The sequence below is a fragment of the Streptomyces djakartensis genome, from assembly GCF_014651075.1.
Taxonomy (GTDB): domain Bacteria; phylum Actinomycetota; class Actinomycetes; order Streptomycetales; family Streptomycetaceae; genus Streptomyces; species Streptomyces djakartensis.
Genome location: NZ_BMWE01000006.1, coordinates 55,925 through 286,610, shown reverse-complemented (window position 1 = coordinate 286,610; position 230,686 = coordinate 55,925). Strand labels below are relative to the sequence as shown.

The 230,686-nt window shown below is 71.3% G+C and carries 190 protein-coding genes, 5 tRNA genes and 7 pseudogenes (2 of these 202 cut by a window edge); 106 read left to right on the top strand and 96 right to left on the bottom strand.

The genetic code is table 11. The features are described 5' to 3' along the window. The 6 genes from IE212_RS12910 to IE212_RS35530 form a co-directional block, all read left to right on the top strand. Positions 1-821, top strand: partial view of a carbohydrate ABC transporter permease gene (locus IE212_RS12910; protein ID WP_190197933.1) — the 3' portion only. The gene continues 124 nt to the left of window position 1, outside the view; only the last 821 of its 945 coding nucleotides appear in the window; its start codon lies off the left edge, out of view; the stop codon is at positions 819-821. Further along, positions 818-1,711, top strand: a complete 894-nt coding sequence (locus IE212_RS12905) for a carbohydrate ABC transporter permease (protein WP_190197932.1) — start codon at positions 818-820, stop codon at positions 1,709-1,711. Before IE212_RS12910 ends, IE212_RS12905 begins: the two co-directional genes overlap by 4 nt. A gap of 7 nt (positions 1,712-1,718) precedes the next feature. Beyond that, positions 1,719-2,984, top strand: a complete 1,266-nt coding sequence (locus IE212_RS12900; RefSeq protein WP_190197931.1) for a 6-phospho-beta-glucosidase — start codon at positions 1,719-1,721, stop codon at positions 2,982-2,984. Beyond that, positions 2,975-3,946 (top strand): N-acetylglucosamine kinase, encoded by a 972-nt coding sequence (locus IE212_RS12895; protein WP_190197930.1) that lies wholly within the window; start codon positions 2,975-2,977, stop codon positions 3,944-3,946. Before IE212_RS12900 ends, IE212_RS12895 begins: the two co-directional genes overlap by 10 nt. 166 nt (positions 3,947-4,112) lie before the next feature. Continuing rightward, entirely contained in the window at positions 4,113-5,495 is a 1,383-nt protein-coding gene (locus IE212_RS12890; RefSeq protein ID WP_190197929.1) for a phospholipase, read from the top strand. 140 nt (positions 5,496-5,635) lie between these two features. Next, positions 5,636-6,904, top strand: coding sequence for a poly(ethylene terephthalate) hydrolase family protein (locus IE212_RS35530; RefSeq protein WP_190197928.1), 1,269 nt, complete (start codon positions 5,636-5,638; stop codon positions 6,902-6,904). Between the two features lie 68 nt (positions 6,905-6,972). Here IE212_RS35530 and IE212_RS12880 read toward each other — a convergent pair whose 3' ends face one another. Beyond that, the gene (locus IE212_RS12880) at positions 6,973-7,458 is read right to left on the bottom strand and encodes a hypothetical protein (RefSeq protein WP_190197927.1); all 486 of its coding nucleotides are present in this window, start codon (positions 7,456-7,458) and stop codon (positions 6,973-6,975) included. Positions 7,459-7,801: 343 nt separating this feature from the next. Here IE212_RS12880 and ettA point away from each other — a divergent pair, with 343 nt between their 5' ends. The 3 genes from ettA to IE212_RS12865 are packed head-to-tail and all read left to right on the top strand — an operon-like array spanning position 7,802 to position 10,547. After that, positions 7,802-9,466: an energy-dependent translational throttle protein EttA gene (gene ettA, locus IE212_RS12875; protein WP_190197926.1), complete on the top strand. Its 1,665-nt coding sequence runs from the start codon at positions 7,802-7,804 to the stop codon at positions 9,464-9,466. 2 nt (positions 9,467-9,468) lie between these two features. After that, positions 9,469-9,882: an acyl-CoA thioesterase gene (locus tag IE212_RS12870; RefSeq protein ID WP_190197925.1), complete on the top strand. Its 414-nt coding sequence runs from the start codon at positions 9,469-9,471 to the stop codon at positions 9,880-9,882. Next, on the top strand, positions 9,879-10,547 hold the full coding sequence (locus IE212_RS12865; protein WP_190197924.1) for a DUF8185 domain-containing protein: 669 nt from the start codon (positions 9,879-9,881) through the stop codon (positions 10,545-10,547). Before IE212_RS12870 ends, IE212_RS12865 begins: the two co-directional genes overlap by 4 nt. Before the next feature lie 21 nt (positions 10,548-10,568). On the opposite strand, the gene IE212_RS12860 is transcribed toward IE212_RS12865, so the two are convergent. Beyond that, positions 10,569-10,982 (bottom strand): globin, encoded by a 414-nt coding sequence (locus tag IE212_RS12860; protein WP_030237074.1) that lies wholly within the window; start codon positions 10,980-10,982, stop codon positions 10,569-10,571. A gap of 67 nt (positions 10,983-11,049) precedes the next feature. Between IE212_RS12860 and IE212_RS12855 the strand changes: the two genes are divergently transcribed. Further along, positions 11,050-12,033, top strand: coding sequence for a methyltransferase domain-containing protein (locus IE212_RS12855; protein WP_190197923.1), 984 nt, complete (start codon positions 11,050-11,052; stop codon positions 12,031-12,033). Positions 12,034-12,045: 12 nt separating this feature from the next. Here IE212_RS12855 and IE212_RS12850 read toward each other — a convergent pair whose 3' ends face one another. The 12 genes from IE212_RS12850 to IE212_RS12795 form a co-directional block, all read right to left on the bottom strand. Next, positions 12,046-13,581, bottom strand: coding sequence for an FHA domain-containing protein (locus tag IE212_RS12850; protein WP_190197922.1), 1,536 nt, complete (start codon positions 13,579-13,581; stop codon positions 12,046-12,048). 32 nt (positions 13,582-13,613) lie between these two features. Continuing rightward, positions 13,614-14,960, bottom strand: a complete 1,347-nt coding sequence (locus IE212_RS12845; RefSeq protein ID WP_190197921.1) for a vWA domain-containing protein — start codon at positions 14,958-14,960, stop codon at positions 13,614-13,616. Positions 14,961-15,059: 99 nt separating this feature from the next. Then, positions 15,060-16,400, bottom strand: coding sequence for a PP2C family protein-serine/threonine phosphatase (locus IE212_RS12840; RefSeq protein WP_190197920.1), 1,341 nt, complete (start codon positions 16,398-16,400; stop codon positions 15,060-15,062). A 3-nt stretch (positions 16,401-16,403) separates the two neighbouring features. Further along, the gene (locus IE212_RS12835; RefSeq protein ID WP_190198009.1) at positions 16,404-18,944 is read right to left on the bottom strand and encodes a serine/threonine-protein kinase; all 2,541 of its coding nucleotides are present in this window, start codon (positions 18,942-18,944) and stop codon (positions 16,404-16,406) included. A 17-nt stretch (positions 18,945-18,961) separates the two neighbouring features. Then, on the bottom strand, positions 18,962-20,290 hold the full coding sequence (locus IE212_RS12830; protein ID WP_190197919.1) for a coiled-coil domain-containing protein: 1,329 nt from the start codon (positions 20,288-20,290) through the stop codon (positions 18,962-18,964). 80 nt (positions 20,291-20,370) lie between these two features. Further along, positions 20,371-21,408, bottom strand: a complete 1,038-nt coding sequence (locus IE212_RS12825; RefSeq protein ID WP_190197918.1) for a glutamate ABC transporter substrate-binding protein — start codon at positions 21,406-21,408, stop codon at positions 20,371-20,373. Positions 21,409-21,437: 29 nt separating this feature from the next. Next, positions 21,438-22,889 carry a GlnX family signal transduction membrane protein gene (locus IE212_RS12820; protein WP_190197917.1) on the bottom strand — a complete coding sequence of 484 codons (1,452 nt, stop codon included), beginning with the start codon at positions 22,887-22,889 and terminating at the stop codon, positions 21,438-21,440. 149 nt (positions 22,890-23,038) lie between these two features. Beyond that, a complete protein-coding gene (locus IE212_RS12815) occupies positions 23,039-23,479 on the bottom strand; it encodes a GNAT family N-acetyltransferase (RefSeq protein ID WP_190197916.1) in 441 nt (146 codons plus the stop codon). Positions 23,480-23,490: 11 nt separating this feature from the next. Continuing rightward, on the bottom strand, positions 23,491-24,900 hold the full coding sequence (locus tag IE212_RS12810; protein WP_190197915.1) for a Cys-Gln thioester bond-forming surface protein: 1,410 nt from the start codon (positions 24,898-24,900) through the stop codon (positions 23,491-23,493). 275 nt (positions 24,901-25,175) lie between these two features. Beyond that, positions 25,176-25,652, bottom strand: a complete 477-nt coding sequence (locus IE212_RS12805) for a single-stranded DNA-binding protein (protein ID WP_190197914.1) — start codon at positions 25,650-25,652, stop codon at positions 25,176-25,178. Between the two features lie 412 nt (positions 25,653-26,064). Beyond that, positions 26,065-27,813 (bottom strand): YfjP family GTPase, encoded by a 1,749-nt coding sequence (locus IE212_RS12800; protein ID WP_229864254.1) that lies wholly within the window; start codon positions 27,811-27,813, stop codon positions 26,065-26,067. 303 nt (positions 27,814-28,116) lie between these two features. After that, entirely contained in the window at positions 28,117-29,724 is a 1,608-nt protein-coding gene (locus IE212_RS12795; RefSeq protein ID WP_190197912.1) for a dynamin family protein, read from the bottom strand. A gap of 320 nt (positions 29,725-30,044) precedes the next feature. On the opposite strand from IE212_RS12795, the gene IE212_RS12790 reads away from it, so the two are divergent. Next, a tRNA-Arg gene (locus IE212_RS12790) sits at positions 30,045-30,120 on the top strand. Between the two features lie 87 nt (positions 30,121-30,207). Here the strand turns inward: IE212_RS12790 and IE212_RS12785 are convergent. Then, positions 30,208-30,524: pseudogene (locus IE212_RS12785) on the bottom strand (tyrosine-type recombinase/integrase); the annotation flags it as partial. Positions 30,525-31,143: 619 nt separating this feature from the next. Continuing rightward, positions 31,144-32,049 carry a LysR family transcriptional regulator gene (locus IE212_RS12780; protein ID WP_190197911.1) on the bottom strand — a complete coding sequence of 302 codons (906 nt, stop codon included), beginning with the start codon at positions 32,047-32,049 and terminating at the stop codon, positions 31,144-31,146. A 382-nt stretch (positions 32,050-32,431) separates the two neighbouring features. On the opposite strand from IE212_RS12780, the gene IE212_RS12775 reads away from it, so the two are divergent. Both IE212_RS12775 and IE212_RS12770 read left to right on the top strand, forming a co-directional pair. Beyond that, entirely contained in the window at positions 32,432-33,430 is a 999-nt protein-coding gene (locus tag IE212_RS12775; protein WP_229864250.1) for an alpha/beta fold hydrolase, read from the top strand. A gap of 123 nt (positions 33,431-33,553) precedes the next feature. Next, positions 33,554-33,789: pseudogene (locus tag IE212_RS12770) on the top strand (ATP-binding protein); the annotation flags it as partial. A gap of 169 nt (positions 33,790-33,958) precedes the next feature. Here the strand turns inward: IE212_RS12770 and IE212_RS12765 are convergent. Then, entirely contained in the window at positions 33,959-34,486 is a 528-nt protein-coding gene (locus IE212_RS12765; RefSeq protein WP_190197909.1) for an SMI1/KNR4 family protein, read from the bottom strand. Between the two features lie 865 nt (positions 34,487-35,351). Between IE212_RS12765 and IE212_RS12760 the strand changes: the two genes are divergently transcribed. From IE212_RS12760 to IE212_RS12745, 4 genes are read left to right on the top strand one after another with little or no spacing between them, the layout of a single operon-like run. Further along, on the top strand, positions 35,352-35,813 hold the full coding sequence (locus tag IE212_RS12760) for a DUF8243 domain-containing protein (RefSeq protein WP_229864248.1): 462 nt from the start codon (positions 35,352-35,354) through the stop codon (positions 35,811-35,813). A 12-nt stretch (positions 35,814-35,825) separates the two neighbouring features. After that, on the top strand, positions 35,826-36,809 hold the full coding sequence (locus IE212_RS12755) for an ACP S-malonyltransferase (RefSeq protein WP_308430196.1): 984 nt from the start codon (positions 35,826-35,828) through the stop codon (positions 36,807-36,809). Positions 36,810-36,847: 38 nt separating this feature from the next. Next, positions 36,848-37,105 carry an acyl carrier protein gene (locus IE212_RS12750; RefSeq protein ID WP_190197906.1) on the top strand — a complete coding sequence of 86 codons (258 nt, stop codon included), beginning with the start codon at positions 36,848-36,850 and terminating at the stop codon, positions 37,103-37,105. An 11-nt stretch (positions 37,106-37,116) separates the two neighbouring features. Beyond that, positions 37,117-38,328, top strand: a complete 1,212-nt coding sequence (locus tag IE212_RS12745) for a beta-ketoacyl-[acyl-carrier-protein] synthase family protein (RefSeq protein WP_190197905.1) — start codon at positions 37,117-37,119, stop codon at positions 38,326-38,328. Positions 38,329-38,348: 20 nt separating this feature from the next. Here the strand turns inward: IE212_RS12745 and IE212_RS12740 are convergent, their stop codons facing one another. Together IE212_RS12740 and IE212_RS12735 are read right to left on the bottom strand one after the other, a co-directional pair. Then, positions 38,349-39,302: a hypothetical protein gene (locus tag IE212_RS12740; RefSeq protein ID WP_190197904.1), complete on the bottom strand. Its 954-nt coding sequence runs from the start codon at positions 39,300-39,302 to the stop codon at positions 38,349-38,351. A 20-nt stretch (positions 39,303-39,322) separates the two neighbouring features. After that, positions 39,323-39,661, bottom strand: coding sequence for a hypothetical protein (locus tag IE212_RS12735; RefSeq protein WP_190197903.1), 339 nt, complete (start codon positions 39,659-39,661; stop codon positions 39,323-39,325). A gap of 218 nt (positions 39,662-39,879) precedes the next feature. On the opposite strand from IE212_RS12735, the gene IE212_RS12730 reads away from it, so the two are divergent. Then, positions 39,880-40,839 carry a D-2-hydroxyacid dehydrogenase family protein gene (locus IE212_RS12730; protein ID WP_190197902.1) on the top strand — a complete coding sequence of 320 codons (960 nt, stop codon included), beginning with the start codon at positions 39,880-39,882 and terminating at the stop codon, positions 40,837-40,839. 12 nt (positions 40,840-40,851) lie between these two features. On the opposite strand, the gene IE212_RS12725 is transcribed toward IE212_RS12730, so the two are convergent. Then, on the bottom strand, positions 40,852-42,102 hold the full coding sequence (locus tag IE212_RS12725; RefSeq protein ID WP_190197901.1) for a glycosyltransferase: 1,251 nt from the start codon (positions 42,100-42,102) through the stop codon (positions 40,852-40,854). A gap of 165 nt (positions 42,103-42,267) precedes the next feature. On the opposite strand from IE212_RS12725, the gene IE212_RS12720 reads away from it, so the two are divergent. Further along, positions 42,268-44,103: a class I SAM-dependent methyltransferase gene (locus tag IE212_RS12720; RefSeq protein ID WP_190197900.1), complete on the top strand. Its 1,836-nt coding sequence runs from the start codon at positions 42,268-42,270 to the stop codon at positions 44,101-44,103. On the opposite strand, the gene IE212_RS12715 is transcribed toward IE212_RS12720, so the two are convergent. Beyond that, positions 44,073-44,978: an alpha/beta hydrolase gene (locus IE212_RS12715; RefSeq protein WP_190197899.1), complete on the bottom strand. Its 906-nt coding sequence runs from the start codon at positions 44,976-44,978 to the stop codon at positions 44,073-44,075. The two genes, IE212_RS12720 and IE212_RS12715, sit on opposite strands and share 31 nt — an antisense overlap. 301 nt (positions 44,979-45,279) lie before the next feature. On the opposite strand from IE212_RS12715, the gene ccrA reads away from it, so the two are divergent. Then, positions 45,280-46,602: a crotonyl-CoA carboxylase/reductase gene (gene ccrA, locus IE212_RS12710; protein WP_190197898.1), complete on the top strand. Its 1,323-nt coding sequence runs from the start codon at positions 45,280-45,282 to the stop codon at positions 46,600-46,602. Positions 46,603-46,624: 22 nt separating this feature from the next. Here ccrA and IE212_RS12705 read toward each other — a convergent pair whose 3' ends face one another. The 7 genes from IE212_RS12705 to IE212_RS12675 all read right to left on the bottom strand — a co-directional run bounded on the left by IE212_RS12705 (position 46,625) and on the right by IE212_RS12675 (position 57,333). After that, the gene (locus tag IE212_RS12705) at positions 46,625-53,260 is read right to left on the bottom strand and encodes a type I polyketide synthase (RefSeq protein ID WP_190197897.1); all 6,636 of its coding nucleotides are present in this window, start codon (positions 53,258-53,260) and stop codon (positions 46,625-46,627) included. Further along, positions 53,257-55,017 carry a fatty acyl-AMP ligase gene (locus tag IE212_RS12700; protein ID WP_229864246.1) on the bottom strand — a complete coding sequence of 587 codons (1,761 nt, stop codon included), beginning with the start codon at positions 55,015-55,017 and terminating at the stop codon, positions 53,257-53,259. The genes IE212_RS12705 and IE212_RS12700 overlap by 4 nt, the downstream gene beginning before the upstream one ends. Positions 55,018-55,187: 170 nt before the next feature. Further along, on the bottom strand, positions 55,188-55,466 hold the full coding sequence (locus IE212_RS12695; RefSeq protein WP_190197895.1) for a hypothetical protein: 279 nt from the start codon (positions 55,464-55,466) through the stop codon (positions 55,188-55,190). Positions 55,467-55,549: 83 nt separating this feature from the next. After that, a complete protein-coding gene (locus IE212_RS12690; RefSeq protein ID WP_190197894.1) occupies positions 55,550-55,831 on the bottom strand; it encodes a hypothetical protein in 282 nt (93 codons plus the stop codon). Positions 55,832-56,076: 245 nt separating this feature from the next. Continuing rightward, positions 56,077-56,343, bottom strand: a complete 267-nt coding sequence (locus tag IE212_RS12685) for a hypothetical protein (protein WP_190197893.1) — start codon at positions 56,341-56,343, stop codon at positions 56,077-56,079. Positions 56,344-56,579: 236 nt separating this feature from the next. Beyond that, positions 56,580-56,846, bottom strand: a complete 267-nt coding sequence (locus tag IE212_RS12680) for a hypothetical protein (RefSeq protein ID WP_190197892.1) — start codon at positions 56,844-56,846, stop codon at positions 56,580-56,582. Positions 56,847-57,066: 220 nt separating this feature from the next. Continuing rightward, positions 57,067-57,333 carry a hypothetical protein gene (locus IE212_RS12675; RefSeq protein WP_190197891.1) on the bottom strand — a complete coding sequence of 89 codons (267 nt, stop codon included), beginning with the start codon at positions 57,331-57,333 and terminating at the stop codon, positions 57,067-57,069. Positions 57,334-57,650: 317 nt separating this feature from the next. Here IE212_RS12675 and IE212_RS35525 point away from each other — a divergent pair, with 317 nt between their 5' ends. Next, positions 57,651-58,208, top strand: coding sequence for a chaplin (locus IE212_RS35525; RefSeq protein WP_190197890.1), 558 nt, complete (start codon positions 57,651-57,653; stop codon positions 58,206-58,208). Between the two features lie 69 nt (positions 58,209-58,277). Here IE212_RS35525 and IE212_RS12665 read toward each other — a convergent pair whose 3' ends face one another. The 4 genes from IE212_RS12665 to IE212_RS12650 form a co-directional block, all read right to left on the bottom strand. Beyond that, positions 58,278-59,144, bottom strand: a complete 867-nt coding sequence (locus IE212_RS12665; protein ID WP_190197889.1) for a tyrosinase family protein — start codon at positions 59,142-59,144, stop codon at positions 58,278-58,280. Next, positions 59,128-59,610: a tyrosinase family oxidase copper chaperone gene (locus IE212_RS12660; protein ID WP_190197888.1), complete on the bottom strand. Its 483-nt coding sequence runs from the start codon at positions 59,608-59,610 to the stop codon at positions 59,128-59,130. The genes IE212_RS12665 and IE212_RS12660 overlap by 17 nt, the downstream gene beginning before the upstream one ends. Before the next feature lie 145 nt (positions 59,611-59,755). After that, positions 59,756-60,340, bottom strand: coding sequence for a hypothetical protein (locus tag IE212_RS12655; protein ID WP_190197887.1), 585 nt, complete (start codon positions 60,338-60,340; stop codon positions 59,756-59,758). Positions 60,341-60,549: 209 nt separating this feature from the next. After that, positions 60,550-61,296 (bottom strand): hypothetical protein, encoded by a 747-nt coding sequence (locus IE212_RS12650; RefSeq protein WP_190197886.1) that lies wholly within the window; start codon positions 61,294-61,296, stop codon positions 60,550-60,552. Positions 61,297-61,553: 257 nt separating this feature from the next. Between IE212_RS12650 and IE212_RS12645 the strand changes: the two genes are divergently transcribed. The 8 genes from IE212_RS12645 to IE212_RS12610 are packed head-to-tail and all read left to right on the top strand — an operon-like array spanning position 61,554 to position 70,925. Then, positions 61,554-62,645, top strand: coding sequence for a DUF3344 domain-containing protein (locus IE212_RS12645; protein WP_190197885.1), 1,092 nt, complete (start codon positions 61,554-61,556; stop codon positions 62,643-62,645). 50 nt (positions 62,646-62,695) lie between these two features. After that, a complete protein-coding gene (locus IE212_RS12640) occupies positions 62,696-63,907 on the top strand; it encodes a glycosyltransferase (protein ID WP_190198008.1) in 1,212 nt (403 codons plus the stop codon). Beyond that, a complete protein-coding gene (locus IE212_RS12635) occupies positions 63,904-65,331 on the top strand; it encodes an exopolysaccharide biosynthesis polyprenyl glycosylphosphotransferase (RefSeq protein WP_190197884.1) in 1,428 nt (475 codons plus the stop codon). Before IE212_RS12640 ends, IE212_RS12635 begins: the two co-directional genes overlap by 4 nt. A 5-nt stretch (positions 65,332-65,336) precedes the next feature. Then, positions 65,337-66,683 (top strand): O-antigen ligase family protein, encoded by a 1,347-nt coding sequence (locus IE212_RS12630; RefSeq protein ID WP_190197883.1) that lies wholly within the window; start codon positions 65,337-65,339, stop codon positions 66,681-66,683. Then, positions 66,680-68,374 carry a lipid II flippase MurJ gene (locus tag IE212_RS12625; protein ID WP_190197882.1) on the top strand — a complete coding sequence of 565 codons (1,695 nt, stop codon included), beginning with the start codon at positions 66,680-66,682 and terminating at the stop codon, positions 68,372-68,374. Before IE212_RS12630 ends, IE212_RS12625 begins: the two co-directional genes overlap by 4 nt. Further along, on the top strand, positions 68,358-69,122 hold the full coding sequence (locus IE212_RS12620; protein ID WP_190197881.1) for a polysaccharide deacetylase family protein: 765 nt from the start codon (positions 68,358-68,360) through the stop codon (positions 69,120-69,122). Before IE212_RS12625 ends, IE212_RS12620 begins: the two co-directional genes overlap by 17 nt. 1 nt (position 69,123) lies before the next feature. Continuing rightward, positions 69,124-70,272 (top strand): glycosyltransferase, encoded by a 1,149-nt coding sequence (locus IE212_RS12615; protein WP_190197880.1) that lies wholly within the window; start codon positions 69,124-69,126, stop codon positions 70,270-70,272. Beyond that, complete coding sequence (locus IE212_RS12610; RefSeq protein WP_190197879.1) at positions 70,269-70,925, top strand: YveK family protein; 657 nt, start codon at positions 70,269-70,271, stop codon at positions 70,923-70,925. The genes IE212_RS12615 and IE212_RS12610 overlap by 4 nt, the downstream gene beginning before the upstream one ends. Before the next feature lie 23 nt (positions 70,926-70,948). Here IE212_RS12610 and IE212_RS12605 read toward each other — a convergent pair whose 3' ends face one another. Continuing rightward, positions 70,949-72,214: a glycoside hydrolase family 26 protein gene (locus IE212_RS12605; protein ID WP_190197878.1), complete on the bottom strand. Its 1,266-nt coding sequence runs from the start codon at positions 72,212-72,214 to the stop codon at positions 70,949-70,951. Between the two features lie 169 nt (positions 72,215-72,383). Here IE212_RS12605 and IE212_RS12600 point away from each other — a divergent pair, with 169 nt between their 5' ends. Together IE212_RS12600 and IE212_RS12595 are read left to right on the top strand one after the other, a co-directional pair. After that, entirely contained in the window at positions 72,384-73,670 is a 1,287-nt protein-coding gene (locus IE212_RS12600) for a carboxylate--amine ligase (protein ID WP_190197877.1), read from the top strand. Continuing rightward, a complete protein-coding gene (locus tag IE212_RS12595) occupies positions 73,670-74,938 on the top strand; it encodes an NAD(P)-binding domain-containing protein (protein WP_190197876.1) in 1,269 nt (422 codons plus the stop codon). The genes IE212_RS12600 and IE212_RS12595 overlap by 1 nt, the downstream gene beginning before the upstream one ends. A 306-nt stretch (positions 74,939-75,244) precedes the next feature. Here IE212_RS12595 and IE212_RS35520 read toward each other — a convergent pair whose 3' ends face one another. The 8 genes and pseudogenes from IE212_RS35520 to iolC all read right to left on the bottom strand — a co-directional run bounded on the left by IE212_RS35520 (position 75,245) and on the right by iolC (position 85,392). Continuing rightward, positions 75,245-75,979: a chaplin gene (locus IE212_RS35520; RefSeq protein WP_190197875.1), complete on the bottom strand. Its 735-nt coding sequence runs from the start codon at positions 75,977-75,979 to the stop codon at positions 75,245-75,247. Between the two features lie 237 nt (positions 75,980-76,216). After that, positions 76,217-77,023 carry an ABC transporter permease gene (locus tag IE212_RS12585; protein ID WP_229864266.1) on the bottom strand — a complete coding sequence of 269 codons (807 nt, stop codon included), beginning with the start codon at positions 77,021-77,023 and terminating at the stop codon, positions 76,217-76,219. A gap of 56 nt (positions 77,024-77,079) precedes the next feature. Continuing rightward, positions 77,080-79,737: a CocE/NonD family hydrolase gene (locus IE212_RS12580; protein WP_190197874.1), complete on the bottom strand. Its 2,658-nt coding sequence runs from the start codon at positions 79,735-79,737 to the stop codon at positions 77,080-77,082. A 188-nt stretch (positions 79,738-79,925) separates the two neighbouring features. Next, on the bottom strand, positions 79,926-81,428 hold the full coding sequence (gene mmsA / locus IE212_RS12575) for a CoA-acylating methylmalonate-semialdehyde dehydrogenase (protein WP_190197873.1): 1,503 nt from the start codon (positions 81,426-81,428) through the stop codon (positions 79,926-79,928). 14 nt (positions 81,429-81,442) lie between these two features. Further along, positions 81,443-83,326 (bottom strand): 3D-(3,5/4)-trihydroxycyclohexane-1,2-dione acylhydrolase (decyclizing), encoded by a 1,884-nt coding sequence (gene iolD / locus IE212_RS12570; protein ID WP_190197872.1) that lies wholly within the window; start codon positions 83,324-83,326, stop codon positions 81,443-81,445. A gap of 83 nt (positions 83,327-83,409) precedes the next feature. Next, positions 83,410-83,505: pseudogene (locus IE212_RS34915) on the bottom strand (5-deoxy-glucuronate isomerase); the annotation flags it as partial. Between the two features lie 49 nt (positions 83,506-83,554). Beyond that, complete coding sequence (locus IE212_RS12565) at positions 83,555-84,445, bottom strand: Cgl0159 family (beta/alpha)8-fold protein (protein ID WP_190197871.1); 891 nt, start codon at positions 84,443-84,445, stop codon at positions 83,555-83,557. Then, complete coding sequence (gene iolC, locus IE212_RS12560) at positions 84,442-85,392, bottom strand: 5-dehydro-2-deoxygluconokinase (protein ID WP_190197870.1); 951 nt, start codon at positions 85,390-85,392, stop codon at positions 84,442-84,444. Before iolC ends, IE212_RS12565 begins: the two co-directional genes overlap by 4 nt. Positions 85,393-85,827: 435 nt before the next feature. On the opposite strand from iolC, the gene IE212_RS12555 reads away from it, so the two are divergent. Continuing rightward, a complete protein-coding gene (locus IE212_RS12555) occupies positions 85,828-86,028 on the top strand; it encodes a helix-turn-helix transcriptional regulator (protein ID WP_190197869.1) in 201 nt (66 codons plus the stop codon). 25 nt (positions 86,029-86,053) lie between these two features. Here IE212_RS12555 and IE212_RS12550 read toward each other — a convergent pair whose 3' ends face one another. Then, entirely contained in the window at positions 86,054-87,097 is a 1,044-nt protein-coding gene (locus IE212_RS12550; protein ID WP_190197868.1) for a zinc-dependent alcohol dehydrogenase family protein, read from the bottom strand. A 91-nt stretch (positions 87,098-87,188) separates the two neighbouring features. Continuing rightward, positions 87,189-89,396, bottom strand: a complete 2,208-nt coding sequence (locus IE212_RS12545; RefSeq protein WP_190197867.1) for an MMPL family transporter — start codon at positions 89,394-89,396, stop codon at positions 87,189-87,191. 162 nt (positions 89,397-89,558) lie between these two features. On the opposite strand from IE212_RS12545, the gene IE212_RS12540 reads away from it, so the two are divergent. From IE212_RS12540 to IE212_RS12530, 3 genes are all read left to right on the top strand, one after another. After that, positions 89,559-90,218, top strand: coding sequence for a TetR/AcrR family transcriptional regulator (locus IE212_RS12540; protein ID WP_190197866.1), 660 nt, complete (start codon positions 89,559-89,561; stop codon positions 90,216-90,218). An 80-nt stretch (positions 90,219-90,298) separates the two neighbouring features. Next, positions 90,299-90,538, top strand: coding sequence for a heavy-metal-associated domain-containing protein (locus IE212_RS12535; RefSeq protein WP_190197865.1), 240 nt, complete (start codon positions 90,299-90,301; stop codon positions 90,536-90,538). 202 nt (positions 90,539-90,740) lie between these two features. After that, positions 90,741-92,987 carry a heavy metal translocating P-type ATPase gene (locus IE212_RS12530; RefSeq protein WP_190197864.1) on the top strand — a complete coding sequence of 749 codons (2,247 nt, stop codon included), beginning with the start codon at positions 90,741-90,743 and terminating at the stop codon, positions 92,985-92,987. A 698-nt stretch (positions 92,988-93,685) separates the two neighbouring features. On the opposite strand, the gene IE212_RS12525 is transcribed toward IE212_RS12530, so the two are convergent. From IE212_RS12525 to IE212_RS12505, 5 genes are all read right to left on the bottom strand, one after another. Continuing rightward, positions 93,686-94,975, bottom strand: coding sequence for a citrate synthase (locus IE212_RS12525; RefSeq protein WP_190197863.1), 1,290 nt, complete (start codon positions 94,973-94,975; stop codon positions 93,686-93,688). 178 nt (positions 94,976-95,153) lie between these two features. Further along, positions 95,154-97,436 (bottom strand): SF1B family DNA helicase RecD2, encoded by a 2,283-nt coding sequence (gene recD2, locus IE212_RS12520; protein ID WP_190197862.1) that lies wholly within the window; start codon positions 97,434-97,436, stop codon positions 95,154-95,156. A 34-nt stretch (positions 97,437-97,470) separates the two neighbouring features. Beyond that, complete coding sequence (locus tag IE212_RS12515) at positions 97,471-97,671, bottom strand: DUF397 domain-containing protein (RefSeq protein ID WP_190197861.1); 201 nt, start codon at positions 97,669-97,671, stop codon at positions 97,471-97,473. A gap of 154 nt (positions 97,672-97,825) precedes the next feature. After that, positions 97,826-98,032 (bottom strand): DUF397 domain-containing protein, encoded by a 207-nt coding sequence (locus IE212_RS12510; protein ID WP_190197860.1) that lies wholly within the window; start codon positions 98,030-98,032, stop codon positions 97,826-97,828. After that, positions 98,019-98,843: a helix-turn-helix domain-containing protein gene (locus tag IE212_RS12505; RefSeq protein WP_190197859.1), complete on the bottom strand. Its 825-nt coding sequence runs from the start codon at positions 98,841-98,843 to the stop codon at positions 98,019-98,021. The genes IE212_RS12510 and IE212_RS12505 overlap by 14 nt, the downstream gene beginning before the upstream one ends. A 130-nt stretch (positions 98,844-98,973) precedes the next feature. Between IE212_RS12505 and IE212_RS12500 the strand changes: the two genes are divergently transcribed. After that, positions 98,974-99,192 carry a hypothetical protein gene (locus tag IE212_RS12500; RefSeq protein ID WP_190197858.1) on the top strand — a complete coding sequence of 73 codons (219 nt, stop codon included), beginning with the start codon at positions 98,974-98,976 and terminating at the stop codon, positions 99,190-99,192. A 284-nt stretch (positions 99,193-99,476) separates the two neighbouring features. On the opposite strand, the gene IE212_RS12495 is transcribed toward IE212_RS12500, so the two are convergent. Further along, on the bottom strand, positions 99,477-100,340 hold the full coding sequence (locus tag IE212_RS12495) for an alpha/beta fold hydrolase (protein WP_190197857.1): 864 nt from the start codon (positions 100,338-100,340) through the stop codon (positions 99,477-99,479). Positions 100,341-100,452: 112 nt separating this feature from the next. On the opposite strand from IE212_RS12495, the gene IE212_RS12490 reads away from it, so the two are divergent. Next, complete coding sequence (locus IE212_RS12490; RefSeq protein WP_190198007.1) at positions 100,453-100,884, top strand: MarR family winged helix-turn-helix transcriptional regulator; 432 nt, start codon at positions 100,453-100,455, stop codon at positions 100,882-100,884. Positions 100,885-101,135: 251 nt separating this feature from the next. Here IE212_RS12490 and IE212_RS12485 read toward each other — a convergent pair whose 3' ends face one another. Beyond that, complete coding sequence (locus tag IE212_RS12485; protein ID WP_190197856.1) at positions 101,136-101,735, bottom strand: GNAT family N-acetyltransferase; 600 nt, start codon at positions 101,733-101,735, stop codon at positions 101,136-101,138. A gap of 23 nt (positions 101,736-101,758) precedes the next feature. Continuing rightward, positions 101,759-102,079, bottom strand: a complete 321-nt coding sequence (locus tag IE212_RS12480; RefSeq protein ID WP_229864243.1) for a hypothetical protein — start codon at positions 102,077-102,079, stop codon at positions 101,759-101,761. Between the two features lie 5 nt (positions 102,080-102,084). Between IE212_RS12480 and IE212_RS35515 the strand changes: the two are divergent. Further along, a pseudogene (locus IE212_RS35515) lies at positions 102,085-102,515 on the top strand (LuxR C-terminal-related transcriptional regulator); the annotation flags it as partial. A 171-nt stretch (positions 102,516-102,686) separates the two neighbouring features. Here the strand turns inward: IE212_RS35515 and IE212_RS12470 are convergent. Next, positions 102,687-103,334 (bottom strand): dihydrofolate reductase family protein, encoded by a 648-nt coding sequence (locus IE212_RS12470; RefSeq protein ID WP_190197855.1) that lies wholly within the window; start codon positions 103,332-103,334, stop codon positions 102,687-102,689. 227 nt (positions 103,335-103,561) lie between these two features. On the opposite strand from IE212_RS12470, the gene IE212_RS12465 reads away from it, so the two are divergent. From IE212_RS12465 to IE212_RS35745, 8 genes and pseudogenes are all read left to right on the top strand, one after another. Then, the gene (locus IE212_RS12465) at positions 103,562-104,581 is read left to right on the top strand and encodes a LacI family DNA-binding transcriptional regulator (protein WP_190197854.1); all 1,020 of its coding nucleotides are present in this window, start codon (positions 103,562-103,564) and stop codon (positions 104,579-104,581) included. Then, a complete protein-coding gene (locus IE212_RS12460) occupies positions 104,578-106,098 on the top strand; it encodes a sugar ABC transporter ATP-binding protein (RefSeq protein ID WP_190197853.1) in 1,521 nt (506 codons plus the stop codon). Before IE212_RS12465 ends, IE212_RS12460 begins: the two co-directional genes overlap by 4 nt. Further along, complete coding sequence (locus IE212_RS12455; protein ID WP_190197852.1) at positions 106,088-108,037, top strand: ABC transporter permease/substrate-binding protein; 1,950 nt, start codon at positions 106,088-106,090, stop codon at positions 108,035-108,037. The genes IE212_RS12460 and IE212_RS12455 overlap by 11 nt, the downstream gene beginning before the upstream one ends. 76 nt (positions 108,038-108,113) lie before the next feature. Then, on the top strand, positions 108,114-109,016 hold the full coding sequence (locus IE212_RS12450) for a ribokinase (RefSeq protein ID WP_190197851.1): 903 nt from the start codon (positions 108,114-108,116) through the stop codon (positions 109,014-109,016). Then, a complete protein-coding gene (gene rbsD / locus IE212_RS12445) occupies positions 109,013-109,402 on the top strand; it encodes a D-ribose pyranase (RefSeq protein WP_190197850.1) in 390 nt (129 codons plus the stop codon). Before IE212_RS12450 ends, rbsD begins: the two co-directional genes overlap by 4 nt. A 221-nt stretch (positions 109,403-109,623) precedes the next feature. Next, positions 109,624-110,391 carry a hypothetical protein gene (locus IE212_RS12440; protein WP_190197849.1) on the top strand — a complete coding sequence of 256 codons (768 nt, stop codon included), beginning with the start codon at positions 109,624-109,626 and terminating at the stop codon, positions 110,389-110,391. Continuing rightward, positions 110,391-112,592: a bifunctional polysaccharide deacetylase/glycosyltransferase family 2 protein gene (locus IE212_RS12435; protein WP_190197848.1), complete on the top strand. Its 2,202-nt coding sequence runs from the start codon at positions 110,391-110,393 to the stop codon at positions 112,590-112,592. Before IE212_RS12440 ends, IE212_RS12435 begins: the two co-directional genes overlap by 1 nt. 529 nt (positions 112,593-113,121) lie before the next feature. Beyond that, positions 113,122-113,259, top strand: a pseudogene (locus IE212_RS35745) (VWA domain-containing protein); the annotation flags it as partial. Positions 113,260-113,307: 48 nt separating this feature from the next. On the opposite strand, the gene IE212_RS12430 reads toward IE212_RS35745, so the two are convergent. Together IE212_RS12430 and IE212_RS12425 are read right to left on the bottom strand one after the other, a co-directional pair. Next, positions 113,308-114,111, bottom strand: a complete 804-nt coding sequence (locus IE212_RS12430) for a sugar phosphate isomerase/epimerase family protein (protein ID WP_190197847.1) — start codon at positions 114,109-114,111, stop codon at positions 113,308-113,310. Between the two features lie 678 nt (positions 114,112-114,789). Next, on the bottom strand, positions 114,790-115,839 hold the full coding sequence (locus IE212_RS12425; RefSeq protein WP_190198006.1) for a LacI family DNA-binding transcriptional regulator: 1,050 nt from the start codon (positions 115,837-115,839) through the stop codon (positions 114,790-114,792). A 336-nt stretch (positions 115,840-116,175) separates the two neighbouring features. Between IE212_RS12425 and IE212_RS12420 the strand changes: the two genes are divergently transcribed. The 5 genes from IE212_RS12420 to IE212_RS12400 all read left to right on the top strand — a co-directional run bounded on the left by IE212_RS12420 (position 116,176) and on the right by IE212_RS12400 (position 122,636). Next, complete coding sequence (locus tag IE212_RS12420) at positions 116,176-117,327, top strand: Gfo/Idh/MocA family protein (RefSeq protein WP_190197846.1); 1,152 nt, start codon at positions 116,176-116,178, stop codon at positions 117,325-117,327. After that, positions 117,324-118,475, top strand: coding sequence for a dihydrodipicolinate synthase family protein (locus IE212_RS12415; protein WP_190197845.1), 1,152 nt, complete (start codon positions 117,324-117,326; stop codon positions 118,473-118,475). The genes IE212_RS12420 and IE212_RS12415 overlap by 4 nt, the downstream gene beginning before the upstream one ends. Continuing rightward, positions 118,472-119,308, top strand: coding sequence for a sugar phosphate isomerase/epimerase family protein (locus tag IE212_RS12410; protein ID WP_229864241.1), 837 nt, complete (start codon positions 118,472-118,474; stop codon positions 119,306-119,308). The genes IE212_RS12415 and IE212_RS12410 overlap by 4 nt, the downstream gene beginning before the upstream one ends. Positions 119,309-120,024: 716 nt before the next feature. Continuing rightward, on the top strand, positions 120,025-121,863 hold the full coding sequence (locus IE212_RS12405) for a glycoside hydrolase family 3 protein (protein ID WP_190197844.1): 1,839 nt from the start codon (positions 120,025-120,027) through the stop codon (positions 121,861-121,863). A 113-nt stretch (positions 121,864-121,976) separates the two neighbouring features. After that, a complete protein-coding gene (locus IE212_RS12400) occupies positions 121,977-122,636 on the top strand; it encodes a hypothetical protein (protein WP_190197843.1) in 660 nt (219 codons plus the stop codon). Positions 122,637-122,659: 23 nt separating this feature from the next. On the opposite strand, the gene IE212_RS12395 is transcribed toward IE212_RS12400, so the two are convergent. From IE212_RS12395 to IE212_RS12380, 4 genes are all read right to left on the bottom strand, one after another. After that, positions 122,660-124,090, bottom strand: a complete 1,431-nt coding sequence (locus IE212_RS12395) for a S28 family serine protease (protein WP_190197842.1) — start codon at positions 124,088-124,090, stop codon at positions 122,660-122,662. Positions 124,091-124,188: 98 nt separating this feature from the next. After that, a complete protein-coding gene (locus IE212_RS12390; RefSeq protein WP_190197841.1) occupies positions 124,189-124,575 on the bottom strand; it encodes a hypothetical protein in 387 nt (128 codons plus the stop codon). 109 nt (positions 124,576-124,684) lie between these two features. Continuing rightward, positions 124,685-128,404: an ABC transporter ATP-binding protein gene (locus IE212_RS12385; RefSeq protein WP_190197840.1), complete on the bottom strand. Its 3,720-nt coding sequence runs from the start codon at positions 128,402-128,404 to the stop codon at positions 124,685-124,687. Between the two features lie 217 nt (positions 128,405-128,621). Next, entirely contained in the window at positions 128,622-129,473 is an 852-nt protein-coding gene (locus IE212_RS12380) for a serine hydrolase (protein ID WP_190197839.1), read from the bottom strand. Between the two features lie 246 nt (positions 129,474-129,719). Here IE212_RS12380 and IE212_RS12375 point away from each other — a divergent pair, with 246 nt between their 5' ends. After that, positions 129,720-130,322, top strand: coding sequence for a hypothetical protein (locus tag IE212_RS12375; RefSeq protein ID WP_190197838.1), 603 nt, complete (start codon positions 129,720-129,722; stop codon positions 130,320-130,322). Between the two features lie 16 nt (positions 130,323-130,338). Here IE212_RS12375 and IE212_RS12370 read toward each other — a convergent pair whose 3' ends face one another. The 3 genes from IE212_RS12370 to IE212_RS12360 form a co-directional block, all read right to left on the bottom strand. Then, positions 130,339-132,024: a thiamine pyrophosphate-binding protein gene (locus IE212_RS12370; RefSeq protein WP_190197837.1), complete on the bottom strand. Its 1,686-nt coding sequence runs from the start codon at positions 132,022-132,024 to the stop codon at positions 130,339-130,341. Continuing rightward, the gene (gene speB / locus IE212_RS12365) at positions 132,021-133,004 is read right to left on the bottom strand and encodes an agmatinase (RefSeq protein ID WP_030241222.1); all 984 of its coding nucleotides are present in this window, start codon (positions 133,002-133,004) and stop codon (positions 132,021-132,023) included. The genes IE212_RS12370 and speB overlap by 4 nt, the downstream gene beginning before the upstream one ends. A gap of 66 nt (positions 133,005-133,070) precedes the next feature. Next, positions 133,071-134,531 carry a sodium:solute symporter family protein gene (locus IE212_RS12360; RefSeq protein ID WP_190197836.1) on the bottom strand — a complete coding sequence of 487 codons (1,461 nt, stop codon included), beginning with the start codon at positions 134,529-134,531 and terminating at the stop codon, positions 133,071-133,073. Positions 134,532-134,664: 133 nt separating this feature from the next. On the opposite strand from IE212_RS12360, the gene IE212_RS12355 reads away from it, so the two are divergent. Then, entirely contained in the window at positions 134,665-136,164 is a 1,500-nt protein-coding gene (locus IE212_RS12355) for a PucR family transcriptional regulator (protein WP_190197835.1), read from the top strand. 104 nt (positions 136,165-136,268) lie between these two features. Beyond that, positions 136,269-137,057, top strand: coding sequence for a phosphatase (locus IE212_RS12350; protein ID WP_190197834.1), 789 nt, complete (start codon positions 136,269-136,271; stop codon positions 137,055-137,057). Here the strand turns inward: IE212_RS12350 and IE212_RS12345 are convergent. Then, positions 137,050-137,937: an acyl-CoA thioesterase gene (locus tag IE212_RS12345; protein WP_190197833.1), complete on the bottom strand. Its 888-nt coding sequence runs from the start codon at positions 137,935-137,937 to the stop codon at positions 137,050-137,052. The genes IE212_RS12350 and IE212_RS12345 overlap by 8 nt on opposite strands. A gap of 35 nt (positions 137,938-137,972) precedes the next feature. Further along, positions 137,973-139,130 (bottom strand): acyl-CoA dehydrogenase family protein, encoded by a 1,158-nt coding sequence (locus IE212_RS12340; protein ID WP_190197832.1) that lies wholly within the window; start codon positions 139,128-139,130, stop codon positions 137,973-137,975. A 174-nt stretch (positions 139,131-139,304) separates the two neighbouring features. Between IE212_RS12340 and IE212_RS12335 the strand changes: the two genes are divergently transcribed. Beyond that, positions 139,305-139,829, top strand: coding sequence for a hypothetical protein (locus IE212_RS12335; RefSeq protein WP_190197831.1), 525 nt, complete (start codon positions 139,305-139,307; stop codon positions 139,827-139,829). 106 nt (positions 139,830-139,935) lie between these two features. Here IE212_RS12335 and IE212_RS12330 read toward each other — a convergent pair whose 3' ends face one another. Next, positions 139,936-140,529, bottom strand: a complete 594-nt coding sequence (locus IE212_RS12330) for an SACE_7040 family transcriptional regulator (protein WP_190197830.1) — start codon at positions 140,527-140,529, stop codon at positions 139,936-139,938. 86 nt (positions 140,530-140,615) lie between these two features. Between IE212_RS12330 and IE212_RS12325 the strand changes: the two genes are divergently transcribed. The 12 genes from IE212_RS12325 (at position 140,616) to IE212_RS12270 (ending at position 156,463) form a co-directional block, all read left to right on the top strand. Then, the gene (locus IE212_RS12325) at positions 140,616-142,232 is read left to right on the top strand and encodes a carboxyl transferase domain-containing protein (RefSeq protein WP_190197829.1); all 1,617 of its coding nucleotides are present in this window, start codon (positions 140,616-140,618) and stop codon (positions 142,230-142,232) included. A gap of 14 nt (positions 142,233-142,246) precedes the next feature. After that, entirely contained in the window at positions 142,247-144,166 is a 1,920-nt protein-coding gene (locus IE212_RS12320; protein WP_190197828.1) for an acetyl/propionyl/methylcrotonyl-CoA carboxylase subunit alpha, read from the top strand. Further along, positions 144,163-145,113, top strand: coding sequence for a hydroxymethylglutaryl-CoA lyase (locus tag IE212_RS12315; RefSeq protein ID WP_190197827.1), 951 nt, complete (start codon positions 144,163-144,165; stop codon positions 145,111-145,113). Before IE212_RS12320 ends, IE212_RS12315 begins: the two co-directional genes overlap by 4 nt. A gap of 5 nt (positions 145,114-145,118) precedes the next feature. After that, the gene (locus IE212_RS12310) at positions 145,119-146,279 is read left to right on the top strand and encodes an acyl-CoA dehydrogenase family protein (RefSeq protein WP_190197826.1); all 1,161 of its coding nucleotides are present in this window, start codon (positions 145,119-145,121) and stop codon (positions 146,277-146,279) included. A gap of 150 nt (positions 146,280-146,429) precedes the next feature. Further along, the gene (locus IE212_RS12305; protein WP_308430194.1) at positions 146,430-146,891 is read left to right on the top strand and encodes a Uma2 family endonuclease; all 462 of its coding nucleotides are present in this window, start codon (positions 146,430-146,432) and stop codon (positions 146,889-146,891) included. A 187-nt stretch (positions 146,892-147,078) separates the two neighbouring features. Then, positions 147,079-149,073, top strand: coding sequence for a glycosyltransferase family 2 protein (locus IE212_RS12300; protein WP_190197825.1), 1,995 nt, complete (start codon positions 147,079-147,081; stop codon positions 149,071-149,073). Between the two features lie 198 nt (positions 149,074-149,271). Then, positions 149,272-150,315: an ABC transporter substrate-binding protein gene (locus IE212_RS12295; RefSeq protein WP_190197824.1), complete on the top strand. Its 1,044-nt coding sequence runs from the start codon at positions 149,272-149,274 to the stop codon at positions 150,313-150,315. Between the two features lie 123 nt (positions 150,316-150,438). Beyond that, positions 150,439-151,296, top strand: coding sequence for a siderophore-interacting protein (locus IE212_RS12290; RefSeq protein WP_190197823.1), 858 nt, complete (start codon positions 150,439-150,441; stop codon positions 151,294-151,296). A gap of 149 nt (positions 151,297-151,445) precedes the next feature. After that, entirely contained in the window at positions 151,446-152,888 is a 1,443-nt protein-coding gene (desA, locus tag IE212_RS12285; RefSeq protein ID WP_190197822.1) for a lysine decarboxylase DesA, read from the top strand. Next, positions 152,872-154,158 (top strand): lysine N(6)-hydroxylase/L-ornithine N(5)-oxygenase family protein, encoded by a 1,287-nt coding sequence (locus tag IE212_RS12280; protein ID WP_190197821.1) that lies wholly within the window; start codon positions 152,872-152,874, stop codon positions 154,156-154,158. Before desA ends, IE212_RS12280 begins: the two co-directional genes overlap by 17 nt. Next, positions 154,155-154,694 (top strand): GNAT family N-acetyltransferase, encoded by a 540-nt coding sequence (locus tag IE212_RS12275; RefSeq protein ID WP_190197820.1) that lies wholly within the window; start codon positions 154,155-154,157, stop codon positions 154,692-154,694. Before IE212_RS12280 ends, IE212_RS12275 begins: the two co-directional genes overlap by 4 nt. Continuing rightward, positions 154,691-156,463, top strand: a complete 1,773-nt coding sequence (locus IE212_RS12270) for an IucA/IucC family protein (RefSeq protein WP_190197819.1) — start codon at positions 154,691-154,693, stop codon at positions 156,461-156,463. The genes IE212_RS12275 and IE212_RS12270 overlap by 4 nt, the downstream gene beginning before the upstream one ends. 70 nt (positions 156,464-156,533) lie before the next feature. Here IE212_RS12270 and IE212_RS12265 read toward each other — a convergent pair whose 3' ends face one another. Further along, a complete protein-coding gene (locus tag IE212_RS12265) occupies positions 156,534-157,703 on the bottom strand; it encodes an ROK family transcriptional regulator (protein ID WP_190197818.1) in 1,170 nt (389 codons plus the stop codon). 131 nt (positions 157,704-157,834) lie between these two features. Here IE212_RS12265 and IE212_RS12260 point away from each other — a divergent pair, with 131 nt between their 5' ends. Genes IE212_RS12260 through IE212_RS12250 form a run of 3 tightly spaced genes read left to right on the top strand, consistent with a single transcriptional unit; the run spans position 157,835 to position 161,022 of the window. Then, on the top strand, positions 157,835-159,184 hold the full coding sequence (locus IE212_RS12260; protein WP_190197817.1) for an aspartate aminotransferase family protein: 1,350 nt from the start codon (positions 157,835-157,837) through the stop codon (positions 159,182-159,184). A gap of 24 nt (positions 159,185-159,208) precedes the next feature. Then, on the top strand, positions 159,209-160,288 hold the full coding sequence (locus IE212_RS12255) for a phosphotransferase (protein ID WP_229864237.1): 1,080 nt from the start codon (positions 159,209-159,211) through the stop codon (positions 160,286-160,288). Between the two features lie 53 nt (positions 160,289-160,341). After that, on the top strand, positions 160,342-161,022 hold the full coding sequence (locus IE212_RS12250) for a haloacid dehalogenase type II (RefSeq protein WP_190197816.1): 681 nt from the start codon (positions 160,342-160,344) through the stop codon (positions 161,020-161,022). A gap of 112 nt (positions 161,023-161,134) precedes the next feature. On the opposite strand, the pseudogene IE212_RS34895 reads toward IE212_RS12250, so the two are convergent. Beyond that, positions 161,135-161,312 (bottom strand): annotated as a pseudogene (locus IE212_RS34895) (phosphoesterase); the annotation flags it as partial. 65 nt (positions 161,313-161,377) lie between these two features. On the opposite strand from IE212_RS34895, the gene IE212_RS12245 reads away from it, so the two are divergent. Then, positions 161,378-161,635, top strand: coding sequence for a hypothetical protein (locus tag IE212_RS12245; RefSeq protein ID WP_030241288.1), 258 nt, complete (start codon positions 161,378-161,380; stop codon positions 161,633-161,635). A gap of 10 nt (positions 161,636-161,645) precedes the next feature. Further along, a complete protein-coding gene (glmS, locus tag IE212_RS12240) occupies positions 161,646-163,463 on the top strand; it encodes a glutamine--fructose-6-phosphate transaminase (isomerizing) (protein WP_190197815.1) in 1,818 nt (605 codons plus the stop codon). Positions 163,464-163,651: 188 nt separating this feature from the next. Here the strand turns inward: glmS and IE212_RS12235 are convergent, their stop codons facing one another. Further along, positions 163,652-164,179, bottom strand: coding sequence for a universal stress protein (locus IE212_RS12235; RefSeq protein ID WP_190197814.1), 528 nt, complete (start codon positions 164,177-164,179; stop codon positions 163,652-163,654). 331 nt (positions 164,180-164,510) lie between these two features. On the opposite strand from IE212_RS12235, the gene IE212_RS12230 reads away from it, so the two are divergent. The 5 genes from IE212_RS12230 to IE212_RS12210 all read left to right on the top strand — a co-directional run bounded on the left by IE212_RS12230 (position 164,511) and on the right by IE212_RS12210 (position 168,048). Next, on the top strand, positions 164,511-164,843 hold the full coding sequence (locus tag IE212_RS12230) for a hypothetical protein (protein WP_190197813.1): 333 nt from the start codon (positions 164,511-164,513) through the stop codon (positions 164,841-164,843). Between the two features lie 378 nt (positions 164,844-165,221). After that, a complete protein-coding gene (locus IE212_RS12225; RefSeq protein WP_190197812.1) occupies positions 165,222-166,502 on the top strand; it encodes a helix-turn-helix domain-containing protein in 1,281 nt (426 codons plus the stop codon). A 129-nt stretch (positions 166,503-166,631) separates the two neighbouring features. After that, positions 166,632-167,234, top strand: coding sequence for an oligoribonuclease (gene orn / locus IE212_RS12220; RefSeq protein ID WP_190197811.1), 603 nt, complete (start codon positions 166,632-166,634; stop codon positions 167,232-167,234). Between the two features lie 114 nt (positions 167,235-167,348). Further along, positions 167,349-167,421, top strand: a tRNA-His gene (locus IE212_RS12215). 96 nt (positions 167,422-167,517) lie between these two features. Then, positions 167,518-168,048 carry an NUDIX hydrolase gene (locus tag IE212_RS12210; RefSeq protein ID WP_190197810.1) on the top strand — a complete coding sequence of 177 codons (531 nt, stop codon included), beginning with the start codon at positions 167,518-167,520 and terminating at the stop codon, positions 168,046-168,048. A 28-nt stretch (positions 168,049-168,076) separates the two neighbouring features. On the opposite strand, the gene IE212_RS12205 is transcribed toward IE212_RS12210, so the two are convergent. Then, positions 168,077-169,132, bottom strand: a complete 1,056-nt coding sequence (locus IE212_RS12205; protein WP_190197809.1) for a LacI family DNA-binding transcriptional regulator — start codon at positions 169,130-169,132, stop codon at positions 168,077-168,079. A gap of 396 nt (positions 169,133-169,528) precedes the next feature. Here IE212_RS12205 and IE212_RS12200 point away from each other — a divergent pair, with 396 nt between their 5' ends. The 4 genes from IE212_RS12200 (at position 169,529) to IE212_RS12185 (ending at position 174,339) form a co-directional block, all read left to right on the top strand. Further along, a complete protein-coding gene (locus tag IE212_RS12200) occupies positions 169,529-170,854 on the top strand; it encodes an ABC transporter substrate-binding protein (protein ID WP_190197808.1) in 1,326 nt (441 codons plus the stop codon). A gap of 5 nt (positions 170,855-170,859) precedes the next feature. Further along, complete coding sequence (locus tag IE212_RS12195) at positions 170,860-171,873, top strand: carbohydrate ABC transporter permease (protein WP_190197807.1); 1,014 nt, start codon at positions 170,860-170,862, stop codon at positions 171,871-171,873. A gap of 12 nt (positions 171,874-171,885) precedes the next feature. Continuing rightward, positions 171,886-172,800 carry a carbohydrate ABC transporter permease gene (locus tag IE212_RS12190; RefSeq protein ID WP_190197806.1) on the top strand — a complete coding sequence of 305 codons (915 nt, stop codon included), beginning with the start codon at positions 171,886-171,888 and terminating at the stop codon, positions 172,798-172,800. A gap of 102 nt (positions 172,801-172,902) precedes the next feature. Beyond that, on the top strand, positions 172,903-174,339 hold the full coding sequence (locus IE212_RS12185) for a GH1 family beta-glucosidase (protein ID WP_190197805.1): 1,437 nt from the start codon (positions 172,903-172,905) through the stop codon (positions 174,337-174,339). Positions 174,340-174,458: 119 nt separating this feature from the next. Here IE212_RS12185 and IE212_RS12180 read toward each other — a convergent pair whose 3' ends face one another. The 7 genes from IE212_RS12180 to IE212_RS12150 all read right to left on the bottom strand — a co-directional run bounded on the left by IE212_RS12180 (position 174,459) and on the right by IE212_RS12150 (position 180,621). Continuing rightward, positions 174,459-174,872 (bottom strand): PIN domain-containing protein, encoded by a 414-nt coding sequence (locus IE212_RS12180; protein WP_190197804.1) that lies wholly within the window; start codon positions 174,870-174,872, stop codon positions 174,459-174,461. Further along, positions 174,854-175,138 (bottom strand): hypothetical protein, encoded by a 285-nt coding sequence (locus IE212_RS12175; protein WP_190197803.1) that lies wholly within the window; start codon positions 175,136-175,138, stop codon positions 174,854-174,856. The genes IE212_RS12180 and IE212_RS12175 overlap by 19 nt, the downstream gene beginning before the upstream one ends. A gap of 75 nt (positions 175,139-175,213) precedes the next feature. Beyond that, positions 175,214-176,098, bottom strand: a complete 885-nt coding sequence (locus IE212_RS12170) for a carbohydrate ABC transporter permease (RefSeq protein ID WP_190197802.1) — start codon at positions 176,096-176,098, stop codon at positions 175,214-175,216. Next, positions 176,095-177,075 carry a carbohydrate ABC transporter permease gene (locus IE212_RS12165; RefSeq protein ID WP_190197801.1) on the bottom strand — a complete coding sequence of 327 codons (981 nt, stop codon included), beginning with the start codon at positions 177,073-177,075 and terminating at the stop codon, positions 176,095-176,097. The genes IE212_RS12170 and IE212_RS12165 overlap by 4 nt, the downstream gene beginning before the upstream one ends. Next, the gene (locus IE212_RS12160) at positions 177,072-178,385 is read right to left on the bottom strand and encodes an ABC transporter substrate-binding protein (RefSeq protein ID WP_190197800.1); all 1,314 of its coding nucleotides are present in this window, start codon (positions 178,383-178,385) and stop codon (positions 177,072-177,074) included. Before IE212_RS12160 ends, IE212_RS12165 begins: the two co-directional genes overlap by 4 nt. Positions 178,386-178,504: 119 nt before the next feature. Next, positions 178,505-179,920 (bottom strand): sensor histidine kinase, encoded by a 1,416-nt coding sequence (locus IE212_RS12155; protein WP_190197799.1) that lies wholly within the window; start codon positions 179,918-179,920, stop codon positions 178,505-178,507. Further along, positions 179,917-180,621 (bottom strand): response regulator transcription factor, encoded by a 705-nt coding sequence (locus tag IE212_RS12150; RefSeq protein ID WP_190197798.1) that lies wholly within the window; start codon positions 180,619-180,621, stop codon positions 179,917-179,919. Before IE212_RS12150 ends, IE212_RS12155 begins: the two co-directional genes overlap by 4 nt. Positions 180,622-180,720: 99 nt before the next feature. Between IE212_RS12150 and IE212_RS12145 the strand changes: the two genes are divergently transcribed. After that, positions 180,721-181,227: a hypothetical protein gene (locus IE212_RS12145; RefSeq protein WP_190197797.1), complete on the top strand. Its 507-nt coding sequence runs from the start codon at positions 180,721-180,723 to the stop codon at positions 181,225-181,227. 32 nt (positions 181,228-181,259) lie between these two features. Here the strand turns inward: IE212_RS12145 and IE212_RS12140 are convergent, their stop codons facing one another. Then, positions 181,260-182,129, bottom strand: a complete 870-nt coding sequence (locus tag IE212_RS12140) for a spermidine synthase (protein ID WP_190197796.1) — start codon at positions 182,127-182,129, stop codon at positions 181,260-181,262. Positions 182,130-182,163: 34 nt separating this feature from the next. Further along, on the bottom strand, positions 182,164-182,577 hold the full coding sequence (locus IE212_RS12135) for a hypothetical protein (protein WP_190197795.1): 414 nt from the start codon (positions 182,575-182,577) through the stop codon (positions 182,164-182,166). A gap of 295 nt (positions 182,578-182,872) precedes the next feature. On the opposite strand from IE212_RS12135, the gene IE212_RS12130 reads away from it, so the two are divergent. Continuing rightward, positions 182,873-184,324: an NsdA family TPR-like regulatory protein gene (locus IE212_RS12130; RefSeq protein WP_190197794.1), complete on the top strand. Its 1,452-nt coding sequence runs from the start codon at positions 182,873-182,875 to the stop codon at positions 184,322-184,324. Positions 184,325-184,542: 218 nt separating this feature from the next. On the opposite strand, the gene IE212_RS12125 is transcribed toward IE212_RS12130, so the two are convergent. Further along, positions 184,543-185,139 (bottom strand): histidine phosphatase family protein, encoded by a 597-nt coding sequence (locus tag IE212_RS12125; protein WP_190197793.1) that lies wholly within the window; start codon positions 185,137-185,139, stop codon positions 184,543-184,545. Positions 185,140-185,329: 190 nt separating this feature from the next. On the opposite strand from IE212_RS12125, the gene IE212_RS12120 reads away from it, so the two are divergent. The 7 genes from IE212_RS12120 (at position 185,330) to IE212_RS12090 (ending at position 191,720) form a co-directional block, all read left to right on the top strand. Then, complete coding sequence (locus IE212_RS12120; protein WP_190197792.1) at positions 185,330-186,310, top strand: phosphatase PAP2 family protein; 981 nt, start codon at positions 185,330-185,332, stop codon at positions 186,308-186,310. Then, positions 186,261-187,385: a hypothetical protein gene (locus IE212_RS12115; RefSeq protein ID WP_190197791.1), complete on the top strand. Its 1,125-nt coding sequence runs from the start codon at positions 186,261-186,263 to the stop codon at positions 187,383-187,385. The genes IE212_RS12120 and IE212_RS12115 overlap by 50 nt, the downstream gene beginning before the upstream one ends. Then, positions 187,376-188,968, top strand: a complete 1,593-nt coding sequence (locus IE212_RS12110) for an amino acid adenylation domain-containing protein (protein WP_190197790.1) — start codon at positions 187,376-187,378, stop codon at positions 188,966-188,968. Before IE212_RS12115 ends, IE212_RS12110 begins: the two co-directional genes overlap by 10 nt. After that, the gene (locus IE212_RS12105) at positions 188,965-190,299 is read left to right on the top strand and encodes an AAA domain-containing protein (protein ID WP_190197789.1); all 1,335 of its coding nucleotides are present in this window, start codon (positions 188,965-188,967) and stop codon (positions 190,297-190,299) included. The genes IE212_RS12110 and IE212_RS12105 overlap by 4 nt, the downstream gene beginning before the upstream one ends. Positions 190,300-190,520: 221 nt before the next feature. Continuing rightward, positions 190,521-190,886: a DUF8844 domain-containing protein gene (locus tag IE212_RS12100; protein ID WP_190197788.1), complete on the top strand. Its 366-nt coding sequence runs from the start codon at positions 190,521-190,523 to the stop codon at positions 190,884-190,886. A gap of 137 nt (positions 190,887-191,023) precedes the next feature. After that, positions 191,024-191,656: a bifunctional DNA primase/polymerase gene (locus IE212_RS12095; protein ID WP_190197787.1), complete on the top strand. Its 633-nt coding sequence runs from the start codon at positions 191,024-191,026 to the stop codon at positions 191,654-191,656. Next, positions 191,647-191,720: transfer RNA gene (locus tag IE212_RS12090), tRNA-Lys, on the top strand. Before IE212_RS12095 ends, IE212_RS12090 begins: the two co-directional genes overlap by 10 nt. 56 nt (positions 191,721-191,776) lie before the next feature. Here IE212_RS12090 and IE212_RS12085 read toward each other — a convergent pair. Next, positions 191,777-193,042 (bottom strand): M6 family metalloprotease domain-containing protein, encoded by a 1,266-nt coding sequence (locus tag IE212_RS12085; RefSeq protein WP_229864234.1) that lies wholly within the window; start codon positions 193,040-193,042, stop codon positions 191,777-191,779. A 307-nt stretch (positions 193,043-193,349) separates the two neighbouring features. Here IE212_RS12085 and IE212_RS12080 point away from each other — a divergent pair, with 307 nt between their 5' ends. After that, a complete protein-coding gene (locus tag IE212_RS12080; protein ID WP_190197785.1) occupies positions 193,350-195,215 on the top strand; it encodes a putative bifunctional diguanylate cyclase/phosphodiesterase in 1,866 nt (621 codons plus the stop codon). Here the strand turns inward: IE212_RS12080 and IE212_RS12075 are convergent. From IE212_RS12075 to IE212_RS12065, 3 genes are all read right to left on the bottom strand, one after another. Next, entirely contained in the window at positions 195,185-196,282 is a 1,098-nt protein-coding gene (locus IE212_RS12075) for an LLM class flavin-dependent oxidoreductase (protein ID WP_190197784.1), read from the bottom strand. The two genes, IE212_RS12080 and IE212_RS12075, sit on opposite strands and share 31 nt — an antisense overlap. A 137-nt stretch (positions 196,283-196,419) precedes the next feature. After that, a complete protein-coding gene (locus IE212_RS12070; protein WP_190197783.1) occupies positions 196,420-197,151 on the bottom strand; it encodes a maleate cis-trans isomerase family protein in 732 nt (243 codons plus the stop codon). Beyond that, positions 197,148-197,963 (bottom strand): maleate cis-trans isomerase family protein, encoded by an 816-nt coding sequence (locus IE212_RS12065; RefSeq protein ID WP_190197782.1) that lies wholly within the window; start codon positions 197,961-197,963, stop codon positions 197,148-197,150. The genes IE212_RS12070 and IE212_RS12065 overlap by 4 nt, the downstream gene beginning before the upstream one ends. 221 nt (positions 197,964-198,184) lie before the next feature. Between IE212_RS12065 and IE212_RS12060 the strand changes: the two genes are divergently transcribed. Both IE212_RS12060 and IE212_RS12055 read left to right on the top strand, forming a co-directional pair. Continuing rightward, a complete protein-coding gene (locus IE212_RS12060; RefSeq protein ID WP_190197781.1) occupies positions 198,185-199,132 on the top strand; it encodes a D-2-hydroxyacid dehydrogenase in 948 nt (315 codons plus the stop codon). A gap of 17 nt (positions 199,133-199,149) precedes the next feature. After that, a complete protein-coding gene (locus IE212_RS12055) occupies positions 199,150-200,553 on the top strand; it encodes an amidase (protein ID WP_190197780.1) in 1,404 nt (467 codons plus the stop codon). Here IE212_RS12055 and IE212_RS12050 read toward each other — a convergent pair. Next, a complete protein-coding gene (locus IE212_RS12050) occupies positions 200,540-201,034 on the bottom strand; it encodes a DUF3830 family protein (RefSeq protein WP_190197779.1) in 495 nt (164 codons plus the stop codon). The genes IE212_RS12055 and IE212_RS12050 overlap by 14 nt on opposite strands. 184 nt (positions 201,035-201,218) lie before the next feature. On the opposite strand from IE212_RS12050, the gene ehuB reads away from it, so the two are divergent. The 6 genes from ehuB (at position 201,219) to IE212_RS12020 (ending at position 205,379) form a co-directional block, all read left to right on the top strand. Further along, complete coding sequence (gene ehuB, locus IE212_RS12045; RefSeq protein ID WP_190197778.1) at positions 201,219-202,106, top strand: ectoine/hydroxyectoine ABC transporter substrate-binding protein EhuB; 888 nt, start codon at positions 201,219-201,221, stop codon at positions 202,104-202,106. Continuing rightward, positions 202,103-202,819 (top strand): ectoine/hydroxyectoine ABC transporter permease subunit EhuC, encoded by a 717-nt coding sequence (gene ehuC, locus IE212_RS12040; protein ID WP_190197777.1) that lies wholly within the window; start codon positions 202,103-202,105, stop codon positions 202,817-202,819. The genes ehuB and ehuC overlap by 4 nt, the downstream gene beginning before the upstream one ends. Beyond that, on the top strand, positions 202,816-203,466 hold the full coding sequence (gene ehuD / locus IE212_RS12035) for an ectoine/hydroxyectoine ABC transporter permease subunit EhuD (protein ID WP_030241432.1): 651 nt from the start codon (positions 202,816-202,818) through the stop codon (positions 203,464-203,466). Before ehuC ends, ehuD begins: the two co-directional genes overlap by 4 nt. After that, the gene (ehuA, locus tag IE212_RS12030; RefSeq protein ID WP_190197776.1) at positions 203,456-204,241 is read left to right on the top strand and encodes an ectoine/hydroxyectoine ABC transporter ATP-binding protein EhuA; all 786 of its coding nucleotides are present in this window, start codon (positions 203,456-203,458) and stop codon (positions 204,239-204,241) included. Before ehuD ends, ehuA begins: the two co-directional genes overlap by 11 nt. Before the next feature lie 198 nt (positions 204,242-204,439). Next, positions 204,440-205,198 carry an IclR family transcriptional regulator gene (locus IE212_RS12025; protein WP_190197775.1) on the top strand — a complete coding sequence of 253 codons (759 nt, stop codon included), beginning with the start codon at positions 204,440-204,442 and terminating at the stop codon, positions 205,196-205,198. A 107-nt stretch (positions 205,199-205,305) separates the two neighbouring features. After that, positions 205,306-205,379: transfer RNA gene (locus IE212_RS12020), tRNA-Lys, on the top strand. A gap of 59 nt (positions 205,380-205,438) precedes the next feature. Here the strand turns inward: IE212_RS12020 and IE212_RS12015 are convergent. The 4 genes from IE212_RS12015 to IE212_RS12000 all read right to left on the bottom strand — a co-directional run bounded on the left by IE212_RS12015 (position 205,439) and on the right by IE212_RS12000 (position 209,311). Beyond that, positions 205,439-205,906: a DUF3592 domain-containing protein gene (locus IE212_RS12015; RefSeq protein ID WP_190197774.1), complete on the bottom strand. Its 468-nt coding sequence runs from the start codon at positions 205,904-205,906 to the stop codon at positions 205,439-205,441. A 98-nt stretch (positions 205,907-206,004) separates the two neighbouring features. Further along, a complete protein-coding gene (locus IE212_RS12010; protein ID WP_190197773.1) occupies positions 206,005-206,610 on the bottom strand; it encodes a lytic polysaccharide monooxygenase auxiliary activity family 9 protein in 606 nt (201 codons plus the stop codon). A gap of 100 nt (positions 206,611-206,710) precedes the next feature. Next, entirely contained in the window at positions 206,711-207,832 is a 1,122-nt protein-coding gene (locus IE212_RS12005) for an SPFH domain-containing protein (protein ID WP_190197772.1), read from the bottom strand. Positions 207,833-207,922: 90 nt separating this feature from the next. Beyond that, complete coding sequence (locus IE212_RS12000; RefSeq protein ID WP_190197771.1) at positions 207,923-209,311, bottom strand: peptidoglycan-binding protein; 1,389 nt, start codon at positions 209,309-209,311, stop codon at positions 207,923-207,925. Positions 209,312-209,513: 202 nt separating this feature from the next. On the opposite strand from IE212_RS12000, the gene IE212_RS11995 reads away from it, so the two are divergent. The 4 genes and pseudogenes from IE212_RS11995 to glxA all read left to right on the top strand — a co-directional run bounded on the left by IE212_RS11995 (position 209,514) and on the right by glxA (position 214,280). Then, a tRNA-Lys gene (locus IE212_RS11995) sits at positions 209,514-209,587 on the top strand. Positions 209,588-209,860: 273 nt separating this feature from the next. Further along, positions 209,861-210,012 (top strand): annotated as a pseudogene (locus tag IE212_RS34890) (GntR family transcriptional regulator); the annotation flags it as partial. Positions 210,013-210,339: 327 nt separating this feature from the next. Next, a complete protein-coding gene (locus IE212_RS11990) occupies positions 210,340-212,343 on the top strand; it encodes a glycosyltransferase family 2 protein (RefSeq protein WP_190197770.1) in 2,004 nt (667 codons plus the stop codon). Continuing rightward, entirely contained in the window at positions 212,340-214,280 is a 1,941-nt protein-coding gene (gene glxA / locus IE212_RS11985; RefSeq protein ID WP_190197769.1) for a radical copper oxidase GlxA, read from the top strand. Before IE212_RS11990 ends, glxA begins: the two co-directional genes overlap by 4 nt. Positions 214,281-214,381: 101 nt before the next feature. Here glxA and IE212_RS11980 read toward each other — a convergent pair whose 3' ends face one another. The 6 genes from IE212_RS11980 to IE212_RS11955 form a co-directional block, all read right to left on the bottom strand. Continuing rightward, the gene (locus IE212_RS11980; RefSeq protein ID WP_190197768.1) at positions 214,382-215,416 is read right to left on the bottom strand and encodes a glycoside hydrolase family 6 protein; all 1,035 of its coding nucleotides are present in this window, start codon (positions 215,414-215,416) and stop codon (positions 214,382-214,384) included. A gap of 260 nt (positions 215,417-215,676) precedes the next feature. After that, positions 215,677-216,366, bottom strand: a complete 690-nt coding sequence (locus tag IE212_RS11975; protein WP_190197767.1) for a class F sortase — start codon at positions 216,364-216,366, stop codon at positions 215,677-215,679. Between the two features lie 2 nt (positions 216,367-216,368). After that, the gene (locus IE212_RS11970) at positions 216,369-217,124 is read right to left on the bottom strand and encodes a hypothetical protein (protein ID WP_190197766.1); all 756 of its coding nucleotides are present in this window, start codon (positions 217,122-217,124) and stop codon (positions 216,369-216,371) included. A gap of 120 nt (positions 217,125-217,244) precedes the next feature. Continuing rightward, on the bottom strand, positions 217,245-218,024 hold the full coding sequence (locus IE212_RS11965) for an HAD-IIA family hydrolase (RefSeq protein ID WP_190197765.1): 780 nt from the start codon (positions 218,022-218,024) through the stop codon (positions 217,245-217,247). A 107-nt stretch (positions 218,025-218,131) separates the two neighbouring features. Next, positions 218,132-219,007 carry an LPXTG cell wall anchor domain-containing protein gene (locus IE212_RS11960; RefSeq protein WP_190197764.1) on the bottom strand — a complete coding sequence of 292 codons (876 nt, stop codon included), beginning with the start codon at positions 219,005-219,007 and terminating at the stop codon, positions 218,132-218,134. A gap of 185 nt (positions 219,008-219,192) precedes the next feature. Then, on the bottom strand, positions 219,193-220,569 hold the full coding sequence (locus IE212_RS11955) for an ROK family transcriptional regulator (RefSeq protein WP_308430193.1): 1,377 nt from the start codon (positions 220,567-220,569) through the stop codon (positions 219,193-219,195). 226 nt (positions 220,570-220,795) lie between these two features. Between IE212_RS11955 and IE212_RS11950 the strand changes: the two genes are divergently transcribed. The 3 genes from IE212_RS11950 to IE212_RS11940 all read left to right on the top strand — a co-directional run bounded on the left by IE212_RS11950 (position 220,796) and on the right by IE212_RS11940 (position 223,410). After that, positions 220,796-221,893 carry a Gfo/Idh/MocA family oxidoreductase gene (locus IE212_RS11950; RefSeq protein ID WP_190197762.1) on the top strand — a complete coding sequence of 366 codons (1,098 nt, stop codon included), beginning with the start codon at positions 220,796-220,798 and terminating at the stop codon, positions 221,891-221,893. Continuing rightward, entirely contained in the window at positions 221,890-222,417 is a 528-nt protein-coding gene (locus IE212_RS11945) for a heme-degrading domain-containing protein (protein ID WP_190197761.1), read from the top strand. The genes IE212_RS11950 and IE212_RS11945 overlap by 4 nt, the downstream gene beginning before the upstream one ends. Positions 222,418-222,543: 126 nt before the next feature. Beyond that, the gene (locus IE212_RS11940) at positions 222,544-223,410 is read left to right on the top strand and encodes an LLM class F420-dependent oxidoreductase (RefSeq protein WP_190197760.1); all 867 of its coding nucleotides are present in this window, start codon (positions 222,544-222,546) and stop codon (positions 223,408-223,410) included. A 96-nt stretch (positions 223,411-223,506) separates the two neighbouring features. Here IE212_RS11940 and IE212_RS11935 read toward each other — a convergent pair whose 3' ends face one another. From IE212_RS11935 to IE212_RS11925, 3 genes are all read right to left on the bottom strand, one after another. Then, positions 223,507-224,364: a fumarylacetoacetate hydrolase family protein gene (locus IE212_RS11935; protein WP_190197759.1), complete on the bottom strand. Its 858-nt coding sequence runs from the start codon at positions 224,362-224,364 to the stop codon at positions 223,507-223,509. Between the two features lie 149 nt (positions 224,365-224,513). After that, positions 224,514-229,739: a tetratricopeptide repeat protein gene (locus IE212_RS11930; protein WP_190197758.1), complete on the bottom strand. Its 5,226-nt coding sequence runs from the start codon at positions 229,737-229,739 to the stop codon at positions 224,514-224,516. Beyond that, positions 229,736-230,686: the 3' portion of a lipase/acyltransferase domain-containing protein gene (locus IE212_RS11925; RefSeq protein ID WP_190197757.1), read on the bottom strand. Its footprint extends 486 nt past the window's final position; only the last 951 of its 1,437 coding nucleotides appear in the window; the start codon falls outside the window, past its right edge; its stop codon occupies positions 229,736-229,738. Before IE212_RS11925 ends, IE212_RS11930 begins: the two co-directional genes overlap by 4 nt.

The following is a 230,686-nucleotide window of genomic DNA, read 5'->3' as shown; positions in this document are numbered from 1 at the left end:
TCTCCTTCATGCGGTACGACGGCTTCAGGCCGCCGGTCTGGTCGGGCACGAAGAACTGGACGTACGTCTTCGAGCACTACCCGCTCTTCTGGCCCGCCCTGCGCAACACGCTGTGGCTGGTCGTCGTCATGGTCACGCTCCGGGTCGCCTTCGGCCTGGGCGTGGGCCTGCTGATCACCAAGATCAAGACCGGGACGGGCGTTTTCCGCACCCTGTTCTACCTGCCGTACCTCGCCCCGCCCGTGGCGGCCACCATGGCCTTCGCCTTCCTCCTCAACCCCGGCACGGGCCCGGTCGACTCGCTCCTCGACCGGGCCGGCCTGCCCACCCCGGGCTGGTTCAACGACCCCGCCTGGTCGAAGCCGGCCCTCACCCTGCTGGCCCTGTGGGGCATCGGCGACCTGATGGTCGTCTTCATGGCGGCGCTGCTGGACGTGCCGAAGGAGCAGTACGAAGCGGCGGAACTGGACGGCGCGGCCCCCTGGCAGCGCTTCCGCTACGTGACCCTCCCGAACATCTCACCGATCGTCATGTTCGCGGTCGTCACCGGCGTGATCCAGACCATGCAGTACTACACACAGCCCCTCGTCGCCGGAAAGGTGGCGTCGGGCGTGATCCAGGGCGCGGGCACCCAGTTCGAGCCCGGCTACCCGGACAAGTCCACCCTCACCCTCCCCCAACTCGTCTACAACCTGGGCTTCCAGCGCTTCGACTACGGCTCCGCCTGCGTGGTGGCGCTGGTCCTCTTCGCCCTCTCCATGGCCTTCACAGCCCTTCTGATGCGCCGCCGGGGCGGTCTGATCCAGGCAGGTGAGCGATGACGCGGGTACTCGACAGACCGCTGGAGCGGACGGCACCGCCCTCTCCCGCGGAACACACCGCCCGCCGCAGGGCGCTGCTGGAGTGGATCGCGCTCCACTCCCTGGGTGTCGCGGTGGCGCTCTTCTTCGCCCTCCCTTTCGTCTTCGTCGTCCTCACGTCCCTCATGAGCGACAGCCAGGCGCTGAGCCGCGACCTGATCCCGCACCCGTGGGAGTGGGACAACTACCACAGGGTCCTCGACACCCCCGGCTTCCTCACCTGGTGGAAGAACACCCTGCTCTACGCGGGTCTGGGCACGGCGCTCACGGTGATCTCCTCCATCCCGGTGGCCTACGCCCTCGCCAAGTTCCGCTTCCGCGGCCGCAACCTGGCCCTGATGCTGGTCATCTCGATGATGATGCTGCCGCCGCAGGTGATCGTCATCCCGATGTACCTGTTCTGGGCGAAGCAGCTGGATCTGTCCGGCACGCTCTGGCCGCTGCTCATCCCCATGGCGTTCGGCGACGCGTTCTCGGTCTTCCTGCTGCGCCAGTTCCTCACCACGATCCCCGACGAGTACCTGGACGCGGCCCGCGTGGACGGCTGCGGTGACCTGCGCACGCTGCTCAAGGTCGTGCTCCCGATGGCCAGACCGGGCATCGCCGCGGTGGCGCTCTTCCAGTTCTTCTACGCGTGGAACGACTACTTCGGCCCCCAGATCTACGCCTCGGAGAACCCGGGTGCCTGGACGCTCTCCTACGGCCTGGAGTCGTTCAAGGGCGCCCACCACACCGACTGGAACCTCACCATGGCGGCCACCGTCCTGGTGATGGCCCCCGTGATCCTCGTGTTCTTCTTCGCCCAGAAGGCGTTCGTGGAGGGTGTCACGCTCACCGGAGTGAAGGGTTAGTACTGACATGAAACTCACCGTGGTCGGCGCAGGCTCGACCTACACCCCCGAACTCGTGGACGGCTTCGCCCGCCTGAGGGACACCCTGCCCGTCGGGGAACTGGTCCTGATGGACCCCGACCGGCACCGGCTGGAACTGGTCGGCGGCCTCGCCCGCCGCATCCTCACCCGCCAGGGCCATCCCGCCCGGATCACCACCACCTCCGATCTCGACGAGGCGGTGGACGGGGCGGACGCGGTGCTCCTCCAGCTCCGCGTGGGCGGCCAGGCGGCCCGCGAGCAGGACGAGACCTGGCCCCTGGAATGCGGCTGCGTGGGTCAGGAGACCACCGGCGCGGGCGGCCTGGCCAAGGCCCTGCGCACGGTCCCGGTCGTCCTGGACATCGCGGACCGCGTACGCCGCACCAACCCGCACGCCTGGATCATCGACTTCACCAACCCGGTCGGCATCGTCACCCGCGCCCTGCTCCAGGCCGGCCACAAGGCGGTCGGCCTGTGCAACGTGGCGATCGGCCTGCAACGCAAGTTCGCGGCCCTGCTGGGCGTGCGGGCTTGCGAGATCCACCTGGACCACGTGGGCCTCAACCACCTCACCTGGGAGACGGCGGTACGCCTGGGCGGCCCGGAGGGCGAGGACGTCCTGCCGAAGCTGCTGGCCGGCCACGCCGGCACCATCGCGGCCGACCTGCGCCTGCCCCACGCCCTGTTGGACACCCTGGGCGTGGTCCCCTCCTACTACCTGCGCTACTACTACGCGCACGACGAGGTCGTACGAGAGCTCGGCACGAAGCCGTCCCGGGCGGCCGAGGTGGCGGCGATGGAACGGCGGCTGCTGACGATGTACGCCGACCCGGCCCTCGACGAGAAGCCGGAACTGCTCGCACAGCGGGGCGGCGCCTACTACTCGGAGGCGGCGGTGGACCTGGCGGCGGCGCTGCTGGGCGGCGGCGGCACTCCGTACCAGGTGGTGAACACGTACAACCGGGGCACGCTCCCGTTCCTCCCCGACGACGCGGTGATCGAGGTCCAGGCGGCGGTGGGCGCGCAGGGCGCGTCCCCCCTCCCCGTCCAGCCGGTGGACCCGCTCTACGCGGGCCTGATGGCAGGCGTGACGGCATACGAGGAACTGGCCCTGGAGGCCGCCCTGCACGGCGGCCGGAACCGTGTCGCCCGCGCTCTCCTCGCCCACCCCCTCATCGCCCAGTACACGTACGCCGAGGCGCTCACCGACAGGCTGATCGCACACAACCGGGAGTACCTCACGTGGGCCTGACGGCACGTGTCCTCGCCATCGACGCCGGCAACAGCAAGACGGACGTCGCGATCGTGACGGCCGACGGAGAGGTCCTGTCCACGGTGCGCGGAGGCGGCTTCCGGCCGCCGGCCGTGGGCCTGGACACGGCGATGGACACGCTCGCCGCCACGGTGACGCGGGCCCTCACCCGCGCCGGTCTCACCTCCGTCGACCACGTCTCGGCCTGCCTCGCCAACGCCGACTTCCCGGTCGAGGAGGAACAACTGGCGGCCGCGCTGCGGGCCCGCGGGTGGGGTGCGACGGCAACGGTCCGCAACGACACCTTCGCGATCCTGCGCGCGGGTGTCACCGAACCCCGAGGGGTCGCCGTCGTCTGCGGCGCCGGCATCAACTGCGTCGGCATGCGTCCCGACGGCCGCACCGCCCGCTTCCCCGCGCTGGGCCGGGTCTCGGGCGACTGGGGCGGCGGCTGGGGCCTGTCGGAGGAGGCGATGTGGCACGCCTCCCGCGCGGAGGACGGCCGGGGACCCGCCACGGCCCTGGCCGCCACCCTCCCCGCCCACTTCGGCCTGCCCTCCGTGTACGCCCTGGTCGAGGCCCTGCACCTGGGCCACGTGGCACAGTCCCGGCGCCACGAACTGACCCCGGTCCTGTTCGCGACGGCCGCCGACGGCGACCCGGTCGCCCGCACGATCGTGGACCGCCAGGCGGAAGAGGTCGTCTCCATGGCGGTGGTGGCCCTGACCCGCCTGAACCTCCTGGACGAACCGACGGCCGTCCTCCTCGGGGGAGGCGTCCTGGCCGCCCGGCACCCGCAACTGAACAACGGCATCACCGCCTTGCTGGCCGACCGGGCCCCGAAGGCGGTCCCCCAGGTCGTCGCGGCGAGCCCTGTTCTCGGCGCGGCACTGCTGGGACTGGACAGCGTGGGATCGGGTCAGGGGGCGCAGGAGCGGTTGCGGGCGCACTTCGGAGGGTGATGGCTGCCCGCATTGATGCGCTCATCGCATGGACAGATCTCGGTTCGATGCTGGACACCGATCGGCTGATGCTCCGAAACTCTCGCGTAACACCTCGGCCTGCCCGCTTCGCGGGCCCTGCTGACCGGCGCCATCTCCCCGTGCCCGCCGACCGAGACGAGGACCCATGCAAGGCATCAGCAGACGTACGGCCCTCGCCGTGACCGCCGGCGCGGTCGCGGCGCCGGCCCTGCACACAGCACCCGCCACCGCCGCCGGCGCACCCGAAGAACGACGAACAACCGCCGGACCCAACCCGGTTCTGCGAGCGGATCTCATCACGCGGGTGACACCGAGGAACAACTGGCTGGTGACAGCCGTGGCCCTCCAGTACGCGCGCCGCATCGACTTACGCGGCGGTGCGGTCCCGCCCTCGGCCTTCGCGGTGAAGGCCACTGTGGGCGGGCGGACAGCGGCTCGCACGGTGACCCGGGTGTACTCCGGCACCGCCGCCGAAGTGGACGGCCGATCCCACCCCGGACGGCCGGGCAACCGGCTGATCATCGAACTCGACCCGAACGACTCCAACGCGCGGGCGGCCGGCACCGACCCCCTTCCGCTCGACCGCGCCTACTCCGTCACCCAGGTGGCGGACGTGCACACCCCGGACGGTGAACCGGTGCTCAGGGCCGGCCCGTTCGCGGTCCGCAACGACGGTGTCATCACTCCCGTGGCCGACGACTTCACCGCCGGTTCCTTCACCGACTCCACGGGTTTCGAACTGAACTTCCGGCTGTACCGGCCGGCGGGCTTCGTCCGCGCTCCGCATACGCGCACCCGGTACCCGCTCGTCGTCACCCTGCACGGCGGTGGCGAGGTCGCGGACAACAACATGACCCAGCTCACCTCCAACCGGATAGCCGTCACGTTCGCCAAGCCGGAACGCCGGCGCCGCGACCCCGCGTTCGTCCTCGCCCCGCAGATCCCCCTGCCCCGCCCCATGGACGGACCCGACGGCACGGACTGGACCGACGCCAAGGTCCAGGGCGCGCTGACCGAACTCATCGACACCTTCGTACGCGAGCACAGCCGGAACGTGGACACGTCCCGGCTCTATCTGGTCGGCCTGTCCTCGGGGGCACGCGGCATCTACAGCCTGCTGGCGAAACGGCCCGCCCAGTTCGCGGCCGCCCTGCCCACGGCCGGCTGGGGCGACCCGGCCACCATGGACAAGCTCACGCACATCCCGATCTGGGCCGACCACTCCGTCGACGACCCGGTCGTCCCCTACCGGGAGGGCCGGTTCGGCAAGCCCGGCACCTGGACTCTGATGAACGCGCTGGAGACCGCCGGCGCACGGGTCACCCGGGGCGAATGGGCCAATGACCTGCCGAAGGCAGAGTTCGAGGCACGGTCCCGGGCGCTCCTGCGGCAGGCCCGGGCCACGCGCAGCCACACCCTGTTCACGAGTTACACGGCCGGGACGACACCGCTGAACCCACACCTCTCATGGGCCCAGACCTACGAGAACGACGTGGTCATCGACTGGCTCTTCGCACAGTCCCTCTAGTCCGCATTCCTCACGCACGGGCGTAACTCGCTGTCCGGTCACCGCGCTCCCCACCGCCATCCGGAGGTAAAGCAATGCGTCCATCCCGTCGCCCCACCCGCACGACCGCGCCGCCACGGACCCGGCCCCGCCCCCGTGCCGTGACAGCGCTGATCTCACTGGCCACCACCATCGGCCTGGCACTGACGCTGCTGACCGTCGCCGCCCCACCGGCGGCCGCCGCCGACCTGCTGTCCCAAGGCCGTCCGGTGACCGCCTCGTCCACCGAGAACGCGTCCACCCCCGCATCGGCGGCGGTCGACGGCAACACCGGAACCCGCTGGTCGAGCGCGTTCAGCGATCCCCAGTGGCTGACGGTCGACCTGGGCACCACCGCCACCATCAGCAGGGTCGTGCTGCGCTGGGAGACCGCGTACGCCCGCAGGTTCCAGATCCAGACCTCCGACGACGGCACGGCCTGGACCACCATCCACTCGGCCACGGCCGGCACCGGCGGCGTGCAGACCCTCGACGTCACCGGCAGCGGCCGGTACGTACGCGTCCACGGCACCCAGCGTGGCACCGCCTACGGCTACTCCCTGTGGGAGTTCCAGGTGTACGGCACCCGCGGCACCACACCCGGTGAGGGCATCCCGGACCCCTCGACCGCTTCCCTCGAGGCCGCGGCCGGGCCGCTGACCACCGCCACCTACACCGTCCCCGACCCGAGCGGATACGGCTCCGGCACGGTCACCTACCCGACAGCCGGCGGCTCCTACCCGGGCGTCGTACTGATGCCGGGGTACCAGGGCACCCAGCAGAACCTCCAGTGGCTGGCGCCCCGTCTCGCTTCCTGGGGCTTCGTCGTCCTCAACGTCGGAACCAACACGCTCACCGACGACCCCGCCTCCCGCGGGCGGCAGATCACCGCCGCCGGCACCCAGTTGCTCGCCCTCGGCGCCGCCACCGGCAACCCGCTGTCGGGGAAGGTCAACGGCACGCTGGGCGCGGTCGGGCACTCGATGGGCGGGGGCGGCGTCATGGCGGCCCTCCGGGACGACGCGCGCTTCCGGGCGGGCGTGCCCACCGCCCCGTACTACCCGAACGGGAACTTCTCCGGGGTCACCGACCCCACCTTCTTCCTGACCTGCCAGAGCGACCCCGTCGCCCACGGCAACAGCTACGCGCTGCCCTGGTACAACTCCATGTCACAGTCCGAGAAGCTCTACATCGAGGTTCCGGGCGACCACCTGTGCCCGATGACGGGCTCCGGCGACAAGGCCAAGCAGGGCAAGTGGATCGTGTCGTTCCTCAGCCACTGGCTGCGCGCCGACACCCGCTTCACCCCGTTCCTGTGCGGCCCCGCACGTGAGGCCGACAAGAACGACCCGTCCCTGGTCACACGCTGGATGGACACCTGCCCACTCTGACCGGCCGGCTGGGAGCGCCCCGTACGGCCGTACCGGAACACGCTCCACGGACGGCCGGCCGGGGCGCCTCACAGGTGCGACAGGAGGAGGTGACACTCCGGGTGATCCGGCACGGGGCGGTTGATGTCGTAGACCATGAAGGACGAGATTTCGTTGTTCAAGCTGATCGGGTAACCGATCCCGCTCACGATCATGTCGCGCACGTCACTGACCTGCGTGTTCGCGGGGATGTGCACGCAGGTTCCGCCGTAGCCCTTCTCGGTGTACACAAAGAGGTCGACCGGGGATTGCCCTCCGCCGGTGGTGCTCAGCGAAGAAATCCGGTTGTCCCAGTTCCCGCTACAGAACCAGCAGCTCAGCCCCTCCTTGGACAGGTCCGGGATCAACGCGTATCCCTGGCTCCACACATCCTTGTCCAGCTTCCAGCTCTGATACCCCGTGGCGTCCCAGAACTGGGCGCGGGGCGTCCCAGCGGCAGCCGCCGTACCAGGGCTGGTGACTATCGCCACCCAAGCCAACGCGAACGCGGCGAGGGCGGAGAGCAGACGACGCACGATGGTCCTCCTCGGGCCGGCGACAAGGCACGCACCTGAGCAGGTCGCCAACTCCCCCCAGGCTCCGAACCGCAGCATGCCCGCCGAGCAGCAGCCGCACGAGAGCGCGAGGATGCAGGCGAGGCGCAGCGGCGGCGACGGTCACGCCCCCTCGCTCAGGGGCGCGTGAAGGATGACCTCGCCGGACATCTGCCACCGGCAGCGACAGGCGCGTCTCAGCCGCCCACCGCGAGAACCCCAGGTCAGCCGCCCCCGGCCATACTCGTTTCCGCCCAGGGCTGGCGGTACGGCAAGATGGGGTGTATCTGCCCACTGCCAGATTCAAGCTGCCGGACGGTTTCTCTTGGCTGAGTTCATTTACACCATGCGCAAGGCGCGCAAAGCGCACGGCGACAAGGTGATCCTCGACGACGTGACGACCAGCTTCCTGCCGGGGGCGAAGATCGGCGTCGTCGGCCCGAACGGCGCCGGCAAGTCGACGATCCTGAAGATCATGGCCGGTATCGAGCAGCCGTCCAACGGTGACGCCTTCCTCACGCCCGGTTACACGGTCGGCATCCTGCTCCAGGAGCCGCCGCTGAACGAGGACAAGACCGTCCTGGAGAACGTCCAGGAGGGTGTCGCCGGGATCAAGGGCAAGCTCGACCGGTTCAACGAGATCGCCGAGCAGATGGCGACCGACTACACCGACGAGCTCATGGAGGAGATGGGCAAGCTCCAGGAGGACCTCGACCACGCCAACGCGTGGGACCTGGACGCCCAGCTGGAGCAGGCCATGGACGCCCTGGGCTGCCCGCCCGGCGACTGGTCCGTCACCAACCTGTCCGGTGGTGAGCGCCGCCGCGTCGCGCTGTGCAAGCTGCTGCTGGAGCAGCCCGACCTGCTGCTGCTCGACGAGCCCACCAACCACCTCGACGCCGAGTCGGTGAACTGGCTGGAGCAGCACCTGGCCAAGTACCCGGGCACCGTCGTCGCGGTCACCCACGACCGGTACTTCCTCGACAACGTCGCCCAGTGGATCTGCGAGGTCGACCGCGGTCGCCTCTACCCCTACGAGGGCAACTACTCCAAGTACCTGGAGACCAAGGCCGCCCGCCTCAAGGTCGAGGGCCAGAAGGACGCCAAGCGGCAGAAGCGCCTCAAGGAAGAGCTCGACTGGGTTCGCTCCAACGCCAAGGGACGGCAGGCCAAGTCCAAGGCGCGTCTGGCCCGGTACGAGGAGATGGCCGCCGAGGCCGACAAGATGCGGAAGCTGGACTTCGAAGAGATCCAGATCCCGCCGGGCCCGCGTCTGGGCAACGTCGTCGTCGAGGTCAACAACCTGACCAAGGGCTTCGGCGAGAAGCTGCTCATCGACGACCTCAGCTTCACGCTGCCGCGCAACGGCATCGTCGGCATCATCGGCCCGAACGGTGCCGGCAAGACCACCCTGTTCAAGATGATCCAGGGCATCGAAGAGCCCGACTCCGGCTCCATCAAGGTCGGCGAGACCGTCAAGATCTCGTACGTCGACCAGAGCCGCGAGAACATCGACCCGAAGAAGACGCTGTGGGCCGTCGTCTCCGACGAGCTGGACTACATCAACGTGGGCCAGGTCGAGATGCCGAGCCGTGCCTACGTCTCCGCGTTCGGCTTCAAGGGCCCGGACCAGCAGAAGCCGGCCGGGGTGCTCTCCGGTGGTGAGCGCAACCGGCTGAACCTCGCGCTCACCCTCAAGCAGGGCGGCAACCTGCTGCTCCTCGACGAGCCGACCAACGACCTCGACGTCGAGACCCTCTCCAGCCTGGAGAACGCGCTGCTGGAGTTCCCCGGCTGCGCCGTGGTCGTCTCCCACGACCGGTGGTTCCTGGACCGCATCGCCACCCACATCCTCGCCTACGAGGGCGAGTCCAAGTGGTTCTGGTTCGAGGGCAACTTCGAGTCGTACGAGAAGAACAAGGTAGAGCGGCTCGGCCCGGACGCCGCCCGTCCGCACCGCGCCACCTACAAGAAGCTGACCCGGGGCTGATCTTGCGGCACATCTACCGCTGCCCGCTGCGCTGGGCGGACATGGACGCGTACGGCCACGTCAACAACGTGGTGTTCCTGCGCTACCTGGAGGAAGCCCGTATCGACTTCCTGTTCCGCCCGGAGAAGGACTTCCAGCAGGGGTCCGTGGTGGCACGCCATGAGATCGACTACAAGCGGCAGCTGGTCCATCGGCACACCCCCGTGGACATCGAGTTGTGGGTCACGGAGATCAGGGCCGCGTCCTTCACCCTCACGTACGAGGTGAAGGACGACGACCTGGTCTATGTCCGGGCCTCGACGGTGATCGTGCCGTTCGACTTCGAGGCACAGCGGCCACGCCGGATCACCGCGGAGGAGCGGGAGTTCCTCCGCGAGTACATGGACGACGCCGAGGAGGAGGCCGTCGCCGCATGACGGTGCTCCACCTCGCCGACGAGGGGGAGGCCGCGGATCTCGCGGCCTTCCTCTCCCGGCTGCTCCACTACGACCGCGGGGCCGCGGTGCGCCTCCAGGCCGCCGGCACCGCGCTGGCCGTCTTCGGGCGGCCGCCGTCCTTCGAGGTGCTGGCGGTGCGCGCGGTGCGGCTGGGCAAGCCGTACGAGAAGGGCCTCGACGTCACGCTGGACGTGACCGTGTCCGCCGGGGAGTTCCTGGAGTCGGTGGACGAGAAGGCCGGCACGGTCGTCGTTCCGGACGCCGTGACCGGGCCGCCGTGGGCGGGTGTGCTGCCGCCGCGCAGTGGCTGGCGGCCCGAGCCGGGGCTGCCCGCGCCCGATGCCCTCCGATCGCTCGTGGCCGCCGCGGTCGCCGAGTTCCGTTCGCGTACGCGGGACTTGCCCGACGAGCGGCGTACCAGGGCGGAGCTTGACCGGATCGGCGGGGACATCTGGTCTCGGACGGTCGGCGACACCCGGCTCCCGGTACGCGCCGTGCACGCGGCACAGTCCCTGGGCTTCCTGCGGCCCGACGTGCCGTTGGCGCTGTTCTCGTCGGGCGCGTGGCTCAGGCTGCGCACTCCGTACGGGTCCGTCGCCGTGCGGCGGGCGGGGCTCGGGGCGCTGGACGTCAGCGTCCGCTGACGTCCGTCCCGCAAGACGGCGTCAGCCCGGGGTGTTCACCATCGAGGCCGCCGCGTACGTCAGGTAGTTCCACAGCGTGCGCTCGTGCTCCTCGGACAGTCCGAGCTCCTCGACGGCGACCCGCATGTGCTTCAGCCAGGCGTCGTGCGCCGCCCGGTCGACCGTGAAGGGCGCGTGCCGCATCCGCAGGCGCGGGTGGCCGCGGTTGTCGCTGTACGTCGTGGGCCCGCCCCAGTACTGGATGAGGAACAGCGTGAGGCGCTCCTCGGCCGGCCCCAGGTCCTCCTCCGGGTACATGGGCCGCAGCAGCGGGTCCTCGGCGACTCCCTCGTAGAAACGGTGGACGAGCCGACGGAAGGTCTCCTCCCCGCCGACCTGCTCGTAGAAGGTCTGCTCCTGAAGCGTGCCACGCCGAATCTCATTCACGCCCTCCATGGTCTCAGACGCGTGGACATAGGACTCAAGGCCTAGGACCGGCACCGGCTGCCCTTACTGTGGGGTTATGGGCGGGCATGCTCCCGACAGGGAATCGGACGATCTCGCCGCCTCAGCGCGGGCGGGACTGGTGCGCCGGATCGACGCGAGCGGGGCCTGGGCCACCGACCCGGTGTGGCGGGAGGCGTTCGCGGCGGTCCCGCGCCACCTCTTCGTGCCGTACTACTACGTCGGCGTCGCGGGCGGCTACGAACGCCGGTGGGGTGAGAGCCCCGACCCGCGGGCGCGTGAGCGGTGGATACGGGGCGCCTACGAGGACACCCCGCTGGCGACCCGGCTGCGCGACGGCGAACTGCTGTCGTCCAGCAGCCAGCCCTCCCTGATGGCGGACATGCTGGCCGCGCTGCGTGTGGAGGACGGGAACACCGTCCTGGAGATCGGCGCGGGCACGGGCTACAACGCCGCGCTGCTGGCGCACCGGCTGGGCGACGACAAGGTCACCACCGTCGATCTCGACCCGGAGATCACCGAGTCGGCCCGCCGGCACCTGGCCGCCGCCGGGTACCGCCCGGTCGTGGTCACGGGCGACGGCGCCCGGGGCGTGCCCGAGCGCGCGCCGTTCGACCGGATCATCGCCACGTGCGCGCTGAGCACCGTGCCACGGCCGTGGCTCGCCCAGAGCCGCCCCGGGGGCCGGATCCTCCTGCCGCTCGCCACCGGCCTGGTGGTGCTCACGGTGCGCGACGCCGGCCACGCCGAAGGGCGCTTCCTGCACACGCCCGCCTATTTCGTACCGCTGCGCGGCGTGAGCCGGCCCGGGGGCGAGCCGCTCCAGCTGGGCGGTGTGCCGTGCCGGGCCAGGGAGGACGACCTGTTCCGCTTCCTGCTGGCCCTGACCCGCGGCAGTCTCGACCCGCAGGAGGCGCACGCCCTGTGGGAGCAGGAGGGCAGGCCGCAGCGTGAGCGCTACGGCATCACGGTGAGCGGTGACCGGGAGTGGGCCTGGCTGGACGACCCGGAGGGGCCGTACGCCTGGCCCCTCCCGTCCTGATGCCCAAGCCCCTCAGCCGCGACGGATCGTGATCGTCGTCCAGGCGCCGACGTGCACCCGGTCGCCGTCCTGCAGCGGAACGGGGACGAACGGCTGGATCGGTTCGTCCGAGCCGTTGACCGTCGTGCCGTTCGTCGAGTTCTGGTCGACGACCGCCCAGCTGCCGTCGGGCTGCTGGACCAGCACGGCGTGCTGGTGGGAGACGCCCGGGTCCTCCGGCGGCACCGACAGGTCGATGTCGGGGGTGTCGCCGGTGGAGTGCCGGCGGCGGCCGATCGTGAGCTGGTTGCCGGTGAGCCTGCGCTGCTGCTCGGGCGAGTACGCGGGCAGGTTGAGGCCCGCGGCCTCGGGGCCCGAGCGCTGCATCATCGCCATGAAGTACTCGCGGTCCGGGCCGATGGTCGCGGTCCATGTCGCCGGCCCCTGGGGTGCCTGGGGCTGCTGCGGGAAGCCACCGGGTCCGGGGGGTGCCTGGGTCGCGCCGGGCTGCGGGTAGCCGTAGCCGCCGCCCTGACCGCCCTGGCCGCTGGGCGACGGCGGCGGGATCACCCAGTCGTCGTCACCGCCGCCGAAGGACTGTCCGCCCTGGGGCGGCCGCTGGGTCTCCTGCGGGAATCCGGGCGGGGCCGGCGGAGCGGAGGCGGACTGCTGGTAGCCCTGCGGGGCGCCACCGGGTCCACCGGGCGGACCACCCGGACCACCCGGACCACCAGGACCAGGACGACCTGGACCGCCGGGGCCTCCGGGGCCACTCGGCCCGGAAGGGCCTCCGAAACCACCGGGGCCACCCGGGCCACCAGGTCCGGGAGGACCGCCGAAACCACCGGGGCCACCCGGGCCACCAGGGCCACCGGGAGGACCGCTCGGGCCACCCGGACCACCAGGTCCCGAAGGGCCGCCGAAACCGCCGGGGCCACCCGGGCCACCAGGTCCCGAAGGACCGCCGGGGCCACCCGGACCACCGGGGCCACCGGGAGGACCGCTGGGGCCGGGAGGGCCACCGCGTCCGCCCGGGCCGGGATTGCTCGGCGGGTCGCCGAACGGCGGGATCGGCTCGGCCGGGCGGTTCACCTGCGACGGGCGGGAGCTCTGGTACTCGTACGAGTCACCGCCGCCGAAGGGAGGTCCGGACGGACCGGACGGACCCGGCCGGCCCGGCGGCTGGAAGCGTCCGCCCGGGCCGGGGGACGTCGGGGGCGGAGCGGCGGGCGTGTACGAGGTCGCCGTGTTGGTCAGGAAGTTCCACCGGCACTCCTCGCAGAACGGGGCGCCGCCCTCACGCGGCGTACGGCACTGCGGGCAGAGCTCCGGCTCGGCGTTCGGCACGGAGGAGAGGTGCGGAGGTCGTCCACCGGGCTGACCACCAGGGCCGCCCGGGCCACCAGGGCCGCCGGGAGGGCCGCTGGGGCCGCCGGGGGGCGGGAAGCCGTAGCCGCCGCCGGGCGGGGGCGGCGGAGGAGGCGGAGGCACGGCACCCGCCATGCGGTGACCGCAGACCTCGCACCAGTCGTCGGAACCCGACTGGTGTCCGTTCGGGCAGGTCGGCATGTCGGCGCGTCCCTCCTTCGATCTCTTCTAGGTCACTTCTTCACGCGGACAGTCTTGGTGGACCGGGTCTCGAGCGTCATCTCGTCGGCCTCCTCGACCTTCGCCTTCAGTCGCACAGTACCTGTCGCGGCATCGACCACGTCCACCACCTTCGCAAGCAGTTTCGCAGTATCCGCGTTCCCGGAGGCACTCGCGAGCTGAACGGCCCGGCCCAGTTTGGCCGTTGCTCCATCCAAATCTCCCACTTTGCGAAGATCCATCCCTTGCTGGATGGCTTGCGCCAGTTCGGCCTGCCCGGTGTAGTGGGCGACTTGGGGATTGATCGACGTCGAGGCCACCATGTCGTCCGTCCACACCGCCCGCACCAGGCCCTGCGCCCCGAGGTTCTGGAAGCTGCCGTCGGGCTGCGGAATGACCAGCGAGATGCGGGCCGCCAGCATCTCCTGCCCGATGTTCGCGGCCGGGACCTCGACGCAGACGTGATAGTCGCGGGACTCGTCCCCCCAGGAACCAAGGGGGTAGTCGCCGGCCCGGGGGCCCGCCTCGCTGCGCCGGCCGGTCAGATCCTCGACCGTCGGGGCGACCTGCTTGACGAACCTCACAGTGGTGTCGACCGGGGTCCACAGCCGCAGCGAGACGTCCGCGACCTCCTTGCCCATCGCCGTTTCCATCATGTGCGTGAAGTCGGCGGCGAGCCCGGCCGGGTCGGCGACGATGTCGGCGGTGCCGAGCAGGGCGGAAGCGATCCCTGTGACTTCTTTCACTTCCCAGTCCGTGCCCACGCCGCGCGCGTCACAGGTGAAGCGGCCCGCGCACGCGTCGAGCGCGGCCTTCAGGTCCTCGGGCGACTCGTGCTCGTTGCGGCCGTCGGTGAGGAGGATGCCGTGCCGGATGGCGACGTCCGCGGAGGACAGCAGGCGGTCGGCCAGCTTCAGCCAGGTGCCGATGGCCGTGCCGCCGCCCGCGCTGAGCGAGCGCAGCGCCTGCTTGGCCTGGGCGCGGGTGGTGGCGTCGGCGACCGCCAGGCCCCCGCCGCCCGGATAGACCTCCTTGGCCACGTGCGTCCCGCCGATCACCGCGAAGTGCACGCCGTCGCGCAGAGTGTCGACGGCCGCGGCCGTGGCGTCCCGGGCGTTGCGCATCTTGGTCGGCGGGTAGTCCATCGACCCGGAGCAGTCCACCATGATCGCAACGGCCGCGGACGGGCCCTGGCCGGCTGAGTAGAGGTGGGGTGCCGAGACGGCGCTGCCGACCGTGCCGCCGCCGGTCGCCGTCACCGTGACGATCGCGTTGACCTCGCCGGCGCCCTCCGGCAGGTACTCGTTCTGGTACACGTCCACCGAGAACCGGGGCACGTTCGACTTCGAGAAAACGGCCATGCTGCTTCGATCCCCCTCCAAAGCCCCCGCCGGGAGCGGGGTGATGACGGTAGGCGGACCGGTCCCCTCCGGTCCGCCGAGGCGTCCCCGTACGCGGCCTCAGGCCGATCCTGCCCCCTGGGAGACCGCCGGGAACGGCACGAGGGCCACTGTTACGTTGTCGTGGCCCCCGCCGTCCAGGGCATGGCCGACGAGCACCCGGGCACTGTGCAGCGGATGGGTGGCGGCGTCGAACGGGACGACCCGGGCCATCTCCTCGGCCGCCTCCGCGTAGTTCCACAGCCCGTCCGTGCAGACCACGACGACGCCCGGCCGGTCCGGCTTGAACGCGGCGGTGTGCGGTTCCAGTTCGTAGGCGTCGGCGCCCAGCCAGCCGGTGATCGCGTGGGCGCGCTCGTCGGCGTAGGCCTCGGCCTCGCTCATCAGGCCGGCGGCGACCATCTGCGCGGCCCAGGAGTCGTCCTCGGTGAGCCGGGCGGGGGGTGCGCTCCGGTCGGCCGGGACCCAGTAGGCGCGGCTGTCGCCGACCCAGCCGACGACCAGCAGGCCCGACGTCACCACGGCGCCGACGATGGTGCACGCGGGGGCGTTCTGGTGCGGGGCGTGCTCACGGGCCGTGGCGGGTTCCTGAGCGAGCGAGTTGACGGCCTGTGAGGCGGCGACGATCGCTTCGTGCATGGCCTGCTGCGGGTGCGTGCCGCGCGGCAGGGCGGCCAGCAGTGTCTCGCTCGCCGCCTTCGACGCCGCCATCGAGGCGGCGTCGGGGCGGGTCGCCGAGGAGACGCCGTCGCAGACGATCGCCACGGAGACCGGCGAGCCGTCCGGGAGCGTCGTCGTGCCGATGGCGAACGCGTCCTCGTTGCGGTGGTGGCGCAGGCCGCGGTCGCTGACCGCGGCCACCGGGCCGGACTCCTGCTCCATGTGGTCCCGTTCGCGCGGCTGGGCGTGGCCGCAGTTCTCGCAGTAGCCGTCGTCGTCCACGCGGCCGGCCCGGCAGGCGACGCAGACCTTGCCGCCGGCGCCCGCGACCTGCGCCGCGGGGTCGGCGGACACCCGTGGGTCCGGTGCCTGGAGGAGGTACTCGTCGGGCTGCTGTCCAGGGTGGGTCTCCGGCCGGGCGGCATCGCTCCCGGGTGGCGCGGGCTGCCCGTCCGGCCGCCGGTCGAACCGTACGCCGGTGGCCGGGGCGGCCGGCGGAGCGCTCGGGGGCGGTGGCGCCGGCCAGGACGCGCCGGCGGGTGGCGCCGACGGTGGCTCGGGATACTCACCGGCCGGCGCGCCCTGGGCGGGCAGCGAGCCGTTCATGGTGATGGTCGGGTTGTCCTGAGGCCGTGCGGGCACGGCGGACAGGTCATATCCGCACGCGCCGCAGAAACGGTCACCCGTGTCGAGGGGTTCCTCGCAGCTCGGGCAGGCGGACAACTGGTGCATCTGGGACATCAATTACACCCACGTCCGGGGGCGGTAACGGTTGGCACGTTCCACCAGGTCGATCCTCTCCTCGCCGCCCCGCGCCAGCCGGGCCAGCGTGCGGTACGAGCGTTCCAGTCCGAAGCGCAGACCCCGCTCGTCCAGGCCGCTGCCGAGCAGCGTCCGTCCTCCGGCGGCGGGAGGGGCGGAACCCTGGCCCCCGGAGAGTACCCAGTCCAGCGCGCAGCCGAGGACTTCGGCCGACAGCTGCTCACGCCGCGCCGGATCCAGGCCGTACGCCTCCAGCGCCTCGACCTGCGCCGCGGCGGCCGTCAGGTCCTCCAGGAACGGTACGTCGGACAGCGCCGCCGTGCGCCGCCGCAACCGCGCCCGGACGGCCGCCACACGGGCCGCCGTGTAGTGGATGGAGGACTCCGGGACCGACTCCAGCGTCCGTACGGCGCCGCGTCGTTCCCCGGTCGCCAGCTGCACGCGGGCCAGCCCGAACGCGGCGCTCACATGGCTCGGGTCGGTCGACCACACCAGCCGGTAGTACTCGGCGGCGTTGTCCAGCTGGCCGAGCACCTCCGCGCACAGGCCCAGCGCCAGCTTGGGGGCGATCTCGCCGGGGAAGGCGTCGTAGATCGCGTCGAACGCGAGCGCGGCGCCCTCGTCGTCGCCCGTGACCAGAGCGGCCACGCCCCGGTACCAGACCACCCGCCAGTCGTCGGGCCGCTCACCCTCCAGAGTGACCAGCGCCCGCAGTGCGGCGGCCGGATCGCCGGTCTCCAGCCAGGCCCGGATCTGGCGCAGCCGGGTCTCGGTCGACGGAGCCGGGGCTGCGGCGAGGGCACCGAGCAGTTCGGCGGGCGCGGAGGTCATCAGGCCCGCCAGGAAACCGGCGTTGGGGTCGGACGGGTCGACCCGCGGGACGGGCAGCGCGAGGGCCGTGGCGCTGGTGTCGACGGGTTTGACGAGGCTGTCGCCGGTGGGCGGCGCGGCCGCCGACGCAGGCGAGCGCCGTGTCCGGATCACCCGTGCCCCCAGCCGGGACACCTCGCCGTCCAGCTTCGGGAACAGCTCCGTGTCCACGACCCGCAGCTCGGGCCCGAACAACGTGGACAGGGCCGGCCGGGCCCGGCCCGTCTGGAGGGAGACGACCTCCCGCAGGACACCCGTGAGCTGCTCGGCCATCTCCTGCGCGGAGGCGAACCGGCGGGCCGGGTCCGGGTCCGTGGCGCGGACCAGGAGGCGGTAGAACGACTCGTACTGCCGGAAGACCTCGATGTTGTCCGGGTCCGGCAGCGAGTCCGCGTAGACGTTCGTGTAGCCCTGGAAGTCGAAGGTCAGTACGGCGAGGGTGCGGGCGACGGTGTAGAGGTCGCTCGCCACCGACGGGCCGGCCTCGGCGACCTCCGGCGCCTGATAGCCGACCGTGCCGTAGATGGCCGACTCCTCGTCGTCCATCCTGCGCACCGCGCCCATGTCGATCAGCTTGAGCTGGTCCTCGGTCTGGATGGCGTTGTCGACCTTGAAGTCGCAGTACAGCAGGTTGCGGCTGTGCAGATGCCCGAGGGCCTCCAGGGCCTCGATGCCGTAGGCGCAGGCCTGCTCCACCGGCAGCGGGTCGCGTCTGCCGTGCGGTGTGCGGCGGGCGTTGGCGATCTCCTTCAGCGACTTGCCGCCGACGTACTCCATGACGATGTAGCCGTCGAGGGAGCCGGTGCGCTGGTCCAGGTGCTCCACGAAGTTGTAGATCCGCACGATGTTGGCGTGCTCGATCTCCGCGAGGAATCGCCGCTCGGAGATGGCCGCGGCCATCGCGTCCTGGTCTCCGGTGTCCAGCAGGCCCTTGAGGACCACCCAGCGGTCGGACACCGCCCGGTCGACCGCCAGGTAGATCCAGCCCAGGCCGCCGTGCGCGAGGCAGCCGACCACCTCGTACTGGCCGTGCACGACGTCCCCGGCCTTCAGCTTCGGCACGAAGGAGTACGGGTGGCCGCACTTGGTGCAGAAGCCCTCGGTGCGCCCGGGCCGGTCACCGCGCGCCCGGCCCACCGGGGCGCCGCAGTCGGAGCGCGAGCAGAACCGCTTCCGCTCGGGCACCTCCGGGTTGTCCAGGACCATCTCGCGCGGGTCGGGCCGCGGGATCGGTGGTACCTGGACCAGCCCGGCGCCCAGCCGGCCCCGCGTCGAGGCACCGGCGCCGGAACCGGAGCTGCGCACCGACACCGAGCGGCTCGTGGACTTGCCCGACAGGGAACGCGAGAGGCGGCCCGACACCGAGCGGCGGGACTTCGACGAATGGGACGACGTCCGGGAACTGCGGCCGGTGGAGCGGGAGCTGCCGTTGCGCCCCGAGCCGGGGGAGCCGCCACTGCCGCCGGCGGTGATGCCCGTCGGGGGTGAACCGACCATGCCGTTCGGTGCGACGACTGGGGCGAGGCCGCAGGTGTCGCAGTAGAGCTCGCCGCCGCCCACGTCCTCGTAGGTGCCCTCGCAGGTGGGACGCTGGCAGCCGCGCTGGGGCCCGTTCGCCGGTTCGGCCTGTGGTGCGTGCGGTGCCCCACTCATGGACTCCCCCTTGTCGCTCATGCGCCGGGCCCCCTCCGGTCGTCCTCGGGCACGCCCTGGTCCGGCACCCGCGGGCCGCCGAGCAGTTCCGCGGCCGCCTGCTGGTAGCGCAGCACGGCCTGTTCGGCGGCGCGCAGGTCGCAGGGCGCGCTCCACAGCATGCGGCGCGCCTTCTCGTACCGCTCCACGAGCAGCGCGTCCTCCGCGAGGCCGTGCCGGGAGACCTTCGCCTTGTACGCGTCGAGCCGGCCGCGCAGCTCGGCGCGGACCGCCAGGGGCGCGGTGACCTCGGTCAACGACTCGCGGGCACGCAGCAGTTCGTCCTCCGCCTTCTGCTCCAGCGACTCCAGGAGCGGGGAGAGACGGTGCCATTGCGCCTGCCTGCGGTACTCCGCGGCCGTCGCCAGCTGCTCCTGCAACACCGTCGGCGGCCCGCTGACGACCGGCACCTCGGTCGCCGCGATCTTCGCGAGGACCTCGCCGCGGGCGGTGCGCGCCTCGGCGAGCGTGCGGTCCGCCCGGCTGAGGATGTCCCGGAGCCTGACGATCCGCTTCTCGGCGTCCTGACGGACCGTCAGAACGGCGTCGATCTCACGCCGTACGTCCTCCAGGGCCCGCGCCTCACGGTCGTACACCGTGGTGTCGGGCCTGCCGCCGCCCGGAGCCGAACTGCCCTCCGAGGCCTGCCAGAACGCCAGCGGGTCCGAAACCACCTGCTCGCGCAGCTTCGCCAGTATGCGGGTGATGCGCTCCAGGTCGTCGCCCGCCGGATGCTCGCCGGGGCGTACGCCGACCGAGTGCGCGAGCCGGCGCGTGCGCTGGAGTTCGGCCGCCAGCAGGTCGATCCGGGCCGGCAGCGCCGACCAGACCGCGTCTGCGGCGACCACCATGTCCAGGCTCGTCGCGTACAGCTCGTTCATCCGGTCGACGAGGGTGACGAGCGAGTAGCGTTCGCTGAGCCTGTTCCCAGCGCCGTGCGACGTGGGGGCGTTGGCCGTGGCGCTGCCGGCGACGGTGACCGACTCGCCGTTCAGCAGCTCCGTCAGCTCCACCAGGTCCTCATGGCTGGACCAGCGGCGGCGGGAGCGGATCTCCCGGGCGATGCGCAGGGCGTCCGTGTAGGCGTCGAAGTAGGTCCACAGCAGCGTGATCGACGCCTCCGTGGAGGTCCAGCGTTCCCGGGTGACGCCGGTGAGTTCGGCCCCCTCCAGGAGTCTGCGGCCCGCGTGGTCCTGGAGGGCGAGGAGCGAGGTCTCGATCGCCTCGTGCTCCGCGCCGAGCCGCGCCAGCGCACGGTCCACCTCGTCCCGGTCCATCACCGGCCCGGTGGATCCCGTGACGCCCATCGATCACCTCTCGCTGCCGTTGTGCGGTTGGGGGGTCGGTCGCATTGTCAGGTGTGCGGTTCGCCAGGTGCCGCGGTTCGTCAGGTGGTTCGGAGGTACCGGGGTGCCGGTGGTTCCGACTTCCTCGCATCCTTGCCCAGTGTCGCCGACAGCCATTGCTCGTACGACGCCTGCCAGCCGTTCGCGGTGTCCTTGCGGTAGTCCACCAGGATCTGGTTGACCCGGCGTACCAGATCGTCCGCGTCCTTCTTCATCGCCACGCCGTAGTACTCGGCAGTGAAGGCGTCACCCTTGAGCTGGACCGTCGGATCCTGCGCCGCCTGGCTCGCCGCGAGCGCGCCGTCCGTGACCACGGCGTCGGCCTCGCCCAGCTGGAGCCTCACCAGGCAGTCGAGTTGGTTGGGGACCGCCTTGAGGATGTCGGCGTCGGCGGGGATTCTGCCGTCCTCCCTGTCCGCCTTCAGCGTCGAGTAGGCCGTGGAGCCCGCCGCCGTGCAGATCCTGCGGCCCGCGAGGGTGTCGTCGTAGCCCGTGACCGGCGAGGACTTGGGGGCCAGGACCTGCTGTCCCGTCTTGAAGTACGGCGCGGAGAAGGCGACGTCCTTGATGCGCTCGCAGTTGATCGTCATCGTGCGGACGACCATGTCCACGCGGCCGTCCTTGATCGCCGGGATGCGCTGGTCGGTGGGGATGGCCTTGAACTGGACCGCTTCCGCATCGCCGAGGATGTCCTCGGCGATGCGGTGGACCAGGTCGATGTCGAAGCCCTCGAGCTCCGCGCTCTGGCCGCTGTTGGGGTCACGGTAGCCCCAGCGGTAGCTGTTCTGGTCGACACCGACGATCAGCTTGCGCTTCTCGCCCTCCCGGTTCTTGATCGCCCGGATCGTGTCACCGTCCGCGGAGGAGGGGGACAGGGTCTGCTGCTCGGGGGCCTCGCAGTCCTCTTCGGCCCGCACGGTCCTGGTCTGGGCGGCCCGGGTGACGGCCGCGCCGTCCACGAGGTCCGGTCCGGCCACGGGAAGGCACAGGGCGAAGACCGCCGCCAGGGCGCAGACGACCGCCATCGCGGCCACCCCGCCCCAGCCCTTCAGACTGGCCCGCAGACGTCGTGCTCGCATGGTCACGCCCCCCTTCGTCGCTGTCCCGTTCACCGGTACTCCGAGAGCCTGCGGCCGATGCCGAGGACCGCGCCGGCGGCACCGAGCACGGCGAGTACCGCCGCGCCCGAGGACAGGCCCGTCAGGGCGTCCCTGCCGTCACCGGCGGCGTGCCTGAACTCGGTCTCCTCGTGGGCGAGTGCCGTGCGCAGGTTCTCGTCGACGCTGTCGAAACACTCGCCGGTCGCGTCCTTCGGCCCGATCACCATGTCCAGCGCACGCTGGTAGTTGCCGTTCTCGTCCTGCTCGCGGGCCGCCGTGTGGCGTTTGTTCCACTCCGCCATGTTGCCCGCGGCGGCGGTGACGGGCCGCTCGCCCGAGCTGTCGTCGGCGAGCTTCCCGGCGTCCGCCAGGTACGTGCCCAGAGCCTTCATCTCCGCACGGAAGTCGTAGTCGTAGGCATCGTGGGTCTCGCCGCCGGCTTTCCTCGTCTCGGCGCCCCGGGCCACCAGGGTGAGGTTCTCGTTGCCTCGCGCCTTGAGGGACGCGATGCGGGCGTCGTGCAGGACGTTCAGGGAGCGGACGCCGTGGTCGTAGGAGTCGTTCAGGCCCGCGCGGGCGAAGCTGTGGCCGACGACCAGCCAGAGGAGGACCACGGTCACGGTGGCCGTGGCGGCGACCAGGCCGTGGTTCAGGACGCGGTTCGTCCGCCGGTAGTTGCGGTGCTGGGCCCAGGCGAGGGCGGCGAGGGCGGCGACGCCGAGCGCGATGGCCGCCCACGGGTAGGGAGTGGCGTCCGCGTAATCCGCGCGCAGCCGCTGGTTCTCCTTCTTGTACAGGTCCTCCGCGGCCGGGAGCATCCGCTGCTGCATCTTCTCGTTGGCGTAGCGGAGGTAGGCGCCGCCGACCGGGAAACCCTGGCGGTTGTAGGTGCGGGCGCGTTCCACCAGGCCCTTGTACTCCGGGAGGAGCCTGTTCAGCTTGGCGATGGTCGCCGCCGACGGGGAGTCGGGGTCCGAGTTGGCGGCGGCGCCCACGAGTTTCTCGGCGGCCGTGCGGATGTTCCTCTCGTACCGGTCGCGGGAGGTGGCCGTCTCCTGGCCGCCGGCGAGGAAGCCGCTGGAGGCGGCGGTGTTGGCGTCCGCGAGGGAGCGGTAGATGTCGGCCGCGTCCGAGCTGAGGGGCTGGCTGCTGGTCAGGACGTCGTCTGCGGCGGCCGCGCGGTCGGTCATCTGCCAGGCGGTGACGGCGCCGAAGGCGACGACGAGGAGGGCGAGGACCGCGCCGATGATGCGGAGACGGCCGGGTTCGGTCGTGGCGGCGGCCCGGAGTTGGTCGAAGCCCTCGGCGAGGGCGGTACGGCGGGGCTGGGGCTCCGTACGGCCGTGCGGAGCCCGGGGCGTCGGTGCCGGTTGGGCCGGCACGGCCGGGAGTGTGGACAGACCGGGGCGCGGTGGTGGCGCACTGCTCGTCGGCACGTGTGTCACTGTGACCTCCCCCATGGTCATCCTGTCGCCACGAGTATCCCTTTCGGCACTGACATCCGCACCGGGCTTGCCCCGATCTTGATCAGATCGCAGCGTGCGGCACCACCCCCTGCCCAGGAACACGTCCGGGGGGTCGGTTCGGTTCCCGTGAGGCGTGCGCGCCGTCACCCCACGTAGCGGCGGAACCCTTGTGCCAGTGCTTCGAAACCGCACGAGCGGTAGAACATGTGGACATATTCGTCGTCCGCCGCCAGCAGTTGCACCTTGTAGCAGCCGGCCGACTCCCCCAGCCGCACGGCTGCCTCCATGAGCCGACGCCCCACGCCCCGCCGCTGGAAGCGGCCGGCCACCACGACGTTCTCCACGAACAGGATGGCCCGGCCGCCGCGGGTGAGATTCGGCATGACGATGCAGTCCGCAGTCCCGGCCACGATGCCGTCGGCTTCCGCCACCAGCACGGTCCGCCCCTGCTGCCCGGACACGGCCGCCCAGACGGCAGCCGCGGAGGCCCGCGGCAACGGCGCGTCATCGGGGTTGAGTTCTGCGTAGAGGGCCAGCAGGGCCGAGAGGTCCGCCTCGACCGCCGCCCGTATGGTGATCTTCATGAGCCGGCCGGTCAGTCCCCCGCAGGTGCTTCCCTGCGGCGGAGGACGATGAGGGTCGCTCCTCCGATGACGACGAAGCCGATGGCTATGCCGGCGATGAGGGGGGTGACGCCGGAGCCGCCGGTTTCCGCGAGGTTCGTGTCGGAGGCCGTGCCGCCCACCGTCGCCGGGCTCGGCTCGCTCAGGGTCTGGGTGACCGTGCCCGTCTCGCCGCCCCGCGTCCGGCAGTCCAGCATGCCGGTGAAACGCTCGGTGAGGCCGCCGGGGCCGTGGATCGTGAAGTCGTAGGCCTGGTCCTCCTGGAGGGGGACCGTGATCGTCCTGGTCTCGCCCGCGGCAATGGTGTGCTCCAGGCCCGCCAGTTCGAAGGTGAACGGCTCGTCGCCCTTGTTGGAGGCGATGATGTCCACGCCGCCGTCGGCGCAGTTCTTCGCCGCCGACAGCGCCGGGACCGCACCCTTCTTCGCCCAGGTCGCCGCAGCCGTCGCCGACACCGTCGACTCGCTCGACCCGGCCAGGATCTGCGTCTGGCTCCGGCTCTCGGAGGCGAAGGCACGCCCGACCGGCACGGTCGTCGAAGCCTGCACGGTCAGGTCGGCCGTGCCCGCCGCCGCGTCCTCGGGCACATCGAAGAACACCTGCCCGCCGTCGGCCGCGGAAGTGATCGCCCGGCCTTGGCCGTCGACGATCCGCACCCCGCTCGTGGCGGCGTCCGCCGGCGGCGACACCGTCACACTGCTCGCGTTGGTGTGCACCGTGACCGGACCCAGCCGCTCGCCCGGCCGGCCCGAGACCGCGGGCGGGTCGAGGGTGAGCGAGGCCCGCGGCTCAGGCAGGTCGCGGGCGTTCTTCTCCAGATAGTCCGCGAGCTGCTCGGCCTGCGGGTCGAGGGCGTCGACGGCCACGTCGTCCGAGTAGCGCCAGATCGCCACCTGCGTGCCGGACGCCGCGTCCTGCTCGCTCAGCACGCCCCGGACACCGGCCTTCCGGGCGAGCACCGCGAGGTTGTTCACCTGCGGGTAGGAGTTCTGCAGGATCCAGCGGATCCGTCCCGCGTCCCTGTTGGCGCCAAGGGACGTGCCGCTCCACGGCGTCTCGTGGTACCTGGCGTCCCGCTGGGTGGGGTTGTGCAGGTCGACGCAGTACGTCTGGAGCATGCCGCCGCCCTCGACGGACATCTCGAACAGGCCCGCCGAAACCTGCTGGTCCCCGGTGGCGCCGTGGACCACGGCGGAGCCGTACGTCTTGAGCCCGGCTATCGTCGCGGCCGCTCCGCCCTGTCTCTGCGTGGTCTCGTCCGCGGCCGCCCGGCCGGCGCCGGTCATCACGCCCGCGGCGACCAGCCCGGACACCAGCGTCGCCGCGCCGAGGCCGGCCGCCCCTCGCCTGCGTACGGACACCGCAGAGAACGAAGCAAACACCAAATTCCCCTTCGAGCAGGACCCGTCAACGTGGGGGGTACGGTCCCACCAGCAGAATCGAAGCCTCGCAGGCCCCAAGAGCCCCGAAGCTTTCCCGGCATCCTAGGTACGTGACGGACGCCGCTCGCCGGAGAGACGGTCGGACGAGGGATCCGACTCGGAATCGTTATCGCCAAGATCCCTCGTGAGCGGGGGTATCGAAAAATCCACCCCTGACTTTTGGGTGCGCAGTCGCCGATAAGCCGCAGTTCAGGCGAGCGGCACCGTGATTGACATCACGTCAGTACCGCTTCTTCTGACGGCTGTTGAGAGAAAGGGTCGGGCGGGGGCGCTGAACCGTCCGCCGGGGTCTCCCAGTTGGGCTCGGGTTGCGTCGATGCCACCGCCGTCTCCGGCTTGCCTCCGCGCCGGAACGCCGAGGTGCCCCGGGCGAGATCGTGACCGATCGCCACCGCGTCGATGTCCGCCGACGTCCAGCTCTGCCCGTCGCGCACGTCGGTCCGCACCTTGAGCCTCCCCTGCACGATCACGGGCTCCCCCACCGTCAGCGACGCCGCCGTGTTCGTGGCGAGCTGCCGGTTGGCCCACACCGTGAAGAAGTTGGTGTGGCCGTCCGTCCACATGTTCTTCTCCCGGTCCCAGTAGCGCGCCGTCACCGCCAGCCGGAACCTCGCCGACGGGCCGGACGCCACCTCCCGGTACACCGGCTGCGTCGCCACCCTGCCGACCGCGCACACCATCGTCTCGTTCATCGCGAACCCCTCCCTGACCCGGGCCCCGGCCACGGGCTCCACGCGTACGGGCCCGTCCCGTACGGCTGCACTGCCAGACTGCCGCCGTCGGGCCGAGCCCGCTGAGCGCTGTGGACCGCTGCTCGCCTGTGGACAACGCCGCCACCCGAGCGGGTGACACCCCGAGAGCCGCGCGGACGCGACGAAGGGCGGCGCCCGACCTGACGCCGCCCTTCGTCCTGCGCGCCTTCGGTCCGTCACAACCGCCACGCCTGCGGAGCCACGCCCCGGCCCTGCGCGGCGGACCGGCACTCCGTCACCGCCCGGGAAACCGGCCCCGGCGGCCCTCGAGCCACGGACCCACACCACCGTCACGGCCCGGAACCCCGGCCCCCGATCCCCGGACCACGGACCGGCACCGCCGTCACCGCCGTCACCGCCCCGCTCCCACCACCCTCCCGTACTGCTCCCTGACCTCCCGATACCGCAGCAGCTCAGCCGCCACCGGATCCAGCACCCGCGCTCTCCCGCACCCGGCCGCCGCCTCCCGCAACCGGCGTTCCGCCTCCAGGCCGTAACGGCGGGCCGGTCCCCGGGCCGCCATCCGGCAGCCCCACTCGATGAGCGGACCGCCGACGATGCCGATCACCATCAGCAGCACCGGCACGCCCAGGTTCGGCGACATGACCCCGATGATCTGGCCCAGCAGCCACAGACCGCCCAGGAACTGAAGGACCGTCATGGTCGCCTGACACAGCACGGCCACCGGCCACCATCCGGGCCGCGGCGGCCGCCCCGCCGGCACTCCCGCACGCACGCTCAGCTCGTCCAGCGCCTCGGGCAGCCCCTGCGCACCCCGTGCGGCCGCCTCACGCACCGCCTGGGCCCACGGTGCGGGCAACCCTGCCGAGGCCCGGTCGGCCACCGTCCGCACCGCCGTCTCGACCCGCTGCCGGGCCGTGGCCTCCTCGTCGGCCTGCGTACGCGAGGGCAGCCGGCCCGTGGTGGGCTCGCCGAGGTCCTGGTACCAGCGCCACAACCGCAGCCAGGGCGTTCCACAGGCACGGTTGGCGTTACGCAGCCACGCCCGTTCGGCCGCCTCCCCCGCCGCTGTGGCGCCCACCGCGTCGGCGAGCCGGTCGGAGAACTCCTCGCGGGCCTGTTCGCTGAGCCCCGTACGCCGCTGGGTGGCGTAGACCGGCCACAGCCGTGCCGCCGCGACGTCCACGTCGGCCGAGATGCGGCGGGCCGGCGCCGCGCGCTCCGCGACGAACTGGCCGAGCGCCTCACGCAGCTCGCCGACACCGTCCCCGGTGAGCGCCGACAGCGCGAGGACGGTCGCACCCGGCTCACCGTGTTCCCCGAGGGCGATGCCGTCCTCGTCGAGGAGCCGCCGCAGATCGTCGAGGATCTGCTCGGCGGCCTCCCCGGGCAGCCGGTCGATCTGGTTGAGGACGACGAACATCACCTCGGCATGCGCCGCCATCGGCCGCAGATAGCGCTCGTGGAGAACTGCGTCGGCGTACTTCTCCGGGTCGACCACCCAGATGACCGCGTCCACGAGCGCCAGGATGCGGTCGACGTGCTCGCGGTGCTGTACGGCCGCCGAGTCGTGGTCGGGCAGGTCGATCAGGACGAGCCCGCGCAGCCGCGACTCCCCGTCCCCGCTCGGCAGCGGGCGCCGGCGCAGCCTGGGCGGGATGCCGAGCCGTTCGATGAGGCTCGCCGCCCCGTCGCTCCAGCTGCAGGCGATGGGTGCCGCCGTGGTGGGGCGGCGCAGCCCGGTCTCCGAGATGGTCACCCCGGCGAGCGCGTTGAACAGCTGTGACTTGCCGCTGCCCGTGGCACCGGCGATGGCGACGACGGTGTGCTGCCCCGAGAGCCTGCGCCGCGCGGACGCCTCGTCGAGCACCCGGCCCGCCTGCGCCAGCGTCCGGCTGTCGAGCCGGGTCCGGGAGAGCCCCACCAGTTCGCGCAGCGCCTCCAGCCGGGAGCGCAGCGCGGAGTCGTACACCAGGGGGGCCATCGCGGGCGCGGCGGCACGGCTGTCCATGACGGCGTACTGGTGGTCGGCCGCGGCGGCCTCGTTGACCCGTCGCGCGATGAGCCCGTCGTCCCAGGCGTCCGTGGAATCCGCGGAGCCGACGGAGTCCGTGGGGTCCGTGAGGTCCTTGGAGTCCATGGAGTCCCTACGGTTTGTGGCATCCGCCCCGTCCGCGGCCCCCGCACGACCCACGGCACCCGAGCCGTTGCTGACGCCCGATCCGTTCCTGACGCCCGATCCGTTCCTGACGCCCGATCCGTTCCTGGCATCAGTCCGGGAGGCGGAGGAACTGTCCGCGCTTCGGCCGGGAGCGGCGCCCCCCGGGGCCTTCACCGGCGGGTTCTGGCCGGATCCCGCCTTGTCCGCAGCGCCCGCCTTGTCCGCGTCGCCCGGCTGGTCGGCGTGCTCGGTGTGGTCCTGATCAGTGGCGGCGGTCACCGGTCACCTCTCCTTCTGAAGTACGGACAGCGCGGCGATGAGTTCGGCCTGGGGCTCCGGGTTGACGTCGAGCGCGTCGAGCGGGGCGAGCCGGCGCTCGCGTTCGGCGTGCAGGACCCGGTCGACGTGCTCCACGAGCAGCCGTCCGGCCCGGTCGCGCAGCCGCAGCGCGGCGTGGCCGCCGATCCGCTCGGCGAGGGTCTCCCCGGCCGTCCGCCCCCGGCGGCCGCCCAGCAGGGCGGTGCCGACGAGCGCGGCGACCAGCTCGGGGTCGGGGGCGAGGCTCCGGTCGAGCTCGCGCACCTCGTCCTCGGCGTACTCCTCGAGCTCCCGCCGCCAGCGTCGTACGGCGATACCGATCCGCTGCTCGGCGCTCTGCGCGGCCGGTTCACGGTCGGCGAGCCCGGGTGCGGCCGCCGCGGGTTCGCGCCGCCAGGCGTCGTCGATCCGCTCGTCGGCGGCGGTGACGGCGCACAGCAGCAGCGTGGCCAGGCTCTCCACGAGCGCGTCGAGGAGCTCATCCGCGGTGCAGTCCAGCGGGAAGGCTCGCCACCGCTTGAGGGCGTCACCGGCGAGCACCGCCCCGGCCTGCAACCGGCCCCGCACGCGCGTGTGCTCGCTGTCGTACGCCGCTTCGACGACGGCCGTGAGCCGCAGGGCGGCGGCGTACTGCGCGGCGGCGGCACCGGCCAGTTCGGGCATCCGGGATTTGAGGGAGTCGAGGACGCCGCGCGCCGTGCGGGCCATGATCTGCTGGCGGGCCGCGGGGTCCTGGGCCTGGTGGATCAGCCAGGTGCGCAGCTGGGCGACGGCGGTGGCGGGCAGCAGACCGCCGCCCCAGACCGACTCGGGCAGCTCGGGCACGGTGAACCGCGGCACGTGCCCGAGGCCGGCCTTGGTGAGCAGGGCTCCGTACTGCCGCGACACCTCGCCGATCACCTGGTGGGGGACCCGGTCGAGGACGGTGACGAGACTGACGTCGTACTCCTTGGCGGTGCGCAGCATGTGCCAGGGCACGGCGTCGGCGTAGCGGGCGGCCGTGGTGACCATGATCCAGATGTCGGCGGCGCAGATCAGCTCGGCGGCCAGGACGCGATTGTCGGAGACCAGGGAGTCGATGTCGGGGGCGTCGAGGAGGGCGAGGCCGGGCGGCAGGGTCTCAGCGGTCTCGACGCGCAGTACGCGCGCGGGGTTCTCCCCCGGGAGCAGCAGGTCGTCGGTGAAGTCCCGCTGGGGCGCCCACACGCGCGTGAGGTCGGGCAGCACCCTCATTCCGCTGAACCAGTGCTGGTCCTCCGGATGGCAGACCAGTACGGGGGTGCGGGTCGTCGGCCGCAGCACGCCCGCCTCGCTGACGCGCCGCCCCACGAGGGAGTTCACCAGTGTGGACTTGCCGGCTCCGGTGGAGCCTCCGACGACGGCCAGAAGTGGCGCTTCGGGCTCTCTCAGCCGGGGCACCAAGTAGTCGTCGAGCTGCGCGAGCAGTTCGTCGCGGTTGGCACGCGCGCGTGGAGCCCCCGCCAGGGGCAGCGGGAAGCGTGCGGCGGCGACACGGTCGCGCAGGGCGGAGAGTGCGTCGAGCAGCTGAGGCCGTACGTCCAAGGTCACCACATGTGAAGAATGCCCAATTTTAGGGGATTTCTGAAGCATATGAGCATGTCTGCGCGCCGACGGGACACAAGGGACGGAAGGGACTACTGGGACACGGGCACACTCCAGGCATAACGAGTGCACAACACCCGGTGCGCCAGACGCCAAAAGCGGTGCACGATTCGTACCTGCCTGCGATTATCAGGACCGCTTCACCGAACCTCCACATCGAGCCACGGAGGCGAAGCAACAGGGACATGGATGCGGGAGCCCTATCCTTGTCCCCGGCGACGTCACGGATCGACCCACACCAGGGCACCACGACAGAGGCCACCACACCGGCCCCCGTAGCTCAGTGGATAGAGCAGGCGCCTTCTAAGCGCTTGGCCGCAGGTTCGAGTCCTGCCGGGGGCGCCACCTCCTACCAGCAAGAACGCCCCAGAGGGGATCTCCCCTCCAGGGCGTTTCGTGTCTCTGACGGCAACGCTGACGGCAACGACCCCGTCATTCGCCGGACAGCAGGTCTCCCGGCTTGTCCAGAGCGGCCCGCTTCTCCGTCATGTCGGCGTCCGCGTAGATGTTCATGGTCACGTCCAGGGCGCTGTGCCCGACGATGTGCGGCGGGATACCCAAACCCAGCAGCAGGGTCACGCAGGTGTGGCGGAGATCATGGAAGCGGACGTCCAGGCCGAGCCGCTCGCGGATCGGGTAGAAGTGCCGGTTCAGGTTCCGAGGCTCGATCGGAGTCCCCGCCGCGTGGTGAAGACCAGGCCGGTTTCCTGACACTGCTCCCCTGCGGCTTCGCGCTCTTCCGCCTGGCGCTCGTCACCTCACGGCCGGTGTGAGGAGTCGGCGAGAGCGCCGGCATCATCAGGTGATGTGGAAGGCGCCGGGGTCTGATGTGGCGCGGCGGCCGACTGAGCGAAGCCTCGCCAGCCCCGCGCTCGCTGCTGGTACCACCAGCCGGGTGCCGACCCGGGCGCGGCGGCGGCCTGCGTGGCTGCCGGTTCACCGGCTCCCGGATCGTGGTGCGCAGGTGCCGGTGCGTCACCGATTCCCTGGGGCGGGCGGCGAGCGGGCTGGGAAAGCTCACTTCGGTATAGGCGATGCGGTCACGGAGGCTGACACCGATGTCGTCGACGCTGATGTGCAGCACGCCGCCCTCAGTGTCACCCTTGTTGGCGCGGACCATCTTCACCGCGTTGTCCATGATGGTGAGGTCGCGCAGGCCGAGGAAGGGCAGTTCGGCCTGGAGGCTATGTGCGTCGGCGGCAATCCCAACCGACACCAGAAACCCTCACCCACGACCACTGGCTGTCGGCGTACGGGTTCTCTGGAGCGTACGCCTGTCGGCGGTCTCTGACGTCACCACCGTGCCCGAACAGCACACCTCGGGCCTCGTCTTGCCAGCGCACCGCGATCCGGTCGGCACTATGTGGCTCACACCGCCGGAGAAGGTGGCGAGGGATGTCGTTCATTGAGCAATTCCAGAAAGGCAGCCGTTGCTGCGCTGGGTCGCCGTGCCGAGGCTGTGGCGACGGTGAGCTCCCAGCGAAGCTCGTGGTCGGTCACCTGGAGAGTGTCCAGGCCGGTTGAGTCATGGACCAGGAAGTCCGCGAGGAAGCTGATCCCGAGCCCTGAGCGGACGAAGTTGACGGCAGTTCCCACGTCCGCCACCTCAATGGTCACCTCTCGCTCCAGTCGTGCGGCGGCGAAGGCCTGATCCACCATCGTGCGGTTGCCGTAACCCGGCGGGGAGTCGATGAAGGGGAATTTGCTCAGCTGCGCCAGTGATACTTGGCCCTGGCCAGCCAGCGGATGCGAGTCGGCCACATACACGGCGGTGGGCACGCTGGCCAGCAGCCGAGTGTCCAGGTCAGCTGGAGGAGGTCCGGGCAAGGAGAGGAACGAGACGTCGAGTTCGCCGTCGCGCAGCTGCTGGGCCAGGCCAGCAGATCCCGCCATCGCGGTTCGGAGACGGACCAAGACACTGGGGTGTTGCCCGTGCAGGGCGGTCAACACCCCGGGCATGTCGACTAAGTGGATCGAGGTCTGGGTTCCCACGGTGACCGTGCCATGCAAGGTGCCTTGGATCTGATGCACGGCGTCCTTGGCGGCCCGCGCGGCGTCCAGGGTTTCTCGGGCACGAGGTAGGAAGGCGCGCCCGGCCGCTGTCAGAGTTACCGCCTGTGGGGTTCGGGTGAACAGATCCGACCCTAGTTCTCGTTCCAGAGTCTTGACCGTCGCTGACACTCCCGATTGGACGACGTGCAGCGTTTGCGCGGCGCGAGTGAAGCTGCCCGTGTCGGCGACGGCGAGGAAGTGTTCGAGGTGGCGCAGTTCCATGACGCCATCATCACCCTCCATGCTGACCGCGAGCAGTATGAATCGTTGGACCTGTGGCCGCCCCGGGGTGACAGTAAGTGTGTGCAGACGGGCTGACAATGCGAGTCACGCCAGGCCAGCGATCGATTATGTCGGCGCTGTCACCTCGTGCCTCGCCCCGCAGGCGGTGGCGGTCCCACGCCGGTAGAGGTATCCGTTTTGGGTGCGATGCCTGGCGGGCCCATCAACGCATTTTTCAGGGGGGGTATCCAGCGGCATCGGTGCCTTCCTGGTCGGCGCACCTGCCCGTAAACAGCGCTCTATGAACAATCCAAGGGAGAACAAAGTGGTTCAGTATCGACACGATGGTGTCACTTCAAGCGACACAGGCAAGGGAGCCGCCTTGACCTATACCGAACTGCCCGACAGGGCGCTGAAGGCGATCACAGATTTTTTATCCCCTGACGATGTCGTGGCCGAGCGCCTTGCGCGTTTCGCCGACGTCGCACCCCGCCCTGCTGACGAGGACGGGGACACAGAAGAGCTCGACGGGGCCGTCTTTACGCACCGCTTCGTGGACCTTCCCGGCGATCAGGAAACAGTGCGGTGGCACTACGTAGAGGCCGGGAGCGGGGAGCCTGTGGTGTTCATCCACGGCATGCCGGACTCGTGGTTCATGTGGCACCACCAGATGGCCGCACTGTCTGACTCGTATCGCTGCATCGCGATCGACCTCAAGGGCTACGGACAATCGGAGAAGGGGCGAGGCGACTACAGTCAGGCGGGAGCCTCGGAGCAGATGTTCGACCTGCTCGACGCCATCGGGCTGAACCAGTTCACCTTGGTCACACATGACCGGGGCACTGCGCAGGGTGATCACATTGTGGCGGCCCACCCAACGCGGGTCCGCCACTACGTGCGCGGTGAAGGACACCTCTACCACTTCAATCCCCTGCTTGCGCCGCATGACGAACTCATCGCGGAGGCGCCGTGGAGCGGGCTGATGGAAGACCCGAAGCGGTTTGTCATCTGGTCCTACAGCTCGATCGCAGAACGGCCGGTCGCCGACGAGGACATGCGCCGCGTGATCCAGGAGTTCTCATACCCGGGTATAAACCGAGCTGTCCCTCGTTACGCGATGGCGTCCTCGTTCCGCAAGGAATGGCTCGAGAGGCGTCGCGACCTCATCCCGCGATGGAGCTGTCCGGTCACCCTGATGCAAGGCTGGGACTCACGCACCCAGCCCCGCGAGTTCTTCGCCGATCTCGACGAACACCTCCCCAACGTGCCCAGCCTCGACGTCCGTTTCATCAGCGGCGGGCACTTCTGGCCCTTGGAAAGCCCCGATGAGGCGAGTGCCGTTCTGCGCGAGGTGCTGCGACGGCCGACATCCGGCTCCTGATGCCCGGCACATGCAGACACCATGCGAGGCGCTGATGCCCCGCCGACAGGCACCGTTGACCTTTTTTGGACGTCGTTTCAGTTGGTGAGTCGGCGGTAGCCGATGAGGGCTGCGGCTATGCGAGTGAGCCGGGTCCGCCGCTGGACGCGGGACATCCTGCGCGGATCGCCCCTGGCCGACGACGCCGAACTGATCGTGAGCGAGCTGAGCGCGAACGCCGCGGCTTGGGCGTGATCAGCTTCATCGCACACCCGGTCGTGGTCCACGGCAGCAGCGGTGGCTACACCGTCACCGCCGGCTCTGCAACGGCCGCATCGAGACGAGGACAGCCCTCCTGCGCTCCGAGCCCTGCTCGGTGACAGTCAACCAGGCCGGCACTTGCATCACGTGGAGAATCCGACCTGTGCTCTTCGTGCCGCTCGCTCATCGCCAGGGAACGGAACTTCCTGCCTGCTCGCTCGACTTCACGACTGAGGCCCGGGCAACCTGGGTTGAAGTGGAGCAAATTACGGCCGTCTGCGAGGCCGGTCAGCGGCAGAGCTCCATGATGGTGTCATCGAAGTCCGGGAACTCCCGTGTGGCTTGCTCGACAACGGCAGCCGGCGACTGCTTACAGTCGGTCGCGAATCTTTCGGCTACAGCCGCCAGTTCCTGGTTGTGGCGCGGGGTCCAGTCGGGCTCGTATGAGGTGGCCGCTTCCCAGGGGCCGTATCCGCCGGCCAGCAGCCACAAGAAGGCGCCCAGGTCACGCGCCACGACACCGGTTTCACCCTCGGAGCCGAGAAAGACCACAGGCTGGTGGACGAGCGGGTGGTTCGGGCGGATGAGCCAGAACGCCGCATATCCGCCCGAGCCATCCTGGCCGAACACACGGAAGTTGTCGCCATCCAGCTCCGTGTTGCCTGTCCAGGACTGAAACCAGTCGGTGGTCTCTTCGGCAGACAGGAAGGCCGGAAAGGGCTCGAAGTCGACGCCGTCACCGTCGTTGTAGTCGAACGGGAGCGCCAAAGCGGCAGCGAGGGCGGCAGGGAACTGCCGGTCGTCGGTAGGGATCACGAGGCCAGGTTAGCGATCACCACTGTCACTGGGGCTGCGCATGGGACGTCTTGCCTGTTCAACTACCCACCACTTGCAACTGACCTTTCGGGGCAGCCTGTTGACCATCAGCTGGACCCGAAGTGTCAAGCATCTCCCGGGACCGGACAGCCCCAGCCGACCGACTGAGTTACAACCCTCCTTACTGGTTCAAGTGCCCGCGCGAGCGCAGGCTGGCCCTTGGGCTTTGGCCCCGCGGACCCGAGTGGAGAACGGTAACCACGCTGCCGGGCCGGTTGGCTCCGGGACAGCTGCGCTGGTCAACGCATGCTGAGGTCACGGACTCACGCATCACAAAGTAGGGGAAGTTGGCCCCTATGCACCTGACTGTGATCACCGATCGGCCGAGTTGGGAGCCCTATACGACGTCAGACCGGCCCATCACACCCTGCCCGCATCTTCTAAGCGCTTGGCCGCAGGTTCGAGTCCTGCCGGGGGCGCAAGTCTCCGCCCTCCCTTTGGGGAGGGCTTTTTGCTGGTCAGGATGGGTGCTGCGTGACGGGGCGAAGCCCCGGACGCCCCTTGGTGATCGAGGCCGGGCTCCGCCCTCACTCGTGGCCGGGCGGGCTCCTGGGCGACCACCTGGAGGCGGCCGGGCCCCATCCTCCACGCTGCCGGCCCGAGAGCCCACGGTGGTGTGGGTCTCGACCACGGCCTCCAGCCGCTAGACCCGCATGGCGTGCACCTGCCCGGCCGCCGCATCCTCTGCGGTGCAGGGGCCGGGGTCGGCGGTAACACGGCTGCCTCGCCAGGTTTGCCGACCGTCCATGGGTCTGGCTTGCTGAAGGAAATCGCTGTCCCTGACCGATGAGAGAACGGTGCCGTGATGCTCACGTACGAGGAGGCGCTGCAGTTGATCGCCGACAGGCCGGAAGGTACCAGGACCTATCCGGTGGCACCCGGTGTCCTGGGGAGACTTCCGCTCGACACCTCACCGCGTCTGAGGTCCATGGACGCGAGCGAGACGCAGGAGCTGGCCGAGCACCTCGAGGTGTCTGCGGATGCCATCGGGGGACCGCTGAAAGTGGTCGATGCTCAGTGCTCGTACTGCGAGCGCGTCATCACCTTTCTCGACTTCGTCAAGACAGCGGTCGATGACGGGCAGCACGACCTCGCCCGGCTCCGCAAGGTGCTCACCGGCCGTGACGGTGCCTGGATCACCATTCGAGGCCGCGACGGCGGCCGCCCCGTCCGCTGTGCGCGCTGTGATCGTGTCGTGGGCCTCACGAGAGGCAAGGGCGGTGGAGAGTATTCGGAGTACTCGTCCGCCTCCTACGCCTACGTCTGAGGGAGGGGTGCGGTGGGCGCCCCCTCACGGTCGGCCTCCTTGTGGGTGTTCGCGGGGCATGGGGCGCGACAGCCGCTCGGCCCGGCCGGTCCTCTGAGGACCCGAGAACCATCGGCCCCGCCGGTAGACGCGACGCGAGCGGGTGCCTCCAGCGGCGAGACGGGATCCTCCCGGTACTCGCCCGATGTGCAGCCGGCTCTTCTGTCCGCCGCCCACAGGCTGTCCCAGGCGTGCCACGAGCGAGGGGCCGGGCCGGGAGGCGTCCTCGGGCACAGCTTCGGTGAGTTTGCCGCGCTCGTTGCGGGCGGGTCGCTCACCTTCGACGACGCTTTCGCCCTGGCCGCCGCCCGAGGACGGGCCATGGCTCGCCTGGCCGACGGGTCGGGCTCCATGCTTGCCGTCATCGGACTGCCGGCCTCGTCGGTGTCCGGTGTCTGCGCCGAGCTGGCGGCAAGCGGTTGGTCGGTCTATGTCGCGGCCTGGAACAGCCCGACGCAAACCGTGCTGAGCGGGGACTCGGATGCGCTGCCTGAGGCGGCGTCACGCTGTCGCTCACTGGGTGCGCGACGTACGCGCACCCTGCCGGTGCCTTTCGCGGCCCATTCGCCGTTCATGGCTCCGGTCAGGGAAGAGCTGGTGGACCTGTTGCAATCGGTGCCTATCGCGGCACCGCACGTGCCCTTCTACTCCACGGTGACGGGCGAGCCCACGGTCGATCCGGCGGAGATCCGCGGACTCCTGCTGCGATCAGTTACGCATCCCGTCCGTTTCCGGCAGGCGATCGCGACGGCTCTGCGCCGCAATTACCGGGAAATTCTGGAAATCGGGTCGGCATGGCCGCCCACGCTGCTCGGTTTCGTCCGTGACATCTGCCGGGAGGACCTTCCGGGACGCCGACCACCGCTTCTGTCCGCGGTGACGTCGGTCGACGATGCCCCGAATGGCCGACGTTTCACTTCGCCAAGTGTCGTCCAGGACGCTCGTGGCAGACCCTGATCGCATAACGCTGGCATCGGACCGAAATGAGGTTCACCATGACTGACGTCACCTACGAGGCCGTCATGCGGCAGGTGGTGGACGCACTCGCCGACGACATGAAGATTCCACGAGAGAAAATCGTGGCGGACTCCCATGTCTTCAACGACCTCGGTATGGATTCGGTGGATCTCTTGAGCGTCGTCACCCTCTTGGAGGACAGGTTCGACGTCACCATTCTCGACGAGGAGACCCAGCACATGTTCATAGTCAAGGACATCGTCGAGATCATTCACAACCGACTGGCCCGATCGTGAGGCGTATCGCGGTGACGGGCATAGGACCGGTCACGCCGGTCGGCGTCGGGCGGGAACAGTTCTGGACATCACTGGTGGCCGGCCGGTCGGGGATCGGTCACCTCACCCGGTTCGACGCGTCGGGACTGGATGCGCGCATTGCCGGGCAGGTCGAGGACTTCGAGTGCTCCGCCTTCCTGGACCCGCAGCGGGCCCGCCGAGCGGAGCTCTTCACTCATTTCGCCTTCGCGGCCTCCCGACTGGCCCTCGACGACGCGAAACTGCGCATCGACGACGTAGAGCCGGGGCGGGCCGGTGTCGTCATGGGCTGCGCCTACGGGGGGATCTCCCGTATCGAGACAGAGGTCGCAAGGCTGCTCGCCAAGGGGCCACGGGCCGTGATGCCAGAGATCAGCCTCACCTGCAGCACCACCGCAGCGGCTGCTTTCCTCTCGATGGAGTTCGGCTTGACGGGGCCGACCGAATGCATGGCTTCCGGCTGCGCCTCCGGAGCACACGCCGTGAGTCGTGGTGCGGACCTGATCAGATCCGGACAGGCCGACGTCGTGCTGGCCGGCGGTACCGACGCCCCGCTGACCCCGTTGTGCATGGCGGCCTTCTGCTCCGCCCGAGCACTGTCCACACGCAATGACGTCCCCGCGGCCGCCTCGCGTCCCTTCGACCGGAACCGTGACGGCTTCGTGTTCAGCGAGGGCGCGGTCGTCCTGGTCCTGGAAAGACTGGACTGCGCCCTCGCGCGTGGGGCACCGGTACTGGCCGAACTCCTCGGCCATGGTCACTCCGCGGACGCCCACAACTGGGGCGCTCCTCACCCGGAAGGGCACGGCGCCGCGCAGGCGATGGCCTCCGCTCTGAGAGCGGCGGACGTGACGCCCGCCGACATCGGATATGTCAACGCGCACGCGGCGTCGACCCCCCTCGGAGACCTTGCCGAAGCCAGAGCGATCGAGAAGGTGTTCCGGCGGGCACTGCCCCCCGTGTCGTCAACCAAGTCCATGACGGGGCACCTGCTGGGTGCTGCGGGGGCGCTGGAAGCGGCAGCCACGGTTCTCGCCGTCCATACGGAAGAGCTGCCGCCGACGATCAACGTCGAGTCGCTCGATCCCGAATGCGGACTGGACGTGATCGCCCGTCAACGTCGGCGGGAGAAGGTGGATGCTGCCCTGTCCAACTCCTTCGGTGTCGGCGGCATCAACGCGTCACTCGTGGTGGGTCGGTACTGACGAGCCGACCTGCTGCCGCCTCACGGGGACGGCACCGCCGCCGCGAGCACTTTGAGGCCGAGGTCGTCGAAGACTGCCCGGATGTGGTGTCCTACGCCGTCGTTGCCCGCTCCGCCCCAATGGAGTCCTACCGCCCGGTGCCCGCCTCCGTTGGCCGCTGGGTCTGCTTCCAGGTAAAGGGCTCCGGAATCGCCGCTGTCGGAGAAGTCACCATCGTCGCCGTCGATCCACAAGTCGGCGTGTGATCCGCTGTGTTGCGAGTCGTAGTCGATCAGATCCACGACTCCAAAGGTACGGCCGGTCGTGCGCCCGGTCTTCTGTACGCGCATGCCGATGGTGGCGTCGGCCGTCCCGAAGACCGCGGGGCCTGCCCCGATGACAGAGGCACTGACGACGGCGGGGTCGACAGGGGCGGCGACTGCGGCATCGAGAAAGCCTATGCGCAACACTGAACCGATCTGGTCGGCGGGCAGTTGCCCCCCGTCGTCTCTCGACGGCTGCGAGACAGCCTTGCCGACGACGGAACCGAACACATGACGGTTGGACAACGCCACCACCTGGTTGGTCACGGTGTCCCACACCCAGCCGCCGAGAGTGCCCGACGTACCGGCGCTCATACCCCCGGGCACGGGCCGCTCCCTCCCGCCAAGGCCGACACCCCCGTGTGCGGCGACGTTCTCGGGGACGGGCTGGGCCCGTTCCTGCACGTCGACCCGCGCGACGACTTCCTGGCCGTCCGGCACGACCAGCCGCAACTCCTGCGGCAGACGGCGGCCTTCAGGCACACGGTCCAGGGGCAGTTTCCGTTCGACGTGCACCACGACCGCGTACTCGTCGACCTTTCGACCTGCTCGGCGCCGACGCCCGACACCGATGCCATGCACATCCGGGTTGGCCAACAGTTCGTCGGCGAACCGCTCCTTGGCGACGCGGGCTACCTGCAGGGCGTCTTCTGTCAGGCCATGCTCCGTCATGGGAGTGCACGCTCTCTCGTCTACTGCGGGCGGCCCCCGTCGGCGCCCCCGTCACCGCCGCCACTGGGGCTCACCGGCCCGTGCCCCGGTCCGGGCGACCCCCCGCAGCCGCACTCCTCGATCACCAGGGCATGGATGCGTTCCTGCCGGCTGAGGCGATCGGTCGGCATCACCTGGGCGGTGATCATCTGCCGGATCTCGCGCACAGGTGCCGCACTGACGCGAAGGTCGGTGATTCCGGCTTTCCTCAGCGCTTCCTTGGTCTCGTCCCAGAGGTCGTTCTTCGCGAGGAACCTCAGAAACTCCACGGCGTTGTCTATGTCGGACTCGGCGAAGTCCTCAGCAGTCGATGTACCCATCCCCGGCTCCTTCCACCATGCTTCCATGCTCCGGCGGAGCCGGAACCAGAGCAACTCGACCAGACTCGCGTACGCAACGGGCAGCGGCGTGAGGGGAGGCCCTGACCGCGACCGCCCATACCCCCGGGCCCCACGCCGAGCCGGGGAGCCCTTCCTCCCGCCCGGCCGATCCCCGATCATGGTCCTGGACCGATGGCGGGCCGGGGAAGGGGTGTGACGTGCGGCTGCGCTGTGCTGTGCTGGACGACTTTCAGAGGGTGGCGACCGAGGTCGCGGACTGGTCGCCGCTCGCGGACGACGTGGAGGTCGTCCCCTTCGACACCCACCTGGACGGCGAGGACGCCCTGGCCGCGGCCCTGGACGGCTTCGACATCGTGGTGACCCTGCGCGAGCGCGTGCCCTTCCCCGGGTCGCTGATCGCCCGCCTGCCCCGGCTGAAACTGATCGTCGCCTCCGGCATGCGCAACTCGGTCATCGACTACGCGGCCGCCGAGGAGCACGGTGTCACCGTCTGCGGCACCGCGAGTTCCTCCGCCCCGCCCGTCGAACTGACCTGGGCCCTGCTGCTCGGTCTGGCCCGCGGCGTCGTGACGGAGAGCAACTCCCTGCGCTCCGGCGGCCCCTGGCAGTCCACCGTGGGCGCCGACCTGCACGGCCGCCGCCTCGGGCTCCTCGGCCTCGGGAAGATCGGCAGCCGCGTGGCGCGGGTCGGCCTCGCCTTCGGCATGCGGGTCAGCGCGTGGAGCCAGAACCTCACCAAGGGACGCGCCGACGAGGTCGGCGCGGAACTCGCCCCGTCCCTGGAGGAGCTCCTCGCGAGCAGCGACTTCGTCTCGGTCCACCTCGCGCTGAGCGACCGCACCCGCGGTCTGCTCGGCCCCGCCGAACTCGCCCTCCTCAAGCCGACCGCGTATCTGGTCAACACCTCGCGTGCGGCCATCGTCGACCAGGCGGCGCTGCTCGCCGCCCTGCACGAGGGCCGGATCGCCGGCGCCGGCGTCGACGTCTTCGACATCGAGCCGCTGCCCGCCGACCATCCGATGCGCACCGCCCCCCGCCTCCTGGCCACCCCGCACCTGGGATACGTCTCGCAGGCCAACTACACGACGTACTACGGCCAGGCGGTCGAGAACATCCGTGCCTTCCTCGCGGGCGCACCCGTACGGCGGTTGCCCTGAGGCCCCGTGCCACTACCGGGGAACGACCAGAGGTCCGTCGAGGACCTGGCAGGCCCGGGCGGTGCCGTTCTCGGCTGCCAGAGCATGGCCGAGCCGACGTGCGGCCTCGGCATAGGGAGGGTGTCGGGTGAGCTCGTGCAGGCGCTGTGCGAGGGCGGGGACGGTGAGATCGCGGGCCGGCAACGGTGCGGGGCCCGCGCCGAGTTCACGTACCCGCGCGGCCCAGTAGGGCTGGTCGCCGAAGAACGGGCAGACCAGTGAGGGTCTGCCGGCGCGCAGCGCTGAGGCGGTCGTGCCCGCGCCTCCGTGGTGGACGACGGCGGCCGTCCTGGGGAACAGCCAGTCGTGCGGGGTGTCGCCGACCACGAGGATGTCGCTGTCGCTGGTGGCGGGATCACCGCTCAGCACTCCGCGCAGTCCCGCGCGTCTCAGCGCCCTCCGGACGAGGGTGCCGGTCGCTTCCGGATCGCGGGTCTTCATGCTGCCGAATCCGACGTAGACGGGCGGCGGCCCGTCGGCCAGGAAGTCGAGCAGGCGCCTCGGGGGTTCCCACTCCGGCCGGTCGCGGTGCCAGAAGCCGGTCATGTGGACGTTCGGTCCCCAGTCGGGCGGCCGTGGCACCACCGCAGGACTGAACGCGCACAGCACGGGTGCGCGGCGGACGTGCCGGAAAGGCGCCCGCAGCGACAGCTCGGGCAGCCTCAGGCTGTCCCGGCGCCAGGTGTTGACGAACCTCCGGCACAGCGTCCAGGACCCGAGGTCGACCGCGCTGAAGCTGAGCCGGTTCCCCACGGCCCCCAGCATGGCGGCGGCCGGGGCGAGGGGGTGCGGAAAGGCCTTGGTGGGCTGGCTCGGCTGGAAGTGGATGACGGCGTGCGGGACGCGGAGGTACTGGCTCAGGTGGACGCCGAGGAAACCGAAGGTGGGCGCCAGAACGAGGTCGGCGCCCTCCGCTCCGGCCCGGGTCTCCTCCAGCATCGGCATGATGTGGGGTCGCAGGACCCGGTCCATCCGGCGGACGAACGCCACCGGGTTGCGTGAGCCGGCGAGGAGTTCCTGCCCCTCGGCGGACTCGATGATCTCCACGGGGTCGGCCGGGAGGGGGTGGAAGTCCAGTTCCTCCTCGGCGATCAGCTGCCGGTAGCGCCGACTGGCCAGGACTCTCACCGTGTCGCCCCGCCGGGAAAGTGCCCGGCCCAGTGCCAGGCAGGGCTGGACGTCGCCCCGGGAGCCCGCGGCGAAGATCACCACTGTTCGCCCCACGCCGTTCCCCTCTCCTGCTATTTCGACTCCCGGTGTGCGACCCCCGGTGTGCCATGTCCTGCGGGTCGTTACCCGATTGGCAGACCATAGGCATATCGGGCGGTACGTTCCCGGACACATCGGGCGAAGATGAGGAAAAGACCCCTTCTGGCGGGACGGAAACTGATGCCAAGGAACATGGCCCGGCTCACCTCGGCAGCGCTCGGCACGGGATTCGCCCTCAACGCGGTACGGCTCCGTCGCCGGCTGTCCGGGCTGCGTCTCCTCGAGCCCTCTGCGGATCCGCCCTCCCCGGACTTCCGGTTCTTGCTGGCCTCCGGGGTGCGGCTGGACGACGAGACCCGCCGCGCCGCCTGCGCCTTCGCCGCCCGGGAGGGGCTGAAGGTACTCGATCTGCTGCCGGGCGACCTGCCGACGGCGGAGCTGCTCGACTTCGCCCGCCTGGTGAACACCCGCACCTTCCGGCGCGACAGGCTGGCCTTCGGACGGAGCGCCCAGCATGCCGTCGTCGTGGAGGCTGCCGTCCTGGAGCGACTCGGCACCCCGCTGCCCGCCGGCACGGATCTCGCGGGGCTCCCGGCCGCCGAACTCACCGGTCTCCTGGAGCGGCTGAAGAAGTGCGCGCCGGCCGCGACCGGATTCGCGCTCGCGCCCGGGCTTCGCAGTGTGCGCCGCGGCGCCCTCGAACGCGTCGCCGCCCGGCCGGGCAACACCTTCGTCCCGCTGTCGGCCATCCTGGCGGGACGCCTGGCCGCCGGCACGCTCACCGTCGCCTGCCTCGCGGCGGCCCCGGCCTGGGGAGCGGCCGCGCTGGCCGGCTACGCACTGCAGCCGGCGCTGGTGCGCGGTAGCCGGTTCGCTCCCGCCGACCGCCGCCGCGCCACCTGGCTCAGGCCCGTGCTGGGGCCGGGTGACTGGCTGCGCACCGCGCGGGCGGCGCACGCTCTGCGCGGCCCGGCCGACCCGCACCCCGGCCTCCGCGCGGAATACCGGGCCGAGATCGCCCGGGGTGTCGAGCGGTTCTTCGAGCCGCGTCGCGCTACCTGTCCGTGGTGCGGGTCGTCCGACCTGAGACACCGCGTGACGGCACGGGACATGTACCAGGGAAAACCGGGCCGGTTCACCCTGGAGGAGTGCGCGGACTGCGGCCACACCTTCCAGAATCCGCGGCTGAACCCGGCCGGCCTCGACTTCTACTACCGCGACTGCTACGACGGCGTCGGTGAACGGCAGATGGAGAAGGTGTTCGCCCTCCAGGGCTCCGCCTACCGCGATCGCGCCCGCCTCCTGCACCCGCACGCCGCGCCCCGGACGTGGCTGGACGTGGGGGCCGGACACGGCCACTTCTGCCTCGTCGCCCAGGACGTCTGGCCGCGGACCGTCTTTCACGGCCTGGACCGCAGCGAGGCCGTGGAGCGGGCCGAGAAGTATGGCTGGGTGCACCGCGGTCACCGGGGCGACTTCCCCGAACTGGCCGCGTCCCTGGACGGCGCCTACGACGTGGTGAGCATGTTCCACTACCTCGAACACACCCTGGACCCACGAGCCGAGCTGGAGGCGGCACGGGGCGTCCTCAAGCCGGGCGGTCACCTGGTGATCGAGGTCCCCGACCCGCAGAGTTCGCTCAGCCGGCTGCTGGGCCGCCACTGGATTCCCTGGATGCAGCCGCAGCACGTGCACCTGATGCCCTTCACCAATCTCCGGCAGGCGCTGCTGGACCGGGGCTTCACCATGGTGGTGGAGCAACGCGTCACCGGACGCCCGGGCGGGGACTTCTGCGGCGCCGTCGTGGAGCGCTTCCGCTCCTGGACGCCGAGCCCCCGGTATCCCTGGTCCCGGACACCTCCGACCCGCACCCGGGCCCTGGCCCACGCGGCCATCTGGACGTGCTCCGTCCCGCTGATCGCCGCGGCGGCCGCGGCCGACCTCGCGATCGCCCCCTTCCTGGGGGCGGTGCGGGGCGGGCAGGCCTACCGGATCCTAGCCCGCAAGGAAGCCTGACGCCCGTCCCGGGAACCCGTGTCCGGCAGCCCGAGCACTTCCATCACCGTGGGCCAGATGCGGTGGAGTTCCTGCCGCCAGTACGGCCAGGAGTGCGTCCCCGGCTCATACTGATGCGTCGTGACCTGGACTCCTTCCGCGCGCAGCGCGGAGGCGAACTTCCTGATCTGCTCCGGAAGCGCCGCCTCGCCCAGCATGCTGACGAGGATGACGTCGGGAGAACGCCCCATGTCCAGCGGTCCGGGCAAGCTGGTGCCGACGGACAGATGGACGCGCGTTCCGCGGAAGGACCCCGGCATGGCGGCGGGGTTGTGGGACTGCCAGACATCGGCGTTGCGCACCGGGTCCCCCCACACCTTGTTCATGTCGACACCGGCCGCGAAGGAGCCGAGTCCGATGACCAGGCGCACGATCGGGTCGTTGAGGTCCACGTAGGAACTCATCGCCGCCACGTACCGGAACAGTCCCTGATGGCGTGCCGCGTACTTGAGTGCGCCGAAACCGCCCATGGACAGTCCCACGACCGCGCGCGGCGAGCCGGCCCGGTACTCCTTCTCCATGAGCCGCACCAGTTCGACGGTGTGAAAGGTCTCCCAGCGGGGCGATCCGGCGAACCAGTCGCTGTAGTAGCCGTCCATTCCGGCGTCGGGCATCACGATGAGCACATCGGCCTTCCGCGACAGCTCTTCCACCTCCGTCTCACGCGTCCAGGCCGTGTAGTCGTCGGCGCCGCCGTGCAGCATGTAGAGAACCGGAAAGGTGGCTTCCGGCCGCTGGCTCCAGCTCGCCGGAAGGATGACCCGGACCGGGATGGACCTGCCCATGGCCGGTGAACTCACGGTGAGGTCGCGCGTCCGGTCGTCGATCGTTCGCACGGCGGTGACACGAGCCTCCGCACCGGGAGGCCCGGGCGCGCCTGCCGGGCTCCGTCCGGCCGCATGCGCCTCGGTCGAGACGAGGGCGGCGACGAGCCCCAGGCACACCAGGTACGTTCTCGAATACTTCAGAAAATATGCCCACACGGTTCGGAGCATGACGAAAACCACCGTCCGCCACCGGCAGACACTCCGGTCGGCCAAGGGCAGTCGCCCGTACAGCAGAGCAGCGGTTGCGGGGCGTCGGATCAGCGGTTCTCTTGGGAAACAGTCGTGAGACGTGATCAAGATTGGAGCCGACATGACTTCGTCCCTGTCCGAAGCGGTCATCGCAGGTGCGGACGCGGCGGCCCTCGAGTCGCTCCCTCTCCCGGACCACTTCCCGGCGGCCTGTGTGCGCGCCGCCGACGTCGGCATGTTCGAGGGCGTCGAGGACAAGGACGTACGCAAGTCCCTCAGCGTGGGGGACGTCCCCATGCCGGAACTCGCTCCGGACGAGGCTCTGATCGCCGTGATGGCGAGCGCGATCAACTACAACACGGTCTGGACGGCCATGTTCGAGCCGTTGCCCACCTTCCAGTTCCTCAAGGCGATGGGGAAGGCCGGAGGATGGGAGGCGCGCCACGACCTTCCGTACCACATCGTGGGGTCCGACGCTTCGGGCGTGATCGTCCGTACCGGATCGTCCGTGCGCAGGTGGAAGGTCGGTGACCACGTCTCGATCTCGCCGGCCTATGTCGACGAGCAGGACCCCGACACCCACCACGACGGCATGCTCGGGCTCGGGCAGAAGGCGTGGGGGTTCGAGACGAACTTCGGCGGTCTGGCGCACTACGCCGTCGTCCGGGCGAGCCAGCTGATGCCGAAGCCTCCAGCTCTGACCTGGGAGGAAGCGGCCGTCAACCCGCTGTGCGCGAGTACCGCCTACCGGATGCTGGTCAGTGACCGCGGGGCGCGGATGAAGCAGGGTGACATCGTGCTGGTCTGGGGTGCGACCGGCGGGCTCGGGTCCTACGCCGTGCAGCTGGTGCGCAACGGAGGCGGTATCCCGGTGGGCGTGGTGAACTCCGACGACAAGGCCCGTCTGCTCCGGTCACTGGGATGCGACGCGGTCATCAACCGCCGGGAGATCCTGGACGGGGACGACACCCTCCTGCGGCGCCCCGAAGGGTGGAAGAGGATGGGGAGGGCGATCCGCGACGCGGTCGGCGAGGACCCGCACATCGTGTTCGAGCACGTCGGCAAGGAGACCTTCGCAGCCTCCGTGTTCCTGGCCAGACGCGGCGGAACGGTCGTCACCTGCGGATCCAGCACGGGTTACGAGCACACCTACGACAACCGGTATCTGTGGATGCGGCTGAAGCGGATCATCGGCAGTCACGGCGCCAACCTTCACGAGCAGTGCGAGGTCAACCGGCTCATCACCCTGGGCAGCCTGGTTCCCGCCCTGTCGACGACGTACCCGCTGTCGGAGGTGGGGGCGGCCACCCGGGCCGTCCAGACCAACCAGCACATCGGCAAGGTCGGTGTGCTGTGTCTGGCTCCCCGCCCCGGCCTCGGCGTCACCGACCCCGAGGCCCGGGCCCGGATGGGTGAGGAGCGGTTGCGTCTGTTCCGCGGGTGACCCCCACGGAACAGACGCCGGCTCAACGTTGGCCGGGCAGCGCCCCGATGGCCCGGACCAGGTGCCGGGCGATGGTCTCGACATGGGGTGGGTCGATGAGGGACAGGTGGTCGCCCTCGACGGGGACGATCTCCAGGGACCGGCACAGGGGCGCCCAGCCCAGGTCCGCCTCCTGCCGGAGGTAGCGCGGGTCCAGGGCGGTGGTGAGCTGCTGCGGCCGCTGGGCGCGGTAGAGCACCACGTGGCCGTCGTGGGGGCGGGGCACGTACCGTTCGCCGACACGGGCGTCGACGTACGAGGTCCGCTGGTGCTCCATGACCCCGGGGCTCATGTCGAGGCCGGCGTCGGCGACGAGCCGCATGATCACGTCGATCTGCCGCTCGTCCGGCGTCGCCGCCAGCTCCTCGTAGGGCAGTTCCAGGCGTTGGCCGTACGTCTTCTCGATGTACTCGGCGAATCGGCCGAAGCGCTCCAGCAGGAACTCCGGTGAATCCTGCTGCGGCAGAGCGGCGGGCAGGATGGTGTCGATCAGCCCGAGGAACCCGATGTCCTGTCCCAGTTCGTTCAGTTGGCGGGCCACCTCGTATGCGAGGCAGCCTCCGAAGGACCAGCCGAGCAGGTGGTAGGGCCCTTCCGGCTGGATGTCACGCAGGAGCGCGCGGTAGTGGGCTGCCTTGTCCTCCACGGTGTTCAGTTCTTCGACGCGTTCCAGCCCGAACACCGGCTGGTCGGCCGGCAGCAGCCCTGTCAGGGGCAGGTAGACCGAGGTCGGTCCGCCGGCCGGGTGGAAGGTGAACAGCGGGGGCCGCGGCGAGCCGGGGGCAGCGGGGCGCAGCGTGGTGAGTGCCGACGGGCCGGTTCGGTTGACCACCGGCCTGATCAGTTCGGCGACGGCCGCGACGGTCCGGTGGGCGAGCACGTCGTCGCCGGTCAGGCTCAGCTCCGTGTCGTCGCCCAGGCGCCGGCGGATGACGTCCACCAGGGCCTCGGCGGCGTGCCGGTCCCCTCCGGCGGCGGTGAAGTCCTCGTGCACGTCCCGGGGCCCGCGGCGCAGGACCTCGGACCAGGCGCTCGCGACCAGCCGCTCGGCCGGGTCCCGGGCACTGAGGGAACCGGGCAGCGAGGGCGCCGGCGGCTGTGTCCGCCGGACGCCGCCGGGCTCCGCCGGTGGGGAGGCGGCCGTCGGTACCTCGGAGCCGAGGCCGAGTTGTTCCAGCACCGCGCCGCCGAGTTCGCGCAGGGAGGCACCCCGCAGCAGGCGGGGGCCGGGCAGGTCGACGCCGAAGTCCTGGCGCAGGGCGTTGCGGATCCGCACCGCCATCAGGGAGTCCAGACCGAGTTCGGTCAGCGCGGTCGCCTCGTCCAGTTCACGGGCGCCGAACCCCATGATGGCCGCCGTTCTCTTGACCAGGCGCGCGTACACCGTCTCCGGGGCGGAACCGCCGAGGGCCGCGATGCCGGAGGGGCCCACCCAGTCGTCGGCGCCGAGCGCGCTGTCCTCCAGAACGTCGCTGAAGAAGGGGATCGCTGACAGGCCGGGGAACGCCGCGAGGACACGGCCGGCGTCGAGGTGCACGACGCCGACGTGCGTGCGGTCGAGAGTGACCAGCGCCTGCAGGGCGTCCATGCCCTCGTTCAGGTGGATGGGCTCCAGGACCAGCGCCGGGTTCGCGGCCGCCGCGCCGACGTTCTCCCAGGGGCCCCAGGCGATGGCGGTCGCCGGCCGGCCGGCGGCTCTGCGGTGGTGGGCCATGGCGTCGAGCCAGGCGTTGGCGGCCGCGTACGCGGCCTGTCCCGGCGAGCCGATCAGTGCCGCGGCGGAGCTGTAGATCACCCACCAGTCCAGGTCGTGGCCAGCGAGGGCCGCCTCCAGGTTCCGGGCCCCGACGGTCTTCGGCCGCAGCACGTGGTCGAGGTCGGCCGGTTCGAGGTCCGTGATCAGGCGGTCGTGCAGCACACCCGCGCAGTGTGCGACGCCTCGCAGGGTGTGGCCCTCCTCGACGGCGGCACGCACCAGGCCGGTGGCGACATCCGGTTCCGCGATGTCGCCCCGGACCACGGCGACGGAGACTCCCCGCTCCCGCAGTCCGTCCAGGACGGACCGGGCTTCGGGCCCGGGGGCACGACGTCCGTTCAGGACGACACGGCCGGCGCCCTGCTCGGCGAGCCGTGCCGCGGTGGCCAGGCCGAGGCCGGTCAGCCCGCCGGTGATGATGTAGGCGCCGTCAGGACGTGTGAACGCCACGTCGTGGTTGCCCTGAGGGGTGAGGTCGGCACGGGTGAGGCGGGCGGTGAGGCGGGTGCCGGCCCTCCAGGCGATCTCATCGGCGGCGCCGTCGGCCAGGAGCTCCTGGACGAGGTCACCGACCGCGCCGGGTTGTCTGTCGATGTCCACCAGCGAGGTGCGCAGATGGGGGTGTTCGAGTGTCATGACCCGGACGAGCCCGCGCAGGCAGGCGAGATGCGGCGCCCCGGGCTCCCCCGGTCCTGTGGCCTGTGCCAGCACGGTGGTCATCCACAGGCGTGGCGGCCGCCGGTGTGTTCCGCCGGCGAGGCGGCGGGCCACCCGTGCGGCCGTGCGCAGTGGCCGCATGTCGTCGTCGCGTTCGGACGGGGGGAAGAGCAGGACGACGGCGCTCGGGCCGTCGTCGTGCGGGGTTCGCAGCCAGGCGTCGAGTGCGGCGTCGCAGGCGTCGTCCCGTGCCTGGGTGACGTCGACGCCCCGGGCCTGCAGGGTCGACGCGAGCGAGGCGCTGATGCCCTCCGGGGTGTCCGGCGCGTCGCTGAGGAGGAGGGCCCGCCGCAGGTCCAGCGGCAAGGGGACGGCGGACTTCTGCCACTGGATGTCGTAGGTCCACGTCTCCAGGGGCCGGGGCACCTCCTGACGCTCGAGGGGGCGCAGCTGCACGAACCGGGCGGTCAGCTCGCTCTCGGCGCCCTGGGCGGTGACGTGCCACTGGTCGACGTCGGTGTCCGCGGAGCCGGCGACGGCGCGTGTGCGGCGGATGTCGTATCCGCTGTCGAGGAGGCCCGGCCCCTTGATGTGCAAGGTCCGTACCGCGACGGGGACGGCGTGCGCGGTGGCCCCCGCCGCACTCGGCGCTTCCAGCATGGTCGTCAGCAGCTGCGCGTAGAACGGCCCGTGCGGGTGCGGCAGGTCCTCGGAGGTGAGGGACTGGACGAAGTCCGGGGCCTGTTGCGCGGGCCGGTGCTCGCGCGGGGGCTCGGGATCGCGGGTGATACGGGCCGAGGCGTGGCAGCACCAGGCGGTTCCGGCGCCGCGGGCGTGCAGGGTGACGGTCCCGTGGGTGCCGGAGGCGGGTTCCCACACCGTGGTCAGCGGGGTGCTGCCGGAGAGGGCGAGCCACTGGTGGATCCGCAGGTCCTCGATGCCGAGGTGGGTGAGGCCCTCCCGGCCCCAGAGTTCCAGGCCGGCTTCGATCACCAGCTCCGCGGCCTCGGCGAGGGTCAGCACCGCCTGGTCGTGGACCGTGCTGCCGGGGCGGTGCCGGCGGGTGCCGACATCGCCCTGCCACAGCACGACGCCGGTCCGCGGGTCGTCGGCGCGTACGCCCAGCAGGGGGTGGCCGCCGACGGAGGTCGAGGTGGTGGGGCGGGGGAACCAGAACCGCCGGTGACGCCAGGCCGGAGTGGGCAGCGCGGTGCGGGCGCCGGTGGGCCACAGGCCGGTGCCCAGGGCGACGCCCGCGAAGTGCAGTCTGGCCAGCGCGGCGCGTACGGCGACGGTGTCGTCCGCGTTCTTGTGCAGGGTCGGGACGACCAGGGCCCGGTCGGCGACCGGGGTGGCGTCGAGCGTCTCGGTGAGCGGGACGACGGCGATGGGGTGGGGCGAGATCTCCAGGAAGAGGGTGTGGCCGTCTTCGGTGGCCGCGGTCACCGCCTGTTGCAGACGCACCGGGCGACGGACGTTGGCGCACCAGTAGCCCGCGTCCGCAGCCGGGACGGCGCGGGGGTCCTCCAGGACCGTGCTGTACCAGGGCGTCGTGGGTGCGCTCGGGCGCAGCGCGGCGAGGTCGTCGCGCAGTGGCGGCAGAATGGGATCGACCGCGGCCGAGTGTCCGGCTCCGCCGACGTCCAGCAGCCGGGCCAGGTGCCCCTGCTCGGACAACTCGTCCACCAGGTCGCGCACCGCGTGTGCCGGCCCGGCCACCGTGCAGCGTTGCGGTGAGGAGTGGACGGCGACGTCCACACCGGGAAAGCGGCTGAGGAGGTCCGTCCGGGACGGTGCGGGCAGCTCGATCGCGGCCATGGCGCCGGCCTGCTCGGCGTCGATGCCGGCGAGGCGCGCCGACCGGCGGGCGATGACGCGCAGCCCGTCGGCGGCGTCGAGAGCACCGGCCACCACGGCGGCCGTGACCTCGCCCATCGAATGGCCGATGACGGCCGCGGGTTCCACGCCGTAGGCCCGCATGGTCTGTGCCAGGGCCAGCTGGATGCCGAAGAGCAGCGGCTGGGTCCGGTCCACCGTGCGCTCGGAATCGGCCGCGAGCAGGTCGGTCAGTGCCGAGCCGGTCTCCGCGCGGAACACCGGGTCGAGCGCGGCCACCTGGGCGGCGAAGCGGGAGTCGCCGGTCAGCAGCCGCCGCCCCATGCCCTTCCACTGTGAGCCGTAGCCGGAGAAGACGAAGACCGGTCGGCGCGCCACGCCCGACCGGGCCGCTCCCGCGTCGGTGCACGCGGCGACCACGCCCGGAACCGTCTCGCCCCGGGCCAGCGCGGCGAGTCTGGCGGCCGCCTCGGGGCGGGTCCGCGCGACGACGGCGGCGCAGGACGGGCCACGGCGATGCGATGCGAGGGTGTGGGCGATGTCGCCGAGCGCGGGCGCGTCGTCGGCGGCCACCCACCGCGACAGGCTCGCGGCCACGTCGGCGAGCCGGTCCGGGGAACGGGCGGACACCACAAGAACGTAGGGATGGTCGCCTTCCTCGTCCTCGGTCTCCGAAGTCCGGGCGGGCCCCGGAAGGGTTGGCGGCGCCTGTTCGAGGACGGCGTGGGCGTTCGTGCCGCCGAACCCGAAGGCGGACACGCCGGCCCGCCCCGGACGGCTCCCCGGGCCGGGCCAGACGGTCGGTTCGGTGACCACGCGCAGACCCAGCTCGGAGAAGTCGATGTGGGGATTGGGGCTGCGGAAGTGGAGGGTGGACGGGATACGGCCGTGATGCAGGGCCAGCGCGGTCTTGATCAGGCCGATGATGCCGGCCGCGCCTTCGAGGTGGCCCAGGTTGCTCTTGACCGATCCGATGAGCAGGGGCCGGCCGGGCGGTCTGCCCCGGCCGACGACCGCTCCGAGGGCGGCTGCTTCGATGGGGTCCCCCAGCAGGGTGCCCGTACCGTGCGCTTCGACATAGTCGATGTCGGCGGCGTCGGTCCGCGCGTCCCGCAGGGCGTCGCGCAGCAGCTCCTCCTGCGCCGCCGGGTTGGGTGCCATGAGGCCGGCCGACCGGCCGTCCTGGTTCACGGCGGTTCCCCTGACGACGGCGAGCACGCGGTCGCCGTCGCGCCGGGCGTCGGCGAGACGCTTGAGCACGACGACGCCGCAGCCCTCACCGCGGGTGATTCCGTCGGCCGCGGCGTCGAAGGGTTTGCACCTGCCGTCCGCGGCCAGCGCACCGGCTTGTTCGAACGACGCCGTGACGGACGGGGACAGCAGCACGTTGACCCCCGCGGCCAGGGCCGTGTCGCACTCCCCGTCGCGCAGACTGCGGCAGGCCAGGTGCACGGCCACGAGCGACGACGAGCAGGCCGAGTCGGTGGTGATGCTGGGCCCGCGGAGGTCGAGCAGGTAGGACACGCGGTTGGCGACGATGCTGCCGGCCGCTCCGGTGCTGGTCCACGGTGTCAGGCGCGCGGGGTCGGAGGTGGTCAGCTGCCCGTACTCGAGGGCACTGAGGCCGACGAAGACGCCGGTGCGGCTGGACCGGAGGGCGTGGGCGGGAACCCCCGCATGGTCCAGCGCCTCGCAGCTGACTTCGAGCACCAGCCGTTGCTGGGGGTCCATGACCTCGGCCTCGCGGGGCGTGATGCCGAAGAAGTCCGCGTCGAAGCCCTCGATGTCGTCGAGGAAGGCGCCCCACTGTGTGGTGGACTCCATCAGGGCGGTGACGTCGGGCGCCGTGCCGCTGAAGTTCCGCCAGCGTCCGGCGGGCACCTGGCCGACCGCGTCCGTTCCCGCCAGGAGTTGCTCCCAGAGCGCGTCCGGCCCCCGCACGTTCGGGGGCAGGCGGCAGCCGATGCCGATGATGGCGATGGCGTGGTCGTCTGTGCCGGCCGTGACGGCCGTGGCCGCTTCGCCGTACGTGTCGGACCGCTCGTCGGTCTCCGCGGTGTCGGCGTTGTCGGCGTTGTCAGCGGTGCCAGCGATCGTCAGAGCACTGACCAGTTGTCCGATGGTGGGGTGTTCCCACAGCAGCGTGGCGGGCAGTGACCGGTCCAGTATCTTCTCCAGCTCGCCGGTCAGTCCGACGGCGTCGCGGGAGGTGAGGCCGTACTCCGCCAAGGGGCGGGCGTCGTCGAGCTGGTCCGGAGAGATGCCGCTGATGTCCGAGACCATCCGCACCAGCGCGTTCCGCAGTGCGGTGACGTCCGGTCGGGATCGGCCGACCGGGACGGGCTTCTGGTGTCCGCCTGGCTGGTTCATGCGGTGACTCCCGCTTTCTGTCCTCGCGGGTCCGGGCTCCAGGCCCCTTGCAGGTAGCGCTCGCGGCATGCTCCGCGGGCGACCTTGCCGCTGGTGGTTTGGGGTACGGTGCCGGGCTCGGCCAGGACGAAGTCATGGACGGCGACGGCGTGACCGGCGGACACCGCCGCGCGGACAGCACGAGTCACCTCTTCCAGGACCCCCTCGGGGGCCGCGAGGTCACGGGCGTGCTCGGCGACGACGACGAGACGCTCTCCGTCATCGGTGAGGACGGAGAACGCCGCGGTGTGGTGGCGGCGGACGGCCGGGTGGGCGCTCTCGACGGTCTGCTCGATGTCCTGCGGATAGTGATTGGTGCCGTCGATGATCACCAGGTCCTTGATGCGGCCGGTGATGTAGAGCTGCTTGTCGTGCCGCAGTGCGAGATCGCCGGTCCGCAGCCAGTGCTGCTGCTCGCGGTCGCCGTGGAGGGTGGCGCGGAAGGTGGCTTCACTCTCTTCCGCGCGTCCCCAGTAGCCCCGTCCGACGTTGGGCCCGCGCAGCCAGATCTCGCCGACGTTCCCGTCCTCGAGACGGACGCGGGTGACCGGGTCGACGATGGCGGCTTCCTGACCGGTCGGCAGTCCGCAACCGACCAGGCGGGTCACGGCCCGTGTCTCGGTGGCCTCGACGACACGCGCGGCGCCGTCCGCCAGCGCCTCACGGTCGAAGCAGGTGACGCTCGGTGCCGTCCCGGCCGGTGAGGCGGAGACGAACACGGTCGCCTCGGCCAGCCCGTAGGACGGGCGCATGACCGCGCGGGCCATGCCGACGGGTGCGAAGGCCTCCTGGAACCGACGCAGCGTCTGCTCGGCGACGGGCTCACTGCCGTTCACCATGGCGGCCACCGACCCCAGGGACAGCTCGCCCCGCTCCTCGTCGGTGACGCGGCGCACGCAGTAGTCGTAGGCGAAGTTGGGAGCGGCGGTGAGGGCTCCCGGGTACTGGGTGAGCAGACGCAGCCACCTGACGGGCTGCTGCACGAAGGCCAACGGGTCCATGAGGACCGAGGGGACGTGGCCGACGACGGGCATCGCGATCGCCAGCACCAGCCCCATGTCGTGATACAGCGGAAGCCAGCCGACGGTGCAGTTGCGCCCGGTGCGGATGTCGTACGCCTCCAATGCCTGGCGTGCGTTGGCGCAGACGTTGGCGTGGGTGATCTCCACCCCGGTCGGCACGCGGGTGGAGCCGGAGGTGTACTGCAGATAGGCGCAGTCCCCGGGGCGCGGATGAAACGTCTCCTCACCCTCCGGTACGCCCCCGGGTGCCGGTTCTGAGACCAGTTCACGCTCGGTGACCACGCGCAGGCGCAGGCCGTTCTGGTTGGCGCAGAACTTCTCTGTGGCCTGGAGCGAGCCCGGGCTGGTGAGGGCGAGCACCGGGTCGGCGTCGGCGAGCGCGGCGGCGAGTTTCTCCGCGTGACCCGGCAGGGCCGGGGGGAAGAGGGGAACGGCGATCGCGCCGGCGCACGTGGCTGCGAGAAAGCCGACCACGTAGTCCAGGTTCTGCGGTGCCACGAGGGCCACGCGCTCGCCGGCCGCCCCGGTATGACGCAGTGCCGTAGCGAGGGTACGGACCCGCTTCTCCAGTTGGCGCCACGTCAGAGTGGAGGGGGTTCCGTCACGGTCGGTGCTGAAGTCCACGAAAGTGAACGCTGTCTCTTCGGGCGTTCGTGCCGCGGCCCGGGCGAGATGGTGGCTGATGGTGTCACTCACGATTTCCAGCACTGAGTCACCGAACCTTAGTTCCGAAGCGGCTACACCGCCTGGTGCAACACATTCGGGGATGGCCGGGACGCTTCAGCTCCCGGCCACCCCCGTATGTACGAGTGGGCTTGCGCGACTGGTGCCGACGACGAAGGCGCCTCGGCCGTCTCGGTCTGACGTCAGGACTTCTTGTCGGGGACGGAGAAGCTGCTGACGCAGGCGATCTGGCCACCCGAGGCAGGACAGCTCTGCGTCGAGTCGTTGACGACGGTGATGTTTCCGCGCTTGTCGCTGGTGACCTGGTACTCCCTCACCTGCGAACAGCGCGTGTAGCCGTTGCCGTTGTCGACGCACCCGCCGGCGCTGTCATCAGCGAAGGCCTGCACAGCTCCGGCACCGATCAGAGCGAAGCTCCCCAGTACACCCACTGCCGCCGCGATCTTCTTCGAATTGAACATCTGCCTTTTCCTTTTACCGTCGGCCCCCGTGACTGGACTGCGGTGGCGTTCCCGACACTTGGACCGGGAACGCCGAGAAGCGACTACCTGCCGGCGGGAACGGCCTGAGTGCACTCCACCGACTTGCGCTCGCTCTGGTCGACGAACTGGAGCCCGAGGGCGTTGACCACGACATTCACGTCGCCGACGTTGATGATCGAGAAGTTCGTCTCGTCCGCGGAGCACTTCTGGTTCTGCTGGTTCTGCTGGGGGTTGTCGGCCTTGGCCTTGGAGTCCCCGCCCGCGGCGTGGCCGACGCCGGCGCCCAGGAAGCTGACGCTGCCGAGCATGGCCACGGCGACTGCCGCCTTCTGGTACTTGCGCATTACTTCTCCGTTCTCGTTTCGTCGCAGTCAGTAACCGACTGACCGCGCACAGTTGTCAACTGTAGGGGATGTTTCAGGGTGTTGATGAGCGAAACACGCGTGATGCGTACTTCCCCAAAAGATCCATAATCTGTCATTTATACGGGCATACGAGTGACGACCCGAGCGTCCGCACCAAACAGGAACCCCGGGGCTCGAACACCTGGTTCGAGCCCCGGGGTGTGCCTTGGATCAGCTGCCAGTGATTACCGGCCGACGGTGAAGACCTGCGCGCACTCCACCGAGGTGCGCTCGCTCTGGTCGACAACCTGGAGGCCGAGGGTGTTGACCGGGGCGAAGCCTTCGAGCGTCTCGCTGCCCGTGATGTTGACCTCGTCCGCCGAGCACTTCTGGCTCTGCTTGTTGTCGAGCTTGACCTTCGGGTCCCCGTCAGCGTGACCGACGCCGGCACCCAGGAAGCTGACACTGCCGAGCATGGCCACGACGACCGCGGCCTTCTGGTACTTGCGCATTACGTCTCCGTTTCTCGTGTCGACACAGTCCGTTACGGCCTGGTCACCGACAGCACTCACTTTAGTGGGCGGTTTTCTGCTCTTTGCCGAGCGAAACGCCCATTGCTCTCTCATTTGGATAAATTCGGCACCGGGCGACACTCCGCGTGTGCGTCGCCGCGCCACACAACGGACAGACCCCGGGGCTCGAACACTCGGCTCGAACCCCGGGGCCTGGTTGGATCAGCTGCCAGTGATTACCGGCCGATGGTGAAGAGCTGCGCGCACTCCACCGACGTGCGCTCGCTCTGGTCGACAACCTGGAGACCGGCACCGTTGACCGGGGCGAAGACGGCGCCCGTCTCGCTGCCCGTGATGTTGACCTCGTCCGCCGAGCACTCCTGGCTCTGCTTGTTGTCGAGCTTGACCTTCGGGTCCCCGTCAGCGTGGCCGACACCGGCACCCAGGAAGCTGACACTGCCGAGCATGGCCACGACAACCGCAGCCTTCTGGTACTTGCGCATTACGTCTCCGTTTCTCGCGTCGACACAGTCCGTAATGGACCGGTCACCGACAGTCCTCACTGTAGGCGATGACTGCGGCTCCCGGGCGCACGAAACGCCCGTACGTGAAAAAACGCAATCCGTAATGAACCGGGACATATCTATGTCACCAAGCAGCAGGCCTCGGAGCTCGGGCAGCCGACTCGAGCCCCGGGGCCCACTTGGATCACCTGGTGGGTGATCAGCCGCCGAGCCCGAAGATCTGGGCGCAGTTCACCGTGTTGCGGTCGCTCAGGTCGTTGAACTGGAGGCCGGCGCCGTTGACCGGGGCGAAGACGGCGCCCGTCTCACTGCCCGTGATGTTGATCTCGTCCGCCGAGCACAGCTGAGTCTGGTCGCTCTCGAGCAGCTTGCGACCGTCGTCGCCGGCGTGGCTGACGCCGGCACCCAGGAAGCTGACGCTGCCGAGCATGGCCGCGACGACCGCGGCCTTCTGGTACTTGCGCATTACCTCTCCGTTTCATGAGTAGGCGCAGCCCGTAATGAGCTGAGCGCTGACGGTCATGAACATACGGTGCCGTTTGTCGGTTTTGATGATGAAACGCTCGAATGTCTAGATTTTTCGAGAGGTCGCAGGTCAGGGCACTGCGATCTGTCCCCCGGGTGGTCGAACCGGGTGGCCGGGTCCGGCGGCGCACGCATCTCGGGCAAAGAGGGTGATCCGGAGGTAGCTGCCGTGACCGGTGCGAAGCCGACGCGTTGAAGGGGAAGTGCGATCGCTCATTCCGCTACCGCACTCACCGAGTCAACAAGGAGAACGTCTCTATGTCTCGCATCGCGAAGGTCGGCACTCTCGCTCTTGGCGCGGGCGCCGTGGTGCTCAGCATGCCCGGTGTCGCCGCTGCGGACGCCGACGCCAAGGCCGCCGCCTTCAACTCGTCCGGCACCCTGTCCGGCAACGTGATCCAGGTACCGATCCACGCGCCGATCAACGTGTGCGGAAACACCGTCACCCTCGTCGGCGGTCTCAACCGGGCCGCCGGCACCGTCTGCGAGAACAACGACGGCGAGAAGAAGCACGAGTCGCGCGCCAAGAAGCAGCACAAGGCGGTCGACAAGCACGACAAGAAGAGCGTCAAGGCGCACGACGAGAAGCAGCACAAGGCGCACGACAAGAAGGACCTCGCGAAGGACCTCAAGAAGGACGTGCACAAGGACGTCAAGAAGGACGTGCACAAGGACGTTCACAAGGACGTCAAGAAGGACGACAAGGCGGGCGACAAGAAGGACGTCAAGGCGCACGACAAGAAGGACGACGGCAAGAGCGCCAAGAAGAGCGACAAGAAGCACGCCGAGAAGGCGCACCAGGGGTACGGCCACTGACGTCTGTCGTCGTCACCAGAGAGCCCCGGCGTCCTCGAACGCCGGGGCTCTCCTCTTGGACGTGCTCACTCACCCGTACCGGTAGATCCGGCCGACGTCCTCGAGCTCGTCCGGCGACACGTCCCACGGCGGCAGCCTCTGGTGCCGGGCCACGATCCGGGCGTGCTGCTCGTCGCCGGGGCCGGGTGGTGTGGCGGGGAGGTAGCGGGCTCCGCGGTGACGCCGTTGCCAGCGGTACCACTGCAGGTCGACGTAGGCGTGGTGCAGCCAGAAGACAGGGTCGTTGACGGAGGCGGCACCGAGCATGGCCCCGCCGACCCAGCGGTGCACTCGGTTGTGATTGCGCCAGGAGGTCTTGCCCCGGCCGGTGCCCCAGCCCTCCAGTCTGTTACGGAATCCTCGTGTGACCGTCGAGTCCCAGGGCGCCACGTCGTAGGCGGGTTCCTTCAGCGCCCACTCCAGTTCCCTCTTCGTGGGCAGGTCGACCGGGGCTCGCGGGTTGCCGAGGTCCCGGGTGAGGAACTTCTCGTCGGTCACGCTCACCCTGATGGGCCAGTTTCCCTGCCGATAGGCGAACGGGCCTGTCATCACCTGGCGGTCGGACCGGCGCCCGTTGCCGCCGAGAAGGTCCGCCGTCCAAGGGACGGAGGTGGTCGTGCGGTCGCGTGTCCAGTCCCAGTACGGCAGGGTCACCGACGGGTCCACTCGGCGCAGCGCGCGCTCCATCTCGAGCAGGAACTGGCGGTGCCAGGGCAGGAAGGAAGGCGCCATGTGCGCGGTGCGCAGTCCGCGTTCGCCGTCGGAAGCGAAGTGCGCGATGTGCATCCGCACGAACTCGTCGTACTCGCCGCGCCGTTTGAGTTCCAGCAGCGCGTTGACGAACCGGCGCTTCTCGGCCCTGGTCAGCGTGGAGGCGTCTTTACGCACGTACGCCATGCTGATGATCCCTGTTCTGGTTCCCACCGTCCACCGGTCGCCGGCCGGGACCGAGTTCATCGACGGCGGCGCGGGCCGCATCGAGCGGTGTCGGGTACGAACAGTAGTGGTCCACCATGCTCAGCCAGGTGCCGTCGGCACGGCGCATCAGATGCAGGGGGCGGCCGTCCACGGTGACATGCCACCGGCCGGCCTCGGCCGTGCCGCATCCGGGGAACCACCGACCGCTGATGCGGCGGCCGCGGTAGGCGACGTCGAAGGCCGTGTCCCCCGGGGCGGTCCCGGGCCGGGGGGTCCGAGGCCGGGGGGCCGCGGACGCCGAGGTCAGGGCGGCGAGGAGTGCGCACGAGTACAGTCCGCGCGCCAGTTCCCGCCGTGTTCCGCCCACGGCCGCGGGCCGTGCCGGGTCCGGTGCCCCGTCCTCGGCACCCACCGGCACTCCGCCGGCGCTGACGCTGACGACCATGGCTCGCTCCTCGTCCGGTTCGGTTGATCCGTAGCCGTAACCGCCGAACGCCCCACGCGGTCACCCCCGCGCGGCAACTGCCGTACACAAAGATGTCGGCCCTCGGACTTGCCGAGGGCCGACTCCGTACGCGGGGGGCGTAGCCCTACATCCACAGATTGCCGCGCAGCGGCTTGGCCTCGTTCACCGCGGCCGCGGTCTCCTTCACCGTGGGGAGCAGCGACTTGCTGCCCGTGGCGCTCGCCTCGAGGGGGAGCTTGGTCTTCACGCCGCCGTTGAGGTCCGTGGCCGCCAGGTCGGGGGCGGTCTGCGGAGCCGGGGCCGCAGCCGGAGCACTCTCGGCGGCAGGGGCCTGGGCGGGAGCCGGGGCGCTCTGCGGGGCGGGAGCCGGGGCCGGGGCGCTCTGCGGGGCCGGGGCGGCGGCCGGGGCGGGAGCGCTCTGCGGGGCGGGGGCCGGAGCCGGGGCGCTCTGCGGAGCCGGAGCCGGAGCCGAAACCGGAGCCGGAGCGGCCTGGGCGGCGGGCGCCGCAGCCGGGGCGCTCTGCGGAGCCGGAGCCGAAACCGGAGCCGAAACCGGAGCCGGAGCGGCCTGGGTGGCGGGCGCCGCGTCAGGGGCGCTCTGTCCCGGGGCGGCCAGGGTGGGAGCGGTGTTGTGGGCGAACGCCGGCGTGGCGGCCGTGGCGGCGATCAAGGACCCGGCAAGGACGGCGGCAGCCTTCAGGGACTTCATCGTGTTCCTTTCTTCGGCAACGCGTGTCACCGGAGGGGGATTCGTTCGCCGTGCCTAACGAGCCGCCGGCGAGGCGGAAACCGGAGACGCCGAAGATCGCGAGTTCTCATATCAAATCCCGGAACGCGACGCAGGAACGAGAACAGTCGTGGTGCCACCCTGATGGGCGGCACCACGACTGAACGGGCGGGAGCCGTGTCGCACGGCGGTTACGAGTCCAGTAGCGCCGACGTGATCGCGGGGAGCGTGACGGGCGACAGCGAAGGCGGCGACGTCAGTGGCCACAGGCTGGGCAGCGTCGTCGGTTCGGGCTTGGCCTGCTCTGCCGGGTCTCTGTCGATCAGCGCGTCGATGAGGTCGTCCACCTCGCTCAGCAGGTCGTCGACCGAGGGCGGTGACGCGGTGTCGGATTCGGACGTCTCGTCAGGGGCGCCGAGCGCCGACAGGAGGTCGTCGACGGCCTGCTCCACCTCGTCCAGCGCGCTCTCCAGGGTGTCCGACGCGTCGCTCGGTGATTCGGTGGCGGCCGCGACGGGAGCCGACGGCAGTGCGACAGGGGCCGACGGCAGTGTGACGGGATCCGACGGCAGGACGTCCGTCGCCGGGGCCGACGTGCTCGGAGTGGCTGCCTCCATCCGGATCTTGGCGGCCATCTCGGCCAGAGCCGCCTTCGCGGCCTCGGCCACCTTTCTGGCCTCGGCGGCGGTCAGTTGGCCGTTGTTCGCTTTGAGCGCGGCGACCAGGAGGTCGACCACCGGGGCGAATTCGTCCCCGTAGAGCTTTCTGAGCTGTTCGAGTCGCGCATCCGTGTCAGTGGGCCGCGCACCGGGCGATGACGCCGCATGGCGATGCTCGGGGGCCGGTTCGGCCGCCATGGCGGCGGGGCCGGCGATCCCGACCAGGAGAGTGGCGCACAGTGCGCTGGAGGCGATGCGCCATGCGGGCAGAGCGCACATGGGGGATTCCTTTCGACGGTTTGGATCTTGAGCCCACCGTGAAAGCAACCGTGGCTTCCCGCAACCGCTCACGCTCCGTCGGGTTAACACCCTGTCAGTACGATTCCGACACACGTGCCAGATATCTTCGAATTTCATAGCCTATGTCCGATTGTTGTCTAGAGTTGCGAACCGCCCGACGCACTCCTCAGCGCGGACACCTCGCACTCGTGGCGCTGCCGCCACGGCCACCTGTTCCGAAAGGGCATTGACCGGTCATGCGCCATAGCCTGGGCCCGCTGTTCCGTCGTGCGACCGTGGGCGTTCTCAGCCTTGCCGCCGTGTGGGCGGCCAGTAGCTCCCCGATCGCCGCTCCGGCCGCGCCACCCGCGCCGGAGTCGGACAGCATCGCCTTCACCGAGCGGTACCGCGCGCTGCAACACGGCGGCATCGCACGCGCGGCCAACTCGTCGATCACCTGCCGCGCCGCCGAGACGTCCTCCTGCACGGACGTGCGGGGAGGCAAGCACGGAGTGAACGGCGACTTCGACATGTTCTACATCGACGTCGACCGCGACCCGAACACGTACAACGCCTCCCGCGGGGAGGTCCGCCTGCCCACCGGCTCCCGGGTGACGTACGCGCGCCTGTACTGGGGCGGCAACCTGCGCGTGGGCGAACAGAAGCCACCGGAGGACAACGGGCGGGTACTGATCGCCGAACCCGGCGGGGAGTACAAGGAGGTCCTCGCGGACACGGTTGTCGGCCACCGCGTGACGGACAGCGCCGACGCCTTCCAGGCCTCGGCGGACGTGACGCAGCTGGTGCGCGAGAGCGGGCCGGGCCTGTACACCGTGGCGCAGGTCAACGTGGCCATGGGCCAGTCGCCGGCCGGGGCGTGGGGCGGCTGGACGCTGGTGGTCGCGTACGAGAACCCGTCGGAGCCGCTGCGGCACCTCTCGCTCTGGGACGGTTTCGTACCGCTGTCCGGCCCGGCGCCGGAGGTCCGGTTGCGTGATGTCGGCTTCGCCGCCGACGCGTGGGGGCGTGCGGGTCTGGTGGCGTACGACGGCGACCGTGGCGCGACCGGCGACTCGCTCACCCTGACGGCCGGCGAGTCCGGGTCCGCCATCGCCCTCGGCAACGGCGCCAACCCCGAGGACGACGTCCTGAACTCGACCATCAGCGAGCCCGGCGACGACGCGGCGCGTGTGCCCGCGTACGCCAACACCCTCGGCTACGACTCCGATGTGTTCGACCTCGCGAAGAGCCTGCGGAACGCCGGTGACCAGATGACCTTCCGGCTCCGTACGCAGCGGGACGCCGCGTGGGCCGGCGTGCTCTTCGCCGCCGTCGACGCACGACGGTGAGTTCGTTGCCGGTCTCCGAGACCATCACCGCGAACGAGGAATCCGAGCGCATGCACCCGTCGCCCACCGCCCCTCCCCCGAGAGTCCTGCACCTCACCCAGCCGGTGGACGGCGGCGTCGCACGCGTCGTGGCGGACCTGGTCCGGGCGCAGTTGTCGGAGGGCCTGGACGTCACGGTGGCCTGCCCCGACAGCGTTCTCACCACGAGACTGCGGACCTTGGGCGCGCGGGTGCGGCACTGGCACGCGACACGGTCGCCGGGCGCGTCGCTCGTCCGGGAGGTACGGCACCTGGCACGGGTGATCGACGAGGTACGGCCCGACCTGGTGCACGCGCACAGCGCGAAGGCCGGCCTCGCCGGACGGCTCGCGGTACGCGGGCGGATCCCGACGGTCTTCCAGCCGCACGCCTGGTCGTTCGAGGCGGTCGGCGGAGGCACCGCCGCCCTGGCGCTCAGGTGGGAACGCTGGGGAGCGCGTTGGGCCTCACGTGTGCTGTGTGTGAGTGAGGCCGAGCGGGCGACCGGCGTGGACGCCGGGATCACCGGCCGGTGGACCGTCGTCCCCAACGGCATCGACCCCGACCGCTTCCACCCGGCCGCCGCCGGCACCGCGCGGGCCCGGCTCGCGCCGCTCGCCGGTGTCCACCCGGCGGCTCCGCTCGCCGTGTGCGTGGGGCGGCTGTGCCGGCAGAAGGGACAGGACGTCCTGCTGCGGGCCTGGGAAGCCGTCGTGCAGAGGGTGCCCGAGGCCCGTCTCGTCCTGGTCGGCGACGGCCCGGACCGCGACCGGCTCCGCGAAGAGGCCCCGGAATCCGTGGTGTTCGTGGGAGCGGTCCCCGACGCCTCCCCCTGGTACCAGGCCGCCGATCTCGTCGTCCTGCCGTCCCGCTGGGAGGGCATGGCCCTGGCGCCGCTGGAGGCGATGGCCTGCGGGCGCCCCGTGGTGGTCACGGACGTCGACGGCGCCCGCGAGAGCCTGCCGCCCTCCTTCGCGGCCCGGTGCCTTGTTCCGCCGGAGGACCCGGCGGCGCTGGCCGGGGCCGTCACCGAGCTGCTGGCGGCCCCGCTGCTGCGCGAGACGCTCGGCGACCAGGGCCGCCGGCACGTGCTGTCCACCCACGACGTGCGGCACACCGCTGAGGCCGTCTCGGACGTCTATCGCGACCTGCTCGGCCCGTGGACCGCGGCCGCCCCCGGTGCCGAGCACCGGGCGACGCAGCGCGTCGAGCCCATCGAGTACAGGGAGTCCATCCACTCGTGACCGCCGAACGTACCCTGCCCTCCCCCGGTGTACCGCCGCGGGGCCACGGATCCTCACCAGTCTCGGTCATGCCGCCGCGCGGTACCGCCGTCGGCTTCCGGCTGTCCGCCCCACGGCGCCCGGCACGGCCGCCCTCGCCCGTGCCACTGCTCCTCGCGGACGGCGCCGCCGCTCTGGCGGGGGTGCCGGCGCTCGCCGGTGCGCGTCCCCTGCCACTGCTCGTCGTCTCGCTGGTCGTCTTCTCCCTGCTGCTGCGCCGGCACGACGGACGGCCGCCGGTACCGGGGCTGCTGGAGGAACTGCCCGCCGTGTGCGGCCGGGTCGCGGTGGCCTGGCTGGCGCTCGGGGCGCTCCTGGCGGCGTACCGGCCGGAACAGGCGCTGTCCCCCGGTGCCGTGCTGACGGGTCTCGCCTCGCAGGTGGCGGCCGCCTGTGTGCTGCGCGGGGCCGTGCACGCGCGACGGCGCGCCGCACTGGTGCGCCATCCGCGCGCCGCTCTCGTCCTCGGCCCGGCGGCGACCGCGCAGCGCGTGGCCGCCGCCGTACTGCGTCACCCGCGGTGCGGGGTGAGGCCGGTGGGGATCGTCGCCGAGCAGCCGGACGGGAGCGAGAGCCTTCCGGTGCTGACGACGGCCGAGGAGGTCGAGCGTGCGGTCATCCAGAACGGGGTGCGGGCGGTGCTGGCCGTTCACCCCTCCGTCCGGGCCGAGCAGGAGCCGCTGCTGCGGGCGCTGGCGGAGTCCGGCTGCGCGGTGTGGGAGGTCGACGCCGGCTCCCCGTCGTACGCGGCGCGGGAGCGGCTGGCCGGTTTCCCCTGCCGGCGTCTGGACATGTCCCCGGTCCGGCGCGGCAGCGCGGGCAAGCGGGCGCTCGACATCCTCGTGTCGGGGTCGCTGCTGCTGCTGGTCAGCCCGGTGCTGCTGGCCTTCGCCGTGACGCTGCGCATCATGGACGGGCCGGGCGTGGTGTTCCGGCAGGAGCGCATCGGCAAGAACGGCGAGGCGTTCACGCTGCTGAAGTTCCGCACCCACCGCCCGGTCGACGAGCACGAGTCGGCGACCCGGTGGAGCGTGGCGAACGAGAACGAGATGCGCTGGTTCTGCCGGATGCTGCGGCGCACCTCGCTCGACGAACTGCTGCAGCTGTGGAACGTGCTCCGGGGTGACATGAGCCTGGTCGGGCCGCGGCCCGAACGCCCCTACTTCGTCGCGCAGTTCGGCCAGGCCTACCCCGGTTACGCGCTCCGCCACCGGATGCGGACCGGCATCACCGGCCTCGCCCAGATCCACGGGCTGCGCGGCGACACCTCGATCGAGGACCGCTGCCGGTTCGACAACGCGTACATCGACGACTGGTCCCTGTGGCAGGACGTCTGCATCCTGCTGCGCACCGCGGCCACGGTGGTACGGCCGACGGGGAGCTGAGCCTGTTGAGCCTCGCCCTTGCACCGCTCCCCCACCGGGTCGCCGCGTCGGCGCCGGCCCTGGCCGTGATGGCCGTACCCGCCGTGCTGGCCCTGCCGCTGACCCCGGACGGCGCGGGGCCCGCCGACGTGCTCTCCGGGCTGGTCGTCGTGTACTGCGTGATCCGTCTGCTGCGTGAAAGGCGGCGCCCGCTGACGCCCACCGCGGCCCTGGTGCTGGGCCTGCCGGTGGTGGGGCTCGCGCTCGCCGCCATGGGGGCGTTCTCGTCCCAGGCCGGGCTCACCGGCCTCGGACGCTATCTGCAGACCTTCGTGCTCGTTCCGGCGGCCGTGCTGCTGCTGCTCCGCGACCGGGCCGGCTTCCGGATGGTGGCCTGGTCCTTCGTGGGGCTCGGTCTGTGTCAGGGGGCCGTGGGCGTGCACCAGTTCGTCACCCGGACCGGCGCCTCCTACCAGGGCGAGAACATCCGGGCGGTGGGCACCTTCGGGCCGCACGACGTGATGGGGATGGCGACGACTGTCTCGCTGGGCCTGGTGTGCGCGGTCGGGATCGCGCTGGGCCGGGTGCCGGTACGGCAGCGGATCCTGGCCGCCGGGTGCGCGTCGGTCCTGCTGCTGCCGCTGGCGCTCTCCTTCAGCCGGGGCGCCTGGATCGCTACCGTCCTGACGTGCACCGTGCAGCTGGTGCTGGCCGGGTTGCGGCGCGCCCTCAAGGTCGCCGGGGCCGCGGTCGCCGCGGGCGTGATCCTGGTGGGCGGGTTCGGCGTGGGCTCGGCGCTGCTGCAGCAGCGGATCGACAGCATCGCCCAGGTCACCGAGGCCCCCGACCAGTCCGTCGTCGACCGGTACACCCTGTGGGCGGCCGCCACGGACATCTGGCGTCTGCACCCGCTGACCGGTGTCGGGCTGAAGGGCTTCCCCGAGTACCGGGACGGGCACGCCACGCTGGCGCTGTCGTCGGGCAGCGAGACCGACGGGGCGGGCGTGGCGTACCAGCGGCAGCCGCTGTTGTCTCCGCACAACATGTACCTGCTGGTGCTGAGCGAGCAGGGCCTGATCGGGCTGCTCGCGCTCGCCGGGGGCTGGCTGGCGCTGCTGGTGTGCGGGGTGCGGCGGCTGCTGCGCGTCCGCGACCGCGGACCGGGGCTCGACTGCGGGCTCGTCGCCTGCGGACTGCTGCTCTGGCTGCTGACCGACTTCGTGTACGGGGACATCGGCGGTCCCGCGACCGTGCTGATCGCCGTGGCCATGGGGCTCGTGGCGTGGTGGGCGCTGGCCGGTCACGGCGAGGCGCCCGCCGATGTGCCCCGGGGCGGGGTGCGGGAGCCCGCCGAGGAGGCCCTGGCCCGATGACCGTGGTGCCCTCGAAGTCCCCCCGGTCCGAAACGGACGGCGCGGTGACCGTGCCCCAGGCGCGTGCCGCCTCCAAGGCCGGGGAGGGTTCCGACCCGGCCTCGGCTCCCGTCTCCGGCAGCTTCCTGGCCAGGGCCGCGCTGGTCACGGCGTCGCTGTCCATCGCCGGTTCGCTGCTGGGCCTGGTGCGCGACCAGTCGCTGGCGCGGCTGTTCGGCGCCGGCAGTGACACGGACGCCTTTCTGGTCGCGTGGACCGTTCCGGAGTTCGCCGCCACGCTGCTCATCGAGGACGGGCTGGCGATCGCGCTGATCCCGGCGTTCAGCATGGCGCTGGCCCGCCGGGCCCGGGGCGCCCCGGGTGACCCGGTCCGTGCCCTGGTCGGCGCCACCCTGCCCCGGCTGTGCCTGGCCCTCGCCGTGGTGGCCGCCCTGGTCGCCGGCACCGCCCCCCATCTGGTCAAGGCCCTCGCACCGGGTCTGCCCGACCCGCCGCTCGCCGCCGACTGCACCCGGATCACGGCGGTCTGCGTGCTGGCCTTCGGGCTCGCCGGGTACTGCAGTGCCGCCCTGCGCGCCCACCGTTGCTTCCTCGCGCCGGCCGCCATCTACGTCGTCTACAACACCGGCATCATCGCCGCGATGTTCCTGCTCGGCGAAGGCTGGGGCGTGCGCTCCGCCGCGGTCGGGGTGGCGGCGGGCGGCTGTCTGATGGTGGTGGTGCAACTGCCGTCGCTGTGGCGCCGGCTGGCGTCGCGTACGTCGCCCCCGGCCGGTACCGGGAGCGACGTGGAGGAGCGGCCGATGCAGCTCGCCCTGGTCGCCGCGGTGCTCCTGTTCGCCCTGTGCCGCCAGTCGCAGGTCCTCGCCGAACGCTTCCTCGCCTCCGGCCTGCCCTCCGGCGCCATCTCGCACCTGAACTACGCGCAGAAGGTCGCCCAGATCCCGATGACGCTGTCGCTGATGGTGTGCACCGTCACCTTCCCGGTGGTGGCGCGGGCGCTCGCGGACGGCGACACGGCGCGGGCGCGCAGCCGCGTGGAACGGGATCTGGCGCTCGCCGCCTGTGTGGTGCTGCTGGGCGGGTGCGCGGTGATCGCCTGCGCCCCCCAGATCATCGAACTGCTCTTCGAGCGGGGGGCGTTCACCGCGAGCGACACCGAGGCGACGGCGGACGTCATGCGTGTGTACGCCCTCGGACTGCTGAGCCAGACCCTGGTGGGCGCCCTCGTGCGCTCGTACTTCTCGGCGGGCCGGGCCAGCTGGTACCCCCTCGGCGCGATGACGGCGGGCATCGCCGTGACGTCCTTGTTCGGCGCCGTGACCGTACGCCCCTGGGGGGTGGCGGGGATCGCCGCCGCCAACGCCCTCGGCATCACCGTCACGGCGGCCCTGCTGCTCGCCGGGCTGCGCGCGGGGCGGCCGGACAGCCCCCACAGCGTCTCGGTCCGGGTCCGGCAGGTCCTGGCCGAGCTGAGCAGACTGGTGTGCGCCGCGGTCGCCGCCACCGCCGCGGGGGCGTTCGCCGCGAGCCGCCCGCCGTCCCCGGCGGTGGGTCTGGCGGCCGGCCTGCTGACCGTGACTCTCGTCTTCGTTCCGCTCGCCTGGGCCCTCGGTGCCCAGGGCTCCGCGTCCGCTCTGCGCTCCCTACGCGCCGTCACACGAAGGCTCCCACATGGCCGCTTCCGTTGATTCCCTCGACGCCGTCAGACCCCCGGCCCCGTCCAAGGGCACGGTCCCCTGGGTGGCGATGTACCACTCGGTGGGCGACTGCTCGGACGACCCGTACCGCATCACGGTCACGCCGGAGCGGCTCGACCGGCAGCTGGCCTGGCTGCGCCGGCGCGGGCTGCGGGGCGTGTCCATGACGGAGCTGCTGACCGCCCGCGCCCGGGGCGAGGGCGGGAACCTGGTCGGGCTGACCTTCGACGACGGATACGCCGACTTCGCCACCGAGGCCCTGCCGCTGCTGCGCCGCCGGGACTGCGGAGCCACCCTCTTCGTGCTGCCCGGGCAGCTCGGCGGCGACAACGCCTGGGACCCGCTCGGCCCGCGCAAGCCGCTGCTGACCGCTGACGGCATCCGGCGGGTGGCCGCCGAGGGCGTGGAGATCGGCTCGCACGGGCTGACCCACCTCGATCTCACCAAGGCCGACGACGCCACCCTCAAGGCCGAGGTCGCCGACAGCCGCGCCCGGCTGGAGGAGCTGACCGGCACCCGGGTCGACGGCTTCTGCTACCCGTACGGGGCGGTCGACGCCCGTGCTGTCGCGGCCGTGCGGGAAGCGGGGTACGCCTACGCCTGCGCCATCGACCCCGGCCCGCTGAGCGGCCCGCACGCCCTGCCGCGCGTGTACGTCGGCCAGCACGACACGGCCTGGCGGCTGCGCCTCAAGCACGGGCTGCACCGGCTGCGCCGCCGCCCGGTGGAGGGCCTGTGAGATGAGAGCCCTGCACATCATCACCGGGCTCGGCGTCGGCGGGGCCGAGCAGCAGCTGCGTCTGCTGCTGCGGCACCTCCCCCTCGACTGCGACGTCGTGACACTCACCAACCCCGGTGCGGTCGCCGAGGGCCTCGCCGCGGACGGCGTCCGAGTCACGCATCTCGGCATGGGCGGCAACCGTGACCTGGCCGCGCTGCCGCGCCTGGTCCGGCTGATCCGCGCCGGCCGCTACGACCTGGTGCACACCCACCTGTACCGGGCCTGCGTCTACGGCCGGCTCGCCGCACGCGTCGCCGGGGTCCGGGCGATCGTCGCCACCGAGCACTCCCTGGGCGACTCGCAGATGGAGGGCCGCAGGCTGACGGCAGGGGTGCGCGGGCTGTACCTGGCGACCGAGCGGCTCGGCTCGGCGACGGTCGCCGTCTCCTCGACGGTGGCCGACCGTCTGCGGCGCTGGGGGGTGCCCGCGCCCCGCATCGAGGTCGTCCCCAACGGCATCGACCTGGACCGCTTCGTCTTCGATCCGCAGCGGCGCGAGCACACCCGCCGGCAGCTCGGCCTGCCCGAGGGCGCGTGGGTGGTCGGCGGCGTCGGCCGGCTCACGCCGGGGAAACGCTTCGACGTCCTCGTCCACGCGCTCAGCCGGCTCCCCGACGACCACTGGCTGCTGCTGGTGGGCGGCGGCCCCGAGGAGCACGCGCTGCGCCGCACGGCCCACGAGGCCGGGGTGTCCGACCGCGTCGTGTTCACCGGCGAACGCCCCTATCTGCCCGACGGATCACCCGGCCCCGACCTGCCCTCGCTCACCTCGGCGATGGACCTGTTCGCGTCCCCGTCCACGGAGGAGGCCTTCGGCCTGGCGGCCGTGGAGGCGCTGGCCTCCGGTCTGCCCGTGCTCTACGCCTCCTGCCCGGCGATCGAGGATGTGCGGCCCTCCGCCGCCGGTGTCCGGCGGGTGCGCGGCGGGCCCGAGGCGTACGCCCGCGCGATCGCCGAGGTCCGCGCGGCCGGCGCCGGGCCGCGCACGGCCTCGGAGGTCGCGCGCCACTACAGCATCACCCACTGCGCCGCCCGTCTGACGGACGTGTACGCGGCAGCGGTCTCCAGTCCGCCGTCCCCCTCACCTCTGGGAGCCACCCCCTCATGACCGACACTCCGACCCGTCAGCGCCGTCTCTCCCTCGCTCGTCTCAAGGGACTTCCCCTGTGGTCCGTGCTCGCGGCGGGCACCCTCGCCGGGGGGCTGCTCGGCGGTTCGTACGGCGTGCTCACCCCGGCGACGTACACGGCCACCAGCTACGTCATCGCCGTGCCGAACGACAAGTCCTCCCCGGACGCCGCCCTCGGTTTCGCGCAGGCCTACGGCCGGGTCGCCACGCAGCTCGCGGTGCTCGGGGACGCGCAGGTGTGGGCGGGTGTGCCGGTGCGCACCCTGCAGCGCAGTGTGCGCACGTCGACGTCGCCGGACGCGCCGATGGTCGCCGTCTCGGCCACCTCCTCGAGCCCCGGCCTCGCCGTCGACATGGCCAACGCGGTCACCCGGGCGCTGACCCGGCACGCGGACGCCGGCCGGGGCAACACCCGCGTGCGGCTCGTGCAGTTCTCGCGCGCCGTGGAGCCCAGTGAGCCCACGTCCGCGTCAACGGCCGTGACCGGGCTGGTGGGTGCCAGCGCGGGCGGTCTGCTGTGCGGCCTGGCCCTGCTGGCGCGGCCGAGGAGGTCGGGCCAGGACGACGATGCCGCACCGGCCCCCTCGGTGCCCGGCCCGGCCGCCGCCGCCGATGTGCGCGGACAACGGTGACGACGGCGGGCCCGGCCGGACTTCTACCACCACTCGAAGCGGAGGCAGAGCCTGCCTCCGAGCCACTCCTCCACCCAGCTGCCCAGGTCCAGCGGCGTACAGTCCGCCGGGGGCGGCGGTGTGCCGGGGTCGGTCGGTTTCGGCGTGGGCGTCAGAGGCTGGGACGCCCCGTCGGTACGGCCGTAGAGGGTGGAACGGTAGACGTGGGCCGACTTCGGGTTGGCCCTGCACTGCCACACACCGTGCGGGCAGTAGTCGGTGATCGTGTTGTAGAGCGGCCTGTGCTTCTCGATCCAGTCGAGCATCCTCCGCATGTACTCGGGATTGTCACCGTTCCGGAAGAGCCCCCATTCCGGGTAGGAAACCGGTTTTCCGTGAGCCTTCGCGAAATCCACGTGGGCCTGCAACCCGTATGGCTCACGCACCTGCTGATCGAACGACATTCCGGTCGGCTGGTCATAGGAATCCATCCCGATGATGTCGACCGTGTCGTCCCCCGGATAGCACCTCGTCCAGGGAACGGCGTCGTGGCCACGGCTCGGCGTGAAATCGAACCGGAACTTCTGGCCGGGCACGGAACGCATGGTGGTGACGATCCTGTTCCAGTACTTCTTCCAGGACTCCGGGTCCGGCCCACAGCGATGGGTGTACGTGGTGCCGTTCATCTCCCAGCCGAGCACGATGACGGTGTCCGGCACCTTCAGCTCCACCAGGCGCTCGGCGAGGACCCGGAAGTGGTGATCGAACTCCCCCGCCGCGCCCTGCCGCAGCAGCTGCCGGACCTCGCTGTCCGGAACGCCCTCCTCGTTGCGCTCCTGCATGGGGACGTTGAGGACGAGCATCCGGTTGGGCTTCTTGTTGCGCCAGTCCGCCCACACGGGCAGGAAGTCGGCGGAACCCTCGATGTCGCGCCAGCGGTGGCCCGGCAGATAGGTGTGGCCGGCGCGCAGTTCAGCACCGCCCAGCCAGTGGCTGAACAGGGGCAGCCGGGCCACGCCACGGGCGTCGGACTTGAGGAAGACACCGTAGGCCGGGGCTTCCCCGCCCGGCACCGGTGTGGTGGCCGGCGCGGCCTGCGTCGAAGGGACGGGGGCGGCCGGCGGGGTGAGGGCCGAGGGCGAGGCCGCGGGCGCCGGCGGGGTCGGTGCCGGGGCCCGCGGATCGGCGGCCCGCGCCACCCCCACCCCCACCCCCGTCGCGAGGCCGGCCGCCAGGGCGGCCGTCGTGGCGACCGCTGCCACGCCCAGGGCCAGCCGGCGGATTCCGGCCCGCTTCTGCTGTGGGGCCATGCCTGCTCCTTTCTTCGCTCTCGTCCGGAGTGCTGCCGCGATTTTCGCTATTGACGGGCAATCATATGAAAGCCAGTCACGGAAAGACCTACGGCGCCACTGCCGTTGCGGCTTTCGAGTGCTGGTCTCGCCCGTGCGGGTGAGCCGATCGAAGAGAAAGAGAGAATTCGTGTCGCTGCTCGACACCCGTGTCCCCGCTGTTGTGCTGCGGATCGACCGGAACCCCTTTCACCACGGAACGCTGGGGGCCGCGCGTTCCCTCGGCAGGGCGGGAGTGGAGGTACATGTCGTCGCGGATTCCGTGGGAAGTCCCGTCGGGGCGTCACGTTATGTACGCCACATGCATTCCCCACCGCCCCCCGGAGCATCCCCAGCGGACATCCTGGCCGTGCTGCGTCAGGTGGCCGAGCGGATCGGCCGCCCCGCCGTCCTGGTGCCGATGGACGACGCCGGCGCGATCGCGGCGGGCCGGATGCGGGACGAACTCGCGCCCTCCTACCTGCTGCCGGCGATGCCGGGCGGACTGGCCGAACGCGTCGCCGACAAGGCGGAACTGGCCGCCGTGTGCGCGGCCACCGGGGTCCCGCACCCGACGACGCTGACCCCGGACAGTCCGGCGGAGGTCGCCGACGCCATGCGGCAGCTCGGGCTGCCGGTGGTGGCGAAGTGGAGCCGGCCCTGGCTGCTGCCCGCCGGCGGCGCTCTGCGCAGCACGACGCTGGTGCGGTCCGTGCGGCAGGCCCGTGACCTGCTGCTGCGCACCGACGAGGCGGGCAGCCGGCTGCTGCTCCAGGCGTACCTGCCACCGGGACCGGACCGGGACTGGTTCTTCCACGGCTACGCCGACCACTCGGGCACCGTGCGCGCGGGCGGGCCGGGCCGCAAGCAACTGTCCTGGCCGCGTGGGGCGGGCCTGACCGCGGTCGGCTGCTGGACACCCAACGCGGAGGTCCAGGCGCTGGCCGAGCGGCTGACCGGCGAACTGGGCTACCGGGGCATCTTCGACCTCGACTTCCGCCGCTGCGGCACGACGGGCCGCTACCACCTGCTCGACTTCAACCCGCGCACCGGCGCCCAGTTCCGGCTCTTCGCGGACAGCGCGGGGCTGGACGTCGTACGGGCCCTCCACCTGGACCTGACGGGCCGTCCGCTGCCGGACGGCGCCCCGGCGAACGGGCGGACGTTCGTGGTGGAGAACTACGCGCCGCTGGCCGCGCTGCGCGCTGCGCCGGGCGGGCGCGAACTGGCCTGGTACGCCGCGGACGACCGCTCCCCCGGACGGGCCATGTGGGCCCTGTGGTGCCGGCATGTGTCCCGCCGGCTCCGCGAGCGGCTGGGCCCGCCCGCGGCGGCGCCGGTGACGGCGAGGGCGTCGCGGCTGATCCCCCGGGCGGCCTCGCCGGCCTCGCCGGCCTCGCCCTCCCTGACCGACGACAACGAGAAAGCGAGCAGTTGATGGTGTACGACCTTCTGGTGGTGGGAGCGGGCCCGTACGGCCTGTCGATCGCGTCCCACGCCGCGGCCGCCGGGCTGAATCTGCGCGTCTTCGGCCGGCCCATGGCGTCGTGGCGGGACAACATGCCCCGCGGCATGTTCCTCAAGTCGGAACCCTGGGCGTCCAACCTCTCCGACCCGGACGGGCGGTGGCGTCTGGACGTCTACTGCGCGGAACAGGGACTGACGGCACGTCACGCGAAGCCGATCCCCGTCGAGGCGTTCGCACAGTACGGCCTGTGGTTCGCGCGCCATGCCGTGCCGGAGGTCGACGAGCGCACCGTGACCCGGGTGGCGGCCGGGCCCGGGGGCTTCACGGCGGTCACCGAGGACGGCGAGGAGGTGCACGCGCGGACGGTGGCCCTCGCGGTCGGTGTGATGCCGTTCGTCGAGGTGCCGCAGACGCTGCGCGCACTGCACCCCGCGCTGGTGACGCACAGCAGCCACCACAGCGACCTCGACCGCTTCCGCGACAAGGACGTCACGGTCATCGGCGGTGGCCAGGCCGCCCTGGAGACGGCGGCGCTGCTCGCCGAGCAGGGCACCCGGGTACGGGTGCTGGCGCGGGCGGACCGGCTGGTCTGGAACGACGTGCCGCCGCCCTGGGAGCGCCCCTGGTGGCAGTCGGTACGCTCCCCGCACAGCGGCCTCGGCCCCGGGTGGAAGAACTGGTTCTACTCCGAGCGCCCGGGCCTGTTCCGCCGTCTGCCGGAGCCGACCCGGGCACGCATCGCGACCACGGCGCTGGGACCGGCGGGCGCCTGGTGGGTCCGGGACCGGGTGGAGGGTGTCGTGGAACTGCTGCCGGGCCACGAGGTCACGGCCGCCCGCGCGGTACCGGGCGGGGTGCGGCTGGACACCACGAACCGTGCGGGTGCCTCGCGCAGCCTGGAGACCGAACACGTCATCGCCGCGACGGGGTTCCGGGCGCGCTGCGACCGGCTGGGGCTGCTCTCCGCCGAGTTGCGCGGAACGCTGGCCGCGCTGCCCGACGGTTCTCCCGCGGTCGGGCACGGCTTCGAGTCCTCGTACCCCGGCCTGTTCCTCGCGGGTCTGGTGACGGCCTCGGGCTTCGGCCCGGCCATGCGTTTCGTCCAGGGCGCGTCCTTCACGGCGTCGACCCTCGTCCGGGGAGTGCGCCGCCGGCTCGGGGCGAAGCCGGCGAGCGGCACCGTCCCCGCGCCGGTGAGCGGCAGCCGGATCGAGTCGGCGTCGCCGGTACGCCCCTGACGGTCGGCGCGCGGTGGACCAGGGGCCGCCGGCGGCGACGGAGCCGTCGGCGGCCCGCGCTGGTGCCGGGAACGGCGCTCGGGAGGTGAGGTGCCGGGACGGCAGACACCCCCCGGAGCATGGTCGACGGGGGGTGCGGAAGAGGTTGTCCGGGAGGCCGGGGGCCCGCACCGGGGCGATGGGCGAGCGCCCGGGGCGGCGCCGGTGTGGTCCCCGGACCGGCTGGGACTGCCTCGGGTGGCGGCAGGCGCCGGTCCGGGGCGGGGCGCGGATGCCGGACGGGTCGCGTCCGGCACCCGGGAACGGCTACCGGGACCAGGTGGTGCGGCCGCGGCGGTACAGCAGCACCCCGCCGGCCAGCAGGGCGGCGCTGGCGGCCGAGGCGGCCAGCGCGGTCTCACTGCCCGTTTCGGCCATCTGAGGGGGCTGCTTGCCGGGCTCCTCCCCGGGCGGAGTGGAGGACGGCGTCTCGCCCTTCTCCCCGGGCGAACGCGGGGTTTCGGGCGTCTTCCCGTCGTGCGGGGCGGGAGGGTTCTTGGCCGGGGGCTTGCGGTCCTCACCCGGCTTCGAGGAGTCGTCCTCGTCCTCGCCGTAGCCGCCGTCGCCGTCGTGGCCGCCGTACGAGCCGTTGTGGCAGGAGTTCTTGGCCGCCTCGTTGCCCACCGCGAGGCCCTCGACGCCGTTGCCGCACGCGTTCAGCGGCACCTCGATCGGCACCTGCACGACGTTCCCGGACCCGATGCCGTAGGCGCCCTTCGAGACCGCGGACGCCTCCGCGCCGTAACCCTTCGACTTGTGCGAGGTGTTCCGGCAGGCGTTGCCGAACGACTCGCTGAGCGCCGCGAACACCTCGACGGTGTTGCCGCACAGGTTGATGGGCACATCGATCGGCACCTGCACGCTGTTCCCGGACAGCGTGCCACCGGAGTCCTTCGTCACTCCCGACGCCTCGGAGTCAGCGAGGGCGGGGCTGCCGTACAGGGACAGAATCCCCGTGGCGGCGGCCGCCGCGAACGCTCCCTTGCTCAGGGTTTGTCGCATTGCAGTTGTCCTCCTGCTTGAAGAATCGGGGCTGCCCCATCAACCCGGCGCAGAAGAAATGGGTTGCGCATATTCACCCGGTTGGCCCGCGCCGCACGGCGAGCCGGACCACGCGGCGCGGGGAACCCGGCCGTGATCGGTCCCGGCGGCGGTCCGCCTGGGCGTCGGCGAAGCAGGCGGCCACGGCGGTGACCTGGAAGCGGCTCGGGGCGGCGCGCAGGGTGCTGTGGAGGTGACCTACGAGACGACGTCCTTGCGGGCGAAACCGCGGAAGGCCAGGGCGAACAGCACCAGCGCGTACGTTACGGAAATCGACGTGCCCTGGATCATGTCCACCCACTCCAGCCGGGGCCGGACGGCGCCGAGCCAGGCGTACTGCCAGTGCGCGGGCAAAAAGTGGCGCCAGTCGCCGAGGGCCGTCACCTCGTCGAGGACGCTGCCGATGATGGTGAGGAACACCGCGCCGCCGACCGCGCCGAGCGGGGCGTCGGTGCGGGTCGACAGCCAGAACGCCAGTGCCGCGGTGACCAGTTGGGACACCATGATGTACGCGACGACGATCAGCAGGCGCTGGGCCGCCGTGCCGGTGGGCAGGGTGCCGCCGGTGGGCAGCTGGAGCGGGCCCCAGCCGTAGGCGGCCGTGCCGACGACGAGGGCGACGACCGGCAGCAGGACCATGGCGGCCAGGCTGAGCGTGAGGCCCACCGCGAGCTTGGACTGAAGCAGCCGGGCCCGGGGCACGGGGGCCGCGAGCAGGTAGCGCAGGGAGGACCAGCTCGCCTCCGAGGCGACCGTGTCACCGCAGAACAGGGCGACGGGGATGACGAGCAGGAAACCGGCGCCGGAGAAGAGGTTGACCGCGGCGAAGTTGGCTCCGGACGCGGTCGCCGTGTCCATGAGGTTGACGCGGTTGTTGTTGCCGCCCGGGTCGCCGCCGACCTGGAAGGCGATGAGCAGGATGACCGGCAGGGCGGCCAGGACGCCGCCCATGACCATCGTGCGGCGCCGCTTCAGCTGCCGGACCAGCTCCACGCGGAACGGCAGGGTACGGCCCGCGCGCTAGCCGTCGGCGACCTCGGCGGGCGGCTCGGCGAGCGTGCTCATGCTTCGGCTCCGATCAGGGTGAGGAAGGCGTCCTCCAGGCGGCGGTGCGGGCCGACGGACGTGACCGCCACGTCCAGTCGTACGAGGTCGGCGACCAGGCGCTGCGGGGTGCCGTCGGCGTCGAGCCGGACCAGCAGGCCCTCGTCGGCGCGCACGGCCGAGGCGACGCCCGGCAGGGCCGTGACCTTCTCCAGCACCGGCTCGTCCACGGGCGTCGCCGTACCCACGAGGAGCGTGTCGCCCGAGCCGACGATGTCCTCGACCGGACCAGCCTGGACGAGCTGCCCGTGGTCCATGACGACCAGGTGGGTGCAGGTCTGCTCGACCTCCGCGAGGAGATGGCTGGAGACGATCACCGTGCGGCCGGCGGCGGCGTAGCGGATCATCACCTCGCGCATCTCGCGGATCTGGGGCGGGTCGAGGCCGTTGGTCGGTTCGTCGAGGATGAGCAGGTCCGGCAGGCCGAGCATGGCCTGGGCGATGGCGAGGCGCTGGCGCATGCCCTGGGAGTAGGTGCGCACGGCGCGGGCGAGGGCGTCGCCCAGGCCCGCGATCTCCAGGGCCTCCTCCAGGTGCGCGTCCTCGGCGGGGCGGCCGGTGGCGCGCCAGTACAGCTCCAGGTTCTCGCGGCCGGACAGGTGGGGCAGGAAGCCCGCGCCCTCCACGAAGGCGCCGACCCGGGACAGGACCGGGGCGCCGGGGCCGATGGCGTGCCCGAAGACGCGGATCTCGCCGCCGTCGGGCTTGATGAGGCCCATCAGCATGCGCAGGGTGGTGGTCTTGCCCGCGCCGTTGGGGCCGAGGAGGCCGAGGACCTGGCCCTTGTCCACACGGAAGGAGAGGTCCTTGACGGCGTACCGGTCCGACGCCTTGGCGTAGCGCTTGGTCAGGTCGGTGATCTGGAGTGGGACTTCGGCGAGCGCGGGGTCGGGCGGGGCGGGGGCGGCCGTGCGGCGGCGGCCCGTGAGGACCAGCGCCAGGGCGATGCCCGCGCCGGCGAGCGGCAGCCACCACACCCAGGCGGGCAGCCCGGCCTGGTCGTCCCGCTGGCCGAGGGCCGAGGGGACCGACAGGTCGCCCTTGAGGGAGACGGTGTACTTCGCCGGGGCGGTCGGGGAGGCGTAGCCCAGGTCCGTGGAGGCGAGGACCAGGCGCAGCCGGTGGCCGTCTTCGATCTCGTGGTCGATCGCCGGGAGGGTGATGCGGACGTCCTTGCCGGACTTGGCGCCCTCCACACGGATGGGGGTGACGAGCTGGGAGGGCAGCACCTGCTGGGTGCCGCCGCCGGGGCCGACGTCGTAGAGCTTCGCGAAGAGCACGGCGTCGTCGCTGGTGGACCTCACGTGCACGGTGGCGGTGGGCGAGCCGGTGATCTGCAGGTCCTCGCGCTGCGGCGCGGACTCGAACGCGGCGAACTGGCCGGGGAAGTCGAAGGAGACGCCGGCGCCGAGGGTGGAGAGCTGACTCAGGCCGCCGGCGCCGCCGAGGCCGGGCAGGGCGGAGACGCCGGGCGGGCTGGCGCCGGGCGGGTTGTCGAAGCTCTGCTCGCGGCCGGCCAGTGCGACGGAGCGCCGCTTGCCCTCCAGGCCCGGGTAGCGGTCCGAGGTGACGCCGGTCAGGCGGGGTTCGCCGTCGCCGGAGCCGGTGCCGAGGGTGCGGGTGACGCGGAAGGCGGGTCCGGTGTCGACGCCCTTGTCCTGCTTCAGGTAGCGGTCGAACCAGGACTTCACGCGCCCCTGGACACGGCCGCTCTCCCTGTCGCCGCCGTCGTGTCCGCCCGCGATCCAGTCGACGCCGACGGGGGCGCCGGTCGCGCGGATGGCCTTCGCGGCCTGGTCGGCCTGGCCGAGCGGGAACAGGGAGTCGGACTGGCCCTGCGTCAGCAGGGTCGGCACCTTGATGTTCTCGCCGACCGCGGACGGCGAACGCTCCTGGAGCAGCTCGCGCGCCTCGGCGTCGGGCGTGCCCGACTCGGCGACCCGCTCGAACATCCGGCACAGCGCGGGCTCGAACCTCTCGCAGCCGCCGCCGGAGTTGACGAACATGCCGGCCCACAGCTTCTTGAACACGCCGTTCGGGAACAGCGCGTCGGCGAGGTTCCAGTAGGTGATCGCCGGGGCGATGGCGTCGACGCGGGGGTCGTGTCCCGCCGTGAGCAGGGCGATGGCGCCGCCGTAGGAGCCGCCGGCCATGCCGACGCGGGGGTCGCCGGGCTTGTCGAGCTCGACCTGGGGCTGCTTCGCCAGCCAGTCGAGGAGCTTCGAGACGTCGGCGACCTCGCCCTTCGGGTCGTTCAGCCCGATCTTCCCGGTCGACCTGCCGAAGCTGCGGGCCGACCAGGTGAGGACCGCGTAGCCGTCCCGGGCGAGGTTCTCGGCCTGCTGCCGTACGTCGTTCTTGCTGCCGCCGAAGCCGTGCCCGAGCAGGACGGCGGGGCGGCGGCCGGCTCCGCCGGAGGTGAAGTACGAGGTGTCGACGCGCACGCCGTCCGCTGTGCCGAGGAGCCGGTCGGTGCGGCGGACCGGGGCGGTCTCGTCGCCGGCGACGGCCGTCCACGTCCCCGCGCCCGCGAGCACGACGACGGCGGCCCCGGCGGCGAGGAGCCGCCGGGGCCGCCGCAGCAGCCCGTGCAGTCCGGGCAGTCGAAGATCCATGCGTCAACGGTACGGGGTGAACCTGTCGAACAGTTGTCGACCGGAGACCGAAGTGGGGGCCCTTCCAGGGGTGTACACGGGGTTTCGGCGTACTGCGGGTGGTGTACGGAATCGAGCTCGGTTCGGCCTCTGCGTTGCCGGGCGCGGGTACATCGTGGTTGTTCGCGCAGTTCCCCGCGCCCCTTGGGTCAGTGGTTGCGCGGGAAGCCCAGGTCCACGCCTGCCGGGGCGTCGGCCGGGTCCGGCCAGCGGGTGGTGACGACCTTGCCGCGGGTGTAGAAGTGCGTGCCGTCGTTGCCGTAGATGTGGTGGTCGCCGAAGAGCGAGTCCTTCCAGCCGCCGAAGGAGTGGTAGCCCACGGGGACCGGGATGGGGACGTTCACGCCGACCATGCCGGCCTCGACCTCCAGCTGGAAGCGGCGGGCCGCGCCGCCGTCCCGGGTGAAGATCGCGGTGCCGTTGCCGAACGGCGAGGCGTTGACGATGTCCAGGGCCTCCTCGTAGGTCTCGGTGCGCAGCACGCACAGGACCGGGCCGAAGATCTCGTCCTGGTAGGCCTTGGCGGTGGTGGGCACCTTGTCGAGGAGGGAGATGCCGATCCAGTGGCCGTCCTCGAAGCCGTCGACCGTGTAGCCGGTGCCGTCCAGGACGACCTCGCAGCCCTCGGCCGCCGCGCCCTCGACGTAGGAGGCGACCTTGTCGCGGTGGACCTTGGTGATGAGCGGGCCCATCTCGGAGGCCGGGTCGTTGCCGGGCCCGATCTTGATCTTCTCGGCGCGCTCGCGGATCTTCTCCACGAGTGCGTCGCCGATCGCGCCGACCGCGACGACCGCCGAGATGGCCATGCAGCGCTCGCCCGCGGAGCCGTAGGCGGCCGACACGGCGGCGTCGGCGGCCGCGTCGAGGTCGGCGTCGGGGAGGACCAGCATGTGGTTCTTGGCGCCGCCGAGCGCCTGGACGCGCTTGCCGTTCGCGGAGGCGGTGGTGTGGATGTAGCGGGCGATCGGGGTCGAGCCGACGAAGGAGACGGCCTTGACGTCCGGGTGCTCCAGGAGGCGGTCGACGGCCACCTTGTCGCCGTGGACGACGTTGAAGACGCCGCCGGGCAGGCCGGCCTCGGCGAGCAGCTCGGCGATCCTGATGGACGCCGACGGGTCCTTCTCGGACGGCTTCAGCACGAAGGTGTTGCCGCAGGCGATGGCGATGGGGAACATCCACATCGGCACCATCGCCGGGAAGTTGAACGGGGTGATGCCCGCCACGACGCCGAGCGGCTGCCGGATGGACGACACGTCGACGCGGCTCGCCACCTGCGTGGACAGCTCGCCCTTCAGCTGGACGCTGATGCCGCAGGCCAGGTCGACGATCTCCAGGCCGCGGGCCACCTCGCCGAGGGCGTCGGAGTGGACCTTGCCGTGCTCGGCGGTGATCAGCTCGGCGATCTCGTCGCGGTGCGCGTCGAGCAGTGCCCGGAACGTGAAGAGGATCGAGGTGCGCTGGGCCAGCGAGGACTGGCCCCAGGTGGCGAAGGCCTCCTTGGCCGCGGCGACGGCGGCGTCCACCTCGTCGACCGAGGCGAACGCGACCTTCGTCGTCACCGCTCCGGTCGCCGGATCGGTCACCGGCCCGTGCGTGCCCGAGGCGCCTTCGACGGTCTTGCCGCCGATCCAGTGGTTGACGATCTTCGTCATGGCCGGGAACTCCTTCACAGATGGCGGCGTCGGGTGGAGACGTGCCGTTCGTACAGCTCACGTGCCTTGACCGCGGACGGCCGTGTCGCGGTCTCGGCCACGGGTACATCCCACCAGGCCTGCGCGGGAGGCGCGCCCGACACTGTGTCTGCCGTTTGGGTCTCCACGTAGACACATGTGGGAGTGTCGGCGGCCCGGGCCTCGGCGAGGGCCTCGCGCAGGTCCCGTACGGTCTTCGCGCGCAGCACCCGCATGCCGAGGCTGGCCGCGTTGGCGGCGAGGTCCACGGGCAGCGGCGGGCCGGTGTGGGTGCCGTCCTCGGACCGGTAGCGGTAGGCGGTGCCGAACCGCTCGCCGCCCACCGACTCGGACAGGCCGCCGATGGAGGCGTAGCCGTGGTTCTGGATGATCAGGAGCTTGATCGCGACGCCTTCCTGGACGGCCGTCACGATCTCGGTGGGCATCATCAGGTACGTGCCGTCGCCGACCAGCGCCCACACCGGCCGGTCCGGGGCGGCCGTCTTCACGCCGATGGCGGCCGGGATCTCGTAGCCCATGCAGGAGTAGCCGTACTCCAGGTGGTACTGGTCGCGGGACCGGGTCCGCCAGAGTTTGTGCAGGTCGCCCGGGAGGGAGCCGGCCGCGTTGATGATGATGTCCGACTCGTCGACGAGGGCGTCCAGGACGCCGAGGACCTGCGGCTGGGTGGGACGGGTGTCCGGTTCGTCCACCTCGTAGCAGGCGTCGACGCGCTGCTCCCAGCGCTCCTTGTCCTCGGTGTACTCGGTGGCGTACGACGGCGCGACCCGGTGGCCGTGCATCCGCAGCCTCTCGGTCAGTTCCTCCAGGCCGCTGCGGGCGTCCGCGACGAGTGGCCGGCCGGCGAGCTTGTGCCCGTCGAACGGGGCGATGTTGAGGTTGAGGAACCGCACGTCCGGGTTGCCGAACAGGGTGCCCGAGGCGGTGGTGAAGTCGGTGTAGCGGGTTCCGACGCCGATCACCAGGTCGGCGGTGCGGGCCAGTTCGTCCGCCGTGGCCGTGCCGGTGTGGCCGACGCCGCCGACGTCCTGGGGGTGGTCGTGGCGCAGGGAGCCCTTGCCGGCCTGGGTGGAGGCGACCGGGATGCCGGTGGTCTCGGCGAACTCGGCGAGCGCCTCCTCGGCCCGGCTGTGGTGGACGCCGCCGCCCGCGATGACCAGGGGACGCTTCGCAGCCCGGATCATGTGCACCGCGCCGGCGAGTTCCTCCGGGTCGGCGCCGGGGCGCCGCACGGTCCAGGTGCGCTCGGCGAAGAGCTCCTCGGGCCAGTCGTACGCCTCCGCCTGCACGTCCTGCGGCAGGGCGAGGGTGACGGCGCCGGTCTCGACGGGGTCGGTGAGCACGCGCATCGCGTTCAGCGCCGAGGGGATCAGGGCCTCGGGGCGGGTGATCCGGTCGAAGTACTTCGACACCGGGCGCAGGCAGTCGTTGACCGACACGTCGCCCGCGTACGGGACTTCGAGCTGCTGCAGGACCGGGTCGGCGGGGCGGGTGGCGAAGACGTCGCCGGGCAGGAGCAGCACCGGCAGGTGGTTGATGGTGGCGAGGGCGGCGCCGGTGACGAGGTTGGTGGCTCCCGGGCCGATGGAGGTCGTCACCGCGTGCGTGGACAGGCGGCCCGACTGCCGGGCGTAGCCGACCGCCGCGTGCACCATGGCCTGTTCGTTGCGGCCCTGGTGGTAGGGCATCTCGTCGGTGTGCTCCAGGAGCGCCTGGCCGAGGCCGGCGACGTTGCCGTGGCCGAAGATGCCCCAGGTGGCCTGGATGAGCCGCTGCCGTACGCCGTCGCGTTCGGTGTACTGGGCCGACAGGAAGCGCACGAGCGCCTGTGCGACCGTCAGCCTCGTCGTCGAGGTCATCGGTGTCCCTCCCTCTGGGTGGTCACGGGTACGCGACGGCCACGGCGAGCGTTCACCCGGCGAGGCCGCGTGCTCCTCGTGTGGGGGACCTCCGGCGCGGGGCCGTAGCGGGCGGGGAGTTGTCGCTCGCACTTCGCTCCTGCCAAAGCAAAGCGGCTTCCCGCGCCGGAGGCGATCTGGGGGTGGAACTCCTGGTCCTCGGTGCGCACACTGGTCATGAGGCGGCCCTCACAGCAGTCCTACGGCGGTGTCCACGGCGGCGGCCACGTCACCGTCCGCCGGGTACAGCAGCGAACGCCCGACCACCAGCCCGCGCACGGTGGGCAGGTGAAGGGCGCCGCGCCACTTCTCGTACGCCCCGGCCTGCTCCTCGGCGGAACCCCCGACCTCCCCGCCGAGGAGCACGGCGGGCAGGGTGGAGGTCGCCATGACCTCGGCCATGTCGTCGGGGTTGTCGGTGACCGGGACCTTCAGCCAGGTGTACGCGGACGTGCCGCCGAGGCCCGAGGCGATGGCGATGGACTTGGTGACGGCCTCGGCGGAGAGGTCGTTGCGGAGCCGGCCCTGTGCGTCACGGCGGCTGATGAACGGCTCGACGAAGACGGGGAGCCGGCGCGCTGCCATGGCGTCGATGGCGCGGGCGGTGGACTCCATGGTGGTGAGGGAGCCCGGGTCGTCGTAGTCGATGCGCAGGAGCAGTTTGCCCGCGTCGAAGCCGAGGCGCTCGATGTCCTCGGGGCGGTGCCCGGTGAAGCGGTCGTCCAGTTCGAAGCCGGCGCCCTGGAGGCCGCCGCGGTTCATCGAGCCCAGGACGACCTTGCCGTCGAGGGCGCCGAGCAGCAGCAGGTCGTCGAGGATGTCGGCGGTGGCGAGGACGCCGTCCACGCCCGGGCGGGACAGGGCCAGGCAGAGGCGTTCGAGGAGGTCGGCGCGGTTGGCCATGGCCATGCTGCGGCCGCCGGCACTGAGCGCGCCGCGGGCCGGGTGGTCGGCGGCGACGATCATCAGGCGGCCGTTCGGGTTCAGCAGCGGCCGGCGGGTGCGGCGGGCGGCCGCCTCGGCGATCGCCTCCGGGCGGTGGCTGCGGATGCGGACGAGTTCGCAGACGTCGACGGTCACTTGACGGCCCCCGCGGTGACGGCCGCCTCGATCTCGTCCTGTGTGGGCATCGCGGACGAGCACTCCAGGCGGGAGGCGACGATCGCCCCGGCGGCGCCCGCGTGCCGCATGGTCTTCTCCAGGTCCCAGCCAGCCAGCAGCCCGTGGACGAGGCAGCCGCCGAAGGCGTCTCCGGCGCCGAGTCCGTTGAGGACGTCGACGGGGAGCGGCGGGACCTCGGCGGCCTCGCCTTCCCGGTTGACGGCCAGGACTCCCTTGGGGCCCTGTTTGACGACGGCGAGTTCGACGCCGGCGTCCAGGAGGGCTCGGGCGGCGGCGTGCGGTTCGCGGACGCCGGTGGCGACCTCCACCTCGTCGAGGTTTCCGACGGCCACGGTGGTGTGGCGCAGGGCCTCCGCGTAGAAGGGGCGGGCCGCGTCCGGGTCGGTCCAGAACATCGGTCGCCAGTCGAGGTCGAAGACCGTCGTGCCGGACTTGGCGCGGTGGGCGAGGGCCGCGAGGGTCGCCGTACGGCTCGGCTCCTCGCTCAGGCCGGTGCCCGTGACCCAGAAGACGCGGGCGTCCCGGATGGCGTCGAGGTCGAGGTCGTGGGCGTCGATCTCCAGGTCGGGGGCCTTGGGCTGCCGGTAGAAGTACAGCGGGAAGTCGTCCGGCGGGAAGACCTCGCAGAAGGTGACCGGCGTGGGCAGGCCGGGGACCGGGGTGACCCAGCGGTCGTCGACGCCGAAGTCCCGCAGGGCCTCGCGCAGGTACGTGCCGAAGGGGTCGTCGCCGGTGCGCGTGATCACCGCGGTCCGGTGTCCCAGGCGGGCCGCCGCGACCGCGACGTTCGTCGCCGAGCCGCCGAGGAACTTCCCGAAGGACGTGACCTGCGGCAGCGGGACGCCGGTCTGGAGCGGATACAGGTCCACCCCGATCCGCCCGATCGTGATCAGGTCGTACGCCATCGGCTTCCCCTCGGTGTCGGCTCTCCCCGGCTTTCTAGCCCCCTTCACGAAGCCCTGTCAATGTTTTGTCCGGACATTCGGACCAGATTATGACAGCGCTTTCCGTGCGGCCTGGTCGGAGCCCCGTTCCGGCGGGGCCGTCCTCTTCCGAGTCTTCGGCCCCGCACCCGGGACCGCCTCTCCAGGGCGCCGCGTCAAGCCGCCACGCCGACGCCCCCGCGCGCGCCTTTGCGGCGGCCGTGTCACAAACACCCGCTTCATGTCACACGTGTCCCCGGCGAGCGGAGCTTCCGTCACACCTGGCGCACAGGCCCTGCCCTGTGTCACCGAGCGTCGTTCACCGGTCACAGGCTTGTTGATCGCCAGCGCAGCGCCCGGCTCCCCCGGACGGCCGTCCCCCGGCCCCGCCGTGGTGCGCGCGGGGAGGTGCACGTCATGACCGACCGAAGGCTGTGGTCCTACAAGGACATCGCGGCACACATCCGGGTGCAGCCGGACACCGTGCGGTCCTACCGCAAGCACGGGCTGCTGCCCCCGCCCGACCACGTCGAGGGCGGCAAGCCCTACTGGTACGCCGACACGGTCCGGGCGTGGGTGGCCTCCAGGCCCGGCAACCGCAACCGACGCGACGAATGACCTTCGCCTTCGGCCTCTCGCGGTGTCAGCTCCACGGCTCGATGACGGTCACGCCCGCGCCCGGCGCCGTGCCCATCGCCGCCAGTGCGGCCGGGGCCTCGTCGAGCGGGATCGTGGACGTCACCAGCAGGTCGGGGCGCAGTACGCCGCCACGGACCAGCTCGAGCATCGGCGGGTACGTGTGTGCGGCCATGCCGTGGCTGCCGAGGAGTTCGAGCTCCAGGGCGATCGCGCGGGCCATCGGCACGGGGGTCGTGCCGGACGGCGAGGGCAGCAGGCCCACCTGGACGTGCCGGCCGCGGCGGCGCAGGCCGTTCACGGAGGCGGCACAGGTGGCGGGTGAGCCGAGGGCGTCGAGGGAGAGGTGGGCGCCGCCGCCGGTGAGGTCACGGACCGCCGCCGCGGTGTCCGGCACGGACGTCGCGTCCAGGCACTGCGCCGCCCCGAAGGCCCGCGCCAGGTCCAGGGCCTGGGCCGACACGTCGACGGCCACGACCCGCGCGCCCGACGCCGCCGCGATCATCACCGCCGAGAGGCCGACCCCGCCGCACCCGTGCACCGCGACCCACTCCCCCGCCGCGACCCGGCCCTGTTGCACCACCGCCCGGTACGCCGTGGCGAACCGGCAGCCGAGGGAGGCCGCCGTCGCGAAGGACAGTTCGCCGGGGAGCGCGACGAGGTTCACGTCGGCGTGGTCCAGTGCCACGTACTGGGCGAAGGAACCCCAGTGCATGAAGCCGGGCTGGGTCTGGCGCTCGCACACCTGGTGGTCGCCGGCCGCGCAGGACGGGCAGGTGCCGCAGGCGCAGATGAACGGCACGGTGACCCGGTCGCCGGGCCGCCAGCCGGTCACCCGCGAGCCCACCTCCTCGACGGCACCGGCGAATTCGTGCCCCGGCACGTGCGGCAGCGTGATGTCCTGGTCGTGACCCTGCCAGCCGTGCCAGTCGCTCCGGCACAGCCCCGTGGCCTCGACCCGGACGACCACGCCGTGCTCCGCGGGTTCGGGCACCGGGACGTCCCGGACCTCGGCCGGCTCCCCGTACCGCTCGATCACCACGGCCCGCATGCCGTACCCGCCTTCCGTTCTTCGTGTCCCGGTCGCCGGGTGGCCTGGCGACCGGCGGAGCGCCTCGGGGAACGCCAGTGCCGCCGGCGCTTCAGCGTGAGGCTCCCACCTTCTCCCGGGCCCGTTCCGTCTCGCCCGTCGTTTCCTGGTCGGTCTCGCTCAGGCCGAAGCGTTCGTGGAAGCGGCGCAGGGGGCCCGGTGCCCACCAGGTGGCGCGGCCCGTGAGGCGCATGACGGCGGGAACCAGGAGGCTGCGGACGATCATCGCGTCCATCAGCACCGCCAGGGCGATGCCCAGGCCCAGCATCTTGGTGTTGGTGACGCGGGAGGTGCCTATCGCGACCATGACCACGGCCAGGATGACCGCCGCCGCCGTGATCAGCCCGCCGGTGCGCGCCAGGCCGTGGCGGACGGCCTGGTCGTGGTCGCCGGTGTGGTCGTACTCCTCCTTGATGCGGGAGAGGAGGAACACGCCGTAGTCCATGGACAGGCCGAAGGCCACGCAGAACATCAGGACCGGGAGGGTCGTCTCGATGGAGCCGGGGCTGGTGAAACCCAGCAGGCCGGAGAGGTGGCCGTCCTGGAAGACCCAGACGACCGCGCCGAACATGGCCGTCAGGCTGAGCGCGTTGAGCACGACGGCCTGGATCGGGATCAGCACACTGCCCGTGAGGAGGAAGACCAGGAGCAGCGTGACGATCGTGATGAAGACGGCCGCGAGCGGCAGGCGTTCCCCGATGGCGTCCTTGGAGTCGACGAGGACGGCCGCCATGCCGGTCACCTTGGTGTCGAAGGGTGCTTCGGCCCGGCGCAGTTCCCCGACGAGGCGCTGGGCCGGGTCGTCGACCGCCTCGCCCTCGGGCAGCACCGTGAAGTAGGCCGAGTCGCCCTTCACCAGCGGCCCGTCGACCCGCTGCACATCGGGCAGTGCGGCGATGCGCTCCTTGTAGGCGCCGTACTGCGCCTCGGTCGCCCTTCCCTCGGCGAGCACCTCGAGGCCGTCGCCGGGGCTGCCCGGGAAGCCCTCCCTGATGTGCTGCTGCACGACATGGGACTCGGCGGTGGACGGCAGCTGACGGTCGTCGGCGGTACCGAACCTCACGCCCAGGAAGGGAAGCCCGAGCAGGACGAGCACGGCTGTCGTGCCGAGGGCGAAGAACGGGGCCCTGCGCATGACGAGCCTCGCCGTGCGCGCCCAGGTCCTGCCCTCCTCCCTGGCGGTCCCGGGTCGCCGCCCGCGCCGGAACAGGCGGCGCAGATCGAGGGAGTTGACCCGGTGCCCCAGCAGGGTCAGCGCCGCCGGGAGCAGGATCAGCGCCGCCGCCGCGGCCAGCAGGACGACGGCTATCCCGGCGTAGGCGAAGGACCGCAGGAAGTACTGCGGGAAGACCATCATCGCCGCGAGGGACACGGCGACCGTGAGGGCGGAGAACAGCACGGTGCGGCCCGCGGTGCGCAGGGTCGTGCCGATCGCGGTCAAGGTCGCGGCGCCGGTGGAGAGTTCCTCGCGGAAGCGGCGGACGATGAACAGCGCGTAGTCGATGGCGAGGCCGAGGCCGAGGGCCGTGGTGAGGTTGATGGCGAACACCGACACGTCGGTGAGTTCCGTGAGGCCGCGCAGGATGGCGTTCGTCCCGAGGATCGCGACGATGCCGATGCCGAGCGGCAGCAGGGCCGCGACGGCGCTGCCGAAGACCATCACCAGCAGCACCAGCGTCACCGGCAGGGCGATGAGCTCCGCCCGGGTCAGGTCCTCCTGGATGATCGTCTGCATCTCGTGCCGTACGGCGACCGGGCCGCCGACCGTGACCTCCACCGGGCCGTGCGTGCCGCGGTAGTGGGGCGCGAGGCGCTGCAGGGTCTCCCCCGCGGTCTTCTCCTCACCCGTGATGCGGGCGGCTATCAGCGCCTCCCGGCCGTCCTCGGCTCGCAGGGCCGGGGTGCCGGACTGCCAGTAGGAGCCGACGCCGGTGACGCCCTGCTCGCCGGCCAGCCGCTGGGCGAGGCGCCTGGCCTCGGCGGCGACGGCCGGATCGTCGACCGAGGCGTCGCCCGCGTCGACCAGGAGCAGCAGGTTGGGCTGGGAGCCGGGGAACTCGCGCTCCAGGGCCTTCGTCGCGTAGGTGGACTCGGCTGCGGGGTCCTCCCAGCCGCCGGCGCCGAGCCGGTCGGCGACGCCGCTGCCGGCCAGCACCGCGAGCGCGGTGAGAATCAGCGCCGCCAGCAGCGACAGCCTGGGCCGGGCGGTGACGAAACGGGTCCAGCCTCCGACGGGCGGAGGTGTGTTGACTTCGGTCATCGTGCGGTGTCCCCTTCACCGTGGCCCGTGTCCAGGCGCAGCCTGGCAGCACGGGGCTGCCATAGACTGGCAAACACGAGAGATCGCTCGCATTCCTGCGACTCCAGAATGCGAGCGGCCGCTCGTGTTTGTCAATCGCGATCCGAGACCTGGGGATGACGGGTGCCCGAGAAGTCCGAAAAGCCAGCCGAGGCGACGACGGAGGAGGAGCGGCCGCGCCGCCGCCAGGCACGCGGTGAGCGCCGCATCGCCCAGCTGCTCGAAGCCGCCGCCACGGTCTTCTCCACGACCGGCTACACGGCCGCGAGCACCAACGCCATCGCCCGTGAGGCGGGCGTGTCCCCGGGGACGCTGTACCAGTTCTTCCCGAACAAGGAAGCGATCGCGATCGAGCTGGGCAGTCGGCTGATGCACGAGATGCGGCAGTCGTACGACGAGGTGCTCGCGCCGATCGACCCCGCGGTGACGCCGCTCGAGGAGGCGATCGCCGGGACCGTGGACCGCTTCATCGAGTTCAACTGCCGCCACCCGGCCTTCTTCGTGCTGATGCACGGCCCCGACATCCCCGGGCGGATCGCCGAGGATCACGACGCGCTGCACTCCACGCTGGTGGCCAGGGTCGAGGCGCTCCTCGCCCCGTTCGCACCCGACGCCCCGGCCGCGACGGTCACTCGCACCGCCCAGATGTGCGTCGGCATCTACAAGGCGGGCCTGGAGCTGATCCTGGCCCATGAGGAAGCCGAGCGGGAGCCGTACATCGAGGAGTTGAAGGCCGCCCTCTCGCGGTACCTGAGACCGCTGGCCGAGGACATCGTGGATTGATACCCCCTGGGGGTACAGTGGGAGTGTATGGACCCCCAGGGGTCCCCACAGCCCCACATGTCTCCCCGAGGAGTAACGACATGACCGCCCAGACCGACACCACGGGCCCCGTCACCACCGTCTACAAGGTGAGCGGGATGAGCTGCGGACACTGCGAGGGCGCCGTCTCCGGCGAGATCTCCCAGATCCCCGGCGTCAGTTCGGTGACGGCCGTCGCCTCCACCGGCGAGGTCACCGTCGTCTCCGCGAGCCCGCTCGACGACGAGGCCGTCCGTGCGGCCGTCGACGAGGCCGGCTTCGAGCTGGCCGGCCGGGCCTGAGCACGGCCCGACCGCGCGACCCGCGGGCCTGAGCACGGTCCGACCGCACGACCCGCGGGCCTGAGCACGGCCCGACCGCACGACCCGCGCCTGAGACGCCTCAGACCCGGCACTCGTACCGACGTACGGGCCGTACGCCGCCGCCCCGGCCCGTACGGCCCGTTCGCTTCCGGGCGCCCCGCATCCCCCTGGAGTCACCGACATGACCAGCACCACCGCCAAGGCACCGGCCGGCTCCGAGCCCGCCCACGCCGAGGTCGAGCTGCTCATCGGCGGGATGACCTGCGCGTCCTGCGCGGCCCGCGTCGAGAAGAAGCTCAACCGCATGGACGGCGTCACCGCCACGGTGAACTACGCGACGGAGAAGGCCCGGGTCACCTATCCCGAGGGCACCGAGGTCGCCGACCTGATCGCGACCGTGGTGAAGACCGGGTACACCGCCCAGGAGCCCGAGCCGCCGCGCGAGGAGACGCCTGCCACCGGGAGCGAGGACGAGGACCCCGAGCTGTCGGCCGTCCGCCGCCGTCTCGTCGTCTCGGCCGCCCTCGCCCTGCCCGTCGTCCTGCTGGCGATGGTCCCGGCCCTGCAGTTCGACAACTGGCAGTGGCTCTCACTCACGCTCGCCGCACCCGTCGTCGTCTGGGGCGGGCTGCCGTTCCACCGGGCTGCCTGGACAAACGCGCGGCACGGCGCCGCCACCATGGACACCCTGGTCTCCCTCGGCACGCTGGCGGCGTTCGGCTGGTCCCTGTGGGCGCTGTTCCTCGGTGACGCGGGCATGCCGGGCATGCGGCACCCGTTCGAGCTCACGGTCTCGCGCGGCGACGGCGCCTCGTCGATCTACCTGGAGGTCGCCTCCGGCGTCACCGCCTTCATCCTGCTGGGCCGCTACCTGGAGGCCCGTTCCAAGCGCCGCGCCGGAGCGGCCCTCAGGGCGCTGATGGAACTGGGCGCCAAGGACGTGGCCGTACTGCGGGACGGCCGCGAGGTGCGGATCCCCGCGCGGCGACTGGCGGTCGGCGACCGGTTCGTCGTGCGGCCCGGCGAGAAGATCGCCACCGACGGCATGGTCGTCGAGGGACTCTCCGCGGTGGACGCCTCGATGCTGACCGGCGAGTCGGTGCCGGTGGACGTGACGGCGGGGGACGCGGTCACGGGCGCCACGGTCAACGTCGGCGGCCGGATCGTCGTCGAGGCCACCCGGGTCGGCGCCGGCACGCAGCTCGCGCGGATGGCGAGGCTGGTGGAGGAGGCGCAGAACGGCAAGGCCGAGGTGCAGCGGCTGGCCGACCGGATCTCCGGGGTCTTCGTGCCGGTGGTCCTGCTGGTCGCCGTCGCCACGGCCGGGGCGTGGCTCGGTCTGACCGGCGACGCCGTCGCCGCGTTCACCGCCGGTGTCGCGGTCCTGATCATCGCCTGCCCCTGCGCGCTGGGCCTGGCCACTCCGACCGCCCTGATGGTCGGCACGGGCCGCGGCGCCCAGCTCGGCATCCTCATCAAGGGCCCCGAGGTGCTCGAGTCGACGCGCAGGATCGACACCGTCGTCCTGGACAAGACGGGCACGGTCACCACGGGCCGGATGGCCCTGCAGGAGGTGTACGTCACCGAGGGCGCCGACGAGAAGCAGGTGCTGCGGCTCGCGGGCGCCGTCGAGCACGCCTCCGAGCACCCGGTGGCCCGTGCGATCGCGCTGGGCGCCGAGGAGAGGGCCGGGAGCCTTCCGGACGTCGAAGGGTTCGAGAACGTCCCCGGGCGGGGCGTGCGCGGGCGGGTGGAGGGCCGTGAGGTCGCCGTGGGGCGGCTCTTCGACGACGTACCGCCGGAGCTGGCCCGGAAGCGGGACGAGGCCGAGCGGGCCGGACGGACGGCCGTCCTGGCCGGCTGGGACGGGACCGCGCTGGCCGTCCTGGCGGTGGCGGACGCGGTCAAGGAGACCAGCGCCGAGGCGGTGCGCCGGCTGCGCGCGCTGGGGCTCACGCCGGTGCTGCTGACCGGGGACAACCGGGCGGTGGCCGAGGCGGTGGCGGAGGCCGTGGGGATCGGCCGGGTGGTGGCGGAGGTCCTGCCCGAGGACAAGGTGGAGGCCGTACGGCGGCTGCAGGCCGAGGGGCGGGTCGTCGCCATGGTGGGCGACGGTGTCAACGACGCGGCCGCGCTCGCCACCGCCGACCTGGGTCTGGCCATGGGCACCGGTACGGACGCGGCGATCGAGGCGGGCGACCTGACGCTGGTCCGCGGCGACCTGCGGGTGGCCGCGGACGCGATCCGGCTGTCCCGCCGGACGCTGGCCACCATCAAGGGCAATCTCGTGTGGGCCTTCGGCTACAACGTGGCCGCGCTGCCACTGGCCGCCGCGGGACTGCTGAACCCGATGATCGCCGGGGCGGCGATGGCCTTTTCGTCGGTCTTCGTGGTCACGAACAGTCTGCGATTGCGGACATTCCGGTGAAGTCCCCCGAATCCGCCCTGAGTTCAGGCCGCACGCGACATGAGCCCCTCTGGAGTCCGGAGCCCGGCTCACATAAGCTCTTCACAAGGCTCGCGCATCATCCTTACGCTTGAGCCCCGGATGACATATCCGGGCTCTTGTGTATCTAACGGACAGAAGCACGAGACGCAGATCACAGTGATGTGAACGTAACCATCGAAGGGGTTCGAAGGTCTAAGTTGACGATGTCAGGCAGCGTCTTGGGGGGCGCCACCTGGCATCTGGGGATGTCTTGGGGGACTTCTCCAGGTGGAGGTACCTCCCTGCTCGAACGCAGTTGAGAGCTCGGGGGGGCGTTGCCGGGGCACGTACACCGGGAAGCTTTGAGCGGCCTTCTCGATCGTGCGCTGTCCCGGCAGACCGCACACAACCGAAGTACGGCGAGTTTTGCTCGTTGTGCTCACAGCGATTCAGGCGCTGTCCTCACAGACGCCCGGCCGGATCCCGTGGGGGGAATCCGTACCGGGACTGGGAAGGCGCCCTGGTCGTCGGCCCGTGGGGGGACCGGCGCCGGGGCGCCTTCCGTATGTCACGCGCATGAACGCACACGTACCCGCGCACCCGAACCCGCACCAGGGCGAGCACGCGAAAGCCCCCGCGTCCGGCGAGCCGGGTGCGGGGGCTTGGCGGTACCGCGACTGAGCGGCCCCGGTCGGGGATCAGCGCTCCTCGACGGGAACGAAGTCGCGCTCGACGACGCCCGTGTAGATCTGGCGCGGGCGGCCGATACGGGAGCCCGGCTCCTTGATCATCTCGTGCCACTGGGCGATCCAGCCCGGCAGCCGGCCGAGGGCGAACAGGACCGTGAACATCTCGGTCGGGAAGCCCATGGCCCGGTAGATCAGGCCCGTGTAGAAGTCGACGTTCGGGTAGAGGCTGCGCGAGACGAAGTAGTCGTCGGAGAGCGCGTGCTCCTCCAGCTTCAGCGCGATGTCCAGCAGCTCGTCGGACTTGCCGAGGGCGGACAGCACGTCGTGCGCGGCGGCCTTGATGATCTTGGCGCGCGGGTCGAAGTTCTTGTAGACCCGGTGGCCGAAGCCCATCAGGCGGACGCCGTCCTCCTTGTTCTTCACCTTGCGGATGAAGGTGTCGACGTCGCCGCCGGAGTCGCGGATGCCCTCCAGCATCTCGAGCACGGACTGGTTGGCGCCGCCGTGCAGCGGGCCCCACAGCGCGTTGATGCCGGCGGAGATCGACGCGAACATGTTCGCCTGCGAGGAACCGACCAGGCGGACCGTGGAGGTCGAGCAGTTCTGCTCGTGGTCCGCGTGCAGGATCAGCAGCTTGTCGAGCGCCGAGACCACGACCGGGTCGAGCTCGTACTCCTGCGCGGGGACCGAGAAGGTCATGCGGAGGAAGTTCTCGACGTAACCGAGGTCGTTGCGCGGGTAGACGAACGGGTGGCCGATCGACTTCTTGTACGCGTACGCCGCGATCGTCGGGAGCTTGGCGAGCAGGCGGATCGTGGAGAGGTTGCGCTGGCGCTCGTCGAAGGGGTTGTGGCTGTCCTGGTAGAAGGTGGACAGCGCCGAGACGACCGAGGACAGCATGGCCATCGGGTGGGCGTCGCGCGGGAAGCCCTTGTAGAAGTTCTTGACGTCCTCGTGCAGCAGGGTGTGCTGCGTGATGTCGTTCTTGAACGACGAGAGCTCATCGACGGTCGGCAGCTCGCCGTTGATCAGCAGGTAGGCGACCTCCAGGAAGGTGGAGCGCTCGGCCAGCTGCTCGATCGGGTAGCCGCGGTACCGGAGGATGCCGGCCTCGCCGTCGAGATAGGTGATCGCGGATTTATAGGCGGCGGTGTTGCCGTATCCGCTGTCCAGCGTCACCAGACCGGTCTGGGCGCGGAGCTTCCCGATGTCGAAGCCCTTGTCACCGACGGTGCTGTCGATCACCGGGTAGGTGTACTCGTTGCCGTCGTACCGCAGTACTACAGAGTTGTCGCTCACGTCTTCCCTCACCGACGTTGTGCCTCATCTTCGAGGTGCCCTGACTGTCTCTACCATCCCCCACTCGGCTCAGGAGAGTGCACTCGGGGTCGACCATCGGGCCTATGGACGGCACTGAGTGCCGCCAACTTGCTCATCCTGCCCCCTGCGTCCCCCTTCTGGAAGAGCCTTGTGACCTTCACGACGAATTTGATCGATCATTTTTCGTTGAACCGAGCCGGAAGTCGAGTGCCGTGCAACGCCGGCCCGCCGAAACCGTGCGCACCGCCTGGCCGATGGCCTTGCGCGAACCGACGAGGACGACCAGCTGCTTGGCCCTGGTGACCGCCGTGTACAGCAGGTTCCGCTGGAGCATCATCCAGGCGCCCGTGGTGACCGGGATGACGACCGCCGGGTACTCGCTGCCCTGGGAGCGGTGGATCGTCACGGCGTACGCGTGGGCCAGCTCGTCGAGCTCGTCGAACTCGTACGGAACCTCCTCGTCCTCGTCCGTCAGCACCGTCAGACGCTGGTCGACCGGGTCGAGCGAGGTCACCACGCCCACGGTGCCGTTGAAGACACCGTTCTCGCCCTTCTCGTAGTTGTTGCGAATCTGGGTGACCTTGTCGCCGACCCGGAAAACCCGTCCGCCGAATCTCTTTTCGGCGAGGTCCGGGCGGCCGGGCGTGACCGCCTGCTGAAGCAGGCCGTTGAGGGTGCCCGCGCCCGCCGGCCCCCGGTGCATGGGGGCGAGGACCTGCACGTCCCGGCGTGGGTCGAGTCCGAACTTGGCCGGGATGCGACGGGCCGCCACATCCACGGTGAGCCGCCCGGCGGCCTCCGTGTCGTCCTCGACGAACAGGAAGAAGTCCTTCATGCCGTCGGTGAGCGGGTGCTGCCCGGCGTTGATCCGGTGCGCGTTCGTCACCACGCCCGACTGCTGGGCCTGCCGGAAGACCCGGGTGAGGCGGACCGCGGGGATCGGGCTCCCGTCGGCCAGGAGATCTCTGAGGACCTCTCCGGCGCCCACGCTGGGCAACTGGTCGACGTCCCCGACGAAGAGCAGATGCGCACCCGGCGGCACCGCCTTGACCAGCTTGTTGGCCAGCAGCAGGTCCAGCATGGAGGCCTCGTCGACCACCACCAGGTCGGCGTCCAGCGGGTGGTCGCGGTCGTACGCCGCGTCGCCGCCGGGCTTCAGCTCCAGCAGGCGGTGCACGGTGGAGGCCTCGGCGCCGGTGAGCTCGGACAGCCGCTTGGCGGCCCGGCCGGTCGGGGCCGCGAGCACGACCTTCGCCCTCTTGGCGCGGGCCAGCTCCACGATCGAGCGGACGGTGAAGGACTTGCCGCAGCCGGGACCGCCGGTGAGGACGGCGACCTTCTCGGTCAGCGCGAGCCGGACGGCTGCCTGCTGCTCGGGGGCGAGGTCGGCACCCGTCCGTCCCTTCAGCCAGCCGAGGGCCTTGTCCCAGGCCACCTCACGGAAGCCCGGCATCCGGTCCTCCTCGGTACCCAGGAGGCGCAGCAGCTGCGCGGCGAGGGAGAGTTCGGCGCGGTGGAAGGGGACGAGGTAGATCGCGGTGACGGGCTCCCCGCCGTCCGGCCCCGGAACCTTCTCGCGTACGACGCCGGGGTCCCCGCCGTCCTCAGGGGGCTCGGCCAGCTCCGCGAGGCACTCGATGACAAGCCCCGTGTCGACCTGGAGGAGCTTCACCGCGTCCTTGATCAGCTGCTCCTCGGGCAGGAAGCAGTGCCCCTGGTCGGTGGACTGCGACAGCGCGTACTGCAGGCCCGCCTTGACGCGCTCCGGGCTGTCGTGCGGGATGCCCACGCTCTGGGCGATCTTGTCGGCGGTGAGGAAGCCGATGCCCCAGACGTCGGCGGCGAGCCGGTAGGGCTGGTTCTTCACGACCGAGATCGACGCGTCGCCGTACTTCTTGTAAATGCGCACGGCGATGGACGTGGACACCTCGACCGTCTGCAGGAAGAGCATGACCTCCTTGATGGCCTTCTGCTCCTCCCAGGCGTCCGCGATCTTCTTCGTCCGCTTGGGGCCGAGGCCGGGAACCTCGATGAGCCGCTTGGGCTCCTCCTCGATGATCCGCAGTGTGTCCAGGCCGAAGTGCTGCGTGATGCGATCGGCGAAGACCGGGCCGATCCCCTTGACCAGGCCGGAGCCGAGGTAGCGGCGGATGCCCTGGACGGTGGCCGGCAGCACGGTCGTGTAATTCTCCACGTGGAACTGCTTGCCGTACTGGGGATGCGACCCCCACCGGCCCTCCATGCGCAGCGACTCCCCCACCTGGGCACCGAGCAGCGCACCGACGACCGTGAGCAGATCACCGGCGCCTCTGCCGGTGTCGACCCGGGCGACCGTGTAGCCGTTCTCCTCGTTGGCGTACGTGATCCGCTCGAGGACTCCTTCGAGGACGGCGAGCCGCCGCGGCTCTTCGGCGGTGGGGTTCCCCGTGTGGTTGGGCATGATCCGACGGTACCGGCGGAGTCTGACAGCGGCGTCAGCCCTTGATGCGGCCTTCCTTCACGGCGGTCAGGAACGCGGTCCAGCCTCCGGCCGAGAAGAGCAGGGCCGGGCCGTCGGTGGTCTTGCTGTCGCGGACGGGGACGGTGGTGGGGCCGGGGGCGACTTCGAGGCACTCAGCTTGACTACCGCCGCTGTAGCTGGACTTGAACCACCCGGTGTGCTCACTGCTGATCATGCGTGTGATCCTCTGCTGCCGACCTGACGAGCGCCAGTGACTCCTGCTGCGACAACGCATCGCTCAGAGCCAGAGCGTAGGCCGCCTGGCAGGACCTCACCAGCGCCGGATCTTCCATCAGAATCCGACGGACCGGCGAGGTGTGACAGCGGCGTCAGCCCTTGATGCGGCCTTCCTTCACGGCGGTCAGGAACGCGGTCCAGCCTCCGGCCGAGAAGAGCAGGGCCGGGCCGTCGGTGGTCTTGCTGTCGCGGACGGGGACGGTGGTGGGGCCGGGGGCGACTTCGAGGCACTCCCCTTGGTCGCCGCCGCTGTAGCTGGACTTGTACCAGCCGGTGATGCCGCTTTCAGTGGTGACCATGTGTGTGTTCCTCCGCTGCCGCCCTGACGAGGGCGAGTGACTCCTGCTGCGCCAACGCGTCGCTCAGGGCCAGAGAGTAAGCGGTCTGACAGGCGCTCACCAGGGCCGGATCATCCATCAGGTTCCCGGTCTGGAAGCCCTCGACGTAGGCCACGGGGGCGGAGTCCTCGAACGTCATGAGCGTGAGCAGACTCTGCATGAGCGCGTGCGCCCCCACTCCGTACGGGACGACGTGCAACCGCAGTCGTCCCGCCTCGGCCATGTCGGCGATCTTGTGCAGCTGCTGAGCCATGACCTGCGGCCCACCCACACAACGCCGGAGGACCGCCTCGTCGAGAAGAGTCCAGACCACGGGCTGCGCCGGTCCGTCGAGGATTCGTCGGCGCTTTGTTCGGATGACAACGAGCTCGTCAAGTTCCTCGGACGTGTGGTTCGGTCGGTACGCACGAAAGAGCGCACGTGCGTAGTCCTCGGTCTGGAGCACTCCGGGTACCAGCGAGAGCGCGAACTGCTGGATCAGTACGGCCAGTTGCTCCAGCTCGGCAACGGCCGCGAAGTGGTCGGTGTACTTCGACTCCAGGTCCTCCAGCCACCGCGAGAAGAACCCGTCCGTCCCCAGCGCCCGGTCGATCCGCTGGGCGTCATCGGGTTTCGGCAGCCGCCTGCCCGCCTCGAAGTGGCTGATCAGCGTGGAGGAGCACACGACCTGATCGCCCAGTTCCTCCTGGGTGAGGCGCGCCCCGTTCCGCCGTAGCCTCAGCTCCTCCCCGTACTTCTCCCGCAGCGTTCGAGGCGTACGACGTTCGTCCATGCGGCCAACTCCTCTTCTTGACAAGCGCGATGTCAAGCTCACCCCCCTGGCAGCGTAGCCACCGCCGACCCCACTCTGTGAGTGATTCACCACAGAACGCAGTCACCCCAGGTCGGAAGGCAGAGCAGACATGACGGACCTCATCGCCAGAGCCCTCGAACCGCTCCTCCGCGTCCTGTTCCCGCCACGCGGACGGCGACGGCGATCCCCGGCGCCGCCCCCGCCCCCGTGCCCGTACTGCCGCGACGGGGTCAACGGCGCGGTGGCCAGCCGCCCGGAGGAGCGCCCGCTGCGCGGCGAGGACAACCGGCTGGTCCGGCCGTATCTGTCGGCGGGGGCGAGCGCATGACCGACAGACGGGCAGGGCGTCTGCTGCCGTGGACCAGCCCGGAGGGCAAGCCCTGCTACCTCGTCGGCGACGGGACGGGGTACGTCTCGCGGCTCGCCGACGAGATCGAGGACGTGCACCTCGCCATGGCGGACGACCTCCTCGCCCACGCCGCCGGACTCCTCGCCGAGCGCCGGGTGACGAGCGCGGAACTGCACTACCTGGCCCTGCGGCTCACGGAGTGCCTGCGGGACGTCAAGCGGGTCGCGGAGAGCAGAGGGGCGCGCCTTCCCTGCGAAAGGGAGTTAACGGGTGAAGAAGTCGGCGATGTGGCGGCTCACTTCGGGCGGGGCGGCGTGCGGCAGGGCGTGGTGGGACACGTGCGGCAGCGTGGTGGTCGTGACGTGCGGTAGGAGCGCCTCGGCTCCGGCGGCCACCTTGGCGGGATCGTGGGTCCTGCTGTCTCCCGCGAGGAGCACCAGGACGGGCGGCTTCAGGCCACGCAGAGCGACCGGCTGCGGGCGCGGTCCGGTCACCGGGCGCAGAGTCGGGAATCCGGCTGCCGCCTCCTGGAGGGCGAGCCAGTCGGCGTCGAGGGAGGCGCCCCCGGTCTCCCACTCCAGGAAGCTGCGGACCCGTCGGGGTGAGGGCCGCAGCAGCATCGGCAGCGCGTGCAGCGCGTAGGCCGGTTTGAACCCGGCGAAGCACTGGGTCGGGTCCAGGAGGACCAGGTGGCGTACCCGGTGGGGTGCGCGCAGGGTGTAGTGCAGCGCGATCCAGGCCCCGTACGAGTGCCCGCCCAAGTCGGTCCCCGCGAGACCGAGGCCTTCGAGGAGGGCGTCCATCCAGGCCACCAGGTCGGTGACCGTGCGGGGCCGGCGACCGGCGGCGGGTGTGCTTCGGCCCGGGGCGCCGATGAGGTCGACGGCGTAGAGCCGGTGGGCGTGGGAGAGTTCGGCGGCCTGCCGGTACCAGGACGCGGAGGTCGCGCTTCCGCCGCCCGGCAGCAGGAGGAGCGGAGGGGCGTCGGCCGGGCCGCACATGTTCACGTGCGTCGCGCCGAAGGGCGTGGGCACGGTCGCGGCCTCACGCGAGGTCGGCCACTTGGCCATGACCTTGTCGTAGGCGGCGAGGAAGCCGTCCATGTCGTACGTACTGCGAGCGTTCATGCGGCAGACCCCCTATTATCTCGACCAGCGAGATACTTGTTGAGCGAGATGATAGGGGAGGCGGTCCGTGTCGGACCAGGAGGACGAGGGCACAGGGGGGCAGGGGCCCGAGATGGAGATCGTCCATCTGCTGCGCGCGGTGGTCGTCGACCTGGGTCGGCACAGCGCCCGGTTCGCCCAGCGCAACGGCATGCATCCCACCGACGTGCGTGCGCTGATCGCCCTGATGGACGCCTCCCGGGCGGGCGAGGAGACCACGGCGGGACGGCTCGGTGCCGCGCTCGGGCTGAACTCGGCGGGCACCACGGCGCTGGTCGACCGGCTGGAGCGGGCCGGGCATGTGCGGCGGGTGCGTGGCGAGCGGGACCGCCGCAAGGTCACGATCGAGCTGGAGGAGCGCGCGGTCGCGCTCGGCTGGTCCCACTTCGGACCGCTGATCGACCGGGCGGTGGGCCTGTTGCAGGGGTACGACGAGCGGGAACTGGCCGCGATCAAGGGCTTCCTGACCGGGATGCGGGAGGCGGCGGCCCAAGAGGGCGACTAGCACGAGGAGAGGCTTGAAACGCTGAGTGGAGCGATCGGGCGCTCGCCGCCCGCGACAGCCCAGGCGAGCAGAGTCCGCGGTGGCCCGAGCGCTCCAGATGCAGCCGGAGTGGGGGATTCTCCCGCCGACGGCAGGCCGGCTGGTACCGCTACGGCCCCGCGCCAGGCACGTGGGTCGAATCCGCCGTCCTCATTGGCCGTCGTGGCTGGTCGTCCAGTCTTCGAGGTCGGTCTGTCGGCAGGAGGTGAGGGTCAGGTCCGAGGAGGAACCGACCGGGAACCGACCGGGACACCGGTGTTGATGTCAGAAGTCGGCACCATGCCAGGAGTCCGGGAGACACGGAAGTCAGGGCAGCCCAGAATGCGCAAGAACTTGGTGGGGTCCAGCGGGTAGGGGACGGTCTCTCCGAGGTCATGGAACCCGATGCGTCGGTAAAAGGCCATGGCGCGATGATTGTCCTCGCGTACCCCCAGGGTGAGCCGGGCGCAATCGGTGTGCTCGCGTGCGAAGTCGACTGCCGCTTCCATCAGCGCCCGCGCCGGACCGTCCGGACCGCGGTGCGCCGGGGTGACATAGACGGCGTGCACATGTGCGGTGTCGGGGATGCCGTCCAGGGGTGCGGCCCCGGCGGTGCCGACCCAGGAGCCGGTCTCGTCGATGGCTACGAAAAGCCCTTCGTCGGCCGCGGTCGCGGCCCTCTCCGCCTGCTCCCGCCACGTGCGGTCGGAGAGCTCGACAGCGTCGGCGTGACGGACACCGAAGGCGTCGGGCGAGTCCAGCAGGGACTCAAGGCGTATCGCGCGCAGCTCGCGCCATTCCTCGGCCGTGATCCGGCGTATGACGTACTTCATGGTCCTCACTCTGTTCGGGGCGGTCAGGGGCGGCTTGCGGGCACGGTGTCCTTCGTCAGCAGCGTGTTGCCGGACCAGCAGAGCCGGTAGAGGTCGACTTGGTTCAACAGATCGCTGCCGGAACGGTAGAACTCGAAACGGGCGCCGGGGGGCCGGGATGCGGAACGGGCGTGGTCGGACGGGTAAGGGTAGGCGCGAGCCGGCAGCAGAGGGGCGAGTTCGGCGCGCGGCCGGCCGATGGTCAACTCGTCGAACCGGGAGGGCGGCAGCACGCTCGACGTCAGTTGCCAGGCCAGGTAGAAGGCGGATGGCAGGAAGAAGACGGCTGCGACGACGGGTGCCACGAAGGCTCGGTGTGATCATGCTGACGACCTTCGGGCAGGACGAGTACATCACCCGCGCCCTGGAAGGGGGGCGCCGACGGCTTCCTGCCGAAGGCGGACGACCCGAGGGAACTCCTCAAAAGGGGTGCAGGCGGTAGGAGGCGGCGGGGCCTATCTGTCCCCGCGGGTCGCCGGCCGGGTCATCGCCGCGATGCGCGCGCACCGGGCGGCACACCCCCACCGCTCACTGGAGCGGCTCACGGAACGGGAGCGCGAGGTGCTGGCCGGACTCGGGGCGGGGCTGTCCAACGCGGAGATCGCGAGTCGGCTGCACCTCGTCGAGGGCACGGTGAAGGCGCACGTCAGCGCGATGCTGGCGAAGCTGGGCGTACGCGACCGGGTGGAGGCGGCCATCTCCGCGTACGAGGCGGGCCTGGTCCCGCCGGGCCCCCGCTGACCCGGGGTCGGCTTCCCCGATACAGGGTGATCATGTCCCATCAACGACGTCGGCCTGTCAGCGATGGCGCACAGGCGCCGGTAGCGGGGTGGCGGTTTCGCCAGATGAGGCGGCGGGGGGCCATCCCCCCGCCCGGGCCTCATGGTCGGCAAGACGTTCCCCAGTGCCGAGTCACTTCCTCCAGAACAAGTGATGCGTCACCCCGCTCGGGCTCGGCACGACATCGCAGTGGAAGCGGTCGAGAAGCTCTTCGGGCGACTCCCAGAGGCGGGAACCGGAGCCGAGTTTCACACCCGGCGAGACGGCCACGTGCAGGGTGTCGACCAGGTCGGCGTCCAGGAACTCCCGGATGACCGTGGCGCCGCCGCCGAGGCGGACGTCCTTGCCCTGCGCGGCCTGGCGCGCCTGCTCCAGCACCTCCGCCGGGTCGCCGCCGACGAAGTGGAACGTGGTGTCGGAGAGGGTGAACGAGGGACGGTCGTAGTGGGTCATGACGAACACCGGGGTGTGGAAGGGGGGTTCCTCGCCCCACCACCCCTTCCACTCGTGGTCCTGCCAGGGGCCGCGGTGGGGGCTGAACTTGTTGCGGCCCATGATCTCGGCGCCGATGTTGTTCCGGAAATCGCGGGTCAGGTAGTCGTCGAGGCCGCGGCTCCCGCCCGGGTCGGTGCGGTTGGGCCAGCTCGCCGTGGCGCCGGCCCAGGCGAACATCGTGCCGGGGTCGGCGTGGCCGAACGGCCGCTCCAGGCTCTGGCCCTCACCGGCACCGAAACCGTCGCTCGAGACGTTGAAGTTCTGCACTCGCAGTAGCTGGGGCATGGCACTCCTCCTGTGGCCGTGACGAGGATTGGACCGCTCGGGGCGGCGAAACTCATCGGTGGTCGGTGTGCGCGTCGCCGCGACATCACGATCCGGTCAAGAGATACCCCAGGGGTCTTGCCCTACCGCCGTGTAATCGATTCCATCCCTCCGTCGATGTAATCGATTCCACGAGCATCCCGAGCCAAGGTGCTCACCCGACTGATCCACAAGGAGGTGGAGCGGCGGTGGCCAGCATCAAGGACGTCGCTGCGGAGGCCGGCGTGTCCGTCGCCACGGTCTCGCGCGTCCTGAACGACCACCCGTCGGTCAGCGCCGACGCGCGCACCCGCGTGCTGGCCGCCGTCGAGACCCTGGGCTACCGCCCGAACGCCGTCGCCCGCTCGCTGCGCACCGACCAGACCCGCACCCTCGGCCTGGTCATCAGCGACGTGATGAACCCCTACTTCACCGAGCTGGCCCGCTCCGTCGAGGAGGAGGCCCGCGCGCTCGGCTACAGCGTCATCATCGGCAACGCCGACGAGCGGCCGGACCTTCAGGACCACCACGTGCGCACCCTGCTGGACCGGCGGATCGACGGGCTGCTCCTCTCCCCGACGGACGGCGGCTCGCCGCTGATGCTGGACGCCGCGCGGGCCGGGACGCCCATGGTCTTCGTCGACCGGTGGATCCCCGGCGTGGAGGTGCCGGTGGTGAGGGCGGACGGGCAGGCGGCCGTGCGGGATCTCGTGGCGCACCTGTACGGGCTCGGGCACCGGCGCCTCGCCATCATCGCGGGACCGGCGGCGACCACGACCGGCCGGGAGCGCGTGGAGGCGTTCCGGGAGGCGCTGGCCGCGTACGGGCTCGAACTGCCCGACGCCTACACAGGCCAGGGCGACTTCCAGGCCGAGAGCGGACGGCGGGTCACCGAGGGCTTCCTCGACCTGGCCGAGCCGCCGGAGGTCGTGTTCGCGGCCGACAACCTGATGGCGCTCGGCGCGCTGGACGCCGTGCGCGCGCGTGGCCTGCGCGTGCCGGACGACATCGCGCTGGCCGCGTTCGACGACATCCCGTGGTTCGTGCACACCGACCCGCCGGTCACCGCGATCGCCCAGCCGACGGGTGAGCTGGGGCGGGCCGCCGTGCGCGCCCTGGTCGACCGCATCGAGGGACGGCCGGGCGAGTCCGTCACGCTTCCCGCCCGGCTCGTCGTACGCCGCTCCTGCGGCGAGACCCCCACCCCAGTGCAAAGGAGCACGACGTGAGCGACGCGGACGAGTTGCTGCGCATCGAGGGCATACGCAAGACCTTCCCGGGCGTGGTCGCGCTGGACGGCGTCGACTTCGATCTGCGCCGGGGCGAGGTGCATGTGCTGCTCGGTGAGAACGGCGCGGGCAAGAGCACGCTGATCAAGATGCTCTCCGGCGCCTATACCCCCGACGCCGGGCGGATCCTGGTCGGCGGCGAGGAGACGCGCATCCAGGGCGCGCAGGACTCCGAACGGCTCGGGATCGCGACCATCTACCAGGAGTTCAACCTGGTGCCCGATCTGACGGTCGCCGAGAACATCTTCCTGGGGCGGCAGCCGCGCCGGTTCGGGATGATCGACCGGAAGCGGATGGAGGCCGACGCCGAGGTCCTGCTCGGGCGGGTCGGCGTGAACGTGTCGCCCCGCGCGCGGGTGCGGGAACTCGGCATCGCCCGCCTGCAGATGGTCGAGATCGCCAAGGCGCTCAGCCTGGACGCGCGTGTGCTGATCATGGACGAGCCGACCGCCGTGCTCACCTCCGAGGAGGTCGAGAAGCTCTTCGCGATCGTGCGGAAGCTGCGCGAGGACGGCGTCGGGATCGTGTTCATCACCCACCACCTGGAGGAGATCGCCGCCCTCGGCGACCGGGTGACCGTCATACGGGACGGGAGGAGTGTCGGGCAGGTGCCCGCCTCCACGCCTGAGGACGAGCTCGTCCGGCTGATGGTGGGGCGGTCGATCGAGCAGCAGTACCCGCGCGCGCGGCCCGACCGGGGCGCCGCGTTGCTCACCGTCGAGGGGCTCACGCGTGACGGGGTCTTCCACGACGTCAGCTTCGAGGTGCACGCCGGTGAGGTCGTCGGCGTGGCGGGGCTGGTCGGCGCGGGGCGCACGGAGGTCGTGCGGGCCGTGTTCGGGGCGGATCCGTACGACGAGGGGGCCGTGAAGGTCGCCGGTTCCGCCGTCCCGAAGTCCGACGTCAACGCGGCGATGACCGCGGGCATCGGGCTCATCCCCGAGGACCGCAAGGGGCAGGGCCTGGTGCTGGACGCGTCGGTCGAGGAGAACCTCGGGCTGGTGACGCTGCGGTCGGCCACGCGCGCCGGGCTCGTCGATCTCAAGGGGCAGCGCGAGGCCGCCGAGCGGATCGCGCAGCAGCTCGGCGTGCGCATGGCGGGCCTCGGCCAGCGCGTGCGCACCCTGTCCGGCGGCAACCAGCAGAAGGTCGTCATCGGCAAGTGGCTGCTCGCCGACACCAAGGTGCTGATCCTCGACGAGCCGACGCGGGGGATCGACGTCGGCGCCAAGGTCGAGATCTACCAGCTCGTGAACGAACTCACCGCCGCCGGCGCGGCCGTCCTGATGATCTCCAGCGATCTTCCCGAGGTGCTCGGCATGAGCGACCGGGTGCTGGTGATGGCCCAGGGGCGGATCGCCGGTGAACTCTCCGCCGACGAGGCGACCCAGGACGCCGTGATGGCCCTCGCCGTAAGCAACCCCAGCACCGACAAGGAGGCCTCCCGTGGCCACTGACACGCTCAAGAGCACGACGGGCGCGCAGGGCGCCTCGGGCGGCCTGCGCCGCCTGCTGCTCGACAACGGGGCGCTCACCGCGCTCATCGTCCTCGTCATCGCGATGTCGGCGCTGTCCGGTGCCTTCCTGACGACGGACAACCTCCTCAACGTCGGCGTGCAGGCGGCCGTCACCGCCGTCCTCGCCTTCGGCGTCACCTTCGTGATCGTCTCGGCGGGCATCGACCTGTCGGTCGGCTCGGTCGCCGCGCTGTCGGCCACGGTCCTGGCGTGGAGCGCCACCTCGGCGGGTGTCCCGGTGTTCGCCGCCGTGCTCCTCGCCCTGGCGACGGGCATCGTCTGCGGCCTGGTCAACGGCATCCTGATCTCCTACGGCAAGCTGCCGCCGTTCATCGCGACGCTGGCCATGCTGTCCGTGGCGCGCGGTCTGTCCCTCGTGATCTCCGAGGGCTCACCGATCGCGTTCCCCGACTCGGTCTCCCACCTCGGCGACACGCTCGGCGGCTGGCTGCCGGTGCCGGTCCTGGTGATGGCCGTGATGGGTCTGATCACCGCCTTCGTCCTCGGCCGGACCTACATCGGCCGCTCGATGTACGCGATCGGCGGCAACGAGGAGGCCGCGCGGCTGTCCGGTCTGCGCGTGAAGAAGCAGAAGCTCGCCGTCTACGCCTTCTCCGGCGTCTTCGCCGCCGTCGCCGGTGTGGTGCTCGCCGCCCGGCTCTCCTCCGCGCAGCCCCAGGCCGCCGACGGCTACGAGCTCGACGCGATCGCCGCCGTCGTCATCGGCGGCGCGTCCCTCGCGGGCGGCACGGGCAAGGCGTCCGGCACGCTGGTCGGCGCGCTGATCCTGGCGGTGCTGCGCAACGGGCTGAACCTGCTGAACGTCTCCGCGTTCTGGCAGCAGGTCGTCATCGGCGTCGTCATCGCGCTGGCGGTGCTGTTCGACACGCTGCGGCGCAAGGCGGGGGCGACGCCGGTGGCGGCCGGCACCGGCGGGCCGAAGGGCAGGCAGGCGGCGACGTACGGGCTGGCGGCCGTGGTCACCGTCGCGATCGTCGGCGCCACGTCCTTCCTGCACAACGGCTCCTCCGCCGCGAGCACCCCGAAGATGGGCCTGTCGCTGTCCACCCTCAACAACCCGTTCTTCGTGCAGATCCGGGCGGGTGCCCAGGCCGAGGCGAAGCGGCTGGGCGTGGACCTGACCGTCACGGACGCCCAGAACGACGTCTCCCAGCAGGCCAACCAGCTGCAGAACTTCACCAGTTCCGGACTCGGCGCGATCATCGTCAACCCGGTGGACTCGGACGCGGCGAGCAACTCGGTGAAGGCCGCCGGCAAGGCGAGGATCCCGGTCGTCGCCGTCGACCGCGTCGTCAACGACGCCAGGACGGCCACGCTGGTCGCCTCCGACAACGTGGCCGGCGGCGAGCTGGCCGCCAAGGCAATCGCCGACAAGTTGGGCGGCAAGGGCAAGATCGTGATTCTGCAGGGCCAGGCGGGCACGTCCGCGGCCCGGGAGCGCGCCGAGGGCTTCGCCAACGGGCTGAAGGCCTACCCGGGCATCCGGGTCGTGGCCCAGCAGCCCGCCGACTTCGACCGCACCAAGGGCCTCGACGTGATGTCGAACCTGCTGCAGGCCCACCCGGACGTCCAGGGGGTCATCGCCGCCAACGACGAGATGGCGCTGGGCGCGATCAAGGCGCTGGGTTCCAAGGCCGGCACGTCGGTCTCCGTGGTCGGCTTCGACGGCACGCCTGACGGACTGAAGGCGGTCGAGGGCGGCACGCTGTACGCGTCCGTGGCGCAGCAGCCGTCCCAGCTCGGGAAGATCGCGGTGGACAACGCGCTGCGGGCGCTTCAGGGCAAGAAGGTCGAGGAGACGGTGAAGGTACCGGTGAAGGTGGTCACGAAGGAGAACGTGGCCGGCTTCAGCGGCTGACATCGGGGAACGGCGGGCGGTCGTCCACAGCGTGTGGAAACCGCCCGCCCATGTCACTCACGTGGGGAGACGACTCATGTACGACTACGACCTCCTGGTCGTGGGGTCGGCCAACGCCGACCTGGTGGTCGGTGTCGAGCGCCGGCCCGGAGCCGGCGAGACCGTGCTCGGCTCCGACCTGGCCGTCCATCCGGGCGGCAAGGGCGCGAACCAGGCGGTCGCGGCCGCCCGGCTCGGTGCCCGCACGGCTCTGCTGGCCCGGGTCGGCGACGACGCGTACGGCAGGCTGCTGCTGGACTCGCAGCGGGAGGCCGGTGTCGACACGGTCGGTGTCCTGGTGGGGGGCGCGCCGACCGGGGTCGCGCTGATCACGGTCGACCCGTCCGGGGACAACAGCATCGTCGTCTCACCGGGCGCGAACGGCCGGCTGTCCCCGCAGGACGTGCGCGCCGCCGGGTGCCTGTTCCAGAGCTCCAAGGTGGTCTCGACGCAGTTGGAGATCCCGCTGGAGACGGTGGTGGAGGTGGTCCGGAACCTGGCGCCGGACAGCCGCTTCGTCCTGAACCCCTCCCCGCCGCGCCCCCTGCCGCGGGAGCTGCTGGCGGCGTGCGACCCGCTGATCGTCAACGAGCACGAGGCGAAGGTGATCCTGGGTGAGTCCGCCGTCGGGGACACCCCTGAGGACTGGGCGCGGATCCTGCTCGCGAAGGGCCCGCGGTCGGTGGTGGTGACGCTGGGCGCGGAAGGCGCGCTGGTGGCCTCGGCGGAGGGCGTACTTCGGATCCCGTCCGTGAAGGTGAGCGCCGTGGACACGACCGGCGCGGGCGACGCGTTCACCGCGGCGCTGGCCGTGCGGCTGGGGGCAGGCGAGTCCCTGGCTCAGGCGGCGGCGTACGCGGCCCGGGTCGGGGCGTTGACCGTGACGAAGGAGGGCGCGCAGGTGTCGTTCCCGTCGGCGGCGGAGGTCGCCGCGCGATGAAGAGGGCCGGGATACTGAACCGCCACCTCGCCGGGGCGCTCGCCGAACTGGGCCACGGGGACGGGGTGCTGGTGTGCGACGCGGGCATGCCCATCCCCGACGGGCCCCGGGTGGTGGACCTGGCCTTCCGGGCCGGGGTGCCGGCGTTCGCGGAGGTGCTGGAGGGGCTGCTGGAGGAGCTGGTGGTCGAGGGGGCCACGGCGGCGGACGAGGTACGGGAAGCGAACCGGGACGCTTCGGCGCTCCTGGAGGGGCGCTTCCCCTCGCTGGTCCTCGTCCCGCACGAGCGGCTCAAGGAACTGTCGGCCGGGGCCCGTCTCGTGGTCCGCACGGGCGAGGCACGGCCGTACGCGAACGTGCTGCTGAGGTGTGGTGTCTTCTTCTGACGCCCCGAACGGCTGACACCCCGAACGGTTTCGAGGGGGCCCGGTCCGTCGACCGGGCCCCCTCGGCTTTTCCCCTCCCGTCAGGAGCCCCCGCGATCCCCCCGGATCCCCCTCCAGAAGTCCTGACACCAAGTACGACACCGCGGGGGCGGAAAGGGTTGCACGGCAACGTAAGAAATTCTTTCCCGACCGGCTGTCCGCAGCGGCGTACGCTGAGCCCTATGGTGCTTTATCAGGCCAAGAGGGGGCGTACCGGGCGGGAAGCGCGGGGAACGTCGAGCGGTCCGAGCCTCCCCGTGTTCGTCGACTCCTCCGGTCGCCGTGCACGGAACCTGCGGCGCGTCGGCTACGCGCTGGCCGGCTGTGTGATCACCTACCTGACGGTGCTCGGACTGAGCCTGATGGGAGCAACACCCTTCGCGCCGGGGACGATTCTGCCCGGCGACCTGGCCGCTCCCGCCGCGCCGGAACCCCGCGCCCCGGACGGTACGCCCCTGGCGCCCGGCGAGCCGCCGACGCGGGACGGCCCGGGTCCCGGCGGCCGTCCGGACACCGGGCCGAGCGGCCTGCTCGTTCCGCAGTTCACCGCGCCCGGCCCGCCCATCGCCCCGCCCCTGGTGCCCGGCCTCCCACCGGCCGGCGAACCGGCACCCGACGGGAGCCCGCCGCCCGGCGGACCGGCGCTTCCCGGCACGCCGGAACCGCCGGCGCCGACGACCCAGGCGCCACCCCCACCGGCGCAGCCCACGCCCCCCGACCCCCCTGCGGCCCCCACCCCCGCACCGGGCACGGGCACCACCCCCGCACCGGCTCCGCCCGCACCGGCTCCGCCGACCACCGCCCCCGCCGTCCCGCCGGCGCCTGAGCCCCCGGCACAAACGCCGCCATCCGCCCCCCAGTCCACAGGGCCGGCGACCGGCACCTCGGCACCCTCCGGCACCACGGCCGTGCCCCCGGCCTCCGCCCCCTCGGTGGTCGAGGCCCCCTGATGCGGCGGCACCCGCACCGGCCATCCGGCCTCTCACCACCGGAGCCACCCGGCCGCTCACCGGAAGCGCCCGGACCGCGGCGCGGGCGGCCGCCGCTGTCACCGCGGCACCGCTTCCGCATCGTCGTCCCCCTCGTCCTGCTGGCCTTCCTCGCCTCGGTGCTCCTGGTCGAGGGGTACACCACCAGGGGCTTCACCGGTGACCAGGAGGGGCGCGGCGGACGAGGGACCACCGGCGTCCCCCGCAGCGTCACCGACGGCGGGCCGGTCCTCGACACCACCGGTGATCATCTGCGGAGCTACCGCACACCCGACAGGACCGTCGCCCTGACCTTCGACGACGGTCCCGACCCCACCTGGACGCCCCGCATCCGGGCCGTACTCGACCACTACGGCACTCCCGGCACCTTCTTCGTCACCGGGCAGCAGACCACCCGGCACCCGGGAGTCCTGCGCGGTCTGGTCCGCTCCGGTCACGAGATCGGGGTGCACACCTTCTCCCATCCGGACCTGACCACCCAGTCCGCGAGCGCCGTCGACCGCGAGCTGGCGCTGACCCAACTCGCCCTCGCCGGGGCCGCGGGCATCAACACCTCGCTGATGCGGATGCCCTACTCATCCACCCCTTCCGCCCTCGACGCCCCCGCCTGGTCGGTGGCCCGGCGCCTGGGCGAGAAGGGCTACGTCCTGGCCTTCATCGACCAGGACACCAACGACTGGCGGCGGCCGGGCGCCCGGGCGATCGCCGACGCGGCCACCCCAAGCCCACCCGGCAGGGGTGCGGTCGTCCTCCTGCACGACGCGGGAGGGGACCGATCCCAGACGGTCGAGGCACTCCGGGTCCTGATCCCCCGGCTGAAGGCACAGGGCTATCGCTTCACCACCCTCTCCGATCTCGTCGGAACGCAGCGTCTCAGCAGTCCCGTCGACACGGTGGACCTGTGGAGTGGCCGCGTCTTCGTGACCGCCGTGACCGTCTCGGGGGCGGTGGTGTCGGCCGTCACCGTGCTGCTGCTGGCGGTCGGCTCGCTCGTCCTCGCCCGGTGTGCGGTCCTGCTCGTCCTCGCCCGTCACCACGCCCGCCGCCCCCGTACCGGAGCCCCGCGGCCCGTCACCCGGCCCGTCAGCGTCGTCGTCCCCGCCTACAACGAGGAGGTGTGTGTCCCCAACACCCTGCGCTCCCTAGCCGCGAGCGACCACCCGGTCGAGATCATCCTCGTGGACGACGGTTCCCGCGACGGCACCGCCGACATAGCGGACTCCCTCGCCCTCGAGAACCTCACCGTCATCCGCCGGCCCAACGGCGGCAAACCCTCCGCCCTCAACACCGGCGTCCTGCGGGCCTCCCACGACATCGTCGTGATGCTGGACGCCGACACCGTCTTCGCCCCCTCGACCGTCGGCCGGCTCGTCCAGCCGTTCGCCGACCCCCGCGTCGGCGCGGTCGCGGGCAACGCCAAGGTCGGCAACCGGCGGCGCCTGCTCGGCCGGTGGCAGCACATCGAATACGTCATGGGCTTCAACCTCGACCGCCGCATGTACGACCTCCTGCACTGCCTGCCCACCATCCCCGGCGCGGTGGGGGCGTTTCGCGCCGAGGCCCTGCGGGACGCCGGGATGATGAGCGCGGACACCCTCGCCGAGGACACCGACATCACCATGGCCCTGCACCGGGCCGGCTGGGAGATCCGGTACGCGCCGGACGCACTCGCCTGGACCGAGGCCCCGACAACCCTTCGGCAACTGTGGCGTCAGCGCTACCGGTGGAGCTACGGCACGATGCAGGCGGCGTGGAAACACCGTCACGCCCTGCTCGAGCGCGGCCCCGCGGGCCGCTTCGGCCGCCTCGGGCTGCCTCTGCTGGCCGTCTTCCAGATCCTCACGCCCCTGCTCGCCCCACTGATCGACATCCTGGCCCTCTACGGCCTGGTGTTCGGCAGCCCGCTCACCACCGTGCTGGCCTGGGGCGCTGTGCTGGCCGTGCAGGCCGTCTGCGCCGCGTACGCCTTCCACCTCGACGGCGAGAGCCTCCGGCCCCTGTGGGCGCTTCCCCTCCAGCAGATCGTCTACCGCCAGGTGATGTACCTGGTCCTGGTCCAGGCGTGCCTGACGGCGATCAACGGTTACCGGCTGCCCTGGCAGCGGCTGAAGCGCAGTGGAGATGTGGTGCTGCCTCCCCAGCCGTCGCCCCGTCGCCCGTGAACGACCCGCTCCCCGTGGCCCCGTTCGTCCCCGGCGCATCGTACGAACGGGTTGAGTTGCCCGGTTGAAGGCCCGACTGCCTTCGTGCCGGGCGCTTTTCGACCCAAGGTGTGCTCATGAAGACTCCACGTTTGCACTGTTCGCACCGATCCCTCGCGCACTCGGCCGGATCGGCCCTCATCGTCCTCGCCGCCGTCCTGACCACCGCGGCCCCCGTCGCGGCAGACACCGACCCGCGGTCCGGCGAGGGCGTGAGCCAGACCAGTCAGTGCCGCACGATCCACATTCAGCGGGGGCGCGGCGTCGAGGGTGCCGTCTGGACCGTCCTGAGCGGACCCGCAGGCACATCGACGACGGTGGACTCCCGGTGCACAAGAGGCACGGAAGACCCAGCGGGCACGAAGGATTCAAAGGGCTCAAAGGCCCCAGAGGCCCCGGAGAGCGCAGAGGCGGAATAGCAGGGGCGAGGCGGCCAGGACACCGGATCCCGGTGCCCTGGCCTTCGTTCAGGGCTGCCGGGGAGCACTAGACGTTCCTCGGCGGCGGCACCAGCTACCAGACCCCGCTGCCGGCGGCCGGCGAACTGCTGGCGGAGGAGTTCGACGTGGCCGCCCGTGGGCGCGGTGACATCGTGGTGATCACCGACGACGACTGCGGTGTCACGGAGGCCGAGTGATCTGACCGGGGCGGCGGTACGCTCCGGTCCACCACCCGCTCACGCCGACTCGTTCAGCAACCGGCTCAGGTGCTCCCGTCCCGCCTCCAGCAGCCCGGGCAGTTCCGCCGCCGACTCGTACCACCGCTTCTCGTACTCCCAGCACAGCCAGCCGTCCCAGCCGTGCCGGGACAGGACCTCCACGCACTCGGCCAGGGGCAGGACCCCCGCGCCGAGCGGGAGCGGGGTGGTGTCCTCGGCGGAGGCGATGTCCTTGACCTGGACGTAGCCGAGGTGGGGGGAGAGCGCCGCGTACGACTCGGAGGGCTGTTCGCCGCCCAGCCAGGTGTGCATCACGTCCCACAGGGCGCCCACCTGGCGGTGGCCGACCAGCCCGAGGACGCGCATGGCGTCGGCGGCGGTGCGGTGCGAGTCGTGGGTCTCCAGGAGGATGCGGACGCCGAGGTCGTTCGCGTACTCGGCGGCCGTGCCGAGCCGCCGGGCGGCCGTCGCGTCGGCCTCCTCGGGGGTCTGGACGTCCAGGTCGCCGCCGGGGAAGACGCGGATGTACGGGGCTCCGAGGTCGCGGGCCAGGTCGATGAGGTCGCGGATCTCGGCCAGGACGGGTTCGTCGTCGCCCGGCGCGGCGACCCGCGCGTATCCCGCGAGGCCCAGGACCTCTACGCCCGAGCCCTTGAACTCGGCCGCCACGTCCGCCCGTTCAGCGGCCCCGAGGCCGGGGTGGACCGGTTCCTCGGGGTGGGCGCGCAGTTCCACGCCGTGGTAGCCGTGCGCGGTCGCGAGCCGCAGCACGTCGGGCAGGGGCAGGCCGGGGACACCGAGGGTGGAGAACGCCAGCTTCATACAAACGGACACTACCCGGCACCCCCGCCGACGATTCCCCATTGGTCACTCGGGTGTCGCGCGAAGCCACGCCGCCAGCCCCTGGCCGACCAACTCCTGACCGAAGGACCGGCGCGGTTCCTCCCCCTGCCTGTTCGCGTGCGCGGCCGCGTGATTCTCCCCCTGCCTGTTCGCGTGCGCGGCCGCGCGATTCGTCCCCCTGCGTGTTCGCGTGCGCGGCCGCCCCTTGGCTCGCCCGGCGCACGCAACGACGACGCGCATCAGCCACCCACCAGCCTCACCCGGCGCACGCAACGACGCCGCGGATCAGCCACCTCCAGCCCCACCCTGCTTACGCAACGACGCCGCGGATCAGCCACCACAGCCCCACCCGGCTTACGCAACGACGCCGCGGATCAGCCACCACAGCCCCACCCGGCTTACGCAACGACGCCGCGGATCAGCCACACCCAGCCCACTCGGCGCCCGCAACGACAAAGCCGACCACCTCCCCCAGCCCCACCCGGCTTACGCAATGACGACGCCGACCAGCCACCCCCCAGCCCCGCCCGCCGCACGCAACGCCGGACGACCAGCCACCCCCCAGCCCGTCCGGCGTTTGAGGACGAGGCCGTTCAGGCCGAAGCGGGGGCCTGGGGGCGGCAGCCCCCAGCAGCCCCGGCCCGCGACAACCAGGAGCTAGGAATCCCGCGGCACCGCGGAGGACCCCCGCACCATCAACTCCCCCCGCACCGAGGCGATACCGCCGGGCGGCGCCTCCTCCCGCCCCATGGCGATGCGCCCGGCCCGCGCCCCGGCCTCCGCCAGCGGCAGCCGCACCGTCGTGAGCGACGGGACCGCGTCGATGCTGAACGGCAGGTCGTCGAAGCCGGCCACCGACACGTCGTCCGGAATCCGCAGCCCGGAGTCCCGCAGCGCGGCGCACGCCCCCAGCGCGACGGAGTCGTTCGCCGCGACGACCGCCGTCAGCGACGGATCACGCCGCAGCAGTTCCAGCGTCGCCTCGTAGCCGGACCGCCGGTCGTAGCGTCCGTGCACCGTCCACCGGGGGTCCTCCTCGATGCCGTGCGCGGCCAGCGCGGCCCGGTGGCCCTCCAGCCGGTGCCGGGTCGTGGTCCGTTCCTCCGGTCCCGCGATGTAGCCGAGCCGCCGGTGCCCGAGCCCGATCAGGTGCTCGGTCAGCTCCTGGCCGCCCCCGCGGTTGTCGAAGGTCAGCGCGATCGCGCCGGTCTCCGGTGCGGGCGGGCGTCCGCACAGCACCACCCGGGTCCCGGCCTCGGCCAGTTTGCGCACCTTCGCGTCCATGGCCGCCTGGTGCGCCGCGTCCTCGATCGCCCCGCCGGTCAGCACCACGGCCGCCGCCCGCTGCCGCTGCAGCAACGTGAGGTACGTCAGCTCACGTTCGGGGGTACCGCCCGTGTTGCAGACCACCGCGAGTCTCTCCCCGCCCGCGCGGCCGCCCGGCCCGCCGATCTCGGACTGGATCGCGCTCGCCATGATCCCGAAGAACGGGTCGGCGATGTCGTTCACCAGGATCCCGACCAGGTCGGAGGTGGCGGCGGCCAGGGCGCTCGCCGGCCCGTTGAGCACGTAGTCCAGCTCGTCCACGGCCTTCAGCACGCGCTCGCGGGTGGAGGCCGCCACGGGGTAGTTCCCGTTCAGCACGCGCGACACCGTCGCGGGCGAGACCTGCGCGCGGGCCGCCACGTCCGCCAGGGTCACCGTCATCTCGTCGTCCTCCGGTCGCGCATCTCGTCGTCCGCCCTCGTACACACTCAGACCTGCGGCCTCGGTTCCCATGGACCCGAGGTCCTCTTCCCTACGGACCCATGGCCGTGGTTCCCATGGACCTACGGCCGTGGCCCCCATGACCTATGGCCATGGCTCCGAGCAGACCTTAAGCCCCCGACCCCCTGTTGTTCGCCCCCTCGAACAACTCGTCTTGGTAGTGGTCTTGTCCAGACCACGGTTCAGAGGCTAGCTTCTTTCCATATAGAAAGCGCTTGCTGTAACGCTCACCAGTCGGGCGTGCGCGGCGCGACGACCGCGTACGAAGGGAACGACGTGTCACGCAAGACGGTGCGTATCGCCATGAACGGCGTGACCGGGCGCATGGGCTACCGCCAGCACCTGGTCCGCTCCATCCTCGCCCTCCGTGAGCAGGGCGGCCTCGACCTGGGCGACGGCACCGTGCTGTGGCCCGAGCCGATCCTGATCGGGCGCCGTGAGCACGCGCTGAAGGCGCTGGCCGAGCGGCACGGCCTGGAGCACGTCTCGACCGACCTGGACGCGGTCCTCGCCGACGGGACGGTCGACATCTACTTCGACGCCCAGGTCACCTCGGCACGCGAGGAGGCCATCAGGAAGGCCGTCGCGGCCGGCAAGCACATCTACACCGAGAAGCCGACGGCGACCGGCCTGGACGGCGCCCTGGAACTCGCACGGCTGGCGAACGAGGCCGGCGTCAAGCACGGCGTCGTCCAGGACAAGCTGTTCCTGCCGGGCCTGCTGAAGCTGAAGCGCCTGATCGACGGCGGTTTCTTCGGCCGCGTCCTGTCCGTGCGCGGCGAGTTCGGCTACTGGGTCTTCGAGGGCGACTGGCAGGCCGCCCAGCGCCCGTCCTGGAACTACCGGGCCGAGGACGGCGGCGGCATCGTCGTCGACATGTTCCCGCACTGGGAGTACGTGCTGCACGAGCTGTTCGGGCGGGTGAAGTCGGTCCAGGCCATCGCCACCACGCACATCCCGCAGCGCTGGGACGAGAACGGCAAGCCCTACGACGCCACGGCCGACGACGCCGCCTACGGCATCTTCGAGCTCGAGGGCGGCGCGATCGCCCAGATCAACTCCTCCTGGGCGGTCCGCGTCAACCGCGACGAGCTGGTGGAGTTCCAGGTGGACGGCACGGAGGGCTCCGCGGTCGCGGGTCTGCGCAACTGCCGCGCCCAGCACCGCTCGGCCACGCCCAAGCCGGTGTGGAACCCGGACATCCCCGTCACCGAGGTCTTCCGCGACCAGTGGCAGGAGGTCCCGGACAACTCCGAGTTCGACAACGGCTTCAAGGCGCAGTGGGAGCTGTTCCTCAAGCACGTCTACGCCGACGCCCCCTACCACTGGGACCTGCTGGCCGGCGCCCGCGGTGTCCAGCTCGCCGAGCTGGGCCTGCAGTCCTCGGCCGAGGGCCGCCGCATCGACGTTCCGGAGATCTCGCTGTGACCATCCGACTCCCGGGCAGCGACGGGACGTCGCGGACGTACGAGCCGCGCGCCGAGCCCCTCGCCGTGTCCCCCGGCACGCCCTTCACCTCCCGTACGGTCTTCTCGGCCGCGCACGTCGTCGCCGACCCGTACGCGGACGTCTCCCCGGACTCGCCGGCGGCCGTCGACTGGGACGCCACCCTCGCCTTCCGCCGCCATCTGTGGTCGCACGGTCTTGGCGTCGCCGAGGCGATGGACACCGCGCAGCGCGGGATGGGCCTGGACTGGGCCGGCGCGGCGGAGCTGATCCGCCGGTCGGCGGCGGAGGCCAGGTCGGTCGGCGGCCTGATCGCCTGCGGCGTGGGCACGGACCAGCTCGCCGCCGGGTCGCTCGCCGAGGTCCGCGCGGCCTACGAGGAGCAGCTCGCGGTCGTGGAGGAGTCCGGGGCGCAGGCCATCCTGATGGCGTCCCGGGCGCTGGCGGCAGCCGCCTCCGGCCCCGAGGACTACCTGGAGGTCTACTCCCATCTGCTCCGCCAGGCGGCCGAGCCGGTGATCCTGCACTGGCTCGGCCCGATGTTCGACCCGGCGCTGGAGGGCTACTGGGGCTCCTCCGACCTGGACGTGGCGACGGACACGTTCCTGGACGTCATCGCCGCGCACCCCGACAAGGTCGACGGCATCAAGGTCTCCCTGCTGGACGCGCGGCGCGAGATCGACATCCGCCGCCGGCTGCCGCAGGGCGTCCGCTGCTACACGGGTGACGACTTCAACTACCCCGAGCTGATCGCGGGCGACGAGCGGGGCTTCAGCCACGCCCTGCTGGGCATCTTCGACCCGCTGGGCCCGCTGGCGGCGCAGGCGGTGCGAGTGCTCGACACGGGGGACGTGAAGGGCTTCCGGGCACTGCTGGACCCGACGGTGGGGCTGTCCCGGCACCTCTTCCAGACCCCCACCCGCTTCTACAAGACGGGCGTGGTGTTCCTGGCCTGGCTGGCCGGGCACCAGTCCCACTTCACGATGGTCGGCGGCCTGCAGTCGGCCCGCTCGCTGCCGCACTTCGCGAAGGCGTACGAACTGGCCGACGGACTGGGTCTGTTCCCCGATCCGAAGCTGGCGGAGGAGCGGATGAAGAGCCTGCTGAGCGTGTACGGAGTCGACAGTTGAGCACCGCGGGTCTTGAGCGCTTCTCCATCAACCAGATGACGGTGAAGCAGCTGTCGATGCCGGAACTCGTCGAGGCGTGCGGCGAGTCGGGGGTCCGCGGTGTCGGTCTGTGGCGCGAGCCGGTCCAGTCGTACGGCCTGGAGGCCACGGCGAAGCTGGTGCGGGACGCGGGGCTGACGGTGACCACGTTGTGCCGGGGCGGCTTCCTCACGGCGATCGAGCCGCGGGAGCGGGCCGAGGCCGTGGCCGACAACCGCCGGGCGATCGACGAGGCGGCGACGCTCGGTACGGACACCCTGGTCCTGGTCTCGGGCGGCCTCTCGGCGGGCTCCAAGGACCTGCGCGGCGCCCGGGAGCGCATCGCGGACGCGCTGGCGGAACTGGGCCCCTACGCCGAGCGGCACGGCGTCCGCCTGGCCATCGAGCCGCTGCACCCGATGTACGCCTCCGACCGCTGCGTGGTCTCGACGCTGGCCCAGGCGCTTGACCTGGCGGAACGCTTCCCCGCCCACCAGGTCGGCGTCACCGTCGACACCTACCACATCTGGTGGGACGACACCGCCCCCGCGCAGATCGCCCGGGCCGGGGCGGGCGGGCGTATCCACTCCTTCCAGCTCGCCGACTGGACGACGCCGCTCCCCCAAGGCGTGCTGACCGGCCGCGGCCAGATCGGCGACGGCTCGATCGACATGCGGGAGTGGAAGGCGTACGTGGAGGCGGCCGGTTACACCGGCGCCATCGAGGTCGAGCTGTTCAACGACGGGCTGTGGGCACGGGACGGGCGGGAGGTGCTGGCCGAGACGGCGGCCAGGTTCGTCGAGCACACCCGCTGACTGCCCCTGAGTCGCTCTCACCGCCCCGCCCCGCCGATCCGGGCGGGGCGGTGGCCGTACCAGGGCCTTTCGGGGCCGTGGACGTGGCCGTAGCGGGGCCGGGACCGGGTCGGGGCCGTGCACGTGGCCGTAGCGGGGCCGACGACGGAACGGGGCCTTAGCCGTGGCGGTATCGGGGTCGTGGCCTTGGCAGTGGGACCGGAACCGGGGCCGTGGCCCGATCGGGCCGTTGCCGGATCGGGCCGAGGCTTGCTTGCGCCCCCGTCGCCCGCCTTGGTCGGCACCCGGTACCACTGCCCGCTGTGCCGTCCAGCACCCAGACCCCCCGGGCCCCCGGTGGAAGCCCCGGAAACCGTCGCGATGCGTGGCCCCGTCAGCCCCGTCTACCCCCTGGTTCATCCCTCGTACCGAGTTGCGGAAATTCGGCCGGCGGCGGGAACCCGGACCGGACTCCCGTCGTCCAACTCGCAAGCCGCCGGAGAGTCACCACGGTGCGGTGTCGGCCCTCGCTGCTGGCTGCGATCGCTGACCACCCTCTCCGCCGTACCGCGGCCGGCGGCACCGCCGCCATCGGCGCGCCCCCTCCAACCGCGCCGGTGGCGGCCCTGTGCGATCAGCGCGCGTTCCCTTGACCGGCAGAAACTTCCCGGTTATTGGTGACCTTCTGGAAGTTTCCTTCAGCGGATCCCAGCGGACCCTCTCCGGAAGGAGCGCACGTGCACGACACCGGCACGGGAAGCACGGGAAGCACCGCACAGCCCTCCAGACGCACCGTCCTCGCCGCCACGGCCGGTGTCACCACCGCCCTCGCGGCCGCCTGGCCCGCCCGCGCCGCGGCCGTGGCCCCGGACGACGGGGAACTCCGCCGCGTCGTCGCCCGTATGACGCTGGAGGAGAAGGTCGGCCAGCTCTTCGTGACGCGGGTCTACGGCCACTCCGCCACCGCCCCCGACCAGGCCGACATCGACGCCAACCTCAAGGAGATCGGGGTCCGTACGGCCGCCGAGCTGGTGGCGAGGTACCGGGTCGGCGGCATCATCTACTTCGCCTGGGCGCACAACACCCGGGAGCCGCATCAGATCGCCGGGCTGTCCAACGGCATCCAGAAGGCCTCCCTGGAGCTGCCGCGCGGGCTGCCCGTGCTCATCACCACCGACCAGGAGCACGGGATCGTGGCGCGGGTGGGCAGGCCCGCGACGCTGTTCCCGGGCGCCATGGCCGTCGGCGCGGGCGGCTCGCGGTCCGACGCCCGTGCGCTCGGCCGGATCGCGGGGGCGGAACTGCGGGCGATGGGGATCCGGCAGAACTACTCCCCCGTGGCCGACGTGAACGTCAACCCGGCCAACCCCGTCATCGGCGTACGGTCCTTCGGTGCCGACCCGCGCGCGGTGGCAGCCCTGGTGGCCGCCGAGGTCGCCGGGTACCAGGGATCCGGGGTCGCCGCGACCGCCAAGCACTTCCCCGGGCACGGGGACACCGACGTCGACAGCCACACCGGCTTCCCCACCATCAGGCACAGCAGGGAGCAGTGGGAACGGCTGGACCTCCCGCCGTTCCGGGCGGCGATCGCCGCGGGCATCGACTCGATCATGACCGCGCACCTGATGGTCCCGGCCCTCGACGACTCCGGCGACCCGGCCACCCTCTCCCGCCCCATCCTCACCGGCATCCTGCGCGAACGGCTCGGCTACGACGGAGTCGTGGTCACCGACTCCCTGGGCATGGAGGGGGTGCGCACCAAGTACGGCGACGACCGGGTGCCGGTGCTCGCGCTGAAGGCGGGCGTGGACCAGCTGCTCAACCCGCCCGACCTGGACCTCGCCTGGAACGCCGTGCTGACGGCCGTACGCGACGGCGAACTCACCGAGGCACGGCTCGATGAATCGATCCTGCGGATCCTGCGGCTGAAGACGAGACTCGGCTTGTTCCGCGCCCCGTACGTGAGCCCGGGCGGGGTCGACCGGACCGTCGGCGTCCGGGCACATCTGAAGGCGGCCGACCGGATCGCCGACCGGACCACCACCCTGCTCGTCAACGAAGGGCGGTTGCTGCCGCTGTCGCGGCTCCGGCATCCCAGGCTGCTGGTGGCGGGGGCCGATCCGGCCTCGCCGTCGGGGACGACCGGGCCCCCGACCGGCGTGCTCGCCTCCGCGCTGACCGGGTTCGGCTTCACCGCCACCGCCATGCCGACCGGTACCGCCCCCTCCGCCGCGACCGTCGCGCGGGCCGTCGCGGCGGCCCGGGACGCGGACGCGGTGGTCGTCCTCACGTACAACGTCACGGCGGGCAGCGGCCAGAAGACGCTGGTCGAGCAGCTGGTGGCGACCGGGCGGCCGGTCGTCGCCGTGGCGGTCCGCAACCCGTACGACGTGGCCCACCTGCCGTCCGTCCCGGCCTGCCTGGCCACGTACTCCTGGACCGACGTCGAACTGCGGGCCGTCGCACGGGTGATCGCGGGACGGGTGAAGCCGCGCGGGAAGCTGCCGGTCGCGGTGCGGCGGGCGGATGATCCGGAACAGGTGCTGTACCCGATCGGGTACGGGCTGACGTACTAGGCGTACGCCACGGACCGGGCGCACCACCCCCAACGTGCGCAAACCACCCCAGGTGCCTGGCGTGCGCCCGCTGCCGCGGGTCACGCTGGGCGGGCACATTCGGGGGGTCGGCGATGCGTAAGGGAATTTCCGTGGGGGTGATCTGCGGGCTGCTGGCGCTGCTCGGCGCGCTGGTGACCGGGTGTCAGAGCCCGTCGGGAGGAATCGCGGGGGGCGGCCGGCCTGGCGAACCGGCGTCGGGGAGCACGACCGCCGCCGTCCCGCCTGCGGCGACCCGGCCGTCCGGGTACGGGGCGGTGTTCCTCGGGGTCGGCGAGTGCAGTTCGTTCGGCACGACGAGCTTCACCGAGGTGAGTTGCGACGGCGAGCGGGCCGCGGCCCGGGTATCGGCGCGGCACGACGGCACGGTACGGGGCGGGCCGCGCTGCCCGGACACCACCGACTTCGTCCTGCACATCAGCGAGCAGCGGCCCGCGTCCGACGAGGACGGCGACGGGACGGTGCCGCAGGGCTACGCCTGCATGCGCAACCTGCAGCCGCCGCACCCGGGGGACCCGGGCGGCGGGGGCGGCCCGCGCACCATCGCCGGCGACTGCGTCTACGACTCCGGCGACAGACAGGTCCGCGAGACCGCGTGCGACGGCACGGGCGATCGGGAACCTGAGTACAAGGTGACCCGGGCCGTCGCCGAGCGCGCCGGCTGCCCCGCCCCGACCGCCCTGTACGTCAGGCTCGGCGGCGACCGGCCCGTGGGGTGCGCCCGGCCGCTGTGAGCGGCGGCCGGGCGCCGCGGGCGTTACGGACGCAGCGTCATCTCACGCCGCACGTCCCGCTTGTCGAGCTTGGCGTCGAACTTGGCCAGCGGCTTCGCCGCCTGCGGGTCGGCCTGGACCGCGCCGGAGGCGACGCCGGCCCAGTCGAGGATGCGGGCGGTGGCGAGTGCCTTCTGCTCGGGGACGAGACCGGCGACGTTGGCGCCGTGGTTCATGCCGGGAGCGGTGAAGACGTAGGAGTCCTTCGCGCCCTTGCCGACGCGGAACGGCTCCGCGCCCCACGGGTCGTTCTGGCCGTAGACGAAGAGCATCCGGCGGGCGTTGTGCCGCACCCAGGTGTCCACGTCCCGCATCGCCTGCGGCTGGAACGTCATGGGGATGTCGCGCGGGACGAAGTTCCGGGGCGGCTGGTAGCCGTAGCGGATGTACTGCTTCTCGATGTGCGGGAAGTGGATCGTGGGCGCGCCGAGCTGCGTGCCGGCCTGGTAGTAGTACGGCGTGTAGGTCGTCAGGCCCTGGTCGGCGTAGGCGGAGAAGCCGGAGATCGTGTCGACGGACTCCCAGATCTGGTCGTCGGTGGCGTTCGCGGCGTCGGCCGGGATCTGGTCGCAGCCGGAGAGCAGGCCGTACTGCCAGAAGCCCCACACGTAGTCGAGGACGGTCGCCTCGTAGGCCTTGTCCAGGCTGCCGATGGTGGTGAAGGTGAGGCCGTTCTCCTCGGCGAAGGCCGCGTACTTCTTCTCCAGTGGCTCGCGGCGCACCAGCGCCTCGCGCTGCACGGCGTTCAGCCGGTCGCGGCACTCCTCGGTGCCGACGGTGGCGAAGAAGCGGTCGTAGGCCGAGTCCTCCTTGTTGACCACGTCGTTGGGGGCGACGTAGGCGACGACGCCGTCCATGTCGCGGGGGTAGAACCGCTCGTAGTAGGTGGCGGTCATGCCGCCCTTCGAGCCGCCCGTGGAGATCCACTTCTTGCCGTAGACGCCCTTCAGCGCCGTGAAGACGCGGTGCTGGTCGCTGGCGGCCTGCCAGATGTCCAGCTTGGTCCAGTCGGTCGGCGAGGGGCGGGAGGGGGTGAAGAAACGGTACTCCAGGGAGACCTGGTTGCCGTCCACGATCTGGGTCGGCTCGCTGCGGCGGGGCGTGGTGGAGACGTTGTAGCCGCTGGTGTAGAAGACCGTCGGGCGCGAGACGTCCTTGTGCAGCACGGTGATGCGCTGCTGGAACGTGCCCTCGGAGGGCCTGCGGTGGTCGACCGGCTGGGTGTAGTTCAGGACGAAGAAGCGGTAGCCGGTGTACGGCTTCTCCTCGACCAGGCTCATGCCCGGTATGGAGAGCAGCCTCTCCTTGATGTCAGCGGTGCCGGCGTCCGGCACGGCGGCGGTGGCCGCCCCGGCCGTGCTCAACGTGCCGATGAGCACCGTGAGCGCCAGCAGCCATCTGAGCGCCTTGCGCATGCGCACTCCCCTGTGAGACAGATGTCCGCCGGAAGCTAGCGGACCAACTCACCGGAGCACCAGGGGACATGGGGAAAACCCTGTACGCGGGCGCGGCTTCAGCACAGGATCCAGCCGGAGCTGAACGACCCCCGGCCCACCGTGCCCTTCAGCCAGACGCAGCGGCGCCCGGCGTGCACGGTCACCGGACCCGCGTGGTAGGCGAACTTGCCCGCGTCGACCACCGGGCGGTTGCCGCGCGCCTGCACGCTCACCGACATCCGCTGCCGCACGCCGGGCTTCTTGGTGAGGGTGACGGCGCAGACGTAGCCGCCGCGCTTGAAGACGAGCACCGTGCCGGTGGAAAACGGCAGGATGCGGGCCTTGCGGCCGGGACAGAAGGCGGCGGCCTGCGCCTCGGCCGGAGCCGCGACGGCGAGCAGCCCGGAGGCGGTCAGCACGGCCAGGCCGAGCGCGAGGCGCCTGCGTATCGGTCCACTGCCCACTGTCGTCCTCCCGTACCGCGTCGTCCGCGTCCATCGGCGTACTGCTGTACGGACGCATGACGTATGTCGGACGGTTGCACGAGCGTAACGGAAACGCTGTTCGCGGCTCTCAGCGGGCCGCGCCGACCGGCTCCTCCGGCTCCGCGGCGCCGATGAAGGTCCGCCACAGCTCGGCGTAGCGGCCGCCGCGCGCGAGCAGTTCCTCGTGCGTGCCGTCCTCGGCGACCCGGCCGTGGTCCATGACGACGACCCGGTCGGCGCGGGCGGCCGTGCTCAGCCGGTGCGCCACGACGAGCGTGGTGCGGCGGCCCGCGACGCGGTCGGTGGCCTGGTTGACCTGGGCCTCCGTGGCCAGGTCGAGGGCGGCCGTCGCCTCGTCGAGCAGCAGGACGTCCGGGTCGACCAGTTCTGCACGGGCCAGGGCGATCAGCTGCCGTTGCCCGGCGGACAGGTTGCGGCCGCGCTCGGCGACCTCGTGGAGGTAGCCGCCCTCCAGGGTGGCGATCATCTCGTGCGCGCCGACCGCCCGGGCCGCCGCCTCGACCTCGGCGTCGGTGGCGTCGGGCCGGCCGTAGGCGATGGCGTCCCGGACGGTGCCCTGGAAGAGGTACGCCTCCTGCGGGACGACGCCCAGACGGTGCCGGTAGGCCGTGAGGTCCAGGGCCCTGAGGTCGGTGCCGTCGACGGTGACCCGGCCGCTGGTCGGGTCGTAGAAGCGGGCCACCAGCTTGACGAGGGTCGACTTTCCGGCGCCGGTCTCGCCGACGAACGCGACGGTCTGCCCGGCCGGGATGCGCAAGTCCACCCCGCTCAGGGCCTCTTCGTCGTCGCCGTACGCGAAGTGGACGTCCTCGAAGGCGATCTCCCCGCGCAGGGACGGCACGTCGAGGGGCGCGTCGGCGGACTTCGTGGAGGTCGGCTCCTGGAGGAGCTCCTGGATGCGGCCCAGGGACACCGACGCCTGCTGGTATCCGTCGAAGACCTGGGACAGCTGCTGCACGGGGGCGAAGAACAGGTCGATGTAGAGCAGGTACGCCACCAGCGAGCCGATCGCGAGTGTCCCGTCGTCGACCCGGGCACCGCCCACGACCAGTACGGCCGCCGCCGCCACCGACGACAGGAACTGCACGAAGGGGAAGTACACGGAGATCAGCCACTGGCCGCGGATGCGCGCCCGGCGGTAGCTGTCGCTGCGCTCGGTGAACCGCAGCCCGCCGTCCCGCTCGCGCCGGAAGGCCTGCACGATCCGCAGCCCCGACACCGACTCCTGGAGGTCGGCGTTGACCGCCGACACGCGTTCGCGGGCCAGTTCGTACGCCTTCACGCTCGCCCGGCGGAAGAAGAAGGTGGCGATGATCAGCGGCGGCAGCGTCGCGAAGACGACCAGCGCGAGCTGTACGTCGATCACCACCAGGGCGACCATGATGCCGAAGAACGTGACGACCGAGACGAAGGCCGTGACCAGGCCGGTCTGCAGGAACGTCGACAGCGCGTCGACGTCGGTCGTCATCCGGGTCATGATCCGGCCGGTCAGCTCGCGCTCGTAGTAGTCGAGCCCGAGGCGCTGGAGCTGGGCGAAGATCTTCAGCCGGAGCGAGTACAGGACCCGCTCCCCGGTGCGTCCCGTCATGCGGGTCTCACCGATCTGGGCCGCCCACTGCACGACCACCGTGAGCAGCCCCAGCAGGGAGGCCGCCCAGACGGCGCCGAGCGCGACCTGTGTGACGCCCGAGTCGATGCCGTGCCGGATCAGCACGGGCAGCAGCAGGCCCATGCCCGCGTCGACGGCGACCAGCAGGAGACTGACCAGCAGCGGCAGCCCGAAGCCGCGCAGCAGCCGCCGCAGGCCGTACGACTCCTCCGGCCGGACCGCCCGGGACTCGTCCACGTCGGGCACGTCGGTCGCCGGGGGCAGCGCCTCGACCTGGGCGAGGAGCTCGGGGGTGGCGGGGCTCTCGGCGAGGGCGGTGTCCTCGCGCTCGCGGTCACCGGTCCACAGCCGGGGCGTGACCCCGCGCTCGGCGTCGAACTCCGCGTCCAGCTCGTCCCGGACGGAGGTGTCCTCCTGCGGGCAGGCCGGCTGGGTGTGGCCCGGGGAGACGGCGCCCAGCTCGTCGGGGTCGGTGAGCAGGCGCCGGTAGAGGGCGGAGCGCTCCTGGAGCTCGTCGTGGGTGCCGATGTCGGCGAGGCGGCCGCCGTCCAGGACGGCGATCCGGTCGGCGAGGTTCAGGGTGGAGCGGCGGTGCGCGATCAGCAGGGTAGTGCGGCCCCGCATGACGCCCTTCAGGGCCTCGTGGATCTCGTGCTCGACCCGGGCGTCCACGGCGGAGGTGGCGTCGTCCAGGACCAGCAGGCGCGGGTCGCTGAGGATGGCGCGGGCGAGGGCGACGCGCTGGCGCTGACCGCCGGAGAGGGTGAGGCCGTGCTCGCCGACGGTGGTGTCGTAACCGTCGGGGAGCTCCTGGATGAAACGGTCCGCCTGGGCGGCGCGAGCGGCCTCCTCGATCTCCTCCTGGGTGGCGTCCGGGCGGCCGTAGGCGATGTTGTTGCGGACCGTGTCGGAGAAGAGGAAGGAGTCCTCCGGGACCAGGCCGATCGCCGCGCGCAGCGACTCCAGGGACAGCTCGCGCACGTCGTGGCCGCCGACGAGCACGGCACCCCGGGTGACGTCGTAGAAGCGCGGCAGGAGGAGGGAGACCGTGGACTTGCCGGAGCCGGAGGAGCCGACCACGGCGAGGGTCTCGCCCGGGCGGATCTCGAAGGACAGCCCGTCGAGGACCGGGTGGTCGGTGTCGTAGCCGAAGGAGACGTCGTCGAACTCGACGGTGGCGGGGGCGTCGGCGGGCAGTTCCTTGGTGCCGTCCTGGAGGGAGGGCTCGGTGTCGATCAGTTCCAGGACGCGCTCGGTGCCGGCGCGGGCCTGCTGGCCGACGGTGAGCACCATGGCGAGCATGCGGACCGGCCCGACCAGCTGGGCGAGGTAGGTGGAGAAGGCGACGAAGGTGCCGAGCGTGATGTGCCCGCGCACCGCCAGCCAGCCGCCGAGGGCCAGCATCGCGACCTGGCCGAGCGCCGGGACGGCCTGGAGGGCCGGGGTGTAGACCGAGTTCAGGCGGATGGTGCGCAGCCGGCCGGCGAAGAGCCTGCGGCTGACGTCCCGGAGCTTGCCGGTCTCCTGCTCCTCCTGCCCGAAGCCCTTCACGACGCGTACGCCGCTGACGGCGCCGTCGACGACTCCGGCGACGGCGGCGGCCTGGGCCTGCGCGTACCAGGTGGAGGGGTGCAGGCGGGTGCGGCTGCGCTTGGCGATCCACCAGATGGCGGGGGCCACCGCCAGGGCGACGAGGGTGAGGGGCCACGACAGCGACGCCATGATCACCAGGGAGATCGCGAACAGCAGGAAGTTCCCGATGGTCATCGGGAGCATGAAGAGCAGGCCCTGGATCAGCTGGAGGTCGCTGGTGGCCCGGCCGACGACCTGGCCGGTGGACAGCTCGTCCTGGCGTCGGCCGTCGAGGCGGGTGATCGTGCCGTACATCGCCGTCCGCAGGTCGTGCTGGACGGCGAGGGCGAGGCGGCCGCCGTAGTAGCGGCGGATGTAGGTGAGGACGTAGACGACCAGGGCGGCGGCGATCAGCAGACCGGCCCAGGTGGTCATGTCCCGGGTGTGGTCGCTGATGACGTCGTCGATGATCACCTTGGTGATCAGGGGGACGAGGGCCATGACGGCCATGCCGGCGAGGGAGGAGCCGAGGGCGAGTACGACGTCCTTCGGGTGGTGCCACGCGTAGGCCCACAGTCGTCGTGCCCATCCCCGTTTCGGTGTCACGCCGGTGCCCTTCCGTCGTCCTGGTCTGCCGGAAGACACCAACGCGGGTGGGAGCGGATTTCATCCCGCCGCAACAATTTCTGTTCGTCCTCCGGTGCCGCGCCGTGGGGGTCGATCGCGCCCACGCGGCGGAGCCGCATGTCGATACCGCCCGCGCCCCCAGGGTGTCTGTGCGTGCTCGAAACGAGTGAGCAGGGGTCCTCTGAGCTGGTGAAGATCAGCTCGCCGCCAGGTCCCGGTGGATGGTCCTGGCCACGGCCTGGATGGTGGCGATGCCGTAGTTCATGGTGCTGTTTCCGTGGGTGAGCACCGTCATCACGTAGTCGTGGCCGCCGCCCTTGAACGCGCCGACGCTGTGCACGCGCCAGCCGTAGGTGGAGCGCTGCAGCCAGCCGTTCTTCACGGCCACGGTGACGCCGGAGGGCGCTCCGTACGGCGTGCCCCAGCGCTGGGACGAGACGACCTGGCCCATCAGCTTGAGGACGTAGGCGCGGGAGTTGTCGCTGAGGACCGCGTTCCTGGCCGTGAGGAGCTTCAGCAGCTTCTGCTCGTCGGTGACGGTGATCTGCGTCAGGCCCCAGTAGCCGTTCGCGCCGGGCTTGGTCTGGGTCATGCCGGCGGCGGTGAGGAAGCCGTTGATCTTCGTCAGGCCGAGCTGCCTCCACAGGGTGGAGGTGGCGGCGTTGTCCGACGTGGTGATCATGGCTTTGGCGAGGGTGGTCTCACGGTCGGTGAGATACCGGTTGCTCTTCTTCGCGTCCCAGAGCAGGGCGGCGAGGACGGTGACCTTCACGACGCTGGCCGAGTCGTAGGCGGAGCTCGCGCGCAGCGTGCAGGTGGTGGCGGTGCTGCGGTCGTACAGACCCAGCGCGACGGTGCCCTGGCGGCCCGCGAGCGCGGCGGTGATGTCCTGCTGCAGCTTGGCGGCGAGCCCGGCCTTGGCGGACGTGCAGGTCACGGCCGCGGGGGCTGCGGCGGCGGGCGTGGCGGCGGCGACGAGCGGCACGAGCACGCCCGTACCCAAGGCCGCCGCGAGTACTCTCGCGCGGCGGGATATTCCAGGATTCATGCAGCCTTCGACTCACGGGCCAGGAGGAATGGTTGTAGGCGTTGACGAAGGCTTGTGCGAGTCGTTACCGAGGGCCGTGTCCTGCCGGGACTCTTGACGCCCTCTCTCCCGTCGGGATACTTGCGGTCGGCAGCGCCCCAACTGCCGCACCGGGCAGCAGAGTTCGCCACTCGTTCGCCCGAGATCCCGAACGCCGTGCGAAGTTTCGCCCCCACGCGTCACGGCCACCCCACCGGAGGATCCCCCGTGAACCCACGCAAGGCGGTCATAGCCACTCTGACGGCCGCGCTCCTGACCGGCCCCGGCGTCGCCCAGGCCGCCACCCCGCGGACGGCGCCCGCACCGGCCCGGGACCGCGCCGCGGCGGCCACCATCACCTGGTCCCTCGTCCGCGCGAGCAACCCCACCGAGGACCAGCGCACCGCCTACGACGCCATCACCCGGGCCATGAACGCGGCGGTGGCGCGCTACAACAACCTCAGCGACCTGGGCAAGACCATCACCGTCCGCTACGAGCCGGGCGTCCCCACCGCCGACGGCAACATCAACGGCACGATCCGCTTCGGCGGCAACCGGAGCTACATGAACGAGCGGACGGCCCTGCACGAGATCTCCCACACCATCGGCGTGGGCACCAGCTCCGGCTGGCCGCGCCTCGGCGGCAGCGGCACCTGGACCGGCGGGCAGGCCACCGCTCTGGTCAAGCAGTACGACGGCTCGGGCGCCAAGATCTCAACCGGCGGCGGGCACTTCTGGCCCTACGGCCTCAACTACGACAACGAGTGGTCGAACGCGGCGGCCGACCGCCACGTCCGCATCGTCGCCGCGATGGTCCGCGACGGCCTCTGACGGCCGGCCGGGGCGCTCAGCCCAGGTGCGTGGGCGCGAACATCCGCAGCACGGCCGGGAGCAGGACCACCGAGGGGCCCGGCGCCGCGAGTTGCTCCGCGAGGTCCCGCTCCAGGTTCTCCGGGGTCGTCCGGACCCCGGGGACGCCGAAGGACTCCGCCAGTGCCACGTAGTCCGGCCGGGTCAGTTCCGTCGCGGTCGCCTCGCCGAACGCGTCGTTCATGTACTCGCGCAGGATGCCGTAGCCGCCGTCGTCGACGATCAGCCAGGTGACGTCGAGGCCGTACTGGCGGGCCGTCGCAAGCTCGGCGATCGAGTACAGGGCCCCGCCGTCGCCGGAGACCGCGAGGACCGGCCGGGTCGGGTCGGCGGCCGCCGCGCCGAGTGCCGCCGGGAAGGCGTAGCCGAGGCCGCCCGCGCCCTGGGCGGAGTGCAGGTGGTTGGGGCCCTTGGCGTCGAAGGCCGACCAGGCCCAGTACGCGAGGATGGTCATGTCCCAGAAGGACGGGGAGTCGGCGGGAAGCGCCCGGCGGACGGCCGCCAGCACGTCCTGTTCCAGGGTGAGTCCCTGTCCGGCGATGCGGTCGGCGACCTTCGCGAGCAGGTCCCGGACCCGGTCGGCCGCGGTCGCGTCCTCGCGTGGCGACGCCGTCTCCAGCAGCGCCTGCAGCGCGAGGCGGGCGTCCGCGTGGATGCCCAGCGCCGGGTGGTTGGACTCCAGCTTGCCGAGGTCGGCCTCGATCTGGATGACCCGGCCCCGGGGCTTGAACGTGTGGTAGTTGGAGGACAGTTCCCCCAGTCCGGAGCCGACGACGAGCAGGACGTCCGCGTCTTCCAGGAAGTCGGTGGTGTGCCGGTCCTCGATCCAGGACTGGAGGGACAGCGGGTGCTTCCAGGGGAACGCGCCCTTGCCGCCGGGGGTCGTGACGACGGGCGCCCGGAGCAGCTCGGCCAGCTGCCTGAGCTTGCCCGAGGCGTCCGCGCGCACCACTCCACCGCCCGCGATGATCGCCGGACGGGCCGCGTTGGACAGCAGGTCGGCGGCCACGGCGGTCAGTTCGGGCCGCGGCGGCAGCTCCTCGGGGAAGGCGTCGCCGCCGGTCACCTGGGGGATCGACGTCTCGGCGAGCAGCACGTCCTGCGGGATCTCCACCCACACCGGGCCGTGCGGGGCGGTCAGCGCCGACTTCCAGGCCGCCTCGAGGGCGGACGGGATCTGGGACTGGGCGCGGACGGTGTGGACCGACTTCACCACGCCCCGGAACGAGGCCGCCTGGTCGGGCAGTTCGTGGAGGTAACCGTGCCGGCCCCCACCGAGCCCCGCCGTCGGGACCTGGCTGCTGATCGCGAGGACGGGTGCGGAGGCGGCAGCGGCCTCCTGGAGGGCGGCGAGGGAGGTCAGGGCGCCCGGCCCCGTCGACAGCAGCAGCGGCGCGGCCTCGCCGGTGATCCGGCCGTAGGCGTCGGCCGCGAACCCGGCGTTGTTCTCGACCCGCAGGCCGATGTACCTCAGGTCGGAGCGGCGCAGCGCGTCGAACATGCCGAGCGCGTGCTGGCCGGGCAGACCGAACACGGTCGTCGCGCCCAGCCCGGCCAGCGTCTCCACGACCAGGTCTCCGCCGGTGCGGCCGGGCGGGGGGTTCAGTGCCGCCTCCGTCTGGGCGGGCGTGGGGCGGAGCACCAGGTCGTGGTCGTGCGTCACTTCGCTTCCGAGTCCTTCCGGGCCGCGGCGATCTGGCGGGACATGATCGTGGTCAGTTCGTACGCCGTGTGGGACGCGGCCACCGACGTGATCTCGGCGTGATCGTACGCGGGGGCCACCTCGACGACGTCCGCGGAGACCAGGTTGCAGGACGCCAGCCCGCGAAGGATCTCCAGCAGCTCGCGCGAGGTCATGCCGCCGGCCTCGGGAGTGCCGGTGCCGGGCGCGTGGGCCGGGTCCAGGCAGTCGATGTCGATGGAGATGTACAGCGGCCGGTCGCCGATGCGCTGGCGCAGCTGGTCGGCGACCTCGTCGGCGCCGCGCCGGTAGACGTCCGCCGAGGTGACGATGCCGAAGCCCATCTTCTCGTCGTCGGTGAGGTCCTGCTTGCCGTAGAGCGGGCCGCGGGTGCCGACGTGGGAGAGCGCCGAGGTGTCGAGGATGCCCTCCTCGACGGCGCGGCGGAAGGGGGTGCCGTGCGTGTACTCGGCGCCGAAGTAGGTGTCCCAGGTGTCGAGGTGGGCGTCGAAGTGCAGCAGGGCCACCGGGCCGTGCTTCTTCGCCACCGAGCGCAGCAGGGGCAGCGCGATGGTGTGGTCGCCGCCGAGCGTCATCAGACGGGCGCCGGAGCCGAGGAGGTCGTCCGCGGCGGCCTCCACGGTCTCGACGGCCTCGTTGATGTTGAACGGGTTGACGGCGATGTCACCGCCGTCCGCGACCTGGGCCAGGGCGAAGGGCGAGGCGTCCTGCGCCGGGTTGTACGGGCGCAGCAGCCGGGACGCCTCGCGGATGGCGTTGCCGCCGAAGCGGGCACCCGGCCGGTACGAGACACCCGAGTCGAACGGCACGCCGACCACGGCCACATCGGCCCGTCCGCCGACCTCGTCGAGCCGGGGCAGCCGGGCGAAGGTCGCGGGGCCGGCGTACCGCGGGACGCGGGAGGAGTCGACGGGCCCGCGGGGAGTCTCGTTGCTGCTCATCAGGAAATGCCTTCTCTCTTACGCTTCATCGCGTATGCACTGCTATGTACTGCTTGGTGTATGACTCTACCGGGGAGTCGTGACCGGTTCGGACGGGAGTTCGGGGGTGCGCCCGGTGAGCCGCTCGCGCCAGGCGGCGAGGACGGCCGGGTCGGTGGCGGGGGTGGCCAGGGAGACGGACAGATAGGCGGCGAGGGAGGCGAGCAGTCCGTAGTAGACGGGCTCGTTGGCGAGGATGCCGTGCGTCGCCATCAGCGCGATGACCGCCAGCCCGCCGACCACGACGGAGGCGAGGGCGCCGTACACCGTGCCCCGCTTCCACACCAGCCCGCCGAGGATCGGCACGAGCAGTCCGCCGACGAGGAGGTTGTAGGCGACGGTCAGCGCCTCCACGACGTTGTCGATCGCGATGGCCGTGCCGATGACCGCGAGGCCCATGAGCAGGATGAAGGCCCGGTTGCCCTTCACCTCGTCGCGCTCGGCCCCCGACGAGGTGACGACGCCCCGCAGTCGGGACCAGATGTCGTTGTTGGCGACGGTGGCGCAGGCGATCAGCGCGCCGGACGACGTCGACATCACGGCGGCCAGGGCGGCGGCCAGCACCAACCCCCTGACTCCGACGGGCAGTTCCTCCTTCACGATGGTCGCGAAGGCGTCGTCCGCGCTGCCGAGCTTCGGGTACAGCACCTTGGCCGCCGTGCCGATGACCGCGCCGGCGAGGGCGTACGCGAGGCAGTAGGTACCGGCGACGGTCCCGCCCCACTTGGCGGTCCGGTCACTGCGGGCGGTGAAGACGCGCTGCCAGATGTCCTGTCCGATGAGCATGCCGAAGGTGTAGATCAGCACGTAGGTGAAGATCGTCTCGCCGCCGATGCCCAGCGGGTCGAAGTACTCGGTGGGCAGCCGGTCCCTCATCTCGCCGAAGCCGCCGGCCTTGACGACGGCGATCGGCAGCAGCAGGAGCAGCACGCCGATGGTCTTCACGACGAACTGCACCATGTCCGTGAGGGTGATCGACCACATCCCGCCGAGCGTCGAGTAGGCGACGACGATGGAGCCGCCGAGGACGATCGCGAGCGTGCGGTTCATGTCGAACAGGACGTCGAAGATCGTGGCGTACGCGATGGTCGAGGTCACCGCGAGCATGAGGGTGTACGCCCACATGACGACACCGGAGATCACGCCCGCCCGGCCCCCGTAGCGCAGGTCGAGCATCTCGGAGACGGTGTACACCTTCAGCCGGGCGACGCGGGCGGAGAAGAAGACGGACAGGGCGAGCAGGCCCAGGCCGATGGTGAAGACCATCCAGGCGCCGGACAGGCCGTACTGGTAGCCCAGTCCCACACCGCCGATGGTGGAGGCGCCGCCGAGGACGATCGCCGCCATGGTGCCGGAGTACATGGCGGGGCCGAGGCGCCGGCCGGCCACCAGGAACTCGCTCTTGGACCGGGCGCGGCGCATGCCCCACCAGCCCATGGCCAGCATCCCGGCCAGGTAGGCGACGATCACGAGATAGTCGACGGCCATGAGGACCTCCTTCGCGCACGCTTCAGCGGCGGGGGACGAGGTGGACGAGCACTGACCCTAGGTGGCCGGAAAGCGACTGCGAAGTGTACGTTTCATCCACTTGAGTGGCGCCTGTATGGAGGGAACGCACACCATGCCCGATCCGGCGGTGCCCCCGACGCCCCCCGTTCTCCTCGCGTCCCTGCTGGCCCGTGAGGATCTGGCCCTGCGCCGGATCGCCGGCCCGGACGACCCCACGGCCGTCGTGCACTGGGTGCACACCTCGGAGATGGCGGACCCGTACCCGTACCTGCTGGGCGGGGAACTGCTGCTCACGGCGGGCGTGCACATCCCGGAGGCGGCGGGCTCAGGGACGTACTTCGACGACTACGTGTCCCGGATCGTGGCCGCGGGCGGCGCGGCCCTGGGCTTCGGGGTGGCGCCGGTGCACGACACGGTGCCGAGGGCGCTGGTCGAGGCCTGCGAGAGGCACGGTCTGCCGCTGCTGGAGGTGCCGCCGCAGACCACCTTCTCGGGCGTGGCCCGCGCGGTCTGGCAGCTGATGGCCCGGGCCCGCCTGGCCGAGCTCCGCCGCGTCACCGAGGCCCAGCAGAGCCTCACCGCCGCCGCCTCCCGTCCCGACCCGGTCCCGTCGGTCCTCCGGCAGCTCGCCCAGCGACTGGGTGGCTGGGCGGTGCTGTACGGGCCGGAGGGGGCACAGATCGCGGGGGCGGGACGGCAGCCCGGGAAGGAGGCGGCCTCGGCACTGGCGGGGCTGGCGGAGGTGGTACGGCCGGCGGACGGGGGGTCCGGTGGGCCCGGGGTGTCCGCGGGGCCGCCCCACCCCGCCTCCGCCACCGACACCGCCTTCGGCACGCACCTGGCCGCCTACGCCCTCGGCGCCGGGCACGGCTTCGTGCTCGGGGTCGCCGTGCCGGAGCGCGCGCCGGGGGACCACACCGTCGCGTCCGTCGCGGCCGTGCTGCTGTCACTCCTCACCGGTGAGCAGCAGAGCGGCACCGGTGCCGCCCGTTCCTCGGCGCTGGTGCGGCTGCTGCTGGGAGCCGCGCCCGAGGAGGTCGCTCCGCTGCTCGGCGGGCGGCGCTGGGTCGTCGTGCACGCCCGGCCGGACGGTCAGGGCGTCCCGGACCAGATCGCGGCCTCAGCGCTGGGCGCGGCGCTCGGCTCCGCCCTGGTCGACCCGGTGGGCGACGTCGTACGGGTCCTGGTCCCGGCCGACCGGCCACCGGCCCCGCTGCCCGGCTGGACCCTGGGCGTCAGCGCCTGCGTCGCCCCTCAGGACTGGCCCGCCGCCGACACCCAGGCGGCCCGCGCCCTGGCCCGGGCCCGCGCCACCCGCACCCCGCTGCTGAGGCACGGTCCGCGCCCCGCTCTGGCCGACCTGATCCCGCCGGACGAGGCGGTGGCCCACGCACGTACGCTCCTCGCCCCCGTCACGGCCCGGCCCGCGCTCACCGAGACGCTGCGCACCTGGCTGTCCCTGCACGGCAGTTGGGACCGCACCGCCGTCGCCCTTTCGGTGCACCGCAACACCGTGCGGCAGCGCATCGCCCGGTGCGCCGCCCTGCTGGAGACGGACCTGGACGACCCGGACGTACGCATGGAACTCTGGTTCGCGCTGCGGCGGATCTGAGTACCGCGGCCCACGTCGGCCCGCGTCCCACTGAGTACGTGACGCACATCGCAGGGTGCGATACGCCAGGGACGCCCCCAGGGGGCTGCCTCACAATGGGAGGCATGCCGATACCCGGGACACCCAGCCGCGCCGAACTCGTCGACCACCTCGTCAGGACGCGCATCGCGGGCGATGTCGCCACCCCGCGCGAGAACAACCTCTCCCACTACCGCAAGCTGGCCAACGGCGACCGCCACTACTGGCTCGGCCTGGAACTCGGCGACCGCTGGGGCGACGAGCAGGACGTCCTCGCGGTGATGGCGGAGCGCGTCGGCGTGCACGACGACCCCGAGCACCGGTACGGCCAGGACACCATCGACCCCGAGCTGACCGTGGCGGCCCTGGACCGTCTCGCCGGCCGGCTGCGCAAGGCGGCCGACGACCGGCAGCGGGTCCTGTTCGCCACCGGCCACCCCGGCGGCCTGCTCGACGTCCACCGCGCGACCGCGTCCGCCCTGCGCGCGGCCGGGTGCGAGATCGTCGTCATCCCGGACGGCCTGACGACCGACGAGGGCTACGTGATGCAGTTCGCGGACGTCGCGGTGCTGGAGCACGGCGCCACCCTGTGGCACACCCACTCGGGCGAGCCGATGAAGGCCATCCTGACCGCTCTGGAGCGCGCCGGCCGCCCGCTGCCCGACCTGGTCGTCGCCGACCACGGCTGGGCGGGATACGCGGGACAGCACGGCGTCGACTCCGTCGGCTACGCCGACTGCAACGACCCGGCCCTGTTCATCGCCGAGGCCGAGGGCACCGTGCAGGTGACGGTGCCCCTCGACGACCACGTCGTCAGCCCGCGCCACTACGACCCGATGACGGCGTACCTGCTGGCGGAGGCGGGCCTCAGCTAGCGCCCGTGCCCGGCTCGCGCGGGACGCGGACCACGCCCTCCTGGATCACCGAGATGGCCAGCCGCCCGTCCTGCGTGTAGATCCGGGCCTGCCCCAGTCCCCGGCCGCCGTGCGCGGACGGGGATTCCTGGTCGTAGAGCAGCCACTCGTCGGCGCGGAACGGCCGGTGGAACCACATCGCGTGGTCCAGCGAGGCCCCGACGACGTCCCCGACGGCCCAGCCGCCACGCCCGTGCGCGAGCAGCACGGAGTCGAGCAGCGTCATGTCGGAGACGTAGGTGGCGAGGACGACGTGCAGCAGCGGATCGTCGGCCAGTTTGCCGTTGGTGCGGAACCACACCTGCGAGTGCGGCTCGCGCGGCTCGCCGAACTTCCCGTACGGCGGTTCGTCGACGTACCGCAGATCGACGGCGGCCCGCGCCTCGAGGAACTTCTCCACGATCACGGGGTCGAGATGGCCGTACCCGCGCAGCCGTTCCTCCCCGGTGGGCAGCGTGACGGGGTCGGGCGCGACCGGCATCGGGTCCTGGTGGTCCAGCCCGTCCTCGTACACCTGGAACGACGCCGACAGGTGGAAGATCGGCTTGCCGTGCTGGACGGCGACCACCCGGCGGGTGGTGAAGGACCGGCCGTCGCGGATGCGGTCGACGGTGTAGACGATGGGCGCGCCGGGGTCCCCCGGACGCAGGAAGTACGCGTGGAGGGAATGGGCGAGCCGGTCCCCGGGGACCGTCCGTCCGGCGGCGACGAGCGCCTGCGCGGCGACCTGCCCGCCGAAGACCCGGGGGACGACGGCGGACCGGGACCGGCCGCGGAATATGTCCTCCTCGATCTGCTCGAGGTCGAGCAGATCGAGGAGGTCTTGAAGTGCCTGACTCATGAGGACTGTTGTACCGGCCAATGACTACGGCCGTCTTACAGCCCCATGTCCTTCGCGATGATCGACTTCATGATCTCGCTGGTGCCGCCGTAGATGCGGTTGACGCGGTTGTCCGCGTACAGGCGGGCGATCGGGTACTCGTTCATGAACCCGTAGCCGCCGTGCAGCTGGAGGCAGCGGTCGATGACGCGGTGGGCGACCTCGGTGCAGAACAGCTTCGCGGAGGCGGCCTCGGCGGGGGTGAGCTCACCGGCGTCCAGGGCCTCGGTGGCGCGGTCGACGACGGCCTCGGCGGCGTCCACCTCGGCCTGGCAGGCGGCCAGCTCGAACTTGGTGTTCTGGAAGGACGCGACCGGCTTGCCGAAGACGGTGCGGTCCTGGACGTACTGCTTGGCGAACCGCACGGCGGCCTTGGCCTGGGCGTAGGCGCCGAAGGCGATGCCCCAGCGCTCGGAGGCCAGGTTGTGGCCGAGGTAGTAGAAGCCCTTGTTCTCCTCGCCGAGGAGGTCCTCGACGGGGACCTTGACGTCGACGAACGCCAGCTCGGCGGTGTCGGAGGTCTTCAGGCCGAGCTTGTCGAGCTTGCGGCCGACGGAGTAGCCCTCGGACTTGGTGTCCACGGCGAACAGGGAGATGCCGTGGCGGCGGTCCTCGGCGGTCGGGGCGGAGGTGCGGGCGCAGACGATCATGCGGTCGGCGTGGACGCCGCCGGTGATGAAGGTCTTGGCGCCGTTGAGGACGTAGTGGGTGCCGTCCTCGCTCAGCTTGGCGGTGGACTTCATGCCCGCGAGGTCGGAACCGGTGCCCGGCTCCGTCATCGCGATGGCCCACATCTCCTCGCCGGAGACGAACTTCGGCAGGTAGCGCTTCTTCTGCTCGTCGGTGGCGAGCATCTTGATGTAGGGCAGGGCGAGCAGCACGTGCACACCGGAGCCGCCGAAGGCGACGCCCGCGCGAGCGGTCTCCTCGTAGAGGACGGCCTCGAACTTGTGGCTCTCCAGACCCGCGCCGCCGAACTCCTCCGGCACGTTGATGCCAAAGATCCCCAGCTCGCCGAGCTTGTAGTAGAAGTCGCGGGGCGCCTGGCCCGCCGCGAACCACTCGTCGTACACCGGCACGACCTCGGCCTCGATGAAGGCGCGCAGGGTCTCCCGGAACGCCTCGTGATCCTCGTTGAACACCGTACGGCGCACGCCGCCACCTCCACGGACCTCAGCTGTCTAAGCGCTTGCTCACCCTAAGATACCGGCGAGTATCAACGACCGTCCAGGGTGGTGGCGGGGTAACGCTCGTCACGCGGGACCCTCCCGTGCCGCCGGCACGACGCCCGGCGCATGTCCGGCCACCGCGGCGGGCAGAGCTGACTCATGGCTGACACGAGCGGCGACGCCGCCCCCGGGGTGCAGGTGTGCTCGCTGAAGGTCGACACGCCTCAGCCGATCGCACCCGGGAGCGGCTACAAGGTGGTCCGGTTCCCCTTCGGCGCGGCCGAGTCCAGCGACCGGTTCGAGATGCACCAGGCCGCGCAGCCCGACGGCTATGTGGTGAGCGACTGGGCTACGGACGACCGCAGCGGTCTGATCTGGCCGGCGAAGACGGGCTGGGGCCAGCTGTACGCGATGATCCACTGGGAGGCCCCGAGCGGGACGGGCGGTTACACCGAACTGCGCGACCAGTTCGTGCGCGACCCGCTGGGCCTGACCCCCGACCCGGGCGACACCACGGCCACGGAGCACCGGGCGCCGTCCCCGGGCGGCCAGTACTTCACCAAGAGCCACGGCATCTTCGTCGCCCCGGGCACTCCGCTCGCACTGCGCGTCACACACAACGACGCCAACGCGAGGCTGCTGACCCTCGCCGAGTTCAAGCTCGTCATTCATCACGCCGCTTAGGGACACGGCGCACGGCCCGGCGGCAGCCGGACAGCCGATCCGGCGGCCGTCGGGCGAGCAGCCCCTGGATGCGGCCGGTGAGCCGGGACCGGCCGGCGGGCCCTCCCTAACCACCCGCCGCCGCGAACGCCCCCCGCGCCATCCGGTGCAGCAACTCCGCCGTGGCCCCCCGTCCGGGCAACGACCCGCCCCTGCCCAGGTGAGGCGTCGAGTTCAGCAACCCGAACACCGAGTGCACGGCGGACCGGGCCGCCGGCTCCCCGAGCTCCGGGTGCGCCTCCCGGACGACCCCCACCCAGAGCTCCACGTACTGCCGCTGCAGCTGCCGCACCATCTTCCGGTCACTGTCCCGGAGGCGATCCAGCTCCCGGTCGTGCAGGGTGATCAGAGGCCGGTCGTCGAGCGCGAAGTCGATGTGCCCCTCGATCAGCGAGTCGAGGACCGCCTCCGGCCCGCCCCCGTCCGCCTCCGCCAGCCTCCGCTTCGCCCCGGTCAGCAGCTGCCCGCTGATCCCCACCAGCAGCTCCGCGAGCATCGCGTCCTTGCCGGCGAAGTGCCGGTACAGCCCGGGCCCGCTGATCCCGACCGCGGCACCTATCTCGTCGACCCCTACCCCGTGGAAGCCCCGCTCGGCGAACAGCCGCGCGGCCTCCTTGAGGATCTGCTCGCGGCGGGTCGGGGCGTCGCTTCTGGTGGTCATGAAATCAATTCTAGACAGCGAGGTTAGCGGTCGTTAACCTGAAGGAAATGCGTTAACGCTCATTAACCAGTGAGGGGACCCGCAGGATGCACGAGGCACCGGAGCTCACGAGCGCGGCAGACCCCGCGTCGGAGGCCTTTCGGGCCAACGAGGAGGCGCACCGCACCCTCGTGGAGGAGCTGCGCGGCAAGCTGGCCGCGGCCGCACAGGGCGGCGGCGAGAAGGCCCGCGCCCGCCACACCGCGCGCGGCAAGCTGCTCCCCCGCGACCGCGTCGACACGCTCCTCGATCCGGGATCGCCGTTCCTGGAGCTGGCCCCGCTCGCGGCCGACGGGATGTACGAGGACCAGGCCCCGGCGGCCGGCGTCATCGCCGGCATCGGCCGGGTCAGCGGCCGCGAGTGCGTGATCGTGGCCAACGACGCCACCGTCAAGGGCGGCACGTACTACCCGATGACGGTCAAGAAGCACCTCCGCGCCCAGGAGGTCGCCCTCGACAACCGCCTCCCCTGCGTCTACCTCGTGGACTCCGGCGGCGCCTTCCTCCCCATGCAGGACGAGGTCTTCCCGGACCGCGACCACTTCGGCCGCATCTTCTACAACCAGGCCCGCATGTCCGGCGCCGGCATCCCCCAGATCGCCGCGGTCCTCGGCTCCTGCACGGCCGGCGGGGCGTACGTCCCGGCGATGAGCGACGAGGCGGTGATCGTCCGCGACCAGGGCACGATCTTCCTGGGCGGGCCGCCCCTGGTGAAGGCGGCCACCGGCGAGGTCGTCACGGCGGAGGAGCTGGGCGGCGGCGAGGTCCACTCCAGGACCTCGGGCGTCACGGACCACCTCGCGGAGAACGACGCGCACGCGCTGCGCATCGTCCGCACCATCGTCTCCACGCTCCCCGCGCGCGGGGCACCGCCCTGGCAGGTCACGGAGGCGACCGAGCCCAAGGTCGACCCGCACGGTCTCTACGGCGCGGTCCCGGTCGACTCCCGCACCCCGTACGACGTGCGCGAGATCATCGCCCGGGTCGTCGACGGCTCCCGTTTCGCCGAGTTCAAGTCGGAGTTCGGCCAGACGCTGGTCACCGGTTTCGCCCGGATCCACGGCCACCCGGTGGGCATCGTCGCCAACAACGGCATCCTGTTCTCCGAGTCCGCCCAGAAGGGCGCCCACTTCATCGAGCTGTGCGACCAGCGCGGTATCCCGCTGGTGTTCCTGCAGAACATCTCCGGGTTCATGGTCGGCAAGGACTACGAGGCGGGCGGCATCGCCAAGCATGGCGCCAAGATGGTCACGGCGGTCGCCTGCACACGCGTGCCGAAGCTGACGGTCGTGGTCGGCGGCTCGTACGGGGCGGGCAACTACTCCATGTGCGGCAGGGCGTACTCCCCCCGCTTCCTGTGGATGTGGCCGAACGCCAAGATCTCGGTCATGGGCGGCGAGCAAGCGGCCTCGGTCCTCGCGACCGTCAAGCGCGACCAGATGGAGGCGCGCGGCGAGTCCTGGCCGGCCGAGGACGAGGACGCCTTCAAGGCCCCGATCCGCGCCCAGTACGAGCGCCAGGGCAACGCCTACTACGCGACGGCCCGCCTGTGGGACGACGGCGTGATCGACCCGATGGACACCCGCCAGGTCCTGGGCCTGGCCCTGACCGCGTGCGCCAACGCGCCCCTGGGTGACCCCCAGTTCGGCGTCTTCCGGATGTGAGGGGACGGACGACGATGTTCGAGACAGTACTGGTGGCCAACCGCGGCGAGATCGCCGTACGGGTGATCCGTACGCTGCGGTCGATGGGCGTGCGCTCGGTGGCCGTCTTCTCCGACGCGGACGCCGACGCCCGGCACGTCCGCGAGGCGGACACCGCGGTCCGGATCGGCCCGGCCCCGGCGTCGGAGAGCTACCTGTCGGTGGAGCGCCTGCTGCGGGCCGCCGCCCGCACGGGCGCGCAGGCCGTCCACCCGGGCTACGGCTTCCTCGCCGAGAACGCCGCCTTCGCGCGCGCCTGCGCCGAGGCGGGACTGGTCTTCATCGGTCCTCCGGCGGACGCGATCGCCCTCATGGGCGACAAGATCCGCGCCAAGGAGACGGTCCGCGAGGCCGGTGTGCCGGTGGTCCCCGGCGGCCGCGACCCGGAGCTGGCTCAGGCGGCCCGCGAGCTGGGCGCGCCGGTGCTGCTGAAGCCGAGCGCGGGCGGCGGCGGCAAGGGCATGCGCCTGGTGCGGGACCTCACCCGGCTGGAGGAGGAGATCGCCTCGGCCCGCCGCGAGGCCCGCGCCTCCTTCGGCGACGACACGCTCCTCGTGGAGCGCTGGATCGACCGCCCCCGCCACATCGAGATCCAGGTCCTGGCGGACGGCCACGGGAACGTGGTCCACCTCGGGGAGCGCGAGTGCTCCCTCCAGCGCCGCCACCAGAAGATCATCGAGGAGGCCCCGAGCGTGCTCCTCGACGAGGAGACGCGCGCCGCGATGGGTGAGGCGGCGGTCCAGGCGGCCCGCTCCTGCGGCTACCGGGGCGCGGGCACGGTGGAGTTCATCGTCCCGGGCGACGACCCGTCGTCGTACTACTTCATGGAGATGAACACCCGCCTCCAGGTGGAGCACCCGGTCACGGAGCTGATCACGGGCCTGGACCTGGTCGAGTGGCAGCTGCGGGTGGCGGCCGGGGAGCCCCTCGGCTTCAAGCAGCGAGACGTCCGGCTGACGGGCCACGCCGTGGAGGCCCGCATCTGCGCCGAGGACCCGGCCCGCGGGTTCCTCCCCTCCGGCGGCACGGTGCTGAAGCTGCGCGAGCCGCAGGGCGACGGCGTCCGCACCGACTCCGGCCTCACCGAGGGCACGGAGGTCGGCAGCCTCTACGACCCGATGCTCTCCAAGGTCATCGCGTACGGCCCGGACCGCGCGACGGCCCTGCGCAAGCTCCGCTCGGCCCTGGCCGAGACGGTCACGCTCGGCGTGCAGACCAACGCCGGCTTCCTGCGCCGCCTGCTCGCCCACCCGGCGGTGGTCGCCGGCGACCTGGACACGGGTCTGGTCGAGCGGGAGGTCGACGGGCTCGTCCGCGCGGACGTACCGGAGGAGGTGTACGAGGCGGCGGCGGCCGTGCGTCTGGACGCGCTGACGCCCGGGGCAGGCGGGGGCTGGACGGACCCCTTCTCGGTCCCCAGCGGCTGGCGACTCGGCGGGGCCCGGAAGCCCCCCGTCTTCCACCTGCGGGTGCGGGAGCCCCTGGAGTACACCCCGCGCGGCACCGCCACCGTCAGCGACGACCGGGTCGTGGTCGCCCTGGACGGCGTCCGCCACACCTTCCACCGCGCCGAGGACTGGCTGGGCCGCGACGGCGACGCCTGGCACGTACACGACCACGACCCGGTGGCCGCGTCCCTCACCCGGGCGGCCCACGCGGGCGCCGACTCGCTGACCGCGCCGATGCCGGGCACGGTGACAGTGGTGAAGGTCGCCGTCGGCGACGAGGTGAGCGCGGGCCAGAGCCTGCTGGTGGTGGAGGCGATGAAGATGGAGCACGTCGTCTCCGCCCCGCACGCGGGCAAGGTCACCGAACTGGACGTGTCGCCCGGCACCACGGTCGCCATGGACCAGGTGCTGGCGGTCATCGCACCGCACGAGGAGGCTGCGGAATGACAGTCCCAGGACTCCCGATGGCCGTACCGGCCAGGGATCTTCCCAGCCGCGTCCGCATCCACGAGGTGGGCGCGCGCGACGGCCTGCAGAACGAGAAGAAGACGGTCCCCACGGAGGTCAAGGCGGAGTTCATCCGCCGCCTCGCCGACGCGGGCCTGACGACGATCGAGGCGACCAGCTTCGTCCACCCCGAGTGGGTCCCGCAGCTGGCGGACGCGGAGCGGCTGTTCCCGATGGTCGGCGACCTCCCGGTGGCCCTCCCGGTCCTCGTCCCGAACGAACGCGGACTGGACCGCGCCCTGGCGCTGGGCGCCCGGCGGGTCGCTGTCTTCGCCAGCGCCACGGAGTCCTTCGCCAAGGCCAACCTCAACCGCACGGTGGACGAGGCGCTGGCGATGTTCGACCCGGTGGTGAGCCGCGCGAAGGCCGCGGACGTCCATGTGCGCGGCTACCTCTCCATGTGCTTCGGCGACCCCTGGGAGGGCGCGGTCCCGGTCCCCCAGGTGGTGAAGGTCTGCCGGGCCCTGCTGGACATGGGCTGCGACGAGCTGAGTCTCGGCGACACGATCGGGGTCGCGACCCCGGGCCATGTGGTCGCGCTCCTCGCGGCCCTCGACGAGGCAGACGTCCCGCCGTCCGTCCTCGGCGTCCACTTCCACGACACCTACGGCCAGGCCCTCGCCAACACCCTCACGGCGCTCCGGCAGGGCGTCACCACGGTGGACGCCTCGGCGGGCGGCCTGGGCGGCTGCCCGTACGCGAAGTCGGCGACGGGCAACCTGGCCACCGAAGACCTCGTGTGGATGCTGCGGGGCCTCGGTATCGACACCGGCATCGACCTCGGCCGCCTCGTCGCCACAAGCGCGTGGATGGCCACCCACCTGGGCCGGCCCAGCCCGTCCCGCACCGTCCGAGCCCTGTCCCACGAGGACACCGAGGAGCAGTGACCACCATGGACTACCGTCTCTCCCCCGAGCTGGAAGAACTCCGCCGCACCGTCGAGGAGTTCGCGCACGAGGTCGTGGCACCCAAGATCGGCGACTTCTACGAGCGGCACGAGTTCCCGTACGAGGTCGTCCGGGAGATGGGCCGCATGGGCCTGTTCGGCCTGCCGTTCCCCGAGGAGTACGGCGGCATGGGCGGCGACTACCTGGCGCTGGGCGTGGCCCTGGAGGAACTCGCCCGAGTCGACTCCTCGGTCGCCATCACACTCGAAGCCGGCGTCTCCCTCGGCGCGATGCCCCTCTACCGCTACGGCACCGAGGCCCAGAAACAGGAGTGGCTCCCCCGCCTCTGCGCGGGCGAACTCCTCGGCGCGTTCGGCCTGACGGAGCCGGACGGCGGCAGCGACGCGAGCGCGACCCGCACGACGGCCCGCCTGGACGAGTCGACGAACGAGTGGGTCATCAACGGCACGAAGTGCTTCATCACCAACTCGGGCACGGACATCACGGGCCTGGTGACCGTCACCGCGGTCACCGGCCGCGCCCCGGACGGCAAGCCCCTGATCTCCTCGATCATCGTCCCCTCCGGCACCCCCGGCTTCACCATCGCGGCCCCGTACTCGAAGGTCGGCTGGAACGCCTCGGACACCCGCGAACTGTCCTTCACGGACGTCCGCGTCCCGGCGGCGAACCTCCTGGGCGAAGAGGGCCGGGGCTACGCCCAGTTCCTGCGCATCCTCGACGAGGGCCGCATCGCGATCGCGGCGCTGGCGACGGGCCTGGCGCAGGGCTGCGTCGACGAATCCGTCAAGTACGCCAAGGAACGCCACGCCTTCGGCAAGCCGATCGCCGCCAACCAGGCCATCCAGTTCAAGATCGCCGAAATGGAGATGAAGGCCCACACGGCCCGCCTGGCCTGGCGCGACGCGGCGGCCCGCCTGGTCTCCGGCGCCCCCTTCAAGAAGGAAGCCGCCCTCGCGAAGCTCCACTCCTCCACGGTCGCGGTCGACAACGCCCGCGAGGCCACCCAGATCCACGGCGGCTACGGCTTCATGAACGAGTACCCGGTCGCCCGCATGTGGCGCGACTCCAAGATCCTGGAGATCGGCGAGGGCACGAGCGAGGTGCAGCGGATGCTGATCGCCCGGGAACTGGGGCTGGCGGGCTGACCGACCGGCCCCGGGGGCCCGCGCCGGCCAGAAAGCGGGCTCCCGCCCCCTTCCCCGCGTAGGCGCACTCGCCGAGCAGCTCGGAGCATTCGCCGAGCACCTGGAAGGGTCCTGGAGCGTCGAGATGGCCCGTCGGGCGCGATACTGGCCATGGAGTGCCCCTCGAAGCGCCACGAGGGCACGGTCCGCCGCATCTGCAAGCATCTGGACGAGCAGCTCCTCGGCACTCATCCCGGCTGCATCTGCGCGAACGGTCCCGAGATCGAGCACCCGGCGATGGGCCGCATGCGCCGCCCCGACGCCGTCGTCATCCCCGAGTCCGCACTCGACGAGGAAGGCCTCGCCGTCGACGCGACGCAGGTCCTGGCGGTCGTCGAAATCGTCTCACCGTCGAACCCGAACAACGACTATGGCGAGAAACTGACCGAATATCCCGCCATGGGCATCCCGCACTACCTGATCGTCGACCCCCGCACCGGCACCATCGAGGTCCACTCCGACCCCTGCAGGAACCGCTACAGCCGCAAGGACCCCTACATCTTCGGGGACTCGGTGCCGTTCGGCCCCTGGACCGTGGAGACCTCGGCGTTCCGGCGCTACCGTCAGTCCTGACGGATCCCTGGCCGAAAAGCCCCCCCCCCGAGCTGACGCTTCACAAGATAGCCACTCAGTGCGCACATAAACGTCATGGTAAGTTCCCTGCAACTATGGCACTTCCCCCTGCGCGCGAGCTGACCACCGCCGCATTCTGACGAGCCGTCGGAAGGGGCGTGCCTCGTTTCACTGGGGGAGCTTCAGAATGACCGGCCCTGCCGTTTCGGTGATTATCGCTGCCTATAACGCGATGCCTTATCTCACGCGTTGCGTCACCTCCGTCGCCGAGCAGAGCATCGGCCAGGAGGCATTGGAAATTCTCGCCGTCGACGACGGCTCGACCGACGGGACGGGCGAGGAACTCGACCGGCTCGCGAGCGAATACCCGACCCTGTTACGGGTCTTTCACCAGGCGAATTCCGGTGGGCCATCAGCACCAAGAAACAAGGGACTCGACCACGCCCGAGGCGAGTTCGTCTTCTTCCTGGACGCCGACGACTACCTGGCCCCCGAGGCACTGGAACGCATGGTGACCATGGCCGAGGAGAACGGCACCGACGTCGTACTCGGCAAGATGGTCGGGGTCGGCGGGCGCGGGGCGCCCACGTCGATGTTCCGTGGCAACCAGCCGAGGACCGACGTGTTCTCGTCGCGCGTCTACTGGACGCTCAACCCCATGAAGCTGTTCCGCCGGAGCCTGCTGGAGCGGCTGGAGCTGCGGTTCCCGACGGATCTGAGAATCGGCGAGGACCAGCTCTTCGTCGGCCCCGCCTATCTCCACGCGGACGGCATCTCCGTACTCGCCGACTACGACTGCCTGTTCTGGGTCGAGCGCGAGGACAGCGGCAACATCACACTGCGCACCGGCGGCTCGGAACCCCGCCTGCGTTTCCTGCCTCGCGTCGTCGACCTGCTCCTGGAAGAGGTACCGCCCGGTCCCCGACGTGACCACTTGGCCCACCGCCACCTGACGGTGGAGGTGCGGCAGCTCCTCGACCACCTCGTGCACGAGCCCCGCCCCGAGCAGGAGAAGACCCTGGCCCGGCTCGCCGAGGTCATCGCGCCACTCTGGCACGAGGGGATGAACGACCGGCTGTCGGCGATGGCCCGCCTGCGTCTGCATCTCGTCAGGCACACCATGCTGGACGAACTCCTCGAACTGGTCCGGTTCGAGCGGGAGCTGGCCCGGAGCGGTGTCGCGACCCCCGTCCTCGTCGACGGCGGCCGCGCCTACGCCCGTTACCCCTACCTCCGCGACCGGTCCCGAGGCATCCCCGACACCTGCTACGACGTGACCAGCCAGCTCGGCGTGCGCCACCACGTCAGCCGCGCCGAACCGCGTGGCACGGTGCTGCACCTGGCCGGACACGGATACCTGCACCGCGTCGCCACCGAGGACGTGTCCACCGAGCTCGTCCTGCGGGAGCGGGACAGTGGGACGGAGTACCGGCTTCCGGTCACGCACACGGCGACCCCCCGGCTCGGCGAGGACGAGGACGAGGGGAGCTATCGCTACGGCAACGCCGGTTTCGAGGCCGCCGTCGACATCACCACCGCCGGGGACGGCCTACCGCTCGCCGACGGCCTCTGGGACATCTCCCTCGCGATCGGCGCCCAGGGCATCTCCCGCGAGGTCCGGATCGGCAGCAGGCGGGACCGCGGTGTCTCAGGCGCGCCGGCGACGCACCTCGTGAACACCGGCGACGGGATCCGTGCCGTGACGCTGTACACCACCAGACCGTACGGCAACTTCACGCTCGACATCGGTGAGCGGAAGCACGAAGTGCTGCCGCAGCTGAGCGTCCCGACGGTGCGTTGGGCTCCCGGCGCGCCCACGGAACTGGAGTTCGCCGGGCGGTGCGCGCTCGCCGCCTTCCCGGACGGCGCCCTCGCCGTTCACCTGAAGGACGGCCGGGGTGGCAGCGCCGTGTTCCCCGCCCGCCCGGCCTCCCGGGCCGGCGGGGATTTCCTGGTTCGGGTGCCCGTCACCGAGCTGCCTCCCGGAGTGTGGAAGGGCCAACTGCGGATCGGGTCCTGGGCCTTGCCGCTGCCGCACACGTCGGCGGACCTCGCTGCCGCCAAGTGGCGCCGTCGCGGCCTGCCCTGGTACGCGAAACCGGCGTCCGAGGGCGGGGAGTTCGCGCTCCGGGTCGCCCGGACCGACCTGGTCCGGGCCCTTGCGAGCCGCCTCACGTCATAGGCGGGGCTCGCCGGGACGTCCCGGCGCTCCCGTGATTCGGATCACTGCTTCGGCGGGCATCCCGGCTCTCTCCCACGGGCACGGATATCAGGGCTCCACTGGACAAGATCTGAGGTTAGGCTAACCTAAGCCTGACCCAGCCAAGCGGCTGTCAGCCGTGCCCGAAGTAGCTCCGTACGCACGAAAGCAGACCCAGCAATGTCGAACGCCAGAACCGCCCGCCTCTCCCGCCGCGGCATCCTCGCCGCCGGTGGTGCCCTCGGACTCGGCGCCCTCGTGACCGCGTGCGGCAGTGAAGACTCCAAGGACGGCGGATCGGGCTCGACGGGCGCCGCCAAGTCCGGCCCCTGGTCCTTCAAGGACGACCGCGGCAAGAACGTCGAGCTCGACAAGGTGCCCGCGAACATAGTCGCCTTCACCGGCGTCGCCGCCGCCCTGTACGACTACGGGGTCTCCGTCAAGGGCGTCTTCGGCCCGACCAAGACGCAGGACGGCAAGCCCGACGTCCAGGCCGGCGACATGGACATCAGCAAGGTGACCGTCCTCGGCAACGCCTGGGACCAGTTCAACGTCGAGAAGTACGCCGCCCTCGCACCGGACGTGCTGATCAGCACGATGTTCGACGACGCCGGCACCCTCTGGTACGTCCCCGAGGACTCCAAGGACAAGATCGCCAAGGTGGCGCCGAGCGTCGGCATCTCCGTCTACGACCGGCAGCTCACCGCCCCGCTGCAGCGCATGTGGGAGCTGGCCGAGTCCCTCGGCGGCGACATGAAGGCCGCGAAGGCCACCGACGCGAAGAAGCGGTTCGAGGAGGCCTCGGAGCGGCTGCGCAAGGCCGCCAAGGCGCACCCCGACATCAAGGTGATGGCCGGCTCCGCGAGCCAGGAGCTGTTCTACGTCTCCGGCACCAACCTCTCCGTCGACCTGGAGTACTTCAAGGCCCTCGGCGTGAACTTCGTCGAGCCGCCGGAGAAGGCCAAGGCCGAGGGCGGCGGCTGGTTCGAGAGCCTGAGCTGGGAGAACGTCGACAAGTACAAGGCCGACGTCATCATGATGGACGACCGCTCCTCGGCGATTCAGCCGGCGGACATCACCGAGGCGACATGGAAGAAGCTGCCGGCGGTGAAGGCCGGGCAGGTCGTCGCGCGTTCGGCTGAGCCGATCCTGTCGTACGACAAGTGCGTGCCGCTGGTGGAGAACCTGGCGAAGGCCATCGAGACCGCGAAGAAGGTCAGCTGAGCGCTCAGCGCCGTGAGGGCTGCCCAGCATATGCGACTGCGGGTCCGCTGTGGCTGGTCGCGCAGTTCCCCGCGCCCCTGAAGGGCGCGTCCCCGCCGCCTGACGTCAACTCAGGAGCCATAGATGACCACCGCCGTAGCCGCCCCGTTCCGTTTCTTCTCACTGCAGGTCGTACGGACGAGGCGGCTCGGTCCGTCCCTGATCCGTGTCACCTTCGGCGGCCCGGATCTGCACGCCTTCCATTCCGGCGGGCGCGACCAGTCACTGTCGTTGTTCCTGCCCCATCCCGGACAGCCCGAGCCGGTCGTTCCGCTCGAGCTCGGTGACGGATGGTGGCAGGGGTGGCGTGAACTGCCGGACGACGTGCGGGCCGTGATGCGCTCGTACACCCTGCGCGCACTGCGGCGCGAGCCGGACGAGATCGACATCGACTTCGCCCTGCACGGCATCGAGCCGGGCGGCTCCGTCCAGGCGGGCCCCGCCTCCCGCTGGGCCGCCCGGGCCACCGCCGGAGACCGGGTCCTGCTTCTGGGTCCGGCCATCGCGGACAACCGGGCGATCCGCTTCCGGCCGCCGGAGGACACCGGCCTGGTGATCCTCTGGGGCGACGAGACCGCCGTACCGGCCGCCTCGGCCATCGTCGAGTCGCTCCCGGCCGGCACCCGCGCGCGGGTCTGGCTGGAGGTGCCGCACGCCGGGGACGTGCAGGACCTGGCGACCGAGGCGGACGCCGAGATCACCTGGCTGGTGCGGGAGGAGACGGGGAGCGCCAAGGAATCGCCCATGGCCCTCGACCTCCTCCGCGACACCCCCGTCACGGCCGCGGACCGCCCCTACGTCTGGATCGCCGGCGAGTCCACCGGCGTGAAGCGACTGCGGCGGCACTTCGTGCACGAGCGCGGGATCGACCGCCGCCGGGTCACGTTCGTCGGCTACTGGCGCCACGGCGTGAGCGAGGAGCAGCTGCGGGACGAGAGTTGACCGCTCGTCAGATTCCGAAGACCTGAGTGACCACGGTCACGGCAGGGGACTGCCCCTCACCCCACAGATTAGGTTAGGCTTACCTAAGTTGAACCGGCGGTTCAACCACCCTGTCCCGCACCGGACTGTCCCCACCGGAGGACCCCTACATGCGCTCGCACCTGCTCAACGACACCACCGCGGAGCAGTACCGCCGCTCCGTGACCGAAGGAGTCGAGCGGGTGGCCGCCAAACTCGCCGCCACCGACAGGCCGTTCACCGGCGTCAGCGTCGACGCCCTCGCCCCCCGGGTCGACGAGATCGACCTCGACCAGCCGCTGCACGACACCGCCGCGGTGCTCGACGAACTGGAGGAGGTCTACCTCCGGGACGCGATCTACTTCCACCACCCCCGCTACCTGGCCCACCTCAACTGCCCGGTCGTCATCCCGGCCGTGCTCGGCGAGGCCGTCCTGTCCGCCGTGAACTCCTCGCTGGACACCTGGGACCAGTCGGCCGGCGGCACGCTCATCGAGCGGAAACTGATCGACTGGACGAACGAGCGCATCGGCCTCGGGTCGGCCGCGGACGGCGTGTTCACCTCCGGGGGCACCCAGTCCAACCTCCAGGCACTGCTGCTGGCCCGCGAGGAGGCGAAGGGCGGCAGCCTTGCCGAACTGCGCGTCTTCGCCTCCGAGGTCAGCCACTTCAGCGTGCAGAAGTCCGCGAAACTGCTCGGACTCGGCCAGGACGCCGTCGTCTCGATCCCCGTCGACCACGACAAGCGCATGCAGACCGTCGCCCTCGCCCGCGAGCTGGAGCGCTGCCGGGAGGACGGCCTCGTCCCCATGGCCGTCGTCGCCACCGCCGGCACCACCGACTTCGGCTCCATCGACCCGCTGCCCGAGATCGCCGAGCTGTGCGAGCAGTTCGGCACCTGGATGCATGTCGACGCCGCCTACGGGTGCGGCCTGCTCGCCTCCCTGAAGCACCGGGACCGCCTGACCGGCATCGAGCGCGCCGACTCGGTCACCGTCGACTACCACAAGTCCTTCTTCCAGCCGGTGAGTTCCTCCGCCGTGCTGGTCCGTGACGCGGCCACGCTGCGGCACGCGACCTACCACGCCGAGTACCTGAACCCGCGCCGCATGGCGCAGGAACGGATCCCCAACCAGGTGGACAAGTCCCTGCAGACCACCCGCCGTTTCGACGCCCTGAAGCTGTGGATGACCCTGCGGACCATGGGTGCCGACGGCATCGGGCAGCTCTTCGACGAGGTGTGCGAACTGGCCCGCGAGGGCTGGCGGCTGCTCGCCGCCGACCCGCGCTTCGACGTCGTGGTCGAGCCGAGCCTGTCCACCCTGGTGTTCCGCTACATCCCGGCGGACGTGACCGACCCCGCCGAGATCGACCGCGCCAACCTCTACGCCCGCAAGGCCCTGTTCGCCTCCGGTGACGCCATCGTCGCGGGCACCAAGGTCGCCGGCCGCCACTACCTGAAGTTCACCCTCCTCAACCCCGAGACGCAGGCGTCCGACATCGCCGCCGTCCTCGATCTGATCGCCGGCCACGCCGAGCAGTACCTGGGAGAGTCCCTTGACCGCGCGTCCTGACAACCCGGCCCCCCTTCCCGCGACTCATGACTTCGTGGGCATCGGGCTCGGCCCCTTCAACCTCGGCCTGGCCTGCCTGACCGAACCCATCGCCGAACTCGACGGCGTCTTCCTGGAGTCGAAGCCCGACTTCGAGTGGCACGCGGGGATGTTCCTCGACGGCGCCCACCTCCAGACCCCGTTCATGTCGGACCTGGTCACGCTCGCCGACCCCACGTCGCCGTACTCCTTCCTGAACTACCTGAAGGAGAAGGGCCGGCTGTACTCGTTCTACATCCGGGAGAACTTCTACCCGCTGCGCGTCGAGTACGACGACTACTGCCGCTGGGCCGCGAACAAGCTGAGCAACATCCGCTTCGGCACGACGGTGACGGAAGTCCGCCACGAGGACGACGTGTATGTCGTGCACACCGAGGCCGGTGACGTGTTCCGCGCCCGCCACCTGGTCCTCGGCACCGGCACCCCGCCCCACATCCCCGAGGCCTGCCGGGGCCTGGGCGGCGACTTCATCCACAACTCCCGTTATCTGCGGCACAAGGCCGAGCTGCAGAAGAAGGACTCGATCACTCTGGTCGGCTCGGGCCAGTCCGCCGCCGAGATCTACTACGACCTGCTCAGCGAGATCGACGTCCACGGCTACCGGCTGAACTGGGTCACCCGCTCCCCCCGCTTCTTCCCGCTGGAGTACACCAAGCTCACGCTGGAGATGACGTCCCCGGAGTACGTCGACTACTTCCGCGAGCTGCCGGAGGCCACCCGCTACCGCCTCACGGGCGAGCAGAAGGGCCTGTTCAAGGGCATCGACGGCGACCTGATCAACGAGATCTTCGACCTGCTCTACCAGAAGAGCCTCGGCGGTCCCGTGCCCACGCGGCTGCTCACCAACTCCTCACTGAACAGCGCGGTGTACGACAACGGCACGTACACGCTCGGCTTCCGCCAGGAGGAGCAGGAGAAGGACTTCGAGCTGACCTCCGAGGGCCTCATCCTGGCCACGGGCTACCGCTACGCCGAGCCCGAGTTCCTGAAGCCGGTCCGCGACCGCCTGGTCTACGACTCGCAGGGCAACTTCGACGTGGCCCGCAACTACGCCATCGACATCACCGGCCGCGGGGTCTTCCTCCAGAACGCCGGCGTCCACACCCACAGCATCACCAGCCCCGACCTGGGCATGGGCCCGTACCGGAACGCGTACATCATCCGCGAGCTGCTCGGCACCGAGTACTACCCGGTCGAGAAGACGATCGCGTTCCAGGAGTTCAGCGTATGAGCATCGGATCCCTCACCCTCCGCCCCCTCGACCCGCTGAAGGACGCCGAGCTGCTGCACTCCTGGGTCACCCACCCCAAGGCGGCCTACTGGATGATGCAGGACGCGGCACTCCAGGACGTCGAGCGCGAGTACCTGCGCATCGCGGCGCACGAGCACCACGACGCGTACCTCGGCCTCCACGACGGCGTGCCTGCCTTCCTCATGGAGAAGTACGACCCCCGGTACGTGGAGCTGGCCGGGCTGTACGACCCGGAGCCCGGCGACGTCGGCATGCACTTCCTGGTCGCCCCGACGGACCGTCCCATCCACGGCTTCACCCGGGCCGTGATCACCGCCGTGATGGAGGAGCTGTTCGCCGACCCGCGCACCCGGCGGGTCGTCGTGGAGCCCGATGTGAGCAACAAGGCCGTGCACGCGCTGAACGAGGCCGTCGGCTTCGTGCCCGTACGTGAGATCGACAAGCCGGAGAAGCGCGCGCTGCTGAGCTTCTGCACCCGCGCGCAGTTCTCGGCCGCCCGAGGAGTAGCCGTATGACCCTGTCCGACGCCGTGGCGCATCTGTCCCCCCACCGCTGGGCGCGGGCCAACCGCCTGCTGATCCGCAAGGCGCTCGCCGAGTTCGCGCATGAGCGGCTCATCACGCCGGAGGCCACCGGTGACGGCGAGTACGTCGTCCGCAGCGACGACGGTCAGACCCGGTACACCTTCAGGGCCACCCGCCGCGCCCTCGACCACTGGCAGGTCGACGCGGAGTCGATCACCCGCCACCGCGACGGCGCCGAGCAGCCGCTGGCGGCCCTGGACTTCTTCATCGAACTGCGGAAGTCCCTGGGCCTGAGCGACGCCATCCTGCCCGTCTACCTGGAGGAGATCTCCTCCACCCTCTCCGGCACCTGCTACAAGCTCACCAAGCCCCAGCTCACCGCGGCCGAGCTGGCGCGCGGCGACTTCCAGACCATCGAGACCGGCATGACCGAGGGCCACCCCTGCTTCGTGGCCAACAACGGGCGGCTCGGCTTCGGCATCCACGAGTACCTGTCGTACGCCCCCGAGACGGCGAGCCCCATCCGGCTGGTCTGGCTCGCGGCACACCGCTCACGTGCCGCGTTCACGGCCGGGGTCGGCATCGAGTACGAGTCGTTCCTGCGCGAGGAGCTGGGCGCGGAGACCGTCGAGCGCTTCCACGGCGTGCTGCGCGAGCAGGACCTCGACCCGGCCGACTACCTCCTGATCCCCGTCCACCCCTGGCAGTGGTGGAACAAGCTCACCGTCACCTTCGCGGCCGAGGTCGCCCGCAAACACCTGGTGTGTCTGGGCGAGGGCGACGACGAGTACCTGGCCCAGCAGTCCATCCGCACCTTCTTCAACACGACCAGCCCCCAGAAGCACTACGTGAAGACGGCCCTGTCCGTCATCAACATGGGCTTCATGCGCGGCCTGTCGGCCGCCTACATGGAGGCCACGCCGGCGATCAACGACTGGCTGGCCCAGCTCATCGAGGGCGACCCGGTGCTGAAGTCCACCGGCCTGTCGATCATCCGGGAGCGGGCCGCGGTCGGCTACCGGCACCTGGAGTACGAGAGGGCCACGGACCGCTACTCGCCGTACCGCAAGATGCTCGCCGCCCTGTGGCGGGAGAGCCCGGTGCCGTCGCTCCAGGAGGGCGAGTCGCTGGCCACCATGGCGTCCCTGGTCCATGTCGACCATGAGGGTGCGTCGGTGGCGGGCGCGCTGATCGAACAGTCGGGTCTCGCCCCGACGGAGTGGCTGCGCCGCTACCTCCAGGCGTACTTCACGCCCCTCCTGCACAGCTTCTACGCCTACGACCTGGTCTTCATGCCGCACGGGGAGAACGTCATCCTCGTGCTGAAGGACGGGGCCGTGCAGCGCGCGATCTACAAGGACATCGCCGAGGAGATCGCCGTCATGGACCCGGAGGCGGTGCTGCCGCCGACGGTGGAGCGGCTGCGGGTGGAGGTGCCGGAGGAGACGAAACTCCTGTCGATCTTCACGGATGTCTTCGACTGCTTCTTCCGCTTCCTCGCGGCGAACCTCGCCACCGAGGGGATCCTGGAGGAGGACGACTTCTGGCGCACGGTCGCGGAGGTCACCCGCGCCTACCAGGAGGCGACACCCGAACTGGCCGACAAGTTCGAGCAGTACGACATGTTCGCCCCCGAGTTCGCGCTGTCCTGCCTCAACCGCCTCCAGCTGCGCAACAACCAGCAGATGGTGGACCTCGCGGACCCGTCCGGCGCACTCCAGCTGGTCGGCGAACTGAAGAACCCGATCGCGAAGTTCTGACCCGCAGGCAGACGAGCACCCCCGGTGTACGGTCCACCGGGGGTGCTCGTCTCTCAGGGGCGCGTGCGGCTCAGAAGGCCGGTGCAGCCGCCTGCACGGCGGCCTGACTCTGGCGCCGCGCGCTGAGCACGGCGTCCCGCAGTCGTTCCTGAGCGATCGCCAGGCAGGCGTAGACCGCTCCCTGTGCCGTCGACAGACCGATCTGATGCGGACCCGTCCTGATGTCCGGCACGGCCGGAAGGTTCTGGTCGAGCCGCTCGCGCACCTGCGGAAGGACGACGTCGACGAGCGGACGCAGCCGGCCCACGAAGTAGACCGACTCCGGGTCGAGCGTCACCGCGACGACACTGACGGCGGTCACGACCGCCGTGGTGAACGCCTGCAGCACCTCGGCGTACGGCGCCTTTGTGTGCGGTCGCTGCCAGAGGTCCTCGATGCGCTCCAGGTCGAGCCCCCGCTTGCGGGCGAACCGGAGGAGACCCCGGGTGCTGAGCAGCTCGTCGAGGTTCTCGTCGCCGGTCCCCGAGGAGAGCACGCCGATGTCGCCGAAGGTGGGTGTGCTTCCCCGGACGAGCTCGTGATCTGTGCAGCCGGCGAAGTTCAGTATGGTGCTGACGCTGAAGAGCGCGGCGTTCTTGACGGTCGCGTCGTCGGTGAGGATGCCCAGCAGGGCCGCGTTGGCGTCACTGTCGAGGAGCACGGGGGCCTCGACCAGGTCCTCGACGGCTCGGTGCAGGTCAGAGCCGGCGAAGATCCTCATCGACTCCGCGGGGCCGAAGATCTCCGTGCCGCCCCGGACCCGGCCGGGCACCGCGACGACGATCTGACGCAGCGGCCCCCGCGCGGACCGGGCGGCCCGCGCGACGAGGTCGACCAGCCATCCCGCGGCGTCCTCGACCTCCTGGTGATCGACGGTGGGCACCGTCACGTGGTGGATCTCCCGCCCCCTCAGGTCGGTCACCAGAACACCGGTGGTCTGGACACCGAAGCTGACTCCGGCGACGTGCCCGGTCGTGCCGGGCAGGTCCAGATAGGTGGAGCGGCGGCCGCGGCCGGTGATCTCGTCGACCCCGCCGTCGATGACGAAGCCGTCGGCACGGAGCTCCTCCACGGCTCTGGACACGGTGGCCTTGCTCAGGCCCGTCAGCTCGATCAGCTGGTTCCGCGTCAAGGGCGCGTGGGAGAGGACCACGTCGAGGACCGATGCCTTGTTGTAGTCGCGAGAGGTCGGGTTGGTCACGTGATGACCATAGCGAGCGCGGTACGCCGGTCGGCAGGGAGTTTCTAGTTTCAGTTTGGAACTGGAAGAAATGCTGCTATGGTTCCGGCCAACGCAACGAGCAATCCCGGACGAGACTGAAGGTGTGCCTGATGACCTCGACACTGAGTCGGGCGATCGCCCACTACCCCAACCGGTTCGACCCCGGGGTACTGAGCGAGCTCCCCGAGCACCTCCAAGCGACCATCCAGCGCCGGAACAAGGTGCTGGGTCCCGGTTACACACTGATCTACAGGGAGCCGGTCGAGTTCGTCTCCGGTCACGGGGCCCACCTGATCGACCGTGACGGCAACGACTACCTGGACGCGTACAACAACGTCCCGTGCGTCGGGCACGCCCACCCCCACGTGGCCGAGGCCGTCGCCCGCCAGATGGCGGTGGTCAACACCAACACGCGCTACGTCCAGGAGGCACTGGTCGACTACGCGGAGCGGCTTCTTTCGACGTTCCCCGAGGAGCTGTCCAGGCTGAGCATCGCGTGCAGCGGATCGGAGGCGAACGACCTGGCGGTACGGGTGGCGCGATTCCACACGGGCGGCGAGGGCGTCATCGTCACCCGCTGGGCCTACCACGGCCTCACCCGTGAGGTGGCGAGCTTCTCACCGACCCTCGGCGCGGGCTCGCCGCTGGGCCCGAACGTCCGGCTCATCGACGCTCCTGACCCGCGCCTGGTCGCGCCCGGATCCACGCTCGCCGAGCACATGCGGCGGCAGGTACGCGGGGCGATCGGCGACCTGGAGCGCCACGGCTACCGGCTCGCGGCCCTGATCACCGACTGCGCCCACAGCAGCGACGGCATCTTCACGGACCCGCCCGGCTACCTGCGGGCCGTGGTGGAGGAGGTGCACGCGGCCGGCGGTGTCTACATCGCGGACGAGGTCCAGTCCGGGTTCGCCCGGCTCGGGGAGTCGATGTGGGGCTTCAGCCGCCACGGTGTGGTGCCGGACATCGTCACCATGGGCAAGCCGATGGGCAACGGCCTGCCGATCTCCGGCGTGGTCTTCCGCCCCGAGGTCTGCGAGGAGTTCGGACGCAACGTCCGCTACTTCAACACCTTCGGCGGCAGCTCCATCCCCGTGGCCGCCGGCGCCGCGGTGCTGGACGTCTTCGAGAAGGAGAACGTGCGGCAGCGCGTCCTGGAGAACGGCAACGCTCTGCGGGCGGGACTGCGGGAGATCACCGAGGATTCGCCCTACGTCGCCGAAGTGCGCGGCGCCGGTCTCTACGTCGGCGTGGAGATCGTCAAGGACCGGGAGACCCTCGAGCCCGACCGCGCACTCGCCGAAGACGTCATCAACGACATGCGCGATCGCCGCGTCCTGATCAGCGGCACGGGCACGTCGGCGAACACCCTGAAGATCCGTCCTCCACTGGCCTTCGACTCCGCCGATGTGACGCGATTCCTGGAGACCTTCGCCGAGGTCGCGAAGAACCGCCTGTGACAGGCCGGCCGAAGGGGGCTGACCGTGAACACCTCACCAGCTACGGATTTCGCCCAGCGGCTCTTCCGGGAGAGCGGCCTGACGTCGTCCCATGAGCCCATCGACGTGTCGCTGGTGAGCGATCTCCTTGAGGAGCACTACCGCCTCACCGGGGGCCTGGGGCGACTGGCGACCGAGAAGGACGACACGTTCAGGCTCGGTACCGACTCGGGCGACTACCTCGTGAAGGTCTCACCACCCGACGAGGCGGAGGCGGTCGTCGCCCTCCAGACCGCCGCGATGCGCCACCTCGAAACCACCGCGCCGCACCTGCCCGTCCAGCGGGTGAAGCTGACCGCCGACGCCGACGACCACGTCCAGATCAGGCTGAGCGGCGGCAGGACCCGCATCCTGCGGGTGTTCCACTTCGTCGAAGGCCCGGTCCTGGCCGATGTGAACCCGGACGCGGAGCGGCTCTCCGAGGCGGGCGGGATGCTGGGGCTGATCGACGTGGCACTCAGGCCGTTCACGCACCCGGCGGACCGGCGAGGCCTGGCATGGGACCTCCGGCATTTCCACCGGCTGACCGAACTGGTCGAGCACACACCGAACCCCGAGCACCGCCAGTTGGCCCGGTCGGTCTTCCGGCTCTTCGGCGAGCACGTCGTCCCGAGGCTGAGCGATCTCGAAACGCAGGTGATCCACGGGGACTTCAGCCCCTACAACATCGTGGTGGAGCCACAGAGCGATCACTTCGTCACCGGTGTCATCGACTTCGGCGACACGGTGCGCAGTGCGGTGATCTTCGACCCCGCCGTTCCGATGGCGAACCTGCTCGGCCGGACGCCGGACGAGCCCTGGCAGGACGCCTGCGCCTTCGCCGCCGGCTACCAGCGGGAGCGGCCGATCCAGGCCCCGGAACTCCCGCTGCTCCCCGTCGCCGCGTTGGCACGGCTCACACTGCGTGCGCTGATCACCAACTGGCGGGCGGAGCGCGCACCCGAACGGCGCGACTACCTCCTCGGTCACGCCAAGGACGACTGGATCAATATCGAGCGTTCCTTGACGGTGAGCCTGGACCACGTCGTCGCGCACCTGAGGGAAGCCCGCCACGGGCGTCCCTGAGAAGCCAGTCCCGGACAAGTGCGGTTTTCCCCAGAAACGACAGGAGCGTCCTCATGGCCATTCCCTCGCTGCAGTTCCGGCCGAAGTACGTCTCGTTCGACTGCTACGGCACGCTGATCGAGTACCCGATCACCCCCATCACGCGTGAACTCGTCGGCGACCGGATCCCCGCGGAGCAGTGGGACCAGTTCGTCAAGGAGTTCCGCGGCTACCGCTACGACCAGGTACGCGGCGAGTACTACCCCTACGAGCGGGTGCTCCAGGACTCCTTCGAGCGGGTCTGCCGCAAGTGGGGTGTGAAAGCCGCCCCCGACGCGGGCAAACGCTTCGCCGAGGGCGTCCGCGGCTGGGGGCCCCACCCGGACGTGGTGGAGCCGCTGAAGAAGATGGCCGAGCACTACAAGCTGGTCATCCTCTCCAACGCCGACGACTCCTTCCTCGCGGAGAGCGTGCCGAAGCTCGGGGCGGACTTCCACGCCGTCTTCACCGCGGAGCAGGCCGGCTACTACAAGCCCCGCTACGCCGCCTTCGAGTACATGCTCGACCAGCTCGACGCCTCCCCCGAGGACTTCGTGCACGTCGCCTCGCACACCCGTTACGACCACATGTCGATGCACGACATGGGCTTCCGCAATCTGGTCCTGCTGGACCGGGGCTACGACCCGGTGACCCACGGCTACGACTACGTGACGGTGAAGTCCCTGGACGACCTCAACACCATGCTCGGCATCTGACCCGAAGGAAGGGTGTCCTCGGAACGCGCACGGCACCTGCCGCGGCGGCGGTCCGGGCCGGGGTTCCGCACCCGTCCCGGGCAGTCGCGGCGGATGCGGCCCGCGGGCCCTGCTCGGCCCGGCGCGCCACCGTGAAGTGGTCGATCCGCTCACCGGTCCCGGCGATGCCCCGCACCTTCAAGGTGGTGTGGCGGCCCTTCGGCGCGGGGGTGACGTCCACGCGCAGGAACGAGTGGTCCAACCTCGCGCTCGTGCCCCTCGTAGGAGTCCGGCGCGCTGAACACGTAGACACGCGTATGCCCGAAATCGGGCAGGATTCTTGCGAAAGACGCGCCGGTGGCTCAGGATCTACCGGGTGCACGACGAACTCGTTGATCATCTGACGCGGTCCAGCCCCCTCAGCCGGGGCGAGGCGCTGCGCGTGATCCAGGACGTGCTCGCCTACTTCGACGAGACGACCGAGGAGTACGTCCGTCGCCGCCACCGCGAGCTCCAGGCCCAGGGCCTGGTCAACGCGGCGATCTTCGAACGGATCGAGGCGGATCTCAAATACCGCGCGGTGGCCCCGCCGGAGCTCTCGCTCCGGCAGCTGCGGCGCATCGTCTACGGCTAGGAACGTATCTATGTGCGGAATCGTCGGTTACATCGGGAAGCGTGACGTCGCGCCCCTGCTCCTTGAGGGCCTGCAGCGCCTGGAGTACCGCGGCTACGACTCCGCGGGCATCGTCGTCACGTCCCCGAAGACGTCCGGCCTGAAGATGGTCAAGGCCAAGGGCCGCGTCCGCGACCTGGAGGCCAAGGTCCCGGCCCGCTTCAAGGGCACGACGGGCATCGCCCACACCCGCTGGGCCACCCACGGCGCCCCCTCCGACGTCAACGCCCACCCGCACCTGGACGCCGAGGGCAAGGTCGCCGTCGTCCACAACGGCATCATCGACAACGCCTCCGAGCTGCGCCGCAAGCTGGAGGCGGACGGCGTCGAGTTCCTCTCCGAGACCGACACCGAGGTCCTGACCCACCTCATCGCCCGCTCGCAGGCGACCAAGCTGGAGGACAAGGTCCGCGAGACCCTCCGGCTGATCGAGGGCACGTACGGCATCGCCGTCATGCACGCCGACTTCCCCGACCGCATCGTCGTCGCCCGCAACGGCTCCCCGGTCGTCCTCGGCATCGGCGAGAAGGAGATGTTCGTCGCCTCGGACATCGCCGCCCTGGTCGCCCACACCCGCCAGGTCGTCACCCTCGACGACGGCGAGATGGCCACCATCAAGGCCGACGACTTCCGCACGTACACCACCGAGGGCACCCGCACCACCGCCGAGCCCACCACCGTCGAGTGGGAGGCCGCCTCCTACGACATGGGCGGCCACGACACCTACATGCACAAGGAGATCCACGAGCAGGCCGACGCCGTGGACCGCGTGCTGCGCGGCCGCATCGACGACCGCTTCTCCACCGTGCACCTGGGCGGCCTCAACCTCGACGCCCGTGAGGCCCGGCGCATCCGCCGCGTGAAGATCCTCGGCTGCGGCACCTCGTACCACGCGGGCATGATCGGCGCCCAGATGATCGAGGAGCTGGCCCGCATCCCCGCCGACGCCGAGCCCGCCTCCGAGTTCCGCTACCGCAACGCGGTCGTCGACCCCGACACCCTCTACGTCGCGGTCTCCCAGTCCGGCGAGACCTACGACGTGCTGGCCGCCGTTCAGGAGCTCAAGCGCAAGGGCGCCCGCGTCCTGGGCGTGGTGAACGTGGTCGGCTCGGCGATCGCCCGTGAGGCGGACGGCGGCATCTACGTGCACGCCGGCCCCGAGGTCTGCGTCGTCTCCACCAAGTGCTTCACCAACACCACGGTCGCCTTCGCCCTGCTCGCCCTCCACCTGGGCCGCACCCGCGACCTGTCGGTCCGCGACGGCAAGCGCATCATCGAGGGCCTGCGCAAACTGCCCGCCCAGATCGCCGAGATCATGGAGCAGGAGGAGGACGTCAAGAAGCTGGCCCTGCGGTACGCCGAGGCCCGCTCGATGCTCTTCATCGGCCGGGTACGGGGCTACCCGGTGGCCCGCGAGGCATCCCTGAAGCTCAAGGAGGTCTCCTACATCCACGCCGAGGCCTACCCCGCCTCCGAGCTCAAGCACGGCCCCCTGGCCCTGATCGAGCCGGCCCTCCCCACGGTGGCGATCGTCCCCGACGACGACCTGCTGGAGAAGAACCGCGCGGCGATGGAGGAGATCAAGGCCCGCAGCGGCAAGATCCTCGCGGTGGCCCACCAGTACGAGGAGAAGGCCGACGAGACGATCGTCGTGCCCAAGAACGAGGACGAGCTGGACCCGATCCTGATGGGCATCCCGCTCCAACTCCTGGCGTACCACACCGCTCTGGCCCTCGGCCGGGACATCGACAAGCCCCGCAACCTGGCCAAGTCGGTGACGGTCGAGTAACTGACCTTCCCTCAGGGGCGCGGGGCCGTGGCGATCTGCGGCTCCGCCGCGTGGGCGCGACAGGCCCCCACCCGCCCGCACGGGCCGAACAAAGAAGACGGACCCCCACGTGCTGCCGCAGGCAAGGGGGGTCCGTGTTCATCGCCGGGAAGTCACCGCTCAGCGAACGTCAGGGAACCCGGAGAACGTCAGGGAATGACCACGACGGGCCGCTGCGCCCGCTTGGCGAGCCGCCCGGCGACCGAGCCGAAGATCCGGCCCACGATGCCGTTGGTCGACCCGACGACGATCGCGTCGGCCTCGTACTCCCGGCCGACCTCCTCGAGTTCGTGGCAGATGTCCCCACCGCGCTCGACCAGGATCCAGGGCACCTCGGTGAGGTAGTCCGCACACGCCAGCTCCAGCCCGAGCACCTCGGTCCGGTGGTCCGGCACGTCCACGAAGACGGGCGGCTCACAGCCCGCCCACACCGTGGTCGGCAGCCGGTTGGCGACGTGGACGATGATCAGGCCCGACCCGGCGCGATGGGCCATGCCGATCGCGTACGCCAGGGCCCGCTCGCTGGAGGTGGAGCCGTCGAAGCCGACCACGACCCCGTGCTTGAAGGCGGGATCGCAGGAATGGCGAGGCTCTTCCGCCGCCAGGGGCTCGGCCGCCGTGGGATCGGCGACGGGCCGCTTGCGGTCCGCGGGTTCGAAGAATTCGTGACCGGCCATGGCTGTCTCGGCGTTGTGATCCTTTATGGGTGGCTCGCGAGCGGTGCTCGCTGACGAGTGCGGCAGCGTGCGGCGGAGCTGTGTCCGGGAATGGTCTTCCCAACCCCATACCCCCAAGGGTACGGCGGCACGCCTCCCTCGCCCAGACACCGCCCGCCGTGCGTGCGGGTTCCAGGGAGCATGCACGAGGCGACGCCCGTAACGCAATGGTTGCTGCGCTGTACAGGCGGTTTGCACAGGATTCACTTACCCGTGACGGTGATCGGGCCGGACAGTGACCTGTCCCGCGGCCGGGCGTTGAACCCGGTGAGCCACGCCACAGGGAGCACGCATGCCCGGACCTCGCCCCTCCTCCGAGGCGCACGACGTGACCCCGCCGCCGCGGGACACCGCGGGGGACGTGGTCCGCTGGGCCGCCTTCAGCTGCCTGCTCGTCCCGGTCGTACTCCTGGCGTACGGCACCTCCCCGGGCGGCGCCGCCGGCACGGCCCTCGCACTGGCGGCGGTCACGGGCGCCTGCCGGGTGCTGCTGCGCCAGTCGGAGCGGGGCGCGGCCCGGATGGCGGCCGAGGACCGGGCGCCCCACCGGGGCAGGCACCACCGCACCGGAACGGGCTCGCACCGTGGCGGGCGGCACACTGGGGGAGATACACCGGTCAGCTGACCGGTTTCCGTGCACGTGCACGTTGGTTTTCAGCCAACTTCTCACACCCGTGCATCACCCGGCCGGAACACCCCTCAACCCCCGTTCGACCTGCACGGAAAGGGCCTTCGGGGCCCTGCGCACCCTACGTGGATTGGCCACCGCGACGAGGCGCACTTCCCTGCACGCCCCACGAGTGCAACCCTTCGTGATCGAATGCTTCACGCCAAGTTGCCAAGTCGACAATCTGCCGAGTGCCGAACCGGCCAACTCGGCGTGACGGGACACAGTAGATTCGATCTTGACTGTCTACGGCGGGGGACTCGTGCAGGACCGAGGGGAAACGTGCAGGAGCGACACAACCGAGGAGCCGCGACCACCGAGGGGGGCTTAGCAGTTATGAGCCACGACTCCACTGCCGCGCCGGAAGCCGCGGCCCGGAAGCTTTCCGGGCGACGCCGCAAGGAGATCGTCGCGGTGCTGCTGTTCAGCGGCGGTCCCATCTTCGAGAGTTCCATACCGCTGTCGGTGTTCGGGATTGACCGCCAGGACGCCGGCGTACCGCGCTACCGACTGCTGGTGTGCGGCGGTGAGGACGGCCCACTGCGGACCACAGGGGGCCTCGAACTCAGCGCACCGCATGGCCTGGAAGCGATCTCGCGCGCGGGTACGGTCGTCGTACCGGCCTGGCGTTCGATCACTTCTCCGCCACCGGAGGAGGCGCTCGACGCGCTGCGCCGGGCGCATGAGGAGGGCGCCCGCATCGTCGGACTGTGCACCGGCGCCTTCGTCCTCGCGGCGGCCGGCCTGCTGGACGGCCGTCCGGCGACGACCCACTGGATGTACGCGCCGACGCTGGCGAAACGCTATCCGTCGGTGCACGTGGATCCGCGGGAGCTGTTCGTCGACGACGGCGACGTGCTGACGTCGGCCGGCACGGCCGCGGGCATCGACCTCTGCCTGCACATCGTGCGCACCGACCACGGCAACGAGGCGGCCGGCGCCCTGGCCAGGCGACTCGTCGTGCCCCCGCGCAGAAGCGGTGGCCAGGAGCGCTACCTCGACAGGTCTTTACCCGAGGAGATCGGCGCCGACCCGCTCGCCGAGGTCGTCGCCTGGGCGCTGGAGCACCTCCACGAACAGTTCGACGTGGAGACGCTGGCGGCCCGCGCGTACATGAGCCGCCGGACGTTCGACCGCCGCTTCCGCTCACTGACCGGCAGTGCTCCGCTGCAGTGGCTGATCACCCAGCGGGTGCTCCAGGCGCAGCGCCTGCTGGAGACGTCGGACTACTCGGTGGACGAGGTGGCGGGGCGCTGCGGCTTCCGGTCGCCGGTCGCCCTGCGCGGGCACTTCCGCCGCCAGCTGGGCTCGTCCCCGGCCGCGTACCGGGCGGCGTACCGTGCCCGCCGCCCGCAGGGCGAGCGGCACCAGGACACCGAGAGCAACCAGGGCGGACCAGGCGCCGGCATGCCGGTCGGCCACCCGGGACACCCCGGCCAGCCGCCCGTCTCCGGCCACCCGGAGCAGCACCCCGTCCCGCCCCAGTCCCGCCGTACGGCGGCGGCCGGCACGGTCGGGTCGCCCCAGGCCCTGTCCGCGTCGGCCGCGGCCGACCACGGGCGGGAAGCGTACATACCCAGCCGGGCGAGTCTGCCCGGGCAGCGCAGCGCGACATGAGCGGGTGACCGGGTCCGCGGGGAGAGACCCCCGCGGACCCGGCTCCGTTTCCGGGGCGGTGAGGCCGTGGCCACGAGGTCACCGCACGGTCGGGCTCAGTGCCGGGCGGCTCGCCGTAAGGTGAGACGCATGAACGATCGCATGGTGTGGATCGACTGCGAGATGACCGGCCTCTCGCTGTCGGACGACGCGCTCATCGAGGTGGCCGCCCTCGTCACCGACTCCGAGCTGAACGTGCTCGGCGAAGGCGTGGACATCGTCATCCGGCCGCCGGACCGGGCGCTGGAGACGATGCCGGAGGTGGTGCGTCAGATGCACACCGCGTCCGGGCTGCTCGCCGAGCTGCCGGACGGCACGACGCTGAAGGACGCCGAAGAACAGGTCCTGACGTACGTGAGGGAGTTCGTCAAGGAGCCGGGCAAGGCACCGCTGTGCGGCAACTCCGTCGGTACCGACCGCGGCTTCCTGCTGCGCGACATGCCGACGCTGGAGGACTACCTCCACTACCGGATCGTCGATGTGTCGTCGATCAAGGAGCTGGCCCGCCGCTGGTACCCGCGGGCGTACTTCAACAGCCCGCCGAAGAACGGCAACCACCGCGCGCTCGCCGACATCCGCGAGTCCATCGCGGAGCTGCGCTACTACCGCGAGGCCGTGTTCGTCCCGCAGCCCGGGCCCGACTCGGACACCGCCCGGACGATCGCCGCGAAGCACGTTCTGCCTGGCCAGTAGCAACGACAGGGGCCCGTCGGGGGCGCCGGGAAAGGCTGGCGCGAGCACCCCTTCGGACCCTGTACACTTTTTCTCGGCCGGTCGGAGACAGCACTGATCTCCAAGCCGGTCATGGTGGGTGTAGCTCAGCTGGTAGAGCACCTGGTTGTGGTCCAGGATGCCGCGGGTTCGAGTCCCGTCACTCACCCTGAGAGATCAGCCGGTGGCTTCGAGAACGAAGCCACCGGCTGAAGCTTTTTGTGCGCGGGCGAGGGCCTGACCGCCGACGTGCGACCGTGAGGCCATGACCGAACTGGTGGAGCGGGTCGACGAAGAGGACCGGGTGCTCGGGGTGGTCGACCGGGACGAGGCGATCCGGCAGGGCTGGCCGCACCGGGTCGCGACGACCGTGTGCCGTGATCCGCGGGGGCGGGTGCTGGTGCACCGGAGACCGGAGCACGTGTCCCGGTTCCCAGGCCACTACGACTGGCTGATCGGCGGGGGCGTCGCGGCCGGAGAGACGTACCAGGAGGCGGCGGCCCGGGAGCTGGAAGAGGAGCTGGGCGTCCGGGCACCCGTGCGGTTCCTCTTCAAGTTCCTGTGCCGCGGGGCGATCAGCCCGTACTGGCTCGGTGTGCACCGGGCCGTGCTGACCGAGGCCGTCACCCCCGATCCGTCAGAGGTCGCCTGGCACGGGTGGCTCACCGAGCGCGAGCTGCGGGAGGCTCTTCGGCGGTGGTTGTTCGTCCCCGACGGTGTGGAGGCCCTGCGGCGCCGCCCGGACCTCGGCGCACCGCCCGCCGCCATCCCGTCGCCCGCTCCCCCGCGGTCGTGAAGCGTCCGCCCGCGCCGGAGGCGCTCCGTCACGACGACGACCGCGCCACCAGCTCCGTGGTCAGGACGACCTGGCGCCGGTCCAGCCCCCGGGACGCCGACGGGCGACGGTCGGCGACCTCCGTGAGGAGGAGGTCTATCATCCGGCGGCCCATCTCCTCGATGGGCTGGCGGACACTGGTCAGGGGCGGGTCCAGGTGGCGGGCGATGGCGGAGTCGTCGTAGCCGACGAGCGCCACGTCGTCGGGGATGCGGCGCCCGGCCTCGCGCAGCGCCTGGCGGGCGCCGGCCGCGGTGACGTCGGAGCCGGCGAAGACGGCGTCCAGGCCGGGGTGGCGCTCCAGCAGCGCCCGCATGGCACGGTGTCCGCCCTCCTCCGTGAAGTCGCCTTCCTCGATCAGCGCCTCGTCCACCCCGTGGCCCGCGTCGCTCAGAGCGTCTCGGTAGCCGTCGACGCGGCGCTGGGCGCCGTAGACGTCGAGGCGGCCGGTGATGTGGGCGATCCGGCGGCGACCGCGGGACAGCAGGTGCTCGACGGCCTGCCGGGCGCCGCCGTAGTTGTCCGAGTCGACCGACGGCAGTGTCTCCGCCGATGATCGCGGGCCGCTGATCACCGCCGGGATCTCCAGCTGCGCCAGCAGGTCGGGCAGCGGGTCGTCCGCGTGGACCGAGACCAGCAGTACGCCGTCCACCCGGTGGGCGGCCAGGTACTGGGCGAGCCGCTGCCGCTCCCGGTCACTGCCCGCGAAGATCAGCAGCAGCTGCATCTCCGTGTCGGAGATCTCGGCGCCGACGCCCTTGAGCATGTCCGAGAAGTACGGTTCCGCGAAGAACCTGGTCTCCGGCTCGGGCACCACCAGCGCGATCGCGTCCGTGCGATTGGCGGCCAGGGCGCGGGCCGCCGTGTTGGGGACGTAGCCGAGTTCCGCGACGGCGGCCTCCACCGCCGCCCGGGTGGCGTCACTGACTCTCGGAGAACCGTTGATCACCCGGGAGACGGTGCCGCGGCCCACACCGGCGCGCGCCGCCACCTCTTCGAGGGTGGGCCGGCCACCGCTTCGGCCCCGCGCTCCCTGGCTTGCCATGGGCTCCGCCTTCCCGTCCACACCCGCACTCTGCGGCTGGCCTGGAATTTAACAGGCCCGTCGGTGGAAGTGACCGCCGCCGAGGGCTGTCCCCCCCGGCCTTCCGCTTCCACCGGCCGAGCCGGACCGACCGGCTGGATGCCGTCACCCTGGACACAAGCGGTCCCGGCCGAGGGCCAGTTAACAGCCCGATAACTGAACGCACATCTCGTCGTCCGGTCCCTTGACACCCCCGCCCCTACCCGCGACCCTTCAACACATCACTGATGGGAGCGCTCCCACACTACCTGACATATACACAACCCGCACGTTCCCCGCCCGCGCCGCAGCGAGTAAAAACGGGTCCAACATGCAGTTGGCCGGGGGGTCGGCACGTCAGGGCAACAGGAGGACGACATGCGAGCACGCATCCGAACCGCCCGCAAGGCGATGGTCCTCGCGGCCGTCGCGTCGCTGGGCGCCGGGCTGCTGGCCGGCTGTGCCGACGACGGCAAGGGCGACGGTTCCGACTCCCCGTCGGGCGACAGCGGCGGCAAGACGAAGATCTCCGTGGGGCTCTTCGGCACCATGGGTTTCAAGGAGGCCGGCCTCTACGCCGAGTACGAGAAGCTCAACCCGAAGATCAAGATCGAACAGAACGTCGTCGAACGGAACGAGAACTACTACCCGGCGCTGCTGAACCACCTCACCACCAACAGCGGTCTACTGGACGTGCAGGCCGTCGAAGTCGCCAACATCGCCGAGGTCACGGCCACCCAGGCCGACAAGCTCGAGGACATGTCCAAGGTCTCGGGCGTGGACAAGAGCAAGTGGCTGGACTGGAAGTGGCAGCAGGCCACGACCAAGGACGGCAAGACGATCGGCCTCGGCACCGACGTCGGCCCGATGGCCATCTGCTACCGCACGGACCTCTTCAAGAAGGCCGGTCTGCCCACCGACCCGGCCGAGGTGGGCAAGCTGTGGGCCGGTGACTGGGCCAAGCTCGTCGACGTCGGCGAGCGGTACAAGTCGAAGGCCCCCGAGGGCACCTTCTTCATGGACTCCCCCGGCGGTCTGATCCAGGCGATCCTGGGCAGTGAGAAGGAGAAGTTCTACGACGCCTCCGGCGAGGTCATCTACAAGTCGAACCCGGCCGTCAAGGCCGCGTTCGAACTGACCGCGAAGGCCGCCGAGAAGGGCCTCGTCCAGTCGCAGACGCAGTTCCAGCCGTCCTGGAACTCCACCATTGCCAACAACAAGTTCGCCGCGATCGCCTGCCCGCCGTGGATGCTGGGCACGATCAAGGGCAACTCCAAGCCGGACGCGGCCGGCAAGTGGGCCGTGGCCGAGGCTCCCAAGGGCGGCAACTGGGGCGGCACCTTCCTCACCGTGCCGAAGAGCGGCAAGAACGTGAAGGAGGCCCAGAAGTTCGTGGCCTGGCTGACCGCTCCGGAGCAGCAGGCGAAGCTGTTCAAGGTGCAGGCCAGCTTCCCGAGCGCTCCGGCCGCCTACACCATGCCCGAAGTGACCGGCGCGACGAACGAGATGACCGGTGACCAGAAGATCGGCCCGGTCTTCGCGGAGGCCGCCAAGGCCGCCCCGGAACAGGTGATCGGGCCGAAGGACCAGATCATCATGCAGGGCCTGACGGACAACGGCGTGATCCTGGTGACGAAGGGCAAGTCGGCCAAGGAGGCCTGGGACTCCGCGATCAAGACCATCGACAACAAGCTGGACCAGTGACCCGGATGGCCACCCGTCACGACACCGCCGCGCCCCCTGTCGAGGGGGGCGCGGCCCCGGGCCGCCCGCCCGGGGACACCGCCGCCGTGGAGAAGGAGCGGCGGCGCCGGGACCGGCTCTCCCGGCGCTGGCAGCGGGACATCCGCTGGAGCCCGTACGCCTTCGTCTCGCCGTTCTTCCTGCTGTTCGTCGCGTTCGGCCTGTTCCCGCTGATCTACACGGGCTGGGCCTCGCTGCACCAGGTGGAGCTGACCGCGCCGACCGACATGAACTGGGTCGGGCTGCGCAACTACACCAGGATCTTCGACGACGAGTTCTTCTGGAACGCGGCGAGGAACACCCTGACCATCGGCATCATCTCCACGGTTCCGCAGCTGCTGATGGCGATGGGCATCGCCCACATCCTCAACTACAAGCTGCGGGCCTCGACCTTCTTCCGGGTCGCCATGCTCGCGCCGTACGCGACGTCGATCGCCGCGGCCTCGCTGGTGTTCGTGCTGCTCTTCGGCCGTGACTACGGCATGATCAACTGGGTGCTCGACACGGTCGGTATCAACCCGGTCGACTGGCAGAACGACAAGTGGCCCTCGCAGATCGCCGTCTCGTCGATCATCATCTGGCGCTGGACCGGCTACAACGCGCTGATCTACCTGGCCGCGATGCAGGCGATCCCGCAGGACCTGTACGAGTCGGCGGCCCTGGACGGGGCCAACCGCTGGCAGCAGTTCGTCCATGTGACGCTGCCGGCGCTGCGCCCGACGATTCTGTTCACCGCCGTCGTCTCGACGATCGGAGCCTCGCAGGTCTTCGGTGAGCCCCTGCTGTTCGACGTCAACAAGGGAGCGTCCGGCGGCGCGGAGCACCAGTTCCAGACGCTCGGCCTGTATCTGTACGAGCAGGGCTGGGTCGCCCAGCACCTGGGCCGTGCCTCGGCGATCGCCTGGACGATGTTCCTGATCCTGATCGTGATCGGCATCGTCAACTACGTCATCTCGCGCCGGCTGCGCGCCAGTAGTTAAGGAGTCCCGGCCGTGACGACGACCATGAGCCCTCCCGACGCCGAGCCCGCCCGGCCCACCGAGAAGTCCAAACGCCCCCGCCTGCCGAAGTCCGCACGGGCGGGCGGGACGCTGCACGGCGGTCCGATCGCGTACGCGATCCTCATCGTGTTCACGATCGTCTCGCTGTTCCCGCTGGTGTGGACGGCGATCGCCGCCTCGCGTGACAATCAGCGGCTCGCGCAGACACCGCCGCCGTTCTGGTTCGGCTCCGGACTGTTCGACAAGCTGGAGATCGCCTGGAAGGACGCCAACCTGGGCGAGGCGTTCGTCAACACCACGATCGTGGCGGGGGTTTCGGCGCTGACCGTCGTCATCCTGTCGACGATCGCCGGTTTCGCCTTCGCCAAACTGCGGTTCCGGGGCCGGAGCGCCCTGATGCTGGTCGTGATCGGCACGATGATGGTGCCGCCGCAGCTCAGCGTGATCCCGCTGTACATGATGGTCGCCAAGCTCGACTGGACGGATCAGCTGCAGGCGGTGATCTTCCCGTCGCTGGTGAGCGCGTTCGGTGTGTTCTTCATGCGGCAGTACCTGATACAGGCGCTGCCGGACGAGATCATCGAGGCCGCCCGGGTCGACGGCGCGAGCAGCTGGCGCGTGGTGTGGCACGTGGTGTTCCCCGCGGCGCGGCCGGCGATGGCCGTGCTCGGGATGCTGACCTTCGTGCAGACCTGGAACGACTTCCTGTGGCCGTTCCTGGTGCTGACCCAGATGGGCAACCCGACCGTGCAGGTCGCGGTGGCGGGTCTGGGCCGCGGCTACACCCCCGACCAGTCCCTGATCATGGCGGGCGCGTTGCTGGGCACGCTGCCGCTGCTGCTGGTGTTCGCGATCTTCGGCAAGCAGATCGTGGGCGGCATCATGCAGGGCGCCGTCAAGGGCTGACGCCCGCGTCCCTTCCCCCACGGGGCCGGGTCACCGCCGCCTCGGCCCCTCGCTTCTCTTCCCTCCACCGTGCCTCTCCACGACTCCGATGGGAGCGCTTTCATGCCTGACTCCGAAAAGCCGGCCACCCCGGTGACCTTTCCCCCCGCCTTCCTCTGGGGCGCGGCGACCTCCGCGTACCAGATCGAGGGCGCGGTACGGGAGGACGGACGTACCCCATCGATCTGGGACACGTTCAGCCATACGCCGGGCAAGACCGAGGGCGGCGACACCGGTGACATCGCTGTCGACCACTACCACCGGTACCGGGACGACGTGGCGATGATGGCGGAGCTGGGCCTGGGGGCCTACCGCTTCTCCGTCTCCTGGTCGCGGGTGCAGCCGACAGGGCGCGGCCCGGCCATCCAGAAGGGTCTGGACTTCTACCGCCGGCTGGTCGACGAGCTGCTGTCCCGGGGCATCAAGCCGGCCGTCACCCTCTACCACTGGGACCTCCCGCAGGAGCTGGAGGACGCGGGTGGCTGGCCGGAGCGCGACACGGCCCACCGCTTCGCCGAGTACGCGCAGATCGTCGGTGAGGCGCTCGGGGACCGCGTGGAGCACTGGATGACGCTCAACGAGCCCTGGTGCAGCGCGTTCCTCGGATACGCCTCGGGTGTGCACGCTCCGGGCCGCACGGACCCGGCGGCCTCGTTGCGTGCCGCGCACCATCTGAATCTGGCGCACGGGCTGGGCGCGTCCGCGCTGCGGTCGGTGATGCCGGCCCGGAACCAGGTGGCGATCGCCCTCAACTCGGCGGTGGTGCGGCCGCTTTCGCAGGACCCGGCGGACCTGGCCGCGGCCCGGAAGATCGACGACCTGGCCAACGGGGTGTTCCACGACCCGATCCTGCGTGGCGCCTACCCGGAGTCGCTGTACCTGGCGACGGCCGGCGTCACCGACTGGGACTACGTCCTGGACGGCGATCTGGCGCTGATCAACCAGCCGTTGGACGCTCTCGGCCTCAACTACTACACGCCGTCGCTGGTGTCGGCGGCGGACTCGAACGCGAAGGGGCCGCGTGCGGACGGGCACGGGGCGAGCGAACACTCGCCGTGGCCGGGCGTGGACGACGTGGCGTTCCACCAGACTCCTGGCGAGCGCACCGAGATGGGCTGGACGGTCGACCCGACCGGCCTGCACGAGCTGATCATGCGCTACACCCGCGAGGCCCCGGGCCTACCGCTGTACATCACGGAGAACGGCGCGGCCTACGACGACAAGATCGACTCCGACGGCCGGGTGCACGACCCGGAGCGCGTCGCCTACCTCCACGGCCACCTGTCGGCGGTCCGGCGCGCGATCGCCGACGGCGCGGACGTCCGGGGCTACTTCCTGTGGTCCCTGATGGACAACTTCGAGTGGGGGTACGGCTACGGCAAGCGCTTCGGCGCGGTGTACGTGGACTACGCGTCCCTCGAACGCACCCCGAAGACGAGCGCCCGCTGGTACGGAAGGGCGGCGCGGACGGGGACGTTGCCGGAGGTGGGGGCGGTCTGACCGACGGGGGCCGGGGGGAACGGGGCGCGGCACGCTCAGGGGGAGTGCCGCGCCCCCGCACGTCGGCTCCGACCGAATGTGCGTCCCTTCCCTCCCATCGGCCGGTCAGAGCATCGCCCTCAGACGGCGACGAGACGGACCCTGTGCCCGCAGAGCTTGGACATGTCGTCGATGTCGGAAGTGAGCATGACCACCGGACGACGCTGCCGCAGCGCCATTTCCGCCACGGCGGCGTCAATCGCGTACTTGTGACCGTGCAGCCCCGCGTTGATCAGCATGGCCGAGGCGGCCTTCGCCTCCTCGTCGCCGATCGGCACGATCCGCAGGCCCGACAGGACCCAGGCAAGTCGAGCCCTGTCCGTCCGGCGGTGAACTGCCTCGATGAGGGTGAGCGCGCTGACGACCACTTCCATACCCCGTGTGCGCGCCTCGGCGACCAGGGCGACGACTGGCTCGTGGTCACCGACGAATTGGGACAGCCCCTCGCAGTCGAGGACCAGAGTGCCTTCGTGGCTCAGCTTGCGGCGGGCCACTGCCCCTCCTCGGCAAACGCCTCGTCGAAGACCTGGCGTGCCCGTTCCTGGTTCTCTTCGGAGATCGGCCCGTGGCGGCGTTCGTAGTCGGCGAGGTACTCGTCCAGGATCTGGCCGCGCAGTTCGCGCTCGACCGCCTCCGTGATGAACGCCGAGAACTCACGCTTTCCCACGCGCCGCCGGATCGCCTCCGCTGTCCCTTCCGGGAGCGAGAGGCTGACCCTGGTGGCGGGCCCTTCACCGACACCGTACGGAATCTCACTCATGGGTCCGAGATTATCAAACAAGTAGGAAATCTTCGTCGCAATTGCCTCGGGCTGCCCCGAAGGGCGTATCGACGGTCAGCCCTTGTTGGCCCCCAGCGTCAGGCCGCTGACGAACTGGCGCTGCAGCACGAAGTAGACGATCAAGGTGGGGACCGCGGTGAGCAGGGCGCCGGCGGCGACGAGGTTGGGGTCGGTGAAGTACTGGCCGGAGAGGTTGCTCAGCGCGGAGGTGATCGGCATGTTCTCGCCGGTGGAGATCAGGACGATGGCCCAGAAGAAGTCGTTGTAGATCCAGATGGAGAGGAGGGTGGCGAGGGCGGCCATCGCGGGCTTGCACAGGGGCAGCACGATCTGCCAGTAGAGCCGCCAGACGGAGGCGCCGTCGACGAGGGCGGCCTCGGTCAGCTCGTGCGGCAGGGAGCGCATGTAGTTGCTGAGCACGAAGGCGCAGAAGCCGGACTGGAACGCCACGTGGATCAGGACCAGGCCGAGGGCGGAGTCGTACAGCTTGCCGCTCATGGTGATGCCGGGCAGGTCGATCAGCAGGTACAGCCGGTACAGCGGGGTGATGATGACCTGCTGGGGCAGCAGGTTGCCGGCCGTGAAGACCAGCAGCAGCGCCAGGTTGAGCCGGAAGTCGAAGCGGCTGACGTAGAAGGCGACCATCGAGGACAGCAGCAGCGTCAGCAGCACGGCCGGCACCGCGACGATCAGCGTGGTGCCGAAGTAGTGCAGCATGTCCGACTGCTGGAAGGCGTCGGTGAAGTTGTCCAGGCTCAGCTTGTCGGGCCAGGAGACGTAGCCCTTCTCGCTGGTCTCCGAGTACGGCCGCATGGCCGCGAGCAGCGCCCACAGCAGCGGGGCGAGCCAGGCCAGGGCCGTGACGACGAGGAAGGCGTGCAGCAGGATCCGGGCGGGGCGGACCGGGGGACGCCGCCTGCTCACCAAGGCGTGGCTCATGCGCGCCGCTCCTTACGGAAGGTGGCGATCAGATACGGGATGATCACCGCGAGCGAGATCACCAGCAGCACGACGGCGATCGCGGAGCCGTATCCGATGCGGCTGGACTCGCCGATGATGTTGTTGGTCACCAGGATCGAGAGCAGTTCGGTGCCCTGGGCGCCCTTGTTGAAGACGAAGACCAGGTCGAAGGCGCGCAGCGCCTCGATGATCGTGACGACCAGGACGACGGTGTTGGTCGGGCGCAGGGCGGGGAAGACGACGTTCCTGAACGTCTGCCACTCGCCCGCGCCGTCCAGCGCGGAGGCCTCGCGCAGGGACGGGTCGACGCTCTTCAGGCCGGCCAGGTAGAGGATCATCATGTAGCCGGCGTGCCGCCAGGAGGCGGCGACCAGGATGGCCCACAGGTTGAGGTCCGGGTCGCCGATCCAGTCGATGTAGTGGCCGGGCTCGTTGGCGCCGATGATGCTGTTGATCAGGCCGGTGTCGGGGTTGTAGACCAGCTGCCAGACGAAGCCCACGACGGCCAGCGACATCACGACCGGCAGGAAGAAAGCGGTCTGGTAGACGCGGCTGTACCGGATCCGCTTGTCCAGCTGCACGGCCAGGAACAGGCCGAAGGGCGTGGGCAGCACGATGAGTACGGCGAACCAGATGAGGTTGTGCTCGACGGCGGGCCAGAACTGCGGGTTGCTGGTGAACAGTTCCCTGAAGTTCCGCAGGCCGACCCACTCGATGGAGTCGAAGCCGATGCCGTCCCAGGTGGTGAAGGCCAGCGCGATGGAGGCGAGGGCCGTCAGCCAGACCAGGGCGACGTGCAGGAGGGTCGGCACGCCCGCCATCAGGCCGAGCGTGAGGCGGTCACGGCGGGTCAGCAGGCGGGCATGGCCGTGTGCGGGGCGCCTGCCGACGGGTGCCGTGCCGGTGGTCGGCACGGCGGGCGCCGCTTTCGGGGGCTTCGTGGTGTCGGTGCTCATGCGGACGCGAAGATCGTCTTCTTCTGGCGCTCGATCGACGCGAGGATGCCGTCGACGTTCTTGGGGTTGCGGATGAAGTTCTGCAGCGCGGGCTGCATCACCGTGGCGGTGAAGTCCGGGCGGGAGTCGCGGTCCATGAACTGGGTCAGGCTCTTGGCGCCCGAGATCATTTCGAAGGACTTCTTCTGGAGCGCGGTGTAGGAGGAGGTGTCGGCCTTGGTGGAGGCGGCCACCACGCTCGAGTCGGCCTTGAGGTAGATCTGCTCGGCCTCGGGGGTGCCGAGGTACTCCAGGAGCTTGGTGGCGCCCTCGCGGTTCTTCGGGGCCTTGGAGAGCATGAATCCGTCGGTCGGCGCCTCGACGGTGTCCTGGCCGAACTGCGGGTCTATCTCCGGGAAGGCGAAGAAGTCCAGGTCGTCGAGGTCGGCCTTGTCGGTGAACTGCTGGCCGACGAAGGTGCCCAGCAGGTACATGCCGGCCTTCTTCGCCACCAGGGCCTGCGCCGCGTCCTGCCAGGTGCGGCCCACCGCACCCTCCTGGTGGTAGGGCAGGATCTCCGTCCAGTGGTCGAAGACCTTGCGCACCTTGGGGTCGGTCCAGGAAGCCTTGCCCGCCATCAGCTCGACGTGGAAGTCATAGCCGTTGGTGCGGAAGTTGATCTGGTCGAAGGTGCCCATGGCGGGCCAGGCGTCCTTGTCGCCGAAGGCGATCGGGACCAGCCCGTCCTTGCGCATCCGCTTGCACAGGGCGACGAAGGCGTCCCAGGTGGTGGGGACCTGGTAGCCGTGCTGGGCGAAGACGCTTCTGCGGTAGAAGACCGCCCACGGGTACGAGTACAGCGGCACGAAGTAGTACTTGCCGTCCTCGCCCTTGCTGAGCTTCTTCATCGCCTCGGGGAAGTTCCCGCCGATCTTCTGCCACACGTCGTCGATCGGGGTGGCGAGCTTCTTCGACGCGAAGAACTGCATGCGGTATCCGGCGAACCAGGTGAACACGTCGTCCGGCGTGCCCTGCAGGTAGGAGTTGATCTGCTCCTGGAACGTGTTGTGGTCCTTGGTGTTCACGTCGACCTTGATGCCGGACTTCTTCGTGAAGGCGGCGTAGATCTCGGCGAACGCTTTCTTCGGCACCGCGTCCGAGGAGTTGGAGCCGAGGCTGACCGTCTTCGGGTCGGCGGCCGCGCCGCTGCCGCCGCAGGCGCTCAGCAGGGGTATGCCGGCGCCGAGGAGGGTCGCGCCGCCCACGCCGCGCAGGAGGGTGCGGCGGCTGGGGGCGGGGAGGGACGATCCGGAGGGGGAGAGGTCGTGCATGAACGGCTCCTGAGGCAGGGTTCGGCCACGAGGATGTGGCGCGAAGTCTGGCCTTAATCGACCAGAAATCAACTTGACCGAACACGGTGGCGCAATAACAACCCCATGTCGCTCATGCGTCAAGAGCCGTCGCGCGCATTTGTCGAAACGTGACCGGCCCGAGAGCGCACCAGCCTGCGGGGCCGTCTGCGCCGCAGCTGCCGGTGTCCCCTGACCTCCGGCGCCCGCCCGTCCAGCTGGATCCAGATCCGCACCTCGGTGCCGCCGAGCACCGAGGAGCCGATCCGTACGTCCCCGCCGGTCGACTCCGCGAGCCGGCGCACGATGTCCAGGCCGAGCCCGGTCGATCCGTCGCTCCCCGAGCCGCGGCCCCGCGCCATCGCGGCCTCCGGGTCGGGTATGCCCGGGCCCGCGTCCGACACGAGGACGATCACCGCGTCCTCGCCGTTGTGCACGTCGACCGCGAAGGCCGTGCCCTCCGGGGTGTGCCGGAAGACGTTGCCGAGCAGCGCGTCGAGGGCGGCGGCCAGGTCGGCGCGGGCCACGGGTATGCGCACCGGCCGGTCGGCCCCGGCCACCCGCCACTTGCGACCCTCGTCCTCCGCGAGCGCCGACCAGAACGCCATCCGTTCCCGGACCACCTCGGCAGCGTCGCACCCGGCTCCCGGACCGGCCGCGGCCGTCTGCGGCCGGGACTCCCGGGCCGTGCGGATGATGGTGTCGACCTCTCGCTCCAGCTGCTCGACCGCGGTCCGGGTCTGGTCGGCGGCCGGTCCCACGCCGAGCGAGGCGGTGTTGAGCCGCAGCACGGTCAGGGGTGTGCGCAGCCGGTGGGACAGGTCCGCGGCCAGCTCCCGCTCGTTGGCCAGCAACTGGACGACCTGGTCGGCCATCGAGTTGAACGCGACCGCCGCGAGCCGCAGTTCGGTCGGCCCCTCCTCGCGCACCCGGGCACCGAGCCTGCCCTCCCCCAGTTCGCGCGCCCCCTCCACCAGGCGCCTGGCGGGCCGGACCATCCGCACGCCCAGCCGGTCGGCGACGGCGACCGAGCCGAGGACCAGCGCGGCACCGACCCCGGCGAGCACCGCCCAGGCCGTCCCCACACCGTTGGTGACCTCGGCCTCCGGCACGTACACCTCGACCACCGCGATCTCGCCGGTGCTGAGCGCGACCGGCTGGAGCAGGGTCGAGCCGCCCGTGACGCCGGTGGTGGAGGCGCGGCCCAGTTTCCGCACGGCCGCGATGTCCTCGTCCGTGGCGCGCTGCCGCCCGAGTTCGAGGGACTCCTGGCCGCCCCCCGCCGGTACGTGCACGGCCATCCCCGCGTCGGACCCCGCGGAGGCGACGACCCGTTCGAGCTGGTCGCGGTCCGTGGTGATGGAAAGGGCCGGGGCGACGGCCGCCGCCTCCCGCTCGGCGCCCGAGAAGGCCCGGTCCCGGGCCAGCTCCCGGATGACGAGTCCGAGCGGCACCGCGAAGGCGAGCACGACCATGGTGGTCACCGCCAGCGACACCTTGACCAGGGCCCACCTCATCGCGGCACTTCCTCCCCCGGCGGTTCAAGCTTCACCCCGACGCCCCGAAGGGTGTGCAGATAGCGCGGGTTGGCGGCGTTCTCGCCCAGTTTCCTGCGCAGCCAGGACAGATGGACGTCGATGGTCTGGTCGTCGCCGTAGGACTGCTGCCACACCTCGGCGAGCAACTCCCTGCGCGGGACGACGACTCCGGGCCGGGCGGCCAGGAAGGCGAGCAGGTCGAACTCGCGGCGGGTGAGGTCGAGCCGCGCGCCGTCCAGCTCGGCCTGGCGGCGCAGCGGGTCGACGGTCAGCCCACCGACCCGGATCACCGGGGACGGCTCCCCCTCCGCCGCGCCGGAGCGGGCGCGGCGCAGCACGGCCGCCATACGGGCCGACAGGTGCTCGACCGAGAACGGCTTGGTCAGGTAGTCGTCCGCGCCCGCGTTCAACAGCCGTACGATCTCCGCCTCATCGTCCCGGGCCGTGGCGACGATGACGGGCACGTCCGTGATGCCGCGCAGCATCTTCAGGGCCTCGGACCCGTCGAGATCGGGCAGTCCGAGATCCAGGATCACCACGTCGAAGCGGAAGTGGGCGACCTCGCGCAGCGCCTCCAGCGCCGTCCCGACACTGCGCACGGTGTGCGAGGCGTCGGTCAGGTGCCGGATGAGCGCCGAGCGTACGAACTGGTCGTCCTCGACCACGAGCACACTTGCCATGCGCCGCACCGTACGCCATCTCGAACAACCGGGTGGGGGCCTGTGGACAACTCTCGCTTGTGGACAACTCGTGGGAGCCGTGGGGCAGTATGGCCAGCGATGCGCAGAGGACTCGTACACGTACTGGCCTGGCTGCTCGCCACGGGCGCGGCGGTCACGCTGTCGTGGTGGGGTGTCCACACGGTGATGACGGGCACGGCCTACGACCCGCCGCGCGCCCTGCCCGTCAAGGCCGCCGAGGCGGCCAGGCAGGAGTCGAAGGCACCAAAGGCCCCGACGCGACAGGCGAGTCCGGCGCCGCGCGGGCCGGGCACGCCGCCGCCCACGCCCCGCGAGCCGAGCCGCGCCCCCTCGCCGCCGGCCGGGCCCAGCCCCTCCCCCACCGGTCACGTCAAGAGCTACGACACCGACGGCGGCCGGGTGGTCTTCGACCTCGGGCCGTCCTCCGCCTCCCTCGTCTCGGCGACGCCCGGCGCGGACTGGTCGATGCAGGTGTGGAAGACGGAGTCGTGGATTCGCGTGGAGTTCGCCTCGGGCGCGGACCGGGTGTCGGTCTTCTGCACCTGGCACGACGGGCCGCCGCGCGTGGACATCGGCACCTACTGAGTGCCGTACGGGCCGCTGGGGATCGTTACGGCCTATCGGAACACCGACGCGGGCGGCGCCGGGGACGCCACCGCCGCGGTGTCCGTGACGGGCACCGCCCCGCCGGTGAAGTCGGTGAGCGCCCTGCCGTGTTCGACCCTGCCGGGATGCGGGTCGGAGGCGGCGCGACGGGTCAGTTCACCGACGGGCAGCGGCTGGCCGGACCCGACCAGGACGGCGTTCCCGAAGCGCTTGCCGCGCAGTACCGTCGGGTCGGCGACCAGCGCGAGCTCCTCGAAACGCGCGGCGGCGGTGGCGATCTGGCCGCGCAGGTGGGCGAGCGGCGGCCCGTCGGCGAGGTTGGCGGCGTAGACGCCGCCGGGCTTCAGCGCCCTGCGGACGTCGTCGAGGAACTCGGTCGAGGTCAGGTGGGCCGGTGTCCGGGCCCCGCTGAAGACGTCGGTGATGACGAGGTCGGCCCAGCCGTCCGGCACCTTGGCGAGCCCTTCGCGGGCGTCGACGGACCGCACCCGGACCCGCGCGTTCGGATCCAGCGGCAGCTCGCGGCGGACCAGTTGCACGAGGGCGGCGTCCCGTTCGACGACCTGCTGGGTGGAGCGGGGGCGGGTGGCGGCGACGTACCGCGCGAGGGTGAGCGCACCGCCTCCGAGGTGCACGGCGTGCACCGGCCTGCCCGGCGGGGCGACGAGGTCGATGACGTGCCCGAGCCGGCGCTGGTACTCGAAGGACAGGTGGGCCGGGTCGTCCAGGTCGACGTGCGACTGCGGGGCTCCGTCGATCAGCAGGGTCCAGGCCCGGGCCCGGTCACGGTCGGGGACCAGCTCGGCGAGGCCTCCGTCGACGTTCTCGACGACGGATTGCGCACCGGCCTGCCTGCGCCGGCCGCCCCTGGACTTTCCCATGGGGCCATTATCAGGGGCGGCCGTGCGCGGTGGCTCAGCGGCAGCTGTCCGCCGCCTTGATCGTCCGGGCCGCCTTCCCCAGAGCCTCGCGCAGTACCGCGGGATCCGTCGCGAGGTCCGCCTCGCCGGGCGGCAGCAGCCAGTCCGAGCCCTCCACCGGCGGTTCGGGGGCCAGGGTCAGTCCGCGTCCGTCGGTCCCGGTGCACGTGCTCCCCGGCACGTCCCACGCGGCGGCCGTCCCCGGTGGCACCAGGAAGCCGAGGGTGCCGCCGCCGTCGTCGTGCAGCACGAGCCCGACCGCCTCCCCGGTCCCGCGCCGCAGGATGTCGACCGCCTCCAGCCCCTGCCGGGCCGGCACCGTCACCACGTCGCAGTCGCCCGGCGGCGAACCCGGCGAACCCGGTGTACGCGGCGGCGTACGAGGATCGTTGATCCGGCTGGTCTCCATCCCGGCCTCCACCACGGAACCCCTGTCTGGACGAGCGGTCGGGAGTCGGGGGCCTCCCGGTCCGCAGGGTTCAACGCGGCGGAGCGTCAACGGCTACGGCGGAAGTCAGCCGTCAAGGATGGCACTTCATGGCAGATCACGGATGAGATATCCCGTTTGTAGCCAAACCGAGCGTGGTGGCTCCGGCACAGCAGGTACGTTCTTGCTCGCCGGAGACGGGGTAGAGATGCGGACAACACGTACAACTCACCCCGAACCCGGCATGGTTCGACGGTTCGCACGAGAGGACCCGGCCATGGCGTCGTCAACGGTGACCTCGTCTCATCCCAACCGGCCGCAGCGGCCGAACCTCGCCTTCCGGCAGCTGCGCGGACAGCGTTCGCCGGCCGAGTTCGCCGCGGTGATCCGCCGGGCGGGCCTCGAGATCGGCGAGCAGGTCAGCTGTGACGCGCGGTACATCGGCCGGGTCGAGGCGGGTGAGATCCGCTGTCCCAACTACGCCTATGAACGGGTGTTCCTGCACATGTTCCCGGGCCGCACGCTCACCGACCTGGGGTTCGCGCCCCGCTCGTCGGTACGCGGGCGCCGGGCGCGCGATACCCAGGACGAGCCTGTGACGCCCACCGCGAACCCCTCAAACGCCACGAGTGAGACCAGCGGGGCGTGCGAGCCGTATGAAACGCAAGACCCGTACGACCCGTACCACCCGCACGACAATTACGAGGAGAGCGACGTGCTGCGTCGCGCATTCATGACAGGCGGGGGCGCCACGGTGGCCGCCGCCTCGCTGGGGCCCGTCGGCCTCGCCCTCGACGGCACGGCGGCACAGCGCCCCGTGCGCCGCGCCGGGGCGAGCGAGGCGGGTGCCCTGGAGGAAGCCGTCCGCCGCATCCGGCTGCTGGACGACCGGCACGGCGCCGACGGCCTGTACCGCCGTGCGGCGGCCCCGCTGCGTGCCGCCTACGCGCTGCTGGACGCCGGCGCGACCCGGCGGACGACGGCGGACCGGCTGTACTCGGGCGCGGGCGAACTGGCCATCTCCGTGGGCTGGCTGGCCCACGACTCGGGGCGCTTCGACGACGCCCGTTCCCATTACGCGGAGGCACTGGCGACCGCCCGGATGACCGGCGACCCGGGCCTGGAGGCGCACGCCTTCTGCAACACGGCGTTCCTGGCGCGGGACACGGGCCGGCCGCGCGAGGCGGTCCGCGCCGCCCAGGCCGCCCAGCGGGTCGGCCGGTCCGTGGGCTCGGCCCGGCTGATGTCGCTGCTCGCGCTGCGCGAGGCGGGCGGCTGGGCGGGCCTCGCCGACCGGGCCGGCTGCGAGCAGGCACTGGCCCGGGCCCAGGCCCTCTTCGACCGGGGCCCCTCGGACGCCGACCCCGAGTGGATGTCCTTCTACGGGGAGGCCGAACTGGAGGGTCTGGAGGCGCAGTGCTGGTCCGCGCTCGGCGACTGGCCCCGGGCGGCACGGCACGCGCGGCGGGCGGCGGAGCTGCAGGATCCGCACTTCACGCGGAACATCGCGCTGTACACGGCGGAACTGGCGGACGACCTCGCGCGGGGCGGGCGGCCGGACGAGGCGGCGGTGGCGGGGATGCGGGTGCTGGATCTGCTGGAGCAGGTCCAGTCGTCCCGGGTCCAGACCATGCTGGCCGCCACGGCCCGGGTGCTGCTGCCGCATCGCCGGGCTTCGGGGGTGTCGGCGTTTCTGCGGAGGCATGCGTCGTTGCCGCGGGTGACGTGACCTCAGGCGGGAGGTCGCGCACCCCGGCGCTGCGGGGTGCCGCCGCGCCCACCCTCCCCCAAGCTCTCGGCTCCGCTCGAGCAGGGGGGACCCCCATCGCCCCAGCGGCACGACTGCCCGCAGCTGGGGTCTGTCGTTCGGCTCACGCCGCGGACGCGGGGCTCACCGGCGTTGACAAGCGCTGTCGATTCCCTGCGCCGTGATCCGAACGACAGACCCTAGGCCGCCAGGTGCCCCAGGTCGTTCCAGCTCTCGATCGCCGGCTCCCCGTACGCCCACCCCAGCACCGACAACGACGTCGGGTTCAGCCGTATCCGTGCCGCGAAGTCGATCGGCAGGCCGAGCCACCGCGCCCCGATCGACCGCAGGATGTGCCCATGGGCGAAGACCAGGACGTCACGGTCCTCGGACCGCGCCCAGGACACCACCTCGTCCGCCCGGGCCGTGACCTCGGCGAGCGACTCCCCGTCCGGGACACCGTCGCGCCAGATGAGCCAGCCGGGCCGGACGGCCTGGATGTCCGCCGGGGTCATGCCCTCGTACGCGCCGTAGTCCCACTCCAGCAGCGCGTCCCAGGTACGCGCGCGGTCACCGAAGCCGGCCAGTTCGCAGGTCTCACGCGCGCGTAGCAACGGGCTGGTCCGCACCTCGACGCCGGGCAGGCCGTCGTACGGGCCCCGGTGCAGGCGCTCGCCCAGCAGCTTGGCTCCGCGCTTGCCCTCTTCCAGGAGGGGTACGTCGGTCCTGCCGGTGTGCTTGCCGGACAGCGACCACTCGGTCTGTCCGTGACGGGCCAGCAGGATGCGCGAAGCCATGGGGGACCTTTCCGGGAGAAGGACACAAACGGAACTCCTCCATCATCGCGCACGCTGGTCGCGGGCAACCCGGGGGGCGATCTCCGCGTCTTTCAGGGCCGGAGGGCGCCCCCGGGGCGCGCACGCACGCCGTAAGGTGGCACGACCGGCCGGGCGGGAGCCGGTGGAGACGAAGGGGGAGGGCGATCGGATGCCGCGCACCGACATACCAGGCACCGAGGCGGCCTCTGGCATACCTGCCACCCGTGCCGCCGCCGCGCCCCGGCTGCGCTGGTGGACCGAGCTGCCGCTGATCCTGCTGGTGTACGGCTTCTACACGGCGGGCCGGCTCCTCGCACGGGGCGACGTCTCCGGTGCGGTCGACCACGGTCTGGCGATCCTGCGCATCGAGAAGGCGCTCCACCTCAACGCCGAACACCCCCTCAACCGCCTCTTCACCCGCGAGCCCTGGATCGGCGTACCGGCGGACTTCTGGTACGCGTCGCTGCACTACCTGGTCACGCCGGTCGTCCTCGTCTGGCTCTTCCGCTCGCACGCGGTGCGCTACCGCGCCGCGCGCACCTGGCTGATGACGTCCACCCTCATCGGCCTGATCGGCTTCACGCTGCTGCCGACCTGCCCGCCCCGACTGCTCGACGCGAGCCACGGCTTCGTGGACACGATGGCCCAGTACAGCTCGTACGGCTGGTGGGGCGGAGCGGCGAGCGCACCGCGCGGCATGGGGGGAATGACCAACCAGTACGCGGCCATGCCGAGTCTGCACGTGGGCTGGGCCCTGTGGTGCGGAGTGATCCTGTGGCGACACGGGGGTACGCGTCTGGCGAAGGCGGCCGGTGTCGCCTATCCGCTGATCACGACGATCGTGGTCATGGGCACCGCCAACCACTACTTCCTCGACGCGGTCGCAGGGGCGGCCGTCATGGGCGCCGGACTGCTGCTGGCGCCGCTCGTGATGCGGACCGCGGACCGTGTGCGGGTGCGTTTCGTACCCGCCGTCACGCCGGTCCCGGCGGACGCTTCCGCCGCGGGTTCCTCGATTGTCAGTGCCGGATGCCAGACTTCCGCGGGTGAGCGAATTCCACGGCAGCGCGAGTCGCGGCTCGGAGCGGGAGCCGAGCCGAGTGCCTCCCCCAAGGACGCGGGGGACGGCGCTCCGGCACCGGCTCGCTGAGCTGCGCGGCCCCGACGTACCGGCCAAGGCACTGGACGCACGCGCCCTGGCGGCGCTGGCCGCCAACCCTGGTTGTGCGCGGCGCGCGATCCTGGACGGTGCCGGAGTGAACAAGGCGGCGCTGGCGAGTGCGCTGGGCGCGCCGTCGGCCTTCGGGCAGTCGCAGTTCGCGCTCACGCGGGGCAACGCGTTCGAGGCGAAGGTCAAGGCCGACGGCGGCGCCGAGCTGCTGCGGCTGGTGCACGAGAAGCTGGACCGGAGCGCCGAACCGCCCACCGGGGCGCGCGTGCCCGACCTGACCGCGACCGGCCCCCAGGGGCGTACGGCCCGCACCGCGCTGGAGCTGCGGGAGGCGGGCGCGCATCCGGGCGCGTGGACGCTGCTCGACCATCCGATGCTCGCGCTGGACGTCGCGGGCTCCCTCGCGTTCCTGGAGCCGGACGCGGTCGTGGTGCACCCGGACGGCAGCTGGACGGTCGTCGAGATCAAGTCCTTCCCGCTGCTGGACGGTTCGGCGGACCCGGCGAAGGTCGGAGCGGCGGCCCGGCAGGCGGCGGTGTACGTGCTGGCGCTGGAGGAGCTCGCCGCGCGTCTGCGTCCGGCCCCGCGGGTGCGGCACCGGATCCTGCTGGTCTGCCCCAGGGACTTCTCCAACCTGCCGGCCGCGTCCGCCGTCGACATCCGCAAGCAGCGCGCGGTGACGGCCCGCCAGCTCAACCGGCTCACCCGCATCGAGGAGATCGCCGAGAAGCTCCCCGAGGGCACGTGCTTCTCCCCCGAGCTGCCCGCCGACGAGCTGACGGCGGCGGTGGAGTCGGTCCCGGCGACGTACGCGCCGGAGTGCCTGTCCACGTGCGAGCTGGCCTTCCACTGCCGGACCCGCTCCCGCGAGGAGGGCGCGGTGACCTCGCTCGGCCGCCCGGCGCGGGCGGAGCTCGGCGGCCTGTCGACCGTGGCGGAGGTCCTCGCCGCCGCCCGGGGCGAGACGGGAGATCCCGCCGACCCGGCCGTGGCGGCCCTGCGCCGGGCGGCGGCGCTGCGCGCGGAGGCACTGGAGGCCGCGGCATGTCGCTGATCTCCACCCTGGCCCGGCTCGAAGCCGTCAGCACCGGCCGCGCCCAGCCTGCCGCCACGGTCCGGCACCGGCATCTGTCCGACCGCCCGCTGGTGTTCGTGCCGCTCACCACCGCCGGTGAGGCCGGCGCCCCGCTCGGCGCGCTGGTCGGCACCGACCGGGACGCGCCGCGCCTGCTGGCCGTCCCGCAGCCCCGCGACCGCGACCTCAGGTTCGCGTTCCTGGCCGAACTGGCCGACGTGGTCCTGCCGTACGTCGACGGCTGCGCCGAGGCCGTGGAGGCCGCCGAACGCACCGAGACCGACCCGGAGACCGGCAAGCGGATCAAGGTCGAGGTCGACCTGTGCGCGGACGCCCCGCAGCTGATCGTGCCGAGCCGGGCGGGCATCGACCTGGTGCGGCTGCTGGGGCGGTCGACGCGGTTCCGGCGTACCGCGGAGCAGGACCCTCAGGCCCCGTATCCGGCGCCGCCGCGGGTGCCGTTGCTCGGGCGGTGGCTGACGCACTTCGGGGAGCGGGCCCGGGTGCCCGGCTCCTCGCTGCTGCTGGCCATGACCGACGTCCTGGGCCGGCACTGGGCGACCGGGCAGTCCACCCTGGAGGACCAGCACCTCGGAGCGCTGCTCGCCTGGATCGACCCGCCGGAGGGCGAGACCGGAGCGCAGGCGGCGCTGCGGGCCGAGCTGGAGCGGGACGAGCGGGGTCAGCTGAGGTGTCCCCCGGCCGGTCCCGCCACCGACCCGGCGTTCGACAACAAGCTGCTCGCCCCGGCCATCGAGCGTTACGACCGGGCCCGCACGGCCCTCGCCGCCGCCGAGGACGGTCTGCAGGCCGACGACCGGCTCGGTGCGCTGACCGCCGCCGAGCGGGAGATCCGCGACCTGGTGCTCAGCCGTACCCGGCCCACCTGGGACGCCGTCTGGCGGGGCCTGGACCGCTTGCGGGAACTGCCCGAGGGAGCGCACGTCGAGGAGCGGTGGACCCGCGACCGCTGGTCGTTCACCGGCCACCGCGACCGGGTCCTGGCCGGCGAGCCTCCGCAGCCGCGCCGCGACGACGCGGTCACCGCCGCGAACAAGCTCGCCACGCGCGAGCGCGAGCAGGCCCGGCTGGAGGCGCAGGAGGCCCTCGACGACCCGCTGGTGATGGCGGGGCGGCGGCTGTCCGGGGAGGCGTTCGCCGGTGAGGTCACCGATGTCGTGATGGCGTACAGCGAGAGCAAGCGGCCGAGCCCCCGCCCCCTGGTCACGGTCCGCACGGACGACCGGCCGCATCTCGGGGAGCGGACGAAGGTGTACCGGTCGCTGGGCGGGAAGCCGCAGTCGGCCGAGTTCGTCACGGCCGAGGAGGACGGCGCGTACGTGGTGTTGCGGATCCTCGACAAGATGGGCCGCGGCAAGGAGCCCGAGCCGGGGTCGGTGCCGGAGAAGGGCGACCGCGTCTGCTTCACGCTCTTCGAGCACGAGCAGCGGGGTGGCGCGAAGCTGCCCGACCCGGAGGAGACGCCGTGGACGCACGGCGGGCCGCCCGGTGAGCCGGCCCTGGAGGCGGCCGACCCGGTGACCGAGGAGGATGTGCTGTGACCACGGTGTTCGACCCTTCGGCCGCCGCGGGCCAGGCCACCGACGCGATCCTCCATGACACGCTGCACGGCACCGCGCGCGGCGTCGTGGTCGACTCCCCGCCCGGCGCCGGCAAGTCCACGCTCGTGGTCCGCGCGGCGCTGGAGCTGGCCGAGGCGGGTCATCCGCTGATGGTGGTCGCGCAGACCAACGCGCAGGTCGACGACCTCGTCCTGCGGCTCGCCGAGAAGAACCCCGAGCTGCCGGTGGGCCGGCTGCACAGCAGTGACACCGACCCGTACGACAAGGCGCTCGACGATCTGGAGAACGTCCGCAAGTCGGCGAAGGCGGCGGATCTCGCCGGCCTGGCCGTGGTGCTCTCGACCGCGGCGAAGTGGGCACACGTCAAGGTCGACGAGCCGTGGCGGCACGCGATCGTCGACGAGGCGTACCAGATGCGCTCGGACGCGCTGCTCGCGGTGGCCGGGCTGTTCGAGCGGGCGCTGTTCGTGGGCGACCCGGGGCAGCTGGACCCCTTCGCGATCGTGGGCAGTGAGCAGTGGGCGGGCCTCGCCTACGACCCGTCGGCCTCGGCGGTGACGACCCTGCTCGCGCACAACCCGGACCTGCCGCAGCACCGGCTTCCGGTCTCCTGGCGGCTCCCGGCCTCGGCGGCGCCCCTGGTCTCGGACGCCTTCTACCCGTACACGCCGTTCCGCAGCGGCACCGGCCCGGGCGACCGCGGTCTGTCCTTCGCGGTGCCGTCGGACGGCTCGGGCCCCGACCGGGTGATCGACGAGGCGGCGGCGTCGGGCTGGGGGCTGCTGGAACTGCCCGCCCGGCACACTCCGCGCACGGACCCGGAGGCGGTACGGGCGGTGGCGGCGGTGGTACGGCGCCTGCTGGACCGGGGCGGCGCGGCGACCTCGGAGCGCTCGTCGTCCCCCTCGCCCCTCACCGCCGACCGCGTCGCCGTCGGCACGGCGCACCGGGACCAGGCGGCGGCGGTGCGGGCCGCCCTGTCCGCCCTCGGCGTCACCGACGTGGTCGTGGACACGGCGAACCGGCTGCAGGGCCGCGAGTACGACGTCACCGTGGTCCTGCACCCCCTGTCCGGCCGCCCCGACGCCACCGCCTTCCATCTGGAGACGGGCCGCCTCTGCGTCCTCGCCTCCCGGCACCGGCACGCCTGCATCGTGGTCTGCCGGGCGGGCGTCAGCGACCTCCTGGACGACTATCCGTCGACGGAGCCGGTCCAGCTGGGGACGGTGGTGAAGTTCCCGGACGGGTGGGAGGCGAATCACGCGGTGCTGGCGCACCTGGCCGAACACCGGATCAGCTGGCGCCCCTGACCACGGCCCGGACGGGTGGGAGGCGAATCACAGGATGCTCGCGCACCTGGCCGAACATCGCGGGTCCCCGCGGCCGTGACGAACAACGAGGGGTGTCGCGGCCGTACCCACTACCGCGATGCCCCCTTGCGCGCCCGCGAGACAATGGACGGTGGCCCACTCCACCCGGAGGTGCCCCCGCTCGCGGGGAGAGTCCGCGCGATGTACCAGGAGGAGAAGACATGGCGGAGCCCACGCCGCGTCGGAACGAACCGCGGCTACGCCCCGCGCCCCTGCTCTTCGAGCCCGCGGAGGCGGCCTCGGACCCTGAGCACTTCTTCGACCTCGAGTCGATCGACGATCCACGCGCGCTGCTGGCCCGCGCGACGGAGCTGACGCTGGCGTTCCGGGCCGCGGCGGACCGGGCGGTGGAGTACCAGGCGATGGCGGCGGCGCAGCTGGCCGATCCACGGCGCTTCGACCGGCTGACGGCGGCGGACATCGCCGAGCGGGCCGAGTGGACCGAGGACTACGCCAAGAAGATGGTCGAGTTCGGCCGCGGTCTGATCCGCGGCGACGACGGCCGGGGCAACGCCGACCCCATGTGAGACCGTAAGGATCCGGCCTCCTCACCGATCTGCCTGGCATATGCCAGGCGGGCAAGATACCCCCTCCCACCCCCTCCTGTCCCGATTTCGCGCAACTCTGGGGAATCGCGCGTTCACGGCCGGTAGACGTGGACGTCATGAGCAGCGCATGGAACGCCTCCCGTGTCACCCCGGACGGAGCCGCCTGGCTCGCCTCGGCAGGAACGTATCCCCGGAGCACGCTCGCGCTCTGGGAGGAGCGGCCGGACGCGCCGATCGTGCTGCCGTGCGGCTCGGTCTTCGACGTGGTCAGCGCACCCTCGATGTTCGGACGGCGGATGCTCGACCGGCTGTGGGACGACGGACCCGGCTCGGGCCCGGTCGCGGAGTTCCGGGGGCGGATGCTGCTGTTCACCGCGCCGGGCACGGCCCAGCGGTTGCCGGTGCTGCTGGAGTGGGAGGAGTGGGGCACGCAGGACAGGGACGCCCGGGAGCCCGGCCGCACGGTCGTGGTGCCGCCGCTGCTGTGCCACGGCACGGGCGACGCGGTGACCGTCCCGGCACCCTCGCAGAGCACGCCTCCCGCCACCGGGCCTGCCTGCGCGGAGACCTCCCCCGCCCGCTGCGACACCCGCTGGCTCGTCGCCCCCGACACCCGTCAGCCCTGGCTTCCCGGCCCCGAGGTACTGCTGTGGGCGGCTGTGCGGGCGGCCCGCTCGGCCGTGCGGATATCGATTTTTCCTCCCGCCGACCAGGATGCTAAGGTCTACGACGTCAGCAGGCGCCGCTAGCTCAGTTGGTTAGAGCAGCTGACTCTTAATCAGCGGGTCCGGGGTTCGAGTCCCTGGCGGCGCACAGACAGCAGAGGCCCCTCGCGAGAGCGGGGGGCCTTTGGCATGGCCGCGACGCGCTCAGCGCCCGACCGTGATCTTCACCGTCCACGCCCCCGAAGCCGTGCGCCCCTCCACCTCCACCCGCACGTCCTCCCCCGGCACCGTGAAGCTCTCCCCGGCCCCGATCGGCGCGTCCGCGAGGGGCGGATAGACGGAGTCCTCCCAGCAGGCCTCCGTGTGCGGATGGGCGTCGATCACCTCGATGGGCCCGCCGCCGGACTGCGCCTCGCCCCGCACCCGGTACACCAGCACCCCCTGCCGGCAGGCCCGCTCGTCGTTGCCCACCGGCCCGCGCGCCTCGAAGGCCAGCACGCTGTCGCGGCCCGTGCGCACCACCGCGAGCTTGGTGCCCCGCCCCAGGCCGAAGGCCGGCGCCCCGGCGGCGCCGGCCAGGGCCACCCCGGGACCCGCCGCCAGCGGCTCCAGGGTCAGCCGGGCGGGCCCGGCGTCCTGCACGCACCGCACCTGCCGCCGGGCCAGCCAGCCCAGCTTCCACTTGTGCCAGCCGAACAGTTCGGGCGCCAGTCCGAACTGGCTGCCCATCAGGTCCCAGTCACCGACGTGCGTGTCCCAGTCACCCTTGCCGTCGACGGGCCGGTGGTACAGGTCGGGCAGGTCGAAGACGTGTCCGGTCTCGTGGGCCAGGACGAGCCGGTCCGGCGGATGCTGTTCGAACACGGTGACGACCCGGCGCAGGTCGGCGCCGTCGGCGCGCAGCGGTGCCGTCAGGTTGACCACCTTGGTCGCGTCGGAGTCCACACCGGGCGCGTCCGGGTCGGCGACGAAGTACACGACGTCGTAGCGCGAGAAGTCGACCCGCGGGTCGACCACGGTGAGCGCGTCCCGCAGGTACGCCGCTCGGTGGGCGGCGCTCCAGTCGCGCCGTATGGCGTACGCCGTGGACGGCCGTGGCATCTGGATCCAGTGGCGCAGCGGGTGCGGGCGCAGGGTGAAGCGGCCGTAGGAGGCGCGTTCGAAGAAGCGGGTGGTGGCCGGGAAGTGGTCGGCGGTCAGCTCCTGCGGCGTGGCCAGCGGGCGGGCGTCCGGAAAGGACAGGAAGACCATGACCGCGTCCAGGGCCCGGGCCGGGCGCGGGTAGGCGGCGTTCCAGGTGTCCAGGCCCTCCGAGTGGTGGGCGTCGGTGCGGGCCAGGGCGCAGGGCTCGGCCGAGTCGGGATCGGCGGCCGAGAAGCCGGTGCCGAGGGAGGTCGCGGCGAGCGCCGACATGGTGGTGAACACGGCCGCGGTGGTGCGCAGTCGGGCGCGCGGGAACTGACGCGGCACGGAAACCTCCGGGTACGGTTCGCGGGACACCGCACCCAGCCTCTGGCGATTTGTCATACTGCGCCCTGTTTGCCTGCACCAGTCGGGTGAAGGAGCCGAAAGAACACAGAAGCCCACACGCCAGAACCACTCACGGAACGTCACAACTGGTCGGAGGCTTGAAGAACCCGTCCAGGCGTGAGCAGAAACGATCTGGCAGAAGTGTGGACCGGCCGGGGACACTGGACACCGGCTGGAAGGCCTTGGGGCCAGCCTCTATGATCGGCACACTTTCCTGACCTTTCCTGCACGGACAGAGATCGAATACATGCGGGAGCGAGCGGTGAGCGGAACCTTCGAAGGGCCGGCGCCCCCGGCAGACCTCGACCGGCCGGTCGTCACAGAGAGTGAGATCGACACGTCTCCCCGTACCGAGCCCCCGTCGCGCCCGCCGTACCGCTCCGTCTTCACGGCCGCTCCGCTCGCCATGGCCGTCGTCGACCGCGAGGGGGCGGTCGTCAGCGCCAACGACGCGCTCGCCGCGCTGCTCGGCACCTCCCCCGAGCAACTCGCCGGGGCCGTCGCCGCCGACCTGGTCGACCTCACCTCCGACGCCCGCACCTGGCACGCCTACGGCGAGGTGCTGCGCGGACGGGAGTCACGGCTGCGCTGCACGCGCCGCCTCAAACACCCCGACGGGCACTCTCTGTGGGTGCAGGTGACGGTCGCCCCGTTGCCCGCCGAGGACCGGGGCGTACTGCTGTCGGTCACCGACATCAGCGGCCGCCGCGAACTGCAGGCCCGGCTGCGGCACATGCAGATGCACGACCCGGTGACCCGGCTGCCCAACCGCACGCTGTTCTTCGAACGTCTGTCGGCCGCGCTGGAGGCGGAGTCGTACGAGCAGAGCGGCACCGGCCGGATCGGGCTGTGCTACCTGGACCTGGACGGCTTCAAGGCCATCAACGACACCCTCGGGCACCGGGTGGGCGACCGGCTGCTGGCCGCCGTCGCCGAACGCCTCACGCGCTGCGCGGAGCAGTCCGGTTGCTCCCGCACCAGCACCCCGCTGGTGGCCCGGCTCGGCGGGGACGAGTTCGCGCTGCTCGTCGAGGACTCCACGGGCACCGAACAGCTGGCCGAACTGGCCGAGTCGGTGCTGGCGGCGATCCAGGACCCGTTCGACATCGCCGGCCAGCGGCTGTCGGTCTCCGCGTCGATCGGCGTCGTCGAACGGCACGCGGCCGGCACCACCCCCACCGCCCTGATGCAGGCGGCGGACACGACGCTCTACTGGGCGAAGGCCGACGGCAAGTCCCGCTGGACGCTGTTCGACCCGGAACGCAACGCGCACCGCATGACCCGCCAGGCCCTCGCCTCCGCGCTCCGCCCGGCCATCGACCGGGGCGAGTTCCAGCTGGAGTACCAGCCGCTGGTCGGCATGGAGGACGACCGGCTGCACGGGGTCGAGGCACTCGTCCGCTGGGATCATCCCCAGTTCGGCGTACTGACGCCGAACCGGTTCATCGGACTGGCAGAAGAGGACGGTTCGATCGTTCCGCTGGGGCGCTGGGTGCTGCGCACGGCCTGCCGGCAGGCCCGCCGCTGGCAGCTCGACCACCCGGACGAGCCGCCGATCTTCGTCAGCGTGAACGTGGCGGTCCGGCAGGTGTGGGACTCCGACCTGGTGGCGGACGTGGCTCAGACGCTGGCCGAGACGGGCCTCGAGCCGCACCTGCTCCAGCTGGAGCTCACCGAGTCGGCGGTGATGGGCTCGGCGGGCCGGCCGCTGCAGACCCTGAAGGCGCTCAGCGACATGGGCGTACGCATCGCCATCGACGACTTCGGCACGGGCTACTCGAACCTGGCCTACCTGAGCCGCCTGCCGGTGTCCGTCCTGAAGCTGGACGGTTCCTTCGTGCGGGGCTTCCAGTACGACGACCGGGACGCGACCGCCCGGCCCAATCCCGCCGACGAGGTCGTGGTCGAGGCGATGATCCAGCTCGCCCACCGGCTCGGGCTGACCGTCACGGCCGAGTGCGTGGAGACCTCGGCGCAGGCAAGCCGGCTGCGGCGCATCGGCTGCGACACCGGACAGGGCTGGCTCTACTCCCGTCCGGTGCCGCCGGACCGTATCTCCGAGCTGCTGGGCGCGCCGGACGTTCAGGCCGAGGCGGGTGTCGGCAACCCGTAGGCGTCGGCGATGAGTTCGTAGGACCGGACGCGCACGTCACCGCCGTGCGCGTTGGCCGTGATCATCAGCTCGTCGGCGCCGGTGCGCTTGGCGAGGTCGTCCAGGCCGGAGCGGACCTCGTCCGGGGTGCCGTGGATGACGTTGGCGTTCCAGGAGTCGACGAATTCGCGCTCCATGGGGCTGAACTCGTAGGCCTCCGCCTCCTGCGGGCTGGGCACGAGGCCGGGACGGCCGGTGCGCAGCCGGACCATGCCGAGGGCGGCGGCCAGCACCTGCCGGCGCGCCTCCTGCTCCTCGTCGGCGGCGAGGGCGGAGACACCGATGAGGGCGTACGGCTCGTCGAGCACGGCGGACGGCTGGAAGGACTCCCGGTACAGGTCCAGGGCCGGGACGGTGTTCCGCGCCGAGAAGTGGTGGGCGAAGGCGAAGGGCAGACCCAGGGCGCCGGCCAGCCGGGCGCTGAAGCCGGAGGAGCCGAGCAGCCAGACCGGCGGGCGGTGCGGGGACTGCACACCGCCGGGGCCAGCGGCCTGCACCGGGCCGGGTACGGCGTGGATACGGCGGTAGGGGTGCCCGTCGGGGAAGTCGTCGTCGAGGAACCGGGTCAGCTCGGCGAGCTGCTGGGGGAAGTCGTCGGCGCCCTCGTTCAGCCGGTCGGTGCGGCGCAGCGCGGCGGCGGTGGCACCGTCCGTGCCGGGGGCACGCCCGAGGCCGAGGTCGACCCGGCCCGGGGCCATGGCCTCGAGCGTCCCGAACTGCTCGGCGATCACCAGTGGGGCGTGGTTGGGCAGCATCACGCCGCCCGAGCCGAGGCGGATGCGGTCGGTGTGGGCGGCGAGGTGGGCCAGGATCACGGCCGGGGAGGAGGAGGCCACGCCCGGCATGGAGTGGTGCTCGGCGACCCAGTAGCGGTGGAAGCCCCGCCTCTCCGCGAGACGGACCAGTTCCACGCTGGTACGCAGCGCGTCGGAGGCGGTGCGGCCGGCCCCTACGGTGACCAGGTCCAGTACGGACAGGGGGACGGGGGCGCCGCCCTGTGCTGCGCCGCGTATCTCGTCTGCCGCCACGGTGGGGTGCCTCCTGCTGTGGGCCGTGTGCTGTCGTCCGGGCCTCAACAGGGGACTGTCTCCGCTTATTCCCGGGCAAGGCCCGGCCACGTCGCCCGCCGCAGCCGCGGGGGACGGCGCGTACCGGGCCCTGGGCCTCAGACCTGGACGATCGGCTCCCTCGTGAACAGGGCACCCAGCTCCGGCGCGTTCACCCGCCGGTCCGCCAGCCGGAGGGCCTCCCAGACCGTGACCTGGTTGGCGGTGAGGACCGGCTTGCCGAGTTGCTTCTCCAGGGCCGGGATGTGGGCCGCCGTGTGCAGGGCGGTGTCGGGGAGGAGCAGGGCGTCGGCGTCGGGGTGGTCGGAGTTCTGGGCCAGGGCCAGGAGTTCCGCCTCGCCCCAGGTGCCGACCTCCGCGGCCGTGATGATGCCGGAGCTGTTGACGGAGACGACCTCGATGCCGTCCGAGCGCAGGAACTCCGCGAAGAGCCGCGCCACGTCCTCCGGGTAGGTCGCGCCGATCGCGACCCGTCGCGCCTCCACCTCCCGTACCGCGTGGAGGAACGCGAAGGATGTCGAGGAGGCGGGCATGCCGGCCGTCTGCGCCAGGGCGCGGACCTGCTCCTGCGCGCCGTCCCGGCCGTAGACGAAGCTGCCGCTGGTGCAGGCCCACACCACGGCGTCCGCGCCGGCGTGCCGCAGTTCCTGGACGCCCGCCGCCAGCCGGCCGGCGGAGCCCATCTCGAGCAGCGCGTCCACCCGGTGCGCGTCCTCACCGATGTCGGTGTGCACCAGGTCCACCCGGATGTCGCTGCCGAGCAACTGCTCGATGCGCGGATAGTCGTCCTCGGCCGAGTGGCCCGGGTAGAGAAATCCCAGTGCTGTCATGTCCAGCCTTCCTGCTGCTGCTCTTCTTCGGGCACGACGGGACCGGGGTCCGCCCCCGGCGGTACGAGACCGGCCCTCGCGTCCGGGTTGATCAGCGCTTGGTACGGTCCCACCGCACGGGTACCCAGTCGGCGCAGCGCCGCCCACATCGTCACTTGGTTGGCCGAGATCACCGGTATCCGCAGCTCGGCCTCCAGCTGCGGTATGACGTCGTAGGTGGGCAGATTGGTGCAGCTGATGAACAGCGCGTCGGCGTCACCGCGCACGGCCTGCCGCGCCATGTCCACCACGTCCCGGTAGGGGACCTTCCAGATGTGCCGCGTCAGGCCCATGAAGGCGCACCCGGAGATCGTGACGCCGGCCTGGGCGACGTACGCCTGAAGCGACCGCGTGACCGAGACCGTGTACGGCGTCACCAGCGCCACGCGGCGGACGTCCAGCTCGACCAGGGCTTCCAGCAGCGCGCCCGAGGTGGTGATCGCCGGTATCGCCCCGGCCCTGCTCATCGCCTCGCACATCGCGCGCTCGCCCATGACGCCACCGACGAAGCTGCCCGACGTACAGGCGTAGGCCACGATCTCGGGTGCGATCGCGTTCAGCGTGCGGACCGCCTCGCCCAGCGTCTCGTGCTCGCTGACCAGCCGTGCCAGGTCGAGACTGACCTCGACCGGCACGAAGGGTGTTCGTGTGATGTGCAGGGAGACCTCGTCCGGCACCCAGCGCCACAGCTCTCGGTCGAGTGCGAAGTCGAAGGGCGCGACGACGCCGACGCCGCGCTGCGGGCTCGGCCCGCCGAGAAAAGAGACGTCCATGCAGGGGCACCGGCCTCACGCTGGGCAACTGGGGTGCAACGGATCGTGGAAACGCCCGTGTTGACGACGGTAGGTTCGGGTGCGAGCGTGGTCAATCCACCCGGATCACTCATAGGTCAACACCTGGTTAACTCGTCGTCCCCGGGCCGGCGCCCTCCAGGGCCTTCCCACGGACCCTCGAGCCCGGCCGCCCCGCCGTACGGCTGGAGAAACGGCTGCTCATGCCCACTCCCACCCTCCTCGTCCTGGACGCCGAACCGCTGCCCCGCCTCGGCCGGCTCACCGGCCGCGCCCGCGTCGAGCACACCGACGCGGCGGGCCTCGCCGAGCGCCTCCCGCGTGCGGATGTACTGCTGGTGTGGGACTTCACCTCGCGCGCCGTGCGCGACGCCTGGCCGGGCGAGGGGCCGCGGCCACGCTGGGTGCACACGGCGAGCGCCGGTGTGGATCATCTGATGTGTCCTGAACTGGCTGCTTCCGACACGGTCGTGACCAACGCGCGCGGCATCTTCGACCAGCCGATCGCCGAGTACGTCGCCGCGCTGGTGCTGGCCATGGCCAAGGATCTGCCGCGGACGCTGGAGCTGCAGCGGGAGCGGACCTGGCGGCACCGCGAGTCGCAGAAGGTCGCCGGGGGCCGGGCCGTCGTGGTGGGCTCCGGGCCGATCGGCCGGGCGATCGCCCGGATGCTGGAGGCGCTCGACATCACGACCGCGCTGGTGGGCCGTACCCCGCGCGCCGGCGTGCACGGCCCGGAGGACCTCGACCGGCTGCTGGCGCGCGCGGACTGGGTGGTCGCGGCGGCACCGCTCACCGAGCAGACGCACGGCATGTTCGACGCCCGCCGCTTCGGCCTGATGCAACCGTCCGCCCGGTTCGTCAACATCGGGCGCGGCCAGCTGGTCGTGGAGGACGCCCTCGCCGAGGCCCTGGCCCGGCACGGGATCGCCGGTGCCGCGCTGGACGTCTTCGAAACCGAGCCCCTGACCCCGGACAGCCCGTTGTGGCAGGTGCCGGGCCTGATCGTGTCCCCGCACATGAGCGGCGACATCGTCGGCTGGCGCGACGAACTCGGGGCGCAGTTCGTGGAGCTGTACGACCGGTGGGAGGCCGGCGAGCCGCTGGCGAACGTGGTCGACAAACAGCGTGGGTATGTACCCGGACACTGACGTTCCTTGGAGGCTGGATGTCCGAGCTCACCGACCTGACCGCCGTACGGCTCCTCGACGGCTACCGCAAGGGCGAGTGGAGTCCCGTGGAGGCGACCCGGGCGGCGCTGCGGCGGGCCGAGGCGATCCAGCCGGAGGTGAACGCCTTCGTGCGGCTGACGGCCGAGGACGCGCTGGCCCGGGCCGGGGAGTCGGAGGAGCGATGGCGGCGCGGTGAGCCGCGGGGGCTGCTGGACGGGGTGCCGGTCACCGTCAAGGACATCCTGCTGCTGCGCGGGGCGCCGACCCTGCGCGGCTCGAAGGCCGTCAACCCGGCGGGGCGCTGGGACGAGGACGCGCCGTCCGTGGCCCGGCTGCGGGAGCACGGGGCGGTCTTCATCGGCAAGACGACCACCCCCGAGTACGGCTGGAAGGGGGTGACGGACTCGCCGCTCAGCGGCGTGACCCGCAACCCCTGGGACACCGCGCGCACCGCGGGCGGGTCCAGCGGCGGCAGCGCGGCGGCCGTGGCGCTCGGCGCGGGTCCGCTGTCACTGGGCACGGACGGCGGCGGCAGTGTCCGGATCCCGGCGTCGTTCTGCGGGATCTTCGCGCTGAAACCGACGTACGGCCGGGTGCCTCTGTACCCGGCGAGCGCGTTCGGCACGCTGGCGCACGTGGGGCCGATGACCCGGGACGCGGCGGACGCCGCGCTGCTGATGGACGTGATCGGCCACCCGGACTCGCGCGACTGGTCGGCGCTCGCCCCGCCGCCCGGCACGTACACGGACGGTCTGGCGGGCGGGGTGCGCGGGCTGCGGGTGGCCTACTCGCCGTCGCTGGGCGGGCAGGTGGCGGTGCGGCCGGAGGTCGCGAGGGCGGTGCGGCGGGCGGTGGAGCGGCTGGCGGAGCTCGGCGCGTACGTCACGGAGGCCGACCCGGACCTGACCGACCCCGTGGAGGCCTTCCACACCCTGTGGTTCAGCGGGGCGGCCCGGGTGACCCAGCACCTGGGGCCGCACCAGCGGGAGCTGCTGGACCCGGGGCTGCGGGAGATCTGCGCGCAGGGCGCCCGCTACTCGGCGCTGGACTACCTGGCCGCGGTGGACGTGCGGATGGACCTGGGCCGCCGGATGGGCCGCTTCCACGACGCGTACGACCTGCTCGTCACGCCGACCATGCCGATCACGGCGTTCGAGGCGGGCGTCGAGGTACCGAAAGGATCCGGCCACCGGCGCTGGACGGGCTGGACGCCGTTCACCTATCCGTTCAACATGACGCAGCAGCCCGCGGCGAGCGTGCCGGTCGGCGCCGACGGGAACGGCCTGCCGATCGGGCTGCAGCTGGTGGCCGCCCGGCACCGGGACGATCTGGTGCTGCGGGCGGCGCACGCGCTGTACGAGGCCGGGGTGACGTCCGGCGGCCGGGCTAGGCCCGCCTGAAGCTGAGCGTCTCCCCCGCCGCTCCCGACCGCCACAGGTCGTTGCACGCTTCGGCCATGGCGTCCAGGCCGTCGACGACCTGGCCCCAGACGATGCCGGGGATCCAGCCCACGTCGCCGTTCAGCAGCAGGTTGTTGCGCTCGTAGAACAGGGCCAGGTCGACGAGCGTGGTCCCGGCGCGGACCTCGCGGTCGTAGCCGTAGGACTTGGTCCCCAACTCCGTCCCCGCGAAGGCGAAATAGCACAGATCACCCGGGATGGGGGTGACCGTCGGATTCTCCAGGGGTGGCTCGGTTTCGGCGAACGGCGGGAAAAGGGCGTAGATCTCGTTGCGTGCGTACTTCGCATGGTAGACGTCACCGGACAGCGGGAGGGCGTCCCAGACGGTCGCGCAGGTGATCGGAGCACGGTCGTCGAGCAGCCTTGCCGTGCAGGTCACGTCGCGCTTGACCAGCGAGACTTCGATGTAGCGATCGGCCATCCCTCCATGGGAGTGCCCGCCGCCCCCGAGGTCAAGAGCGCACGGGATACGTGGGGGGCTTGAAAAGGTCGGCATAACTCCCAGGGCGTCGGGTAGCCGCGCGCCCATGGCTCCACCACAGAGAAGCCCATTGCAAAGCGTACTCAGAAGCCCGCGGAGAAATCCGGACCCTACGCCCCAGGTCATGGCCCCGGGCGCATCCGCTCCCACACGCCGGTCGCTGCTCGCGGGGGTCGCGGCGCTCGGCGCGCTGGGCGCCACCGGATGCAGCCGGGTGGCCACCGCGTCGAGGACGGAGGGCGGCGATCTGCTCGACCGGCTCCGGGCCGCGGGAGTCGTCCGCCTCGGTATCGCCGGCGAGATCCCGTTCGGCTTCATCGACAAGAACGGCGAGCTCACCGGTGAGGCACCGGAACTGGCCAAGGTGATCTTCAAGCGCCTCGGCGTCGACCGGGTCCAGCCCGTGCCGACCGAGTTCGGCTCGCTCATCCCGGGCCTGAACTCCCAGCAGTTCGACGTCGTCGCCGCCGGCATGTACGTCAACCCGGAGCGCTGCGAACAGGTCATCTTCTCCGACCCCGACTACCAGATGCTCGATGCGTTCATCGTGCGCAAGGGGAACCCGAAAGGGTTGCGCAGTTACAAGGACGTCGTGGCGAAGAAGGCGAAGTTCGCCACCGGGACCGGCTACGCCGAGATCCAGTACGCCGTCGAGGCGGGCTACGAGGAGAGCGACATCCTCATCGTCCCGGACCAGGTGGCGGGGCTGAACGCGGTCGAGGCGGGACGCGTGGACGTGTTCGCCGGCACGGCGCTCACCGTGCGCGAGGTGGTGAAGAAGTCCGCCAAGGCGGAGGCCACCGAGCCGTTCAAGCCGATCGTGGGCGGCAAGCCGCACGTCGACGGAGGCGCCTTCGCGTTCCGGCCGACCGAGGCCAACCTGCGCGACGCCTTCAACGAGGAGCTGCGCAGGCTCAAGAAGAGCGGCGAGCTGTTCCGCATCCTCAAGCCCTTCGGTTTCACGGAGGCCGAGATGACGGATCTGACCGCGAAGGAGCTCTGCGGCGGATGACCTCGGGACTCTGGGAACTCGTACTCAAGGGCGTCTGGGTCACGATCCAGCTGCTCGTCTGCAGCGCGCTGCTGGCGGCCGCGGTGTCCTTCGTGGCCGGCGTCGCGCGCACCCACCGGCTGTGGATCGTCCGCTTCCTGGCGGGCTTCTACACCGAGGTGTTCCGCGGGACCTCGGCCCTGGTGATGATCTTCTGGGTGTTCTTCGTGCTGCCCCCGGCCTTCGGCTGGCAGCTGGTGCCGCTGTGGGCGGGCACGCTCGCGCTCGGCCTGACCTACGGGGCGTACGGCTCGGAGATCGTGCGCGGCGCGCTGAACGCGGTCGACCCGGCGCAGAAGGAGGGCGGGATCGCGCTCAGCTTCACGCCCTGGCAGCGGATGCGGCTGATCCTGCTGCCGCAGGCGGTGCCGGAGATGATCCCGCCGTTCTCCAACCTGCTCGTCGAACTGCTCAAGGGCACCGCCCTGGTGTCGATCATGGGCATGGGCGACCTGGCGTTCAGCGGCAATCTGGTCCGCCTCGCGCTCCAGGAGAGCGCGGAGATCTACACGTACATCCTGCTGATCTACTTCCTGATCGCCTTCCTCCTCACCCGGGTGATGCGCGGGCTGGAGAAGAAGCTCAAGACCGGGGCCGGAAAGCCGGTCGGGCGTACGCCCGACCAGGAGCTGAGCCGTCCACAGACCACTGGTGTCGGAGGTGCCGCCTCGTGAACTGGGACTGGAGCGCGGTCTCCGACTTCATGCCGGACTTCTGGGAAGGCCTGCTGGTCACCCTGCAGATCCTGGTGCTCGGCTCGCTGATCTCCTTCGTGCTGGGCCTGGTGTGGGCGCTGCTGATGCGGGTGCCCTCGCGGTGGGTGACCTGGCCCGTCGGGGCGGTCACGGAGTTCGTCCGCAACACCCCGCTGCTGGTGCAGCTGTTCTTCCTGTTCTACGTGCTGCCCGAATGGGGCCTGACCTTCTCGGCGCTGACCACCGGTGTCTTCGCGATCGGGCTGCACTACTCGACCTACACCATGCAGGTCTACCGCGCCGGTATCGAGGCCGTGCCGGTCGGCCAGTGGGAGGCGGCGACGGCACTGAACCTGCCGCTGCGCCGGACGTGGACCGCGGTGATCCTGCCGCAGGCGGTGCGCCGGGTGGTGCCCGCGCTCGGCAACTACGTCATCGCGATGCTCAAGGACACGCCGATGCTGATGGCGATCACCGTCCTGGAGATGCTCGGCCACGCGCGCCTGTTCTCGCAGGAGCACTTCCAGTTCACCGAGCCGCTCACGGTGATCGGAGTGGCCTTCATCGTCATTTCCTACCTTGCCTCCCTTGCCCTGCGAGTTCTGGAGCGACGCCTTGTCCACTGACACTCTCCCCGACCCCGAGAAGAACCCGGCCAGGAGCGGCGGCGAGCTGATCCGGCTGGAGCAGGTCACCAAGCGGTTCGGCGCCAACACCGTCCTGGACCACCTGGACTTCTCCGTCGACGCCGGCAAGCACGTCACCCTGATCGGGCCGTCCGGCTCCGGCAAGACCACGATCCTGCGGCTGCTGATGACCCTGCTCAAGCCCGACGAGGGCACGATCACGGTCGACGGGCAGATGCTGTTCCCGGCCTCCGACAAGGAGGTCCGCGAGGTCCGCAAGAAGATCGGGATGGTGTTCCAGCAGTTCAACCTGTTCCCGAACATGACGGTGCTGCGGAACATCACCGAGGCGCCGGTCACCGTCCTCGGCATGCCGAAGGACGAGGCGGTGGAGCGGGCCAAGGGCCTGCTGGACATGGTGGGCCTGGCCGAGAAAGCCGACGCCCATCCGGCGCAGCTCTCCGGCGGTCAGCAGCAGCGGGTGGCGATCGCCCGGGCGCTGGCGATGCGGCCGCAGGTGCTGCTGCTGGACGAGGTGACCTCCGCGCTCGACCCGGAGCTGGTCGCGGGCGTGCTGGACGTGCTGCGGGACATCGCCCGCTCCACCGACATCACGATGCTCTGCGTGACCCACGAGATGAACTTCGCCCGGGACATCTCCGACCAGGTACTGATGTTCGACTCCGGCCGGATCATCGAGGCGGGCCCGCCGGAGAAGATCTTCAGCGAGCCGGAGAAGGACCGGACGCGGGAGTTTCTCAGCGCAGTGCTCTGACTACCGCCCGTGAACAGGCACAACGCGGGGTTCGCGGACTGGGGCATGCTCCTGGCATATGCCGGAGGGCCAATACCCCAGTCCGGAGCCCCGTGAATCTTGTCAACCCCCGCTCTGCATCGTCCCGTTGCCCGCTATCGTGGAGGGGATTCGCTGCCAGGATCACGGCCCTAACAGCAAGCGCAGGGGGAGACCACCGTGGCGCTGACGCACGAGCCGACCACCCCGTACCACTCGACCCAGGAAGCTCTGCGCGTCCTGGAGACGGTGGCGCGCAACAGTTCCGGCACCACCGACACCGAACTCGCGCGGCACACCGGCATCGGACCGGAGCGGCTGACCACGCTCCTGCGGATGCTGCGCCGCGAGGGGTACGTCGAGCAGATATCCGACGGCGCGTACGTCGCGGGCGAGACACTGGCCCGCCTCGGTTCCGCCCACCACCGCGAGCAGGCCCTGCGGGACAAGCTCCAGCGCACACTCGACCGGCTGCGCGACTCGGTCGGCGCCGCCGTCTACATGAGCCGGTACGTCGACGGCGAGATCAGCGTCACCCAGTACGCCGACAGCCCGGCCATGCCCAAGGTCAACGAGTGGGTCGACTTCCGCTCCTCGGCCCACGCCACCGCGATCGGCAAGAGCCTTCTCACCCAGCTCGACCACGCCGGCCGCCGCGACCACCTGGCCCGGCACAAGATGGCCCGCCTCACCTCGCGCACGATCACCAGCGACCGGCTGCTGCTGTCCCGGCTGGAGGCCCAGCCGCCCACCGTGCCCGTCCTGGACCTCCAGGAGTACGCGGTCGGCACGGTCTGCGCGGCCGTCCCCATCACGGCCGGCTCCTCCGTCGGCTGCCTCGCCCTGTCCCTCCCGGTCGAGCACGCCCACCGGCTGCGCCAGGCCGCGGAAGCCCTCAACCGCAACGCGGCACCGGTCCTGCTGTCCATGGCGATCTAGGCGTCCGGACCTGCTGCCACCGGGTGGTCAGAAGCACCCCTCGGGACCGGGTAGTATTTTCCCGTCGCCCACCGCGGAACACGTTTTCGCAGGTCGGCGGGAGTCATGCGCCGCTAGCTCAGTTGGTTAGAGCAGCTGACTCTTAATCAGCGGGTCCGGGGTTCGAGTCCCTGGCGGCGCACCGGTGAAGGGCCTCTCGTGGGAGCGGGAGGCCCTTCGGCGTGTTCGGGGGCCGGGCTGCTACGGCCGCAGGAATTCGCCCGCGGTGGAGAACATCGCGTACGCCACCGCCATGAAGCCGAGGGCGAAGAGGACGAACGTGCCGAGGAAGGCGAGCAGACATCCCGTGCCCGCCAGGAGCCTCCCGCGCGCCGGGGGTCTGGCCGTGGCGTGCTCCGGGCGGTCCGCCGGGTAGTGCACGGTGACGATGTCGCCCTCGAGGGTCGTCCCCGGGCCGCCCCGCTCCTCGAACCGGACACCGCGGCCGTCGCGCGTGGTGAACTCGTAGACGTGGTGCAGCGTCGTGCTCACCGAGCTGTCGCCGCCGCCTCCGCTCGTCGTGGTGTAGGTCCGCAGACAGCGCGCCTCGGCGGTCAGGCCGCTGTTCCAGGCGCGGCTGACCCGCACCGATCGGCGGATCACCGCGACACCGGCGAAGGAGACGACCGCGATCACGAGCGTGGGCACGATGTAGAACAGGACTTCCATGAGCTCCCCCGAGGACCCGGCGCGGCCTTCGGCCGGCCGGCGTGGAAGGGAACCTACCCACGCCGGCCGCACCGGTGACTCAAGGGAACCTCAGAGGTTCAGAACGTGACGTCCGAGCACGCGTAGAACGCGTTGCCCGTGTCGGCGATGGTCCACACCCCGAGGATGACGTGACGGCCGCTGAGCCCGGTCGGCAGCCTGCCGCTGTGGGAGAGCGTGGAGGGCGGTCGCTGGCCGTTGTACGGCACCGTGAGGAACGGTGTGAGGTTGAGGTCGGACCGGGACAGGTTGTGGTTCTGGTTCCAGCCCGGTTTGGTGACGTAGTACTTGAAGTCGGTGGTGGCGTGCATGGCGGTGAACTGCCAGCGGAACGTGTAGTTCTGGCCGCCCGTCACCCTGGTGGTGGGCCAGGCTCCGCCGGACGGCGTCCGCGGGGCGCTGAGCTGGCTGAACTGGCCGAGGCCCGCGTTGCAAATCTGCCCGTCGGCCGGGCCGGAGGCCGGGAAGCCCTTCGGCCCCTCGACGCTCTGCGGCTCCCACTGGATGGGGCCGCAGTTGGTCACGGTGCCGTTCTGGCAGAGCTTCTGCCGGCTGATGGGGAGGTCGGTGTAGCCGTGGCCGCTGGCGCCGCCGGAGGAGAGGACGAGGGCTCCGGTCGTGGCCAGTCCCACCGCGACTGCGGACAACTTGGTCCTTGTACGCATGCTGCCGCTCCTGGAGAACGTGGGGAGGTTCAGTGAGCCGTGCAGGTAGGTCTAGACCAAGTCTGAGATTATGGGCGTTGGTTGAACATGTCCATACCAATCATGGGCCCGTTTCTCCCCGCCCCGCGCAGAACGCCACCGTCAGGTCCTTCACCAGCACCTTCCGCTCGTAGTCGTCGAGTTCGACCAGTCCCCGGGTGGTCAGCCGGGTCACCGTGTCCTCCACCGAGTCGACGACCGAGGTGAGCACGCTCGCCCGGTGCTGGGCGTCCAGCGCGGCGATCCGGCGCCGGTGCATCACGGCGGCGACCTCGGGGGCGTACTCCGCCCTCAGCGGCTGCACCGAGAACACCTCCAGTCCGACCGGGGCCGCGTCCGACGCCACCAGCCGGGTCAGCGCCTCGGCCGTCGCGTCCGTGGCGCCCTTCGTCCCGCCGGGCATCTCCACCGGCACCCGGGCGAGCGCCGCCTCGACGCACTCACGCAGATACCTCTCGTGGTCCTCGACGCCCAGCGTGGCCCGCGCGGTGTCCCGCACCCGCCACACCACCAGCACGACCACCCGCAGCGCGACCCCGCCCGCGTCGACGGCCGGCATGGGCTCGCTGCGCCAGTGCCGCAGCCGTACGTCCACCCGGCGGCGCAGCCACAGCGGGTTGACCCACAGCAGGCCGGAGCGCCGGACGGTCCCCCGGTAGCGACCGAACAGGCCGAGCACCCAGGCCCGTCCCGTCCGGCCCCGGGCCAGCCCGCCGAACCCGAAGAGACCGAGCGCCCCGGCTCCCGCGTAGGCCGCCCACTGCGCGGGCCCGAGCCCGGCCCCGGCGTGCTCGGGCAGCCGCAGCACCGCCGGCACCAGCGGCGGCAGGACCCCGGCCCACCACGAGGTGGCCGCGCAGCCGGCCGCCCCGCACGCCCCGGCCAGCACACCCACCACGCCGGGCAGGACCCGGGCGGGGCGCTCCACCAGGCCGGGGTCGACCCGCGGCACCGGGCGCGGCGTCACGGCCGCCGGGTGCCCGAGGCGCGGCTGCTCCCCCGTACCCCGTCCGCGGCTCACGACCGCGTGCTTCAGCGGTACCGGCGCAGGGCTGGAATCGTCGCGGAACAGCAGGTGGACGGGGATCTCGGTGGTGGACTCGTTCTGAATGAGCCGAGCGGACCTGGCCGGCCCCTCGGCCGGTCCGTCGGGTTCGGACGTGTGGGAAGTGGTCGTACTCATGCCGTGCCTCCAGCCTCCGCGCCAGATGCGTCACAACGGTGCACCCCGGTACCGGGGTCCGGGGCCCCCGCGGAACGGGCCGCCAGGCGCCTACGAGAAGAGCCGCCGCCAGGTCTCCGGCCCGGGGTAGCCGTTCGCCGCGCCGCCCCGCCAGCCCTGGCTGCGCTGGAAGGCCTCGACGGCACGCCGGTCCCCCTCACCCCACTGCGGCCCCGGCCCGGCCGGGTAGAACCGGCCGAACCCCCTGCGCACCAGCTCCGTGCCCAGCTGACTGATGTACTCGTTGACCGCACCGGGCCGGAACCACGCCCGCCCCGGGTAGCCGGGAACTCCATGGGAGGAGGGCACGGAACCGGCCGCCCCGGGCCGGACGTCCTCGCCCTTCCCGGTGACCAGCAGCTCCCAGGTGCGCGGGCCGGGCAGCCCGTCCGCCTCGGCACCCTCCCAGCCCTGGGCCAGCTGGAAGGCCCGGGTCGCCTCCCGGGTGGCATCCGTCCAGCGCGGTCCCGGGTCCGAGGCGAAGACGGCGCCGGCGCCGCGAGCCACCAGCATGCGGCCGAGCAGCTCGACGTACTCGTTGTCCGCGCCGGGGCCGAAATACGCCGCTCCCGGGTACGGCGTGGATGTGGCGGTGCCCGGCGTCTCCCGCTCCGCGCCCGGATTCGGCTCCACGCCCGCAATCGGCTCAGGGCCCGGGTTCGGCTCAGGGGCGGTGACGCCCTTGTAGCGGTAGGGGACATACCGGCGGGCGTCGCTCTTGTAGGGGTACCGCATGGACCGCCGGCGCGTGTGCGGGTGGATCTGCTCGTAGGCGGTGTAGGAGGTGCGCGCGGAATTCTTCCAGCCGCCGAAAATGACGACGTGCGAGCCGCTGGTGGGTGCGGCCGGATTGTGGAACAGCAGAATGTCGCCCGGCTGGAGCTCATCCTTGGAAATCCGCTCACCGTAACGGGCGAGACTGCCCGTCCATTCGTTTCCGGGCAGCTTCCAGGCCATCGAGACATAACCCGAACAGTCCTGCCGGTATCCGTCGGACCAGTAGGCGTTCATGCTGTAGGGCACCTTGGCGGAGACCCAGGTCCTGGCCCGCTTGATGATCTCCGAGCGGGTGATCGCGGGGAGCTTGGGAGCGGCGGAGGACCCAGCCTCGGGGCCGTCGGGGCCATGCAGCGGGGCCGTGTCCCCCTGGGGGGTGTCGGGCTCGTCACGTGCGGGAACGCCGACCCGGTGGGACGGGTGGGGGGCGGCCGCGGCCGGTGCGGTGTGGCTCGCGCCGAGTGCGGCGGACGCCACCGCGGCCAGGGCCAGGACCATGGGGGTCCCCGCCGCCCGGGCAGGACCGGAAGCCTGTGGCCGGGCGGCCGGGTGGGCGGTGGTGCGGCCGGCCGGGGAATGCGGCAGAACGCGGCGCCAGTGGACGCAGCCGGGGCAGTCACAGTCGCTCCCGGGGTCGAATTGCTCGAATACCGGAGACTCCATGCGATTCCCCTCACACTTACGGTGGAAAATGGCAGCGTCAATGAACGTCCGGGCGGGACGCCGTAAGTTTCTCAACTGACTTCCGGACGCGCATGCTGACGGTCCGAATGATGTAACGGCGCACCCCGGTGCCGGGCCGCTCCGGGCCGGGCCGGTGGTCAGGAGCACCCCCGGGCGTCCTGTAGAGTTACGACGTCAGCAGGCGCCGCTAGCTCAGTTGGTTAGAGCAGCTGACTCTTAATCAGCGGGTCCGGGGTTCGAGTCCCTGGCGGCGCACAGACAGGGAAAGGCCCTCGCGGAAGCGGGGGCCTTCTCGCGTTCCCCTGCCCCTCACCTCTTCCCCCCTCCGGGCCTCCCCCTTCCTGTCCGGAACCCGATGCACGGCACGAATGGCCGGATACCCTCTCGCCATGGCAGCACGAGACCTCCAGGAACGGATCAGGAAGCTCACCGCCGACCGCCGGCCGGCCTCCGGGTCCCCGCTGCGACCGAGCCCGAGCCGACCTCGTTGAACTGGACGCGCCGGTCGACCGTATGGAAGAGCAGGCCTGCCGGCAGCACCGGGAGATCCTCGACTCGGTCCGGTCCGGCGACTCGACGCGGACGGAGGAGGCCATAAGGGAGCACTTGGGGAACATCCGTGCCCGCCTGTCCATACCGGCTCCACAGGTCCCCCACACCGTCACAATGAACGCGTATGACCGGTAAACACCGCGTTTCGCACCTTGCGATCATGATGGACGCCATAGAACCCTGGCTTTCTCGTTTTTCAAGTTGCCGCGGATGCGCGGCACTTGGGGGGCAACAGAAACCGGTTGCCGGCGGGGCGGGGAGAGGGGCCCCGCTCATGAGGCGATGCCGAGGGGGGCATCATGCAACCGGAACGTCGCGCTGCCATGTCTATAAGGTGTGGAAGACGTGGTGACCGCGACCCACCACTGATACGTCTGCGCAGGTCGAGGGGGACCGGCGGCAGGCGGAAGCAAGCGATACGAAACACGCGGCTGTCCGCGTGTGGGGGGATGAACATGACGTCGAGGCCGACGGGTGCCCGGCAAAACCACGACCCGTCCCAGACCACGCAGCTCAGGGTGCCGGAGCACCGGATGAGCACCACGGGGACCTTCCGGCGGATCAAGAAGACGCTGCCGAGATACGACTACGAGCACTACAGCCGGCTCGCGGGTCCCCTCACCCAGCCCGATCCGAACAAGCCGTACAGAGTGCAGTACCGGTCGCTGATCTCGCAGGAGCCGCACCGGATCAGGGTCGCCCTGATGCTGGCCGCGGCGCCGGTGCTGTCGCTGGTCCTGCTGTTCTGGCTGCTCCAGCCCGAGCACTGGACCGAGCGCGACTACCCGGCCTTCGACTGGCTGCCCGCGCTCGACATGGTCATGCTCGTCTCGATCGGCCTGATCGAGTTCTTCCGCTGCATGAACGTGCTGTCCAACGCACACGCCACGCTGGTCGCCCGCGACCCGGTTCCGGTGGTGCCCGAGACCGGCACCAGAGTCGCCTTCCTCACCTCCTTCGTGCCCGGCAAGGAGCCGCTGGAGATGGTGACGAAGACCCTGGAGGCGGCCGTGAAGATCCGCCACCGGGGCCTGATGCACGTCTGGCTGCTCGACGAGGGCGACGACCCCGAGGTGAAGGCGGTCTGCGAGCGCCTCGGCGTGCACCACTTCTCCCGCAAGGGCGTCGCGAAGTGGAACCAGGACAAGGGCCCGCACCGCGCCAAGACCAAGCACGGCAACTACAACGCCTGGCTGGAGGCGCACGGCGACGAGTACGACTTCTTCGCCTCGGTCGACACCGACCACGTGCCGCTGCCCAACTACCTGGAGCGGATGCTCGGCTTCTTCCGCGACCCGGACGTCGGCTTCGTCATCGGCCCGCAGGTCTACGGCAACTACGACTCGTTCGTCACCAAGGCCGCCGAGTCGCAGCAGTTCCTCTTCCACGCGCTGATCCAGCGCGCGGGCAACCGCTACGGCTCCCCCATGTTCGTCGGCACCTCCAACGCGGTGCGCATCAAGGCGCTCAAGCAGATCGGCGGTCTGTACGACTCGATCACCGAGGACATGGCGACCGGCTTCGAGATGCACCGCCACAAGAACCCGGCGACGGGCAACAAGTGGCGCTCGGTCTACACCCCGGACGTGCTCGCGGTCGGAGAGGGCCCCAGCGCCTGGACGGACTTCTTCACCCAGCAGATGCGCTGGTCGCGGGGCACGTACGAGACGATCCTCAAGCAGTACTGGAAGGGCTGGTACTCGCTGCCGCCGAGCAAGCTCTTCAACTACACGATGATGATCATCTTCTACCCGATGTCGGCCCTGAACTGGATCCTGGCGGCGCTCAGCTGTGCGCTGTTCCTGGGCCTGGGCGCCTCGGGTGTGAACATCGACCCGGCCGTGTGGCTGATGCTCTACGGCAACGCCTCCGCCCTGCAGATCGGCCTGTACGTCTGGAACCGCCGGCACAACGTCTCGCCGCACGAGCCGGAGGGCTCCGGCGGTGTGGCCGGCATGGTGATGTCCGCGCTGTCGGCGCCGCTGTACGCCAAGGCGCTGATCGACTCCGTGCTGCGGCGCAAGAGCAAGTTCGTGGTCACGCCCAAGGGCGACTCGGCGAGCCCCGACCGCTGGTTCGGGACGTTCCGCTACCACTGGTACTTCATCCTGATCTTCGGCGGGTCGATCGCGGCCGGTCTCGTCTACGGCCACTCCCACCCCGCGATGATCATCTGGGCGACGTTCGCCATGCTGGTCACGGCCACGCCGATCTTCGCGTGGCGCTGGCAGATGAGGCAGGACGCGAAGAAGAAGCCCGCCGCCCCGGGCGGAGGCGAGCCACAGGACTCCGCGGGCCCGCACTCGGCGCAGCCGCCGCAGATCCCGCAGCAGCAGGCGCCGCACGCCCCGCAGCACAAGCCCGGTTGGGCCGCCACCCCTGGCGGCTACGGGGAGGTCGGGGGATCCGACCAGACCATGCACATCGCCCTTGGTGGACTTGGGGGACGTAAGGAATGAACGACCGTGCAGGCCGCCGCCGGGCCCGTCGACTCGCGATCGGCACGGCGGTGGTACTCGCGCTGGCCGGGATGAACGGGCCGTGGCTCTACCGCTTCGGGACCGAGAAATACCACCAGTACACAATCAACAAGCCCGAGTACAAGGCCGCGAACGGCAAGTGGGAGATCATCGAGTTTCCCGAGGAGTACCGGCAGAACACGATCCACGCGGCGCTGCTGCGCACCGGCAAGGTGCTGCTCGTCGCGGGCTCGGGCAACAACCAGGACAACTTCGACGCGAAGAGGTTCGACACCCGGGTCTGGGACCCGGTCAAGGGCACCATCAAGAAGGTCCCCACGCCGAAGGACCTGTTCTGCACCGGCCACACCCAGCTCGCCAACGGCAACCTGCTGATCGCGGGCGGCACCAAGCGGTACGAGAAGCTCAAGGGTGACGTCACCAAGGCCGGCGGCCTGATGATCGTCCACAACGAGAATCCGGACAAGCCGATCACCCTGCCCGCGGGCACCAGGTTCACGGGCAAGGAGAACGGCAAGACCTTCGTCTCGAAGGACCCGGTGCTGGTGCCGCGCGCGAAGAAGGTCTTCGACAAGGCCACGGGCAGGTTCCTGCGCAACGACCCCGGCCTCGGCCGGATCTACGTCGAGGCGCAGAAGCGCGGGGCGAAGTACGAGACGGGTACGCAGGACAACTACCGCGTGCACGGCCTGAAGGGCGCCGACGCCAAGAACACCTACGGCATCGCGCAGAAACTCGCCCTCGACAAGAAGGACTTCCAGGGCATCCGGGACGCCTTCGAGTTCGATCCCGTGGCCGAGAAGTACATCAAGGTCGACCCGATGAAGGAGGCTCGCTGGTACCCGACGCTCACCACCCTGAGCGACGGGAGGATCCTCAGCGTCTCCGGCCTCGACGACATCGGCCAGCTGGTCCCGGGCAAGAACGAGATCTTCGATCCGAAGACCAGGAAGTGGACCTACACCGACGAGGTCCGGCAGTTCCCGACCTACCCGGCGCTGTTCCTCATGCAGAACGGGAAGGTCTTCTACTCGGGTTCCAACGCGGGCTACGGGCCGGACGACGTGGGCCGTGACCCGGGCGTGTGGGACGTGGACACCAACAAGTTCACGAAGATCCCCGGACTCAGCGACCCGAAGCTGATGGAGACGTCCGGCACGGTGCTGCTGCCGCCCGCGCAGGACGAGAAGTACATGGTGATCGGCGGCGGTGGCGTCGGCGAGTCCAAGCGGTCCAGCGAGAAGACCCGGCTCGTCGACCTGTCGGACGACGATCCGCGCTTCGTGGACGGCCCGTCACTGGACAAGGGCACGCGCTACCCGAACGCCTCGATCCTGCCCGACGACAGCGTGCTGATATCCGGCGGTTCGCAGGACTACCGCGGCCGCGGCGACTCCAACATCCTCGAGGCGCGGCTGTACGACACGGAGAAGAACCGGCTCCGCCGGGTCGCCGACCCGCTGGTGGGACGCAACTACCACTCCGGGTCGATCCTGCTGCCCGACGGCCGGGTGATGTTCTTCGGCTCCGACTCGCTCTACGGCGACGCGGCCAACACCAAGCCGGGCGAGTTCGAGCAGCGCATCGAGATCTACACGCCGCCGTACCTCTACGGCGACGGGGACCAGCCCTCGCTGTCGGGCGGGCCGCAGACCATCGAGCGGGGCGAGCAGGGCACGTTCACCTCGTCCGACGCGAACCGGATAAAGAAGGTCCGGCTGATCCGGCCGAGCGCCGCCACCCATGTCACGGACGTCGACCAGCGCTCCATCGCGCTGGACTTCAAGGCGGACGGCGACAAGCTGACCGTGACCGTGCCGGAGAACCGCAACCTGGTCCAGGCCGGCTGGTACATGCTGTTCGTGACGGACGCCAACGGCACGCCGAGCAAGGCGCAGTGGGTCAAGGTGCCGTAGACACCGGCTGCTCGACCGGCTGGTCGGGGCGCTCTCCGGCAGGGAGGGCGCCCCTTCCGCATGTCGGGGCTCCCTGGAGCCCCCGGCGCTTCCCGGGGTGTCTAGGAGCTCGCCTTCGCCAGCTTCAGCGCGTATTCGGCCCACCACTGCCCCGCCTTGGGCCCGCCCTTGCACTCGCCGTCCGACTCGCCCGGCCGCTTGACCCACAGGTAGGCGTCGACCAGCGGGTCCGCGGTCTTCGTCGTCGGCGTCTCGCCCAGCGCGCGGCCGGGCGGGTTGCACCAGCGCTCGTCGGGGTTGCCGCCGGTGTAGGGGCCCTTGCCGTTGCGGCTGGTGTCGACGACGAAGTGCTTGCCGCCGACCTTGGCGGAGAGCTGCTTGCCGTAGGCGATGGAGTCCTCGGTGGAGTAGAAGTTGGAGACGTTGACGGAGAAGCCGTCGGCCCGGGCGATGCCCGCGCGCTTCAGGGGCTCGAAGATCTGATCCGGGTCCTGCCAGCCGGCGTTGCCCGCGTCGAGGTAGACCTTGGTGTTCTTCAGGGACTTCAGCTTGGTGACGGCGCCCTTGAGGAGGTGGTAGCGCTCCTCGTGGAACTGCTGCGGAGTGCAGCCGTCGACGAGGTGGAGCAGCGCGTCCGGTTCCAGGATGACCGTGGCCGAACGGTCGCCGATGCCCGCCGCCACGCCGTCGAGCCACTCGCGGTAGGCGTTGCCGTCGGCGGCGCCGCCCTGCGAGTACTGGCCGCAGTCCCGATGCGGGATGTTGTACAGGACGAGCAGTGCCGTACGGCCGGCCTTGCCGGCGGCTTCGGTGAGGCCCCGGGTCTGCTCCTGCGGATTGTCCGGGCCGATCCACTCGGCGACCGGCTGCTCGGCTATCTTGCGGATCTGCTCGGCGTCCTGCTCCTTGCCGGACTTCTCCAGGTTCGCTAGCTGCTGGGCCGCGGTGCCTTCGGGGTTGACCCAGAACGGAGCGGTGTTCTTGGGCCGCTGCGTGATCCCGGGGCCCGCCTCTCCGCCCTCGTCCGATCCGCCCCCTCCGCCGGACGAACACCCCGAGACCAGCAGTGCCGCCCCCAGCACCACCGTGGACACCCGCCTCGCGGCGGACGCCCCGACCCCCCTGCTGCCGTACATCCAACTCCCCCTTGGGTGCACCGTTCCAAGTCTCAATCCTGACATAGGTGGCGCCGCCCACGAGGCCGCCGGCCATCCGGGGCCCGGAGGCGTCCCGGATTGTTCGGCCGGCGCACATCTTCGACTGATCCGGTGCCCCGTCGGCCGCCTCCCCGGTCTCTCAGGGCCTGCACCTGGGGCGTGCTCCGCTCCGCCGTTCGCTCCTCGGGCCACTCAGGGCCGCGCCGCCCGGGCCGGCAGCCGCTCGTCTCGGTCAAACGTCAAGCACGGCAGCCGGATCCACAACCCGTCAGATACGCCGACACCACCACGTTCGCCGTGTAGCTGCGGGTCGTACGGTCGTAGCTTCCGCCGCAGGTGACCAGGCGCAGCTCGGCCCGGCCCGGCTCGCGGGGGCCGTAGGCCTGGTGGGCGTCGAAGCGGTCGCGGGTGAGGATCTGGACGGACTCGACGGTGAACTCGGCGATCCTGGCGTCGGCCCGGACCACCCGAATCGTCTGGCCGGGCCGCATGGCACTGACCTTGAAGAAGACGGCGGGCCGGGACCGGGTGTCGACGTGACCGACCATCAGCGCGGTCCCCGGCGCGCCGGGCGCCACCCCGTCCGCGTACCAGCCGACCACGCCCGGCTGGTCGTACGGCGGCGGGTCGAGCGCCCCGCGTTCGTCCAGGCCGCGCGCCACGACGGGTGCCTGGACGCCCAGGCCGGGGATGTCGACGCGCTGCGGAAGCGCGTCGCCGAGCGGTCGGTACGCGGGCGGCAGTTTCACGTCCGGGGGCCGTCCGGCCGCGGCCATGTCGCCGGTGGTGGGCGCGGAGATGCCGTGCCGTACGTCGGTCACCTCGCGGCCCCAGAGCCACAGTCCGAGCAGCAGTACCACCCAGACCACGCCGGCCAGCAGGCGGCCGGTGCCCGGGGAACGTCCCGTGATCTGATCCTGGTGAGGCATGGTCAGTCCGTTCCACGGCTCCGGCGGGCACCGCCCAGCGCGACGGCCACGACGGCGACCCCCGCGAGCAGCAGGCCGGTCACCTCCTGGGCCGTGCCAGGGCCGGCCCCGCGGTCCGCTGCCGTGACGAGGTCCGCCGCGCCACCGCCGCCGGCCTCGACCGGGGCGACGGGAGATGCGGGCGCGCCCGGCCGCCTGGCAGCGGACGACCGCCCGTCCTGTTCTTCCCCGCCGAAAGGCGCCTGCGACCGCGGGTCGTCCTCGGGCCCAGGTGACTGTCCGCCCGCCCCGGGCGCGGGTGCCGGCTGCTGCCCCGCTGTCCCGGGCGCGGGGGACGACCGACCGGCCGACCCGGGCGCGGGCGGCTGTCCCGGGGTCCCGGAGACGGCCCTGGCCGGGGGCGACTGCCCGTCAGCTGGCCGGACGGTGAACGTGCCCGTCCGTTCGGTGGCCCCGCAGGTGACCGTCACCGTGTACGTCCCCGGCTCGAGCGTGGAGCGTACGCGGCTGTCGCCGGCGAGTCCCCGGCCGGTGACGGTCAGCCGCGCGTCCGTGACGAACGCCGCCGAGGCTGCGACGGCGGTTCTCTCCGCACAGCCGGTCACGCGGAGCGTGACGTCACTGCCGGGTGCGGGGGCCACCGGGAACACCGAGACGCCTCCCGTGTCCCCCGCGTACGCCGCCGGGGCGAGTGTGACCGCCACCCCTGCGGCTGCGGCCAGCGCGACCGAACAGACAGTGACTCTCAGGGAACCCATCGTGAACCTCCAGACACCTGGAGCCTCCCCCGCACGGTGGGCCGTCGCATCCTCGGGGACGCGGCGCCTGCTCCGTTCGGGTGGCGACGGGTTTGGCCGCGGGCGGGCCGCTTCGCGGGCTCAGACCCGGTCGACGAGGTCCGCGATCGAGTCCACGACCTGCGACGGCCGGTACGGGAAGCCCTCCACCTGCTCGGGCCGGGTCAGGCCGGTGAGCACCAGGAACGTCTGCATCCCGGCCTCCATGCCGGCCAGCACGTCGGTGTCCATCCGGTCACCGATCATGGCGCTGGTCTCGGAGTGCGCCCCGATGGCGTTCAGCCCGGTGCGCATCATCAGCGGGTTCGGCTTGCCGGCGAAGTACGGCTTCCTGCCGGTCGCCTGGGTGATCAGCGCGGCCACCGCGCCGGTCGCGGGCAGCGGGCCCTCGGTGGACGGGCCGGTCTCGTCGGGGTTGGTGCAGATGAAGCGGGCGCCGCCGAGGATCAGCCGGACCGCCTTCGTCATGGCCTCGAAGGAGTAGGTGCGGGTCTCGCCGAGGACGACGTAGTCCGGCTCGTGGTCGGTCAGGACGTAGCCGATGTCGTGCAGCGCGGTGGTGAGGCCCGCCTCGCCGATGACGTACGCCGACCCGCCCGGCCGCTGGTCGTCCAGGAACTGGGCGGTGGCCAGGGCCGAGGTCCAGATGCTCTCGATCGGCACCTCCAGGCCCATGCGCTTCAGCCGGGCGTGCAGGTCGCGCGGGGTGTACATCGAGTTGTTGGTGAGGACCAGGAAGGGCTTCCCGGACTCGCGCAGCTTCTTGATGAAGGCGTCGGCGCCGGGGATCGGCACGCCCTCGTGGATGAGCACCCCGTCCATGTCGGTGAGCCACGACTCGATGGGCTTGCGGTCTGCCATGTGCGGGATCTCCTGCCGTACGCGGTCCAGCCGGCCTCAAGCCTAAACAGTGGCCGGATCTTGCGGAACGGTCGGATCCCGGCGTCCCGAGGGGCGGGACGGCCGTGTCAGCGCCGGCGGCGCGTGAGAAGCAGGACTCCGCCTCCGGAGAGCAGCATGGCGGCGGCCACCGCGGCGACCCTGGCCCCGGCTCCGGTGCGGGCGAGTTCCTCGGCGAACGGGAACCGGTCCTCGCGGGGCGGGACGGTGGCCCCGGACTCCGGCGCGGTGGACCCGGACTCCGGCGCCGTGGCCCCGGACTCCGGCGCGGTGGCATCGGGCCGCGGCACGGTCGCTCCGGGCTCCTTCCCCGAGGCCTCGGGGTCCGGCTGGGAGTCGGTGCCGTCGTCACCCGTCTCGCCACCGTCGACCGGCTCACCGCCGTCGATGCCGAACCGGTAGTCGTTGGACTGCCCGACCCAGTCGCCGTCGTCGTCGTGACGCTGTACGACGGCCGCGTTGGCGGTGACCTCGTTGGGCACGGCGTCCGAGGTGACCGCGAGCCGCACCTTGACGGTGACGGTCTTCCCCGGCCCGACGGTGAACCCGGCGAACCCGCCCGCGTCGTCGGCCAGCGCCCCGACGAGCTCGTCCTCACCGGTCTTCTCGAAGCGCACGGCGTGGGACCGCGTCCCCTCGAAGAACTCCAGCCGCGGCTGGGACGGCTCCAGCGCCCGCTTGTCGTCGACGAGCACCACGACGGGGTGGATGCCGGCGCAGGGCCGGTCGGTCGTGTTGGTCAGATCGACGTACCAGGTTCCGAATCCGCCCCCGGCCGTGTAGGAGTCCGGCCCGCCGTGGATGCGGGTGGTGAGCGGGAACGTGTGGTCGTCGGGCGCGGCGCAGGCGGGCGCCGGATCGTCCGCGTACGCCGGGTGGCCACCGGTGAACAGGGCGGCGGCTGCCGCCGCCAGGAAGAGGGGAGCGCGCGTGCAGAGTCGCATGGGATTGTGACCTTGCCCGATACGGGCGCCGGCTAGCCGACCCGCCCGGAACGGCCCCCGAACGGCGGCGCGGATCCGCCCGTTCGGCAGACCCCCGTACCGCGCGAGGCCCCCGGGGCCCCGCGCGCCGGTGGTCCGAGCCGGTGAGCAGGCGGACACCGGCGCCACACCCCTCACCCGGTCCCTCAGCCGTCCCCCCGCCCGAACACCGGCCCCAGCACCAGCTGCGCCGCCCCCACCGCCACGGCTCGTCCTCCGCCCGGGGCGAGGCGCACCGGCACGGCGTCCTGCCCCGTCCGCCGGGCTCTCGCCTCCAGCACCGCCCCGACCCCGTGCACGAACGGATCCGGATCGGCGGCCACCGTGCGGCCGCCCAGCAGCACGACGTCGATGTCGAGCAGCCCCACCAGGTTCGCCGCCCCGGCACCCAGTACCCGGGCCGCCTCATCCAGGTCACCGCGCGCCACCGCGCCGAGACACAGCGCCTCGACGCAGCCGCGCTCGCCGCAGGTGCACGGCGGGCCGTCCAGCAGGATCACCTGGTGGCCGAACTCCCCCGCCCCGGTCCGGGCGCCCCGGTGCACGCCGCCGCCGATCACCAGACCGGCCCCCAGTCCCGTACCCAGGTGCAGATAGGCGAAGGAGTCGCCCTCGCCTCCGGCGGCCAGACCCAGCGCCGCCGCGTTGGTGTCCTTGTCGACCACCACCGGCACCCCGAGCCGCTCGGCCAACGCCTCCCGCAGCGGAAAACCGTCCCACTCGGGGAAGCCGGTGACCCGGTGCAGCACGCCCCGGGCGTGGTCGAGCGGCCCGGGCAGCGCGACGCCCACACCTAGCGGGGAACCAGCCCTTGCGAACGGTCCGACGGCCGGGGAAGCGGCCCGGGCGGGCGGCCCGACGGACGGGGAGCCGTCCGGGGGGAGCGGCTCCCCGAGCGGGGAACCGTCGCGGGCGGGCGGCTCCCCGGCAGGGGAACCGTCCCGGGCGACCGGCCCCGCGGGCGGCGAACCGTCCCGGGCGGGCGACCCCGCAGACGGCGAACCGTCCCGCCCGAAGGGCCCCAAGGCCGGGGAACCGTCCCGGGCGACCGGTCCCAGAGACGGCGAACCACCCCGCCCGGAGGGCCCCACGGCCGGGGAACCGTCCCGGGCGACCGGCCCCGCGGGCGGCACCTCGGCAAGCGTCGGCCAAGCGGGCAGCACCTCGGCCACCGTCTCCCGCACCGCTTCCGTCACCGCCGCCAGCACGGCGGGCGCCCCCGCCCCCAGGTCCAGCGGCGCCCGCCGCTCTCCCACCACGGTTCCGCGCAGATCCACCAGCACGACCCGCACCTCGTCCCGGTCCAGGTGAACCCCGACCGCGTGCCCCGCCTCGGGTACCAGCCGCAGCACCGTGCGCGGCTTTCCCCCGGTCGACGCCCGGCGCCCCGCCTCCGCCGCGAGCCCGTCCGCCCGCAGCCTGGCAGTGATCTTGCTGACCGCCTGCGGGGTGAGCCCGGTCCGCTCCGCGAGTTCGAGCCGGCTGACGCCCTCGGGCCCGGCGATCCGCAACAGGTCGAGCACCAGCGCGGCGTTGTGGCTGCGCAGCGCGAGCAGGTTCGCCCCGCCCCCGGGTCCTCCAGGCCCGCCAGGCCCGCCAGGCCCGCCAGGCCCACCAGGCCCACCAGGCCCTCCAGCCACTCCGGTCCCGCGCATGCCTGCGACCCCACCCGTACGCTCGTCCGCCCTGTTCACGCCCCCATTGTCCCCGGCGCTTGCACTTTGGCAACAGCGTTGCGAAAGTGGGGCCATGACTGGCACACCCCTCGGCACATCCGGCACGCCCCGCTCGCCCCTTCGCGTCGGCCTCGTCGGCTACGGCCTCGCCGGCTCCGTCTTCCACGCCCCGCTGATCGCCGCCACCGAGGGCCTGACCCTCGACACGGTGGTCACCTCGAACCCCGGACGGCAGCAGCAGGCCCGCTCCGAGTTCCCGGACGTACGCCTGGCCGCCGCCCCGGACGAGTTGTTCGACCGGGCCGCCGAGCTGGACCTGATCGTCGTCGCGTCCCCGAACAAGACGCACGTGCCGCTCGCGGCCACCGCCCTCGAGGCCGGTCTGCCGGTCGTGGTCGACAAGCCCGTCGCCGGCACGGCGGCCGAGGCCCGTGAGCTCGCCGCCCTGGCCGAGGAGCGCGGCCTGCTCCTCTCCGTCTTCCAGAACCGTCGCTGGGACAACGACTTCCTCACCCTGCGCAAGCTGCTGTCCGAGGGCGAGCTGGGCGACGTCTGGCGCTTCGAATCCCGCTTCGAGCGCTGGCGCCCGCAACTGAAGGGCGGCTGGCGGGAGTCCGGCGACCCCGCAGAGATCGGAGGTCTGCTCTACGACCTCGGCAGCCATGTCGTCGACCAGGCGCTGGTCCTCTTCGGCCCTGCGGCCACCGTGTACGCCGAGTCGGACGTCCGCCGCCCGGGCGCCGAGGCGGACGACGACACCTTCATCGCGGTCACCCACACCAGCGGTGTCCGCTCCCACCTCTACGTCTCCGCCACCACCGCCCAGCTCGGCCCCCGCTTCCGGGTCCTCGGCTCCTCCGCCGGCTACGTCAAGCACGGCCTGGACCCCCAGGAGGCGGCCCTGCGCGAAGGCAGGCGCCCCGGGCCCGGCTGGGGCGTGGAGCCCGAGTCGCTGTGGGGCCGGGTGGGCTCCGGCGAGTCCCCGGTGACCGGCGGCGGCCGACCCGAACCGACCCTGCCCGGGGACTACCCCGCTTACTATGCGGCCGTGGCGAAGGCCCTGCTGGAGGGCGCCCCGAACCCGGTGACCGCGCTGGAGGCGGCCGCCGCCCTGGACGTACTGGAGGCCGCCCGTCGTTCGGCCCGCGAGAAGGTGACGGTGACGCTGTGACCCACAAGAGCAACCCCTCACACCACCAGGAGCTCGGCCCGAAGTTCCACCCGGAGCTCACCCCGAGCCTGGAGGAGCTGGAGAAGGAGGAACGCCGCCTGGTGTTCCGCCAGTTCACCCACGACGACGCCTGGGCGCTCGGCTCGCTCCTCGTCGAGCTCGCCCGGCAGCGGCAGGCCCCGCTCGCCATCGACATCCACCGGGCCGGCCAGCAGCTCTTCCACGCGGCGCTGCCCGGTTCCACGCCCGACAACGACGCCTGGATCGCCCGCAAGCGCCGGGTGGTCGAGCGCTACGGCTCCGCGTCCTACCTGGTCGGCGCCCGCTTCCGCGCCAAGGGCACCACGTTCGAGGAGTCCTCGCGCCTCGACCCCGACACGTACGCGGCGCACGGCGGGTCCTTCCCGATCACCGTCGAGGGCGTGGGCGTGGTCGGCGCGGTGACGGTGTCCGGGCTGCCGCAGCTCCAGGACCACCGGTTCGTGGTGGAGGCGCTGGAGGAATTCCTCGGCCGGGGAAGGTAGTTCGGCTCGAACGGCAGGAATGCCGCAGCGGACGGAATGCCGGAATGACTGAGCGGTCCCCCCGGTTGGCACCTGCTGTACGCATGATCGACCGAACACGGCGCCCAACCGGAGGGATCGCGAGCCATGACCACCGCCCTGAGGGAAACAGTCGGCCGGTACGGCATCTGGAGCGTGGGTCTGCGCTCCGAGGACCCGGACCGGCGCGGCGAACTCGCCGAGACAGCCGCCGAACTGGAGGAACTCGGCTACGGCGCCGTGTGGCTGGGCGGCAACACCTCCGCCGCCCACGCCGCCCCGCTGATCGAGGCGACCTCGCGGCTCACCGTCGGCACCAGCATCCAGAGCATCTGGGACCACGAGCCGGACGCCACCGCCGCGGCCTTCGCCGAGCTGGAGGCCGCCCACCCGGGCCGTTTCCTGCTGGGCCTCGGCGTCAGCCACGCCAAGCGTGCCGAGCAGTACCGCCGCCCGTACTCGTCCCTCGTCACCTACCTGGACGGCCTGGACGCAGCCGGGCTCCCCGCGGACCGCCGGGTCCTGGCCGCCCTCGGCCCGAAGAGCCTCCAGCTCACGCGCGACCGCTCCGCGGGGGCCATCCCCTACCTGGTCACCCCGGAGCACACCGCCCATGCCCGCGAACTCCTCGGCGAGGGACCCCTGCTCGCCCCCGAGCTGGCGGTCGTCCCGGAGACGGACCCGGCCCGGGCCCGCGCCCTGGCCCGCGAGTTCCTCGGCATCTACCTCCCCCTGCCGAACTACACCAACAACTTCCTGCGGCACGGCTTCACCGAGGACGACCTGACGGACGGCGGCAGCGACCGCCTGGTCGACGCCCTGTTCGCCTGGGGCGACGAGACGGCCATCCGCGCCAAGATCGACAGCTTCTTCGAGGCGGGCGCGGACCACGTGGCCCTCCAGGTGGTGGACGACCAGCCCCGGGACGCCCTCCCCCGCAAGACCTGGCGCGACCTGGCCGCTCTGCTCGGCTGACCTTGGTTTTCAGGGGCGCGGGGAACTGCGCGAACAACCACGACGAACCCGCAGTCGCCAACGATCCGCAGCTCCCCCGCTCACCCAGCGGAGCGCCTACGCGTCCTTGAACTCCTGCCGCTGCCGCCCGAGCCCCTCGATCTCCAGCTCCACCACATCCCCGGCCCGCAGGAACGGCTTCGGCTCAGGCGCCCCGAGCGCCACCCCCGCCGGCGTCCCGGTGTTGATCACATCTCCGGGATACAGCGTCATGAACTGACTGAGGTACCGCACGACCTCCCCCACCGGGAAGATCTGCTCAGCCGTCGTCCCGTCCTGCTTCAACTCCCCGTTGACCCAGAGCTTCAGGGCGAGATCCTGCGGATCGGCCACCTCGTCCGCCGTCACCAGCCACGGCCCCAGCGGATTGAACGTCTCGCAGTTCTTCCCCTTGTCCCACGTCCCGCCCCGCTCGATCTGGAACTCCCGCTCGGACACGTCGTGCGCCACCGCGTACCCCGCGACATGCGCGAGACCGTCCTCCACGGACTCCAGATATCTGGCCGTACGCCCGATGACGACGGCCAGCTCGACCTCCCAGTCGGTCTTGCGGGACGCCCGCGGCACGAGCACGGTGTCGTTCGGCCCGACCACCGTGTCCGGCGCCTTCATGAACATCACGGGCTCGGAGGGCGGTTCGGCCCCCGTCTCACGCGCGTGGTCGTGGTAGTTCAGCCCGATGCAGACGATCTTGCCGATCCGCCCCAGCGGCGGCCCGATGCGCAGCCCCGTGGCGTCCAGCAGGGGCAGGTCACCGGCGTCGGCGGCGGCACGGACGCGCTCGAGCGCCGCGTCGTCCGCGAGCAGCGCCCCGTCGATGTCCGGCACGACGCCCGACAGGTCCCGCAGGGCCCCGTCGGCGTCGAGCAGGGCGGGCCGCTCCGACCCCTCCGTACCGACTCGCAGCAGCTTCATGATCACGTCTCCCTCGATCGCGGGCACCCACCGGATGTCTGCGGCCCGAGTGCGGCGGGGCAGTCATCGGACGTCTGGCCGATCCTCCAAGCTGGGAGCGCACTCCGCAATACCCGGTTCACGTACTGGACCCTCGGCCCGTCAAGTGATCAGGAGTGCTCGTGGGGGTGGATGAGGTCGGCCAGTTCGCCCGCTCCGGCCAGTCCGGGATCGAGCCGGGCGAGGGTCCGGAGCCGGATCGCGTACGCGCGGCGCTGGGTGTCGTTGCCGTGCTCGGCGATGACCGCGGCGAGCTTGCGGGCCCGCTCGGTGTCGCCGACTGCCAGGACGGAGACGGTGGCGAAGAACGCCCCGGTCACGCCGGTGACGAGGTCCGGGCGGGCGGCCAGGACGCGGTGCAGGAGCGGGATGTCTGCCTGGTCGACGGCGGTGAAGGCGGAGTCGGTTGCGACGTCCGGGTCCCTGAGGATCTCGTAGGCCTGGTCGTGGGAGAGGGTTGCCGCGAGTTGGAGGAGGGCGAGGTGCCGGCGCGCCTCGGGGTCGTCTGCTTCGGCGAGCAGTTCCTGGACTTCCGGTGCAGTCAGTGTGCTGCGGTGTTCCTCGAAGAAGTCCCTGGACTCCGTCCAGGTGGGAGTCGCGATCCACTCAAGCAACCTCTGACGAACCTCGTGAGCGTGCCTTCCACGGTCCACGATGCTGTCAAGGCCGTCGGTATCGACTTGGCCGAGGACGTCGGTGAGATTGTCGATGACCGGGTCCTCGGGGAAAAGAGCCGCTGCCAGTTCCAGGTGATGGCGGAAGTCCGGTTGCTGGAGCAGGTCGGCATGCGCGCGCAGGAATGCTTCCGTGGTGGGCCAGTCGGTGTTTTTGGCCCATTGGCCGAGAATCTCCAGAACGCTGCCGGGGAGAGGGTCTACAGCCCAGTCCGGAAGTCGCGGATCCTGGATGCCTAGGCTCGTTGCGACACCCCGTACCTGTTGTCTGGCCCGGCGCAGGGGTGATCGGTCGCCGACAGCGCACGCCTGTGCTGCCTGGATCAGTTCTTCGACGGCGAGGCCGGGGTCAGTGTGTGTCGCCAGGTACGCGGCGTGGTGGGCTCGGAGTTCCGCTTGAGCAAGTGGATCGAGCCCCAGGTCGCTGATGACTTCCTCCCATGTAGAAGAGGCGGCACCTGTTTCGCTCTGCAGGATGGAGAAGTTGTTCAGGAACCTGACGAGGTCGGGCAGGTGGGCGGCCGGATTGCCCCGGGCGAGGCCGCGATGGATCTCGATGGCCTCAGAGATGGAGAGGAGCGCCGCCTGCCGGTCCCCCGTCTCACTCTGCCGGTTGGAGAGATTGTTCAGGCAGCCGGCGAGGTTGGGCAGGTGGGCGGCAGGGCTGGCCTGGGCAAGTGCTCGGTGGATCTCGACAGCTTCGGAGACGGAGAGGAGCGCCGCCTGCCGATCCCCCGCCACCCCCTGCTGGACGGAGAGATTGTTCAGCGAACTGGCGAGGTCGGGCAGGTAGGCGGCCGGGCTGGCCTGGGCAAGACCGCGGCGGATCTCGACAGCTTCAGAGACGGAGAGGAGCGCCGCCTGCCAGTCCCCTGTCTCACTCTGCCGGTTGGAGAGATTGTTCAGCGAGCTGGCCAGGTCAGGAAGGTAAGCAGCTGGATTGGCCTGGGCAAGACCGCGGCGGATCTCAACAGCTTCAGAGACGGAGACGAGTGCCGCCTGGCTGTCCCCCGCCACCCCCTGCTGGACGGAGAGATTGTTCAAAGACATGGCGAGGTCAGGAAGGTAGGCAGCCGGATTGGCCTGGGCAAGATCGCGGCGGATCTCGACAGCTTCGGAGATGGAGAGGAGTGCCGCCTGCCGGTCCCCCGTTCTGCTCTGGCAACCGGAGAGATTGTTCAGCGACATGGCGAGGTCAGGAAGGTACGCAGCCGGATTGGCCTGGGCAAGGGCGCGGTGGATCTCGACAGCTTCAGAGACGGAGACGAGTGCCGCCTGCCAGTCCCCCACCCCACCTTGTCGGCTGGAGAGATTGTTCAAGTAGCCGGCCAGGTCGGGCAGATGGGCGGCCGGATTGGCCTGGGTAAGTGTTCGGTGGATCTCGACGGCTTCGGAGATGGAGAGGAGTGCCGCCCGCCGGTCCCCCGTCTCACTCTGCCGGTTGGAGAGATTGTTCAAGGACATGGCGAGGCCAGGGAGGTAGGCGGCGGGATTGGCCTTGGCGAGGGTGCGGTGATGGCCGACAGCTTCGGAGATGGAGACGAGTGCCGCCTGCCGGTCCCCCGTCACACTCTGACAACCGGAGAGATTGTTCAGAAAGCCTGCTAGGCCGGGCAGGTACAAAGCGGGACTGGCCTCGGCGAGGGTGCGGTAGAGCTCGACGGCTTCAGTGATCGAGGCCAGTGCCGCCCGCAGGTCCCCCGTCCCACCCTGCTGGACGGAGAGGTTGTTCAGGGCACCGGCGAGGCCTGGCCGGTATACAGCAGGGCTGGCCTCGGCGAGGGTGCGGTAGAGCTCGACGGCTTCAGTGATCGAGGCCAGTGCCGCCCGCCGGTCCCCCGTCCCACTCTGACAGCTGCAAAGGTTGGTCAGGGAAGCGGCCAGATCGGGCAAGTAGACGGCGGGGTTGGCCTGCGCGAGGGTGCGGTAGAGCTCCACGGCTTCAGTGATCGAGGCCAGTGCCACTTGGTGGTCCCCCGTCTCGCTTTGACATCTGGAGAGGTTGTTGAGGGAGCCAGCCAGGTTGGGCAGGTGGACGGCGGGGTCGGCTTGGGCGAGGGTGCGGTGGAGCTCGACGGCTTCAGTGGCCGAGGCCAGTGCCGCCTGCCGGCCCCCTGTCTCGTGCTGACAGCTGGAAAGATTACTCAGGGAGCCAGCCAGACCGGGCAGGTAGACCTCCGGATCGGCCTGGACGAGGGCGCGGTAATGGTCGACAGCTTCAGTGATCGAGGCCAGTGCCGCCCACCGGTCCCCCGTCTCACCTTGTCGGCTGGAAAGATTGCTCAGGGAGACGGCCAGACCGGGCAGGTAGACCTCCGGATCGGCCCGGACGAGGGCCCGGTAATGGTCGACAGCTTCGGAGATGGATGCGAGTGCCGCCTGCCAACACCCCGTCTCACTCAGCTGGATGGAGATGTCGTTCAGAGAACCGGCGAGACCAGGCAGGTGGACGGCGGGGTCGGCCTGCGCAAGGGTGCGGCAGATCTCGACGGCTTCGGAGATGGTGGCAAGTGCCGCCTCCCGGTCCCCGACAGCGGCTTGGCGATGGCTGGCGCGCTGGAGCTGTCCCGCAAGGGCGGCGGGCTGGGTCGCGCCATCGGCCCGCAGGATCGACAGGCGCCGAAGGTCAGCCCGCAGACCGAGTTCCGGCAGGCCGATCGTCGTGAAGGGAATGGCGCTGGCGAGATCGTCAAGCCAAGGCACCGCAGGCTCGTCATCGACAAGCTGGTGAAGAGCGGCCAGCGCGGTACCGCCCTGTTCCGCGGCAACGCGGAGGACGGGTCTCCACCGCTCCGCCCCACCACCGACCCAGCCCTTCACCATGCGTGTGGCACTGTCGGGCGCAGCCATGGCGGCCCGGTTCAGCTGCCGCAGGGCGGCCACGAGACGGTCGTCGTCGAGGCCGTCCAGGATGCCGGGGAGCAGGTCTTCGTCGTCCTGGAGCTGGTGGAGGGTGAGGTGGTCGGCGATGGGGTCCGGCCGCAGGACGAGAGGTTCGTCGGGGCCGGGCCGCAGGCAGGTGGTCAGGGTGGTGCGGACGGTCTCTCGCCACTGCGGATCCGAGAGTTCCTCCACGGCGCTCAACGCGGCGTTGATCTCTTTGCGCGTGGTCGGCGCACGCAGCGTCAGGCTGGCGACGGCCCGGTTGAGGACGTCGAGGGGCGCGTCGGCGTCCCGGCCCAGGCTCGCGTTCTTGCGGTAGGTCTGGGCCCAGTAGGCGCGTTCATGGGTGAGGACTTCCTCGTACAGGTCCTCACGGGTGGTGGGCAGCCGGCCGGGGCTGCGGGCGGCGAGCAGGGCCAGCAGGACGTAGTCGAGGGTGGTCCAGTCGGTGGGGGCGGCCCGGTCGGCGGCCTCGAGGTCGAGGTCCTGATCGGGGCCGTGGTGGAAGGCGCGGGCGGCTCGCCGGAACAGGGCGGCACCGGCGGGGTGTTCGGGCGGCAGGTGCAGCGGGGCGCTCTCGCGGACGAGGTGACCGTCGCGGTTCCACGCCTTCTGCAGGGCGGTGAGCCACTGGCCGTCGACGGCCCGGGCGGTCATGACGACGATGGCCGGTGCTGCGCCGCGCTCGATGCGGCGTTTGAGGATGGTCAGGAGGTGTTCGGCGTCGGCGGTGCGGGCGTCGGCGTAGTCGAGGACGATGAGGGTGGGGGAGACGACGGTGCCCAGCCAGTCCCGCCCGGTCTGATGTTCGCGCAGGTAGCCGGTGTACCAGCCGTGTCGGGTGGCCAGTTGGTGGGCGAGCTCCAGGGCGAGCCGGGTCTTGCCCGCGCCGCCGGCGCCATGGACGACGGTGACGCCGGTGTAGGGACCCGTGGCCACCGTGTGGCACCAGTCGGTGAGGATGGTCAGCTCGTCCCGGGCCTGGAAGGGCACGACCGCGTGCTCGGCCCGCAGCACCTGCAGGGGCCGGTGGATCTGTGGGTCCAGGGACACGTACGGCGGGCGCAGCGGCTGGTCGTCGGGCCGGTCGGCCGGGGTGTGGGTGTCACGTTCGCGCCAGGCGCGGCGGATGTCGACGGCCAGGCGCCAGGTCCAGTCACGGGCGTAGCGGGCCCCGGCGGCGGCGGCCTCGGCGAACGTCGCACTGGTGCCGAGGATGGGTGACGAGGGCAGGGCGTGCGCGACACCGACGGGGTCGAGCAGCAGCAGCGGCCTCGACGGTCCTTTCGGGTCGGCCTGGACGAGCTCGTCGAAGCCGTCGGGGCGGGCGGCCCAGACGTCGGTATCCGGCAGCACGATGTCGTCAGGGTCGTCAGTGTCGTCGGGTTCGTCGATCCACACGCCGAGCAGGGCGTGGGCGGCGCGTCCGGGCTGGGGTGGGTCGAGGATGAGGACGAGCGGGTGCAGGCCGGAGTGGAGGCATGCGCCCGCCAGGGTCAGGGCGAGGTCCAGGCAGGTGGCGTGCCTGGGACACCACAGCACCTCGCCGGGCTGGCGGATGACCTGGCGGCCGGGATCGTCGGAGGGCGCCTCGTGGGAGTACGTGATTCCGGCACCGGCCAGTGCCTCGTACACAGCCCGGGCCTGCCCGAGCCGGCTGTCGGCCGGGGGCCCGGGCAGGTGGATCAGGGCGGCGACCTCGTCGGGCAGCACGTACTTGGCCAGCGCGGCCGGTTCCCCGTCGAGGGACCAGCGGGGCCACGAACCGGCGGTCTTCACGGGGCCACCACCGCGACGGTGTCGCTGGCGGACAGGTCACCGACGCCGGGCACGTCCCGCACACTCACCCGCACGTCATACAGGCCGGGCTCAGGGCCGGGCAGTTCGGTGACGTAGCCGCCCCGGTCGCGGTCCCAGTCCAGCCGCCTTTCCGCGATCACGGCCCGAGGCCCGTGCGCCGGGCGCAGAGCGGCCCAGACCGCGAGCCCGCCCGGGTCGGTGGTGGTTTCCGGCGGCAGGTTGTCCCCGCGCAACCGCACCTGGAGCGGGATCGCCGATCCCTGCGCGTGGAGTTCGTCCAGGTCCAGGCCGAGGGCGGCCTCGCGTTCCTCGCCGCGAGCCGCGGACAGCCTCTGCCGTTCCTCGTAGGCCTGGACCAGGCCGGGTATCCAGCCGGCGGAGACCATCGGGCTGTGGCGGTCGCGGGCCCGCCAGCCGGAGGTGTCGTGGCCGTCCATCTCCACCGGGACGGCGGAGATCGCCGGTACGGTGCCGTCGCCGTGGTCCTCCTCCCAGCCCGCCAGGTCCAGCCAGTCCGGCGGCTCCTTGCCGACCTTGAGTGTGCGGCCGTCCCACACCGCCGAGCCCGCCGTGCGGTGGCTCCAGCCCAGCCGGGGCACCACCTGCGGCTCGGCGCCGCTGCGCGGCATCTCCTGCCACGCCCGCTCGATCTCCTCATGCAGCGCAAACCCCTGTTTGGCCAGGGAGCGCAGGCTGTCCAGGGGCACGTCGTGGGGGTAGAGGGGAGCGGCGGAGGCCGTGTCCCAGACCATCGGGTAGCGGGGCAGCAGTTCGCCGACGGACGGCCACTGGCCCAGCAGGTCGCTCACCGGGCCCAGCCGGATCCCCGCCACCCGTACGCCGTTCGCCAGCAGTTGCATGGCCTTCGGGGCGCCGCGGTGAGGGGTGCCCAGGGTGATCAGGGCCCGGCACAGCGGCCAGCCCCC

Coding starts and splice junctions, on each gene's coding strand:
- IE212_RS12905 (WP_190197932.1), top strand. CDS start 818: ATGACGCGGGTACTCGACAGACCGCTGGAGCGGACGGCACCGCCCTCT.
- IE212_RS12900 (WP_190197931.1), top strand. CDS start 1,719: ATGAAACTCACCGTGGTCGGCGCAGGCTCGACCTACACCCCCGAACTC.
- IE212_RS12890 (WP_190197929.1), top strand. CDS start 4,113: ATGCAAGGCATCAGCAGACGTACGGCCCTCGCCGTGACCGCCGGCGCG.
- IE212_RS12865 (WP_190197924.1), top strand. CDS start 9,879: ATGACGGTGCTCCACCTCGCCGACGAGGGGGAGGCCGCGGATCTCGCG.
- IE212_RS12860 (WP_030237074.1), bottom strand. CDS start 10,982: ATGGAGGGCGTGAATGAGATTCGGCGTGGCACGCTTCAGGAGCAGACC.
- IE212_RS12855 (WP_190197923.1), top strand. CDS start 11,050: ATGGGCGGGCATGCTCCCGACAGGGAATCGGACGATCTCGCCGCCTCA.
- IE212_RS12850 (WP_190197922.1), bottom strand. CDS start 13,581: ATGCCGACCTGCCCGAACGGACACCAGTCGGGTTCCGACGACTGGTGC.
- IE212_RS12845 (WP_190197921.1), bottom strand. CDS start 14,960: ATGGCCGTTTTCTCGAAGTCGAACGTGCCCCGGTTCTCGGTGGACGTG.
- IE212_RS12840 (WP_190197920.1), bottom strand. CDS start 16,400: ATGTCCCAGATGCACCAGTTGTCCGCCTGCCCGAGCTGCGAGGAACCC.
- IE212_RS12835 (WP_190198009.1), bottom strand. CDS start 18,944: ATGAGTGGGGCACCGCACGCACCACAGGCCGAACCGGCGAACGGGCCC.
- IE212_RS12830 (WP_190197919.1), bottom strand. CDS start 20,290: ATGGGCGTCACGGGATCCACCGGGCCGGTGATGGACCGGGACGAGGTG.
- IE212_RS12825 (WP_190197918.1), bottom strand. CDS start 21,408: ATGCGAGCACGACGTCTGCGGGCCAGTCTGAAGGGCTGGGGCGGGGTG.
- IE212_RS12820 (WP_190197917.1), bottom strand. CDS start 22,889: ATGGGGGAGGTCACAGTGACACACGTGCCGACGAGCAGTGCGCCACCA.
- IE212_RS12815 (WP_190197916.1), bottom strand. CDS start 23,479: ATGAAGATCACCATACGGGCGGCGGTCGAGGCGGACCTCTCGGCCCTG.
- IE212_RS12805 (WP_190197914.1), bottom strand. CDS start 25,652: ATGAACGAGACGATGGTGTGCGCGGTCGGCAGGGTGGCGACGCAGCCG.
- IE212_RS12800 (WP_229864254.1), bottom strand. CDS start 27,813: ATGGACTCCAAGGACCTCACGGACCCCACGGACTCCGTCGGCTCCGCG.
- IE212_RS12780 (WP_190197911.1), bottom strand. CDS start 32,049: ATGGAACTGCGCCACCTCGAACACTTCCTCGCCGTCGCCGACACGGGC.
- IE212_RS12760 (WP_229864248.1), top strand. CDS start 35,352: ATGCTCACGTACGAGGAGGCGCTGCAGTTGATCGCCGACAGGCCGGAA.
- IE212_RS12750 (WP_190197906.1), top strand. CDS start 36,848: ATGACTGACGTCACCTACGAGGCCGTCATGCGGCAGGTGGTGGACGCA.
- IE212_RS12740 (WP_190197904.1), bottom strand. CDS start 39,302: ATGACGGAGCATGGCCTGACAGAAGACGCCCTGCAGGTAGCCCGCGTC.
- IE212_RS12735 (WP_190197903.1), bottom strand. CDS start 39,661: ATGGGTACATCGACTGCTGAGGACTTCGCCGAGTCCGACATAGACAAC.
- IE212_RS12720 (WP_190197900.1), top strand. CDS start 42,268: ATGCCAAGGAACATGGCCCGGCTCACCTCGGCAGCGCTCGGCACGGGA.
- ccrA (WP_190197898.1), top strand. CDS start 45,280: ATGACTTCGTCCCTGTCCGAAGCGGTCATCGCAGGTGCGGACGCGGCG.
- IE212_RS12705 (WP_190197897.1), bottom strand. CDS start 53,260: ATGAACCAGCCAGGCGGACACCAGAAGCCCGTCCCGGTCGGCCGATCC.
- IE212_RS12695 (WP_190197895.1), bottom strand. CDS start 55,466: ATGTTCAATTCGAAGAAGATCGCGGCGGCAGTGGGTGTACTGGGGAGC.
- IE212_RS12690 (WP_190197894.1), bottom strand. CDS start 55,831: ATGCGCAAGTACCAGAAGGCGGCAGTCGCCGTGGCCATGCTCGGCAGC.
- IE212_RS12685 (WP_190197893.1), bottom strand. CDS start 56,343: ATGCGCAAGTACCAGAAGGCCGCGGTCGTCGTGGCCATGCTCGGCAGT.
- IE212_RS12680 (WP_190197892.1), bottom strand. CDS start 56,846: ATGCGCAAGTACCAGAAGGCTGCGGTTGTCGTGGCCATGCTCGGCAGT.
- IE212_RS12675 (WP_190197891.1), bottom strand. CDS start 57,333: ATGCGCAAGTACCAGAAGGCCGCGGTCGTCGCGGCCATGCTCGGCAGC.
- IE212_RS35525 (WP_190197890.1), top strand. CDS start 57,651: ATGTCTCGCATCGCGAAGGTCGGCACTCTCGCTCTTGGCGCGGGCGCC.
- IE212_RS12665 (WP_190197889.1), bottom strand. CDS start 59,144: ATGGCGTACGTGCGTAAAGACGCCTCCACGCTGACCAGGGCCGAGAAG.
- IE212_RS12660 (WP_190197888.1), bottom strand. CDS start 59,610: ATGGTCGTCAGCGTCAGCGCCGGCGGAGTGCCGGTGGGTGCCGAGGAC.
- IE212_RS12655 (WP_190197887.1), bottom strand. CDS start 60,340: ATGAAGTCCCTGAAGGCTGCCGCCGTCCTTGCCGGGTCCTTGATCGCC.
- IE212_RS12650 (WP_190197886.1), bottom strand. CDS start 61,296: ATGTGCGCTCTGCCCGCATGGCGCATCGCCTCCAGCGCACTGTGCGCC.
- IE212_RS12645 (WP_190197885.1), top strand. CDS start 61,554: ATGCGCCATAGCCTGGGCCCGCTGTTCCGTCGTGCGACCGTGGGCGTT.
- IE212_RS12640 (WP_190198008.1), top strand. CDS start 62,696: ATGCACCCGTCGCCCACCGCCCCTCCCCCGAGAGTCCTGCACCTCACC.
- IE212_RS12625 (WP_190197882.1), top strand. CDS start 66,680: ATGACCGTGGTGCCCTCGAAGTCCCCCCGGTCCGAAACGGACGGCGCG.
- IE212_RS12620 (WP_190197881.1), top strand. CDS start 68,358: ATGGCCGCTTCCGTTGATTCCCTCGACGCCGTCAGACCCCCGGCCCCG.
- IE212_RS12615 (WP_190197880.1), top strand. CDS start 69,124: ATGAGAGCCCTGCACATCATCACCGGGCTCGGCGTCGGCGGGGCCGAG.
- IE212_RS12610 (WP_190197879.1), top strand. CDS start 70,269: ATGACCGACACTCCGACCCGTCAGCGCCGTCTCTCCCTCGCTCGTCTC.
- IE212_RS12605 (WP_190197878.1), bottom strand. CDS start 72,214: ATGGCCCCACAGCAGAAGCGGGCCGGAATCCGCCGGCTGGCCCTGGGC.
- IE212_RS12595 (WP_190197876.1), top strand. CDS start 73,670: ATGGTGTACGACCTTCTGGTGGTGGGAGCGGGCCCGTACGGCCTGTCG.
- IE212_RS35520 (WP_190197875.1), bottom strand. CDS start 75,979: ATGCGACAAACCCTGAGCAAGGGAGCGTTCGCGGCGGCCGCCGCCACG.
- IE212_RS12580 (WP_190197874.1), bottom strand. CDS start 79,737: ATGGATCTTCGACTGCCCGGACTGCACGGGCTGCTGCGGCGGCCCCGG.
- mmsA (WP_190197873.1), bottom strand. CDS start 81,428: ATGACGAAGATCGTCAACCACTGGATCGGCGGCAAGACCGTCGAAGGC.
- iolD (WP_190197872.1), bottom strand. CDS start 83,326: ATGACCTCGACGACGAGGCTGACGGTCGCACAGGCGCTCGTGCGCTTC.
- iolC (WP_190197870.1), bottom strand. CDS start 85,392: ATGGCGTACGACCTGATCACGATCGGGCGGATCGGGGTGGACCTGTAT.
- IE212_RS12555 (WP_190197869.1), top strand. CDS start 85,828: ATGACCGACCGAAGGCTGTGGTCCTACAAGGACATCGCGGCACACATC.
- IE212_RS12550 (WP_190197868.1), bottom strand. CDS start 87,097: ATGCGGGCCGTGGTGATCGAGCGGTACGGGGAGCCGGCCGAGGTCCGG.
- IE212_RS12545 (WP_190197867.1), bottom strand. CDS start 89,396: ATGACCGAAGTCAACACACCTCCGCCCGTCGGAGGCTGGACCCGTTTC.
- IE212_RS12535 (WP_190197865.1), top strand. CDS start 90,299: ATGACCGCCCAGACCGACACCACGGGCCCCGTCACCACCGTCTACAAG.
- IE212_RS12530 (WP_190197864.1), top strand. CDS start 90,741: ATGACCAGCACCACCGCCAAGGCACCGGCCGGCTCCGAGCCCGCCCAC.
- recD2 (WP_190197862.1), bottom strand. CDS start 97,436: ATGCCCAACCACACGGGGAACCCCACCGCCGAAGAGCCGCGGCGGCTC.
- IE212_RS12515 (WP_190197861.1), bottom strand. CDS start 97,671: ATGATCAGCAGTGAGCACACCGGGTGGTTCAAGTCCAGCTACAGCGGC.
- IE212_RS12510 (WP_190197860.1), bottom strand. CDS start 98,032: ATGGTCACCACTGAAAGCGGCATCACCGGCTGGTACAAGTCCAGCTAC.
- IE212_RS12505 (WP_190197859.1), bottom strand. CDS start 98,843: ATGGACGAACGTCGTACGCCTCGAACGCTGCGGGAGAAGTACGGGGAG.
- IE212_RS12500 (WP_190197858.1), top strand. CDS start 98,974: ATGACGGACCTCATCGCCAGAGCCCTCGAACCGCTCCTCCGCGTCCTG.
- IE212_RS12495 (WP_190197857.1), bottom strand. CDS start 100,340: ATGAACGCTCGCAGTACGTACGACATGGACGGCTTCCTCGCCGCCTAC.
- IE212_RS12490 (WP_190198007.1), top strand. CDS start 100,453: ATGGAGATCGTCCATCTGCTGCGCGCGGTGGTCGTCGACCTGGGTCGG.
- IE212_RS12485 (WP_190197856.1), bottom strand. CDS start 101,735: ATGAAGTACGTCATACGCCGGATCACGGCCGAGGAATGGCGCGAGCTG.
- IE212_RS12470 (WP_190197855.1), bottom strand. CDS start 103,334: ATGCCCCAGCTACTGCGAGTGCAGAACTTCAACGTCTCGAGCGACGGT.
- IE212_RS12450 (WP_190197851.1), top strand. CDS start 108,114: ATGTACGACTACGACCTCCTGGTCGTGGGGTCGGCCAACGCCGACCTG.
- rbsD (WP_190197850.1), top strand. CDS start 109,013: ATGAAGAGGGCCGGGATACTGAACCGCCACCTCGCCGGGGCGCTCGCC.
- IE212_RS12440 (WP_190197849.1), top strand. CDS start 109,624: ATGGTGCTTTATCAGGCCAAGAGGGGGCGTACCGGGCGGGAAGCGCGG.
- IE212_RS12435 (WP_190197848.1), top strand. CDS start 110,391: ATGCGGCGGCACCCGCACCGGCCATCCGGCCTCTCACCACCGGAGCCA.
- IE212_RS12430 (WP_190197847.1), bottom strand. CDS start 114,111: ATGAAGCTGGCGTTCTCCACCCTCGGTGTCCCCGGCCTGCCCCTGCCC.
- IE212_RS12425 (WP_190198006.1), bottom strand. CDS start 115,839: ATGACGGTGACCCTGGCGGACGTGGCGGCCCGCGCGCAGGTCTCGCCC.
- IE212_RS12400 (WP_190197843.1), top strand. CDS start 121,977: ATGCGTAAGGGAATTTCCGTGGGGGTGATCTGCGGGCTGCTGGCGCTG.
- IE212_RS12395 (WP_190197842.1), bottom strand. CDS start 124,090: ATGCGCAAGGCGCTCAGATGGCTGCTGGCGCTCACGGTGCTCATCGGC.
- IE212_RS12380 (WP_190197839.1), bottom strand. CDS start 129,473: ATGAATCCTGGAATATCCCGCCGCGCGAGAGTACTCGCGGCGGCCTTG.
- speB (WP_030241222.1), bottom strand. CDS start 133,004: ATGAGCAGCAACGAGACTCCCCGCGGGCCCGTCGACTCCTCCCGCGTC.
- IE212_RS12360 (WP_190197836.1), bottom strand. CDS start 134,531: ATGGCCGTCGACTATCTCGTGATCGTCGCCTACCTGGCCGGGATGCTG.
- IE212_RS12355 (WP_190197835.1), top strand. CDS start 134,665: ATGCCCGATCCGGCGGTGCCCCCGACGCCCCCCGTTCTCCTCGCGTCC.
- IE212_RS12350 (WP_190197834.1), top strand. CDS start 136,269: ATGCCGATACCCGGGACACCCAGCCGCGCCGAACTCGTCGACCACCTC.
- IE212_RS12345 (WP_190197833.1), bottom strand. CDS start 137,937: ATGAGTCAGGCACTTCAAGACCTCCTCGATCTGCTCGACCTCGAGCAG.
- IE212_RS12335 (WP_190197831.1), top strand. CDS start 139,305: ATGGCTGACACGAGCGGCGACGCCGCCCCCGGGGTGCAGGTGTGCTCG.
- IE212_RS12330 (WP_190197830.1), bottom strand. CDS start 140,529: ATGACCACCAGAAGCGACGCCCCGACCCGCCGCGAGCAGATCCTCAAG.
- IE212_RS12325 (WP_190197829.1), top strand. CDS start 140,616: ATGCACGAGGCACCGGAGCTCACGAGCGCGGCAGACCCCGCGTCGGAG.
- IE212_RS12320 (WP_190197828.1), top strand. CDS start 142,247: ATGTTCGAGACAGTACTGGTGGCCAACCGCGGCGAGATCGCCGTACGG.
- IE212_RS12315 (WP_190197827.1), top strand. CDS start 144,163: ATGACAGTCCCAGGACTCCCGATGGCCGTACCGGCCAGGGATCTTCCC.
- IE212_RS12310 (WP_190197826.1), top strand. CDS start 145,119: ATGGACTACCGTCTCTCCCCCGAGCTGGAAGAACTCCGCCGCACCGTC.
- IE212_RS12305 (WP_308430194.1), top strand. CDS start 146,430: ATGGAGTGCCCCTCGAAGCGCCACGAGGGCACGGTCCGCCGCATCTGC.
- IE212_RS12300 (WP_190197825.1), top strand. CDS start 147,079: ATGACCGGCCCTGCCGTTTCGGTGATTATCGCTGCCTATAACGCGATG.
- IE212_RS12295 (WP_190197824.1), top strand. CDS start 149,272: ATGTCGAACGCCAGAACCGCCCGCCTCTCCCGCCGCGGCATCCTCGCC.
- IE212_RS12290 (WP_190197823.1), top strand. CDS start 150,439: ATGACCACCGCCGTAGCCGCCCCGTTCCGTTTCTTCTCACTGCAGGTC.
- desA (WP_190197822.1), top strand. CDS start 151,446: ATGCGCTCGCACCTGCTCAACGACACCACCGCGGAGCAGTACCGCCGC.
- IE212_RS12275 (WP_190197820.1), top strand. CDS start 154,155: ATGAGCATCGGATCCCTCACCCTCCGCCCCCTCGACCCGCTGAAGGAC.
- IE212_RS12270 (WP_190197819.1), top strand. CDS start 154,691: ATGACCCTGTCCGACGCCGTGGCGCATCTGTCCCCCCACCGCTGGGCG.
- IE212_RS12260 (WP_190197817.1), top strand. CDS start 157,835: ATGACCTCGACACTGAGTCGGGCGATCGCCCACTACCCCAACCGGTTC.
- IE212_RS12250 (WP_190197816.1), top strand. CDS start 160,342: ATGGCCATTCCCTCGCTGCAGTTCCGGCCGAAGTACGTCTCGTTCGAC.
- glmS (WP_190197815.1), top strand. CDS start 161,646: ATGTGCGGAATCGTCGGTTACATCGGGAAGCGTGACGTCGCGCCCCTG.
- IE212_RS12235 (WP_190197814.1), bottom strand. CDS start 164,179: ATGGCCGGTCACGAATTCTTCGAACCCGCGGACCGCAAGCGGCCCGTC.
- IE212_RS12230 (WP_190197813.1), top strand. CDS start 164,511: ATGCCCGGACCTCGCCCCTCCTCCGAGGCGCACGACGTGACCCCGCCG.
- IE212_RS12225 (WP_190197812.1), top strand. CDS start 165,222: ATGAGCCACGACTCCACTGCCGCGCCGGAAGCCGCGGCCCGGAAGCTT.
- orn (WP_190197811.1), top strand. CDS start 166,632: ATGAACGATCGCATGGTGTGGATCGACTGCGAGATGACCGGCCTCTCG.
- IE212_RS12210 (WP_190197810.1), top strand. CDS start 167,518: ATGACCGAACTGGTGGAGCGGGTCGACGAAGAGGACCGGGTGCTCGGG.
- IE212_RS12205 (WP_190197809.1), bottom strand. CDS start 169,132: ATGGCAAGCCAGGGAGCGCGGGGCCGAAGCGGTGGCCGGCCCACCCTC.
- IE212_RS12200 (WP_190197808.1), top strand. CDS start 169,529: ATGCGAGCACGCATCCGAACCGCCCGCAAGGCGATGGTCCTCGCGGCC.
- IE212_RS12195 (WP_190197807.1), top strand. CDS start 170,860: ATGGCCACCCGTCACGACACCGCCGCGCCCCCTGTCGAGGGGGGCGCG.
- IE212_RS12185 (WP_190197805.1), top strand. CDS start 172,903: ATGCCTGACTCCGAAAAGCCGGCCACCCCGGTGACCTTTCCCCCCGCC.
- IE212_RS12175 (WP_190197803.1), bottom strand. CDS start 175,138: ATGAGTGAGATTCCGTACGGTGTCGGTGAAGGGCCCGCCACCAGGGTC.
- IE212_RS12170 (WP_190197802.1), bottom strand. CDS start 176,098: ATGAGCCACGCCTTGGTGAGCAGGCGGCGTCCCCCGGTCCGCCCCGCC.
- IE212_RS12165 (WP_190197801.1), bottom strand. CDS start 177,075: ATGAGCACCGACACCACGAAGCCCCCGAAAGCGGCGCCCGCCGTGCCG.
- IE212_RS12160 (WP_190197800.1), bottom strand. CDS start 178,385: ATGCACGACCTCTCCCCCTCCGGATCGTCCCTCCCCGCCCCCAGCCGC.
- IE212_RS12155 (WP_190197799.1), bottom strand. CDS start 179,920: ATGAGGTGGGCCCTGGTCAAGGTGTCGCTGGCGGTGACCACCATGGTC.
- IE212_RS12150 (WP_190197798.1), bottom strand. CDS start 180,621: ATGGCAAGTGTGCTCGTGGTCGAGGACGACCAGTTCGTACGCTCGGCG.
- IE212_RS12145 (WP_190197797.1), top strand. CDS start 180,721: ATGCGCAGAGGACTCGTACACGTACTGGCCTGGCTGCTCGCCACGGGC.
- IE212_RS12140 (WP_190197796.1), bottom strand. CDS start 182,129: ATGGGAAAGTCCAGGGGCGGCCGGCGCAGGCAGGCCGGTGCGCAATCC.
- IE212_RS12135 (WP_190197795.1), bottom strand. CDS start 182,577: ATGGAGACCAGCCGGATCAACGATCCTCGTACGCCGCCGCGTACACCG.
- IE212_RS12130 (WP_190197794.1), top strand. CDS start 182,873: ATGGCGTCGTCAACGGTGACCTCGTCTCATCCCAACCGGCCGCAGCGG.
- IE212_RS12125 (WP_190197793.1), bottom strand. CDS start 185,139: ATGGCTTCGCGCATCCTGCTGGCCCGTCACGGACAGACCGAGTGGTCG.
- IE212_RS12120 (WP_190197792.1), top strand. CDS start 185,330: ATGCCGCGCACCGACATACCAGGCACCGAGGCGGCCTCTGGCATACCT.
- IE212_RS12110 (WP_190197790.1), top strand. CDS start 187,376: ATGTCGCTGATCTCCACCCTGGCCCGGCTCGAAGCCGTCAGCACCGGC.
- IE212_RS12100 (WP_190197788.1), top strand. CDS start 190,521: ATGGCGGAGCCCACGCCGCGTCGGAACGAACCGCGGCTACGCCCCGCG.
- IE212_RS12095 (WP_190197787.1), top strand. CDS start 191,024: ATGAGCAGCGCATGGAACGCCTCCCGTGTCACCCCGGACGGAGCCGCC.
- IE212_RS12080 (WP_190197785.1), top strand. CDS start 193,350: ATGCGGGAGCGAGCGGTGAGCGGAACCTTCGAAGGGCCGGCGCCCCCG.
- IE212_RS12070 (WP_190197783.1), bottom strand. CDS start 197,151: ATGACAGCACTGGGATTTCTCTACCCGGGCCACTCGGCCGAGGACGAC.
- IE212_RS12065 (WP_190197782.1), bottom strand. CDS start 197,963: ATGGACGTCTCTTTTCTCGGCGGGCCGAGCCCGCAGCGCGGCGTCGGC.
- IE212_RS12060 (WP_190197781.1), top strand. CDS start 198,185: ATGCCCACTCCCACCCTCCTCGTCCTGGACGCCGAACCGCTGCCCCGC.
- IE212_RS12055 (WP_190197780.1), top strand. CDS start 199,150: ATGTCCGAGCTCACCGACCTGACCGCCGTACGGCTCCTCGACGGCTAC.
- IE212_RS12050 (WP_190197779.1), bottom strand. CDS start 201,034: ATGGCCGATCGCTACATCGAAGTCTCGCTGGTCAAGCGCGACGTGACC.
- ehuB (WP_190197778.1), top strand. CDS start 201,219: ATGGCCCCGGGCGCATCCGCTCCCACACGCCGGTCGCTGCTCGCGGGG.
- ehuC (WP_190197777.1), top strand. CDS start 202,103: ATGACCTCGGGACTCTGGGAACTCGTACTCAAGGGCGTCTGGGTCACG.
- IE212_RS12015 (WP_190197774.1), bottom strand. CDS start 205,906: ATGGAAGTCCTGTTCTACATCGTGCCCACGCTCGTGATCGCGGTCGTC.
- IE212_RS12010 (WP_190197773.1), bottom strand. CDS start 206,610: ATGCGTACAAGGACCAAGTTGTCCGCAGTCGCGGTGGGACTGGCCACG.
- IE212_RS12005 (WP_190197772.1), bottom strand. CDS start 207,832: ATGAGTACGACCACTTCCCACACGTCCGAACCCGACGGACCGGCCGAG.
- IE212_RS12000 (WP_190197771.1), bottom strand. CDS start 209,311: ATGGAGTCTCCGGTATTCGAGCAATTCGACCCCGGGAGCGACTGTGAC.
- IE212_RS11990 (WP_190197770.1), top strand. CDS start 210,340: ATGACGTCGAGGCCGACGGGTGCCCGGCAAAACCACGACCCGTCCCAG.
- glxA (WP_190197769.1), top strand. CDS start 212,340: ATGAACGACCGTGCAGGCCGCCGCCGGGCCCGTCGACTCGCGATCGGC.
- IE212_RS11980 (WP_190197768.1), bottom strand. CDS start 215,416: ATGTACGGCAGCAGGGGGGTCGGGGCGTCCGCCGCGAGGCGGGTGTCC.
- IE212_RS11975 (WP_190197767.1), bottom strand. CDS start 216,366: ATGCCTCACCAGGATCAGATCACGGGACGTTCCCCGGGCACCGGCCGC.
- IE212_RS11970 (WP_190197766.1), bottom strand. CDS start 217,124: ATGGGTTCCCTGAGAGTCACTGTCTGTTCGGTCGCGCTGGCCGCAGCC.
- IE212_RS11965 (WP_190197765.1), bottom strand. CDS start 218,024: ATGGCAGACCGCAAGCCCATCGAGTCGTGGCTCACCGACATGGACGGG.
- IE212_RS11960 (WP_190197764.1), bottom strand. CDS start 219,007: ATGCGACTCTGCACGCGCGCTCCCCTCTTCCTGGCGGCGGCAGCCGCC.
- IE212_RS11950 (WP_190197762.1), top strand. CDS start 220,796: ATGACTGGCACACCCCTCGGCACATCCGGCACGCCCCGCTCGCCCCTT.
- IE212_RS11940 (WP_190197760.1), top strand. CDS start 222,544: ATGACCACCGCCCTGAGGGAAACAGTCGGCCGGTACGGCATCTGGAGC.
- IE212_RS11935 (WP_190197759.1), bottom strand. CDS start 224,364: ATGAAGCTGCTGCGAGTCGGTACGGAGGGGTCGGAGCGGCCCGCCCTG.